Annotated in this window: 214 protein-coding genes, 10 tRNA genes, 1 rRNA gene, 2 pseudogenes, 2 riboswitches and 2 other annotated features; of the genes and pseudogenes, 152 read left to right on the top strand and 75 right to left on the bottom strand. The window is 38.1% G+C overall.

Annotated elements, in window-relative coordinates; genetic code table 11:
• Nucleotides 1-51: 51 nt before the first annotated feature.
• From BN1243_RS13365 to BN1243_RS13355, 4 genes are all read left to right on the top strand, one after another.
• Nucleotides 52-1,239, top strand: a complete 1,188-nt coding sequence (locus BN1243_RS13365) for a hypothetical protein (protein WP_062107577.1) — start codon at nt 52-54, stop codon at nt 1,237-1,239.
• A 157-nt stretch (nt 1,240-1,396) separates the two neighbouring features.
• Complete coding sequence (locus tag BN1243_RS23070) at nt 1,397-1,513, top strand: putative holin-like toxin (RefSeq protein WP_407638860.1); 117 nt, start codon at nt 1,397-1,399, stop codon at nt 1,511-1,513.
• A 348-nt stretch (nt 1,514-1,861) separates the two neighbouring features.
• On the top strand, nt 1,862-2,827 hold the full coding sequence (locus tag BN1243_RS13360) for a metallophosphoesterase family protein (protein ID WP_062107575.1): 966 nt from the start codon (nt 1,862-1,864) through the stop codon (nt 2,825-2,827).
• A 921-nt stretch (nt 2,828-3,748) separates the two neighbouring features.
• Nucleotides 3,749-5,368: an NPCBM/NEW2 domain-containing protein gene (locus tag BN1243_RS13355; protein WP_062107568.1), complete on the top strand. Its 1,620-nt coding sequence runs from the start codon at nt 3,749-3,751 to the stop codon at nt 5,366-5,368.
• A gap of 73 nt (nt 5,369-5,441) precedes the next feature.
• Here the strand turns inward: BN1243_RS13355 and tenA are convergent, their stop codons facing one another.
• The gene (tenA, locus tag BN1243_RS13350; protein ID WP_062107565.1) at nt 5,442-6,125 is read right to left on the bottom strand and encodes a thiaminase II; all 684 of its coding nucleotides are present in this window, start codon (nt 6,123-6,125) and stop codon (nt 5,442-5,444) included.
• A 92-nt stretch (nt 6,126-6,217) separates the two neighbouring features.
• A riboswitch (TPP riboswitch) is annotated at nt 6,218-6,323 on the bottom strand.
• Nucleotides 6,324-6,505: 182 nt separating this feature from the next.
• On the opposite strand from tenA, the gene BN1243_RS13345 reads away from it, so the two are divergent.
• A complete protein-coding gene (locus BN1243_RS13345) occupies nt 6,506-8,647 on the top strand; it encodes a sensor domain-containing protein (protein ID WP_062107563.1) in 2,142 nt (713 codons plus the stop codon).
• Between the two features lie 153 nt (nt 8,648-8,800).
• Here BN1243_RS13345 and BN1243_RS13340 read toward each other — a convergent pair whose 3' ends face one another.
• Complete coding sequence (locus BN1243_RS13340; protein WP_154669857.1) at nt 8,801-10,342, bottom strand: glycosyltransferase family 2 protein; 1,542 nt, start codon at nt 10,340-10,342, stop codon at nt 8,801-8,803.
• A gap of 286 nt (nt 10,343-10,628) precedes the next feature.
• On the opposite strand from BN1243_RS13340, the gene BN1243_RS13335 reads away from it, so the two are divergent.
• Nucleotides 10,629-12,572, top strand: a complete 1,944-nt coding sequence (locus BN1243_RS13335; protein WP_062107560.1) for a PTS fructose transporter subunit IIABC — start codon at nt 10,629-10,631, stop codon at nt 12,570-12,572.
• A 97-nt stretch (nt 12,573-12,669) separates the two neighbouring features.
• On the opposite strand, the gene BN1243_RS13330 is transcribed toward BN1243_RS13335, so the two are convergent.
• Nucleotides 12,670-13,209 carry a GNAT family N-acetyltransferase gene (locus tag BN1243_RS13330; RefSeq protein ID WP_062107557.1) on the bottom strand — a complete coding sequence of 180 codons (540 nt, stop codon included), beginning with the start codon at nt 13,207-13,209 and terminating at the stop codon, nt 12,670-12,672.
• Nucleotides 13,210-13,371: 162 nt separating this feature from the next.
• Between BN1243_RS13330 and BN1243_RS13325 the strand changes: the two genes are divergently transcribed.
• Nucleotides 13,372-14,424: a lactonase family protein gene (locus BN1243_RS13325; RefSeq protein ID WP_062107555.1), complete on the top strand. Its 1,053-nt coding sequence runs from the start codon at nt 13,372-13,374 to the stop codon at nt 14,422-14,424.
• Nucleotides 14,425-14,542: 118 nt separating this feature from the next.
• Here the strand turns inward: BN1243_RS13325 and BN1243_RS13320 are convergent, their stop codons facing one another.
• Nucleotides 14,543-15,130, bottom strand: coding sequence for a class D sortase (locus BN1243_RS13320; protein WP_062107554.1), 588 nt, complete (start codon nt 15,128-15,130; stop codon nt 14,543-14,545).
• 323 nt (nt 15,131-15,453) lie between these two features.
• Here BN1243_RS13320 and BN1243_RS13315 point away from each other — a divergent pair, with 323 nt between their 5' ends.
• Genes BN1243_RS13315 through BN1243_RS13300 form a run of 4 tightly spaced genes read left to right on the top strand, consistent with a single transcriptional unit; the run spans nt 15,454 to nt 19,403 of the window.
• Nucleotides 15,454-16,578, top strand: a complete 1,125-nt coding sequence (locus BN1243_RS13315; protein WP_062107552.1) for an amidohydrolase/deacetylase family metallohydrolase — start codon at nt 15,454-15,456, stop codon at nt 16,576-16,578.
• Entirely contained in the window at nt 16,532-17,635 is a 1,104-nt protein-coding gene (locus tag BN1243_RS13310; protein ID WP_062107550.1) for a DgaE family pyridoxal phosphate-dependent ammonia lyase, read from the top strand. Before BN1243_RS13315 ends, BN1243_RS13310 begins: the two co-directional genes overlap by 47 nt.
• 3 nt (nt 17,636-17,638) lie before the next feature.
• Nucleotides 17,639-18,394, top strand: a complete 756-nt coding sequence (dagF, locus tag BN1243_RS13305; RefSeq protein ID WP_062107548.1) for a 2-dehydro-3-deoxy-phosphogluconate aldolase — start codon at nt 17,639-17,641, stop codon at nt 18,392-18,394.
• Nucleotides 18,387-19,403, top strand: coding sequence for a sugar kinase (locus tag BN1243_RS13300; RefSeq protein ID WP_062107545.1), 1,017 nt, complete (start codon nt 18,387-18,389; stop codon nt 19,401-19,403). Before dagF ends, BN1243_RS13300 begins: the two co-directional genes overlap by 8 nt.
• Nucleotides 19,404-19,469: 66 nt before the next feature.
• Here BN1243_RS13300 and BN1243_RS13295 read toward each other — a convergent pair whose 3' ends face one another.
• From BN1243_RS13295 to BN1243_RS13265, 7 genes are all read right to left on the bottom strand, one after another.
• Nucleotides 19,470-20,096 carry an FMN-dependent NADH-azoreductase gene (locus BN1243_RS13295; protein ID WP_062107544.1) on the bottom strand — a complete coding sequence of 209 codons (627 nt, stop codon included), beginning with the start codon at nt 20,094-20,096 and terminating at the stop codon, nt 19,470-19,472.
• A gap of 66 nt (nt 20,097-20,162) precedes the next feature.
• On the bottom strand, nt 20,163-20,924 hold the full coding sequence (gene pflA, locus BN1243_RS13290) for a pyruvate formate-lyase-activating protein (protein WP_062107542.1): 762 nt from the start codon (nt 20,922-20,924) through the stop codon (nt 20,163-20,165).
• A gap of 247 nt (nt 20,925-21,171) precedes the next feature.
• On the bottom strand, nt 21,172-23,400 hold the full coding sequence (gene pflB, locus BN1243_RS13285; RefSeq protein ID WP_062107539.1) for a formate C-acetyltransferase: 2,229 nt from the start codon (nt 23,398-23,400) through the stop codon (nt 21,172-21,174).
• 326 nt (nt 23,401-23,726) lie between these two features.
• Entirely contained in the window at nt 23,727-24,668 is a 942-nt protein-coding gene (locus BN1243_RS13280; RefSeq protein WP_195892156.1) for a metal ABC transporter solute-binding protein, Zn/Mn family, read from the bottom strand.
• A 20-nt stretch (nt 24,669-24,688) separates the two neighbouring features.
• A complete protein-coding gene (locus BN1243_RS13275) occupies nt 24,689-25,546 on the bottom strand; it encodes a metal ABC transporter permease (RefSeq protein WP_062107534.1) in 858 nt (285 codons plus the stop codon).
• Nucleotides 25,543-26,289, bottom strand: coding sequence for a metal ABC transporter ATP-binding protein (locus BN1243_RS13270; RefSeq protein WP_062107532.1), 747 nt, complete (start codon nt 26,287-26,289; stop codon nt 25,543-25,545). Before BN1243_RS13270 ends, BN1243_RS13275 begins: the two co-directional genes overlap by 4 nt.
• Before the next feature lie 331 nt (nt 26,290-26,620).
• On the bottom strand, nt 26,621-27,316 hold the full coding sequence (locus BN1243_RS13265; RefSeq protein ID WP_062107530.1) for a DUF5301 domain-containing protein: 696 nt from the start codon (nt 27,314-27,316) through the stop codon (nt 26,621-26,623).
• 144 nt (nt 27,317-27,460) lie between these two features.
• Here BN1243_RS13265 and BN1243_RS13260 point away from each other — a divergent pair, with 144 nt between their 5' ends.
• From BN1243_RS13260 to BN1243_RS13250, 3 genes are all read left to right on the top strand, one after another.
• A complete protein-coding gene (locus BN1243_RS13260) occupies nt 27,461-27,901 on the top strand; it encodes a DUF2521 family protein (protein WP_062107528.1) in 441 nt (146 codons plus the stop codon).
• Between the two features lie 171 nt (nt 27,902-28,072).
• Nucleotides 28,073-28,792, top strand: coding sequence for an N-acetylmuramoyl-L-alanine amidase CwlD (cwlD, locus tag BN1243_RS13255; RefSeq protein ID WP_062107526.1), 720 nt, complete (start codon nt 28,073-28,075; stop codon nt 28,790-28,792).
• An 8,167-nt stretch (nt 28,793-36,959) separates the two neighbouring features.
• Nucleotides 36,960-37,982, top strand: a complete 1,023-nt coding sequence (locus BN1243_RS13250; protein ID WP_407638891.1) for a P-loop NTPase — start codon at nt 36,960-36,962, stop codon at nt 37,980-37,982.
• Nucleotides 37,983-38,126: 144 nt separating this feature from the next.
• On the opposite strand, the gene gerD is transcribed toward BN1243_RS13250, so the two are convergent.
• Nucleotides 38,127-38,723, bottom strand: a complete 597-nt coding sequence (gene gerD, locus BN1243_RS13245; RefSeq protein ID WP_062107523.1) for a spore germination lipoprotein GerD — start codon at nt 38,721-38,723, stop codon at nt 38,127-38,129.
• A gap of 173 nt (nt 38,724-38,896) precedes the next feature.
• On the opposite strand from gerD, the gene BN1243_RS13240 reads away from it, so the two are divergent.
• Nucleotides 38,897-39,580 carry a KinB-signaling pathway activation protein gene (locus tag BN1243_RS13240; protein ID WP_062107521.1) on the top strand — a complete coding sequence of 228 codons (684 nt, stop codon included), beginning with the start codon at nt 38,897-38,899 and terminating at the stop codon, nt 39,578-39,580.
• Nucleotides 39,581-39,599: 19 nt separating this feature from the next.
• On the opposite strand, the gene BN1243_RS13235 is transcribed toward BN1243_RS13240, so the two are convergent.
• Nucleotides 39,600-40,349: a polysaccharide deacetylase family protein gene (locus BN1243_RS13235; RefSeq protein ID WP_062107519.1), complete on the bottom strand. Its 750-nt coding sequence runs from the start codon at nt 40,347-40,349 to the stop codon at nt 39,600-39,602.
• Between the two features lie 199 nt (nt 40,350-40,548).
• On the opposite strand from BN1243_RS13235, the gene rrf reads away from it, so the two are divergent.
• From rrf to BN1243_RS13190, 9 genes are all read left to right on the top strand, one after another.
• Nucleotides 40,549-40,664: ribosomal RNA gene (gene rrf, locus BN1243_RS13230) — 5S ribosomal RNA — on the top strand.
• Between the two features lie 8 nt (nt 40,665-40,672).
• Nucleotides 40,673-40,747, top strand: a tRNA-Asn gene (locus tag BN1243_RS13225).
• Nucleotide 40,748: 1 nt separating this feature from the next.
• A tRNA-Thr gene (locus BN1243_RS13220) sits at nt 40,749-40,821 on the top strand.
• A gap of 173 nt (nt 40,822-40,994) precedes the next feature.
• A tRNA-Glu gene (locus BN1243_RS13215) sits at nt 40,995-41,066 on the top strand.
• A gap of 17 nt (nt 41,067-41,083) precedes the next feature.
• A tRNA-Val gene (locus tag BN1243_RS13210) sits at nt 41,084-41,156 on the top strand.
• 12 nt (nt 41,157-41,168) lie between these two features.
• Nucleotides 41,169-41,241: transfer RNA gene (locus BN1243_RS13205), tRNA-Thr, on the top strand.
• An 11-nt stretch (nt 41,242-41,252) separates the two neighbouring features.
• Nucleotides 41,253-41,337 (top strand) — tRNA-Tyr (locus BN1243_RS13200).
• A gap of 58 nt (nt 41,338-41,395) precedes the next feature.
• Nucleotides 41,396-41,470: transfer RNA gene (locus tag BN1243_RS13195), tRNA-Gln, on the top strand.
• 1 nt (nt 41,471) lies between these two features.
• Nucleotides 41,472-41,547 (top strand) — tRNA-Lys (locus BN1243_RS13190).
• Nucleotides 41,548-41,653: 106 nt separating this feature from the next.
• Here the strand turns inward: BN1243_RS13190 and BN1243_RS21815 are convergent.
• Entirely contained in the window at nt 41,654-41,818 is a 165-nt protein-coding gene (locus BN1243_RS21815; protein ID WP_084781921.1) for an aspartyl-phosphate phosphatase Spo0E family protein, read from the bottom strand.
• Between the two features lie 166 nt (nt 41,819-41,984).
• Here BN1243_RS21815 and sigW point away from each other — a divergent pair, with 166 nt between their 5' ends.
• From sigW to glmM, 5 genes are all read left to right on the top strand, one after another.
• Nucleotides 41,985-42,548: an RNA polymerase sigma factor SigW gene (gene sigW / locus BN1243_RS13185; protein WP_062110624.1), complete on the top strand. Its 564-nt coding sequence runs from the start codon at nt 41,985-41,987 to the stop codon at nt 42,546-42,548.
• Between the two features lie 5 nt (nt 42,549-42,553).
• Nucleotides 42,554-43,186, top strand: coding sequence for an anti-sigma factor family protein (locus BN1243_RS13180; protein ID WP_268258072.1), 633 nt, complete (start codon nt 42,554-42,556; stop codon nt 43,184-43,186).
• Between the two features lie 261 nt (nt 43,187-43,447).
• On the top strand, nt 43,448-44,278 hold the full coding sequence (cdaA, locus tag BN1243_RS13175) for a diadenylate cyclase CdaA (protein ID WP_062107516.1): 831 nt from the start codon (nt 43,448-43,450) through the stop codon (nt 44,276-44,278).
• Entirely contained in the window at nt 44,271-45,512 is a 1,242-nt protein-coding gene (locus BN1243_RS13170; protein WP_062107514.1) for a CdaR family protein, read from the top strand. Before cdaA ends, BN1243_RS13170 begins: the two co-directional genes overlap by 8 nt.
• A 32-nt stretch (nt 45,513-45,544) precedes the next feature.
• Entirely contained in the window at nt 45,545-46,897 is a 1,353-nt protein-coding gene (glmM, locus tag BN1243_RS13165) for a phosphoglucosamine mutase (protein ID WP_062107512.1), read from the top strand.
• A gap of 151 nt (nt 46,898-47,048) precedes the next feature.
• On the opposite strand, the gene BN1243_RS13160 is transcribed toward glmM, so the two are convergent.
• From BN1243_RS13160 to BN1243_RS13150, 3 genes are all read right to left on the bottom strand, one after another.
• Nucleotides 47,049-47,861, bottom strand: a complete 813-nt coding sequence (locus BN1243_RS13160; protein WP_062107510.1) for a flagellin N-terminal helical domain-containing protein — start codon at nt 47,859-47,861, stop codon at nt 47,049-47,051.
• 567 nt (nt 47,862-48,428) lie between these two features.
• Nucleotides 48,429-49,535, bottom strand: a complete 1,107-nt coding sequence (locus tag BN1243_RS13155) for a 5-methyltetrahydropteroyltriglutamate--homocysteine S-methyltransferase (protein ID WP_062107509.1) — start codon at nt 49,533-49,535, stop codon at nt 48,429-48,431.
• 106 nt (nt 49,536-49,641) lie between these two features.
• A complete protein-coding gene (locus BN1243_RS13150; protein ID WP_062107507.1) occupies nt 49,642-50,754 on the bottom strand; it encodes a methionine biosynthesis PLP-dependent protein in 1,113 nt (370 codons plus the stop codon).
• A gap of 121 nt (nt 50,755-50,875) precedes the next feature.
• Nucleotides 50,876-50,979, bottom strand: a riboswitch (SAM riboswitch).
• Nucleotides 50,980-51,128: 149 nt separating this feature from the next.
• On the opposite strand from BN1243_RS13150, the gene BN1243_RS13145 reads away from it, so the two are divergent.
• From BN1243_RS13145 to BN1243_RS13125, 5 genes are all read left to right on the top strand, one after another.
• Nucleotides 51,129-51,722 carry a class I SAM-dependent methyltransferase gene (locus BN1243_RS13145; protein ID WP_062107505.1) on the top strand — a complete coding sequence of 198 codons (594 nt, stop codon included), beginning with the start codon at nt 51,129-51,131 and terminating at the stop codon, nt 51,720-51,722.
• A 255-nt stretch (nt 51,723-51,977) separates the two neighbouring features.
• Nucleotides 51,978-53,102 (top strand): radical SAM/CxCxxxxC motif protein YfkAB, encoded by a 1,125-nt coding sequence (gene yfkAB, locus BN1243_RS13140; protein WP_062107502.1) that lies wholly within the window; start codon nt 51,978-51,980, stop codon nt 53,100-53,102.
• A gap of 123 nt (nt 53,103-53,225) precedes the next feature.
• A complete protein-coding gene (locus BN1243_RS13135) occupies nt 53,226-54,218 on the top strand; it encodes a zinc-dependent alcohol dehydrogenase family protein (RefSeq protein ID WP_062107500.1) in 993 nt (330 codons plus the stop codon).
• Nucleotides 54,219-54,371: 153 nt separating this feature from the next.
• A complete protein-coding gene (locus BN1243_RS13130; protein WP_062107498.1) occupies nt 54,372-54,959 on the top strand; it encodes a lysophospholipid acyltransferase family protein in 588 nt (195 codons plus the stop codon).
• 37 nt (nt 54,960-54,996) lie between these two features.
• The gene (locus tag BN1243_RS13125) at nt 54,997-56,001 is read left to right on the top strand and encodes a ketoacyl-ACP synthase III (RefSeq protein ID WP_407638859.1); all 1,005 of its coding nucleotides are present in this window, start codon (nt 54,997-54,999) and stop codon (nt 55,999-56,001) included.
• 136 nt (nt 56,002-56,137) lie between these two features.
• Here the strand turns inward: BN1243_RS13125 and BN1243_RS13120 are convergent, their stop codons facing one another.
• Entirely contained in the window at nt 56,138-56,545 is a 408-nt protein-coding gene (locus BN1243_RS13120) for a DUF2569 family protein (protein WP_062107497.1), read from the bottom strand.
• A gap of 163 nt (nt 56,546-56,708) precedes the next feature.
• Here BN1243_RS13120 and BN1243_RS13115 point away from each other — a divergent pair, with 163 nt between their 5' ends.
• From BN1243_RS13115 to BN1243_RS13100, 4 genes are all read left to right on the top strand, one after another.
• On the top strand, nt 56,709-57,962 hold the full coding sequence (locus tag BN1243_RS13115) for a serine hydrolase domain-containing protein (protein ID WP_062107494.1): 1,254 nt from the start codon (nt 56,709-56,711) through the stop codon (nt 57,960-57,962).
• A 119-nt stretch (nt 57,963-58,081) separates the two neighbouring features.
• The gene (locus BN1243_RS13110; RefSeq protein ID WP_062107493.1) at nt 58,082-58,867 is read left to right on the top strand and encodes an alpha/beta hydrolase; all 786 of its coding nucleotides are present in this window, start codon (nt 58,082-58,084) and stop codon (nt 58,865-58,867) included.
• Between the two features lie 32 nt (nt 58,868-58,899).
• Nucleotides 58,900-59,376 carry a GNAT family N-acetyltransferase gene (locus tag BN1243_RS13105; RefSeq protein ID WP_062107492.1) on the top strand — a complete coding sequence of 159 codons (477 nt, stop codon included), beginning with the start codon at nt 58,900-58,902 and terminating at the stop codon, nt 59,374-59,376.
• Nucleotides 59,377-59,527: 151 nt separating this feature from the next.
• On the top strand, nt 59,528-60,616 hold the full coding sequence (locus BN1243_RS13100; RefSeq protein ID WP_062107491.1) for a 5-methyltetrahydropteroyltriglutamate--homocysteine S-methyltransferase: 1,089 nt from the start codon (nt 59,528-59,530) through the stop codon (nt 60,614-60,616).
• A 108-nt stretch (nt 60,617-60,724) separates the two neighbouring features.
• On the opposite strand, the gene rsgA is transcribed toward BN1243_RS13100, so the two are convergent.
• Nucleotides 60,725-61,822 carry a ribosome small subunit-dependent GTPase A gene (gene rsgA, locus BN1243_RS13095; RefSeq protein WP_062107490.1) on the bottom strand — a complete coding sequence of 366 codons (1,098 nt, stop codon included), beginning with the start codon at nt 61,820-61,822 and terminating at the stop codon, nt 60,725-60,727.
• 374 nt (nt 61,823-62,196) lie between these two features.
• Between rsgA and BN1243_RS22355 the strand changes: the two genes are divergently transcribed.
• The gene (locus BN1243_RS22355; RefSeq protein ID WP_062107489.1) at nt 62,197-62,403 is read left to right on the top strand and encodes a hypothetical protein; all 207 of its coding nucleotides are present in this window, start codon (nt 62,197-62,199) and stop codon (nt 62,401-62,403) included.
• Here BN1243_RS22355 and BN1243_RS23065 read toward each other — a convergent pair.
• Nucleotides 62,367-62,510 (bottom strand): annotated as a pseudogene (locus BN1243_RS23065) (hypothetical protein); the annotation flags it as partial. The gene BN1243_RS22355 and the pseudogene BN1243_RS23065 overlap by 37 nt on opposite strands.
• A 265-nt stretch (nt 62,511-62,775) precedes the next feature.
• On the opposite strand from BN1243_RS23065, the gene BN1243_RS13085 reads away from it, so the two are divergent.
• From BN1243_RS13085 to BN1243_RS13035, 12 genes are all read left to right on the top strand, one after another.
• Nucleotides 62,776-63,261 (top strand): HAD family hydrolase, encoded by a 486-nt coding sequence (locus tag BN1243_RS13085; RefSeq protein WP_230200203.1) that lies wholly within the window; start codon nt 62,776-62,778, stop codon nt 63,259-63,261.
• 69 nt (nt 63,262-63,330) lie between these two features.
• On the top strand, nt 63,331-63,591 hold the full coding sequence (locus tag BN1243_RS23060) for an AbrB family transcriptional regulator (protein ID WP_407638890.1): 261 nt from the start codon (nt 63,331-63,333) through the stop codon (nt 63,589-63,591).
• A gap of 192 nt (nt 63,592-63,783) precedes the next feature.
• The gene (locus tag BN1243_RS13080) at nt 63,784-64,449 is read left to right on the top strand and encodes a hypothetical protein (protein ID WP_062107488.1); all 666 of its coding nucleotides are present in this window, start codon (nt 63,784-63,786) and stop codon (nt 64,447-64,449) included.
• A 692-nt stretch (nt 64,450-65,141) separates the two neighbouring features.
• Entirely contained in the window at nt 65,142-65,807 is a 666-nt protein-coding gene (locus tag BN1243_RS13075) for a uracil-DNA glycosylase (RefSeq protein ID WP_062107487.1), read from the top strand.
• 36 nt (nt 65,808-65,843) lie between these two features.
• Nucleotides 65,844-66,947, top strand: coding sequence for an AbrB family transcriptional regulator (locus BN1243_RS13070; protein WP_062107484.1), 1,104 nt, complete (start codon nt 65,844-65,846; stop codon nt 66,945-66,947).
• A gap of 348 nt (nt 66,948-67,295) precedes the next feature.
• Nucleotides 67,296-68,066 carry a class I SAM-dependent methyltransferase gene (locus tag BN1243_RS13065; RefSeq protein ID WP_062107482.1) on the top strand — a complete coding sequence of 257 codons (771 nt, stop codon included), beginning with the start codon at nt 67,296-67,298 and terminating at the stop codon, nt 68,064-68,066.
• A gap of 93 nt (nt 68,067-68,159) precedes the next feature.
• Nucleotides 68,160-68,774 (top strand): ribonuclease FAU-1 family protein, encoded by a 615-nt coding sequence (locus BN1243_RS13060; RefSeq protein WP_062107480.1) that lies wholly within the window; start codon nt 68,160-68,162, stop codon nt 68,772-68,774.
• A 54-nt stretch (nt 68,775-68,828) separates the two neighbouring features.
• Complete coding sequence (locus BN1243_RS13055; protein WP_062107479.1) at nt 68,829-69,782, top strand: DUF3895 domain-containing protein; 954 nt, start codon at nt 68,829-68,831, stop codon at nt 69,780-69,782.
• A 130-nt stretch (nt 69,783-69,912) separates the two neighbouring features.
• On the top strand, nt 69,913-71,451 hold the full coding sequence (locus BN1243_RS13050) for an ABC1 kinase family protein (protein ID WP_230200202.1): 1,539 nt from the start codon (nt 69,913-69,915) through the stop codon (nt 71,449-71,451).
• Nucleotides 71,452-71,453: 2 nt separating this feature from the next.
• Nucleotides 71,454-72,200, top strand: coding sequence for a DUF2161 domain-containing phosphodiesterase (locus BN1243_RS13045; protein WP_062107475.1), 747 nt, complete (start codon nt 71,454-71,456; stop codon nt 72,198-72,200).
• Nucleotides 72,201-72,446: 246 nt separating this feature from the next.
• The gene (locus tag BN1243_RS13040; protein ID WP_062107473.1) at nt 72,447-72,989 is read left to right on the top strand and encodes a histidine phosphatase family protein; all 543 of its coding nucleotides are present in this window, start codon (nt 72,447-72,449) and stop codon (nt 72,987-72,989) included.
• Between the two features lie 85 nt (nt 72,990-73,074).
• Nucleotides 73,075-73,257 (top strand): PspC domain-containing protein, encoded by a 183-nt coding sequence (locus BN1243_RS13035; RefSeq protein ID WP_062107471.1) that lies wholly within the window; start codon nt 73,075-73,077, stop codon nt 73,255-73,257.
• A gap of 75 nt (nt 73,258-73,332) precedes the next feature.
• On the opposite strand, the gene BN1243_RS13030 is transcribed toward BN1243_RS13035, so the two are convergent.
• Complete coding sequence (locus tag BN1243_RS13030; protein WP_062107469.1) at nt 73,333-73,926, bottom strand: Uma2 family endonuclease; 594 nt, start codon at nt 73,924-73,926, stop codon at nt 73,333-73,335.
• Between the two features lie 83 nt (nt 73,927-74,009).
• Entirely contained in the window at nt 74,010-74,378 is a 369-nt protein-coding gene (locus BN1243_RS13025) for a hypothetical protein (RefSeq protein WP_062107467.1), read from the bottom strand.
• A 274-nt stretch (nt 74,379-74,652) separates the two neighbouring features.
• Here BN1243_RS13025 and BN1243_RS23055 point away from each other — a divergent pair.
• The 3 genes and pseudogenes from BN1243_RS23055 to ileS all read left to right on the top strand — a co-directional run bounded on the left by BN1243_RS23055 (nt 74,653) and on the right by ileS (nt 79,009).
• A pseudogene (locus BN1243_RS23055) lies at nt 74,653-75,143 on the top strand (sigma-70 family RNA polymerase sigma factor).
• Nucleotides 75,128-75,346 carry a hypothetical protein gene (locus tag BN1243_RS13015; protein WP_062107465.1) on the top strand — a complete coding sequence of 73 codons (219 nt, stop codon included), beginning with the start codon at nt 75,128-75,130 and terminating at the stop codon, nt 75,344-75,346. Before BN1243_RS23055 ends, BN1243_RS13015 begins: the two are co-directional and overlap by 16 nt.
• Nucleotides 75,347-75,952: 606 nt before the next feature.
• A complete protein-coding gene (gene ileS / locus BN1243_RS13010) occupies nt 75,953-79,009 on the top strand; it encodes an isoleucine--tRNA ligase (protein ID WP_062110616.1) in 3,057 nt (1,018 codons plus the stop codon).
• A 66-nt stretch (nt 79,010-79,075) separates the two neighbouring features.
• On the opposite strand, the gene BN1243_RS22675 is transcribed toward ileS, so the two are convergent.
• The 3 genes from BN1243_RS22675 to metG form a co-directional block, all read right to left on the bottom strand.
• A complete protein-coding gene (locus BN1243_RS22675) occupies nt 79,076-79,318 on the bottom strand; it encodes a hypothetical protein (RefSeq protein WP_230200201.1) in 243 nt (80 codons plus the stop codon).
• Between the two features lie 9 nt (nt 79,319-79,327).
• Nucleotides 79,328-80,062 (bottom strand): glucose 1-dehydrogenase, encoded by a 735-nt coding sequence (locus BN1243_RS13005; RefSeq protein WP_062107463.1) that lies wholly within the window; start codon nt 80,060-80,062, stop codon nt 79,328-79,330.
• Nucleotides 80,063-80,421: 359 nt separating this feature from the next.
• Nucleotides 80,422-82,059: a methionine--tRNA ligase gene (gene metG / locus BN1243_RS13000; protein WP_062107461.1), complete on the bottom strand. Its 1,638-nt coding sequence runs from the start codon at nt 82,057-82,059 to the stop codon at nt 80,422-80,424.
• A 49-nt stretch (nt 82,060-82,108) separates the two neighbouring features.
• Nucleotides 82,109-82,359 (bottom strand) — a binding site (T-box leader).
• 141 nt (nt 82,360-82,500) lie between these two features.
• On the opposite strand from metG, the gene BN1243_RS12995 reads away from it, so the two are divergent.
• Genes BN1243_RS12995 through BN1243_RS12985 form a run of 3 tightly spaced genes read left to right on the top strand, consistent with a single transcriptional unit; the run spans nt 82,501 to nt 84,383 of the window.
• The gene (locus tag BN1243_RS12995) at nt 82,501-82,959 is read left to right on the top strand and encodes a DinB family protein (RefSeq protein ID WP_062107459.1); all 459 of its coding nucleotides are present in this window, start codon (nt 82,501-82,503) and stop codon (nt 82,957-82,959) included.
• Between the two features lie 28 nt (nt 82,960-82,987).
• Entirely contained in the window at nt 82,988-83,788 is an 801-nt protein-coding gene (locus BN1243_RS12990; RefSeq protein ID WP_062107457.1) for a GNAT family N-acetyltransferase, read from the top strand.
• A gap of 58 nt (nt 83,789-83,846) precedes the next feature.
• Nucleotides 83,847-84,383, top strand: coding sequence for a GNAT family N-acetyltransferase (locus BN1243_RS12985; protein ID WP_230200200.1), 537 nt, complete (start codon nt 83,847-83,849; stop codon nt 84,381-84,383).
• A 103-nt stretch (nt 84,384-84,486) separates the two neighbouring features.
• On the opposite strand, the gene BN1243_RS12980 is transcribed toward BN1243_RS12985, so the two are convergent.
• Complete coding sequence (locus tag BN1243_RS12980; RefSeq protein WP_062107453.1) at nt 84,487-85,131, bottom strand: HAD family hydrolase; 645 nt, start codon at nt 85,129-85,131, stop codon at nt 84,487-84,489.
• Nucleotides 85,132-85,630: 499 nt separating this feature from the next.
• Here BN1243_RS12980 and BN1243_RS12975 point away from each other — a divergent pair, with 499 nt between their 5' ends.
• From BN1243_RS12975 to BN1243_RS12955, 5 genes are read left to right on the top strand one after another with little or no spacing between them, the layout of a single operon-like run.
• Entirely contained in the window at nt 85,631-86,344 is a 714-nt protein-coding gene (locus tag BN1243_RS12975) for an ABC transporter ATP-binding protein (protein ID WP_084781908.1), read from the top strand.
• Complete coding sequence (locus tag BN1243_RS12970) at nt 86,341-87,168, top strand: ABC transporter permease (RefSeq protein ID WP_062107449.1); 828 nt, start codon at nt 86,341-86,343, stop codon at nt 87,166-87,168. Before BN1243_RS12975 ends, BN1243_RS12970 begins: the two co-directional genes overlap by 4 nt.
• A gap of 11 nt (nt 87,169-87,179) precedes the next feature.
• Nucleotides 87,180-87,944, top strand: a complete 765-nt coding sequence (locus tag BN1243_RS12965) for an ABC transporter permease (RefSeq protein ID WP_062107447.1) — start codon at nt 87,180-87,182, stop codon at nt 87,942-87,944.
• Nucleotides 87,945-87,951: 7 nt separating this feature from the next.
• Nucleotides 87,952-88,632, top strand: coding sequence for a response regulator transcription factor (locus BN1243_RS12960; RefSeq protein ID WP_062107445.1), 681 nt, complete (start codon nt 87,952-87,954; stop codon nt 88,630-88,632).
• Entirely contained in the window at nt 88,617-90,068 is a 1,452-nt protein-coding gene (locus BN1243_RS12955; RefSeq protein WP_062107443.1) for a sensor histidine kinase, read from the top strand. The genes BN1243_RS12960 and BN1243_RS12955 overlap by 16 nt, the downstream gene beginning before the upstream one ends.
• On the opposite strand, the gene BN1243_RS12950 is transcribed toward BN1243_RS12955, so the two are convergent.
• The 3 genes from BN1243_RS12950 to BN1243_RS12940 all read right to left on the bottom strand — a co-directional run bounded on the left by BN1243_RS12950 (nt 90,063) and on the right by BN1243_RS12940 (nt 92,972).
• A complete protein-coding gene (locus BN1243_RS12950; RefSeq protein ID WP_062107441.1) occupies nt 90,063-90,644 on the bottom strand; it encodes a DUF6434 domain-containing protein in 582 nt (193 codons plus the stop codon). The genes BN1243_RS12955 and BN1243_RS12950 overlap by 6 nt on opposite strands.
• Nucleotides 90,645-90,789: 145 nt before the next feature.
• Nucleotides 90,790-91,356 carry a hypothetical protein gene (locus BN1243_RS12945; RefSeq protein WP_062107439.1) on the bottom strand — a complete coding sequence of 189 codons (567 nt, stop codon included), beginning with the start codon at nt 91,354-91,356 and terminating at the stop codon, nt 90,790-90,792.
• 719 nt (nt 91,357-92,075) lie between these two features.
• On the bottom strand, nt 92,076-92,972 hold the full coding sequence (locus BN1243_RS12940; RefSeq protein WP_062107437.1) for a 3-hydroxyacyl-CoA dehydrogenase: 897 nt from the start codon (nt 92,970-92,972) through the stop codon (nt 92,076-92,078).
• 299 nt (nt 92,973-93,271) lie between these two features.
• Here BN1243_RS12940 and BN1243_RS12935 point away from each other — a divergent pair, with 299 nt between their 5' ends.
• The 10 genes from BN1243_RS12935 to BN1243_RS12890 all read left to right on the top strand — a co-directional run bounded on the left by BN1243_RS12935 (nt 93,272) and on the right by BN1243_RS12890 (nt 103,977).
• Nucleotides 93,272-93,529 carry a hypothetical protein gene (locus BN1243_RS12935; RefSeq protein WP_062107435.1) on the top strand — a complete coding sequence of 86 codons (258 nt, stop codon included), beginning with the start codon at nt 93,272-93,274 and terminating at the stop codon, nt 93,527-93,529.
• 517 nt (nt 93,530-94,046) lie between these two features.
• Nucleotides 94,047-94,739: a response regulator transcription factor gene (locus BN1243_RS12930; protein WP_062107433.1), complete on the top strand. Its 693-nt coding sequence runs from the start codon at nt 94,047-94,049 to the stop codon at nt 94,737-94,739.
• Complete coding sequence (locus tag BN1243_RS12925) at nt 94,717-96,819, top strand: sensor histidine kinase (protein ID WP_062107431.1); 2,103 nt, start codon at nt 94,717-94,719, stop codon at nt 96,817-96,819. Before BN1243_RS12930 ends, BN1243_RS12925 begins: the two co-directional genes overlap by 23 nt.
• A 39-nt stretch (nt 96,820-96,858) precedes the next feature.
• Nucleotides 96,859-97,257: a hypothetical protein gene (locus tag BN1243_RS12920; protein ID WP_326569835.1), complete on the top strand. Its 399-nt coding sequence runs from the start codon at nt 96,859-96,861 to the stop codon at nt 97,255-97,257.
• Between the two features lie 342 nt (nt 97,258-97,599).
• Nucleotides 97,600-98,778, top strand: coding sequence for a hypothetical protein (locus BN1243_RS12915; protein WP_062107426.1), 1,179 nt, complete (start codon nt 97,600-97,602; stop codon nt 98,776-98,778).
• Nucleotides 98,775-99,536, top strand: a complete 762-nt coding sequence (locus BN1243_RS12910; RefSeq protein WP_062107424.1) for a hypothetical protein — start codon at nt 98,775-98,777, stop codon at nt 99,534-99,536. The genes BN1243_RS12915 and BN1243_RS12910 overlap by 4 nt, the downstream gene beginning before the upstream one ends.
• Nucleotides 99,529-100,395: a hypothetical protein gene (locus tag BN1243_RS22125; RefSeq protein ID WP_062107422.1), complete on the top strand. Its 867-nt coding sequence runs from the start codon at nt 99,529-99,531 to the stop codon at nt 100,393-100,395. The genes BN1243_RS12910 and BN1243_RS22125 overlap by 8 nt, the downstream gene beginning before the upstream one ends.
• Nucleotide 100,396: 1 nt before the next feature.
• A complete protein-coding gene (locus tag BN1243_RS12900) occupies nt 100,397-101,038 on the top strand; it encodes an ABC transporter ATP-binding protein (RefSeq protein WP_062107420.1) in 642 nt (213 codons plus the stop codon).
• A gap of 331 nt (nt 101,039-101,369) precedes the next feature.
• The gene (locus BN1243_RS12895; protein ID WP_062107417.1) at nt 101,370-102,098 is read left to right on the top strand and encodes a class I SAM-dependent methyltransferase; all 729 of its coding nucleotides are present in this window, start codon (nt 101,370-101,372) and stop codon (nt 102,096-102,098) included.
• Nucleotides 102,099-102,282: 184 nt separating this feature from the next.
• Nucleotides 102,283-103,977, top strand: a complete 1,695-nt coding sequence (locus tag BN1243_RS12890; protein WP_062107416.1) for a methyl-accepting chemotaxis protein — start codon at nt 102,283-102,285, stop codon at nt 103,975-103,977.
• Nucleotides 103,978-104,040: 63 nt separating this feature from the next.
• On the opposite strand, the gene BN1243_RS12885 is transcribed toward BN1243_RS12890, so the two are convergent.
• The 5 genes from BN1243_RS12885 to BN1243_RS12865 form a co-directional block, all read right to left on the bottom strand.
• Complete coding sequence (locus BN1243_RS12885; protein ID WP_062107413.1) at nt 104,041-104,529, bottom strand: NUDIX domain-containing protein; 489 nt, start codon at nt 104,527-104,529, stop codon at nt 104,041-104,043.
• Nucleotides 104,530-104,591: 62 nt separating this feature from the next.
• Complete coding sequence (gene vanY, locus BN1243_RS12880; protein ID WP_062107411.1) at nt 104,592-105,437, bottom strand: VanY-A/VanY-F/VanY-M family D-Ala-D-Ala carboxypeptidase; 846 nt, start codon at nt 105,435-105,437, stop codon at nt 104,592-104,594.
• Nucleotides 105,438-105,521: 84 nt separating this feature from the next.
• The gene (locus BN1243_RS12875; protein WP_062107409.1) at nt 105,522-106,643 is read right to left on the bottom strand and encodes a sensor histidine kinase; all 1,122 of its coding nucleotides are present in this window, start codon (nt 106,641-106,643) and stop codon (nt 105,522-105,524) included.
• Entirely contained in the window at nt 106,636-107,331 is a 696-nt protein-coding gene (locus BN1243_RS12870; protein ID WP_154669854.1) for a response regulator transcription factor, read from the bottom strand. Before BN1243_RS12870 ends, BN1243_RS12875 begins: the two co-directional genes overlap by 8 nt.
• Before the next feature lie 129 nt (nt 107,332-107,460).
• The gene (locus BN1243_RS12865; protein WP_062107405.1) at nt 107,461-108,216 is read right to left on the bottom strand and encodes a hypothetical protein; all 756 of its coding nucleotides are present in this window, start codon (nt 108,214-108,216) and stop codon (nt 107,461-107,463) included.
• Between the two features lie 302 nt (nt 108,217-108,518).
• On the opposite strand from BN1243_RS12865, the gene BN1243_RS12860 reads away from it, so the two are divergent.
• Nucleotides 108,519-109,367 (top strand): SDR family oxidoreductase, encoded by an 849-nt coding sequence (locus BN1243_RS12860; RefSeq protein ID WP_062107404.1) that lies wholly within the window; start codon nt 108,519-108,521, stop codon nt 109,365-109,367.
• A 100-nt stretch (nt 109,368-109,467) separates the two neighbouring features.
• A complete protein-coding gene (locus BN1243_RS12855; RefSeq protein WP_230200199.1) occupies nt 109,468-110,748 on the top strand; it encodes an Rpn family recombination-promoting nuclease/putative transposase in 1,281 nt (426 codons plus the stop codon).
• A gap of 57 nt (nt 110,749-110,805) precedes the next feature.
• Here BN1243_RS12855 and BN1243_RS12850 read toward each other — a convergent pair whose 3' ends face one another.
• Together BN1243_RS12850 and BN1243_RS12845 are read right to left on the bottom strand one after the other, a co-directional pair.
• Nucleotides 110,806-111,549, bottom strand: a complete 744-nt coding sequence (locus BN1243_RS12850; protein WP_062107403.1) for a class I SAM-dependent methyltransferase — start codon at nt 111,547-111,549, stop codon at nt 110,806-110,808.
• Between the two features lie 73 nt (nt 111,550-111,622).
• A complete protein-coding gene (locus BN1243_RS12845) occupies nt 111,623-112,861 on the bottom strand; it encodes an Nramp family divalent metal transporter (RefSeq protein WP_062107402.1) in 1,239 nt (412 codons plus the stop codon).
• Between the two features lie 191 nt (nt 112,862-113,052).
• Here BN1243_RS12845 and BN1243_RS12840 point away from each other — a divergent pair, with 191 nt between their 5' ends.
• The 11 genes from BN1243_RS12840 to BN1243_RS12790 all read left to right on the top strand — a co-directional run bounded on the left by BN1243_RS12840 (nt 113,053) and on the right by BN1243_RS12790 (nt 121,447).
• Nucleotides 113,053-113,523 (top strand): DinB family protein, encoded by a 471-nt coding sequence (locus tag BN1243_RS12840; protein WP_062107401.1) that lies wholly within the window; start codon nt 113,053-113,055, stop codon nt 113,521-113,523.
• A 131-nt stretch (nt 113,524-113,654) separates the two neighbouring features.
• Nucleotides 113,655-114,383, top strand: coding sequence for an ABC transporter ATP-binding protein (locus BN1243_RS12835; protein WP_062107398.1), 729 nt, complete (start codon nt 113,655-113,657; stop codon nt 114,381-114,383).
• On the top strand, nt 114,383-115,405 hold the full coding sequence (locus BN1243_RS12830; RefSeq protein ID WP_062107397.1) for an ABC transporter permease: 1,023 nt from the start codon (nt 114,383-114,385) through the stop codon (nt 115,403-115,405). The genes BN1243_RS12835 and BN1243_RS12830 overlap by 1 nt, the downstream gene beginning before the upstream one ends.
• A gap of 44 nt (nt 115,406-115,449) precedes the next feature.
• Nucleotides 115,450-115,848: a TetR/AcrR family transcriptional regulator gene (locus BN1243_RS12825; protein ID WP_084781904.1), complete on the top strand. Its 399-nt coding sequence runs from the start codon at nt 115,450-115,452 to the stop codon at nt 115,846-115,848.
• A gap of 314 nt (nt 115,849-116,162) precedes the next feature.
• Nucleotides 116,163-116,633: a DinB family protein gene (locus BN1243_RS12820; RefSeq protein WP_062107401.1), complete on the top strand. Its 471-nt coding sequence runs from the start codon at nt 116,163-116,165 to the stop codon at nt 116,631-116,633.
• Nucleotides 116,634-116,764: 131 nt separating this feature from the next.
• A complete protein-coding gene (locus tag BN1243_RS12815; RefSeq protein WP_062107398.1) occupies nt 116,765-117,493 on the top strand; it encodes an ABC transporter ATP-binding protein in 729 nt (242 codons plus the stop codon).
• Nucleotides 117,493-118,515, top strand: a complete 1,023-nt coding sequence (locus BN1243_RS12810) for an ABC transporter permease (RefSeq protein WP_062107397.1) — start codon at nt 117,493-117,495, stop codon at nt 118,513-118,515. The genes BN1243_RS12815 and BN1243_RS12810 overlap by 1 nt, the downstream gene beginning before the upstream one ends.
• Before the next feature lie 44 nt (nt 118,516-118,559).
• The gene (locus tag BN1243_RS12805) at nt 118,560-119,207 is read left to right on the top strand and encodes a TetR/AcrR family transcriptional regulator (RefSeq protein ID WP_062107395.1); all 648 of its coding nucleotides are present in this window, start codon (nt 118,560-118,562) and stop codon (nt 119,205-119,207) included.
• 306 nt (nt 119,208-119,513) lie between these two features.
• Nucleotides 119,514-120,098, top strand: a complete 585-nt coding sequence (locus BN1243_RS12800) for a histidine phosphatase family protein (protein ID WP_062107393.1) — start codon at nt 119,514-119,516, stop codon at nt 120,096-120,098.
• 37 nt (nt 120,099-120,135) lie between these two features.
• A complete protein-coding gene (locus BN1243_RS12795) occupies nt 120,136-120,855 on the top strand; it encodes a class I SAM-dependent methyltransferase (protein ID WP_062110612.1) in 720 nt (239 codons plus the stop codon).
• A gap of 34 nt (nt 120,856-120,889) precedes the next feature.
• Nucleotides 120,890-121,447: a GNAT family N-acetyltransferase gene (locus BN1243_RS12790; RefSeq protein ID WP_062107392.1), complete on the top strand. Its 558-nt coding sequence runs from the start codon at nt 120,890-120,892 to the stop codon at nt 121,445-121,447.
• A 32-nt stretch (nt 121,448-121,479) separates the two neighbouring features.
• Here BN1243_RS12790 and BN1243_RS12785 read toward each other — a convergent pair whose 3' ends face one another.
• The 3 genes from BN1243_RS12785 to BN1243_RS12775 form a co-directional block, all read right to left on the bottom strand.
• Complete coding sequence (locus BN1243_RS12785) at nt 121,480-122,502, bottom strand: DUF4179 domain-containing protein (protein ID WP_062107389.1); 1,023 nt, start codon at nt 122,500-122,502, stop codon at nt 121,480-121,482.
• Nucleotides 122,499-123,071 (bottom strand): sigma-70 family RNA polymerase sigma factor, encoded by a 573-nt coding sequence (locus tag BN1243_RS12780; RefSeq protein ID WP_230200198.1) that lies wholly within the window; start codon nt 123,069-123,071, stop codon nt 122,499-122,501. Before BN1243_RS12780 ends, BN1243_RS12785 begins: the two co-directional genes overlap by 4 nt.
• Before the next feature lie 110 nt (nt 123,072-123,181).
• Entirely contained in the window at nt 123,182-123,655 is a 474-nt protein-coding gene (locus BN1243_RS12775; protein WP_230200197.1) for an SRPBCC domain-containing protein, read from the bottom strand.
• A 128-nt stretch (nt 123,656-123,783) separates the two neighbouring features.
• Nucleotides 123,784-124,032, top strand: a binding site (T-box leader).
• Between the two features lie 42 nt (nt 124,033-124,074).
• Between BN1243_RS12775 and BN1243_RS12770 the strand changes: the two genes are divergently transcribed.
• On the top strand, nt 124,075-125,070 hold the full coding sequence (locus BN1243_RS12770; RefSeq protein ID WP_062107386.1) for a tryptophan--tRNA ligase: 996 nt from the start codon (nt 124,075-124,077) through the stop codon (nt 125,068-125,070).
• 12 nt (nt 125,071-125,082) lie between these two features.
• Here BN1243_RS12770 and BN1243_RS12765 read toward each other — a convergent pair whose 3' ends face one another.
• Nucleotides 125,083-125,913, bottom strand: a complete 831-nt coding sequence (locus tag BN1243_RS12765) for a TetR/AcrR family transcriptional regulator (RefSeq protein WP_062107384.1) — start codon at nt 125,911-125,913, stop codon at nt 125,083-125,085.
• Between the two features lie 99 nt (nt 125,914-126,012).
• Here BN1243_RS12765 and BN1243_RS12760 point away from each other — a divergent pair, with 99 nt between their 5' ends.
• Nucleotides 126,013-129,096, top strand: coding sequence for an efflux RND transporter permease subunit (locus tag BN1243_RS12760; protein ID WP_062107381.1), 3,084 nt, complete (start codon nt 126,013-126,015; stop codon nt 129,094-129,096).
• A 99-nt stretch (nt 129,097-129,195) separates the two neighbouring features.
• The gene (locus tag BN1243_RS12755; RefSeq protein WP_062107380.1) at nt 129,196-129,888 is read left to right on the top strand and encodes an AIM24 family protein; all 693 of its coding nucleotides are present in this window, start codon (nt 129,196-129,198) and stop codon (nt 129,886-129,888) included.
• A gap of 8 nt (nt 129,889-129,896) precedes the next feature.
• On the opposite strand, the gene BN1243_RS22670 is transcribed toward BN1243_RS12755, so the two are convergent.
• From BN1243_RS22670 to BN1243_RS12740, 3 genes are all read right to left on the bottom strand, one after another.
• Nucleotides 129,897-130,463, bottom strand: a complete 567-nt coding sequence (locus tag BN1243_RS22670; protein ID WP_062107377.1) for a hypothetical protein — start codon at nt 130,461-130,463, stop codon at nt 129,897-129,899.
• Between the two features lie 762 nt (nt 130,464-131,225).
• Nucleotides 131,226-131,648 carry a nuclease-related domain-containing protein gene (locus tag BN1243_RS21795; RefSeq protein WP_062107376.1) on the bottom strand — a complete coding sequence of 141 codons (423 nt, stop codon included), beginning with the start codon at nt 131,646-131,648 and terminating at the stop codon, nt 131,226-131,228.
• A 126-nt stretch (nt 131,649-131,774) separates the two neighbouring features.
• The gene (locus BN1243_RS12740; protein ID WP_062107371.1) at nt 131,775-133,463 is read right to left on the bottom strand and encodes a methyl-accepting chemotaxis protein; all 1,689 of its coding nucleotides are present in this window, start codon (nt 133,461-133,463) and stop codon (nt 131,775-131,777) included.
• A gap of 194 nt (nt 133,464-133,657) precedes the next feature.
• Between BN1243_RS12740 and BN1243_RS12735 the strand changes: the two genes are divergently transcribed.
• The 4 genes from BN1243_RS12735 to BN1243_RS12720 are packed head-to-tail and all read left to right on the top strand — an operon-like array spanning nt 133,658 to nt 136,054.
• On the top strand, nt 133,658-134,068 hold the full coding sequence (locus BN1243_RS12735; RefSeq protein ID WP_062107368.1) for a DUF6220 domain-containing protein: 411 nt from the start codon (nt 133,658-133,660) through the stop codon (nt 134,066-134,068).
• Entirely contained in the window at nt 134,065-134,262 is a 198-nt protein-coding gene (locus BN1243_RS12730; RefSeq protein ID WP_062107366.1) for a DUF5957 family protein, read from the top strand. The genes BN1243_RS12735 and BN1243_RS12730 overlap by 4 nt, the downstream gene beginning before the upstream one ends.
• A gap of 11 nt (nt 134,263-134,273) precedes the next feature.
• A complete protein-coding gene (locus BN1243_RS12725; RefSeq protein ID WP_230200196.1) occupies nt 134,274-135,371 on the top strand; it encodes a sensor histidine kinase in 1,098 nt (365 codons plus the stop codon).
• Nucleotides 135,368-136,054 (top strand): response regulator transcription factor, encoded by a 687-nt coding sequence (locus BN1243_RS12720; RefSeq protein WP_062107363.1) that lies wholly within the window; start codon nt 135,368-135,370, stop codon nt 136,052-136,054. The genes BN1243_RS12725 and BN1243_RS12720 overlap by 4 nt, the downstream gene beginning before the upstream one ends.
• A 75-nt stretch (nt 136,055-136,129) precedes the next feature.
• Here the strand turns inward: BN1243_RS12720 and BN1243_RS12715 are convergent, their stop codons facing one another.
• From BN1243_RS12715 to BN1243_RS12700, 4 genes are read right to left on the bottom strand one after another with little or no spacing between them, the layout of a single operon-like run.
• Nucleotides 136,130-136,855: a LysM peptidoglycan-binding domain-containing protein gene (locus BN1243_RS12715; RefSeq protein ID WP_062107362.1), complete on the bottom strand. Its 726-nt coding sequence runs from the start codon at nt 136,853-136,855 to the stop codon at nt 136,130-136,132.
• A gap of 47 nt (nt 136,856-136,902) precedes the next feature.
• Nucleotides 136,903-137,838, bottom strand: coding sequence for an LCP family glycopolymer transferase (locus BN1243_RS12710; RefSeq protein ID WP_062107361.1), 936 nt, complete (start codon nt 137,836-137,838; stop codon nt 136,903-136,905).
• The gene (locus BN1243_RS12705) at nt 137,838-138,770 is read right to left on the bottom strand and encodes a hypothetical protein (RefSeq protein ID WP_062107360.1); all 933 of its coding nucleotides are present in this window, start codon (nt 138,768-138,770) and stop codon (nt 137,838-137,840) included. The genes BN1243_RS12710 and BN1243_RS12705 overlap by 1 nt, the downstream gene beginning before the upstream one ends.
• Entirely contained in the window at nt 138,760-139,335 is a 576-nt protein-coding gene (locus BN1243_RS12700) for a sigma-70 family RNA polymerase sigma factor (RefSeq protein WP_062107358.1), read from the bottom strand. The genes BN1243_RS12705 and BN1243_RS12700 overlap by 11 nt, the downstream gene beginning before the upstream one ends.
• 489 nt (nt 139,336-139,824) lie before the next feature.
• Here BN1243_RS12700 and BN1243_RS12695 point away from each other — a divergent pair, with 489 nt between their 5' ends.
• The 3 genes from BN1243_RS12695 (at nt 139,825) to BN1243_RS12685 (ending at nt 141,882) form a co-directional block, all read left to right on the top strand.
• A complete protein-coding gene (locus tag BN1243_RS12695) occupies nt 139,825-140,184 on the top strand; it encodes a VOC family protein (protein ID WP_062110608.1) in 360 nt (119 codons plus the stop codon).
• Nucleotides 140,185-140,433: 249 nt separating this feature from the next.
• Nucleotides 140,434-140,991 carry an AAA family ATPase gene (locus BN1243_RS12690; RefSeq protein ID WP_062107357.1) on the top strand — a complete coding sequence of 186 codons (558 nt, stop codon included), beginning with the start codon at nt 140,434-140,436 and terminating at the stop codon, nt 140,989-140,991.
• Between the two features lie 18 nt (nt 140,992-141,009).
• Nucleotides 141,010-141,882 (top strand): S66 peptidase family protein, encoded by an 873-nt coding sequence (locus tag BN1243_RS12685; RefSeq protein WP_062107355.1) that lies wholly within the window; start codon nt 141,010-141,012, stop codon nt 141,880-141,882.
• Nucleotides 141,883-141,923: 41 nt separating this feature from the next.
• On the opposite strand, the gene BN1243_RS12680 is transcribed toward BN1243_RS12685, so the two are convergent.
• Nucleotides 141,924-142,661: a DUF3784 domain-containing protein gene (locus BN1243_RS12680; RefSeq protein WP_062107353.1), complete on the bottom strand. Its 738-nt coding sequence runs from the start codon at nt 142,659-142,661 to the stop codon at nt 141,924-141,926.
• 206 nt (nt 142,662-142,867) lie between these two features.
• On the opposite strand from BN1243_RS12680, the gene BN1243_RS12675 reads away from it, so the two are divergent.
• The 4 genes from BN1243_RS12675 to BN1243_RS12660 all read left to right on the top strand — a co-directional run bounded on the left by BN1243_RS12675 (nt 142,868) and on the right by BN1243_RS12660 (nt 146,086).
• Nucleotides 142,868-143,200: a L,D-transpeptidase gene (locus BN1243_RS12675; protein ID WP_062107352.1), complete on the top strand. Its 333-nt coding sequence runs from the start codon at nt 142,868-142,870 to the stop codon at nt 143,198-143,200.
• Between the two features lie 116 nt (nt 143,201-143,316).
• On the top strand, nt 143,317-144,063 hold the full coding sequence (gene map, locus BN1243_RS12670) for a type I methionyl aminopeptidase (RefSeq protein WP_062107351.1): 747 nt from the start codon (nt 143,317-143,319) through the stop codon (nt 144,061-144,063).
• A 103-nt stretch (nt 144,064-144,166) separates the two neighbouring features.
• Nucleotides 144,167-145,459 (top strand): multidrug effflux MFS transporter, encoded by a 1,293-nt coding sequence (locus BN1243_RS12665; RefSeq protein ID WP_268258071.1) that lies wholly within the window; start codon nt 144,167-144,169, stop codon nt 145,457-145,459.
• 63 nt (nt 145,460-145,522) lie between these two features.
• Nucleotides 145,523-146,086 (top strand): hypothetical protein, encoded by a 564-nt coding sequence (locus BN1243_RS12660; RefSeq protein ID WP_062107349.1) that lies wholly within the window; start codon nt 145,523-145,525, stop codon nt 146,084-146,086.
• 861 nt (nt 146,087-146,947) lie between these two features.
• Here BN1243_RS12660 and BN1243_RS12655 read toward each other — a convergent pair.
• A complete protein-coding gene (locus BN1243_RS12655) occupies nt 146,948-147,223 on the bottom strand; it encodes a hypothetical protein (RefSeq protein ID WP_062107348.1) in 276 nt (91 codons plus the stop codon).
• 159 nt (nt 147,224-147,382) lie between these two features.
• On the opposite strand from BN1243_RS12655, the gene BN1243_RS12650 reads away from it, so the two are divergent.
• Nucleotides 147,383-148,027 carry an SDR family oxidoreductase gene (locus BN1243_RS12650; RefSeq protein WP_062107346.1) on the top strand — a complete coding sequence of 215 codons (645 nt, stop codon included), beginning with the start codon at nt 147,383-147,385 and terminating at the stop codon, nt 148,025-148,027.
• 57 nt (nt 148,028-148,084) lie between these two features.
• On the opposite strand, the gene BN1243_RS12645 is transcribed toward BN1243_RS12650, so the two are convergent.
• Nucleotides 148,085-148,492: a hypothetical protein gene (locus BN1243_RS12645; RefSeq protein WP_230200195.1), complete on the bottom strand. Its 408-nt coding sequence runs from the start codon at nt 148,490-148,492 to the stop codon at nt 148,085-148,087.
• 257 nt (nt 148,493-148,749) lie between these two features.
• On the opposite strand from BN1243_RS12645, the gene BN1243_RS12640 reads away from it, so the two are divergent.
• A complete protein-coding gene (locus BN1243_RS12640) occupies nt 148,750-150,120 on the top strand; it encodes an MATE family efflux transporter (RefSeq protein WP_407638858.1) in 1,371 nt (456 codons plus the stop codon).
• Nucleotides 150,121-150,219: 99 nt separating this feature from the next.
• Here BN1243_RS12640 and BN1243_RS12635 read toward each other — a convergent pair whose 3' ends face one another.
• A complete protein-coding gene (locus tag BN1243_RS12635) occupies nt 150,220-151,413 on the bottom strand; it encodes a chromate transporter (RefSeq protein ID WP_062107342.1) in 1,194 nt (397 codons plus the stop codon).
• Nucleotides 151,414-151,680: 267 nt separating this feature from the next.
• Between BN1243_RS12635 and BN1243_RS12630 the strand changes: the two genes are divergently transcribed.
• Complete coding sequence (locus tag BN1243_RS12630; RefSeq protein ID WP_062107340.1) at nt 151,681-151,893, top strand: hypothetical protein; 213 nt, start codon at nt 151,681-151,683, stop codon at nt 151,891-151,893.
• Here the strand turns inward: BN1243_RS12630 and BN1243_RS12625 are convergent.
• The gene (locus BN1243_RS12625; protein ID WP_062107337.1) at nt 151,890-153,248 is read right to left on the bottom strand and encodes an Nramp family divalent metal transporter; all 1,359 of its coding nucleotides are present in this window, start codon (nt 153,246-153,248) and stop codon (nt 151,890-151,892) included. The genes BN1243_RS12630 and BN1243_RS12625 overlap by 4 nt on opposite strands.
• 277 nt (nt 153,249-153,525) lie before the next feature.
• Here BN1243_RS12625 and BN1243_RS12620 point away from each other — a divergent pair, with 277 nt between their 5' ends.
• Both BN1243_RS12620 and BN1243_RS12615 read left to right on the top strand, forming a co-directional pair.
• Nucleotides 153,526-154,062, top strand: coding sequence for an HAD-IIIA family hydrolase (locus BN1243_RS12620; RefSeq protein WP_062107335.1), 537 nt, complete (start codon nt 153,526-153,528; stop codon nt 154,060-154,062).
• Nucleotides 154,063-154,082: 20 nt separating this feature from the next.
• Complete coding sequence (locus BN1243_RS12615) at nt 154,083-154,427, top strand: DUF6176 family protein (protein ID WP_062107333.1); 345 nt, start codon at nt 154,083-154,085, stop codon at nt 154,425-154,427.
• A 26-nt stretch (nt 154,428-154,453) separates the two neighbouring features.
• Here the strand turns inward: BN1243_RS12615 and BN1243_RS12610 are convergent, their stop codons facing one another.
• A complete protein-coding gene (locus tag BN1243_RS12610) occupies nt 154,454-155,221 on the bottom strand; it encodes a class I SAM-dependent methyltransferase (RefSeq protein WP_062107331.1) in 768 nt (255 codons plus the stop codon).
• Nucleotides 155,222-155,338: 117 nt separating this feature from the next.
• Between BN1243_RS12610 and BN1243_RS12605 the strand changes: the two genes are divergently transcribed.
• The 5 genes from BN1243_RS12605 (at nt 155,339) to BN1243_RS12585 (ending at nt 159,184) form a co-directional block, all read left to right on the top strand.
• Nucleotides 155,339-156,214: a LysR family transcriptional regulator gene (locus tag BN1243_RS12605; RefSeq protein WP_062107329.1), complete on the top strand. Its 876-nt coding sequence runs from the start codon at nt 155,339-155,341 to the stop codon at nt 156,212-156,214.
• 101 nt (nt 156,215-156,315) lie between these two features.
• A complete protein-coding gene (locus BN1243_RS12600; RefSeq protein WP_230200194.1) occupies nt 156,316-157,287 on the top strand; it encodes an RpnC/YadD family protein in 972 nt (323 codons plus the stop codon).
• 124 nt (nt 157,288-157,411) lie between these two features.
• Complete coding sequence (locus BN1243_RS12595; RefSeq protein ID WP_062107326.1) at nt 157,412-158,095, top strand: HAD family hydrolase; 684 nt, start codon at nt 157,412-157,414, stop codon at nt 158,093-158,095.
• Nucleotides 158,070-158,651 carry a nucleotidyltransferase family protein gene (locus BN1243_RS12590; RefSeq protein WP_062107324.1) on the top strand — a complete coding sequence of 194 codons (582 nt, stop codon included), beginning with the start codon at nt 158,070-158,072 and terminating at the stop codon, nt 158,649-158,651. The genes BN1243_RS12595 and BN1243_RS12590 overlap by 26 nt, the downstream gene beginning before the upstream one ends.
• A gap of 17 nt (nt 158,652-158,668) precedes the next feature.
• The gene (locus tag BN1243_RS12585) at nt 158,669-159,184 is read left to right on the top strand and encodes a GNAT family N-acetyltransferase (protein WP_062107322.1); all 516 of its coding nucleotides are present in this window, start codon (nt 158,669-158,671) and stop codon (nt 159,182-159,184) included.
• Between the two features lie 17 nt (nt 159,185-159,201).
• Here the strand turns inward: BN1243_RS12585 and BN1243_RS12580 are convergent, their stop codons facing one another.
• The gene (locus BN1243_RS12580; RefSeq protein ID WP_062107320.1) at nt 159,202-159,729 is read right to left on the bottom strand and encodes a DUF6241 domain-containing protein; all 528 of its coding nucleotides are present in this window, start codon (nt 159,727-159,729) and stop codon (nt 159,202-159,204) included.
• Nucleotides 159,730-159,932: 203 nt separating this feature from the next.
• Between BN1243_RS12580 and BN1243_RS12575 the strand changes: the two genes are divergently transcribed.
• The 6 genes from BN1243_RS12575 to BN1243_RS12550 all read left to right on the top strand — a co-directional run bounded on the left by BN1243_RS12575 (nt 159,933) and on the right by BN1243_RS12550 (nt 165,048).
• Nucleotides 159,933-160,652: a YebC/PmpR family DNA-binding transcriptional regulator gene (locus BN1243_RS12575; protein ID WP_062107318.1), complete on the top strand. Its 720-nt coding sequence runs from the start codon at nt 159,933-159,935 to the stop codon at nt 160,650-160,652.
• Between the two features lie 237 nt (nt 160,653-160,889).
• On the top strand, nt 160,890-162,149 hold the full coding sequence (locus BN1243_RS12570; RefSeq protein ID WP_062107316.1) for a GTPase: 1,260 nt from the start codon (nt 160,890-160,892) through the stop codon (nt 162,147-162,149).
• A 339-nt stretch (nt 162,150-162,488) separates the two neighbouring features.
• Nucleotides 162,489-163,022 (top strand): hypothetical protein, encoded by a 534-nt coding sequence (locus BN1243_RS12565; protein ID WP_062107314.1) that lies wholly within the window; start codon nt 162,489-162,491, stop codon nt 163,020-163,022.
• 73 nt (nt 163,023-163,095) lie between these two features.
• Nucleotides 163,096-163,776, top strand: a complete 681-nt coding sequence (locus BN1243_RS12560) for an RluA family pseudouridine synthase (protein ID WP_062107313.1) — start codon at nt 163,096-163,098, stop codon at nt 163,774-163,776.
• An 18-nt stretch (nt 163,777-163,794) separates the two neighbouring features.
• A complete protein-coding gene (locus tag BN1243_RS12555; protein ID WP_062107312.1) occupies nt 163,795-164,100 on the top strand; it encodes a late competence development ComFB family protein in 306 nt (101 codons plus the stop codon).
• A 234-nt stretch (nt 164,101-164,334) separates the two neighbouring features.
• On the top strand, nt 164,335-165,048 hold the full coding sequence (locus BN1243_RS12550; RefSeq protein WP_062107310.1) for a response regulator transcription factor: 714 nt from the start codon (nt 164,335-164,337) through the stop codon (nt 165,046-165,048).
• Here BN1243_RS12550 and BN1243_RS22120 read toward each other — a convergent pair.
• Complete coding sequence (locus tag BN1243_RS22120) at nt 165,018-165,191, bottom strand: anti-repressor SinI family protein (protein ID WP_230200193.1); 174 nt, start codon at nt 165,189-165,191, stop codon at nt 165,018-165,020. The genes BN1243_RS12550 and BN1243_RS22120 overlap by 31 nt on opposite strands.
• A gap of 211 nt (nt 165,192-165,402) precedes the next feature.
• Here BN1243_RS22120 and BN1243_RS12545 point away from each other — a divergent pair, with 211 nt between their 5' ends.
• Entirely contained in the window at nt 165,403-170,583 is a 5,181-nt protein-coding gene (locus BN1243_RS12545; protein WP_062107308.1) for an ATP-binding sensor histidine kinase, read from the top strand.
• A 64-nt stretch (nt 170,584-170,647) separates the two neighbouring features.
• Here the strand turns inward: BN1243_RS12545 and BN1243_RS12540 are convergent, their stop codons facing one another.
• Entirely contained in the window at nt 170,648-171,520 is an 873-nt protein-coding gene (locus tag BN1243_RS12540; RefSeq protein WP_062107306.1) for a M15 family metallopeptidase, read from the bottom strand.
• Nucleotides 171,521-171,761: 241 nt separating this feature from the next.
• On the opposite strand from BN1243_RS12540, the gene BN1243_RS12535 reads away from it, so the two are divergent.
• The 6 genes from BN1243_RS12535 to pgmB all read left to right on the top strand — a co-directional run bounded on the left by BN1243_RS12535 (nt 171,762) and on the right by pgmB (nt 179,049).
• Entirely contained in the window at nt 171,762-172,724 is a 963-nt protein-coding gene (locus tag BN1243_RS12535; RefSeq protein WP_062107305.1) for a LacI family DNA-binding transcriptional regulator, read from the top strand.
• A gap of 244 nt (nt 172,725-172,968) precedes the next feature.
• Complete coding sequence (locus BN1243_RS12530) at nt 172,969-174,219, top strand: sugar ABC transporter substrate-binding protein (protein WP_062107303.1); 1,251 nt, start codon at nt 172,969-172,971, stop codon at nt 174,217-174,219.
• Nucleotides 174,220-174,329: 110 nt separating this feature from the next.
• On the top strand, nt 174,330-175,205 hold the full coding sequence (locus BN1243_RS12525) for a carbohydrate ABC transporter permease (RefSeq protein WP_062107302.1): 876 nt from the start codon (nt 174,330-174,332) through the stop codon (nt 175,203-175,205).
• A complete protein-coding gene (locus BN1243_RS12520; RefSeq protein ID WP_062107300.1) occupies nt 175,205-176,041 on the top strand; it encodes a carbohydrate ABC transporter permease in 837 nt (278 codons plus the stop codon). The genes BN1243_RS12525 and BN1243_RS12520 overlap by 1 nt, the downstream gene beginning before the upstream one ends.
• An 85-nt stretch (nt 176,042-176,126) precedes the next feature.
• Nucleotides 176,127-178,400: a glycoside hydrolase family 65 protein gene (locus tag BN1243_RS12515; protein ID WP_062107298.1), complete on the top strand. Its 2,274-nt coding sequence runs from the start codon at nt 176,127-176,129 to the stop codon at nt 178,398-178,400.
• Between the two features lies 1 nt (nt 178,401).
• Entirely contained in the window at nt 178,402-179,049 is a 648-nt protein-coding gene (gene pgmB / locus BN1243_RS12510; protein ID WP_062107296.1) for a beta-phosphoglucomutase, read from the top strand.
• A 453-nt stretch (nt 179,050-179,502) separates the two neighbouring features.
• Here the strand turns inward: pgmB and BN1243_RS12505 are convergent, their stop codons facing one another.
• The 6 genes from BN1243_RS12505 to BN1243_RS12480 all read right to left on the bottom strand — a co-directional run bounded on the left by BN1243_RS12505 (nt 179,503) and on the right by BN1243_RS12480 (nt 186,001).
• Nucleotides 179,503-180,282 (bottom strand): arylamine N-acetyltransferase family protein, encoded by a 780-nt coding sequence (locus tag BN1243_RS12505; protein ID WP_062107295.1) that lies wholly within the window; start codon nt 180,280-180,282, stop codon nt 179,503-179,505.
• 65 nt (nt 180,283-180,347) lie between these two features.
• Nucleotides 180,348-181,703, bottom strand: coding sequence for an MFS transporter (locus BN1243_RS12500; RefSeq protein WP_062107293.1), 1,356 nt, complete (start codon nt 181,701-181,703; stop codon nt 180,348-180,350).
• A gap of 139 nt (nt 181,704-181,842) precedes the next feature.
• A complete protein-coding gene (locus BN1243_RS12495; RefSeq protein ID WP_062107292.1) occupies nt 181,843-182,046 on the bottom strand; it encodes a CLC_0170 family protein in 204 nt (67 codons plus the stop codon).
• 24 nt (nt 182,047-182,070) lie between these two features.
• On the bottom strand, nt 182,071-183,288 hold the full coding sequence (locus BN1243_RS12490; RefSeq protein WP_062107290.1) for a Ger(x)C family spore germination protein: 1,218 nt from the start codon (nt 183,286-183,288) through the stop codon (nt 182,071-182,073).
• Nucleotides 183,285-184,385, bottom strand: a complete 1,101-nt coding sequence (locus BN1243_RS12485) for a GerAB/ArcD/ProY family transporter (protein WP_062107289.1) — start codon at nt 184,383-184,385, stop codon at nt 183,285-183,287. Before BN1243_RS12485 ends, BN1243_RS12490 begins: the two co-directional genes overlap by 4 nt.
• Nucleotides 184,385-186,001: a spore germination protein gene (locus BN1243_RS12480; RefSeq protein WP_062107287.1), complete on the bottom strand. Its 1,617-nt coding sequence runs from the start codon at nt 185,999-186,001 to the stop codon at nt 184,385-184,387. Before BN1243_RS12480 ends, BN1243_RS12485 begins: the two co-directional genes overlap by 1 nt.
• Before the next feature lie 302 nt (nt 186,002-186,303).
• On the opposite strand from BN1243_RS12480, the gene BN1243_RS12475 reads away from it, so the two are divergent.
• The 4 genes from BN1243_RS12475 to mnmH all read left to right on the top strand — a co-directional run bounded on the left by BN1243_RS12475 (nt 186,304) and on the right by mnmH (nt 192,873).
• Nucleotides 186,304-188,226, top strand: a complete 1,923-nt coding sequence (locus BN1243_RS12475; protein WP_062107285.1) for a heavy metal translocating P-type ATPase — start codon at nt 186,304-186,306, stop codon at nt 188,224-188,226.
• A 204-nt stretch (nt 188,227-188,430) separates the two neighbouring features.
• Nucleotides 188,431-189,480: a selenide, water dikinase SelD gene (gene selD / locus BN1243_RS12470; protein WP_062107284.1), complete on the top strand. Its 1,050-nt coding sequence runs from the start codon at nt 188,431-188,433 to the stop codon at nt 189,478-189,480.
• Between the two features lie 142 nt (nt 189,481-189,622).
• Complete coding sequence (locus tag BN1243_RS12465) at nt 189,623-191,803, top strand: YhgE/Pip domain-containing protein (protein ID WP_062107283.1); 2,181 nt, start codon at nt 189,623-189,625, stop codon at nt 191,801-191,803.
• A 20-nt stretch (nt 191,804-191,823) separates the two neighbouring features.
• Nucleotides 191,824-192,873, top strand: coding sequence for a tRNA 2-selenouridine(34) synthase MnmH (mnmH, locus tag BN1243_RS12460; RefSeq protein ID WP_062107282.1), 1,050 nt, complete (start codon nt 191,824-191,826; stop codon nt 192,871-192,873).
• A gap of 162 nt (nt 192,874-193,035) precedes the next feature.
• Here the strand turns inward: mnmH and BN1243_RS12455 are convergent, their stop codons facing one another.
• The gene (locus tag BN1243_RS12455; RefSeq protein ID WP_062107281.1) at nt 193,036-193,797 is read right to left on the bottom strand and encodes a DeoR/GlpR family DNA-binding transcription regulator; all 762 of its coding nucleotides are present in this window, start codon (nt 193,795-193,797) and stop codon (nt 193,036-193,038) included.
• 201 nt (nt 193,798-193,998) lie between these two features.
• Between BN1243_RS12455 and BN1243_RS12450 the strand changes: the two genes are divergently transcribed.
• The 4 genes from BN1243_RS12450 to BN1243_RS12435 all read left to right on the top strand — a co-directional run bounded on the left by BN1243_RS12450 (nt 193,999) and on the right by BN1243_RS12435 (nt 199,465).
• Nucleotides 193,999-195,075 carry an alcohol dehydrogenase catalytic domain-containing protein gene (locus BN1243_RS12450; protein ID WP_069201784.1) on the top strand — a complete coding sequence of 359 codons (1,077 nt, stop codon included), beginning with the start codon at nt 193,999-194,001 and terminating at the stop codon, nt 195,073-195,075.
• Nucleotides 195,076-195,427: 352 nt separating this feature from the next.
• Nucleotides 195,428-199,150: an FIMAH domain-containing protein gene (locus tag BN1243_RS12445; protein WP_230200192.1), complete on the top strand. Its 3,723-nt coding sequence runs from the start codon at nt 195,428-195,430 to the stop codon at nt 199,148-199,150.
• A 140-nt stretch (nt 199,151-199,290) separates the two neighbouring features.
• Nucleotides 199,291-199,366: transfer RNA gene (locus tag BN1243_RS12440), tRNA-Thr, on the top strand.
• 9 nt (nt 199,367-199,375) lie between these two features.
• A tRNA-Ser gene (locus BN1243_RS12435) sits at nt 199,376-199,465 on the top strand.
• A 77-nt stretch (nt 199,466-199,542) separates the two neighbouring features.
• On the opposite strand, the gene BN1243_RS12430 is transcribed toward BN1243_RS12435, so the two are convergent.
• The 4 genes from BN1243_RS12430 to BN1243_RS12415 are packed head-to-tail and all read right to left on the bottom strand — an operon-like array spanning nt 199,543 to nt 201,912.
• On the bottom strand, nt 199,543-199,950 hold the full coding sequence (locus tag BN1243_RS12430; protein WP_062107279.1) for a DUF3021 domain-containing protein: 408 nt from the start codon (nt 199,948-199,950) through the stop codon (nt 199,543-199,545).
• Complete coding sequence (locus BN1243_RS12425; RefSeq protein WP_062107278.1) at nt 199,950-200,405, bottom strand: LytTR family DNA-binding domain-containing protein; 456 nt, start codon at nt 200,403-200,405, stop codon at nt 199,950-199,952. Before BN1243_RS12425 ends, BN1243_RS12430 begins: the two co-directional genes overlap by 1 nt.
• Before the next feature lie 26 nt (nt 200,406-200,431).
• Nucleotides 200,432-201,178 (bottom strand): ABC transporter permease, encoded by a 747-nt coding sequence (locus BN1243_RS12420; RefSeq protein ID WP_062107277.1) that lies wholly within the window; start codon nt 201,176-201,178, stop codon nt 200,432-200,434.
• An 11-nt stretch (nt 201,179-201,189) separates the two neighbouring features.
• A complete protein-coding gene (locus tag BN1243_RS12415) occupies nt 201,190-201,912 on the bottom strand; it encodes an ABC transporter ATP-binding protein (protein WP_062107275.1) in 723 nt (240 codons plus the stop codon).
• 232 nt (nt 201,913-202,144) lie between these two features.
• Here BN1243_RS12415 and BN1243_RS12410 point away from each other — a divergent pair, with 232 nt between their 5' ends.
• From BN1243_RS12410 to BN1243_RS12380, 7 genes are all read left to right on the top strand, one after another.
• Nucleotides 202,145-202,885, top strand: a complete 741-nt coding sequence (locus BN1243_RS12410; protein ID WP_062107273.1) for a MerR family transcriptional regulator — start codon at nt 202,145-202,147, stop codon at nt 202,883-202,885.
• A 216-nt stretch (nt 202,886-203,101) separates the two neighbouring features.
• Complete coding sequence (locus tag BN1243_RS12405; protein WP_062107271.1) at nt 203,102-204,229, top strand: MGDG synthase family glycosyltransferase; 1,128 nt, start codon at nt 203,102-203,104, stop codon at nt 204,227-204,229.
• 23 nt (nt 204,230-204,252) lie between these two features.
• Entirely contained in the window at nt 204,253-204,864 is a 612-nt protein-coding gene (locus BN1243_RS12400) for a DedA family protein (RefSeq protein ID WP_062107268.1), read from the top strand.
• The gene (locus BN1243_RS12395; protein WP_062107266.1) at nt 204,861-205,664 is read left to right on the top strand and encodes a patatin-like phospholipase family protein; all 804 of its coding nucleotides are present in this window, start codon (nt 204,861-204,863) and stop codon (nt 205,662-205,664) included. The genes BN1243_RS12400 and BN1243_RS12395 overlap by 4 nt, the downstream gene beginning before the upstream one ends.
• A 164-nt stretch (nt 205,665-205,828) precedes the next feature.
• Nucleotides 205,829-206,347: a GNAT family N-acetyltransferase gene (locus BN1243_RS12390; protein WP_062107265.1), complete on the top strand. Its 519-nt coding sequence runs from the start codon at nt 205,829-205,831 to the stop codon at nt 206,345-206,347.
• A 170-nt stretch (nt 206,348-206,517) separates the two neighbouring features.
• Nucleotides 206,518-208,503, top strand: coding sequence for a PrsW family glutamic-type intramembrane protease (locus tag BN1243_RS12385; protein WP_062107263.1), 1,986 nt, complete (start codon nt 206,518-206,520; stop codon nt 208,501-208,503).
• A 5-nt stretch (nt 208,504-208,508) separates the two neighbouring features.
• Nucleotides 208,509-208,868 (top strand): hypothetical protein, encoded by a 360-nt coding sequence (locus BN1243_RS12380; RefSeq protein WP_062110602.1) that lies wholly within the window; start codon nt 208,509-208,511, stop codon nt 208,866-208,868.
• Nucleotides 208,869-209,045: 177 nt separating this feature from the next.
• On the opposite strand, the gene BN1243_RS12375 is transcribed toward BN1243_RS12380, so the two are convergent.
• Nucleotides 209,046-210,161, bottom strand: coding sequence for a helix-turn-helix domain-containing protein (locus tag BN1243_RS12375; protein WP_062107261.1), 1,116 nt, complete (start codon nt 210,159-210,161; stop codon nt 209,046-209,048).
• 68 nt (nt 210,162-210,229) lie between these two features.
• Here BN1243_RS12375 and BN1243_RS12370 point away from each other — a divergent pair, with 68 nt between their 5' ends.
• Both BN1243_RS12370 and BN1243_RS12365 read left to right on the top strand, forming a co-directional pair.
• Entirely contained in the window at nt 210,230-210,478 is a 249-nt protein-coding gene (locus tag BN1243_RS12370; protein WP_084781901.1) for a GNAT family N-acetyltransferase, read from the top strand.
• Between the two features lie 20 nt (nt 210,479-210,498).
• Entirely contained in the window at nt 210,499-211,107 is a 609-nt protein-coding gene (locus BN1243_RS12365; protein ID WP_062110600.1) for an AAA family ATPase, read from the top strand.
• Between the two features lie 52 nt (nt 211,108-211,159).
• Here BN1243_RS12365 and BN1243_RS12360 read toward each other — a convergent pair whose 3' ends face one another.
• Nucleotides 211,160-211,744 carry a Uma2 family endonuclease gene (locus BN1243_RS12360; protein WP_062107257.1) on the bottom strand — a complete coding sequence of 195 codons (585 nt, stop codon included), beginning with the start codon at nt 211,742-211,744 and terminating at the stop codon, nt 211,160-211,162.
• A 121-nt stretch (nt 211,745-211,865) separates the two neighbouring features.
• On the opposite strand from BN1243_RS12360, the gene BN1243_RS12355 reads away from it, so the two are divergent.
• The 4 genes from BN1243_RS12355 to BN1243_RS12345 all read left to right on the top strand — a co-directional run bounded on the left by BN1243_RS12355 (nt 211,866) and on the right by BN1243_RS12345 (nt 215,826).
• Entirely contained in the window at nt 211,866-212,267 is a 402-nt protein-coding gene (locus BN1243_RS12355; protein WP_062107256.1) for a VOC family protein, read from the top strand.
• 809 nt (nt 212,268-213,076) lie between these two features.
• Nucleotides 213,077-214,291, top strand: a complete 1,215-nt coding sequence (locus tag BN1243_RS12350) for an MFS transporter (protein ID WP_062107254.1) — start codon at nt 213,077-213,079, stop codon at nt 214,289-214,291.
• Nucleotides 214,292-214,795: 504 nt separating this feature from the next.
• Nucleotides 214,796-214,987, top strand: a complete 192-nt coding sequence (locus BN1243_RS22115; RefSeq protein WP_230200191.1) for a hypothetical protein — start codon at nt 214,796-214,798, stop codon at nt 214,985-214,987.
• 116 nt (nt 214,988-215,103) lie between these two features.
• The gene (locus tag BN1243_RS12345; RefSeq protein ID WP_062107252.1) at nt 215,104-215,826 is read left to right on the top strand and encodes an EcsC family protein; all 723 of its coding nucleotides are present in this window, start codon (nt 215,104-215,106) and stop codon (nt 215,824-215,826) included.
• Nucleotides 215,827-215,840: 14 nt separating this feature from the next.
• Here the strand turns inward: BN1243_RS12345 and crcB (BN1243_RS12340) are convergent, their stop codons facing one another.
• The 3 genes from crcB (BN1243_RS12340) to BN1243_RS12330 form a co-directional block, all read right to left on the bottom strand.
• Complete coding sequence (gene crcB / locus BN1243_RS12340; RefSeq protein ID WP_062107251.1) at nt 215,841-216,200, bottom strand: fluoride efflux transporter CrcB; 360 nt, start codon at nt 216,198-216,200, stop codon at nt 215,841-215,843.
• A complete protein-coding gene (gene crcB, locus BN1243_RS12335) occupies nt 216,197-216,598 on the bottom strand; it encodes a fluoride efflux transporter CrcB (RefSeq protein WP_062107249.1) in 402 nt (133 codons plus the stop codon). Before crcB (BN1243_RS12335) ends, crcB (BN1243_RS12340) begins: the two co-directional genes overlap by 4 nt.
• Nucleotides 216,599-216,679: 81 nt before the next feature.
• A complete protein-coding gene (locus BN1243_RS12330; protein ID WP_062110598.1) occupies nt 216,680-218,248 on the bottom strand; it encodes a Vga family ABC-F type ribosomal protection protein in 1,569 nt (522 codons plus the stop codon).
• 431 nt (nt 218,249-218,679) lie between these two features.
• Between BN1243_RS12330 and nagZ the strand changes: the two genes are divergently transcribed.
• From nagZ to fni, 8 genes are all read left to right on the top strand, one after another.
• Nucleotides 218,680-219,894, top strand: coding sequence for a beta-N-acetylhexosaminidase (nagZ, locus tag BN1243_RS12325; protein ID WP_062107247.1), 1,215 nt, complete (start codon nt 218,680-218,682; stop codon nt 219,892-219,894).
• Nucleotides 219,895-220,055: 161 nt separating this feature from the next.
• The gene (locus BN1243_RS12320) at nt 220,056-221,006 is read left to right on the top strand and encodes a hypothetical protein (RefSeq protein ID WP_062107245.1); all 951 of its coding nucleotides are present in this window, start codon (nt 220,056-220,058) and stop codon (nt 221,004-221,006) included.
• Between the two features lie 188 nt (nt 221,007-221,194).
• Nucleotides 221,195-221,455 carry a hypothetical protein gene (locus BN1243_RS12315; protein ID WP_407638857.1) on the top strand — a complete coding sequence of 87 codons (261 nt, stop codon included), beginning with the start codon at nt 221,195-221,197 and terminating at the stop codon, nt 221,453-221,455.
• A 2-nt stretch (nt 221,456-221,457) separates the two neighbouring features.
• On the top strand, nt 221,458-222,813 hold the full coding sequence (locus BN1243_RS12310) for a tripartite tricarboxylate transporter permease (RefSeq protein WP_154669954.1): 1,356 nt from the start codon (nt 221,458-221,460) through the stop codon (nt 222,811-222,813).
• Nucleotides 222,814-222,863: 50 nt separating this feature from the next.
• Nucleotides 222,864-223,820: a mevalonate kinase gene (mvk, locus tag BN1243_RS12305; RefSeq protein ID WP_062107236.1), complete on the top strand. Its 957-nt coding sequence runs from the start codon at nt 222,864-222,866 to the stop codon at nt 223,818-223,820.
• 54 nt (nt 223,821-223,874) lie between these two features.
• A complete protein-coding gene (mvaD, locus tag BN1243_RS12300; protein WP_062107234.1) occupies nt 223,875-224,885 on the top strand; it encodes a diphosphomevalonate decarboxylase in 1,011 nt (336 codons plus the stop codon).
• Nucleotides 224,885-225,997, top strand: a complete 1,113-nt coding sequence (locus tag BN1243_RS12295) for a phosphomevalonate kinase (protein ID WP_062107233.1) — start codon at nt 224,885-224,887, stop codon at nt 225,995-225,997. The genes mvaD and BN1243_RS12295 overlap by 1 nt, the downstream gene beginning before the upstream one ends.
• A gap of 29 nt (nt 225,998-226,026) precedes the next feature.
• Nucleotides 226,027-227,052 (top strand): type 2 isopentenyl-diphosphate Delta-isomerase, encoded by a 1,026-nt coding sequence (fni, locus tag BN1243_RS12290; RefSeq protein WP_062107231.1) that lies wholly within the window; start codon nt 226,027-226,029, stop codon nt 227,050-227,052.
• A 36-nt stretch (nt 227,053-227,088) separates the two neighbouring features.
• Here fni and BN1243_RS12285 read toward each other — a convergent pair whose 3' ends face one another.
• From BN1243_RS12285 to BN1243_RS12275, 3 genes are all read right to left on the bottom strand, one after another.
• Nucleotides 227,089-228,030 (bottom strand): lysylphosphatidylglycerol synthase domain-containing protein, encoded by a 942-nt coding sequence (locus tag BN1243_RS12285; RefSeq protein ID WP_062107230.1) that lies wholly within the window; start codon nt 228,028-228,030, stop codon nt 227,089-227,091.
• A gap of 115 nt (nt 228,031-228,145) precedes the next feature.
• Nucleotides 228,146-228,373 (bottom strand): hypothetical protein, encoded by a 228-nt coding sequence (locus tag BN1243_RS12280; protein ID WP_062107228.1) that lies wholly within the window; start codon nt 228,371-228,373, stop codon nt 228,146-228,148.
• Nucleotides 228,374-228,379: 6 nt separating this feature from the next.
• Nucleotides 228,380-228,700, bottom strand: a complete 321-nt coding sequence (locus BN1243_RS12275) for a YbjQ family protein (protein WP_062107226.1) — start codon at nt 228,698-228,700, stop codon at nt 228,380-228,382.
• Nucleotides 228,701-229,032: 332 nt separating this feature from the next.
• Here BN1243_RS12275 and BN1243_RS12270 point away from each other — a divergent pair, with 332 nt between their 5' ends.
• Nucleotides 229,033-230,319, top strand: a complete 1,287-nt coding sequence (locus BN1243_RS12270) for a DUF5068 domain-containing protein (protein WP_195892108.1) — start codon at nt 229,033-229,035, stop codon at nt 230,317-230,319.
• Nucleotides 230,320-230,686: the final 367 nt, after the last annotated feature.

The raw sequence follows: 230,686 nt of genomic DNA, 5'->3' as shown, positions 1-230,686 counted from the left end.
GCTATTTGATTAGCACCCTATTTTCATATTTACCGATTGGTGGTGCGAGTTTTGGTTTTATCCTCACAATCTCAACTAATATTATGCCCTCTATCTATTCAAAAAGATAAAAAACATTATATTGTCGAAGACCCTTCTTCAGGTGACTTTTTTGAAATGCCAAAAATTTGTATTGATGCGATTGAGATGATCGATAAGGGTGAAATGCTTGGAGATATCGAGGTTATATTAAAGGCGAATTATCCAAATGAAGAAGTGAATATGATTGAATTTGCTGAGCAGCTGATCGACCTTGGTCTCGTTGAAGAGGTAGATGGTGAAAGAATAAGGAGACAGGAAAGGGGCCGATCGCTAGGAGGACTTCAATGGATTTCACCTAAGGTGGGGCAAATCATATTTAATAAGGTGACCAATAAGATTTTCATACTTTTCTTTTTGTTAAATGTTATTTTAGCAGTAATGAATCCAAACCTTATCCCAACCTATAAAGATATTTTTTTATTTGATTCTATGGTACTGAATATGGTTACTTATATGGCCGTTTCCTTCATATTAATAATCATTCATGAGTTTGGCCATGTTTTTGCGATACGTGCCCACAACTTGCCTGCTAAATTAGATATCGGGAATCGGCTGTTATTCGTTGTGTTTGAAACAGACTTAACCTCGGCATGGAAACTGCCCTCAAGGCAAAGAAATGTCTTATATTTTGCAGGGATGGCCTTGGAACAGTCGCTTATTTTTATCGCATTTACTATAAAAATTCTCTTTCCAGAAAGTGGAGCCATTTTTATTGGAATTTTAGGGATCGTAATCTTTGATCTATTTATTAAAACGATATATCAATGCTGTTTTTATATGAAAACAGATGTTTATTATTTCTTTGAAAATGTAACTGGTTGTTACAATCTGATGGAAAATGGGAAACAGTATTTAAGCAAATGGATACCTTTTATAAAGTACGATCCCACAACCGCAGCATTTCAGGGAGAGACGAAAACTATTCGCTTATATAGTGTGCTGTATATATGTGGCATATTGCTTACATTTAGTTTATTTGCTATTTACTTTTTACCTCAAGTCTTTTACGCGTACTCACTTATTTTTTCTAATCTAACTGATCCTGCAGGGAGTTCCTCTTTTTGGGATGCAGTTGTGTTCATAGGACAAACGATCCTAATGCTTGGTTTATTATTTTATTCGGTTGTAAAAAAGCGTGTTAAAGAATCAAGTCTCTAGACAAGAGGAGAAGGACGATACTTTGCTCAAGACTTATTTAATAAAGTTATCTTTCCTCATTTCCGTTCTATAGCTAATCACCATTGGTTTTATGGTATAGTTTTATTAATAGAATAGGTTTTTCAAGGGCGGTCAGCACCTGTTTTTCGTCCCTGTCATGGAAGTTTCAGACAGAGAGGAGGTGCTGCTAGTGAGTGTATTCCAGGCTTTGGTTTTAATGATTAGCTTTGCAAGTCTAATCGTAGCTGTTATCGCACTTTCACATAAGAAATAATCCGCCCTGAGCCTAGCAGCAAGGAGCGGACTATTTCTGCAATATTGCTGATCGCTTTTGAAGCGATTCTATTAATCGACCTTTTCGGTGCTGTCACACTGGAAAGGTCTTTTTTAATGTATGCTAAATTACTTTTATTATAACACAAAATAGAGTTTTTCAAACAAAATTTCCAACTTAGTTATCTATTAAGGCAAGAGAAAGTAAGACACAAGCCTAACAGTTTTTTGACGAAGGGGGATGAGTTTTTTCTATTTAATCGGATTAAAGAAATTTGCGTATAAAGGTAGGAAAATTCCGTACAAGTGGAGAATTATCATAGTGTCTATAAATGGGGGGAAATCGAAGATGAAAGATAACTTAAAGTTTCGTAACGATGGCACATTTGTAATTGTCCAATTTTCAGATATAGAGTTTATCGATAAGTTTGATTATGATCCTGATTCACCTAAATTGGACGAAGATACTCGCCGGTTAATGGAGATGGTTATTCGTGAGGAACAACCGGATTTGATTGTGTTTTGTGGAGATGTTATTGCCAGTGCAAGAACGAAAGATCCGATACAATCCTTTCGTAACGCAGTTTCCATTGCCGAAGAAAGTCGGACTCCGTGGGCTGCTGTGTTTGGCAACCATGATTCAGAAGGAAGTGTTTCGAGGAAAGCAATGCATAAGCTTCAGCTTGAACATGAATTTTGTGTCGCTAAAGAAGATCCTTCAGGAGTAAGTGGAGCTGGTAACTTCACATTGTCAATTTTAAGTAATCAAGAAGAAGTGGGGGCTGTGCTCTACTTTTTAGATAGTGGAGATTACTCGCCTTATGGAGGATATGACTGGATTCGGAGAGATCAGATTAACTGGTATGTTTCTGAGTCCCAGGAATTCACTGAGCAGAATGGCGGGGAACCATTACCAGCACTTTCCTTTTTTCATATACCACTACCAGAATATAATGATGCATGGGATTTCCATGTTAGTCACGGGCAGCGGTTAGATGGTGTGTGTAGTAGCCCGGCGTTAAATTCAGGGTTCTTCTCAGCCATGGTGGAAATGGGAGATGTAATGGGTACGTTTGTCGGCCATGATCATGCTAATGATTTTTGTAGTACTTTTCACGGTATTCGGCTCTGTTATGGTCGGTCTACAAAATATGTAAGCTATTTAGACGGTGTTCGTAATGATCATTTCCCAACAGGGGCACGGGTCATTAAATTGAAAGAGGGCGAGCGGGATTTTGAAACGTGGATTCGCCAAAATGATGGCACTGTAGTATATGAGCAACCAGAGCATCAGCCGGAGGGTCGCCGAGTGTGAATTGAATAAAGGGGAGGGAATAAGTAGCCTAGGTTATTTATTTCCTCAATCTAAATCATAGTAGCGCGATTATACGTGAACTTTCAAAAACTGACTTATAGATATTAGTGATTGTGCATTTTGCTTTGACTAACTTCCTCTCCTCCTCACTTGTTTCTTCCACAAGTCGCTCACACTAGTTTTCAATTCGTTTGGCTAATTATTCGGTATCAGGTCCATATCGACTAGACTATAATTAGGTTAAAGGGTATAGGATATTATCCCCCTTTTGGAAATTAATGGTAAAATCAGTTTACTTTTTAAATTACCCCATATAAGATTGTATTTATTACAAATATTTAGTTATCCCAGTTTGTACAATGTATTTTCTTTTTGTGCATGGAGTTAGGTTTAACTTTAATATGCAATTCCATTATATTCCTCAAGATATATCCCACAGTATTCACATTTCAAGATTCTCATCAAGAACGATTAGCGAACAGGCTAATGATTTTCACTACTGTAGTTTAACCAATTGTTTTTATATACCGTTCATAAATCGCCCATAACGTCCAGACGATCATTAAAGGTAGGAATTAACGAAAAATCCAATCAGTTAATACAAAGAATAAAGGTTATTTAAGGAGGTGAGTAATGGTATAACTTATAGTCTATTAAAATTAGGATTAACGGGGAGGTAAGCGCTAGCACAAGGCGTTTTTCTCAAGGCATCAAGTAGGAAAAGTATTTTTTGTGGATCTCTGGACCGTACAAAGGTTCAAATAATAAACTTGGAACTTTTTGAGTCAAATATCTTGAACTCACAAAAAGGGAAAATCCGTTTCGTAAGAAGGATAAAACCATTAAAAAGGATTTTCGTTTCTAAAGAAGTTGAGTCAATCATTATGGATATAAATTTTGTTTAAAGGAGCGTTTGTGGAAATGAGTAAAAGGAAATCCTTCGCTAGGAATGTAGGGTTATCATTAATGCTTTTGAGTATTCTTTTCACCATTTTTGTTCAGCCGAAATCTTTAAACGCAGAAGGTATTGATAATGTTTCTATATATTTATCCGAAATAGAATGGGAGAGTGCTATCAGTGGACAGGGTGAGCTTCCACAAAAAGATGCTTCAGCAGATGGGGGTACAATAACACTTACAGACAATAATAGAAAACCTGTTGAATTTGAAAAAGGTATTGGAATTCATGCAAACTCGGAGATCGTTTATGATGTATCTGGGTTGGATTATAAATATCTTACGACATGGGTCGGAGTTGATAGCAAAACGACTGATCCTAATGCATCAATTCAATTTAAAATTTATGTTGATGATGAACTTAAATACAAAAGTAAGGCGATGAAACATACAACCCCGATGGAATATGTTAGAGTACATATTCAAGCAGCTCAAAAACTTAAATTAGTAGTTGATAGTGAGAATGGAAATGCCTCTAGTTATGGCGATTGGGCCAATACGCAATTACACTTCACAGATCCAGTAATCAGTAATACGGAAGATATTAAGGAGTATGAAAATATGCGCCTCATATTTAATGATGAATTTGATTCGGCTGAAATTGATAATGAAAAGTGGGCGTTGCGTACTACTCCTGAAAATGGAACTCATCATTACGCTAATGTCGTTGGTGAAGGTGAAAATATTTGGGTAAAGGATGGAAATCTGCACATTCAAGCGAAGAAATATGAGGGCGATGGTAATTTCAGTTCTACATCTGGTGCTATTTCTACTGAAAATAAGTTTGATTTTAGATATGGGAGAGTTGATGTTAGAGCAAAGATCCCTAGTGAAACTGGTATGTGGCCAGCTATTTGGATGATGCCTGCAAATCCGGATTACGGATGGCCAATGGCAGGTGAGATCGATATTATGGAACTAATTTCCCAACAACCTAACAGAGTCTGGTCTACGGTTCATTCTGGAGTTTACAATACTAGTTATTATTTTAATGGCGGCAGCACATTGACGATAGATCGTGGAACTTATTATGATGACTATCACGTATATTCTTTGGAATGGGAACCAGATAGGCTCAGCTTTTATGTTGATGATCAGTTAGTTGCGGAAATTCGTGATTGGAAGAACTGGGTGATTGATTCAGAAAGCGGCGATATTAAAGAAAGGGAATATCCTGCACCATTTAACAGGAATTTCTATTTAATATTAAACGTTGCAACTGGAGGTGGATGGGCTGAAAATGTTAATGAGACAACCCGCTGGGGAGATCGAACAACTATGAAGGTAGATTATGTAAGAGTCTATCAAAAGGAGCATCCAATTTCGAGTGTAACTGATCTAAAAGAGTTGGTAGAGTATTACGATGCAGCTGGTGACTTTACGGCGACTAGTAAACGTGCTTTAGGTGTTCATCTAACGGCTTTAGAGCTATATGAACAAAAGGGTGAGGAAGAAAAAGTTGTAAAGCATTTAAAGGGATTAAACTATTTATTGGATCATCAAAAGAAAGAAGGGCAAATTTTTGATGAAGCTTATAAGGCCCTTACATCTGGTGCAGATAGGTTGATTGACCAATTAGAGTAACTAAGAACAAACCTCGATTCCTGATGAATAGAATAAAAAAGAGAAGTAAGTAGCTTAGCTACTTACTTTCACTCTAAATTAAAGCGGCCCGTTTATTAGAGAGCCACGTTTCTTTCGTATACGCCATTTCCCAAAAAGCCAATTCATACTCCTTAGCAATAATGAACTGTTCCTTAATCTTTTCTCTTTCCTTTTCACTTACTTCTTCCGCAATCTGATCCAATAGGTCGATCTGTTCTTGTGTAGAAGTTTGAAACCAGTCGCTTGCATAAGTAGCAAGCCAGTTCTGATAGATTGGTTCTTTTGGCTTCGCGTCTTGATAAGTCTTGCCAATATCGGCGTACAGCCAATAACAAGGAAGCATGGCCGCTATTGTTTGACCGAAACTGCCAGAAAGGGCCGCCCTGTATAAGTGAGAAGTATAAGCATAGGCTGTTGGAGCGGGTTGGAAGTTTTCCATTTCCCTATCCGAAATGTTAAGAATTTTTGCATGCTCGTTATGTACTGTCAGTTCCGCCTGAGCAGTTAGCTTAGCTTTTTCGGCAAGCATGGCTGTATGTGAAAAATCATCCGCTTGAGCAGCAGCCATTGCATGGATCTTTCCATAATGTTTCAAATAGTAGATGTCTTGGAGAATATAAAACTTAAAAGTCTCTAAAGGTAGATCTCCATTTTTAATCCCAAGGACAAAGGGATGGTTTAAACTTAGTTTCCAGCTTTCTCCTGTTGCCTTCTTTAAAGTATCTGTAAAACGCATAATAAAATCCTCCTTGTAATCATTGTTTCCAATGGAACAAGCAGGAAGGTATTGTCGCTTATAAATGAAACAATTAGTTGTCGATATGACGAAAATAAGCGATTCCACTTCCCTCCGCTGGTATTAACCAGTTCAGGTTCCAAGAGTCCTAAAGTTCACTTTAGTCTCAGCCTTTCAAAGGCACCCCTAGTAGAAACAAAATGATTTTATTTTCTTTAGCATATCATGACGGTAATATTTGTCAAACATTTGAAAAAATATTTTCGAGTGGAGTGAAAGTTCTCTTTTCTATCAAATCATATTATTTTAAACTCTATTCTCTCATGCTATTATCTAAATAGAGTAATTTGCCAAAAGGCATGATTATAGAGGTGAGGATAATGCATCATGAACAATTTAAAAACGCGGAGGATATGCTTCAGGATCAACCTACGAAAATCCAAGACTCACTGAAAGAATTGGCTGATATTAAATTTGCGCTAGATCAATCATCTATCGTTGCCATTACAGATCGACGCGGAATAATTTTATATGTAAATGATTTATTAACGAAGATTTCAAAGTATGAGCGTGATGAATTAATTGGTCAAGATCATCGAATTTTGAATTCCCAATATCATCCTCATGAATTTTTCAAAGAGATGTGGGCAACCATTGGCAGAGGCCATACTTGGCGCGGAGAAATTCGCAATCGGGCAAAAGATGGGACTTATTATTGGGTCGATACGACGATCGTTCCTTTTTTAAACGAACGAGGAAAGCCCTATCAATATATTGCAATTCGTAATGATATTACAAAGAAGAAACAAATGGAAGAGGAAATAAAGAATAGCGAAGAAAAATATCGCTTGATTACGGAAAATTCGTCTGATTTAATATCCGTTATTGATCAAGAAGGGAATTTTCAATATGTCTCTCCCTCACATAGAGGGCTGTTAGGTGTTTCGTTAGATAATTTGAAGTCCGGAAAAATCTATGATTGGATCGATGAAAAGGATCGAAAACGTGTAGAAAAAGAAATTGATATGTTAGCAGATAAAAAAAGGGTCTCTTCGCAATTAGAATTTCAAATTCGAAATAGCCGAGGTCGCCTTATCGATGTTGAAACGACGATTAATCTTATAATGGAGGAATCTTCTTCAAAAGGAAACATGGTCTTAGTCATGCGAGATATTACGGAACGAAAAAAATCTGAGCAAAGAATTTATCATCTTGCTTACCATGATTCTTTGACGGATTTGCCAAATAGGCGTTTATTCATGAATCAGCTTCGAAAAGAAATTACTTGGAATGATCAACCTACAAAAATTGCTGTTATGTTCATTGATGTTGATCGATTTAAATATGTGAATGATTCCTGGGGGCATGACGCTGGAGACTATATTTTAACGGAAGTAGCAACGAGAATTAAAAAGGCTCTCCGTTCTTATGATCTTATTGCCCGTTTAGGCGGGGATGAATTTACAGTGATGTTAACGAATATTCAAAGCGAAAAGGATGCTTTGGCAAGCGCGGAGAAGATTCAAAAAGCTTTACAAGAACCGATCGAAATTAATAATCAACCGTATACACTTACATGTAGCATGGGAATCGCACTTTATCCTGAAAATGGGAAAACAGCGGATGAACTGTTAACAAAGTCAGATACAGCCCTTTATTCTGTAAAGAAACGCGGACGGAATGGCTTTGCTTTATATCAACCAGAGATGGAAGAGAAGTCTTTGGAGAAGATTCTACTTGAAAATGAATTAGGGAAAGCTATTCAAAAAGAACAATTCTATATTGATTATCAACCAAAATTAAATTTTTCTGAGGGGAAATTGATTGGTGTAGAAGCCCTTGTAAGATGGATCCATCCAGAGCTAGGGAGAATTGCCCCTGATCGCTTTATCCCGATGGCTGAGGAGACGGGATTAATCGTACCGCTTGGGGAATGGATACTAAAGGAAGTATGTGAACAAAATAAACGTTGGCAAGATCAAGGACTTTCACCGCTTGTTGCATCTGTAAACATATCTGTTCGACAATTAGAAGCTCCAGATTTTGTTGATAAAGTTATCGATATTATCAAGGAAACGAATTTGGATCCAAAGTGGATAGAATTAGAAGTGACAGAGAGTGTGTTTGCTGATAACCACCATTCAGCCCGTGTTCTTCAAGAAATCAGAGATTTAGGCATTCAGATTTCCATTGATGACTTTGGTACAGGGTATAGTTCTTTTAGCTATATCAAATATTTACCTGTAGATACATTGAAAGTAGATCGTTCCTTTATTAGTGATATTGATCAAAATGAAGAAAGTAAAGCAATCGTCAAAGCGGTTTTGACATTAGCCCAAACCCTTGGATTAAATGTAGTTGCTGAGGGAATCGAAACTCAAAAACAAATGGCCGTACTCAATGAAGATGGATGTAATGTTGGGCAAGGATATTTTTTCAGTAAACCATTGTCTAGTGATGACTTTGAAGAATACTTAAAGAATGCAGGAACAATATCAGAGACGATACTTAAAGAGTACTAGACAATTTGTCAAAGTACTCTTATCGTTTCTATTCCTTAAAAGAATGATGCAGTATATACGATTAGCTTTGTACAACCCGCACGCATGCCGCAAAACTATCTAGTGTTCCTTTTCCCTATACTAATTGGCTGTAGAGCCTCGCTTATTGAAGTTTCACTTTATTTTAAGAGCAACATTGGAAAAAGCGGAATGATAAAAGGTAAATTCTCTATTTTCCAAACGATGTTTAATTTCATTCTTAATTAGTTGTCTAATGTTTATTTTCATATAATCATTATACCTCACGAAAATAGAGTAATGTGCGGATGGTAAGTTCCTTAACGAATCTAATTTTAACTTGATCACTCCTGTTCCGTTCTTTTTTATAGTGACAGGCAAGATGTACTCATTATGAGCATTTTTCCCATCGCGAATTAATACATCTGTTATGGAGTGCTTATCCTCGCCGTATACTTGAAAGTGCAGCATGTAATGGTCTCCTTGGCAAAAGTGCTTTGTAAAAGTGATGTATAAGGGCAAAGGAATATACTTATGTTTCCCTTCCATAAAGGGGATGACGAAATATGGCTTTTGATTTTTTATCACTACTTCTTTCACCTTCATCGATCTATCCCAATCCAACAATCTTGTAACCATTCCATACTTACCATCAAGGATCAAATCATATATGATCTTATTAATCGGTTGTAAGAAATTCTCCGAGAAATTATAGGTTAATTTCCTAGTTATTTTTAAAGTTTGCTTGAATTTATAGTAATACAGCAGTTTTAACCTAGTGTTTTGAAAATGTGGAGTTGTAAAAAACCGCCTCAATAAATCAAATTCAAATATTCGGTTTACAACCATTTTTTCAATTTCAATATCTAATTTTCGACTTAGAATATATTGAACGACTTGTAAATTGCAATTGGTTTTTTGAAGAATATTTGTTTGGTTAGTTAATCGCGTTTTTCTTGTGTCATCTAACCGATTTATATAATAAACAGGCTTGGTTGTCGTTGAGATCGTTTTACAATGAGTTAGTACATCTATAAAGAATTGCTTATCTTCAGCAAATTTCATCTCAGGGAATTGGATCTGCTGCTCTTTAATAAAGTTGGTCCGTATTATTCTTGCAGTTGGACCAAGATGGTGGAAAATATGCGGGATGGAAAAAGGGGAGACGCTTCTTCTTTCCCTACAGGATTGGTGTTCACCGACAACTTTTGTTCCCCCATTTTCCACTTGAATGGTTTTGCCTACAACATAAGGGTCGCCTGTTTCTTCAGCAATCTTATAAAGTGTTAGTAAACCATTAGGATCTAGCCAATCATCCGCATCTAGAAATGTGATATAGGGTGAACTGGCTAACTCAATCCCAATATTACGAGGAAGTCCAGGTGAACCAGAATTACAGTCTAACGATACTACGATAATGTTCTCATAGTTTTTTTCGAAATCTAATAATATTTCCTTTGAGCGGTCTGTGGAACAATCGTCGATTAAAATGAACTCAATATGTTTAAAATCCAATGTTTGGTTTATAACCGATTCCAATGTTTTTTGTAAAAAGCGTTCACCATTGTAAACGGGGGTGATGACAGAAATGAAATAGTTTTTCTTTCTTTTTATTGTCTGATTATAAATAGTATAGGTGGGTCGCTTTTTAGAAGGATATACTTTTTGTAAAAAAGCAGTGTTCAATAATGAGTTCATTTCTTTCACGTCATTTCTACGTTATCTTTGAGGTTGAGATCATCTATCTAATTTTTACTGGTTGTAAGATTCCTAATTCTTGTATTAGAAGGTAAGGAAAAACCTACTAATAGGAGAAATGTAGTTGCTACCATTATTTTCTATCCAAAAGGAGGAAATTTATTCAAAGGTTTTAGTTCTAGTCGTTTATACTCTATATTTGCGGAATGAATAGTTTATTTTGGATATTCAAGGGAATATTAAGTTCACTATGTAGTTATATTGATCAATTCGAGGAGGTTCATGCATGAAAATACTAGCTGTCACAGCCTGTCCAGTTGGGATCGCTCACACTTATATGGCGGCCGAGAGTTTGCAAAAGGCCGGAGAAAAGCTGGGAATCGATATTAAAGTAGAAACCCAAGGATCGACAGGTGTTGAGAATGGTCTAACGGAACAGGATATTGCCGAAGCAGATGGTATTATTATTGCTGCCGATAAGGCTATTGATAAAGAGCGCTTTGCAGGGAAAAGGGTAATCGTAACTGGGGTCCAGGATGGGATTAGAAAGCCTGAGGAGTTAATTAACCGTCTTCAATCAGGCAATGTTCCTGTATATAATTCGGCGGAACGTAGTGTTGAAAAGTTAGCGGATGATACAGGAAAGAAAGGTAGTAAACAAAATCCCATTTACCGTCATTTGATGAATGGTGTATCTTATATGATTCCCTTTATCGTAGTCGGTGGATTATTAATTGCAATTGCTCTTACGCTAGGTGGAGAACAAACGCCAGGTGGAATCGTCATTCCTGAAGATTCTTTTTGGAAAAGGATTGAAAGTATAGGTGCTGCATCCTTTACTTTTATGGTACCGATCCTAGCAGGCTTTATCGCGGTGAGCATAGCGGATCGTCCGGGACTTGCACCGGGTATTATTGGCGGTTATATTGCTGCAAATGGTAGTTTTTATGGAAGTGAAGCTGGTGCTGGATTTTTAGGCGGGATTATTGCTGGATTTTTGGCGGGGTATGTAGCTCTTGCTGTTAAAAAGCTCAAAGTTCCGAAGGCGATACAGCCGATTATGCCCATTATTATTATTCCTATTCTATCTTCGCTAGTAGTCGGGACAGTCTTTATTTATCTTATCGGAGCACCTGTTGCTCAAGTATTTGAATCTTTAACAGATTGGCTAGCGGGAATGCAAGGCACAAGTTCCATTCTGCTTGCACTTATTTTGGGGGCGATGATTTCCTTTGATATGGGAGGTCCAGTTAATAAGGTAGCATTTTTATTTGGATCAGCGATGATTGGAGAAGGAAACTATGAAATCATGGGGCCGATTGCAGTCGCGATTTGTATTCCTCCAATAGGAATGGGATTAGCTACTTTCTTAAATAGACGTAAATATCGTCCTGCAGAAAGAGAAGCGGGAAAGGCCTCTTTCACAATGGGGTTGTTTGGAATTACTGAAGGAGCGATTCCTTTTGCTGCTCAAGATCCACTCAGGGTTATTCCGAGTATTATGGCAGGCTCCATGACTGGGGCAGTTATTGCAATGATAGGGAATGTAGGAGATCGCGTTGCACACGGTGGACCGATTGTTGCAGTCCTCGGAGCGGTTGATAATGTTCTCATGTTCTTCATTGCTGTGTTAGTTGGTATTTTTGTTACAGCCCTTATGGTAAACCTTTTAAAGAGGAATGTTGAAATTGTACAAGAGGTTCCAGATGTCAAAGTACATTCTACTGTCGGGCCTGAACCTGTAGTATCCGCAGGAGAAGCTCAAGAAGAAATTCACAAACTGACAGATATTACAAATGAGGGCCTGATCGATGTTCATTTAAGTAGCCCAACTCGAGATACCGTCATTGATGAACTAATTGAAAAATTTGCAACTGAAGGTGTAGTGGAATCGAAGGAGAAGTATAAGCAAGCCATTTTAGATCGTGAAGCCCAAAGCACGACGGGGATAGGTACGAATGTAGCGATCCCGCATGGAAAATCTGCAGCTGTACGAAGACCTGCAGTCGCGTTTGGTTTACACAAAGAGGGAGTCGATTGGAATAGTTTGGATGGTACTCCCGCCAAGATTATTTTTATGATAGCTGTTCCAGAAGAAAGTGCCGGGGATGCCCATTTGAAGATCTTGCAAATGCTATCACGTAGGCTAATGGATGAAAACTTTAGAGAGCAATTATTAAATGTTCAATCAACAGAAGAAGCGTATAGGCTATTAGATGAAATTGAATAAACGAACAAAAGCAGGTATTGAAATCTTTCTTACCTGCTTTTGTTATTTTAAATGTAAGTGACAGTGAAGGAAAAAATCGGTTACTTTGCTCCAAGGGTTATAAGATAGACCATTCTAACCTTTCTTCAATCAATCTCCAACCGCGTTCCTCATTAGAATTCAAAATTTCAGGAATAAACCCCAGTTGAATATACATTCGAACAGCAGGCAGACTTGTTGTTTGTGTTTTTAAAAATGCTTGATCATGAAATTCATGAAGACAATTCAAGGCAGCCGTAACTAATGGTTTTGCTAATTTTTTCCCTTGGTGTTCTGGGATAATCTCTACCCAATGCAAGCGGCCAATTTCTTTACCTTTCCAGCTTCCATACCATGCTGTACAAGTGCCGATGACTTCACCGTTAACAGTTTCTAAAAAAATCATACGATGTTTAACATCTTCTAAAAAAGGTTGAAATTCTTGAGAAAATCGTTGAAGTGCCTTTTCTTCTGATGCAAATTCGTTCGTTTTAGTAACGATGTCCGCCCAATTTTTTTGGTCTCCTTCTTCAAAGAAACGAAGCTTATAGCCATCGGTTAGAGGAAAGAAATCTATGTTCTTTAAATTATGAGTCATATATAATGGGATTTTTTCCATTGTGCATTCCTCCAATAAGATACATATGTCTTTATATTGGCTCATCCTACATTCTATATACAATACTTAGAAGAATTCATGTACTGCTTATAGTATACTAGATTTAGCCGGATAACTGAGAAATGGGAATCTTATAACGATTTAATGAGAGGAATCGATATCATGACGACAAGCCAATTTAATGTTTTTGTAGGATGCTATGGAGAGAATGAGCAAGAATCGTTGCATTGGTTACGATTTGATTCTGAACAAGGTAAACTGGAAACAGTCTCATCCTTTTCTGGGATAGAAAATCCTTCGTTTATCGCCCTTAATTCGGTTGAAAATCGATTGTATGCAGTAAGTGAAGTGGAAGCAGGGGAGGTTGTTAGCTTTGAGATTGATTATCCAACAAAGAGTTTGAGAGAATTAAATAGAAGATCTGTACACGGCTGGGCACCTTGTTTTACAGAAGTAGATAAAGATGATCAATACCTTTTTACCGTAAATTACGGAGAGGGGAATATCACTGTTCATCCATTGGATACGAGTGGATTCATAGAATCGGCGTGTGATATTCATGACTTTAAAGAAAAGGCAGTTGACTTAGGGGTTGCTTCCCACCCGCATACGATTCGTAACATACCGAACACGAATAAATATCTAGTTACTGATTTAGGGTTAGATCGTCTCTTTCTTTATGAATTAGACCGTTCTCAATCCAAGCTTCTACTTATTAATGAAATAGAAATGACAAAAGGATCTGGACCAAGGCATATAGCTTTTCATCCGAAGTTACGAAAAGTTTACGTTGTTAATGAGTTAGACTCAACTGTTACCGTTTGTACATACAATGAAAAGGCAACAAGTCTTGAGATTTTACAAACTCTTTCTACTTTACCTGATGAATTTGAGGGGAAAAGTTATTGTGCGGACATCCATATAGATGCATCTGGAACCTATTTATACGCTTCGAACCGGGGACATCATTCCATCACTACTTTTAAAATAGGTAAAGATGGGTTACTAGAAGCAATGACACAAACATCATCTGCTGGAGAATGGCCACGCAATTTTGCCATCATACCAGGAGATCAATATATGCTAGTGGCGAATGAGCATACGAATAACATTGTTGTTATGAGAATGAGGGAAAATGGCAAGCTTCATGTAACGGGTGAAATTGCAACTGTAAATAAACCAGTTTGTCTAAAAGTTATAAAAATCGAAGATTAATGAGAAGAAAAGCGGAGGAAATCTCTGCTTTTTCTATTATATGGGAGCGAGTAAATCCACAATCTACAATCGGATATATCATGGGTTAAAAAACTTTTGTCCCAGTCTCTTTAGCTGTTTATGAATCTTTCGGAGTTGCATAAACAATATATCGATCTGGAGCATTTCCAATGTAATGAAAAGGATAGCATGTAGTGACCGTAAGCATTTCTTCGTCATAGGACGCTGGATCTATGACAGTACGATCATCGGCTTCAACAATTTTTGTTTCTTTAATGACATATTCATAATTTCCGTAGGGCATCTCAACAATAAAGCTGTCACCAATTTCAAGTTCACCAAATTGGCGAAAAACAGTGTCACGGTGTCCTGATAAAACGATTTGGCTTTTCTGCCCGGGATAGGAGGTATCTGGATAATGTCCAACTCCTTGTTTAAGCTCCTCTTCATCTACTCCGTATACAATCGGAAGTTCTCTTTCTAACCGAGGAATTTTTAAAATCCCAATTTTATCTCCCTGCTCAGCATGGAATTCAACTGTCCCATCTGCGGAGACTTCTTTATTGTGATTTGATTGTTCAATTCTTGATTTTGCTTCCTGAAAGGCTTTTTCCTGTAGCTGATTGCCTTGCCATATTTGCCATACACTAAAAAGTATAAGAAAACCGCCTCCAACAATTAGCAGGAGTGGGATGATTTTTTTCATCAGACAATCTTCCTTTTTTAGATTATTAGTGAGTTGTCATAAAAAGTGAATCACTCCCCATAATAGGGAAATGAATATTTCATTTTGCATTTTTGTAAAGGGAATGCCCATTATTTTATATATGAATGAATCGGTTGTCTATACATGATTATAAATGAGGGTATAATTTATTTCAATTAGTTTTACGTTAATTATGAATTGGTAGAAAACTGTTCTGCGATATGATAGTTTCAAAGATAAAATACTACACTATATAACAAAATTTTTAACAAAGTGGTAATATATAGATAAAATGATCAACTAGTAAAATGGAGGTGGTGCTATTGGAAGATTCCTATGTGTTAAAAAATACGGTTTTTATGGACGGGAAAATAAAAGATATAGTGATTGAAAATGGAAAGATTAAGGAAATCACAAGTGGAGGAAGCGGTACTGGGAAGATCATCATTGATTGTACAGGGCTCTTCGTTTCGAGTGGGTGGATTGATCTGCACGTGCACGCTTTCCCTGATTTTGCTCCATACGGTGATGAACTTGATGAAATTGGTATTAAACAAGGGGTTGCTACTGTTGTAGATGCAGGTAGTTGTGGAGCAGACGATTTTGAAAAGTTACTACAATACTCTGAGTCTAGTAAAACGAATTTATTAGCCTTTTTAAATGTATCGGAGATAGGATTACAACGGGTAGATGAATTAAGTAATTTGGAATGGATCAATCGTGAAAAACTTTTAGCAACTATTTCAGCTCATCCAAAATATATCGTCGGTTTAAAAGCTCGAATTAGTAAGAGTGTAGTAGGCGAAAATGGTGTCCAACCGCTTCAGATAGCACAGCAGCTTTCAAAAGAAACCTCTTTGCCAGTTATGGTTCACATTGGTTCGGGCCCTCCAAATATTGATGAGATTGTTTCATTATTAAAGGAAGACGACATTATCACACATTATTTAAATGGAAAAAGGAACAATCCTTTTCATGAAAATAGTAAGCCCTTACATGTATTGATCGAAGCTATAAATAGAGGTGTCCAATTAGACGTTGGGCATGGTAGTGCAAGTTTTTCGTTTGAGGTTGCGGAAGCTGCGAAGAAATACAATATACCATTAGGGACGATTAGTTCAGATATTTATCGCGGAAATCGTCTGCATGGCCCTGTGTTCAGTTTAGCTCATGTGTTATCAAAGTTTCTATATCTAGGTTACTCCTTGCAGGAAGTTATAAATGCAGTTACTTATAATGCAGCTAAATGGTTGAAAAGGCCTGAGTTAGGTAGAATCCAAGTTGGTGATGTGGCTAATTTAACGTTATTTACAATCGAAAGGAATCCAACTTCATTGGTTGATTCTGAGGGAGAACAGCGTATAGCTAAAGAAATGATTAAAGCAAAGGGAGTCGTTGCAAATGGCGAGTTCATTGAATGCAAAGTATGGTCTAAAGCGAGTCATTAATGCAAGTGGAAGAATGAGCATTTTAGGCGTATCGTCACCATCTGATACTGTGATGGAGGCGATGAAGCATGGTGGTCAAAATTATGTTGAAATCGCCGATCTTGTAAATAAATCGGGTACCCATATTGCTAGTCTACTTGGAGCGGAAGCGGCTGTCGTTGTTAATTCTGCTTCCAGTGGAATCGCCCTTTCTATTGCAGGGTTGATCACAAAGGGGAATAAACGTTTAAGTGAAAGGTTACATCAAGAAGTAATACCTAAAAATGAAGTAATTATGTTGAAAGGACATAATGTTCAATACGGCGCACCCGTGGAAACAATGGTATTCCTTGGAGGCGGTAAACTTGTTGAAGTGGGATATGCCAATGAGGGCAGGGCTGAGCACATAAAGGAAGCTATTACTTCTTCAACGGTTGCCATTCTTTATATAAAATCACATCATGCCGTTCAAAAGAATATGCTTTCCGTTGAGGAAGCATGGGAAGTGGCGCAAAGTCACTCAATTCCACTTATTATCGATGCGGCAGCAGAGGAAGACTTGCAAAAATATGTAAAAGTATCCGACTTAGTTATATATAGTGGATCAAAGGCGATTGAAGGACCGACAACGGGAATTGTTGCAGGGAAAAAGGAATATATTGAATGGATTAAAGTTAATCTCCACGGAATCGGAAGAAGTATGAAGGTTGGAAAAGAATCTGTTTTTGGGTTGCTTCAGGCACTTGATGAATATATGCATAAAGAAGATCATAGTGACGCTGAACGAGCAATATTAGAAAATTTGCTATCATTAAATGAAATTAAAGGAATTCATGTTTCGATTGTTCAAGATGAGGCTGGGAGAGCGATTTTTCGGGCACGTGTTCAAATTGATTCAACGAACATTGGTATTTCAGCAGTTGAAATGGCCGAGAAATTGCGTGATGGAGAGATAGCCATTTACATACGCGACTATGGAACAAAGCAAGGTTTTTTTGATATCGACCCAAGATCTTTAGCTGGGGATGATATACATATAATTGAAACAAGAATCAGGGAAATTGCCAAGGGGGCTTAAAAAATGTTAGAGATTGAGAAACATTTTTATAAGGGTCGTGTCTGTTTAAATGTGTTAGCAAGTAATATTGGAAATGCAAGGGAAGTGTATGAAGCCGCAGAAGGATATGTTCTTGTAGGGGTGTTATCAAAAGATTATCCAACAGTACCAGAAGCTGTTACGGCTATGGAAGAATATGGCAGTGAAATTGAGGATGCTGTCTCTATTGGATTAGGAGCGGGGGATAATCGCCAAGCAGCCGTTGTGGCTGAAATTTCCAAATATTACGCTGGTAAACATATTAACCAAGTTTTTCCTGCCGTTGGGGCAACGCGTGCTAATTTAGGTGAAAAGGAAAGCTGGATTAACAGTTTGGTTTCCCCAACAGGAAAAGTAGGAATGGTTAATATTTCTACAGGTCCTCACAGTGCAGCAAATTCGGAACATGCGATTGTGCCGATAAAGTCGGCGATCGCTCTAGTCCGGGATATGGGAGGCAATGCGCTGAAGTTTTTCCCGATGAAGGGATTAAACTGTGAAGAGGAGTATCGAGCGGTTGCGGAAGCCTGTGGAGAGGAAGGATTTGCACTAGAGCCGACAGGTGGTATTGATAAAGATAATTTTGAACAGATTTTGCGAATTGCCTTAGAGGCAAATGTTCCTAAAGTAATACCACATGTTTACTCTTCAATTATAGATTCAGAAACTGGAAAAACCAACACAGATGATGTTAAGGAACTATTAGAAATCGTTAAAAAGCTAGTGAATGCTTATGAGTAAAAAAATAGCGGCATTTGGAGAAGTAATGATGCGAATGCAAGTGCCAGGCTATGAATTACTGTCGCAAGCTAACACGTTGAATTATTCCTTTTCTGGCACAGGTGTGAATATTGCTGCAGCTCTTTCCCACTTTGGGCATTCGGGTTATCTTGTTTCGGCTTTACCAAGTAATGCCATTGGAGACGCAGCAGTTAGTTATTTACGTAAGCTTGGTGTCAAAACAGAATTCGTTCAACGTTCAGGAAATTATATAGGGATTTATTTTCTAGAAAACGGATTTGGAATCAGGACTAGCCGAGTTACATATACGAACCGACAGGAAAGTAGTTTTAATACAGCAGCCCAATCTGTTTATCCATTTGAGGAAATTGCCAAATCTGTAGATCTAATGCACTTTTGTGGAATTACACTTTCTATGAATGATCAGGTTCGTAATCAAATGAAAGTTCTTGCTAAGTTAGTAAAAGAGAATGGCGGGTTAGTTGTCTTTGATTGTAATTATCGTCCTTCCCTATGGGGAGAAAATGGTTATGAGAAAGCAAAACGTCATTATGAAGAAATGTTAGGTTTCGCTGATATCGTTATGATGAACGAAAAGGATGCCATGTTTGTGCTTGGAATGAAAACAGGAATGATTGATCGTAAAGAACAACTAATCGATTTAATTCCTAAAGTGGCGGACAGGTTTCAAGTTAGCCTTATTGCTGGAACCCATCGTACAATTCACGATCATCAATCTCATACTTTACAAGGTTTTATGTTTAAGAATGACGACTTTACCTTTTCTAAGATTGTCAGCTTTCCGGTACTTGATCGAATCGGGGCAGGGGATGCTTTTACAAGTGGTATTCTTCATGGAGAAATGGGGGATTTTCTACCGGAGCAAACGGTTGACTTCGCAGTCACAGCAGCTGTGCTTGCCCACACAATTGTGGGGGATACGCCTTTATCTTCAGAAGCTGAAGTAATTCGGGCGATGAATGAAAATATTGGAGACATCATAAGATGAAAATGTTAAAAAGGAGAGGAGTTCGTAGGGACGCTTTTGGTTCTCTACAAACTCCTCTCTTTTTGCTCAAAAGTTTGGTGCAAGGGCATTGAGTTTATTCTTTGCCTCAACAAGGATATCTTTTTCCCTATTTGGGTCTATATCTAATCCCTCAGCAATAACTGAATGTATGTTTTGAATTCCCATGAAATTGAGGATCGTATTAAAATATCGCTGCGAGAATTCCATATTAGCCGCCGGTCCATCCGAATAAACACCGCCCCTAGACTCAATTAATAAAACAGGTTTATCAGGAACTAATCCTTCTGGACCATTTTCAGTATAGTGGAATGTTTTACCGGCAATACAAATTGTATCAATATAAGCCTTAAACATAGGAGGATAAGATAAATTCCAGAAAGGTAATGAAAAGACGAGTTTGTCTGCTCTTAAGAATTGGCTAGTTAATTGATCCATTTGGAGGGCCTTTATCATTTCGTTTTCTGTTAATTTTTCGTGTGAAGCGAACTTCCCCCAAGCACTAAAAACGTCAACATCTAGAAAAGGAATATCAGCGTGATATAAATCGAGTATTTCAATGTTATCTTCAGGATGCTTTTGTTTATATTTCTCCAAAAAGTGATTGGCTAATCTAGAAGAACGGGATTGCTCATCGTCTTTTGGATTGACTTTAATATACAAAAGGTTTGCCATTTCATTCATCCTTCCTATACCTATTGGCGGTCTATTCCAGAATCATATTTTTTGTATTTCGCTATCTTATGATGTAGGTTGATCCTGCTCTCTATTTGTTAATATTGCATGCGCCCACTTAACTTTTTCATCTGTTGGGGAAGAAACACCTTTAAGTTTATAGTCAAGGCCGAGCGCTTCATATTTGTAAACCCCTAATTGGTGATAGGGGAGGATTTCAATTTTTTCGACATTGGATAATGTATGAATAAAAGCTGATAGTCTTCTTAGATCTTCTTCGCCATCAGTAAACCCTGGAACGAGGACATGCCGAACCCAGACAGGCTTTTGCTTTTCCTCAAGGTAATGGGCAAAATCTAAAATGTGTTTATTTGATACAGCTGTTAGCTTTCGATGTTTTTCCTCATCAATATGTTTTAAATCTAATAGAACTAGGTCCGTTACTTCCATAAGGCGATCTAACGAATGAATAAATCGTTCTTTACGCGTAAAACAACCGCCAGAACTATCGATGCATGTATGGATTCCGAGTTTTTTGCACTCTGTAAACAATTCATATAAAAAATCAACATGTAATAGTGGCTCTCCACCACTAACGGTTACACCGCCTCCAGAGGCTTGAAGGAATGGAAGATAATCTTTAATATCTTTCATCAAGGATTCAATCGAAACCTCTTTTCCTTCCTCATTACCAAATGTCCATGTATCTGGATTATGGCAATAGAGGCAACGCAAGAGACATCCTTGTGTAAAGATCACATACCTAAGCCCAGGCCCGTCAACAGTTCCACAAGATTCTACTGAGTGAATACGTGTTTGAATCTTCATATCCTTACATCCTCCTTTTCGACAATTTTCGGGGCGTGCCTGTCACCACCCGAATTCGACAAGATCCGGGTGGTGACAGGCACTTGGTTTACTGTCTAGCTCCAGTCGGCAGCGATTAGCAAACTTTCGGTTTCTTCCTACGATAAGTCAACATCAGTTCGTCCTGTCGGACTCACTGTGTTTCCTTTATCTCGTCAGAACCCTAAAAAGTTTGTACATCGCTAAACGCCGACTTCCGCTTTTCTACTCACATTGTTTCGTGGAATGTTCGGTTGATGACGTCAATTTGTTGTTCTCTTGTGAGTTTGATAAAGTTGACGGCGTAACCAGAGACACGAATTGTGAGTTGTGGGTATTTTTCTGGCTGTTCCATTGCATCAAGTAAAGTTTCTCTGTTGAATACATTTATGTTTAAATGGTGACCTTCTTTTATGATATACCCATCTAGAATAGCAGCTAGATTAGAAATTCTCGTTTCTTCTTCACGTCCGAGTGCCTTTGGAACAATGGAGAATGTGTTAGAAATTCCATCTAAAGCATACTCGTATGGTAATTTCGCAACAGAGCTTAATGAAGCGATGGCTCCTTTTTGATCACGGCCGTGAAGCGGGTTGGCTCCAGGTGCGAATGGTTCTCCTTTGCGTCTGCCATCAGGAGTATTACCAGTCTTTTTACCATAGACAACATTTGATGTAATCGTTAAGACTGATAAGGTTGGAGTTGCTTCACGGTAAGCATGGTGCTTTTGAAACTTATTCATAAATGTTTTGACAACATCAATAGCAATATCGTCAACGCGAGAGTCATTGTTTCCGTATTTAGGAAAATCTCCTTCAATCTCAAAGTCAATTGCTACACCATTTTCATTACGGATTGGTTTTACTTTTGCATATTTAATCGCACTTAGGGAGTCTGCTACAACAGATAGACCAGCAATTCCTCCTGCCATTGTACGTAAAATATGACGATCATGGAGGGCCATTTCAATTCGTTCATAGCTATATTTATCATGCATATAATGAATAACATTAAGAGTATTCATATACAATTCAGCAAGCCAATCCATTAGTTGATCAAATCTCTCGGCGACTTCGTTGTAATCTAAGTACTCAGATGTAATTGGCGCAAACTTCGGAGTTACTTGAACATTTTTCAGTTCGTCTACACCGCCGTTAATTGCATAAAGAAGTGCTTTCGCCAAGTTTGCACGGGCTCCGAAAAATTGCATTTGTTTTCCAATGCGCATAGCGGATACACAGCAAGCAATGCCATAGTCGTCTCCATAGTGTTCACGCATAATATCATCATTTTCGTATTGAACGGAACTTGTCTTAATCGACATATTAGCACAATATTTCTTGAAATTATCTGGTAGTTTCGTCGACCATAGGATCGTTAAGTTTGGTTCTGGTGCTGGACCTAAATTATCTAATGTATGAAGGAAGCGGAAGGAGTTTTTCGTCACAAGCGGTTTTCCCTCTATACTAATTCCTCCAATTGATTCCGTTACCCAAGTTGGATCACCACTAAACAATTCATTATAATCAGGAGTTCTAGCAAATTTAACGAGACGTAGCTTCATTACGAAATGGTCAACGAGTTCTTGAGCCTCTTTTTCAGTGATCGTGCCATTCTCGATGTCTCTCTCGATGTAAATATCGAGGAAAGTGGAGACACGACCTAAACTCATGGCAGCACCGTTTTGTTCTTTAATCGCTGCAAGATAGGCAAAATATAGCCATTGGAATGCTTCTTTAGCATTTGCAGCAGGTTTAGAAATATCATAACCATAGAGACTCGCAAGTTCTTGTAATTCGTGTAGAGCTCTAACTTGCTCTGCTATTTCCTCACGTTCACGAATGACATCTTCCGTCATTGTTCCGTTGCTTACTATTTCTAGGTCGTTCATTTTTTCCTTAACTAGGAATTCAATTCCGTATAAAGCAACTCTTCTGTAGTCACCAATAATTCTTCCACGTCCATAAGCATCTGGAAGACCGGTAATAATCCCAACTTTTCGAGCTAGACGCATTTCCGGTGTATAGACATCAAAGACACCTTGATTGTGGGTTTTGCGATATTTTGTAAAAATCTCATGAATTTCATCATCAATTTTAAATCCATATGATTCAGCAGCTGCTTCAGCCATCCGAATACCACCAAATGGTTGTAGAGATCTTTTAAAAGGTTTTTCAGTTTGAAATCCGACGATTTGTTCTAATTCTTTTTTTAAATATCCTGGACCATGGGATGTAATAGTGGATACGACTTTCGTATCCATATCGAGCACTCCACCATTTTCTCGTTCCAGTTTCGAAAGCTCCATAACTTGATCCCAAAGAGCAGTAGTGGCTTCTGTAGGTTCTTCTAGAAACTCTTCATTGCCTTCATATAATGTATAGTTTTGTACGATAAAATTCCTAACGTCTACTTCTGTTTGCCAACGACCTTCTTTAAAACCATTCCAAAATGTCATTGTAAAACCTCCTTAAGATAGAGATACAGTCTTTTGTGAAAAACTGAGCAAATCAATGTAAAATTACGGAATGATGATCAACATTACAATTTTATTATACCATCTTTTTCTTGATTGTGGAACCATTTGGACGAAAAAATCCTGTTGTCATTGATTTGGTAGGGGGAAAGCGTTCATTATGCTTCATGTTTATTTATTCAAATAACAAGGTTCTCGTTATCCAGAATGAACCGGCTGTAGGCTCTCTTCGAGGAGATCTTACAGCCGGAAAAAGCTAAGTCAGTTCGTTCAACAGTAGGGAAGGGAACTCCTGCTGATTATAAAAGTTATTCAGATAATCCTTCAAGAATTGTTTTAATATTCCATTCCATCATGGAAATATACGTATCTCCCTCTTCACCAGGGTGTGCTAAGGAATCAGTGAAGATTTTCCCCTTAATAGGGACATTTGTTTCTGCAGATACGGCTTCCATACTTCGGGGATCGATGCTCGTTTCTAAAAATAATGCTTGAATATTTTTATCTTTTATAATATCAACAATTCTTGTAATCTGGTCTGGTGTTCCTTGATTTTCTTGATTAATTTCCCAAATATATTCTGCGTCAAACTCATAAGCTTCAGAAAAATATTTAAATGCACCTTCGCTTGTAACGAGAATGCGTTTGTCTCTAGGAATTTTATTATATTCATCGATAGCCTTTTGATGAAGTTCCTCTAATTTCTCAATATATTCATCAGCGTTTTTTTTGTAGATCTCCTCATTTTCTGGGTCAACTTTAATTAACCCATCCCTGGCATTTTCTGCATAGATAATTCCATTTTTAACATTTAACCAAGCGTGAGGATCTTCTTCGCCTTCATTTCCTTTCGTAGTCAGATATTTTGCGTCCACACCCTTACTCATAAGAAAAACTGGTGCATTTTCTCCGTCTTTTCCTGCAGTCTCCATTAATTTGTTAAACCACGCATTTCCGGCCTCAAGATTTAATCCGTTATAGAAAACAGCATCAGCATCTGTCGTTTTTTGTACATCTGCAGGCAATGGGTCATATTCATGGGGGTTTGATCCAATCGGTGCTAAACTATGGATTTCGACCAAATCTCCGCCTATATTTTTAACGATATCATAAATTATAGAGTAGGTAGTGACGACCTGGACCTTTTGATCACCGTTTTTTTCATTCACATTACTTTGGTCATTAGTACAAGCTATCAACATTGAAAGTGCAAAAGCTGTTGTGAATAGTAACGTAATTGTTTTTTTCATCATCTTATATCCCCCTAATATTAAGCCAATGAGGCTCTTTTCCTTTTAGCCTTTATTGATTTCCATATGAGTCCGTGTTTAGGTGACAGCAGGAACACGATTGTGAAAATAGCTGTGGCCGCGAGAACAATTGTTGCCCCTGATGCGAGATTATAGGTGAAACTAAAGTAAAGTCCGATCACTGATGATAACGCACCAATTCCGGATGCAAGGAAAATCATTACCCATAAACGTTCGGTTAGTAGGTACGCTGTTGCAGCAGGAGTTATTAACATTGCAACAACGAGCACAATGCCGACTGTTTGTAGTGATGCGACAGTAACCATCGTCAAAAGTGTCATCAAAAAATAATGGATGAATCGAACTGGCAAACCGTAAGCCGCAGCCATTGTCGAATCAAAGGATGAAACTAATAGTTCTTTGTAGAATAAGTAAACAGCACTTAGCACAATTAAACCGATAAATAATGTAATCCACATATCGGATGATCTAACAGCTAATACATTGCCAAATAAGATGTGATATAAATCTGTACTGCTTTTCAGCATCGTAATAATGATAATTCCTAAAGCAAATGCGGCAGTAAACATAATTCCTATGGAAGTATCATGTTTGATACGGCTGTTTTGGGTGACGAACCCAATGGCAATTGCTGTTAATACTCCAGTAAAGACTGCGCCTATAAAGAAGTTAACACCGAACATATAGGAGATAGCGACACCAGGCAATACTGCATGAGAGATTGCATCTCCCATAAGAGCCATACCTCTAAGTATGATGAAACAGCCGATAACCCCACAGATGATTCCGACCATTATAGACGTCAACAAAGCTTTTTGTAAAAATCCGTATTGCATGACAGCATCGATAAAAATCATGATATGGACACTCCTATCTCTTTCATAAAAGCAAACTGTCCTTTATAGGCTTTTTCGATGATCCCAGGCTGGAATACTTCATTAACAGGTCCATAAGAAATTAATTCCTTATTTAATAAAATCAGTTCATTGAAATAATCGTTTGCTTTACTTAAATCATGGTGAACGACAACGACAGTCTTTCCATTACTACATAATTCCTTTAATATATGGACGATTGTCTCTTCGCTTGATGCGTCGACACCAACAAAAGGTTCATCTAGGAAGAATAAATCTGCTTTCTGAGCAAGAGCCCTTGCAAGAAAGACTCGCTGTTGTTGACCACCTGATAGCTCACCAATTTGCTTATTGGAGAATTCCTCCATACCCACCTTTGCAAGACATTGAAGAGCCCACTCCTTTTCCTCTCTTTTGGGACGGCGAAATATTCCCATATTTGGATATGTGCCAATAAGTACAGTATCAAAAACTGTAATTGGAAAATCCCAATCAATATCATTCCGCTGTGGAACGTATGCAATTTTTCTTCTTACGTCCTTAATGATGTGCCCAAATATTTTCACTTCCCCTTTATCTTTTGGAATAAGATTAAGAATAGCCTTTATAAACGTAGACTTACCAGCTCCGTTTGGACCGATAATTCCTACTAAATTACCAGCCTCAAGGGAAAGGCTAACCCCCTTTACTGCCTCACTTCCGAAATAGGAAACGTGAAGGTCTTTAATTGAAATTGCAGAAGACATGCTTTTCCACTCCTTTTTACGAAAAATTGGTCTGTTTCTATAAGTATATTAGCTTACTACACAAATGTTAGCCGAGGGCAACATTTGGTGAAAAAAATATAATGGTTTATCTTCTAGACTCTTTTCACCTTACACATAACATTTTACTTATTAAAAAATAGTTTGACAAGGGAAAGTTTTTAAATTAACAAAATAAACCTATTTGGATATTCTTACATAAAAAAACTGCACCTTCTATTTGGGTGCAGTTCAAATTTAAAGTTGTCTGAAGAAAAGTATGATCCTTTTCAAAATCTAGAAAGTTATTAGTGCCTCTTTAAAACAGCTATTTTTACACCTTTTCTTCATTTGCTGGAGTCAAGAATTCGTTTATTCGATCAGACAGAATTTCATATTCCTTGTTTAGCCAAAAGTATTTTCCTCCATCGAAATATATCGAATGTTTACTGGCCATTGGAGATGATGAATATAAAATAATAGCATAGGATTTTGATTTTGGGTCGTCATCCCGATATTCGAGTGATGTGTCAGATTGACTTGTTTGAAATAATTCAATAAATGATTGAATTTTCTCTTTCTGATCAATCATCGTGTTAAATATGTATTCGTTATTCTCCAATTCCTCAAATATTTCTATTTTTTTTATAGGCTCCTCTGGAAGGAAGGTCGGAATATCTAGTATGTTTTGATCGCCTTCTCTTACATATAATTTATAACCATTTATCTTCTCAGGATCAGAAATAGCAATGAGATCTGGATGATTTATGACAGCATATAATTTTGTCCCCGTTTTTAAATATGCAGCATCCCCATCTTTGGAACGATAATTGGATTTTTTGACGTTATCCTTTAGTGTGTATTTAATCTCTCCAATATTTTCACCAATAAACTTGAGGTCTGATAATTCGACCCCAGCATCAGAAAAGTATTTTTCCCCATGGAACTGAAGAAAATCTTCCCAATCAATAATGACATGAGAGCAACCTACAAGCAATATCAAGCAAGCGCTAACTATCCATTTTCTCACAAACGGTCACCACCTATATATATAGACGATTATGATGGTATAAACGTTTCAAAAAGAACGGAAATTTTTGGTGCCTTTTTTCGATATCCTCGTGTATGACTTTTATCGGTTCGTTGAAACTATAATTAGGAGGATGAAACAAACATGACGATTGTGACAACGTTTGAAAAAAGAAAAAGGGAAAAACAGTTAACTAGTGAACGAAAACTGTTGCGCGATCTTTCCATTGAAAAGTTAAAAAAGAGTGTTTTGCAGCACTTTAATCATGTTGGAATATGGGCAAGCTTTATCCCGGATGGAGTGGAGGAAGCATGCTTTGATATAGCGATTGAAGCGTTCTTATGCGGTGGTGAGTATAGTCGATTTGTCCTTTATGGTGAGACTTTTGAAATGATTAGGAATCGGTCGGAAGAGGATCGGGAAAAATTAGGCGATACAATGTATAATTTTTGGCTCTATATGGATTATGGTCATAAGTCCATCGATGAGGAGAAGGCTTTTGCGGCATGTGCGCATTTTGTAGATGAATGGTGGATGCAAGGATATGAAAAAGGAGAACGTCGATATAAGTTGCGTTTGCATTAAAGTTAGGGAGTAGGTGAAATAAACCTACTTCTTTCTGTTTTAGCTTTATTGCACAGTATTTAAATCAATAACTGCTCGCTAAAATATAGCATACCGTTTCTTTTATCTTGTTCTAAAAGCCCTTCTTGTCCCATAAGCTGTGGAAGAATGAATTGTGAAGGGGAAAATAGGATGAGAAGGAAAAACAAGATAGTATTATTTTCAATTGGTGCTGTTATTTTGTTTCTTCTTTTGCAGTATCAATTTATTCCAAAGGATTCTTTTGATAGTTGGAATTTGCCATTGTCCGGGAAAATTATTTACTTAGACCCTGGTCATGGGGGGCCTGATGGGGGGGCTGGTGATCAGGAAGCTTTAGAGAAGGATATTGCATTGGATGTATCCAAAAAACTGCGTGATTATCTTCAAGAGCAGGGGGCCCTTGTTCTTATGACAAGAGAAGATGACCGTGATTTAGCTGAACCTGATATTAATGGTCTTAGTCGTAGAAAGACTGATGATCTCCATAAAAGGTTGAAAATGATTAATGATTCAGAAGCGGACTTATTTCTTAGTATTCATTTAAACTCAATCCCTTCACCACGATGGCGAGGTGCCCAGACATTTTATTCTCCACACGATGTCAATAATAAGCGTGCAGCAACTTTTATACAAGACGAACTAGTGCATACATTGGAAAATACTAATCGTCAAGCGAAGATCATTAACAATATCTTTATTTTGGATCATTCTGAAAAGCCTGGTGCTTTAGTAGAAATTGGCTTTTTATCCAATCCAGAAGAACGACAAAACTTAATGTCAACTGAATATCAAGATAAAGTGTCCTTTTCAATCTATAAAGGCATCATGCGTTATTTTTCACAAGAAAAAAGTCTTGAAATTCCCAAGTGACAGGCACTTTCGACACGTGCCTGTCACGCCCCGAAGTATGTCGAATTGTATCTTCGCTTTTTTACACAGCTCAGGCAGCAGCGCTTAGCAAACTTTCGGTTTCTTCCTACGATAAGTTAACATCAGTTCGTCCTATCGGACTCACTGTGTTTCCTATATCTCGGGCCAACAGGACGTTGGTCAGAGTGGCGTTGCGCCAGGACGGCGCGTTTTTAGCCGTTCATCCATAAAAAAAAGTTTGTACGGCGCCAACCGCTGCCTTCCGCTTTTCATTGTCTAGCTCCAGCGCATATCGCCTAGCAAACTTCTCCGCTTCTTCCTACGATAAGTCAACATCAGCTCGTTCCTTGCTGTGTTTCCTATATCTCGGGCCAACAGGATGTTGGTCAGAACGGCGTTGCGCCAGGACGGCGCGTTTTTAGCCGTTCATCCATATTAAGAAGTTTGTACGTCGATAAGCAATGCGCTTACGCTTTTCATTGTCTAGCTTCAGGCAGCAGCGCCTAGCAAACTTTCGGTTTCTTCCTACGATAAGTTAACATCAGTTCGTCCTATCGGACTCGCTGTGTTTCCTATATCTCGTCAGAAAGCCTAAAAAGTTTGTACGGCGCTAACCGCTGCCTTCCGCTTTTCATTGTCTAGCTCCAGCGCATATCGCCTAGCAAACTTCTCCGCTTCTTCCTACGATAAGTCAACATCAGCTCGTTCCTCGCTGTGTTTCCTATATCTCGGGCCAACAGGACGTTGGTCAGAACGGCGTTGCGCCAGGGACGGCGCGTTTTTAGCCGTTCATCCATATTAAGAAGTTTGTACGTCGATAAGCAATGCGCTTACGCTTTTCATTGTCTAGCTTCAGGCAGCAGCGCCTAGCAAACTTTCGGTTTCTTCCTACGATAAGTTAACATCAGTTCGTCCTATCGGACTCGCTGTGTTTCCTATATCTCGTCAGAAAGCCTAAAAAGTTTGTACGGCGCTAACCGCTGCCTTCCGCTTTTCATTGTCTAGCTCCAGCGCATATCGCCTAGCAAACTTCTCCGCTTCTTCCTACGATAAGTCAACATCAGCTCGTTCCTCGCTGTGTTTCCTATATCTCGGGCCAACAGGACGTTGGTCAGAACGGCGTTGCGCCAGGGACGGCGCGTTTTTAGCCGTTCATCCATATTAAGAAGTTTGTACGTCGATAAGCAATGCGCTTACGCTTTTCATTGTCTAGCTTCAGGCAGCAGCGCCTAGCAAACTTTCGGTTTCTTCCTACGATAAGTTAACATCAGTTCGTCCTATCGGACTCGCTGTGTTTCCTATATCTCGTCAGAAAGCCTAAAAAGTTTGTACGGCGCTAACCGCTGCCTTCCGCTTTTCATTGTCTAGCTCCAGCGCATATCGCCTAGCAAACTTCTCCGCTTCTTCCTACGATAAGTCAACATCAGCTCGTTCCTCGCTGTGTTTCCTATATCTCGGGCCAACAGGACGTTGGTCAGAACGGCGTTGCGCCAGGGACGGCGCGTTTTTAGCCGTTCATCCATATTAAGAAGTTTGTACGTCGATAAGCAATGCGCTTACGCTTTTCATTGTCTAGCTTCAGGCAGCAGCGCCTAGCAAACTTTCGGTTTCTTCCTACGATAAGTTAACATCAGTTCGTCCTATCGGACTCGCTGTGTTTCCTATATCTCGTCAGAAAGCCTAAAAAGTTTGTACGGCGCTAACCGCTGCCTTCCGCTTTTCATTGTCTAGCTCCAGCGCATATCGCCTAGCAAACTTCTCCGCTTCTTCCTACGATAAGTCAACATCAGCTCGTTCCTCGCTGTGTTTCCTATATCTCGGGCCAACAGGACGTTGGTCAGAACGGCGTTGCGCCAGGGACGGCGCGTTTTTAGCCGTTCATCCATATTAAGAAGTTTGTACGTCGATAAGCAATGCGCTTACGCTTTTCATTGTCTAGCTTCAGGCAGCAGCGCCTAGCAAACTTTCGGTTTCTTCCTACGATAAGTTAACATCAGTTCGTCCTATCGGACTCGCTGTGTTTCCTATATCTCGTCAGAAAGCCTAAAAAGTTTGTACGGCGCTAACCGCTGCCTTCCGCTTTTCATTGTCTAGCTCCAGCGCATATCGCCTAGCAAACTTCTCCGCTTCTTCCTACGATAAGTCAACATCAGCTCGTTCCTCGCTGTGTTTCCTATATCTCGGGCCAACAGGACGTTGGTCAGAACGGCGTTGCGCCAGGGACGGCGCGTTTTTAGCCGTTCATCCATATTAAGAAGTTTGTACGTCGATAAGCAATGCGCTTACGCTTTTCATTGTCTAGCTTCAGGCAGCAGCGCCTAGCAAACTTTCGGTTTCTTCCTACGATAAGTTAACATCAGTTCGTCCTATCGGACTCGCTGTGTTTCCTATATCTCGTCAGAAAGCCTAAAAAGTTTGTACGGCGCTAACCGCTGCCTTCCGCTTTTCATTGTCTAGCTCCAGCGCATATCGCCTAGCAAACTTCTCCGCTTCTTCCTACGATAAGTCAACATCAGCTCGTTCCTCGCTGTGTTTCCTATATCTCGGGCCAACAGGACGTTGGTCAGAACGGCGTTGCGCCAGGGACGGCGCGTTTTTAGCCGTTCATCCATATTAAGAAGTTTGTACGTCGATAAGCAATGCGCTTACGCTTTTCATTGTCTAGCTTCAGGCAGCAGCGCCTAGCAAACTTTCGGTTTCTTCCTACGATAAGTTAACATCAGTTCGTCCTATCGGACTCGCTGTGTTTCCTATATCTCGTCAGAAAGCCTAAAAAGTTTGTACGGCGCTAACCGCTGCCTTCCGCTTTTCATTGTCTAGCTCCAGCGCATATCGCCTAGCAAACTTCTCCGCTTCTTCCTACGATAAGTCAACATCAGCTCGTTCCTCGCTGTGTTTCCTATATCTCGGGCCAACAGGACGTTGGTCAGAACGGCGTTGCGCCAGGGACGGCGCGTTTTTAGCCGTTCATCCATATTAAGAAGTTTGTACGTCGATAAGCAATGCGCTTACGCTTTTCATTGTCTAGCTTCAGGCAGCAGCGCCTAGCAAACTTTCGGTTTCTTCCTACGATAAGTTAACATCAGTTCGTCCTATCGGACTCGCTGTGTTTCCTATATCTCGTCAGAAAGCCTAAAAAGTTTGTACGGCGCTAACCGCTGCCTTCCGCTTTTCATTGTCTAGCTCCAGCGCATATCGCCTAGCAAACTTCTCCGCTTCTTCCTACGATAAGTCAACATCAGCTCGTTCCTCGCTGTGTTTCCTATATCTCGGGCCAACAGGACGTTGGTCAGAACGGCGTTGCGCCAGGGACGGCGCGTTTTTAGCCGTTCATCCATATTAAGAAGTTTGTACGTCGATAAGCAATGCGCTTACGCTTTTCATTGTCTAGCTTCAGGCAGCAGCGCCTAGCAAACTTTCGGTTTCTTCCTACGATAAGTTAACATCAGTTCGTCCTATCGGACTCGCTGTGTTTCCTATATCTCGTCAGAAAGCCTAAAAAGTTTGTACGGCGCTAACCGCTGCCTTCCGCTTTTCATTGTCTAGCTCCAGCGCATATCGCCTAGCAAACTTCTCCGCTTCTTCCTACGATAAGTCAACATCAGCTCGTTCCTCGCTGTGTTTCCTATATCTCGGGCCAACAGGACGTTGGTCAGAACGGCGTTGCGCCAGGGACGGCGCGTTTTTAGCCGTTCATCCATATTAAGAAGTTTGTACGTCGATAAGCAATGCGCTTACGCTTTTCATTGTCTAGCTTCAGGCAGCAGCGCCTAGCAAACTTTCGGTTTCTTCCTACGATAAGTTAACATCAGTTCGTCCTATCGGACTCGCTGTGTTTCCTATATCTCGTCAGAAAGCCTAAAAAGTTTGTACGGCGCTAACCGCTGCCTTCCGCTTTTCATTGTCTAGCTCCAGCGCATATCGCCTAGCAAACTTCTCCGCTTCTTCCTACGATAAGTCAACATCAGCTCGTTCCTCGCTGTGTTTCCTATATCTCGGGCCAACAGGACGTTGGTCAGAACGGCGTTGCGCCAGGGACGGCGCGTTTTTAGCCGTTCATCCATATTAAGAAGTTTGTACGTCGATAAGCAATGCGCTTACGCTTTTCATTGTCTAGCTTCAGGCAGCAGCGCCTAGCAAACTTTCGGTTTCTTCCTACGATAAGTTAACATCAGTTCGTCCTATCGGACTCGCTGTGTTTCCTATATCTCGTCAGAAAGCCTAAAAAGTTTGTACGGCGCTAACCGCTGCCTTCCGCTTTTCATTGTCTAGCTCCAGCGCATATCGCCTAGCAAACTTCTCCGCTTCTTCCTACGATAAGTCAACATCAGCTCGTTCCTCGCTGTGTTTCCTATATCTCGGGCCAACAGGACGTTGGTCAGAACGGCGTTGCGCCAGGGACGGCGCGTTTTTAGCCGTTCATCCATATTAAGAAGTTTGTACGTCGATAAGCAATGCGCTTACGCTTTTCATTGTCTAGCTTCAGGCAGCAGCGCCTAGCAAACTTTCGGTTTCTTCCTACGATAAGTTAACATCAGTTCGTCCTATCGGACTCGCTGTGTTTCCTATATCTCGTCAGAAAGCCTAAAAAGTTTGTACGGCGCTAACCGCTGCCTTCCGCTTTTCATTGTCTAGCTCCAGCGCATATCGCCTAGCAAACTTCTCCGCTTCTTCCTACGATAAGTCAACATCAGCTCGTTCCTCGCTGTGTTTCCTATATCTCGGGCCAACAGGACGTTGGTCAGAACGGCGTTGCGCCAGGGACGGCGCGTTTTTAGCCGTTCATCCATATTAAGAAGTTTGTACGTCGATAAGCAATGCGCTTACGCTTTTCATTGTCTAGCTTCAGGCAGCAGCGCCTAGCAAACTTTCGGTTTCTTCCTACGATAAGTTAACATCAGTTCGTCCTATCGGACTCGCTGTGTTTCCTATATCTCGTCAGAAAGCCTAAAAAGTTTGTACGGCGCTAACCGCTGCCTTCCGCTTTTCATTGTCTAGCTCCAGCGCATATCGCCTAGCAAACTTCTCCGCTTCTTCCTACGATAAGTCAACATCAGCTCGTTCCTCGCTGTGTTTCCTATATCTCGGGCCAACAGGACGTTGGTCAGAACGGCGTTGCGCCAGGGACGGCGCGTTTTTAGCCGTTCATCCATATTAAGAAGTTTGTACGTCGATAAGCAATGCGCTTACGCTTTTCATTGTCTAGCTTCAGGCAGCAGCGCCTAGCAAACTTTCGGTTTCTTCCTACGATAAGTTAACATCAGTTCGTCCTATCGGACTCGCTGTGTTTCCTATATCTCGTCAGAAAGCCTAAAAAGTTTGTACGGCGCTAACCGCTGCCTTCCGCTTTTCATTGTCTAGCTCCAGCGCATATCGCCTAGCAAACTTCTCCGCTTCTTCCTACGATAAGTCAACATCAGCTCGTTCCTCGCTGTGTTTCCTATATCTCGGGCCAACAGGACGTTGGTCAGAACGGCGTTGCGCCAGGGACGGCGCGTTTTTAGCCGTTCATCCATATTAAGAAGTTTGTACGTCGATAAGCAATGCGCTTACGCTTTTCATTGTCTAGCTTCAGGCAGCAGCGCCTAGCAAACTTTCGGTTTCTTCCTACGATAAGTTAACATCAGTTCGTCCTATCGGACTCGCTGTGTTTCCTATATCTCGTCAGAAAGCCTAAAAAGTTTGTACGGCGCTAACCGCTGCCTTCCGCTTTTCATTGTCTAGCTCCAGCGCATATCGCCTAGCAAACTTCTCCGCTTCTTCCTACGATAAGTCAACATCAGCTCGTTCCTCGCTGTGTTTCCTATATCTCGGGCCAACAGGACGTTGGTCAGAACGGCGTTGCGCCAGGGACGGCGCGTTTTTAGCCGTTCATCCATATTAAGAAGTTTGTACGTCGATAAGCAATGCGCTTACGCTTTTCATTGTCTAGCTTCAGGCAGCAGCGCCTAGCAAACTTTCGGTTTCTTCCTACGATAAGTTAACATCAGTTCGTCCTATCGGACTCGCTGTGTTTCCTATATCTCGTCAGAAAGCCTAAAAAGTTTGTACGGCGCTAACCGCTGCCTTCCGCTTTTCATTGTCTAGCTCCAGCGCATATCGCCTAGCAAACTTCTCCGCTTCTTCCTACGATAAGTCAACATCAGCTCGTTCCTCGCTGTGTTTCCTATATCTCGGGCCAACAGGACGTTGGTCAGAACGGCGTTGCGCCAGGGACGGCGCGTTTTTAGCCGTTCATCCATATTAAGAAGTTTGTACGTCGATAAGCAATGCGCTTACGCTTTTCATTGTCTAGCTTCAGGCAGCAGCGCCTAGCAAACTTTCGGTTTCTTCCTACGATAAGTTAACATCAGTTCGTCCTATCGGACTCGCTGTGTTTCCTATATCTCGTCAGAAAGCCTAAAAAGTTTGTACGGCGCTAACCGCTGCCTTCCGCTTTTCATTGTCTAGCTCCAGCGCATATCGCCTAGCAAACTTCTCCGCTTCTTCCTACGATAAGTCAACATCAGCTCGTTCCTCGCTGTGTTTCCTATATCTCGGGCCAACAGGACGTTGGTCAGAACGGCGTTGCGCCAGGGACGGCGCGTTTTTAGCCGTTCATCCATATTAAGAAGTTTGTACGTCGATAAGCAATGCGCTTACGCTTTTCATTGTCTAGCTTCAGGCAGCAGCGCCTAGCAAACTTTCGGTTTCTTCCTACGATAAGTTAACATCAGTTCGTCCTATCGGACTCGCTGTGTTTCCTATATCTCGTCAGAAAGCCTAAAAAGTTTGTACGGCGCTAACCGCTGCCTTCCGCTTTTCATTGTCTAGCTCCAGCGCATATCGCCTAGCAAACTTCTCCGCTTCTTCCTACGATAAGTCAACATCAGCTCGTTCCTCGCTGTGTTTCCTATATCTCGGGCCAACAGGACGTTGGTCAGAACGGCGTTGCGCCAGGGACGGCGCGTTTTTAGCCGTTCATCCATATTAAGAAGTTTGTACGTCGATAAGCAATGCGCTTACGCTTTTCATTGTCTAGCTTCAGGCAGCAGCGCCTAGCAAACTTTCGGTTTCTTCCTACGATAAGTTAACATCAGTTCGTCCTATCGGACTCGCTGTGTTTCCTATATCTCGTCAGAAAGCCTAAAAAGTTTGTACGGCGCTAACCGCTGCCTTCCGCTTTTCATTGTCTAGCTCCAGCGCATATCGCCTAGCAAACTTCTCCGCTTCTTCCTACGATAAGTCAACATCAGCTCGTTCCTCGCTGTGTTTCCTATATCTCGGGCCAACAGGACGTTGGTCAGAACGGCGTTGCGCCAGGGACGGCGCGTTTTTAGCCGTTCATCCATATTAAGAAGTTTGTACGTCGATAAGCAATGCGCTTACGCTTTTCATTGTCTAGCTTCAGGCAGCAGCGCCTAGCAAACTTTCGGTTTCTTCCTACGATAAGTTAACATCAGTTCGTCCTATCGGACTCGCTGTGTTTCCTATATCTCGTCAGAAAGCCTAAAAAGTTTGTACGGCGCTAACCGCTGCCTTCCGCTTTTCATTGTCTAGCTCCAGCGCATATCGCCTAGCAAACTTCTCCGCTTCTTCCTACGATAAGTCAACATCAGCTCGTTCCTCGCTGTGTTTCCTATATCTCGGGCCAACAGGACGTTGGTCAGAACGGCGTTGCGCCAGGGACGGCGCGTTTTTAGCCGTTCATCCATATTAAGAAGTTTGTACGTCGATAAGCAATGCGCTTACGCTTTTCATTGTCTAGCTTCAGGCAGCAGCGCCTAGCAAACTTTCGGTTTCTTCCTACGATAAGTTAACATCAGTTCGTCCTATCGGACTCGCTGTGTTTCCTATATCTCGTCAGAAAGCCTAAAAAGTTTGTACGGCGCTAACCGCTGCCTTCCGCTTTTCATTGTCTAGCTCCAGCGCATATCGCCTAGCAAACTTCTCCGCTTCTTCCTACGATAAGTCAACATCAGCTCGTTCCTCGCTGTGTTTCCTATATCTCGTCAGAAGCTAAGAAGTTTGTACGTCGATAAGCAATGCGCTTACGCTTTTCTTCCTTGCAAGCGTATAACATTCTGAAAGAAGTACATTATGTTATACTGGAAGAGAAAGCAAATCCATAATAAGGAAGGTGCGTATTTTGGTTACCCAAGAACAAGCGCTAGAAATATTAAATAAAATGGAAGATCCATTACTACATAAAACGCTACAAGAGACAAATGGTATTCTTGAGGTGAAGGTTAAGGAAGAGAAGTCACATATTAGCGTCAAATTAGCGATTGCCAAGACTGGTACTCCAGAGCAACTTCAGTTTCAAACGAAGGTCGTGGAAGCGTTAAAGAATGCAGGAGCTGAAACGGTTGGAATTCGCTTTGCGCAACTACCGGCGGAAGAATTGGACAAGCATCGTGCTGCAGGAGCTATTCCTGGAGAGGGACCTGGTGGATTGCTTTCGCCAAATAGCAAAACGACCTTTATTGCGATTGCGAGTGGAAAAGGTGGAGTAGGTAAATCAACTGTATCTGTTAATTTAGCTATTGCTCTTGCGCGATTAGGAAAAAAGGTTGGATTGGTTGATGCGGATATATATGGATTTAGTGTTCCGGATATGATGGGAATTACAAGTAGACCGAAGTTAAGGGGAGATCGAATTATTCCTGTTGAACGGTTTGGTGTTCAAGTGATTTCAATGGGATTTTTTGTGGAGGATAATGCTCCTGTTATTTGGCGTGGACCAATGTTAGGGAAAATGCTTAATAACTTTTTTTCCGAGGTAGAGTGGGGCGAACTTGACTATCTTCTACTTGATTTGCCACCAGGAACAGGGGATATGGCGTTAGATGTGCATACAATGCTGCCAAGCTGTAAAGAAATCGTTGTTACAACACCACATCCAACGGCTGCTTTTGTAGCTGCAAGAGCAGGTGCAATGGCACTTCGCACGAACCATGAACTATTAGGTGTTATTGAGAATATGGCCTATTTCGAAAGCAATGTAACTGGCGAAAAGGAATATGTTTTCGGAAAAGGCGGCGGAGATAAGCTTGCGGAGGAACTGCAAACAGAACTTCTTGGAAGACTTCCATTGCAACAGCCAGATTGGAATGAAGAGGATTTTGCGCCATCTGTTTACGACGAAACACATAAGATTGGAAAGATATATGGAGAAATGGCTGAAAAAGTCATAAGTATATTGGGTTAAAATGAAAAGAGGTTGTCCCTTTTGAGCAATGGAAGCGCTCTTTGGGGACAACTTTTTTAAAGTCTCTTTATTAGAGCAAGGTGTCTGTCGTTACAACGAGATAGGATGTCTTAATAGCGTCACTAATATTGGTCGTCGCACTTTCTAACTACCCCCGCCACTAGCATCTTCATCCTTTTTTTCATCCTTGCCAGACTTTTCTTCAGTTTCCTTTGCTGCCTTTAGCAAAAGCTCTTGAATTTTTGCTTTATAGGTTGGACTTTCAATGGTGTCGGATACTACTTTTTGCAAATGTTTTCTGAATTCCTTACTTTTAACAAGATCCCCGTATTCCTTTTGCATTTCAGGATCTTTTAAAATACTCATCATAAGCTCCTGATATTCGGGGTCTTTCATTAAATCCTTTAAAAGGGCTTCGTGTTCAGTCTTCATACTTTTGGCTACAGATTCCGCGAATTTTGGATCTTGAAAGGAGTTCTTCCAAAAGTCAGCTCCCTTTTCAGAGACAAGCGTTTGTTCAATGGTTTCTCTGACGATGCCCTGATCCATGACTAACTTTTGTTTTGTACTCTCTTCACTAATAATATCTTGGATCGCCTTTTTACCTTCATCAGTTTTTAATATATCCACAATCATTTTTTTCGTTTGGTCATAGTCAAGTTCTTTTCCTACATCATTTCCAGAACAAGAAGCAAGAATGAGAACGATGGCCATGAGGAGCAAAGAAACTCCCTTCTTCATGAGGAACGCTCCTTTCTATAAGGAAGGTCTGAATCATTTAAGGAATAAGGAATCCGCTACTATTTAATATGAAACATTGTGAAGAATTTATGCACAAATTAGCTATACGTAGATTTTTCAAATAAAGACTGATAAAATCGGTGTGATAAGTATAGATACGGGGGATAAGGGCAGTGACCATTCGTAATTTAATTAAATTTTTATTTAACTCACTTTTATTGGGTGGATTATTAACAGGTGTTCTAGGTTTTCTCATTCGTTGGGGAGAATTTCAACCTTATTTTACAGATTTTAATATTGGAGCTATTTTATCAACGTTTATTTGGTTAGTTGGAGTAGGCTTTATTTTCGCTGTAGTTAGTCAGGTTGGGTATTTTGCCTATTTATTTATTCATCAGTTTGGACTTGGGATATTCCGATCAATTGGCCTTTGGAATGCGGTGCAGCTAGTCATAGTTACATTCGTTCTTTTCGATCTAATTTATTTTCGCTTTCAGGCCTTTGCAGGAAAAGAAGAAAGCATTCTGCCTTATATAGGTTTGGCGGTATTTATATTAATTGCAGGCTTAATCGTCGCTTATTTTAAGGCGAAAATGACGAATAGAGCTACTTTTGTTTCTGCCCTCTTCTTTATGGTCGTAATTACAATTTTAGAGTGGTTACCAGTTTTACGTCCTAATGATGCGGACTGGATTTATTTAATGATTTTCCCATTGATCGCCTGTAACGCCTATCAAATTTTAATGTTACCGAAATTTAACCGATTGTCCATGGAAGAAAGGGAAAAACGTAAAGCTTTGAAAACAAATGTAGCTGTGAATGGCTTAAAGAATAAAAAGGAAAAAGCGACTCGTTAGGAGATCGCTTTTTTCACCCTTATGGAACAAGTTTTGTTTGTACTTTACCGTTTGCCATTAAGATAGAAACTTTGACAAGCTGATCCTTTCCTTCGAGAACCTTGAGAATCTCAGGTAATGCTTGTGCTGTTTGAGTTGCCGAATCGGAGGCGTGCATTAAGATAATATCTCCTTTTTTCGCCTTCTTTACATTTTCGATAATTTCCTCCACGCCAGGGTTTTTCCAATCTTGAGAGTTGATACTCCAATGGACCATCGTTAGTCCAAGTTTATCAGCAATTCCAAGAGTACGCTTATCAAAGTGTCCAGTTGGTGAACGCAGAAGCTTAATCTCTTTGACATCCAGCTTTTTAAGAACATCAATAGATTTTAAAATATCGCGTCTTACTTTCTCATCTTCCAGTTCTGTATAATCCTCATAAGCATAGCCGAGACTTCCAACCTCATATCCGAGGTCTAATATCCGCTTCACCGTCTCAGGATTTTTTTCTGCCCACGAACCGGAAAGAAAGAAGGTGGCAGAACGAACTTTCCCTTTTTCTAGAATATCTAGAATTGGGTCCGCCTGTATATCACCCCATCCAATATTAAAAGTTAAACTAATTCCTTCTTCCCCTTTATAAATTGCCTTTGGTCCATCTTTAGTTCCAAATACCGGCGTATATAAGCTTGATTGAGAGAAAAATAAAAGTGCTGTAAAAAAGGAAATTAAGATTAAAAACATTCCTTGTTTCACTTTGCGTCCGTTAACGGCTACAAAAAAATTCATAGTTACTCCCCCTTTAATGCCCGTCCAATATAATCTATGCCTCTTGAAGCGTAATATATGAATAGAAAAGCTAAAATAGGTTTCCCATTTGTAGGAGCAGCGATTTCCTTGTGTTTTTAAAAAGTTTTTAAAAACAATTTGTTTAGGGGTTGAAATAAATAAAATTTTGGTTATAATAAAATTTGTCTTAGAAGTTTTGTCTGGTGACGATGGCGAAGAGGTCACACCCGTTCCCATCCCGAACACGGAAGTTAAGCTCTTCAGCGCCGATGGTAGTAAGGGGCTTCCCCTTGTGAGAGCAGGACGTTGCCAGGCTTGGATATTCCGCAGTAGCTCAGTGGTAGAGCTATCGGCTGTTAACCGATCGGTCGTAGGTTCGAATCCTACCTGCGGAGCCATGCTTCCATAGCTCAGTAGGTAGAGTGCATCCATGGTAAGGATGAGGTCGCCGGTTCAAGCCCGGCTGGAAGCTCTGATAAGCTCAAACCTACAGACTACGTCAGACAGGAGTCTTTTTTATTTTGGAAAGCTTAAATTTAGCTTTCTAAAAAAGTAGAGAAATTTTTAATTTGTTATTGACATTTAGGTTGTCTATCATTTATACTCTTTTTTGGGTCTTAAAAAGACAAGCCCATTTTATAGTATGGCCCCTTGGTCAAGCGGTTAAGACACCGCCCTTTCACGGCGGTAACACGGGTTCGAATCCCGTAGGGGTCACTTGTTTTTAAAATCATGGAGGATTAGCTCAGCTGGGAGAGCATCTGCCTTACAAGCAGAGGGTCGGCGGTTCGATCCCGTCATCCTCCATTTTGATTTCAAGCCGGCCTAGCTCAATTGGTAGAGCAACTGACTTGTAATCAGTAGGTTGGGGGTTCAAGTCCTCTGGCCGGCACTGGTCATATTGGTGGGGTAGCGAAGTGGCTAAACGCGGCGGACTGTAAATCCGCTCCCTCCGGGTTCGGCGGTTCGAATCCGTCCCCCACCACCATTCTTTTATGAATATATTTTCGGCGAATGGTCATTATACATAATATCATTGCACACGATGGGCTATAGCCAAGCGGTAAGGCAACGGACTTTGACTCCGTCATTCGTTGGTTCGAATCCAGCTAGCCCAGCCATGAGCCATTAGCTCAGTTGGTAGAGCATCTGACTTTTAATCAGAGGGTCGCAGGTTCGAATCCTGCATGGCTCACCATTATATTTCTAAATAACAATTTTTCGCACATGTCCTAAAGATATGTGCGTTTTTGGTCTTTTGAGATTTTCCGAAGAGTAAAAGAGTAGCGATCCTGTAAAGATCGCTACTCTTTTGAATGGAAGACAGTTGCTTGGTATTTATATAACAGTTGATCTAATTGATCACTTATTTGTACTACTTGTTCATCTGAGAAAGAAGAGGCCATGCCGAGTTTGACCATTTGAGACCGATATTCTTCAATACTTTGCAATAACTCATTTGTATTCATAGATATCTACCTCCTATATTTATTATTTTCCCTTTTTTGAATTTATTAAACAGAAGGAGTGAAAATTTGATAAGATAGTATGTGATATGTCTAAATAATAAATGAAACCTTTTTTTATTTAATACGTATAAATGGATGACCGCATAGAGCGGGGGGTAATATGGGAATGGATGTCATTGTTAACCAAAGAATTAAACAAGTATTAAGAGGAGATCAAGAAGCTTTTGGAGAAATAGTGGAATTGTTCAGAGAAAAGGTTTTTCAGCTTTGTTACAGAATGCTAGGCAATCGCCATGAGGCAGAAGATATTGCTCAAGAAGCTTTTGTAAGAGCTTATGTGAACATCCATAGTTTTAACCAGAACAAAAAATTCTCCACATGGCTATACCGAATTGCAACAAATCTTTGTATTGATCGAATAAGAAAGAAGAAACCGGATTATTTCCTTGATGCCGAAGTGGCTGGGACGGACGGTTTAAATATGTATTCCCAGATTGCGGCAGAGGGGAATGCCCCAGATTCTGAAGTAGAAACAATGGAACTTCAAGAAATTGTTCAACGGGAAATCTCGCGGCTACCAGATAAGTACAGGATTGTCGTTATTTTGCGATATATTGACGAACTTTCACTTAATGAAATCAGTGAAGTATTGGAGATGCCGTTAGGTACAGTGAAGACGCGTATTCATCGTGCAAGAGAAGCGCTTCGTAAACAGCTGAACAATTTGTAGGAAAGGTGAGAAGTAAATTGAAGGCGTGTCCTGAAGAAATCGTTCTTTATATGCATGAATACCTTGATAATGAATTATCATATGAGAAAGAGCAAATATTGAAAGAGCACCTCCAACAATGCTCATCTTGCCAAAAGCACTTTCAAGAATTAAAAAGAACGGTTGCCTATATAAAAAGCACTTCACATATAAAACCTTCAAATGATTTTACATTAAATGTAATGGCTAACCTACCAAAGGAAAAAAGATCTGCAAGTGTAAAACGATGGTTTAGACACCATCCTTTACTAGCAGCAGCCTCTTTATTTATTCTTTTGATGGGTGGAGGGATTTTTAATTCGTGGAATGATGATCAAAAATTTACATTCACTAAACAACCTAATCTTGTCGTTGAAAACGATACAGTAATTGTTCCAGAGGGAGAAGTAGTGGATGGGAATTTAACCGTGAAAAATGGAAATCTGCGAATTGAAGGCGAAGTTAAGGGAAATGTTACGATTATTAACGGGGAAAAATATATGGCTTCTGCAGGAAATGTTACTGGGGAGATTGAAGAAATAAATCAAATATTTGAATGGTTATGGTATAAAATTAAAGAGGGCGGAAGGGAAATTATTGATTTATTTGAGGATGAGTAATGGGGCTGCTTACACATTAGCGGTCCCATCTTTTTTCCTGCACTTGGAAATTGTGCGGGTACATATTAACTAGCAAATCTCTACGCTTTATCCTACGATAAGTCAGAAGCTAGGAAATTTGTATGGTGTTGTGCTAGCGTGTTTGTTCCTTTCATGGAAATAGTGACTTGCTCGTTATATGTGGTATAATAAAAAGGCTTTAATCATTAAGAATGGATCGTGAATAAACACCACTTTGACTAAATAGATGGAGGAAAGATAATGCCGTTTACTGACCTTCCCATCCTGACTTATCTATCTCGGATTGTTGATATTTTCCTCGTGTGGTTTGTTATATATAAATTGATCATGGTCATTCGTGGCACAAAAGCCGTTCAGTTACTTAAAGGAATTTTCGTCATTATTATCGTAAAATTATTAAGTGACTTCCTCCATCTCAATACATTGAGTTGGATGATGGAAACGGTGTTGACCTGGGGGTTCCTTGCGATTATCATTATTTTCCAGCCAGAATTGAGGCGTGCCCTTGAACAGCTAGGACGTGGAAAATTCTTTGCAAGGAGTGGTGTCCACGAAGAAGAGGAACAGAAGCATAGAGTTGAGGCGATTATGAATGCTGTCAATTATATGGCTAAAAGGCGAATTGGCGCCCTAATTTCAATCGAAAAGGAAACAGGCATGGGCGATTATATTGAAACAGGGATCCCCATGAATTCCAACTTGTCACATGAATTATTAATAAATATTTTTATACCGAATACACCACTTCATGACGGAGCAGTGATTATTCAAAAAACAAAAATTGCAGCAGCTGCATGTTATCTTCCTTTATCAGAAAGCCCGTTTATCTCAAAAGAGCTAGGTACAAGACATAGGGCTGCATTAGGAATTAGTGAAGTAACAGACAGTTTAACTATAGTTGTTTCTGAGGAAACTGGAGATGTCTCCGTAACAAAGAATGGTGAGTTACTTCGAGATTTATCAACTGAAAAATTAAAGGAAATTTTAGGAAATGAACTAATGGATGACACGAAATCCAAAACGTCTTCCTCGTCACTTTGGAAAAGAAGGGAGAAGACAAATAATGGATAATTTTATGGAGAATCCGTGGTTTGTCAGAATTATTGCCTTGTTTTTAGCTGTCTTTCTATTCTTGTCAGCGAATGATATTGGTGGGAAAGATGGTAACAGTAATCCGAATGATATGGAAAATAATGATACAGACACGATTACTAATGTACCTGTAGAAATCTATTACGATTCGGAAAATCTTGTAGTAACAGGAGTTCCTAAAACTGTTGACGTGAAAATACAAGGTCAAAGGCGCTTTGTAGAAGCAACAAAAAGGCAACGTGATTTTACGGTATATGTGGACCTTTCTAATACAGAAATTGGGAAACATCGTGTCGATATTTTATATAAAGATATTTCTGAAAAGCTGAAGGTGACAATTGAACCTTCCTATGCAGATATTTCTCTGCAGGAAAAGATAACAGAAGACCACAGAGTAGAAGCTGAATTTAATCGAAGTATATTGGCGGAAGGATTTGAAGCAGAACAGCCAGAAGTTAGTCCTAAAACTGTTAAAATAACAGGTGCCAAGGACGTCATTGAAAAGATTTCCTATGTTAAGGCAACTATAGATGCAAGCGGACTAATTAACGATACAATTAAGAGGGAAGCACGTGTTACTGTGCTTGACCGAGAATTGAACAAGCTTGATGTGATTGTAGAGCCAGCCACTGTTTCGGTCACGATCCCAGTAACGAATCCTAGGAAGAATGTTTCTGTTAAAATAAATCAAACAGGAACTCCGCCAGAGGATATCGATATTAAAACAGTTAGTACAGCTACACCTGAAGTGATGATTTTTGGCACAACAGAAATATTAAAAGATATCGATGAATTAGAAGTTTCTGTTGATGTTAGTGGAATTCATGAAGATACAGAAGTAGAAGTGCCTCTGAAGGTTCCAGTGGGTGTTAACAAAGTAACTCCTGAGAAAATTAAAGTTAAAATAATAGCTGAACAGAAAAAGCAAGAACAAGATATGGAAGATATCGTTATTGAAAAACAGGGAATTAAGCAGGGCCTTGAGTTTGAGTTATTATCACCTACGAGCGGAATGGTTTCATTAAAACTACATGGAACGAAAGCTGACTTGGAAAAGGTGAATAAAGATGATTTCCATGTGATTTTAGACTTAGCAGGTCTTAATGCAGGTGATCATGAGGTGAACTTGAAAGTGAAGGGCCCAGAAAATATCGAATGGGAATTATCTGATAGTAAAGCAAAAATTCGATTAAAAGAAAAAGAAAATGTCTAATCGACATATTCCGAAGAAGGAGCGAAAGTAGAATGGGTAAATATTTTGGAACGGATGGAGTAAGAGGGGTTGCGAATTCGGAGTTGACTCCAGAATTAGCTTTTAAGCTAGGACGGTTTGGTGGTTACGTTTTAGCTGAAAATACAGAACGCCCCAAAATTCTTATCGGCCGTGATACCCGCATTTCAGGTCATATGCTTGAGGGCGCTCTTGTAGCAGGATTATTATCAATAGGAGCGGAAGTTATGCGCTTAGGTGTGATTTCGACTCCAGGTGTTGCTTATTTAACAAAGGTACTTGGTGCTCAAGCAGGTGTCATGATTTCTGCTTCGCATAATCCTGTTTCGGATAATGGAATAAAATTTTTTGGACCAGATGGGTTTAAATTATCTGATGAGCAAGAGGAAGAAATTGAAAGATTATTGGAGCAAGAGGAAGATCATTTGCCTCGCCCAGTCGGTGCGGAACTAGGTGTAGTGAATGACTATTTTGAAGGTGGACAAAAATATTTGCAATATCTGAAGCAATCAGTTGATGAGGATTTTTCAGGTATTCATGTTGCGCTTGATTGTGCAAATGGTGCGACATCAGCATTAGCGACTCATCTGTTTGCTGACCTTGATGCTGATATATCTACGATGGGATCTTCTCCTAATGGACTTAATATTAATGAAGGTGTGGGTTCTACGCACCCTGAAGCATTAGCGGAATTCCTCAAGGAAAAAGAGGCTGACATCGGACTAGCCTTTGATGGTGATGGGGACCGACTGATAGCTATTGATGAGAATGGAAAGATCATTGATGGTGACTATATTTTATATATATGTGCGAAGTTTTTGCATAAGGAAGCTCGTTTAAAGAATTCTACTGTTGTCTCAACTGTGATGAGTAACCTTGGTTTTTACAAAGCTCTTGAAGACGAAGGAATCCAAAGTGTTAAAACAGCAGTAGGGGACCGTTATGTAGTCGAAGAAATGCGGAAAAACAACTATAATCTTGGTGGCGAACAATCTGGCCATATTGTCTTTTTAGACTACAATACAACAGGCGATGGGCTTTTGACTGGTCTTCAACTCGTTAACATTATGAAGTTAACTGGAAAGCCATTATCTGAGCTTGCTAAAGGTATGGATAAATACCCTCAAAGATTGGTCAACATTCGAGTAGTTGATAAATATCATGTTACAGATAACGAGAAGGTTAAAGAAGTGATTGAACAGGTAGAAAGCGAAATGAACGGTAACGGACGTGTTCTTGTTCGTCCTTCGGGGACAGAGCCACTCGTTCGCATCATGGTAGAAGCAGCTTCAGAAGGGGAATGTTTAGAGTACGTGAACCGAATTGCAGCTGTTGTAGAAGCCGAGATGGGGTTAAGCGAGGAATAATAGAATCTTTAGGCAGTTTTATATCGATTCAAATGAATGAGCGATTTGAAACTGCCTTTTTGATCATGCGCTAATATCCGTAGCAGTTGCAATCCTCACTAATAGGAAAAAGAGTATTTACGAATGAATAATACGATCGTAAATACTCTTTTTACTTTAGTAATTGCAGAACGGAGTACGCCTGTTGCATATGCAATTTCATGACATATTGGTTCGCCTGTAGCAATACCATCGATTTTGTGTAATTCATCATTTCCTTCGCTAAATCAGCATCACGAATTCTTGATTCAGCGGCGATGAGATTTTCCTCCATAGTTAAAACATTATTATAGGCATGGTCAAGCCTGTTCATATAAGCGCCCATTTTTGAGCGCTCGGATGAGACCTTTTGAATGGCACCGTCCAGTGCCTCCATAGCTTCTTCTGCCGAATCGCGATCATCAATAGATAGATCACTTATACCTAGGGCATCTGCATTCATATTCCCAAACGACAATTCAATCGATTGCCCAGCGTTGGCACCTGCCTGAATATGAATAGAATCTTTGGAGCCATCCAAAAGTCGCATCGTATTGAACTGAGTATCCTTTGAAATTTGCTCCACTGCTTCCTTCAATTGTTCAAACTCTAAAGCAAGTGCTTTTCTGTCTTCATCCGTCAACGTATCATTAGCGGCCTGAACACTTAATTCCCTCATTCGCTGCAAAATGGAATGTGTCTCATTCAAAGCTCCTTCAGCTGTTTGGAGGAGGGAGATCCCATCTTGAATATTCCGCCCAGCCATATTTAATCCTCTAATTTGGGCACGCATTTTTTCAGAAATAGCAAGTCCAGCAGGATCATCACTAGCGCGGTTAATCCGCATCCCTGTTGATATTCTTTCTAATGAACGTTGAGAAATGGAAAGGTGCCGGTTCATTTGGTTGATCATTGTTAGTCCGGAACTATACCATTTTCCTAACATGCCTCTCACCTCATAATTCCTATTAAAGGTTATATCGGCACCTTCCTGTAAAAATTAACCAGGAGCCTAGAGAATGTCAGAATTCTCTGGGTCTAAATTTAAAGGAACATCCATCCGTTCTGTCTAGCTGCGACGGTTAGGACGTCGCGTTTAATATATGATCAGAGACAAATCAAGCTCAGGAATCAGCAAGTATGTCTCTGATAGTTGTTGTCAGAGACAAAAATCTGCGTTTAATATAAAAAATGTCTCTGAGGGACATGATCAGAGACAAATCAAGCTCAAGAATCAGTAAATATGTCTCTGATAGTTGTTGTCAGAGACAAGATTCACTTTTTAGCCTGTAACTTTCTTAATTGTCTAGCTCCAGCCGGCAGTGACTAGCAAACTTTCAGCTTCTTTCTACGATAAGTCAACATCGGTTCATCCTATCGGATTCACCGTGTTTCCTTTATCTCGGGCCAACAGGACGTTGGTCAGAACGGCGTCGCGCCAGGACGGCGCGTCTTTAGCCGTTCATCCCCTTTTAAAAGTTTGTACGTCGCTAAACGGGCACTTCCGCTTTTCTTAACTCCAAACTTCTTTGGCGATGTCGACAATATATTTTAGTTTTGCCCACTGCTCATCTTCTGTTAATAAATTACCATGGTGAGTAGAGGCAAAGCCACATTGTGGACTTAGGCACAATTGTTCAAGTGGCACATATTGCGAGGCCTCTTTGATACGAGCGAGAATGGCGTCCTTATCTTCTAGTTCGCCTCTTTTCGATGTAATGAGGCCAAGGACGACTCTTGCACCACCATTTGGAATATATTCTAGTGGCTTAAAGTCACCAGAACGATCATCATCATATTCCAGGAAGAATCCATTTACTTTTTCTTTCGCAAATAATGTTGGAGCAATTAGTGCATAACTTCCTTCAAATGCCCAATTGGAGCGGTAATTTCCACGGCATAGATGAGTAGTGACTGTTAAATCTTCGGGCTTCCCTTCTAGTACGCCGTTCACAACACGAAGGGCTAAGTCGATTAAGTACTCCCTTGAATAGGCTCCATCATTAAATGGTATATCAGGAGAGGAGAGGCCAGCAATGTAAACATCATCTAATTGTAAATAGCGGCAGCCTGCATCATAGAAAGCCTGAATAGCATCACGATAAGCTTGAATAACATCATTAGCATATTCTTCGATATCTGGATAGATGCTCTCATCACGAATTCCAATATTAAACAATTGGTTTGGACTTGGAATTGTTTGTTTGGCAACGGCACGACCAGCAACAATTTCATTAAACTCAATAAAATCTTTCACATGGGGATGGTCGGAATTAAAGGAAACTTTACCCGTATTGCGAACGTTATATCGCTCTGTTTCCTCATCACCATTGAAAATATATCCTACTTCTGGAACATATCCTTCAATCCCATTTAGATGTTCTAGAAAATCCGTATGCCAGAATCTCCTTCTGAACTCACCGTCGGAAACAAGCTCTAAGCCAACTTCAATTTGCTTGTCAACGATTCGTTTAATTTCTTGAGTCTCAACCTCACGTAATTGTGCGGCACTGATAACACCCTCTTTAAATTCCTTTCTTGCTTTATGCAAATTGGCTGGGCGTAATAGACTGCCGACATGATCAGCTCTGAATGGAGCTTTTGTTAATGTTTTTGTCATCGTATGAATCTCCTTTTCTCAAAAATTTTATATAGAAGGGTTTGGAAGAAACCTTGCTATTGTAGGTGGGGGATTCTATAAGGAATCCCCGTGAATTGCAGTTTCTTTATTTTAATGCAGCAAAAGTATTCTTAAGATCTGCTAATAAATCATCTATATCTTCAACTCCAACTGAAAAACGAAGCAAACGATCACAGACTCCTCTTTCAATACGCTCTTCACGTGGAATATCAGCATGTGTTTGCGTGGCAGGATAAGTTATAAAACTTTCAACTCCACCTAGACTCTCAGCAAATGTAATCAACTGTAAACTCTTTAAAAAGGTATCTACCCACTCACTTTCTTTAAGACGGAAAGAGAGCATACCTCCTTGTCCTGGATATAGAACATCAATAACTAAAGGTTCGTTTTGTAGGAATTCTACTATTTTACGTGCGTTTTCTGTATGTTGCTTCATTCGTAAATGCAGTGTTTTTAACCCTCTAATTAATAGCCATGAATCTGTCGGCGAAAGGACAGCTCCTGAAGCATTGTGATTAGTTGCCAATTGTTCGCAAAGTTCAGCTCCCTGTGCCACAACCAACCCAGCTAGCACATCGTTATGCCCACCAATATATTTAGTTGCACTATGAATGACGATATCTGCCCCTAATTCTAGTGGTCTCTGATAATACGGGGTATAAAAGGTATTGTCGACGATCAGTAATAGATTGTGTTTTTTCGCAAGTTCCGCAAATTGTTGTATGTCGACTTCCTGCATAAGCGGATTTGTTGGTGACTCAATTAATAATGCTCTAGTTTTATCAGTGATCAAAGTCTCTGTTTCACGACAACTCGTAAATTCTGAATATGTTGTGCCAATGCCGTATTGGTCAGAGTAATATTTTAGTAGTCGATATGTACCGCCATAAATATCCGCAGAGGCAATAAGCTCATCCCCAGCCTTAAAAAGGGAAAGGACCAATTGGATTGCTGCCATCCCAGAACTACAAGCAAACCCTACATCCCCTGACTCTAAACTAGCAACACCTTCTTCAAGAAGAGCTCTTGTAGGGTTTTTAGTCCGTGAATAATCATATCCGGTAGATAGTCCAAGGCCTTGATGCTGATAAGCTGTTGATAGATAAAGAGGTGGATTCACTGCTCCGGTTTTTTCATCACTTTTATTACCAAGCTGTACTAATTTTGTTTCAATACTGTTGTCTCTCACGTTGCTCATCCTTTTCATTGTAGTAGCATGATGGAGTTATAATCTTGTCACAAACGAGCAAGTCTCCATTCCTTTTATAAAAAATAAAGAACCCTCTAGAAAATAGAAGGTTCTCAATGATAAAAGAAGCTTCTTATCTTCTAGGTATAAACCCATTGGAATTAGCACCTTTGCCATACCTGGCCGGTTGCTGAGACTTCATCGGGCCAATCCCTCCGTCTCTCTTGATAAGAAAAATCGTATTAAGTTATTTGATTGGTTTAATTGTTTTTACTATATTACATATTCTAAAAATACGCAAGAGGTAAATTACGTTTTCAAAATAAACTTTAGAAAGTAGTATATGATAAACTTAAATAAAAGCGAGGGCGGAGGTCAGCTTAATGAATAAATGGCATAACAGATTTTCAGTGGAAGAGTACGTTTTTGGGAAGGAGCCAAATGCGTTTGTAGTAGAGGCAGAGCATTTGATTTCGAGAGGCAAGGTTTTGTGTATTGCAGAAGGAGAGGGAAGAAATTCAGTTTACCTTGCAACTAAAGGTCACGATGTAACGGCATGGGACTATGCACCTTCCGGAATAGAAAAAATAAAGAACCTCGCAGCCGAACGTGGAGTCGGAGTAAAAACGGAATTAAGTGATCTAACAGAAGTAGAGTGGGAAGAAGAAAAGTGGGATGCGATCGTTCATATTTTTGGGCATTTTCCGAAGCCGCTTTTTGACAGAACGATGGCTGGAATTCAAAGGTCTCTTAAACCAGGTGGGTTATATGTTAGTGAATTGTATACAAAGGAACAGTTAAAGTATGGAACAGGGGGACCTGGTGATTTAGAGCTACTTTGTGATCCAAAAGCTTTATTAGAGAAGTTTGATCGCTACTTTGTTAAGCACTTTTTTATTGGCGAAGAGGAGCGCATTGAGGGACACGGCCATACTGGTCTTGCCCATGTTGTCCAAAGTGTCTTTCAAAAAAGATAAATTTCCTCTATGAGGCACCGCCAAAACTGGATAGCGGATTAAAGAGTAATATCGCGGATAAAAGTAAAGTACAGTGGATAACATCTGCCAAATAGCGGATATTCCTATAAGTTGAGTCACAATCTCGACCAGCAATTCCTCAGTCTCGATTTATTATGCTTGATTCCCTTATAAATGGCATCCATAGTGATAGTCCATCATTTTCATACATAGCTTTAAATAGAATATATTTTAAAGGAAAAGGACGTTTGTTAAATGAGTCTCAAAGAAACATTAACACCTATATCACCCTCTTATGATCCATGGGAAGCGTATATGGATGTTGAAGAGCATGGTAGTATGGTTTTATCAAATATTGAATTTACAACAACGACATTATGTAATATGCGTTGTGCCCATTGTGCTGTCGGGTATCAGTTGCAGAGCAGAGACCCGGAGGCACTGCCTATTGATTTGCTCCTTAAGCGATTGGAGGAAATTCCACATCTGCGCACATTGAGTATAACGGGCGGAGAGCCGATGATGTCGAAGAGGTCTGTCAGAGAATATGTGAAACCTTTGCTGGAATACGCACATAAACGCGGTGTTCGAACGCAAGTTAACTCTAATTTGACTCTACCTTACGAACGATATGAATCGATTATTCCTTATTTGGATGTTATGCATATTTCTCATAACTGGGGGACTGTTGACGAGTTTACTGAAACAGGATTTGCGAATATGGAGAGGAAGCCTTCTAAGGAAACTCGAGCAAAGCTATTAGCGCAAATGTTCGAAAATGCCAAAGCTTTATCAAAGACTGGAGTATTAGTTGCCGCTGAAACGATGTTAAATAAACGGACGTTTCCTCATTTAGAAAAAATTCACCAAGAAGTTGTTGAAATGGGATGTGCTCGCCATGAAATTCACCCTATGTATCCTGTAGATTTTGCTAGCACTCTAGAAACATTGTCATTGAATGAGATTAGGCAAGGTATTAATAGATTACTTGATTATCATAATAAAAATATTTGGATGATGTTTGGGACATTACCCTTTTATCCATGCAGTGCATCGGAAGAAGACTTGGAACTGCTTAAGCGTCTTTATAAAGCGCCAAATGTGACAACTCGAAATGATCCTGATGGACGCTCACGCCTCAATGTGAATATTTTTACAGGGGAAGTAATTGTGACGGACTTCGGAGATGAACCTTCGCTTGGGAATATTGAAACAACTACATTACCAGATGCCTTTTCGAAATGGATGGAGAGCAAGACGGCAAACTCGCTTAACTGCCATTGTCCAGCTGTCAAATGTCTAGGTCCGAACTTGCTCGTAAAAAATACTTATTATCAAGACATAGACTTTCAAACAAAGAAGTCAAGAATATCCTTTTAAGGAGATGAGAAAAGCTTGTTTTATTAAAAACAGGCTTTTTTCTGCATGGAAGAAATACATAAACATCCTGACAAGGGATGCTATTATATAGTTAACGAAATTCTATTAAAGGAGATTCCTATTTTGTATGCTAAATGTATAAGACACTCTGAATTCGGTCCTCCTCAAGACGTCTTAAAAGTTGAATATAAAGAGATCCTGCCGGCAAAAGATAATGAAGTCCTTGTTCGAATGTTAGCTCGTCCTATCAACCCTTCTGACTTAATACCGATTAGAGGGTCTTATTCTCATCGGATTTCGTTACCTTATATTCCTGGTTATGAAGGAGTTGGCATTGTAGAGGAAGTAGGTTCTTCTGTTTCACGTGACTTGATTGGTCAACGTGTTTTACCTTTGCGCGGAGAAGGTACTTGGCAAGAAATAGTGAAAACAAAAGTAGAATTTGCCATCCCTATCCCTGATTCTATAGATGACTTTACGGCAGCTCAGATTTACATTAATCCAATAACTGCATGGGTTATTTGTACGGAAGTGCTGCGATTAAAACAAGATGAAATCCTGTTAGTAAATGCGTGTGGTTCTTCAATCGGGCATCTTTTCGCTCAATTATCTAAGATACTTGGTTTTCTCTTAATTGCAATAACAAGAAATAATAAACATACAGAAGAGCTGCTCAATCTAGGCGCTTCGTATGTAATCAATACATCCGAAAACCCGCTACAAGAATCAGTAATGGAATTAACGAATGGACATGGCGCAGATGCGGCTATCGATACTATAGGGGGATCAGCTGGAACAGATCTTGCTTATTGTGTGCAACCTGGGGGAGTTTTTTTATCAGTGGGTCTTTTATCAGGAGTGCAAGTAAACTGGGCAGAAATTGCAGAAGAGGCAAAAGTGAAGGCTAATATTTTCCATTTACGGAATTGGAACAATCAAGTATCAGTAGATAAATGGCAAGAGACATTCCGCAGAGTAACCACATTAATAGATAAAAAAAAATTAAAACTGATGGAGACAAGTTCAAAGTATGATTTGTGTAACGTAAGAGAAGCTATTCATGCTGTTGAAACGTCTAAGAAAAGTAAGGGGAAAGTTTTTTTTACCAGTTACTAGATAGGGTGAAATAGGAGCATAATACCAGCGCTCTGTAAAATAGGCTGAATCCAAGACGGGTTCAGCCTATTTTAAATAATATCGTTGATTAATACTTTCGGTTTCTTTATAATTAGTACCAGGTAATAAAACCTGATTATAAGGGGTGGTATCATGTACACGTTTATTGTTAATCTAGCTAAAATGTTATTGCGTGGCATAGGTGAAATTGAGATAAAAAATAAAAATATCATTCCTTCTGAAGGAAGTTATATTGTCACTTGTACTCATAAAGGTTGGTTAGATGTAGTTATTTTAGGGATATGCTTACCACATCCGATTCATTTCATGGCGAAGCAAGAATTGTTTAAAAACAAGATAGTTGCTTCTTTTCTTTCTAAAATCAATGCCTTTCCTGTAAATCGTGAAAATCCTTCACCAAGTAGCATTAAAGTTCCGATAAAGTTATTAAAATCTGGGGAAGTTGTTGGAATATTTCCAAGCGGAACAAGAACAGTTGAGGATGTTTCATTAAAGAGGGGAGCTGTCACAATCGCCAATTTAGCACAGGTTCCCATCATCCCTGCTGCATATGAGGGCCCTAGTGATTTAAAGGGGTTTTTAAAATTACGAAAAGCAACCATTATTTTTGGTGAACCATTTTATGTGAAAACGAGCAGTAAAGAAGAATTAGTGACTTTTACCGAGCTCTTATCGAACAAAACGAATCACTTGCATAGTCAAATCAGGGAGCACAAGTGAATGTATTTTCAATTAATGGATAAGGAGTGGGATTTATATGATCGATATTCTGTCTAAAGCTAGAATAACCGCAATTGGTACCTATGTCCCCGAAAAGAAACTAACTAATAATGATTTGGAGAAAATAGTAGATACAAGTGATGACTGGATTGTACAACGAACCGGTATGAAGGAAAGAAGGATTGCTGCTGAGAATGAGTTTGCATCAACTTTAGCTTTTAAAGCAATTGAAAACTTGGTCAAACAATATGAAAAGGATGTGTCAGATGTTGATTTAATTCTCGTTGCGACAACGACCCCTGATTATGCTTTTCCAACTGTAGCTTGCCAAATACAAGAAAAATTTAAAATAAAACAGACGGGGGCAATGGATATTAATGCAGCTTGTGCCGGCTTTACTTATGGGTTGCATATTGCCAATGGATTAATTACATCAGGACTTCATCGCAAAGTTTTATTTGTAGCGACGGAAACTTTGTCAAAGGTTACCGATTATACAGATCGAACAACTTGTATTTTATTTGGGGACGGGGCCGCAGCGGTTTTGATAGAAAAAGATGAGGAGAATCCGAGTTTTATTGTTAGTCATATGGGATCGAATGGGGACGGAGGAAAACATTTATATCGTACTAATTTATCCACCACCATGGATGGGCAAATGCTTAGTGCCTCAGAAAAGATGGTTCAAAATGGGAGAGAGGTTTATAAATGGGCAACCCGTACACTTCCATCAAATATGAAAGAATTACTGCTACAAGCTGAACTGCAGCCTGAAGATATAAACTGGTTTGTGCCCCATAGTGCTAATTTGCGAATGATTGAATCTATATGTGAAAAGTCAGGATTCCCATTTGAAAAAACATTAACTAGTGTTGAATTCATGGGTAATACATCTACAGTATCCATTCCATTAGCACTGCAAATTGGTATAAACGAGGGTAAATTAAGGAATGGAGATACGTTGCTCATGTATGGATTTGGTGGCGGACTTACACATGCGGGGCTTATTATAAAGTGGAGTGTTGATGACGTTGGACGTTAGAGCGTGTAGTGTTCTCTAATCCAATATATTTGCTGTAATCTTTTAAGAAAAATATTGGCTGAATTTCCCTAAAGGTAAAAAATCCCTCTATATAAAATAATCCTGGATAGGTTTTCCTTATCCAGGATACGGTTTTTCAATGGATAAACGTCGCCTTCGCACGTTTGGACGTAATAAAATACGCGATCCAAATAGCGCTTATTAATAAATAAATCCAGTTTATTTTCGCACCAACGAAAATAACAGCTAATTGCAGTAAAACTTCGATAGTAAAATTTGCTATCATTAGCTTTGGCAATATCTGTTTCCGTTTAACCCATGTATATATGATAAATAGATAAAACAAAGTTAAAACTAAGTCCGTTATGTATATAAACAAATCGTAACCGCCTAAATCGGCCGGATTGAAGGTAAAGACAACATACAATACCATAAATAGATTAAAAAGGATCATAAGTGCCGGGAGGATAAGCCATCCAGCTACAATAGCATAACGAAAATCTGTTTCAATCTTAGGATGATTATTGTTTGTTTTTCCGTTCATAGTTACACATTCCCTTCCAGAAAATACCACCCAAATATAGCAAATACAGGGTACCCCTTCAACGGTCCAAAGGCATACGCCTTTGTCAGACCTGTAATTTTTACTAGCTTGAAAGAGTAATGACTAAGAAGACTTGGTGATACAAAAGGAGTGAAATCACGTAATGTCATTAAAATTAGAAGCTTATATTAACCAATATCTACAATTGTGGGACTTTTATGGCGTTATCCAAGTTACCAAGAAAGACGAAGTGCTCTATGAAAAAGCCCAGGGCTATGCGAGCATTGAATTTGGAATTAAAAATGATATCAGCTCCTGCTTCTCAATCGCCTCCATGACGAAACAGTTCACCGCTTTTGCGATAATGCTCCTTTACGATAATAAATTGCTAGACATCGATAGACCTGCACAAAGATATCTTCCTGACGATGTGAGGATTGACGAATCGATCACTGTACACCACTTATTGTCCCATACATCAGGCCTTTATAATTTTCATAGCTTTGAAAGTGACTTTTTTGCTGGCTATAACAGAATGAATTATTCTCGTAATGAGTTCTTTCAGCGGTATATTAATAAACAGCCTGCAACGCCAGCGGGAAAAGAGTATGATTATAATAACTCAAACTATAATTTGCTAGCATGGATTATTGAATATGTTTCAGGAGAGAAATACGAAGATTATATTCGAAATAACATATTTCTGCCCTTAAACATGTTGAATAGTGCTGTTGACGACGGCTGTAAACCTATTTATAAAAGGTCATGTAATTATTCACGGGATTTTGATGCAACTATTAAAAGCCCGTATTACAATGAAAAATTCAGTATAGGTGCTGGTGCGATCGTTTCGAACTGTGATGATTTATTCAAATGGTATACTTGTTTGCGAGATCGTAAAATCCTTTCACAGAAAACATACGCTAGATTTTTCAATGTAAATAAAAACCACTATTGCTATGGTCTTGAGCATCACCATATTTACGGCACAGACAGATATTCCCATGGAGGAGATCATCTGGGGATAAGCACTTATATGCAAAATTATTTCGATGAGGATATTTGTATCATCATTCTTTCCAATAATGAAGCTATCGACCAGTACAGACTGGGGAATGCAATCTCGGATATTCTCCACTACGTTGAAGTAGATGCTCCCAAAAAACATGTAGAATTCTTTATGAATCATACAAAACTTCAGGAGTATTGCGGAACTTACTTGAAAGATAAGATTCAAGTAGAACTAATAAATGGAAAATTATATTTTACGAGATTCTCGGGTAATCTTCATATTGAGATCTATCCGGTTGGCGAAGGAAGATTTGTTCGTAGATATTCAGACCAAGTGCATCCGTATAGTATTAATAAAGACGAAAATGGCAAAATGATGTTTTTTGGATATGCGAAGGATAACTAAGCGAAAAGAGAACCTATCCAAACTTTCTAATTGTTACTTGTAGTTGTTAGTACTATTACAAAACATATAAAAAGTATCCCATTTTATATAGTACGAATTTGTTTTAGGAGCTGGTTAAAATGCGAGTGTTTCAATTTGATTATCCAGTGAAGGAAGTAACGTATAAAGTAATTGGTGAAAGGCAGTTAAAATTATATCTATTTGAGCCAGAAACTTCCTTGAAAAATAGGTCGATCATTTTATTTTTCATTGGAGGCAGTTTTAAAAAGAACCCACTCAAAACCCCAGCTGATTTTCAGAACCAAGCGAAGTATTTTTCTTCTAAGGGCATTGTAGCTGTTTGTGTTGATTATCGGACGGGATATGATGAAGGGTTTTCTCCGATTCAAGCTATTTGTGATGTTAAATCATCGATCCGTTGGGTAAGGGAAAATTCCACTGAACTAGGGATAGATCCTAATAAGGTTGTCGTATGTGGCTCGTCTGCAGGTGCTTATATTGCTGTATCCTCTATTATGTTTGACCATTTTACTGATGAAAGTGATAATCAAAATATAAACCATATTCCTAACGTCCTTGTCGTTTTTGCAGGCGGAATGGATGGTGTTGATATTATGAGAAGGCGATATCCTGAATTACTAGAAACGGCAACTGAATTATCGCCCATTCATCATATGAAAAAATGCTTGCCGCCAACTTTATGGTTGTGTGGGACAGCGGATGAAGATTACGAGCAAAACAAAAACTTTGTTAACAGTATGATCAGCGAAGGAAACGATATAACTTTTGTAGAATATGAAAATATGGAACATGGATTTTTCCATTTTGGCAGACATGCGAATAAATACTTCTACAAAACTATTCAAGAAATTGAGGGCTTTTTAGGGAGCTCAGTTAACGAGTAATTTTTGAGAATGCGAAGAGGGGGAACGGAAATATGAATTTTATCGTTAGAAATATGGATGAAAATTCAGCGAAACTTATACTAAGCTGGAGATATGAAGAACCCTACGACTTTTATAATAATGAAGCGAATTCAGAAGCGCTAAAAGAACTTCTCGATGGTTCTTATCGAGTTATAACTGATGATCATGGTGACATCTTTGGTTTTATGTGCACTGGGGAGTCAGCACAAGTACCAGCGGGAAACAAATACGGTGTTTATAATATAAAATGCGTAGATATGGGACTTGGTATGGCTCCTAATCATGTAGGTCAAGGTTTTGGTTATCCATTTTGTTCCTTTATTATAAACTACATACGAGAAAATCACGGGGATATCCCGATAAGACTTTCAGTCGCAACGTTTAATAAGAGAGCTGTTCATTTATATGAAAAACTAGGTTTCAGAAAAGTAGACCAATTTCGTACTGATCATGCAGAGTTCATCACAATGATTAAAGAACATAAGTAACTATTGTAGTTCTAATTTAGGATAGCATGTTGTCTATCCTTACACGTTGATATAGTTTTAAGCTATAACAAGGGATAGATTTTATGTGTTACTCTATATCAATCTTGCTATGCTAAACTAATTTTAATCAAATATCGAAAAGAGGATCATTATGACAAAGACTCTAGTTAAGGCGCCATTCAGAGCGGATCAGGTAGGGAGTTTATTGCGTCCAGAAAATCTTAAAAAGGCAAGAAATGAATATAAAGTTGGAAACATTACTGCTGAACAGCTTCGCGAGGTTGAACTTCAAGAGATTAAGCGAGCGGTTGATAAGCAAATTGAAGCTGGCTTACAAGTAGTAACAGAAGGCGAGTTTGGCCGTGATTGGTGGCACTCTACTTTTATGGAACACCTATCAGGAGCTGAAGGGTATATCCCAGAGCAAGGATATTCTTTTTCTAAACAGGAAACAGAGCCCTATGGAGTAAGATTAGTAGATAAAGTAGCGTACAATCCTAATCACCCTTTCTTCCAGCAGGCGAAAGATCTATTAGACATTGTTGGGGACCGGGCTGTAGTGAAATTTACAATTCCAAGTCCTAACCAACTTTTCCATCCTGATATCATTAATGGTCAATACAAGGACTTTGACGAATTTGCACCAGATATTATTGCAGCTTACAAAGAAACGTTGAAAGAGTTCTATCGTATTGGCGTTCGTTATATTCAGTTAGATGATGTATACCTAGCTGTCATTGCAACAGCTCCTTTTACTACGGAAGAAAAGAAATACAGAGCGGAGTTAGCCGTTAATGTTGTTAATAGTATTCTAGAAGGCAAACCAGAAGACTTAACTGTGACAACTCATGTGTGCAGAGGAAACTATCGTTCTGACTACTCTTTTGCAGGCGGGTATGATGATATTGCTCCGATTATTTTTGCAAATGAGAAAGTAGATGGCTTTTTCTTAGAATATGATGATGAACGTTCAGGTTCCTTTGAGCCACTAAAACATATTCCGGTAGGCGGTCCGAAGGTTGTTCTAGGTGTAGTTACATCCAAAACGGGTAAATTGGAAGACAAAGAAGCAATTAAAGCTAGAGTTCAAGAAGCGTCCAAATATGTTCCTCTTGAACAATTATGCATTAGCCCGCAATGTGGTTTTGCCTCTACTCACCACGGGAATATCCTAACAGAAGATGAACAATGGGCCAAATTGAAATTTGTTGCGGATGTGGCTAAAGAAATTTGGGGATAAATTTATAACATAAAGCAGATGGAGTAGAACAGTTTTTGTTTTACTCTATCTGCTTTTGTTTTTAACTTATTTTGAAAATGTGAAATTACTCTGTTGCCCTCAATGTTTTTAGCGATTTCTTCTTCTTGATTTACCCACATTCTTTGCTGTCTTAAGAATTTGGGAGTACTTTTTCCCTTTTACTCGTTCTACCGTGTTTAAGTTACCGAGGATTTTTAATGACAATTCTGCTGCTTCATTGTGCATTTTCTCATAGTTGTGTAGCCTTTCAGGATCTAATATCCCTTCATTAATGGCAGCTTGGACTGCACAACCAGGTTCATGCCGATGCAAACAATCCCTAAAATGGCACCTTTCGGAAAGTTGTGTAATATCGTCGTACATTTGCTCCAATCCATCATCTGCTTCCCATACTTGCAGCTCCCGCATACCTGGCGTATCGATAATCATCCCGCCACCTGGCAGTAAAATGAGTTCGCGATGTGTTGTCGTATGTTTTCCACGATCATCGCCTTCTCTTACTTCATTGACTCGCTGAATCTCTTTCCCGATGAGACAATTAATTAGAGTGGACTTCCCAACACCTGACGAGCCCAGAAGAGCAATTGTCTGACCTGGTTTTATATATGGATGCAGGTTATTAATTCCGTCATTCCGTATAGAGCTAATGACATGAATAGGCACACCGATTGCGATCGATTCCACTTCTGCCACTTTCTTCTGAATATCTGAGCAAAGATCTGCTTTTGTTAATACAATAACGGGTGTAGCTTGACTTTCCCAAGAAAGAGCTAAATATCTCTCTAATCTTCTTACATTAAATTCACTGTTAAGGGAAGTGAGTATAAAGACAATATCGGTATTAGCAGCGACAATTTGCTCATACGTTCCCTTGCCTGCTACTTTACGGGAAAATTTGCTCTTTCGCGGTAATAGCCCATGGATGATGGCCTTCTTTTCAGCAGGATATTCTCTAAGATATACCCAATCTCCGACAGCAGGAAATTCATCCCTTCGCCCTAATCGTCCTTCAGCTTTACCACGAATTCTTCCAGAGACCTCAGCTTGCAACACACCGTGTGTTGTTATGACTTTATAAAGATGGGTATGTTCCTCTGTCACACGACCCACAGAATAGTTCTTCTCCTTGTAAGGCTGAAACTCTTTTTCCCATTCAGCATTCCAACCATATTTGACTAAATCCAATAAACAAACCTCCTATAGGTTATTAATAGCTAATTTACACACAAAAAAGCCTAGGGCATCGTTACGCCCTAGGCTCCATTCAATAGTAGGTAACACAAAATAATCACTAAAGTCCACTGACCTTAGTTAGACCGATTTGATTGAAGGCATTTTAAAATAGAGTGAGGGCAACAGAATATTGGTATTTATGCGTTTAGTATTCATAGTCCTCACTCCTTCCGTACGATAATGTAACCATATTATATGGGGAAAAGAATGGTAAGTCAATAATATTTATCAAATTTTTCCAAATTGTGTTATTATTTAGTGGAACACTTGGGATACTACATATGTCTCTATTCATTAGAATCATAGTTTAATAGGAGTTGATTTCATTGAGTGTTGTCAAGTTTGTCGTGATACATCCAGTCTTTAATCAAAGTTATCTGACAAGTGAACACCCTGAAGGGGAAGTGGAATATTTAGGAGATGCCATTGGTAGGGATTTTATGGTAGCAAAATTTGTTAATGGCTTTATGAAAATGTATCTTAATGATGGGAAGAAAAATGAAGATTGGTTTTGTTCATCACGTAATTCATAACCCTTCTCGGGTAAAATATCGTAAAAGACATCCCCAACGTATTCTCCTAAACGATCAAAAAAGTTTTCCTGTTTTGATACACTAAATGGAACTGATCCCGTTTTCATCACGACAAACTCCTCTATATTACATTACATAGCATAAATACAATTTTAAAAGAATATTGATCCATTTTCATCCTTTGAATATTCAAAGATATAACAGTTAGAAAAGCAAAAACTCCTAGCTGTTTATGATACATGAAAAAAACAAAATGCATACGTAAAACCTAAATGATCTTTCATTTCGAAATGATAGGTTAGTTAGGGTGAAGGAACTTCATAAGGATTGTAGAATAGTATAAGATAATTGATTTGAGAGGGAGAAGTAACTGTGACTCAAATAAAAGCAATCATTTTTGATTGGGGAGACACATTAATGCGTGATTTCCCCCAATTTAAAGGTGCGATGGCCCATTGGGAAAGAGTAGAGGAGATTCCTAAAGTTAAAGAAACGCTAGAAATATTAAGTGGGAAATATGTGTGCTGTGTCGCTTCTAATGCGGGTGATTCAGATACAGAATTAATGGCACTAGCTTTAAATCGGGTAGGCATAAAAAAGTACTTTCATCATCTTTTTACATCGCGAGAACTTAAGGCAGCAAAGCCAAATCCTGACTTTTTCAAAAAGGTAGTTGAGAATTTAAATTTTAAACCTGAAGAATGCATGATGGTAGGCAATGATTATGAAAAGGATATTGTTCCCGCAAAAGCTGTTGGGATACACACGGTATTATTTGCAGAAGAAGGTCGTGATGCAGTTTTTGCTAACGCTGATTATGTCATTCATTCGATAGATCAATTGCATAACGTTATTTAGAACTTTGGAGGATTTAATTGAAAGGTATTTTAACTAAATGCAAAGGTTGTTCTATAACATGAAAGAAAAATCTTCAACAATGAAATCATAATCACGCTTGTCTTCGCCATAGTGGGCGGCATGCATTTTAAATTTCTTCACATACCAGTCCCATGGTTGCTTGGGCCAATGTTAGCGGCGCTCGTTTGCACAGTCGTCTTAAAATTCAATTTAGAGTGGCCAAAGGAAATTAGAAATACTGGGATGATCATCGTTGGGTATACAATTGGTCTCTCGATGACGCCCTCTGCTTACATGAAATGGGATTGCAATTGTCCTTTATGCTTTTGATGACAGTATTGCTAATTATACTTAATGCTGGCATCGCTTATTTTGTATCCAAGTTGTCCAATCACGATTATCGAACATTATTTATCGGCAAGTATCCCTGGTGGTCTGTCGCAAATTATTATGTTAGCTGAGGAGACAAAGGGACTTAATTTAGCGGTTGTGACGATTACTCAGGTCATAAGGAGGTTTTTTGTGAAGAAATTTTCATTAGTATTACTGATCAGTTTTTCTCTTTTATTTGCAGGATGTAATTATCACGGTGCTAATAATATTGATAAAGATGATCAGAAAAAAGTTGAAAGAAATACAGAAATGGAAGATAACCAAATAGAAATTGGAAGGATTGATGCGGAAATTGAGGTTTTTGAGTTTAAAGAGGCTGTTGCCAAATCTGATTTAATAGCTCAAATAGAAGTTATAGAAATTTTTAAAGAGATTAATGAGCCTTTCCCAAAAACTATTTTTAGAGCGAATTTAATAGAAAGTTTAAAAGGATCATTCAAAGAAAAAGAGATATTTGTAATGCAACAGGGAAATAGTGACTATGTTTTTAATGATAACCCCCTATTTAAAAAGGGTGAAAGCTATCTTTTATTTTTAATGAAAACAAAGGATTTTGACATAGAAAATAGTTATTGGATTCTTGGTGAAGAGGCAGGCATGTATAAGTTATTAGATCAATCTGTTGCTGTAAAGTTGTCTGTAAAGGAAGATGAACTGAAAAATATAGAGATATCTGATGAAGAAATCGTGCCTTTCATTCAGAAGAATACTGAATTAAATATGAATGAACGAGAGATGCAAGTTCTTAAACAAGATGAATTGATAAATCTAATTAAAACTGTATCTGAGGAGTAATAATGAATATCTTAGAACTTTATGTCTAATACTTCTGTAAAAATCGGAGGGATTAGACTTTTTTACCTTCTTAGAGGAAGATGAAGAAACGAAAAGGCATTTTACCGCTAGCTTTAAACAGTAAACACAGTGTATATTATCATTTTTTGGAGCTTGTTTAATTCTCTCAAACTTAATTCTAATGAGAATAGCCAAGAATGTAAGGGGTGTAAAATGTCATACAATCTCACTAAATTTGCCAATGAGGCCCCGCCCATTTCGGTCGCCCGTGGGTTGTTCTAGGTAAATTAGAAGACAAAGAAGCAATTAAAGCTAGAGTTCATGAAGCATCCGAATATGTTTCTCTTAAACAATTATGCATCAGCCTGCAATGCGTTTGCCCCTACTCTCCACTACCGAAGATGAACAATGGGCCAAATTGAAATTTGTTGCAGATGTTGCTAAAGAATTTGGGGATAAATTTACAACATAAAGCAGGTGGAGTAGAACGGTTTTGTTTTACTTCATCTTCTTTTATCTTTAACCCTTTTTAAAAAATGGCGTACCTGAACCCTTTCAACCGCAACAATTCCCGAACGAAGTGGAATATCCGTGAACAGGTCATGCTCGGTTCGCATGCCATTATTTTCAGCTCTGCAATAGCATGATATGATAACTTATATTACTCTACTAGATGATCGGGAGCTGAGGTAATGGCTATATTGAGAAATGATTGGGCACAATTCATGGAAAAAGAATTTCAAAAAGATTATTACTTGGAGCTACGTGCCTTTTTAAAGCAGGAATATGCTACATATACGGTTTATCCAGAAATGCATGATATTTTCAATGCACTCCATTTAACAGACTATCATAATACCAAAGTTGTCATTCTTGGTCAGGATCCATACCATGGATTCAATCAAGCACATGGATTAAGTTTTTCGGTCAAACCGGAAGTCAAAATACCACCATCACTACAAAATATTTATAAAGAGCTTCATCAAGATCTTGGTATTTCCATCCCTAATCATGGCTGTCTGGTTAATTGGGCGAAGCAAGGAGTCCTTCTGCTAAATACTGTTTTGACTGTAAGAGAGGGGCAGCCGAATTCTCATAAAGGACAAGGTTGGGAGTTTTTCACAAATGAAGTGATTAAGCAGGTAAATGCCAAGGAAGATCCAGTCGTTTTCATTCTTTGGGGGCGACATGCCCAGGAAAAAGAAACGTTGATTACGGCGGCACATCACCTTGTTATAAAGTCACCACATCCAAGCCCATTTTCAGCGCATAAAGGTTTTTTTGGAAGCCGTCCTTTTTCACAAACTAATAAATTTTTAGAAGAAGTAGGCCGTACCCCCATTGACTGGCAGGTTTAAAATGCGGAAGTATACATATAAAGGTTGTTTTATAACATGAGATTTCAATCATCAACAATGAAAATCATAATTACGCTTGTTATCGCCATAGTGGGCGGTACGCTTTTTAGTTTTCTCCACATACCAGTCCCATGGTTGCTTGGCCCAATGTTAGCAGCGCTCTTTAGTACTGTCGTCTTAAAATTCAATTTAGAGTGGCCAAAGGAAATTAGAAATACTGGGATGATCATTGTTGGGTATACAATTGGTCTCTCGATGACACCTTCCGCCTTACATGAAATGGGATTGCAATTGCCCTTTATGCTGTTGATGACAGTATTGCTAATTATACTTAGTGCTGGCATTGCTTATTTTGTATCCAAGTTGTCCAATCACGACTATCGAACATTATTATTGGCAAGTATCCCTGGTGGTCTGTCGCAAATTATTATGTTAGCTGAGGAGACAAAGGGAATTAATTTAGCGGTTGTGACGATTACTCAAGTCATTCGGTTAATAATCATAATACTAGTGATACCATTGCTTGTGCTTATTCCGTTCTTGGGTGAGTCAGATAATTCCTCTATGGAGGAAATCCAAACTTCAGCTTTCGGAGGCTGGAGTGACTTGTTTCCAAATATCTTTATTTTCGCGGTTATTTGTATTGTCTTTGCGATTGTTGCAGCAAAAATCAAATTTCCAACAGCATATTTAATTGGCCCAGCGATTGGGACTGCAATTTTTCAAGCATATGGCTTAGATGGCCCAATGTTACCGTCTACTGTTATTAATATGGCCCAACTGATGCTCGGCATACATGTTGGCTTAATTTTAAAACCGAATCAGATTCCGAGAGAATTCAGGACATTTGCGCTTGCGATAGGTAGTGGATGTTTTCTCGTGCTAGGTGCGACGGTTTTAAGCTTATTTTTTACTCATATTCAGCCCGTCTCCAATGCAACAGCACTTCTAAGTTTGGCTCCAGGAGGAATGGATCAAATGGGAATCATTGCTCATGCCATCCATGCAGATTTGTCAGTTGTATCAGGATATCAATTATTTCGAACACTCTTTATTTTTTTCGCTGTTCCACCTTTTATTAGAGTGCTGTTCAATGTTGCAGATAAAAGAAGGATGGGACAGTACAAAAATATAAATTAGGGAAGATCTAGTAGACTAGATCGATGTTACGGCAACAAGTCTATCACAATTTGAACTAGCGATGGTGCTTGTGCCTTTTTTATTCATATATGGCAATGCATAAAAGTTAAGGATTTTATGGTGTAAGGAAGGAATATGGATGGTCAAACCGAATTGGAAAGAATACAAGTAAATATAATAAAGCTGGGTCCTACAAATCTATGTAGAAACGATTAAACAATGCTGAAATAAAAAAAGGCAAACAATGGCAGCATACCAATTATATGAAACCGAAACTAGCAATTAGCACGTCAACATGTTATATCGCTCACATGCTTCAGATAACTTTGAATAGGGGAGTGGAGAAATATGCAAAAAGAACAAAGTATCCAGAATAAGTTGGCCTGGGAATATAGGGCATATGAACATTGGAGTACCAATTATGGAGCACCTGAAAAAATGGGAAGAGAAATAAGGGAAAATACTGATCGATGGCTCAACTACTATATTAAAGACCTTGGAGATGTATCTGGAAAAAGGATTGTAAACTTATTAGGTTCAGGGGGAATAAGGGCGGTTTCACTTGCTGTTCTTGGTGCTGATGTTACCGTAGTGGATATTTCGGCTGAGAATGCTAGATATGCACAGGAATTGTCTAAGGGAGCAGGGGTGAAAATAAATTACATAGTGTCCGATTTATTTGATATTCCAATTAATAAGATGAAAAATAGCTTTGATATTGTATTTATGGAATTTGGGATACTTCACTATTTCACAGACCTTCAACAATTAGCGAAAATTATTTATGATCTTTTAAATGAAAACGGAAAACTCTTATTAAGGGACTTTCACCCATTTAATAAAGTGATAGAGGTAAATGAAAAAGATGGAACTTTGAAGCTTAAAGGTAGCTATTTTGATCAAGCCTTGCGTTTGAATCCTGTTGCATATGAAGGGCTATTTCCTGAAGAAGAGCAAGAGTCATTTCCAAAAACTTATTTGCGGAAATGGACATTTTCTGAAATTATTACTTCATTCGCTGAACAAGGTTTTATTATAAGAAAGATGTACGAAGAACCAGATAAAGCTAATCATTTTATCCCTGCGAACTATATGATCGTTGCAGAGGTACTTCGGTAAAGCTTGGAAGGTGATATTGGTGTATAAGTCGAATGTTTAAAAGGATGAATCAATAGGCTAATGAAATATACCTAATAAACAGGAGGCGCTTTTATGAAAGAACTTTATTTTACACCTGGTGATCAGGTTGTGCTTCGCCGGGTATGGCATGATAAAATATGTAGAGTTACTGCTGCTACAGTAGTACAAGATACGTCTGAATTGATCGTGCTATATTGGGGACCAGGATATCCTCTAAAAGTCATGCAGAATCCCTTAAAAGGGAATGCAGATAAATCGTCAGACGACCTTCGTGATGTGACGTGGGGAGAAGTAGATGTGGTCATGCTTGCTACACCAGGGGCAGGACACGCAGTTTACGCAATGCGGAATGAGGAAGAGTCCAATATAGGGTGTTGGTACATAAATCTACAAGAGCCACTACTTCGAACGCCTATTGGTTTCGATACGATGGATTACTTGCTCGATATTAATGTAAGTCCTGACCGTTCTGAATGGTATTGGAAGGATGAGACGGATTTTGCTGACGCAGTTCAATCAGGAAAAATATCACCTGCTAAAGCACAAGCCATTAGAGCGGAGGGAGAAAGGGCGATTAAGTTGCTGCAAGAAGGGCCATCAACATTTTACGATGGTTGGGCTAACTGGTTTCCTCCGAAAGATTGGGAGATTCCTAAATTGCCATTAGACTGGGAAAAAATATTTTAAACGATTATATTGCCTCATCTTAACATACTGAATTTCGGAAAGGGGGAAAGGAAGATGAATGTCGTTTTGAATACGAACGAACGTGAATCCTTGCTTTCATTATTAACAGAACAACAAAAAAGCTTTCTGCAAGATCATGTTAAAAGGGGAAAGAAAACAGTTTTTGCCAATCAAATGGCCAAAGATAAGGGGCTTGTATTGCCAGAAGGCGCTACTAGTGAAGAAATTGAAATGTTGTTAGATGAATGGATTTTAGTTGATTACATAGATAATGGCTTTATAAATCCTGAGACGCCTTGTGAATGTGGAAAGCCATTAAGGTATCAATATATTGTCCGGCATAAAACGATGAATGAGGTAAGACGTTTTGGGTCTACTCACTTTGAGGAACATACAGGTTTACCTGCCCAAATTGTCAATCAGATCAAAAAAGGCTTTACTCAAATTGATTATGAAATGGACGAGCTTCTTCAAAAGTTTGCGGATGGATGGGTATTCAGTGATAACATTCTCCCTAAAAATTTCACAGTTCCTGATGATATAAAGGAACATTTAGATCTTGAATTGCCTTTATTAGACCGCCAAATAACCCGTTTAAAAAAGCTTATCAATGAATTTCTTTCAGAGCAGGAAGTACAACGCCCCATCATAGAGAAATCTACGAGAGAAACTACATTTGATTCCTATGAAGATCCATTTGCTTTGGAAATGTATGATCTTTTTCAAGATTCTATAGGAGAGACCCCCGCTGAAAAACCTCTTACTTCACATTTAACTCCTATAATAAAAGATGAAATCCTGCGTTACTTGGATACAGTTTCTAGTGCTAGAATCATATGTGAATTGCTTATTAAAAACCATAGTGTTTTGACAGAACGTTACGTAACTGGAAAACCAAAGATTTATCCGAAGGTTTGTATGTACCTAGATCTTTTAGTTTCAAAAGAAGTGGTCAGATTAGAGGACAAACGAGGTCATCAAGATCGTCTGTATAAGAAAGTAAAATGAGAAACTTCTCGCTACTTCCTTTCAAAGAGAAATGAGCTGGTGCTGGATGAAAAACAAAAATAAATTGGTTCGGATGTTCAAGGTATTCACACTGTTCTTTATTATTTTCATTAAGATTTATTCGTACAAAATGGGTAAGAAGCCGGCAGCGGAATGGGAGACACTTTGGGAGGATATTGGCAAAAGGTTTCGAAGGACGCTGTTTGAATTAGAAGGTTTACTTATCAAAGTAGGTCAAATTATTAGTACGCGTGCGGACCTGCTGCCACAGGCATTTATAAGGGAACTCGAAGATCTGACTGATAAGGTTCCTCCTTCTGATTGGAGCGACATCCAAGGAATTTTTGAAACTGAATGGGGGAGTCATTATAAAGAAAAATTACTTTCTATTGAAACAGAGGCTATTGCTTCAGCATCGATAGGAGAGGTCTATAAAGGAGTTCTTCATGATGGAACAGCAGTAGCCATTAAAGTGCAACGTCCCCATATACAATCGATTATTCAAACTGACTTTAGGACTTTAAGTATTGTGATCTGGTTTGCCAATCATTTTGTGCCTCTTCCAAAAGGTTTTATTAATCTAAAAGTCTTGTTTTCTGAACTGAAGCAAGTGATTGAACGAGAACTAGATTATTCAAAGGAGAAGAACACACTTCTTTATTTCAAAAGTAGATTTAAGAACAGTGATATTGTCAAAATTCCCTCCGTTTATCTGGAACTGTGTACTCCTAGGATATTGGTAATGGAGTGGGTGGATGGAATCAAGATGACGGATTATGAGGCTATCGATCAGTTAGAGGTTACTCGTAAGGAATTGGCGCAGCGCCTTATTAAAATATTCCTTCCTCAATGGCTTGAACCTGGAACGTTTCATGCTGATCCGCATCCCGGAAATATTCTTGTATCTAGAGATGGAAAGATCATTCTGCTTGACTTTGGAATGGCTGGAGAGATTTCTAAAAACGATGCATCTGCCTTTCAACATTTAATCGAAAGCTTTTTGGCCAAAAATTACCCTAAAGCAGTTGAGTGTTTATCTCGTCTAGGTTTTTTGCTTCCTGAGGCTGACCCAAGGACGATTGAACGATTATTAGCTGAATGGATGGCCTTCCAGCCAACGCAATTAACCGAAGTGGATCTGATTGCCTTAAAAGTCGAGCTCAACGATATGATTCAAGCACTCCCTATTCAGGTTCCTACCAGATTTGTTTTTCTGGGCCGTTCTTTTGTTGCAATTGAAGGTTTAGTGACGAATTTGGTTCCAGAAGGAGAGATAATGGATCTAAGTAAGCCCCTTTTCATGGAATGGTTATTGTCTCAGGGGAATAAATGGTCCTTTGTGTGGCAGTGGGTTCAGTCACAGCCGTTATTTAGTATTTTGCATTCCGCAAAAGGATTTTTAAACATGCCGGGAAAAATGGAACAGATCAAGGAAACGGAACAAAGAAGACAATTTCAATTTACGATTTATGAAAATCAAAAAAAGCAGTTGTTTCTTTTAACACTGTTTGGATTAACAGCTAGTATCGCGGGAATATATATGGCGAATGCGCTAATTTGGAAATTTTCACTTGTCTTGTCAGCTTTTTCGATTGTCGGTTATGCGATTATTAGTTACAAGCTAAAGAAATGGATGAAATACATGCATGAAAAAAGGAAAAGATTTTGATAATGAAAAAGAATCCGGATAAACGATATGAGGTTGATTTATTTCAGCCTCTTCAACAGTATTTTCAGCAACGTGATTATGAGGTTTATGGGGAAGTCAATCATTGTGATTTGGTTGCTGTAAAAGAGGAAGAACTGATTATTGTCGAATTAAAATTAAATCTGAGTGTAGAACTTCTTATACAAGCTACGAAAAGACAGCGCTTATCAGAGCATGTTTACATAGCTATTCCAAAGCCTAAGTACAGTCTTTATTCCAAGAAGTGGCAAAATATATGTTATTTAATTAGAAGGCTTGAGCTAGGGTTGATCATCGTTGCATTTCAAAAAAGGAATGAACAGGTAGAAATTAAAATTCACCCATCCTCCTTTGATCGAAAAAAGAGTATGGACAGGAGCAAGAAAAAAAGAAACAAGCTTATTGAGGAAATTAAGGGAAGAAACGCAGATCATAATATAGGCGGGAGTCACCACACAAAGATTATGACTGCCTATAAAGAAAATTGCATCCAGATTGCTTGTTATCTTGAGCATTTTGGTCCGTTATCGCCTAAAGCTCTTCGCCAATTGGGAACTGGGGAGAAGACCTTATCCATTCTCAATAAAAATTATTATGGATGGTTTACTTGGATTAAAAGAGGAACTTATACCATAAGCGAAATAGGCAAACAGGAGATACAGGAGTACCCTCAACTTGTTGATCATTATATGGGGTTAATTGAAAATTCATCTGACTCACTAAAAAAATAAAAGTTGTTTATGAAAGGGCATCTAATGAACGGAACCATAGTATTAGGAGATAAGGAAAAGCTTGCTTTCTGTGATGTATACAATTTTACTGGAGTAAACTAGGATAAAGGTTGTAAGGGGTTTTAGTGCTAGTAGGGTCGATACTTATTGCTCTGGAAACATAATAATATTAGAGATGTCATCACTTTTTTCCCCCGATTTGTAGGTTGGGATCGGATCTTCATCTAAAAAGCTTGCTCGAGATGTATAGCTTATTTTGTCCGACATGCCCATTCTGCCTACACACCGGATGAATTAGGGAGGCCCTTATCTGAAAAGGGCTTTAAGGACGCAGAAAAGATTACTGAGATACTTCGAAAAGAGAATATTGATGTTGTCCTTTCCAGCCCTTATAAGAGAGCGATTCAAACAGTTGAAGGAGTAGCCAATTTAATGGGTGAAAAAGTTTTGATTGAAGAAGGATTTAGAGAACGAAGATTATCTGAGAAATCTGTAGAGGACTTTAATTATGCAATTTCGAAAGTATGGGAGGATGTCCATTTTTCCTGGGCTGGCGGAGAGTCTAATATCGTTGCCCAACAAAGAGGCGTTAAGGTAACTCTACAAGTAATAGAACGATATAAAGGAAAAAATATTGTCATCGGAACTCATGGAAATATTATGGTTTTAATAATGAATTATTTTAATGAACGCTATGATTTTGACTTTTGGAAGACGTTAGAAATGCCAGATATATATAAATTAACTTTCGATCATAACCGACTTAAAGAGGTTCAGAGATTACGGTAAGGACAAAAGAAGACAGATGAACAAATTTGCTGGGTACTATAAAAGCCATTCGAAAGTTACTTCCAAATAGGGAGGAGGAAATCGATTGAATAAAGGTTTGAAAAAGTCATCAAAGGATAAGTCTTTGTATGGAGTTTGTGGAGGAATTGCAGAGTATTTTGGAATATCATCATTTCTAGTACGACTCTTCTTTATTTTCCTGCCCGCAAATCTGCTAATATATATCATCCTTGCCAACACTCTTTCAGATAGCCCACCATCACTTTAATGTCTAATTTACGGATTTTGAATCAACAAGCGAAATCCCAAGTGAAATAAATTTCGCTTGGGATTTGTCTTAAACCTATTCTTGTTTAATCGAAAATCCTTTAAATAAATCAGAAACAGTTAAGGGAAAGTCTTTAAATTGTTGCAAGGAAATAGTATCTTCGACACCGTATACTTCCCTACGAACGTATCTACCTTGATCATTAAGTATAAAAACCTCGATGGTTTGCTCATAAGGGGATATGAGCCAGTACTCAGGAATTAGAAATTTCTCATACAGATTAAACTTTTTCAAACGATCCAATTTTGCAGTGGAGGGCGAGATGATTTCTGCAATCCAATCTGGAGCACCTTTTACACCACGATCGTGAATTTTTAATGGGTCACAGACAATAAATAAATCCGGTTGCACGGCATTTCTATGCTGATCATAATCTTCATCACTATTTTCAGATAAAAAGACATCAAACGGAGCATTGAATACTTCGCAATCTTTTTCTTGCAAATAATTCTCCAATCCTGTTAGCAATCGACGGCTTATTGTTTGATGAAGTCGTGATGGAGAAGATAAAAGATGAGGAATCCCCTCGATCAATTCCCACCGGCCTTCCCAATCCGCGATATCCTTTACAACATAGCTTTTACGATGATCAATATGGAGTTGGGACAACGATATCACCCCTTTTATAAATTCTCGTTTTAGTATTTATTATATAACGAATCACTCGATTTGGAAGGTTACTAAAACGCTATTCAAAACTTACCTCTCATGAATTTAAAAGCTTTTCTGCCAATTATGGCCAAATAAATGATTGCAGCATAAAAGATGATTCCTAATATATAATTGGGTTGCTTTATAGCTGAATGGATTGCGTGAATTTCATTATAAAAGTCAGTTTGAACTCGTGACCACCATGTTGCTAATACCGTGATCAATAATAAAACAAATCCTAAGATAGCCTTTTTATGGAAGGTAATTTCAAAAAAACTGTTTTTTAGTGCATCGGCAAATGAGAGGTAAGGGAGCGCTTTTGTTTGTGCTTTCTTTTGGAACGGTGTCAAGAAATAAATGAATAATATTCCCCAGACTAAAGCCATAATAGCCAATCCTGAATAATTCATGCGGATTCTCCTTTTGTAAGAGCTCTTTACTTGCAGTAACTTGGGTGAAGGGATTTTTTCTGATCCCATTTAACAAAGTTTCATTTTCCACGTTATCCACCCTCTTATGTATAGTATAAAGATAAAAGGTAAAATAACAACTTAATTTGGCATCAAAATAGAACCTAATGACGCTATGAATCGTCAGTTTAGTAAAGGCATTTCCTAAGGGGGGAGTTCGATCATCGTGGAATCATTAGCAAATTTAAGCCAAGAAGATAAGTTGAAATGGTTGATGCAAGCATACGGCAACGATGTTATTCGAGTTGCTTTCACGTATTTAAAACAAAAGTCGTTAGCAGAAGATGTGGCCCAAGACGTATTTATTAAATGTTATGAAAAAATGGATACGTTCCGAAATGAATCGTCTTATAAAACTTGGGTGATGAAAATCACTGTCAACCGATGTAAAGATGTCTTGAAAAGTTGGCCCTTTAAGAATTTACTGTTTACTAACCGTTTTAACCATAAACACTTAGATTCATCAATGGAACAATTAATATTGCTGATGAAGAAAGTAAAGATTTATCTTTTAATGTAATGGAGCTGCCCGTAAAATTAAGAGAAGTGATTATTTTATACTATTACCAGGAGTTTTCAATTGAGGAAATATCAGATTTGCTGAAGATTAACGGGAACACAATTAAGACTAGATTGTATAGAGCCCGCAATAAATTAAAGGAAACTCTTGAAATAGGAGGATTCGAGCAATGGAAGAAAAATTAAAGGACTTAAAAAAGAAAATGGATGAAACCGTGTTCAGGGATATCTATTTTTCTGAAGAATTGGAACAAGGAGTATTCCATTCTATTAAAAATTCAAAGGCTCGAGAGACGCGATTCCCAATTAAAGGTAGAATTCATTCCCTTTTGAGTTTTGCAGTAATAGCGATATTCCTTTTAGGAATTTCTTATTTTATAGGAATGTAGCTTCATTTATTTGATATTTCTCTCGGGCAATCAGATAAAGTTCGAAGCAAAGTCCTTTTGGATAATGTCATTTCAAAGGATGGTCGCCTCTCCTTACATCAACAGAACTCGGAATACTCCTTAATACTCACAGTAGGGGCCCCACAGGAGCTTCCGAAGTCACTTAAATAAAAAGACTTCGATAAGGGGGTATTAGATAAGAGCCCCCTTGAAAATTTCATTAGTAATATTCAAAAATAATTTGACTTTTGCCACTCCATTCGCTAACATTAAGAACAATTTCATAAGTAATTCAATGACGAGAAAGAGTAGTTATGCACTTCTTATCCACAGAGAGTTGACGTATTGCTGAAAGTCAACGTTAAGACCATAATGAAAATCCTCTCCGAGAAGCAAAGTTGAAAGAACATTAAACTTTGACGGCATTCTACCGATACCTAGGACGCGTATGATAGTACGTAGTGTGAGATTAACTTATAAAAACCGCTACTATGGTTTTTTTATTTTGTTAAATTATATTTTATATATTCTCGATCCTGCGTATGTGGGGTCGAGTTTTTTATTTTAAAAAATGAGGTGATCAAGTTGAAAGAGTCCAATGTTGAAATGGAACGAAGAATTCGAGACAAGTGGGAAAAGGAGAGTACATTTCAAAGATCTATTGCAAATCGAGAAGGACGAGAAACATTTGTTTTCTATGAAGGACCGCCAACTGCAAATGGGCTGCCCCATGCAGGTCATGCACTTGGGAGAACAATCAAAGATTTTGTAGCAAGGTATAAGACGATGTCGGGTTACCAGGTTTTAAGAAAGGCTGGTTGGGACACACATGGTTTACCTGTCGAATTAGAGGTTGAGAAGCAGCTTAATATTCGTGGAAAAGACGAGATCCAACAATATGGGGTAGAAAGGTTTATTCAAAAATGTAAGGAAAGTGTTTTTGAATATGAAAATGAGTGGCGACAATTTACAGAAGCTCTTGGTTATTGGGTCGATATGGATGATCCTTATATTACTTTGAATAATGATTATATCGAGTCCGTTTGGAATATTTTAGCTACAATCCACGAAAAAGGCTATTTATATAAAGGGCATCGAGTCGTTCCCTATTGTCCTCAGTGCGAGACTTCCTTGAGTTCACATGAAGTTGCCCAAGGGTACAAAGATGTTTCTGATTTATCGGTTACAGCGAAATTTCGTTTGAAAGGAACTGAAAATGAGTATTTATTAGGGTGGACAACGACGCCTTGGACATTGCCAGGAAATGTTGCCATTGCTGTGAATCCTGACATGAACTATGTGAAGGTGAAACAAGGAACAGAAGTATTTGTCCTAGCAGAAACTTTGGCTCCGTCCGTTATGAAGGGTGATTTTGAAACGTTGGAAGTAATAAGAGGGACAGATTTAATCGGTCTCGCCTACGAACCCCCTTTTCAATATGTTTCAGTTTCCAATGGACATAAAGTCTTGGGAGCTGACTTTGTGACAGATAAAAGCGGTACAGGTCTTGTTCATATCGCGCCAGCTCATGGAGAAGATGACTATAAAGCCATTCAAGATAACCAATTTGATTACGTCAATGTCGTTGACTCTAAAGGCCGTTATAAGAAATACGTTACTCCGCTTACAGGGCGATTTGTTAAAGAATGTGACATAGACATAATCAAAATGTTAGCAGAAAAGAATCTCCTATTTGATAAGCAAAAATATGAACATAGCTATCCACATTGTTGGCGCTGTGACAGTCCACTTCTCTATTACGCGATGGAAGGCTGGTTTATTAAGACAACAGCTGTCAAAGAAAAAATGCAAGAAAATAACCAAGGGGTTCAATGGTTTCCTTCTCATATGAGAGATGGCCGGTTTGGCAACTTTTTAGAAAACATGGTGGACTGGAATATCGGTAGAAACCGCTATTGGGGAACACCACTCAATGTTTGGACTTGTCAGCAATGTGGCGAAGAAAAGGCACCTCATTCTCTTGAACAATTAAAAGAATGGTCTAAGGAAGACTTACCTGATCAGTTAGAATTGCATAAGCCATATGTCGATCAAGTTCATTTCACTTGTTCATGCGGTGGCACAATGAAAAGAACGAGCGAGGTTATTGATGTTTGGTTTGATAGTGGTTCGATGCCATTTGCACAATATCATTATCCATTTGAAAATGAGGAATTATTTAAGAAGCAATTCCCTGCAGATGTCGTGATTGAAGGGGTTGACCAAACGAGGGGCTGGTTTTATAGCCTGTTGGCGGTATCCACTTTATTTACAGGGAAATCACCCTATAAACGTGTCCTTTCATTAGGTCATATTTTAGATGAAAATGGACAAAAGATGTCCAAAAGTAAAGGGAATGCTTTAAACCCTGTTGAGTTGATTCATGAATTTGGTGCTGATTCGTTAAGATGGGCGCTTTTAGCAGATAGCTCACCTTGGAATAACAAGCGGTTTTCCAAACAAACAGTTATGCAGGCAAAATCAAAGATCATTGACACGCTGTTGAACGTTTATTCTTTTTATTCGATGTATGCAGAGATTGACCAATTTCATCCGGAACGGGATCTCGGTGGAACTCGTACGAAGATGGATAAGTGGATCTTATCTCGCTTCAATACTGTTATCAAAGAAGTCACTCAAGGTTTAGATGATTATGACCTGACTAAAGGGGCTAGATTTATTTCCACATTTTTAGAAGAGTTAAGTAATTGGTATGTTAGACGTTCGCGGCAACGTTTTTGGAGTAGCGGTATGTCAGATGATAAAAGGGCCGCTTTTACGACGTTATATGAAGTATTAGTAAAATTATCTCAGCTTATCGCTCCGTATACACCTTTTGTGGCAGAGCATGTTTACTCCAGCTTAGTAAAAGAAAGTGTCCATCTTTCCGATTATCCGAAGGCAGATGTAGCTTCGATTGATCTGGAATTAGAACAAGATATGGCAGACGTTTTACAAATCATTGAACTAACAAGGTCGATCCGGAATAATGTGGGGATCAAAACGAAGCAACCAATATCAAAACTCATAGTCGTTCCGAAAGATGAGCAGGCTTTATCACAGTTACGTTCATTTTCATCCATCATTCAAGAGGAAATGAATGTAAAAGAAGTTGAGCTACAGACGGATGCCAATGATTTTGTGCAATACGAACTAAGATTAAATTTCCCTGTAGCAGGACCGAAATTAGGGAAAGCAGTGGGGGAAGTGAAAAAGCAGGTTAGTGAATTAGAGGAAAGTCAGAAGGCTCGTTTCCTTAAAAATAAGGAAATCAAATTAATACTAACTTCAGGTGAAAATGTGACACTTACCGCAGATGATGTACTGATTAACAAGACGGGAAGAAATGGCTATGAACTATCAGAAGGAAGCAGCTTCTTAGTTCTATTAGATACAAAGTTAACGAAGGAATTGAAAGAAGAAGGATTAGTAAGAGAATTTATTCGTGCGGTTCAAACGTATCGTAAAGAACTGGATCTTCCAGTTGATTTAAGGATAGAACTCTTCGTTAATACTGATTCTTCGCTTCGACAAGTGTTAATCAAGTATGATAACTTGATACAGAATAACTTAATTATAAATGACATTTATTTTGAAAATAAACAAGGGATGAAAACTTTTAGTGTAGAAGGAAATGAGGTTAAACTCTTTATTCAGGAGTAGAAGTGGTAAGCTGCGGCTCGTTTCGTGCCCGGGTGGCGAAGGAATTTATCAAGTCGGGGTAAACGATTAGCTCCGGATCGTTCCCGTATTGGGAAGAAAGAAGACGGAAGGGTAACGAATGCGTTCGAATCGTTCCCGTGGTGAGAAGAAAGAAGACGGAACGGTAACGAATGTGCCCGAATCGTTCCCGTAGTGAGAAGAAAGAAGAAGGAACGGTAACGAATGTGCCCGAATCGTTCCCGTTGTGTGAAGAATGAAGAAGAAAAGGTAACGATTCAACTCGGAATCGTTACCTTTATTATAGTTCATAGATCCACATTATTGCGCTGTTATTCCACCATCTACAACAAATTCAGCACCTACACAATAGCTTGATTCATCAGATGCTAGGAATAAAACGACATTTGTTACTTCCTCAGGTTTGGCAATTCTTCTATTTGGAATAAACTTGGCAAACTCTTGAATTGCATCTTTTGAATCACCTTGTGAAATCATTGGTGTTTCAATGACTCCAGGGTGAACGGAATTCACTCTGATTCCAGTAGGGGCCAATTGAAGAGCGGCTGCTTTTGACATTCCACGCACGGCAAATTTTGTATCAGTGTACCCAATTGCACCACCAACAAGTCCATTAATGGAGGAGATGTTCACTATTGAGCCACCCTCAGCTTTTTGCATCGAAGGTACAACAGTTTTCATACCAAGGAATACGGAAACTTGGTTAATATCAACAATTCTTCTGTAGTCTTCTTCAGTAATGTCTAAAAGACCCTTATTCATACTAATACCGGCATTATTGACTAGAATGTTCACAGGTCCGAATGCTTTCTCAGCTTCAGCGACAACAGTCTCCCAATCAGCTGCTTTCGTAACATCATGTTTAATGAATGTTGCATTATCGCCGAATTCATTTGCTAAGGCTTGTCCCTCTTCAACAAGGATGTCAGTAATGACGACTTTAGCGCCTTCCTCAACGAATCTACGCACATGAGCTGCGCCCATTCCGCGTGCTCCACCTGTAATAATTGCAACTTTGCCACCTAATTTTCCCATAGTATGATCTCCTTACGATAATAATATTGAGCTTTAACGTATAAGTATACTACTGGCCGAAGTTTTAATCAAAATTATAGAAGTAGGAGGTTTCTGCCAAAAATCGCGATTGTATTATATAGCATTTCTGAGAATGATAAAGCTGTTTTCATTGAAGCTTGCTACCATTCAAATACGGGCTGGGCGCTTAAAGTGTTTTATGGAGAACAAGATCCTTTATAGCGCTGAACCTAAATATCTCCTTCACCTTAGACTTTCCGCATCTTACTAAATTCCTTCATTTCTAGATCAATACTACATAAATATAACTAGATAAGTAGGATTTTAAGAAGATGGAGGGAATGTTCAACCTCTCCATCTCAATGAATTTGTCCTCTAACAAGTCGCTCATATTCTTCATCTATTAACGAAGTATCGATTCGTTCAAATAAAGGTTTGATCTTCGTAATTTGAACGGGTAGATCCTCCGTTACCTCCCAAGAAATAAGCGGTACTTGCAGCATCTGCCGAATTTGATGAGAAGTAAAGGGCAAAAAGGGCTCCAATAGCTGGGCTGAATTCAAAATAATATAGCTACAGGTCCGTAATGTATCTCTAGCGGAAGGGGTGTGCTCCTTTATTTGTAGCCAAGGCTTTTGTTCGTCAAAGTATTTATTGGAGAAGCGGATAAACTCAAAAATACCTTCTAGCGCTTGCTTCATATTCCCTGATTCAATGAGAGCACCTGTTGTATGATAAAGTGAGGCCGTTCTCTCCTTTATTTTTCCATCAATTTGGCCAAGAGGTACTTGTGAATCAAATGACTTTTCGATGAACTTCAGTGTGCGGTTGACAAAGTTCCCGTAGGCACCGAGGAGCTCGCTATTATGGCTAAAGATAAATTCACGCCAAGAAAAATCTGCATCGCGACTTTCGGGAGCATTAGTCGTAAGAAAATATCGAATAGAATCGGGATCATATCTTTTTAAAAAGTCAGGAGCCCAGACAGCCCAATTCTGGCTTGTTGAAAGTTTCCGTTTTTCCAATGTTAAGTACTCATTTGAGATAATCTGTGTAGGTAACCCCTTATTATGGAGGCCCATCAAAATAGAAGGCCAGATAATCGTATGGAAGGGAATGTTATCTTTCCCATGAACATAGTAAAAACGAGTGTCTTCATTCCACCAATCTTCTAGTCTTTCGCCGTGTTGTTTTGCCCACTCCATCGTAGCCGTTAAATAACCAGCTACAGCTTCAATCCATACATAAATCTTTTTGTCTTGAAAACCTTCAACAGGTACGGGGACGCCATGTGGTAAATCCCGTGTAACGGCTCGGTCTGGTACACCTTCTGTTAAATAGCGCTTCGTTAATTGGGTGGCATTTGCGCGCCAGCGGTGTTCCTGTTCCGCTTGCGATACAAATTTCTCCAAATCCGATTGCAGCTTACTAAATGCAAAATAAAAATGCTCTGTTTTTCGTATAACAGGCTCATGGCCACAGAGTTTACAGCGTTTATCTAATAAATCGAGCGGATCTAAAATGGTTGAACAATGATCACATTGATCACCTCTAGCATTAGCACCACAATTTGGACAAGTTCCCTCGACAAAACGGTCAGGCAAAAACTGCTGGTCAGTTTCACAATAGGCTTGCTCTATTTCCTTTTTGTAAAGGAAACCGTTATGAAGTAATGATAAAAATATTTCTTGCACAGCATCATGATGATGTTTTGCATCTGTTCGTGTATAAAAATCATATGAAAAACCTAGCTTTTGAAAGCTATCAACAAACTCATTATGGTACTTCGTAGCAATGGCCTCAGTTGTTGTATTTTCCTGATTAGCTCGAATGGATATCGGTGTTCCATTGCAATCACTACCGGAAACATACAACACGTTTTCTCCCTTAAGTCGATAATAGCGAGCGAGAATATCTCCAGGTAACAAAGCTGCAATATGCCCCAAATGTAATGAACCATTTGCATACGGCCAAGCCCCGCCAATTAATACGGTCATCTTAATCCCTCCTAAAAATGTGTATAAAAAAACGCCCTAATCTATAAAAGATTAGGACGAAATACTCGTGTTACCACCTAAATTCACATATAACTCACATTATATGCCTCAGTCAGTACGTCTTCAAAAAGAGATACCGCTACTGTTATAACGAGTGTCTTCTCGTCATAGCCTAACAAGTAAATTGCTCGGTACGAAAAGCTCCAAGGCCATTTTCAGTAAGGTTCAAATGCTTCATTTCCACCAACAGAAGCTCTCTATAAAAATCCACTTACTTACTTTCCTTTTCATTGCTTGAATGAATGTATTAAAAACATTATAAGGAAGTGTGCTCTCGAAAGCAATCACTAATTTCACCGTTTGATAAGTCTAAAAGCCTTGCAGGAAGAGAACTTATTTTATCGAATATGTTGTTAATCGAAAATAAAAGGAGAATATCGGATGAACCAGCGTCATGAAGTATTATTTAAACAATTGGAGACTTATCGAGGCTATATTTTAGGCGTACTAGAGGATGTTACTTCCGAGGGCGCAGAGATTATACCTAAAGGATTTCATAACAACATTCGCTGGAACCTCGGGCATATTTACCTTGATCAATATCTATGGATCGAGGCTGTAACGAAAGAAAAGAGCGGGGTTTCGGAACAACTCCAATCTTGGTTCGGGTTTGGCACTTCTCCTGCTAACTTTGATTCAGAGACACCTTCCTTTGAGGAGTTAAAAAGTCTACTAGAGACGCAGACTGCAAAAATTAGAGAGATGTACGGTAATAGATTGGAAGAAGAGTTCCCTCCTACTGAAATGGGAATGCATACGATTGAGCAAGTGTTAATCCGAACTATTTTTCATGAAGGAATGCACTTGCAGGCTATTTTAGATATAAAAAAATGTATGTAAATCCTTCTTCTAAAATGGGGGTGAAATTTTGAGTATTGTTCAGCTAACAAGTTCAAATCACAAAGAGGTTATTAGACTATTTGGCGCAGAAATAGACAACTATCAATTTATTATCAATGATTTAGTTACGCAAAATTATCAAGGTGAACATCTGAAAGTATTTGGAGAATATGATGAAAACGGAAATTTAGTTTCAATCCTGCTCAATAATTTTAATAATGTTACCTATTATTCAAATACAGATCGTGATGTCGATGGATATAAAGAAATTTTAAAAACATTAACGTTCAGCAAATTATCAGGGCCTAGCAAGTTAATGAGTAAGTTCATACCTTACATTAACGTGAAAAGTGACACTTTATCTCATATGGGGGTCGTGAAAAATATCGCGGTTACTAGAAAATACCCAGATATAGCAATAAAAACAGTGCAGACTGGAAAAGAAATTGGCATGCAATATGATTTATTTTTATTAACAGATGAATTTATCGGAAGTCTTCCGAAAAGTAAAAGTGATTATATTAAGCAGGAGAGTGATAGATTAAAAAATACGAAAGATCGCACAGTATATATAAGCATGAACAATGAAATGGTTTCTTCGGCCGCAACAATTAGAGAAGGGGAAAAGAGCGCCATCATTATTGGTGTCTTTACGAATCCGAAATTTCGTGGAAAGGGCTATGGAACAGAAGTTTTAATTGGCTTATTTGACATGCTTCTTAATGAAGGTAAATATCCGTACTTATTTCATAGTAATCCGGTGGCGCGGAATGTATATAAAAATCTGGGGATGACGGAAGTGTGTGAATGGCGGGTATTGATTGTCTAACAGAGCAATGTATCATGGCAAGTCTGGATCCTGGAAACGACCATAAGGGGGTATCGGAATGGAAATCACTTTATCACTAATTCCATATGAAGACAAAACGATTCTTCAGAATCTAATGCAATTATATCGTTATGATAGCAGTGAATTCGATGGTCATGTTTTAACTAAGCATGGTTTATATTTGTATAAATATTTGGATCATCAATGGACCGATGATTATCGACGCCCATACTTGGTGAAAGCCGATGGAGAGTTGGCGGGATTTGCATTGGTAAGTCTTGATGTCCCAAAGGAATTTACGAAATTAAGCAACGCGGAGAAAACGAATGTAATAAGTGACTTTTTTATAATGAGAAAGTTCCGGAGGAAAGGTGTGGGAAAAAGGTCGCCTATTCACTTCTTCAAAAATATAAAGGAATGTGGGAGATTAGACAGACAGCGGGTAACTTGCCGGCGCAAATGTTTTGGAAGAGAATTATCCATGAATATACAAATAGCTGTATACATAAAGAAGAAATTATTCAAAGCGATAGCTGGCATGGTCCGGTTTATGTATTTGAGTCATAAATCATCGCTTTGTGGGATGGAGACATGAAATCCGTCCCACTCTTTAAATTCATACACTTTTTTACTTTGAGTGATTTGATCTCCTAGATTTGCTACTCCTGCAAGTGCTTCAATAGATTTGTAATCAGAACTTACAACAGCTTTTGTTCTATCAGTAATTCCCTCAGATTGAACTTGTCCCTATCTGAATGAAGACCTTTTATTCCAACTCGTTCGGCTCCCGTAATATTTTCAATTCTATCATCAATAAATATACTTTCTTCTCTTTTTGCTTGAAGTTGTTGGAGAGCCCTATTATAGATTGCCTTGCCGGGTTTTTCCTCATTAACAAAAGCAGAAAGAATAATAGAATCAAAGTATTTACGAATTCCTAATCGATCAAATATCCAGTCCATGCTTGGCATGGCATTTGAAATAACCGCTAATTGATACTTTTTACTTAATTCCTCGAGCACTACTTTTACTTCCGGAAACAACTTAGAGTGACCAGCAAAATGGGCGAAGAATAATAATTCATTTGTTAATTCCAGATCCCCGAGTTCCTCTGCAATTGCCGTATACTTACGCTTGTAGTATTGTTCTTCCTCATTCCAATTGGTAATAAGGTTTCCTTCAGTTTTATCTGCTTTCTTAATAGCCGCATCAATCTGCGTTTTTTGGTAACCTCTCTCCGTCAATAGATATCTAATCCTGCCATCATCATTAAAAAAGGTATCAAAAAGTACACCACCAGCATCCAAGAAAATTACTTTTACTTCGCTTTGGAATAAACTCATAGATCTTCTCCTTTAACTGTTTGTGTTTTGAAAAAGCCGTACTAATTTAGCTATAGCGAAAATGTTGTTAATGATCCATTAACCCTTTTAACAGCATACCATTCCTTGTTTACAGTAGACTACGCTCAGCGTTGCCCTTTAAAACTGCCAATGACACAGGCGTAGTGGTATAGCCCATTTAACCCTTATATATAGCCAAACATTATAACTAATACTTGGCAATACCTACCAATGAGATTGAGGGTCGGACCATATTTCCTGATATGTGCGGGTAGGTGAATGAGGGGGAAATCTTAATCAAACGTTTGATTAGTTCGAACTCAAATATAAGTTAGCGTTCATAATTTACAATTCATAGTGAAAAGGGAAAAATGATCCGTTTATATAGAGATCATTTTTAAGCTCAATATTGCCAAAGAAATCCGTTTTTATAAAAAATTCGTAAACTTTATAAACTCTTTATATTTGTTTTATACACTCTCCCTATGGAGGGATGAAATTGAAAAAGAATGTTTTAGAATGTAGCAATGTTACCAAAAGAATCCGAGGTAAGTATTTAATTAAAGATGTTTCATTTCAAGTCGAAAAAGGTGTCATTTGTGGTTTGCTTGGTCCCAATGGAGCGGGGAAAACGACATTTATTCGCATGTTAACGGGGCTTATTCGCCCAACGAAAGGCGATTTACTCATTCAAAATCAAAGTGTGGTTACAGCACGTGAACCTGCGTTAAAAAATGTCGGAGCGATTGTGGAATCACCGATCTTTTTTCCTTATATGACTGGACGCGATAACTTAAGAAATTTAGCTCGGCTCCATGGCCTGTCAAAGACAGAGATAAGCAAAAAGGTGAAAGAAGTATTGGAGATTGTTGGACTTGAGACGAGAGCGGATGAAAAGGTACGGACCTATTCATTAGGGATGAAACAGAGACTTGGGATTGCGCAATCCTTGCTCGGCGATCCTGAATTGCTTATTTTGGATGAACCGGCAAATGGGCTTGATCCAATGGGAATGCGGGAATTGCGAGAATTGATTCTTACTTTAAAAAATCAATATGGCAAAACGATCCTTATTTCCAGTCACCTTCTCGATGAATTACAGAAAATATGTGATCAAATTTTGATTATTCGTGAGGGAGAATTAGTTTGGAAAGGAAAGCTAGACCATGAGCAAGATTTAGAAGAACTGTTTATTAAGCTGGTGTCCAAATGAAGACAGTAGTAGTTACAGAATGGCAAAGGTTGTGGAACCGAAAAATACCATGGCTGTTACTGATGGCGATTCCCATCATGGTTTATGCGGCCGCAAGATTTTGCCAGCAACAAAATGAAACCTATACACCAGATCTTCCGCAATATACGGTAGCAGGGAACTTTCCAATACTTGGACTTTCAGAAATGTTAATGACTGTTTTTAATCTTGTTGCGATTATCATTGCGGCACTGATCGTAACAGAAGAATATCGATCCGGATCTTTACGAATGGTGTTGACACGGACGAAATCGTTTCAGCAAATTGTTTTTGCTAAGTATGTCGTGTTAGTCAGTTACCTTTTTCTCTATTTACTTGTCTATTGCCTTGTTTGTTACGGTATTGGGTTCCTAATGTTTTCTAACCCAGACACATATCCGCAGTTTTATCATCAAGATCCTGTCACATGGTTAGAAGGGGTACTGTATAATTTAAAATTTTACGGTATAGCCTTTCTAACATTAATTTCAATAAGCGGTGTGATCCTCTTTTTTGCTGTCATTTCGCAAACGATGACAACAGCACTCGGTGTAAGTGTGGGATATTTGCTGATTTGTTTCGCTTACCCTAACTTTATTCAGCTGTTCCAATCTATTGTAGGAATCGAAAAAACTATAAAAATATTTTTCACGTCCATCCCAATGATTCAATGGGAAGGAATCACGATGATGCTGGCGGAGACATCTAATCTTCTTGAGTGGATGTTCTTGATCTTAGTAGGCTATCTAATTTTATTTCAGCTGCTAATCTATTTCGTAACAAGAAAAAAAGATATTTATATATAAAGGATGATTTTATGAAAAACCTTCTAATAAGTGAATATGAGCGGACATTTAAAAGAAAAAAGACGATGATTGGTTTACTTATTTTCATCTTCGTTTTAGCATTTGAATGCTTCTTTTTATACGCGATGGGTGGGATGAGCTTTTACAATCCGGAACATGCAGTCCAGCTAAATTCAATCAATACAGCACCATTCTTCCTTAGAGAACTCGGAATTTTTATGTATTTTGTCTTAATTCCGATGTTTGTTGTCGACAGCTTTAATGGTGAGTATTCTTCTGGGGCTTTAAGGTTAATACTAATCCGGCCGCAAAATAGAATAAAAGTATTGTTAGCAAAATGGTTTGTTCAAATCAGTATATTTTTAGGGATGATGATCTTTACGTGGGTAGTTGCTACGGTATTCGGTATTTTGTGTATGCCTCATGTTGAAGAAACAACCTTTTATCAAACAGGTGTAATGAATCCATTTACAGGGGCGCTATACACATTAGGGTTCTATGGAATTGCCTTCGTCATCATCATTGCGGTTATTGGCCTATGCAGTTTAATTAGTATGATCATGCCTAATCCAATTTTGGCTTATGCTGGAACAGTCGTTACGCTTGTCGGAAGTCTATATATTCATGATGTCTTTGATTACTTTTTAACAACGGATTCTATATTCAAAGTGCTTGGTGAATCTCAATCTCCGTTTTATGTAAGCTTACTTTTCATTATTTTGATTAGTAGTATGATGAATATAGGAATTTGGAAAAAGAAACAATGGATGGGATGAGCATACGATGACAAAGGTGTTAATTGTGGATGATGAACAGGATATTGTTGCGTTCATGAAAGATTCCCTTCAAGATCAAGGTTATGACGTATTGACAGCTTACAATAGTGAAGAAGCATTAAAATTTCTAACAGATGAAATTGATCTCATTATTTTGGATGTCATGATGCCAGGGATGGATGGTTTCGAGTTATGTGAGCGAATCCGGAGTAATATCGACTGTCCAATCATTTTTTTAAGTGCAAAAACTAGTATAGAAGATCGAATTAACGGCTTATTAGTTGGTGGCGATGACTATTTAGTGAAACCTTTTAGTATGAGAGAATTACATGCGCGGATTATCGCTCATTTACGGCATGATCAAAGAAAAGCCAGAAAAGCAGCGAAACATTTGTATTTTGGGAATCTCACAATTGATTTGGATGGATATTCTATCTTTTATCAACAAGAAAAAATTACTTTTACTACAAAAGAGTTTGAGTTGATCAAATTACTAGCACTTCATGCTGGGCAAGTCTTTTCCCGTGAACAAATATATGAAAAGATCTGGGGCTATGATGCAGAAGGTGATTCATCAACGGTGACGGAGCATATCAAAAAAATTCGTGCAAAATTAGCAAGTGTTAGCAAAGATCAATCTTATATTGCAACAGTCTGGGGAGTAGGGTATAAATGGGAAAAGCAGTAAGACCTATTCGCAGGCAGGTTGTAACAACATTTTATAAAATATTATTTCTTAGTATGGGCGCGACCATTTTGACATGGGGAATTATCTTTTCGATCTTTTTGTTTTACAATAATAAGTTGCAACCTGCCAATTATTATGAAAGTCAGATTCCAAGTATCCTCGAGTATGTGGAACAATTGCAGGAAAAATTATTATTAGAAGATACGAAACAAGAGTTAGAAGAGCGGATTCCATTAGAGGGAATGGATTATCAAGTCTTGGATAAACACGGGGAACTGTTATATGGTTCTTCAGCGAAAGCTTATATTCATAATGAGAAAGAATTAATGGAAAGTTTTAACCGAAATTTATATATGAGAAATAATATAATTCAATTTTACCCTGTGTTTAGTCAAGATGGTGATTTCATCGGGGCGATCGGTTTTCGGTATAAACTGACGCTTGCAGCTTCTAATCCGCAATTAGGAATTCTCATTGTCTTAGTTGGATTCGTCTCTTTTATTTGCCCATTTGTGTATTTTTCATTATTTTCCTTTTTAATAGGAAGGAAGTTTAGTAAGCAAATGGAACGGCCGTTTCAATCTTTAATGGATGGTGTAAAGAAAGTTCAAAATCACGATTTAGACTTCCAATTATTAGAGTTTGAAACGGTACAAGAATTACAGCAGTTAGTGGCGGCATTTGAGGAAATGAGGGTTGCTTTAAAGGACTCACTATTGCGTCAGTGGCAAATAGAAGAAGAGCGTAAGGAAATGATCGCAGCGATTGCTCATGATCTTCGGACTCCACTAACGATCATCCATGGCCATGTGGAAGGATTGCTTAATGGTGGTGTAAACGATAAAGAAAGATTAGAGCGTTATTTACAAGTCATTTTTACAAGCACGGAAAGAGCGGTTCAATTAATGAATCAGTTGAACACCGTATCCATTATTGATCAACCTCAATTTTCAATTGAATTTCAATCGGTCAATATAGAGGAGTTTATTAAGAATAAATCCAATGAATACGATATTCTTTGCGAGGATAAAAATATTTCCTTTACAACTGCAATAAACATTGAATCGTCGCATCTTAATGTTAATATCGATCCACAGCGAATATCGCAAGTATTGGATAATATTGTAATCAATAGTATTCGCTATGTTCCAAAAAATGGAGAGATTTTGTGGAAAACAACGGTCGTTGAAGATCTTATTGCTTTTGAAATAACAGATAATGGACCGGGCTTTCAAAACGAAAGACCAGAACGAGTGTTTACCAAGTTTTATCGAGAAGATCCATCGAGAACAGGAACCCATTTTGGTTTGGGCCTTTATATTGCATTTATGATCGTAAAAAAACATAACGGCTCAATTTCCGCCCAAAATCGTCCAGAAGGTGGAGCTTATATAAAGGTAATCATTCCAAATTCTAGATTAAGTAAAGATTCATGAATCTTGGATGGATTTACGAGAATATTTATTGCTTCCAGGAAGTTTCTTGATTTTATTCCAAGCTTCAATCGCGTTTTCCCGACCTTTCCCTTGATTTTCCGGATCCGCAAAAAAGTCATGGAAAAATTGATTATATTCAAATTGAGGTGCAATGCTTTTCTTGTATGAAGGATCCTTTTTCCGTTCTTCTTCCTCATGCCAAGCATCTACAACATCGCGATACGTTTTTCCAACGCTATTTTTAAAGTAATTTTGGATAAACGTAGAAAAGTGAAATTTTGGGATGACAGTCTGGAAAAAGGCTCTTACATTTTGACTGCAACGATGGTTTTCCTTAATGACTGTATCAAGGCTCAGATTTGTTGGGAGATCTTCCTTTTTGCTAATTCTTGATTTTCTGATTGGTTTTGTTATCTCGCCTGTTTGAAGAAATGTTTCAATCCGATCGGAAATTTCTATCTTTGAGCCTGATGTACTTAATCCATTCTCCCTGCAAAAAGATTGTAATTCTTCTTTTAACCAATAGAAAGTTTTAAAATTTTCCACACTAATATCTTTTGTTAAATTAGGTCTCATTCCGAACGCCTCCATACTAACATCATAGAACATAAGTTCCTGATAATCAACATGAAAAACGGAGTTATGCTAAGATCCTTAATAGTGATCCTAGCATTACTCCGCCTTTTTTAGGTTATAAACATGTAGGAAAAGTGCAAGTAAATCAAATTGAAATGACATAGGGCTTCGATTCCAATGCATCCATATTTTCCCGAAAATGACCTAACTTACCTTCATAAACCAATTCCAGGTTTTCCATTTTTATTAAATCATAGGGAGTTATTAATGAAATTGGCTTATTAAAATGAGTGACTTCTCCTTCTTTTAATACACTTGCTACGAACTGTGAACAAAAGAAGGCATACTCCCTTTTTATCGGCATGTCGAACATAACTGCGAATAATCCTAGTAAATTATAATTATAGCGCTGTTTCTCTAATTCTATTTTTTGAATATACGTCTTCATCTTTCGAATTTTTGTTTCCGAAACTGTACAACAATAGATACGGCAATTAGCTTGTCTAAACATGTTATTTTGAATATTTTCTCTAACAAATCCGCCGATGAAAGGATTTTCCTCTCTAATTCTACCAAAACTATATACCTCCGATAATTTTTGATCAAAAGAAATGGAGGCATGGTTGTAAGTCTTTCTAGTATACAGCCTAATCATTCTAGTAAGTAATGTACCAGTATCCGTCAGAAGTATATAAATCTTTTTATTTGTCATTATAAATTCCTCTTGTAATCTATGATTTATGGATTGGATTAATTCTTACTCTTCAAAAAAATGTACTTCTCTATATTATATCATTTAGCTGGCATTATTTTTAGATAGTTTATCATTTTCCGACAGAAGGCTCCATCTGATTGATGTTACGGGCGAAGCCCAATCATTCAGGTGGAGATGAATGTCGGTTGGCGGTAGCCAAAACGTTTGTTCTGTGGTAAGATATCCCTATACATTGTTCCTTGAAAACTGGATATATCGGGTTGTGACAAGAAAAAGCTTTGTCACGTAAAATATCCAAGCACCAGTATGGGAAACACGTAAAACCGTTGCCTCGCGCATGGTATAGTGGGTGCGTCAACCATCCGTGTGTACTCGACACTTTCGTGTCGGGGCTTGTACGGCTCCTATTGGGGTGGTGCAAGTGGTACATCAGTACCGACCAAAAACAGTGGTTTGAGAACTACCACTCAGAGCGTCACTCGTTGTTTCAACGAAAAGACCTGAACTGGTAGCCTCAAGCCCCTACTGAAACGTTTTATCTCAGTAGGGGTTCGTTGACAGTGTAATTATTCTATACTATATTTTTAGGGCTTGGAATAGTAAAAAGCAAGGAATTTTTTAATAATCTCCTTAGAGTTAAGAGAAGGTATGAGTAATTGGTAGGAAAAAAGGGGGGCGAGCCTCTTAATATAGGTTCGCCTTTAATGAAGGTTGCATTACGTTAAAAAGTCAGCGCTAGCGAAGCTTGGATTCGGATACTTATAGAATCCTTCTCCTGTTTCTCTGCCAAGTTTTCCTTTATCAATATACTCAGTTTTCAATAACTGAGCCAATTTTTCATAATCTTGATTACCTGTAGCTTTTGCCTTTGCTTCGGTGATATTATAAGCTGTTTTTATGCCAACTACATCTAAAATGGCAAAAGGACCAAGGGGTGCCCCAGTTCCAACCATCCACGTTTTGTCGATTGTTTCAGCATCAGCAATTTCTTTTAGTAAAAGTAATTGAGCAGCATCTAATAAAGGGACGAGCAAGGAGTTTAAAATATAACCTGGCTGCTCTTTATGTAAAGGTAAAGCCACCATGCCGATTGCTTTCGCAAACTCGATCACTTTATCAAATACTTCTGGATCTGTCCCTGGATGTTTCATAATTTCTGCCGTATTGTTTTTCCAAATTTCATTCGCAAAATGTAAAGCAAGGAATTTTTTAGGTCGACCTGTCGCATCCGCAAATTGACTAGGAAGCAATGTGGAAGAATTCGTTGCGAATACCGTCTTTTCAGGTGCTACCGATGCTAACTTCTTATAAAAGTCCGTTTTAATTTCAACCACTTCAGGAACCGCTTCAATCACAAGGTCAGCATCTGCAGTTGCTTTTGCCAAATCAGAGTAAAGTGAAATGCGATTATAAGCGTTATTAACCTCTTCTTCTGTAGCACTTACATCTTCCTGATACCGCTTTTTTAAATTAATAAATCTCCCTTTTGCCTGTTCTAGTGCTTCATCATTAATGTCATAGACCGATACATTAAATCCTTTGTAAGCTGTTTGAAACGCAATCTGGCTTCCTAAAACGCCACTTCCAGCAACTGTGATATGTTTAAAGTTCATAGTAATTCTCCTTTATATAGTAACGTTCAGGGAATATTATTCCATTTGGAATCGTTTATTATCCAAGGGAAATTTCGGTGGGGTGATTAAAAGAGGGATTAATAAAGAGTTATCACGGTGGCATATCGCATCTGCTGTTTAAGTTATAAAAGAGGGAGTGGGATTAACCATTACCGATTAATACATTACTGTATAAGTTGAACAGCAATGGAAGTGAGAGAAATAGTTTCCCACCGACGCTTCTAAAATAGACAAGCTACGTGATATTATATTTGTAAGATAGTTTGGAGGTGACTCAAATGAAATGGGAGGATGTGTGTCAAGCTTTCCCAAAGCAATGGGTATTAATTGAAGCAGTACACGCATATACAAATGGTGAAAGCGAACGTATTCTAGAAGAAATTGTGCCCTTGAAGAAATTTTCTAACTCTCCAGAAGCAATGAAGGCCTATCAAGTACTCCATCGTGAAAACCCTGCCCGTGAATTGTATGTTCTTCATACTAGTCGTAAGAATCCCAATATCATTGAGAAGAGATGCGTAGGTTTGAGGCGGTAATGAAAAGGCTAAGGATTGATGAAGGGCTATTACTTACGGATATGGAATTAACGTTTAAAGTGAAAGATGATATTACCATGGGTATTTCAGATTCTTCGAATAAGTTATCAATTTAAAATCAATTTTGGGATAAAGATGCTACTATTGACATCTTCTTTTTTATGTGTTTTAGAGACTCGCGAAATTATCATGTGAAGTCAAAAAATTATAGAGAAAATCGAAAAAGTGTTCTACGAACTTACGAAGTTCCCTCAAAAAAGTCCAAATCAAGAACTGCGAAATTCCTCAGGAAAGCTCGATACGTTCGAAACTTTTAAAAACCCCCTCCAATCTTAAGAAACTCTTAAGAAAATTCCTCCATAAATATTAAGATTTATCGTATACAATTGCTCTTAATTTATTGACATCGCCATTTTTATTTAAATCTGATTATTAAAAAGATGAGCGGTATAATAGCGATAGGAACATTTAACGGTCCCTATTTATCTGACAGTTTAACAAAGTAGGTGAAGATAAAATCAATACATATCATGTTCTTGTTGTAGATGATGATCAGGAAATTCGCGAGGCGATTGAAATTTACTTGAAAAATGAAGGCGTTACTGTGCTGAAGGCAAAGGATGGCGTGGAAGCTTTAGAAATTTTAGCGGAGAAAACTGTTCATCTAATTATTTTAGATGTTATGATGCCGCGGCTTGATGGGATTTCGGCCACATTTAAAATTCGTGAAAAGCAGAATATCCCGATTATCATTTTGAGCGCGAAAAGTGAGGATACGGATAAAATACTTGGGCTTCAAGTGGGGGCAGATGACTATGTGACGAAGCCATTTAACCCAATGGAACTCGTCGCCCGTGTAAAATCACAACTTCGGAGATATGTGACATTAGGCACCTTTAAAGGAGTTTCGAAAACAATCCATTTAAATGGCCTAGAACTAGATTCATTGGCGAAGGAGGTCTCTCTTCATGGAGAACAAGTGAAGCTGACCCCGATTGAATATAAAATTGTCGAACTGCTCATGCAAAATGCTGGACGAGTTTACTCTATTAATGAAATCTATGAACGGGTTTGGAATGAGCCTTCCTATAACGCAGAAAACACAGTGGCTGTCCATATTAGAAAGATTCGCGAAAAAGTTGAAATTGATCCGAAAAATCCAAGGTACTTAAAGGTGGTGTGGGGGATTGGCTACAAAATGGAAAAGTAGCTTCATAATGTTGATATGGTCCATTTCCCTAACCATTGGTTTAACGGGGATCTATATCCTTTTTTCTTTTGGAAAGGAGTACATTTATTGGGATTATTTTAAGACTCCTAGTTTCCAAGAGGAGGTTGATCAATTTGCTTATTTTCTTTACATATCTAATATGAACAATCTCGATAGGGAAGTAGTGCTAACGGTTACGGATGAAGACATTAAAGAGTACCGCGCCCGCTATGGAGATATTGATGAGGAAGTTAAAAACATTAAAAAAGAATACAACGCAAGACTAAATCAACTCCAACATACAAAACAAAATATTATTATTGCAGAGCGAGACAAGAAAATCGAGGATATGGAGAAGATTTTTACTAGTGATGATTTTGTGAGCGAAAAAATCGTTGGAGAAAGAGAAGAAATGATCGAGGATCTCCAACGAAAGCTAGAAAATGCCAGTCAAGAATTTCACTATTTTTTTACCAATCCGCAAACTAAGGAAGTCTACTCAAATTTACCGCATGAATCGCAAGAAACCGAGATGACTAGCGAAAAAATGCAATATATCACAGATTATACGATTTATGGAATAGAGCAATTCCATCATCAAGTTTCCGATCAAGAACGAATTTTTCAGATAAATAATCAAGAGGGGTGGTACGAGGGGAAAATTGCAGTTCCCAAATCCTTATCGGCTTCAAGTCCTATAATGAAGGCATATAGTGACTATCGCCAATCACAACTTATTATCTGGATTTTTGTTGTATTGAGTATCATTTCTTTAATTTTCTGTTTTAGGTACACAAAGGAATTGGCAGGGCTTACAAATGGGAAAGCAGTGTTCTTTTATAATAAACTTCCAATCGATGTACGTGGTGGATTTTTCCTCTTTACAGCCGTGTGTGGAGGACTGTTTATAGTGAAATGTGCGAACGAATTGCCCACGCAAGGGATGGGGGCATGGATAGCACTGACAATGGCTGTTATACCGGTTGGATTAACAGCTGCTCAAGGGATACTTTTATTCCGTGAAAGATCTGGGTGGAAAAAGGCAGCTCAGAATTCGATGTTGAAACGAGCAGTTTATATACTTCAAGAGGCTTTCCTAAACCGAAAAACGGGGACCCAATTGTTCCTCATACTTGGACTAGTGTTTGTTTTAGGAGCGGGAATAATCACCATATTTATTCACCCTGTTGCTTGGGGCATATATTTTGTGGCCGCTGTAGTCATCGGTTTTCCACTAGTAGTAATGTTAGTGAAAAAGGCAGGGTACTTCAATCGAATTTTGGAAGAAAGTGCGACACTGAATGGCGATATTCCGGTTATTGGCCAATCAGTTTTGGCGGCACTAGCCAATAATTTGAATGGCTTAATAGAAAGTGTAAAAAAGTCAGAGAGTGAACAGATTAAAAGTGAGCGTCTTAAGACAGAGCTTATAACAAACGTCAGTCATGATCTTCGTACTCCGCTAACATCGATTATTACGTATACCGATCTTCTTAAACAAGGAGAACTATCGGAGGATGAGCGGAATGCTTATCTAGACATACTTGATCGTAAATCAAAAAGGTTAAAAGTACTCATTGATGATTTGTTCGAGGTTTCTAAAATGGCTAGTGGTAATGTGGAACTTCACCTGACAAAGGTAGACCTTGTTCAATTACTTCAACAAGCACTTGGGGAGTATGATGACAAAATAGAGGAATCTAATCTCCAATTCCGTATCACACAGCCAGAGACACCAATTTATGCAATGGTCGATGGGCAAAAAATATGGCGCGTTTTTGAAAATTTAATCGGTAATATCCTAAAATATTCACTTGAACATTCACGTGTATATATTTCCGTATCTAAGTCGGATAGTAAAGGTGTCATTATATTTAAAAATGTCTCCAAATATGAACTAAATGACAATGAGGCAGAGTTATTTGAGCGTTTCAAGCGGGGGGACAAATCACGCCATACAGATGGAGCGGGCCTTGGTTTAGCTATAGCTAAATCGATTGTTGAACTTCACCATGGCGTATTAGAAATCGAGACAGATGGAGACTTGTTCAAAGTGATCGTCAAATTAAAGCTAGAGTAGGATTCTTTTCAACGACTTGCGAATAGACTTAAATGGGGGGTGCTCGAGCTGAAAAAAATAACGATGCATGTATGCAGAGTGTTTTTAGGTATTGTTTTCTTGGTTGCGGGTGTTAATGGTTATTTTGTTATCTTTGGTCTGGAACCATTCATAGCCACTAGCCCTGAAGCAATGGCACTGTTCGAATTTAAATATTTATTAGTCGTTGAAAAGTCGTTAGAGATTATCTGTGGAACTTTACTCTTAACTAACCAGTTTGTCCCATTGACGATTGCGATCTTAGCACCAATCATAGCCAATATTTTAATGCTTCATTTGTTCCTAGATCATTCTTTACTGATCTTAGCACTACTATTGGCTATTGCCTATGTTTATTTGCTATTTTTCTATTGGGGAAATTTTATACGTATATTAGAAAGAAGACCGAAACCTTCATGAGGATACTATCACTAGTATCCTATTTTTTTTTGAAATAAAACAGGAAGTCGTGAAATTATGGCGGGAAGTCAAAAAAATGTTTTATAAACTTAAGAAATTCCTCCGCGAACTTAAAAAAATCCCATATAAAGTCGAAAGATTTCTCCACAAAATTACGAAGTCCCCCCCGAAAAGTCAAAAAATCCCCATCAAAAACTAAGAAATTTCCCGGGAAATCCCGATATCGATCGAAACTTGAAAAATCTACTCAATCTTAAGAAAGTCTTAAGAAATTTCCTCCATACATATTAAGATTTATCGCCTACAATCAGTTCTAAACAGGTTTTGAGATGGAGGATGAAAATGAAAAAAATAATGATCTTATTCTTTTCGCTTATTTTACTAACGGCATGTCAAAATGCTGAGGGAAGTACTACTCCAAAAAATATTCCAACAGATATTGTGGCCTTTCTAGAAACAATCAAGCTTCCAAAACATTTTTCTATTGATTTTGATCTTACGGAAGTCCAGTTACTTGATTCTGCTAAAATCTATAAAGCTTCTATCTTGGAGATTGATGAGAATCTAGCAGTTGAAAAGTTACTCAAAGGGGAGATTGTTGATAAAAAAAATTATGCTGAGGGACCTTGGTATGAAGCTGATAAAGGTAAAGAGAAAGAATATTTGACTGTTTATGACGGCGGTAAAAGTTTAGGAATGGATTCTGGTGTACATGGAGGTATCAATTATTCACTTGTTAAGGAGGATGCTTTTTTTCAAAATAAGTTGTCGACTGTTGTGGAAAATAGTCCAGGGCCACCAGGCAATATTGCTCAGCAGTATGGGTTTAACTTAAAAAGTGATTATGGGTCTATGGATAATCTGTCTTTTAAGGATTACAATGATGCCCTTGCAGAAATTGAAGAACTTTTAGCCACTATTGGTTTTCCTAAAATCACAGTAGCAGAAACGTATTCTTTGGACCTGAAAACGATGCTGGAACATGATGTTCTTTATGAAAAGTCTAAAAGTTATTTTGGCATTGAGGAGGAATACATTTGGTCGAAAGATGATGAGGCTTACTTATTTTTCTTCCAGCAGGTTATTGATGGTATCCCTTTATCGAATAAGGGGTTGTATGAGATAAGCGGTAAGGAGATTAATTCAACCCCCATAGACATTTGGTATTCTAAAGACGGAATTAGTAATATAACAGCTTCCAATCTATTGAAGGTAACGAATAGCGGGGAGGAAAAACAATTAATTAGTGGTGCAGAAGCACTGAAACCTATCATCGACTCATACTCAGAGATCTTGCTTGAAAACGAAACAAGGATCTTTTCCATGGAATTAAACTATGTTGCGATCCTGCAAAAAGATGACAGCTACGAGCTTATTCCCGCATGGATATTTGGGATTGCAGAAACATCAGATTGGCCAGATGGGTCAACAGGTGAGAGCGTTACACTGGATTCCTACAGTTACTATGTCATGAATGCGATAACCGGTGAAAAGATAGAAAGGGCAAGTGATCTGAAATGAAGCTCTTTTACTGCCTTTTTACGGTTAACCTTCGACAATCAATTCTATCTGTTCGATTTCTATTATGTGCCTTAAGCGTTACCATCCTTATTATATTTGGTGTTTGGAGTTGGATTGCTAATTCATCTGATGTTATTTACCTTTTGGGCTTAGGGGGAGGTGTTTTTGTTATTATAACAGGCATTTTACCACTTTTCCCGTTTGCGACGACTTTTGCTTCAGATTGGAGTAATCGAGCAAGCAACTTTTGGATTGTGCGTGCGGGAATAGGTAATTATGCAATAAGCAAAGTGTTGGCAAGTGCACTTTCAGGTTTTTTCGTAACAGCTCTTGGCATGCTGATATTTATTTTGATTATGAGGATAAAATTGCCGCTTTTTACGGACATTCCTGGTGGCGGTGCTTATATTCCTCTATTAGAAGCTGAAAAACCGATTCTTTATCTAGTTTTCTATATTACTCATATTTCCCTTACATCAGCGCTTTTTGCAGTTGTTGCACTTTGGGTCTCAGCGTATTTACCAAATAAGTTTGTTGCGGTCGCAGCACCAATAGTTTTATATTTTATTTCCCATCGTTTTACGACTGGATGGGAAATTCCGCCATATTTACGAGCCATTGCTATTGTGGAACAAACATATGACGCGGGTTCACCGCTTCGCTCATTATTACTTAAGCTGGGTATTGTTGCGGGTTTGTGTTTATTATTGGGCTTAACGACTGTACTGCAGATTAAAAGGAGGGTCGAGCATGACTAACTTAAAGACGATCCTGCTTTGTGTTCAAGTTAATTTTCGTAAATGGTTAGTAAATCCACGGATCTACGTACTAGCTGTGATCACAGTTGCCTTTTTAGCTTATCATTCATCAGGACTTTCGCAATTTGCAACGGAAAAGGAGGTAGGCATTGCGCCTTGGATTTTCCCGCATCTCAGTCTTCCGCCGACAATGCAAGTTTTCGCCTGTTTTATTGTGCTGCTATTTTGCGATGCCCCGTTTGCAGATCGGCATATGCCTTTCCTCGCCATTCGGACAAGTCGGCGAAATTGGGTGATCGGGCAACTAGTGTATATTATTTTAGCTTCATTTATTTACACAGCTTTTATTTGTGTTATGGCAGCTCTTGTCCTCATCCCCAATCTAGAATTTTCAAAGGACTGGGGAATTTTGATGAAAACTTTGGCAATGAGACCTGAAATGGCTCCGGTAAACGTTACAGTCTTTTTCAATCCAGATGTCCTTAAGATGTTTTCTCCTTTTCAGGCGATGATCATTAGCTTTGGTCTCTTTTGGCTTGTGTCTGTTTTTATTGGCGTTTTGATTTTTTGCTTTAATGTGGTCATTGAAAAAATGAGTGGTTTAGTTGCGTCGGGTGTATTTATTTTTATGTCCCTTTTTTCAATTGTTGAAGGGCGTTTTATCTTTGGTGATTGGATTGGCTATCTGTCACCAATTAGCTGGATGAATATATCCTATTTAGATTGGAAAGGGACAGGGCTTACCCCTACCCCAACATTTGCTGTGTTTTGCCTTGTGATCACCAGCGTGTTCATGGGCATTCTTTCGACAATCATATTTTGTAGAAAAGATATGAAGATCCAAGATTGGGGGTATTAAAGTGGCGGATTTTATTGTAGAAGTTGAGGATGCTGTAAAGAAATTTAAGGAGACAACCGCCTTGAAGCAAGTTTCTGTCCAGTTTGAAAGAGGGGGAATCCACGGGATTATTGGGAGAAACGGCTCAGGTAAGACGGTACTATTTAAATGTATTTGCGGTTTTATGACACTGGATTCAGGCAGTATTTGGTTGGATGGAAAACCGGTAAAACCTGCGGTTGCCCAAGATATAGGAATTATTATTGAAGAACCTGGATTCATTGGCGCACTTAGTGGATTTAAAAACTTAAAGTTGCTCGCCTCTATTCAGAGAAAAATAACTGATGATGAGATTCGAAAAACTTTAAGTTTAGTAGGTCTTGACCCGATGAGTAAAAAACACGTAAGTAAATATTCATTAGGGATGCGACACCGACTCGGCATTGCTCAAGCAATCATGGAAAAACCACAACTATTAATATTAGATGAACCGATGAATGGTCTAGATAAGCAAGGGGTACTAGAAATGCGCCAGATCTTTAAGGCATTGAATCGAGAGGGGATCACAATTATTTTATCTTCCCATTATGCAGAAGATATTGAAGCCCTTTGTGAGACAGTTTGTGAGATGGATAATGGGGTGTTGACAAGGTTAAGCCCCTGAATGGTACTCTCTAACTAGACTTGAAAAATTAATCGGCAAACTCGAAAGAATATGGAGGAAATTCAAAAGAATATAATTAAAACTCGGAAGAATAATAGCCTAACCGAAACTCAAAAGAATAACAGTGGAACCCGAAAAAAAATAATTGATTCCGTATAAAACCAAACCCAAAAGATTAGCAGCGACAAAAATAAGCTTCGAACTCGCAAAAAGCATAAATGAGAACTCCGAGATTCGCGGCTTCTCTTATGACTAACAATTGATATATCTTAAACTTAAGGTATAATGACTGAAATGTAAAAATATTAGAACAGATGGAAGGATGGTCATATTGAGACAAAATGGTATTCATTCTTACAATAACCCAGTAAGAGCTCACGAGTATAATGAAAAACAAGGTTTTGATCCAAAAAGAAAAACTGAAATGCTGAATGTTACTCTTGACCTGTTAATTAATTTAACTCCAAAAGGCTCTTCTATCTTGGAATTAGGCGCAGGTTCAGGTCTGTTTTCTCAAAAGATTATTGATACCGAACGTTTTAGCAAAATATTTGTTACCGATGGAGCAGAAGCAATGTTAGAAATTGCAAAAAATCAGTTGTCCGTCCAATCTACTATTATTAATTTTGACAAGTTAGATTTCACACAACCTTCTTGGCACGAAAGATATTCAAAAAGGCAAATCAGCGCTGTGACAAGTTCTATGGCGATTCATCATGCGGAAGATAAGAAGGCGGTGTTTAAAGAAATATATAATGTATTGCTTCCAGGAGGGGCTTTTGTCTTTGCTGACCATATGGCTGGTATATCACCTTTAATAGACGACCTGATTGGGATGAAAAGGGCCAGAATTAAATTAGACTCATTAGGAGAAGACATACATGATGAACATAAGATTGATCGTTTTATTACAAACGATAAAGTAAAACAGGATGCAGAGGGCAACAAATGCGAATCCGTTAGTCAATACATCCAATATTTAATAGATGCTGGCTTTGAAAATGTGGATTGTCTATGGAGAGATTACTGGCTAGCAGTGTTTGTTGCTAAAAAGGCATGATCAGTCCTATTTGTCAGTAGGTATTTTCGCCTGTTATTCTATAAAACCCCCATTCCTTCCCAGATTTAATTTGTTTCCTAATGTCAACAGACCCATATTGTTATATGATTATAAAGGGGATAATCGACCTTGAAGGCTTATTATCACGATCATTATTTAAATGGGAAGGTAAGGGATTTTGGCAATGAGAAAAATCTTTCAGTTTAATAGCATCAAGAAAAAGTTAATATTTGGATTTTCAATTATACTTTTCCTAGTCGTATTGCTAGGCTTCTATAATTATCTTGCTATAAAAGCATTAAATAAGAATACGAACGAAATCGTTAAGGAGCAATTGCCTCTTTTGATTGCTAATGAGGAAATGGCACTTAATATGTCTGAGAGAAACTTGGCAGTTCGCGGTTACTTATTATATGGTGACCCACAGTTAAAGGAGGAATATCAGCTTTTAAAAGAGGAGGGTAGGACCATTGAAAAAAAGGTTCTTCAGCTGACAGATACCACAAAGGCTAAAGAATTGATAGAGAAAAGTTCGAAGTGGGAGGAATTCTCTGATAGAGTATTTAGCGAGTATGATGCTGGAAATAAAGACAAGGCCGTGCAGATTATGGATACTGAAGTTCGGCCACTAGGGAATGAGATCTTAACAGGTTTTAAAGACTTGGCTAAAACTAGAGGGAAAAACATATTTGAGGATGGCAAGTATGTTGAAAATTATAGTAAAGTCTCATTGATCCTCGATATAATTATTTCCCTTGTTATTGTTGGATTAGGATTGTTGGTTTCGTTAGTTATGGCTAGAATAATATCAAAACCAATCGTATCTATTGTAAATCGAATGAAAATGATTGCCTCTGGGGATTTGAGTGGAGTTTCATTGGAAGTGAAGTCAAAGGACGAAATAGGGCAATTAGTTTTGGCTACTAATGAAATGACGGATCGTACTAAGGCTTTATTGAAGGAAATCAATTTGGTTACCGATACTGTCTCAAGTCAGAGTGAAGAATTAACCCAAGCGGCTAATGAAGTGAAAACGGGAATGGAGCAAATTGCTGTTACAATGGAGGAATTGGCTACAGGGTCTGAAACCCAAGCAAATAGTGCCAGTGATTTAGCCTCTATTATGGGAACCTTTTCTGATAGGGTGGAAGAAGCTAATGAAAATGGGGGCCATATTCAAGAAAACTCAAAAAAAGTGTTGGCAATGACGACGTTAGGAAGCGAACTGATGAATTCTTCCACAGAGCAAATGATAAAGATTGATCATATTGTCAAGGAAGCGGTAGAAAAAGTTCGAAATCTTGATGGCCAATCACAGGAAATATCAAAATTAATTTCTGTCATTAAAGATGTAGCTGACCAGACCAATCTTTTAGCTCTTAATGCGGCAATTGAAGCAGCAAGGGCTGGAGAGCATGGAAAGGGCTTTGCCGTTGTGGCAGAAGAGGTAAAAAATTTGGCCGAACAAGTGGCTATATCTGTTAAGGATATTACTCATATTGTTACTAATATACAAAATGAAACAAGTGTCGTAGCGAATTCCTTGCAAAATGGATATAGCGAAGTAGAACAAGGCACGAATCAAATTAAAAGAACTGATCAGACCTTTAATGAGATTAGTTCAGCCGTGTCTGATATGGCTCGTAGTATTAACTATATAACAAGTAATCTAGCAGAAGTGACTAATAGTGCTCGAGAAATGAATCACTCCATAGAGGAAGTAGCGTCTGTTTCCGAGGAAGCCGCTGCAGGTGTGGAACAAACAGCAGCATCCGCGCAGCAAGCGAGTAGCTCTATGGAAGAAGTGTCAGCAAATTCTGACCACCTTGTCAAAAGAATTGAGGAACTTAATAAACTCGTAAGTCAGTTTAAATTGTAAAAGTTGCTGCCTGTCCCACTTTGGGATAGGCAGTTCATGCCTATAACTGGATAAGGATGAGATCTATTTTAAAATCACTTGTCCATTTCTTCTATAACTTTTTAGATCCTCAATCGTTTCGAGATACAACGGTGGAATATCAGGCAATTCATCTAACGAAAAAAACTTGGCCTCGGCTGTTTCATCTGTTTCTTCAAGAAGTTGGCCCGACCATTGTTCAACTAAAAAGACGACGGCAAACATTTTATTTTCATCACCATAACCATTCGTATATTCATAGTCTATTCCAGTATACAGGGCAATTAGTTTCGCTGAGATCACATCAAGTCCGGTTTCTTCTTTCACCTCACGTTTAAGACAATCAAAAATGGATTCATGTAATTCAAGCCCACCTGCGGGCATGACCCAAGCTCCATTATCTTTTCTTTTTACAAATAAAATCTTTCCATCCATATCTTGGATGATGGCCCTCGCAGCAGGAGCAATTAACATTTGACTTCCAGCCACTTTCCGCAGTTGGCCTAAATATGACTCTTCCCAGCTAATGGACAATTTTATCACCTCATTGATGTTTTGTATAAATATATCATATATTCAAACAAATCAGTCCGTTTTTATTGATACACTGTAACAATAACACCATCGATATTATTCCCAGAAACATCATATTCTTGTTTTGCAGGAACTTGAATGGTCGTCTGTTCAGTAATCGGATAATAAGAGATTTGGTACTTTTTACCATTAAAATCAACTAATAGGTTTTTTTCTGTTTTTAAGTAATCCAAATACTCTTCTAGAGCGAAGTTTTTCTCGTGTATAATGGCGCTGTGAGGCAGTCCAACATAACGAATATGCCAAGGTTCGTACTGAATCCCTGTGACCTGGGTTTTATCTTTTGGATACCGTAAAATAAATCCATGTTTCCAAGCATTCTTTTCAATCCATTTGCCTTCAGGAGCTTTCTCCATTTTTGCTACGGACGAGCCGACGTCAAGTGATAGTCCTAAATTATGTTCGCTGAAACCAGCAGGGAGAGCATAATCAGCCCCCATTTCTTTATAAAGAGTTTCTTGCTCATCGAAATTCCGATAACCGCTACTAATTATAAAGTTTTTTACACCATTATTTTCAGCAGCAAGAACCATTTTAGAGAACTTTTGAGTGATGTCCTCTGATAACTGAATGGAGTTATTCAGTAGGCTGAACCCATTCATTAAATGATCATTTTGAAATATATGGACTATATCTGATCGGATATATTCTTTTCGGGCAGGGTATTCATTGTTTACTAGTACAAGATTTCCTTGGAAAACTATCTCGGCTGAAATCCTTAAATCCACCATTTTCGTAGACTTGTCAAGCTGTTTCAATGTTTTAATATCCACCTCTTTTTGAAAAAAGGACAAGCTCACGAACCCGATGCCTAAAATTAGGAATAACAAACATCCCCACTTCTTCATTTTAACTTCCTCCTGTAATGTCTAATGACTAATAGGATAAGAAAAATAGTTTAAATAAAAAGTGGGGTAAATCTTAAATTTTTCTTAAATAAGGTCTTCTTGGTCATTCAAATTATCCTGCAGTGGCAAACGTACTTCAAATTGTGTTTGGATGACTGAACTTTCGACGGAAATGGTTCCGCCGTGTTGCTCGATAATATTCTTGGCGATAAATAATCCGAGACCCGTGCCGCCGTCTTGATATGTACGTGCTTGATCTCCACTATAAAACATTTCAAAGAGATGGGGAATTTCTTCAGAAGGAATTTGATTTCCATAATTAATGACTTGAATGACAACATGATCTGAATCAGTAAAACCACGAATATCAACGTATTGACCATCTACTCCATAACGGATGGCATTGATTAGTATATTTTCAAATACGCGCGCTAATAGATCACCATCACCGAGAATGGGGAGATGCGTCTCATTATTCATTCTAGCTACTAAATGATTTTTTTCAAAGAGTGGATACAATTCCTCTTTTAATTGACTTAGAAGTTCATTCATATCTAGTGGTGCTTTTTCAAGTGTTAACATCCCATAGTTCATTCTTGTGATTTCAAAAAGCTCGTCAATGAGCTTTTCCAAACGTTGTGATTTCGTAAAGGCAATCGTTGTATAATGTCGAACCTGTTCTTTCGTTAAGCTCTCATCCTGTACAATTAAATCTAAATAACCTAATACTGATGTAAGGGGAGTACGGAGATCATGGGCTAAATTAACAACTAATTGGTCTTTGCTGCTTTCCGCAAAATCACCCCTTTTCACTGCTTCTTGTAATTTCACGCTTGCCTGATTAATATCATTTGCAATTTCTTTAAATTCGTCATTGGAGGATACTTTAACTTGATAAGAAAAATCACCATTTGCAAGTTGATGAATCCCCTTTGAAATTTCCTTGAAATAAGTGGAGTAAGGCTTTGTGAGTAAATAAAAAAATAAAATCGAAAGTGGAATGAAGATACATAAAAAAGCATTTACGTCTCCGATTGCAGCAAGCAATTCTCGAACCCGAGCTAAGGGGTCTTCAATCCGAACTCTTGTATGATAATAGTATTGCAATGCCTTATATATAGCGAAAGTGATCGCACTAGCAAGCAACATACTTAAGCCAAATAACAGCAGCATTTTGGAACGAAAACTACGGACTATTTTAGCCATTAAATGAATAACCAACTCCCCAAACCGTTTTAATGAAGAGGTTTTTTCTTTTATCTTCCCCAAGTTTTTTCCGCAAGGTACGAATATGAACCATTACAGTGTTCCTGCTCTCATAATAGTCTTCTCCCCAAACTTGTTGGAATATTTGTTCCGCACTATAAACCTTTTTTGGGTGACGGGCTAGCAAGTATAAAATATCAAATTCCTTAGGTGTAAGTTCAATCATCTCATCATAAATTACCACAGAGCGCTGATCTGGATTTATTTTTAAGCCACCTATTTCGATCAAAGAAGGCTCCTTCGCCTTAGATTGATTAAACTTAATATACCTGCGTAATTGGGCATTCACACGAGCCACTAATTCCATTGGATTAAAAGGTTTTGTTAAATAATCGTCTCCACCAATCATCAATCCTTGAATTTTATCGAAATCCGAGGATTTAGCACTTACGAATATAATCGGCATTTGAAACTCTGAACGAATTTGCAGAGCTGTTTCAAATCCATCTAACTTTGGCATCATAATGTCTAAAATTACGAGATCAATTGATTGAGACCGAATGATGTTAAGGGCCTCTTCTCCGTCGGCTGCTATAACGACCTGATGACCTTCCTTTTCTAAATGAATTTTAATCAGATCAGCAATTTCCCGTTCATCCTCCGCAATTAATATGGAAGGCTTCATAATTATCGTACTCCTTGCGTAGTAATAAGAGCTCTTTCTAGTTAAAATCTATTATAGTTTGTTTTCTATAATCGCTCAAATTCATGAAAAGGAAACGAAGGCAAGATTCCGCGGAAGGAATGAATTTCTAATCTACCCAGCCGCCTCTCTATATTTTGCCTGTATCGCTTCAAGTCGCCTTTTCTTGGCTAGTTGCTCCTCACTGAATTCATAAATAGTATCATCATCTTTTCCGAACCAGTCAGGAAGAATCTCCTGGCGAGTGGGCTTCCGGGAGACATGTGTTTGGTTAGTAACCAAAACTTTATAGGCATATTTCCATGCGAAAATGGACCTTGCGGCGGTTTCCTCAATTGCCACCAAGATTTGTTGAAGGGGGTAGGTAACTATCGCTTCTTGGAGCTCTTTCTTTTGGTCCGCTTTTAATGGGAAAAAGCATAGCTCTTTTAACCGTCTTTTTACTTTTTGGTATTTGTTCTCTAGCTCAGGTGACATAGGTTGCGCTCTCTTACTTGTAGAATTTTTTGTTTGCTCCAGTTCAACTTTCTGTTTCTTGGAACTGGAACGGATCTCTTTCTTTGTGTGTTCACAAATACAATACCAATTGGTACGATCATAGCGATGTTTACCATGCTGCTCGATTTTTATAAGCCCCATTTTTTCAAGCGAGGTAAAGATGCGTTTAATCGTAGAGGTAGACCAAAACGGGAAAATCTCTTGCCACTCGTTATAAGTGATGGCGACCCAATGCACTCCGTCCATTAATATTCCGTATGTATCGATTAAGATAGTTAATTGTTTTAGTATAATACTTTCATTCAATCCAATTTTTACAGCTAACTCTGGTGAAATCTCCAAAAATTCAACATGACTTATTTGATTTGTCATTTTACATCCCTCCACCCCTTATATATAGGCGAGTGACTCAAAAGGACACCCTAAAATTAATTTTATTATGATTTTATAAAGCTTTTTTAAAACCAAGTACATAAAGAGGAGGGCAGAATGATTGGCTCGAATAATCCGCAAAGACTAAGTCTATTGGACAACTATAATTTCGTGGAATCCATCTTAATGCTAATACGATTGATCGTAGAAATAGCAATGTCCATGATGATATATTGATAAGGAGATAGAGGGCAAATGCTAGCGTACTATAATAAAAAAGAACAAAGGGAGTGGAAGGACAGATGAGTGCTAAAAAAATTGCATTGGTTACTGGTACCTCGAGCGGATTTGGTTTATACACTTCCATTGAACTAGCAAAAAAACATTATTTTGTGATTGCAACGATGCGTGACTTACATAAACAGAATCAATTAGTAGCAGTGGCTGAAGAAAACAAAGTTCGTGATCAGATAGAAATTTTAGAATTAGACGTCACGAATAAGCAACAAATCCCTAAAGTCGTGAATGACATCTATGAACGGTTTGGGAGACTTGATGTATTAGTCAATAATGCTGGAATTTCCTTTGGTGGTTATGTGGAAGAAACCTCTGTTGAAGACTGGGAATTGATGATGAATACGAATTTTCTCGGAGTTGTTTTACTAACAACGGCAGTCCTTCCATTAATGAGGGAACAGAGAAATGGGAAGATTATCAATATTAGTAGTGTGAGCGGCAGCGTGGGATTTCCGGGATATGGGGCGTATTCCGCTTCAAAATTTGCTCTTGAAGGATTCAGTGAGTCGCTCCGTTTAGAAATGCTCCCGTATGGTGTTGAAGTTATATTAATTGAACCTGGGGCCTACCAAACAGCGATTTGGGATAAAAGTATTGATTATATTGAATACAGGAAAAAGGAAAATTCCCCTTATCAGAAGCCCTTTTCTGCGATTCTTGCATTCAGTAAAAATATCACTAAAAAGGCAACCGATCCCCAACAACTAGCAAAGAAGATTGCTAATATAGTTGAGAGCAATCGTACAAAATTCCGTTATCCCTTAGGGAAAGGGGCGCTTGTAGCAATCTGGGGCAAGGCTCTCCTACCATGGAAATGGTTTGAGCGGATCATTTTGCAACAACTGAAAAAATGACAAACAGGAACATTTGTTTGTATTTGCTCGTATCTTTGGTATACTGTTAGTAGAACTCCATCTTTAGTTAAGTCTCCATAACACATGAAGGGGTGTTTGTATGGCGCTGGCTAAACTACAGTATGAAAATACCACTAAGGTAATTCCACATGGTTATATTAGGGAAGACTTCAAAAACTACAACATGAAACAACAAGAGGAACAACTTAGTACTAAGTTGTTAAAAAGAATCCCATTAGAGCGACTCATGGATTTGAAAATTGATTATGCGTTCAAACAGCTTTTTGGCAGTGAAAGAAATAAGGAAATTACCGTTGTCTTTTTAAATGCTATTCTACAAAAAACCGGTAGAAATCCGATCAAGGACATCACCTTTTTGAACACGGAATCTGGCAGGGAATATATGGATGATAAGTTATCAAGATTAGATTTGTTGGTAACGACAGATGCTGATGAAAGGATTAATGTAGAAATCCAATTCACAGATAAATACAATATGATCAAACGTTCTCTGTTCTACTGGGCAGGTGCTTATAGAAGTCCATTGGGAAAAAATATGAGTTACAGTGAACTGCGGCCTGTCATATCGATTAATATCCTTAATTTCGACATTATTAAGCAGACGGATCGCTTCCATACTACCTATCATTTGTTCGAGGATGAGGAACAATTTAGGTTAACTGATATGTTGGAATTCCATTTCATTGAGATGTCCAAGTTAATTAAGGATTGGAAAGATGATAAACTGGATCCATGGAACGACGTTTTGGCAAGATGGCTCTTGATGCTCGGTATGGTTGATCGTAGAAATAGCAAAGTCTATGATGACATTTATAAGGAGTTGGAGGCGATTGCAATGAAAGATGAAACGCTTCGTAGAGCATTTCAAAGCTGGGAGGAGTTAAGTATGACGCAAGAACAATATCTGGCATACGAATCTCGGCTCAAGCACATCTTGGATGAAGAAGCTTATCAACGCGAAAAGGAATTGTTTGAAGAAGAGAAAAAAGCATTGGCTGAAGAGAAAAAAGCATTATTTGAAGAGGAAAAATCTTTAGGTCAAGAGAAAGAAGCTATAGGTCAAGAGAAAGAAGCTATAGGTGAAGAGAAAAAGGTATTAGGTGAAGAGAAAAGGGCATTAAAAGAAAAAGAAGAGCAATTGCTTCAAATGGAAGAAAGTATAAAGCGCAGGGCAATGAAAATTGCGGAAGAAACAAAAGACGTTAAAGAAAGGCTGAAAGAAGAAACAAAAAGGGCAGAAAAGGAGGCCATTGCTCTTCGTCTTTTAGAAAAGGGACTGGATATTAAATTTACTGCTGAATCCACGGGGCTTACTGAGGATAGGGTCATTGAAATTCAACGGGGAACGATTGAAAAGTAATAATTTAGGTGCCTCCTCTTACAACGAATTACTATAAAAGAGGCAGGCACCACTATCTTAATTGTTCGCTATAATCATAAATCTTTTTGAATTCGTCTGGATCCCTTTATCAGTCTGATTGTTTTTAATAAATTGATCAAGAATGGTGTAGTCCTGTTCATTATGACCAAAGTTACTGATAACAGGTGTATGTGTAAGTAAAAATAACAGATCCTCAGGTCGTTGATAATATTCGACGGCATTATACTCATACGAGTGAACTTTAGAAAAACCTGCATACTGTAGTTCCTGTATATATTTATTCTTTAATGTACCATCAATTTCTTCAAACGATTGTCCACGGCCAAATGCCTCTTTTAAATTTACTTTGTCATCTTCACTTACTTGTTGTGTCAAAAAGGTACCACCTTTTTTCAATACTCTAGCAACTTCAGCAGCATTAAATGGTGCATGGCGACAGGAGATGATGTCAAAAAAGCTATCAGGAAATTGCAACTGTTGAGAAGACATTTGCAAGAATCGGACATTCCTTTTGTTAGATTTGTTAAGATTTGCTCGAGCCGTTTTGATCATTTCACCTGAAAGATCGATGCCAATTAAGAAAGATAAAGAGGCAGCTATTTTTAGAACATTTTCTCCACCGCCTGTACCAATATCCAATAAAATGTCGGTATTTTTGCACCTTTTCTGTACCTCTTCATAAAAATCCCATTGAACACCTTCAGAGTGGCATTTGACTTGGCTAAAATCCCAACCATTGATTTTGGCAATTTTATCGTAAAAACTATCGTATTCAATCATTTGTAAGACCGCCTTTTTTAAAAAAATAGTGCCAATCCCTTAATTAGGAGGGAATAGGCACTTGTCACTCTACCTATGAAAAGAATATATTTCTAACGTTGTTAATTGCAAGATAAATTAGAACAATAAGCCCAAGAAACCCAACAATATTTTTCCACAATGAATTCTTGAGTTGCCCCATAATCTTTGCATCATTCGCAACAACTAAAATGCAAATGGCGATAAAGGGAACAACGATAATTGTGATCGCTTGTGCGAAAATAATGAGGTTTACAGGTGCTTGCCCAAAGACAAGTCCAACAATCGAGCCGAAAAGCATGACCAAGATTATAGAAATTTTTACAGGCCAATTGGACAGCTTGTAGCCAAAACCAATACCGTCGGCCAGCATGGATCCCCCGATTGTGGCATTCCCAATCATCGAGGAAAAGGAGGCCCCGAACAGACCAAGCATAAAAACAATAGTCGACCATGAACCAAATAATGGCTCGAGCGCTGCCCCCATTTCAGAGGCATCATTGACGACCAATCCTTGTGGTTTCAAAATGGTAGCTGCAGAAATCATAATTAAAAATGAAATGAAACCTAGAATGAAAATCCCAAGATAGGACTCTTTCATTCCTGATGAAGCATCTTGGATCGTCCACCCTTTTTCTCTAACTAAGTAGGATTGGTAAATGGCTCCAACAATTGAAAAACTAGTAGCAAATAGCGCGATCACTAGGCCCATACTTCCATCAGGAAATGAGGGGATAAAGCCACTAAAGATTGCTCCAATAGAAGGCTTAACTAGAATGACGGTAATAATAAATGCAAGCAACATGAGTAAAATAAGGCCAAGCATTAATTTTTCCAAAATAGCATAAAATTGTTTCATAAATAATAAAAGAATCCCCAAAGCCGTCATGACAACAATCCATAAATTTGCCTGTGTGCCAAAGACCATAGATGTGGCAATTCCTGTTCCAATCGCATTGCCTGCTTGAAAAGACGCAGTAACTAAGAACGCACCGACTCCGATTAAAACACCAGCAAATTTTCCCCAACGTTGCTTCATAACATCAATGAAACTTGCCTGGGTGGCGAGACCAATACGAGTGCTCATTTCGGTATAGACCATCATGAATAGAACAGCAATGACAAGTGTCCAGATGAGTTGTGTGTCATAAATGGCGCCAATTTTCAATGAAAGCGTAATGCTCCCTGGTCCTAAAACTAGGGCGGAAGTGATAAATGCAGGTCCCATCTTGCTCCAAAGGCTTTTTTTAACAATGATTGAGTTGGTTGTAACCGCATTTAACTCCTGTTTCATTTCATCCCTCCATTAATAAATTTGAATCTATACTTTTAATATAGCGAGTTTTGGAACTTTTAGGATGTCCTTAATAGGTCTTAAAATATTTTGTGAAAATGATTATTTTGAGCTCTGAAATTGCTATCCCCTATCCATGTTCGTTATGATAAAAAGGACAACTTTAATTCATGAAAGTGAGGGTGATGAATATGTATCGTAAAGTTGAAGATTTTTTAGAGGATTGGTCAGTTTCTGCAGATGGAACGTTGCGAGTAATTCAAGCTATTACAAATGAGAAGCTTGATCAATCTATTGTTGAAGGCCATAACTCGCTTGGATGGTTAGCATGGCATTTAGTAGGTGCAGCTGGGGCATTTGGTCATTTCGCTGGTTTACAAATTCCTGGTCCAACGCAAGATCAACCCGTGCCAACCGATGTTGCGGAAATCGTACAAGCCTATGAAAAGGTGATTGCTGCTTTTAAGAGCGAGGCACCAAAGTTAACGGATGACTCTTTATTAGAAGAAGTAACTGGCTTTGTCGGTCCAGCTCCACGTGGCAAACTTTTACGCGGCTTGATTGATCATCAAACTCATCATCGTGGACAAATGACGGTCTTACTACGCCAAGCAGGGCTTCCTGTACCAGGGATTATGGGCCCAACAAAAGAAATGCAATAATCTGCTATCAACACATCCTTGAGGGGTGTGTTTTTTAATAGTATTTAAAAGTGAGTAATCACTTCACAAATAAACACAATCGATATATAATAAAGTGAGTAATCACTCATTAAAAAACAGGATGTGAACTCATGAATAACCGTCAAGCTTGTATTTCCATACGCAACGTCTCGAAAAGTTTTGGGAAACATCAAGTACTATATGATATTACTTTGGATATTAAAGAAGGGGAAATTTTTGGTTTGCTCGGTCCGTCTGGTGCGGGAAAAACAACCTTAGTAAAGCAACTATCTGGGTTGGACATCCCAACTTCTGGGGAAAATTATGTTCTTCAAGGGAAAATGCCTGATTTAAAGTTAATAACTAGAATTGGCTATATGGCACAATCTGATGCCCTTTATGATGATTTAACGGCCAAGGAAAATTTGCAGTTTTTTGCCTCTCTTTATGGAATAAAAAGGGCAAAGCAATCCAAACGGATAAAAGAAGTCATGGAACTTGTCCAATTGTCCAATGACTTGTCAAAGTTGGTGTCAAACTATTCTGGCGGAATGAAAAGAAGATTGTCTTTAGCAATTGCGCTTTTACATGAACCAGAAATTTTGATTCTAGATGAACCGACTGTTGGGATTGACCCAGTTTTAAGAAAGAATATTTGGCAAGCTTTTTACGAGCTAAAACAACAAGGAAAAACATTGATCGTGACAACACATGTTATGGATGAGGCAGAAAAATGTGATCGATTAGGATTAATTCGTGACGGGAAATTAATTGCAGTCGGTACTCCAGAAGAATTAAAAAGAGAAACGAATTCTATATCCATTGAGGATGCGTTTCTAGTTTATGGGGGTGCTCATTAATGAGAGTTTTTGCTTTAGTTACAAGAATTCTGCGCCAAATTGTACGGGACAAAAGAACTTTAGGCTTGTTAATCTTTGCTCCTATTCTTGTTCTCTCAATGGTTTATTTAGTTTTCAGCGGAAATGATTATATTTCTAAAGTTGGTCTTGTTAATGTTCCAGATGTCATCTTGGAACAGATGAATGTTGAAGATGCAAAAGTAACGGAATATCATAATCAAGAAATGGCAAAGGCAGATTTAGCTAACCAAAAGATCGATGGATACGTAGTATTTACAAATCAATCTCCTGCTATATTTATTGAAGGTAGTGATCCAAGCAAGTCTGGTGCTGTTATGAAATGGATTCAAGCTAACTTGACCAAAGCGAATGGTACGGCTGCTGAATTAAAAGTCGATTACTTACATGGATCGGATGAGATGGAGCAGTTTGATTATTTTGGACCTTACCTAGTGGGATTCTTTATCTTCTTCTTCGTATTTCTCATTGCGGGTATTTCCTTTTTACGTGAGCGAACAACAGGAACGCTCGAAAGGCTCTTATCTAGCCCACTAAGAAAATGGGAGATTGTCGTCGGCTATATACTCGGCTTCGGAGTGTTTTCTTTAATTCAAGCGACTATTATCACTGTTTATGCCATTTATGTGCTTGGAATGTTTATGGATGGAGCACTTATTTATGTGTTAATGATTACCTTTATGCTATCTTTAACCGCACTTACACTGGGCACCCTGTTATCTGCTTTTGCAAACAATGAATTTCAGATGATGCAATTTATTCCGATTGTTATCATACCGCAAATATTCTTTTCGGGACTTTTTAACTTGGAAACGATCTCCGGGTGGCTTAGTTGGATAGGGCCTTTTACGCCATTGTATTATGCAGCTGATGCCTTAAAAAATGTCATGATTAGGGGGAGTGGTTGGGGTGATATTTATTTGGATATTCTTGCCTTGATCGGATTCTCACTTATTTTCGTGACCTTAAATATTTTTGCCCTTAGAAAATATCGTCGCATTTAAGCTATAATGACATTAATACAGAGCGATTGTAAAGGAGCTTTTCGATGTCAGAAGAACATAATACGATTAATGATGTTCTCCTTAATCAAGAGGGATTAACGGAAAAACAGAGAAAGATTTTGGCTGCGGCAACAGAGGCTTTTGCTGAAAAGGGCTTTGCGGCAACGTCAACGAGCGAAATAGCCAAAAAAGCGGGTGTCGCGGAAGGCACCATTTTTAGACATTATAAAACAAAAAAAGATCTGTTGATGACAATTGTTTCTCCAATGATGGTGAAATTGATTGGACCGATTGTCATTAAAGAATTAAATAAAGTATTGGATCAAAAATATGATCACTTTGAAGACTTTTTGAAAGCAATGGTTGAAAATCGTCGGAAGTTCCTCGAGAATAACATGGCGGTTATAAGAATNTGTGTCATAAATGGCGCCAATTTTCAATGAAAGCGTAATGCTCCCTGGTCCTAAAACTAGGGCGGAAGTGATAAATGCAGGTCCCATCTTGCTCCAAAGGCTTTTTTTAACAATGATTGAGTTGGTTGTAACCGCATTTAACTCCTGTTTCATTTCATCCCTCCATTAATAAATTTGAATCTATACTTTTAATATAGCGAGTTTTGGAACTTTTAGGATGTCCTTAATAGGTCTTAAAATATTTTGTGAAAATGATTATTTTGAGCTCTGAAATTGCTATCCCCTATCCATGTTCGTTATGATAAAAAGGACAACTTTAATTCATGAAAGTGAGGGTGATGAATATGTATCGTAAAGTTGAAGATTTTTTAGAGGATTGGTCAGTTTCTGCAGATGGAACGTTGCGAGTAATTCAAGCTATTACAAATGAGAAGCTTGATCAATCTATTGTTGAAGGCCATAACTCGCTTGGATGGTTAGCATGGCATTTAGTAGGTGCAGCTGGGGCATTTGGTCATTTCGCTGGTTTACAAATTCCTGGTCCAACGCAAGATCAACCCGTGCCAACCGATGTTGCGGAAATCGTACAAGCCTATGAAAAGGTGATTGCTGCTTTTAAGAGCGAGGCACCAAAGTTAACGGATGACTCTTTATTAGAAGAAGTAACTGGCTTTGTCGGTCCAGCTCCACGTGGCAAACTTTTACGCGGCTTGATTGATCATCAAACTCATCATCGTGGACAAATGACGGTCTTACTACGCCAAGCAGGGCTTCCTGTACCAGGGATTATGGGCCCAACAAAAGAAATGCAATAATCTGCTATCAACACATCCTTGAGGGGTGTGTTTTTTAATAGTATTTAAAAGTGAGTAATCACTTCACAAATAAACACAATCGATATATAATAAAGTGAGTAATCACTCATTAAAAAACAGGATGTGAACTCATGAATAACCGTCAAGCTTGTATTTCCATACGCAACGTCTCGAAAAGTTTTGGGAAACATCAAGTACTATATGATATTACTTTGGATATTAAAGAAGGGGAAATTTTTGGTTTGCTCGGTCCGTCTGGTGCGGGAAAAACAACCTTAGTAAAGCAACTATCTGGGTTGGACATCCCAACTTCTGGGGAAAATTATGTTCTTCAAGGGAAAATGCCTGATTTAAAGTTAATAACTAGAATTGGCTATATGGCACAATCTGATGCCCTTTATGATGATTTAACGGCCAAGGAAAATTTGCAGTTTTTTGCCTCTCTTTATGGAATAAAAAGGGCAAAGCAATCCAAACGGATAAAAGAAGTCATGGAACTTGTCCAATTGTCCAATGACTTGTCAAAGTTGGTGTCAAACTATTCTGGCGGAATGAAAAGAAGATTGTCTTTAGCAATTGCGCTTTTACATGAACCAGAAATTTTGATTCTAGATGAACCGACTGTTGGGATTGACCCAGTTTTAAGAAAGAATATTTGGCAAGCTTTTTACGAGCTAAAACAACAAGGAAAAACATTGATCGTGACAACACATGTTATGGATGAGGCAGAAAAATGTGATCGATTAGGATTAATTCGTGACGGGAAATTAATTGCAGTCGGTACTCCAGAAGAATTAAAAAGAGAAACGAATTCTATATCCATTGAGGATGCGTTTCTAGTTTATGGGGGTGCTCATTAATGAGAGTTTTTGCTTTAGTTACAAGAATTCTGCGCCAAATTGTACGGGACAAAAGAACTTTAGGCTTGTTAATCTTTGCTCCTATTCTTGTTCTCTCAATGGTTTATTTAGTTTTCAGCGGAAATGATTATATTTCTAAAGTTGGTCTTGTTAATGTTCCAGATGTCATCTTGGAACAGATGAATGTTGAAGATGCAAAAGTAACGGAATATCATAATCAAGAAATGGCAAAGGCAGATTTAGCTAACCAAAAGATCGATGGATACGTAGTATTTACAAATCAATCTCCTGCTATATTTATTGAAGGTAGTGATCCAAGCAAGTCTGGTGCTGTTATGAAATGGATTCAAGCTAACTTGACCAAAGCGAATGGTACGGCTGCTGAATTAAAAGTCGATTACTTACATGGATCGGATGAGATGGAGCAGTTTGATTATTTTGGACCTTACCTAGTGGGATTCTTTATCTTCTTCTTCGTATTTCTCATTGCGGGTATTTCCTTTTTACGTGAGCGAACAACAGGAACGCTCGAAAGGCTCTTATCTAGCCCACTAAGAAAATGGGAGATTGTCGTCGGCTATATACTCGGCTTCGGAGTGTTTTCTTTAATTCAAGCGACTATTATCACTGTTTATGCCATTTATGTGCTTGGAATGTTTATGGATGGAGCACTTATTTATGTGTTAATGATTACCTTTATGCTATCTTTAACCGCACTTACACTGGGCACCCTGTTATCTGCTTTTGCAAACAATGAATTTCAGATGATGCAATTTATTCCGATTGTTATCATACCGCAAATATTCTTTTCGGGACTTTTTAACTTGGAAACGATCTCCGGGTGGCTTAGTTGGATAGGGCCTTTTACGCCATTGTATTATGCAGCTGATGCCTTAAAAAATGTCATGATTAGGGGGAGTGGTTGGGGTGATATTTATTTGGATATTCTTGCCTTGATCGGATTCTCACTTATTTTCGTGACCTTAAATATTTTTGCCCTTAGAAAATATCGTCGCATTTAAGCTATAATGACATTAATACAGAGCGATTGTAAAGGAGCTTTTCGATGTCAGAAGAACATAATACGATTAATGATGTTCTCCTTAATCAAGAGGGATTAACGGAAAAACAGAGAAAGATTTTGGCTGCGGCAACAGAGGCTTTTGCTGAAAAGGGCTTTGCGGCAACGTCAACGAGCGAAATAGCCAAAAAAGCGGGTGTCGCGGAAGGCACCATTTTTAGACATTATAAAACAAAAAAAGATCTGTTGATGACAATTGTTTCTCCAATGATGGTGAAATTGATTGGACCGATTGTCATTAAAGAATTAAATAAAGTATTGGATCAAAAATATGATCACTTTGAAGACTTTTTGAAAGCAATGGTTGAAAATCGTCGGAAGTTCCTCGAGAATAACATGGCGGTTATAAGAATATTGCTACAGGAAATCCCCTTCCATGCAGAGTTAAGAGAACAATTCATCGAACAAATTGGAAAAAAGGTCTATTCGAGATTTAGCCAGATTGTGGCCCACTATCAATCTAAAGGGCAAATTATCGACATGGATCCTGATACGGTTATTCGACTCGTCGCATCTGCTTTACTTGGCTTTTTCGTCACAAAATATGTCATCTCACCTGAAAATTGGAATGATGAGGTGGAGATTAATCGGACGTTAGAATTCTTGAAAAATGGGTTGGCTCCGAAGGAATAATATTATTTGTGAAAGGATTCGATCTATTCGAGTCCTTTTACTGTATAAAAAAGGACGAAGCTACATTAATCAAAAGTTTACTTAAATCCCAGTCCCTTCGAAAACAATGCTCTCAGGACGCCCGCAGAGTCAGGGAATATAAGAAAGTGATCGCTTTTATCCTGCCTTAACTTGCTGTAAGACCCCCACTTGTTGAAGTTTCAATTTATTTTGGAAGTATTATAATAAAATTAAGAATAATTTGCTATAATCTTCGGAAAGGTTTGTGCTTGCCAATAATATATAAAAGGAAAAGGGGTTTTCAAAATAACGACGATTTGTATTATTAGACATGGGGAAACGGATTGGAATGCTTTAGGGAAAGTACAAGGGAAAACAGATATACCTTTAAATGCAACAGGATTGCAACAAGCAAGGGAATGTAGAGATATTTTACAAGGCTCTAACTGGGATTTAATTATAACTAGTCCTTTAAAAAGGGCAAAACGCACAGCAGAAGTTATAAACGAAGGATTGCATCTTCCATTGATGGTAATGGAAGATTTTATTGAAAGGTCATATGGAGATGCTGAAGGGATGACAGCAGAAGAGAGAAACACGGCTTTTCCTAATAAACAAATTCCAAATCAAGAGGATAGAGAGTCACTGAATCAGCGTGTGATGGCTGGTCTTGAAAAGATTCACCAACAAGTTCCAAACGGAAATGTCATACTTGTAGCCCATGGTGCTGTAATTAATTCTATTTTGGCGATTTTATCAGAAAAAGAAATTGGTTCGGGGAAGACTAGACTGATCAATGGTGGTATAAGTACTGTTCAATTTCTTGAAGGTAAATGGGGGATAAAGGACTTTAATCAAGTTGGCCATCTCTCAAAATATAAAAATATGTAATTTGGGGGTGACCAGCATGGAAAAGGCTCTGATAGCATTGAATCGAGTTGAACATATTCGAAAAGAAGAGAAGAATTATCATGACCATTGCTATGATCAATATGAGTTGTTTAAAGAAGGATCTTGGTTACATAAACCTGTAAAAGCTGTGCTGGATTTAATTCCCTTCATCCAAAAGATAGATCAACCAAAAGTACTTGATTTAGGTTCTGGTGTCGGCAGAAATAGCATTCCGATCGCTCAAGCTATTAAAGACAATGGCGGACAAGTTGTTTGTGTAGATTTATTGGATTCGGCACTGGAAAAATTAATCGACTACAGCGAAACATATCAGGTTCGAGATGTTATTGAATCTGTAAAAGCTGATATAGGGGATTACCAAATAAAACCTAATGAATTTGATTTCATTATCGCTGTTTCGAGTTTGGAACATGTTGTTACAGAAGAAAAGTTTGAGAGAGTTATCCAACAAATGGCGGCAGGTACAAAGGTTAATGGAATCAATGGTTTGGTCGTCAATTCTGAAGTTGAAGAAATCGATCTGGATACTAATGAGAGTTTAAACGCCTTGATGGAAGTTAATCTTTCTACTGAAAAATTGTTAAACAAACTAAGAGCCATCTATAGGAACTGGGACATTTTACAAACAGAAGTGAAACGATTGGAATATACCATTAATCGTGGTGAAAAGCCTGTGTTGTTAAAAACAAAGGCAGTTACTTTTGTTGTGAAAAAAAGTGGGAGATCGGATAATTAAATACAAACTCATAGACAGCGAGGGAGTTACATAAATGAACTGGTTTGAAAAGTTAAATACTTATTTTCCGATTGGTGAAATGAAATTGCAATCACAATTTGAATCTCTGTTATCTGAAAAAGAAGATCTCTACTTTAAAGATGAGGGAGAATATCACATTGTTATGTATGCAGAGTTTGACTCATTCCTTTTTATTGATTTTTTATGGGTATCAGAAAAATCACGTGGGAAGGGGATTGGTCATCAATTAATGGAGAGGCTGAAGGCTAAAAATAAGCCGATTATTTTGGAAGTGGAAGAGATCAATCCAGAGGATTCTGACACGGAAAGACGGCTTCACTTTTATAACCGAGAAGGTTTTCGACATGCAACCTCCATCGTTTATCAATTTCAAGCCCTTGCGGCAAAAAGTGAAATGAGAATGGATATATTGTATTGGTCAAAGGAGGAAATAGAAGAAACTGAAATCTATAAAGCAATGAGAAAAGTATACGAGCAGATTCATTCGTATAAGGCCGAAAGATTTTATGGTTACATACCGAAGACTGTGGGTGAGGTAGTACGCATTCAAACGAAGAAAACCGTCCAATAAACATTAGACGGTTTTCTCGTATTTCTTCGCCGCTACTTCAACTCAATCTCAATTGGATCCATAAGCACTTTTTCGTGGCCCTTTCCTTGAAGAAGGCTAAGAATGGCTGTTGGCTGAATGATAAGTTTTCTTGCATTTTTGTGAAGAGGCTCAAAAGTGGTAGTCCCGTAAAGGATTTTCCCGTTATCGTAGGACACTCCGCCCCCACCTTCACCATGCGCATATACATTCCCTAAGTCATCTCTAATTTCAAAGACGGGTGAAACTTCTGGCCAATTTTCAGCGATGGATTCATTGATCGTTTGTTCATATTGTATGATTGTTGACACATTTGTTTGTTCGATAGAGCGTATGACAAGTGTTATCCCTTCCGTAGTCGTAGCCTCGTTCATTAATAGTTTCTCACCATTAACTCTTGTGAGCGCAAAGTCAAATGACCAATCTCCTTCAAAAAGCGTATTCCCATCGTAATCTGTAAACGCTGTTGGCTTCCAAGTAATTTGTACGGTTTCCGGTTCAGCTTCATTTTTCTTAAACATGGGGGTAAAGCTGCTAACTCCTACATAACGCGTGTCACCTATTTTTTCTATTTTTGAAGTGCTTCCCATTCCATATGCCCCTACGACATCAAATTCGAAGGGAGGTCGGAACTTAATATCTTCCTCGAATTCTTTTGCTGTTTCAAGCGCATAAGAGACAGTAATGGTCGTTCCATCATAGACTGCCTGATCAATCATAATAGTCGTTCCGTTACTTGTTTCTGATAGGCCAATTTCTGTTGAAAATTCATCGAAATGCTTGTATCCTTCGAAATAACTAATAACGTTTTGCATAAATGGAATTTGCGAAGCAACAGATGGAAAAGTGTATCCGAGTGTAATCGTACTGCCAACAACTATGACTACTGCAGCAGCAATGTTCCGCCAGACCATAGTTTTTTTACGTTTACTCTTTTGGAGTACATGTTGTTTGACCTTTGCCTTTTCAAATGGGGAAACATCAACAGGCTCAATTGTGTCTATATCTAAATTAGCCAAATCTTTATACTTCGTCATACAAATCGCTCCTTCAATTGAATGTTGGCTGCCAACTTTTTCTTGCCACGGTATAAACGGTTATCAACAGCTGCTTTTGTTATTCCGAGTGCATCTGCCACTTCACTATTTGAAAGCTCCAAGTAATATTTCATCATAAAGATTTCACGGTCCAATTTATCTAATTTACTGATTGCGAATAACAGCTCATTTTTCTCTTCTGTCTTTAATATTTGTGCTTGGATGTCTTCATTCTGTGCCACTGTTTCTAAAGCAACTGGATTTTTTTCTCTTTCATGCTGTTTATCTAATTGGCGATACAAATCAATAGCCTTGTATTTTGTGATCATTCCGATCCACTTTTTGAAATCCGCCTCGTCACCTTTAAATTGATGTGCATTTTGCCAGACGGATAAAAATACATCGTTCACACATTCATCGACTGCACACATGTTATGCTGAGATAAAATCTTTATCGCGATAGCTTTCACAAAAGGCATGTATGTATCGATAATAAATTCTAAAGCATCTTCTTTTTGTTTCTTAAGTCGAACAATAAAATTAGTGGTGGACTTTTCCAAATATGCCACTCCTTTCTCATCTAATGAAAAGCCTCTTCATTTAATACAACGAAGCAAACGAGATATTATTCTCAAGATCATTTAAAAAAGCAGCAACTGCATCCTCAGTTGCTGCTTACTTAATAATCCTCTACCTCATTTTCAACATATTCGATTAATCGTTTATATTGCTCTTCGTAAAATATCTTGCCAGCCCAGGCGAACATTTTTGTGGATAGTTTATAAAATAGATTACTTGGTATAATACTAGATTCAACGATGAGCCGTGTTTGCGTATGCTCCCTTGATAAAAGATATTTAGTAATACTAACCCCTTCTTTTGTAGTTGAATGAATAATGATTTTATGGGGAGCTTCATATTCAACGAGCACAGAATCAACCGTAATCGTTTTTTTCTCAATCATTTGAACGGTTTTAAACTTTGTCCCAGGCTTGCATTGAATCCGATCTTCTTCGTTTTCATAAACATTCTCGATTAATAGCGTATTCCAAAGTTTTATCTTTTCATCATCATCAACATAATCAAAAACAACATCAATGGGGGCATTGATCAACTCATCAAATCGAAAAACTAACATTTCCTTTTTCATCATAAAACCTCTGTCTTCCTCAGTATGATGATCAAATTATATCAGGTTTTCACTATGAAAACTCCTTATTTTTGTTATCTTTCAGACATCTTGACCTTTGGATAACTATCCTTTAAAATGAATCCAATATATTTTAAGCGATGAGGAAGAAGAGTAAGTTTTATGAACGCTGCAGAGAGCTGATGGTTGGTGAAAATCAGTGCGGAATTATGACTGAATGGGCTTCTGAGCTTCTGAACTGAAATGGGTAGTAAGTTTGGCGGATAGTCTTACCGTTAAAAAGAGACGAAGTATCGAAACGAGCTTTTGTTTCTGTACGGATTAAGCGCGTTTACAAAGTAAACGAATAAAGGTGGCACCACGGGTTACTCGTCCTTTCTTGGATGAGTAGCCCTTTTTTGCATTTCAAGGGAGGTTGCAAAATGGAAAAGACGATTTTAACAGGAATTAAACCAACCGGACAAATTCATGTTGGGAATTATGTGGGGGCGATCAAGCCTGCTTTGGAACTAGCTAAAGTTCCAGAATATGAAGCTGCCTATTTTATCGCAGACTATCACGGATTAACAAAAATTCATGATGCTAAAGAGTTTCGCCAGTTATCCTATGGAATTGCTGCGACTTGGTTAGCACTCGGCCTTGATCCGGAGAAAGTTATCTTTTATCGCCAATCCGATGTTCCTGAAATATTTGAATTGAACTGGATTTTGGGTTGCTTTTCGTCCAAAGGGTTAATGAATCGAGCACATGCTTATAAAGCGATAGTAGATCAGAACAAAAGTCAGGAAAGAGACGTAGATTATGGTGTGAATATGGGATTATTTAATTATCCGATTTTAATGACTGCTGATATTCTAATGTTTAAGACTGACGTCGTTCCTGTTGGTAAGGATCAAATTCAACATGTGGAAATCGCCAGGGATATTGCTGAAAGTTTTAATAAAAATTATGGTGAAACTTTCGTCTTACCCGAGTACAAAATTCAAGAAGATACCGCTGTTCTACCAGGATTAGACGGTCGGAAGATGAGTAAGAGCTATAATAATACGATCCCATTATTTGTGGAAGAGAAGAAATTACAAAAATTGATAAATAAAATTAAAACAGATTCCTTGCCGCCAGAAGCGTCGAAGGATCCCGATGCTTCCGTGCTATTTATGATTTATAAAGAATTTGCTACCCCGTTAGAAGTAGAAAAGATGAAGGAGCAGTTTGTAAGTGGGATTGGTTGGGGTGATGTAAAAAGGGAGCTATTCCATGTCATGAATCGATACCTCGAACAACCGCGGGAGAAATATAATGAGCTTATGGCAGCCCCTGAAAAATTGGATGAGATATTAAAAGTTGGGGCAGAAACAGCAAGATCAATAAGCAGTCAGTTTTTAAAAGAGATTAAACAAAAAATTGGAATACAATGAATCCAAATGGATTCATTGTATTCCATAATAATTTCGAAGTAAATATGCAATCCATTTACAATGTGGATGGATACGAATATTTTCTATTAAACCATTTACAATAGCTGGACTATACGTAGGATTTTGTAAGTGCTCTTCAAGTAGAATCAATGAATCTTTCTCAATCGATTCATCCATTTCCGCCATCCGTTGTTGAAGGATCTCTAGTAATTCCTTCTGTGTTACTTCATTTTTTGTGCACTCTAACATGTTGTGGTTCTCTCGTGATACGAATGGAATTGTCACATGCTTAGCAAGTAAATTCGTTTTTTCAACAAGAGATTGAGTAAGAAGATCGAAGTCAACATTAACGCTATTGAATAATAGTATCTCCGCATACATTTTCATAAATCCTTTTATACTATAAACCAAGTCATACTTTGTTTCCTCAACACTATCTCCATATAAACGTTCGATTAATGTTAAAATGAGTTTCCCATGGTGTAGGTCGTATTCATGCATTTTTTTAAACAGATCTTGATTAAATGATTGCGTTTGTTCCTTCATAAAGATTCTGGCGAAATCTGAATGCTGATGAAAAAAATGATAAGTTGCCTTATAAAATTCATACAAAAGTTGTTTTTTGTTCGTATTTCTGACTATATAGTCAATATCTGTAGTGATTTGCATCATAAAGTGATCAATTAAGGCTAGGATTAGCTCATCCTTTGATTTAAATGAGAGGTAAAAAGCACCTTTAGAAATTCCGCAATGTTCGGTTATCTGCTGAACGGATGTTGATTCAAACCCTTGTTTTGCAAAAAGTTCCAATGCTTTGTCCATAATTAATTGTTTTTTAACCATATTATTTATTCTCTCCTATGGTCTATTGTTGACAATTGACTGATTGGTCATTATTATAAGAGAATAAACTTTAAAAGTCAATTAAGGGTAGGTGTAATAGTGAAAGGCTTAGTTAATTTTGTGTTGAAAAATAAATTAGCCGTTTGGTTATTAACGATTATTGTAGTAGTGTTCGGTATTTATTCTGGTTCAAAGATGAAGACGGAGACGATTCCGGATATTTCAATTCCTTATTTAATGGTTATGGATGTTTATCCTGGAGCAACTCCTGAAAAGGTCATGGAAGAAGTATCTATGCCTTTAGAGAAGAAAATTGAAAACTTGAAAAATGTTAAGGCCGTATACTCTAATTCTAGTGCTAATGTTGCTATGATTCAAGTTGAATATGATTACGGAATTGATATGGATGAGGCAAATCGGGAATTAAGATCTGCCTTAGATACTGTGACATTACCGGATGATGCTCAGGATCCGCAAATTACAGAGATTAATATGAATATGATGCCTGTTGTCGCACTAAGTGTCAGCAGTACAACAGAGGATATCGTCGAACTAACGTCAACAGTTGAAGATATTTTACTTCCTAAAATTGAGAAAATCGACGGCGTTGCATCTGCTACGATTACTGGTCAGCATATTGAAGAAGTAGATCTAATCTATGATGAAGAAAAGATGGCAGCCCTTGGTTTAACAGAAGATACAGTTAAACAAATGATTCAAGCAAGTAATATGGCAGTTTCATTAGGCCTTTATGAGTTTGAAGAAGGTGAACAAGCTGTTGCAGTTGACGGAAAGTTCATGACTGCTGATGAGTTAAAGAACATGCTTATCCCAGTTACACCTTCGGAAACTAACCCATCTCCATTTGTTAAGCTTAGCGATATTGCAAAAATAGATGTAGTTGGTAAAGTAGAATCCGTTTCTCGAACAAATGGGAAAGATGCCATTGCGATTCAAATAGTAAAAGGCCAAGAAGCAAATACAGTTGACGTTGTTAATAAGGTGAAGGATTTAATTAAAGAAGAACAGAAGAAGATTGATGGAATCGTCATCGATGTTTCCCTTGACCAAGGTGAACCAATTGAGCAATCCGTTGCTACGATGATTGAAAAAGCCCTTTTTGGCGGATTAATTGCTGTATTAATCATTCTATTGTTCTTACGTGACTTTAAATCTACTATTATTTCAATAGTTTCTATTCCAGTTTCGATTTTTATGGCCATGTTGCTTTTACACTGGATGGATATTACATTGAACTTAATGACGCTTGGAGCAATTACAGTTGCGATCGGGCGGGTTATTGATGACTCCATAGTCGTCGTAGAGAATATTTATCGACGCTTGCATTTAAAAGATGAGAAATTAACAGGTCGTGCCCTGATTAGAGAGGCAACGATTGAGATGTTCAAGCCTATAATGTCATCTACATTAGTAACAGTTGCCGTTTTTGCACCGCTTGTTTTTGTAGGTGGTATGGTCGGTGAATTATTTGTACCGTTTGCTTTAACGATGACATTTGCACTTGGCGCATCTTTAGTTGTCGCCATTACAATTGTACCAGCTTTATCTCACTTCCTTTTCAAGAAAAAATTATATGGAAAGAAATCAGAAAGCCGTCATAAAGAAGGCGGGAAATTAGCAAATTGGTATAAAGGCATTCTGAACTGGACGCTTAACCATAAAGCTATTACATCGATCATTTCGATCGTTTTGTTACTTGGTAGTTTGTTGTTGACTCCACTGATCGGATTTAGTTTCTTAGGTAGTGAAGAAGAAAAAGTCATGTACTTAACGTACACACCTGCTACGGGAGAACTACAAGAAGATACACAGGCCAATATTGAAGTTGTCGAACAAGAACTATTAAAACGTGATGATATTGATACTCTTCAATTATCGATAACTAATAGCGGCGACCCGATGGCGGCAATGATGGGTGGCGGATCAAATGGGGCTTTAATGTACCTTATCTTTGATCCAGATATGAAAGACTTCCCAGAAGTTCGTAAGGAAATAGAAGACTATGTGTTTAATATCGGTCAATCTGGTGAATGGAAGAGTCAAAACTTCTCCTCTATGGGATTCTCTTCAAACGAAGTTAGTTACTCTTTCTACAGTGAAGATTTAGATAAACTAAACGAATCAATTAAGATGGCAGAAGATGCATTGAAAGAAAATAGTCATTTAGAAGACGTTTCTTCTACTGCGGAAGATGCCTATGTTGAATATACATTCAATGTAAAACAAGATGAGTTACTGCAATATGGCTTAACAACGGGGCAAATCGTTATGATGTTAAGCCCGCAAACGACAAAAGAAGTATTAACAACTGTTGAAAAAGATGGAGATACACTAGATGTGATTGTTCAGCAAGAGCAAGCAGAACAACCGAAATCCATCGATGACATTTTAGCAACTGAAGTTCAGACTGCAGCTGGACCGATGCCTCTATCAGAGCTCGTTACAGTTAAAGAAGGAACGACATTAAACACTCTTGCGCGCAGTAAAGGTGAATACTACGCAACCGTAACAGCAACGATTAAAAGTAAAGATATTTCAAAAGCAACGTCTGAAGCAGACAAAGCAATGGATAAATTAGATCTACCAAAAGGTGTAACACATGACGTTGGCGGTGTTGCGGCAGATATGACTGAAACCTTTACTCAGCTTGGCGTCGCCATGATTGCAGCGGTTGCAATCGTCTACTTTATCCTTGTCGTCACGTTTGGTGAAGGGGTAGCACCATTCTCTATTCTCTTCTCGCTACCGTTTGCTGTAATTGGTGCGTTTGTTGGATTGTTTATAGCAGGGGAAACTATTTCGGTTTCCGTCATGATGGGTCTGTTAATGTTAATCGGGATTATTGTCACGAATGCCATTGTATTAGTAGACCGAATTGTACGAATGGAACATAGCGGAATGGGCATGCGCGAAGCTATTTTAGAAGCTGGAGCAACCCGCTTACGTCCAATCTTGATGACAGCTATTGCAACGATTGGTGCATTAATTCCGCTAGCTATTGGAGCTGAAGGCGGCGGTGGATTAATTTCTAAAGGGCTAGCTATTTCCGTAATTGGCGGATTAGCAAGTTCTACCCTATTAACATTAATCATTGTACCGATTGTGTATGAAATTTTATCTAAGCTATTTAAGAAAAATCGTAAAGATGTAGAAGAAAACTAGTAGGAAATCCCCGCGAGCGAAATTGCGGGGATTTCTTTTTTAAAAGGATAATGAAAGTTCTTCGCGTATATAAATAGGATAGAAAGGAAGTGTGTGAAATTGACGAAATACTCAATTGAAGAGTTTTTAAAACAGACGGAGCAAGAAGATAAGGGACAAGGTTTATTTGAATTAGAGACTCCAAGAATGCTGGAGGTCAATCTTGAAGAACAAGTTTGGGCAAAAGCAGGATCAATGGTTGCTTATGAAGGGAAAATTAAATTTGAACGTGAAGGCCTATTGGAGCACGGGCTTGGAAAGACATTTAAAAAAGCATTGACTGGTGAAGGTGCATCGCTAATGAAGGCCACCGGTAGAGGGAAACTATATTTAGCAGATGCCGGCAAAAAGGTGATCATTCTTCATTTACAAAATGATGTTATATTTGTTAACGGCAATGACCTTCTTGCTTTTGAACCAAGCATAAAATGGGATATAAAACTAATGAAGCGTGTTGCGGGAATGATGGCTGGCGGCTTATTTAATGTAAGATGCGAAGGGGCTGGTATGATCGCAATAACGACTCATTACGAACCGCTCACTCTGAGGGTCACTCCGGGAAAACCGATTATAACAGACCCAAACGCGACAGTAGCATGGTCTGGAACGTTGGAGCCGAAAATTCAAACAGACATTTCATTTAAAACATTTTTAGGACGAGGAAGCGGTGAGTCCATCCAGATGAAATTCGAAGGAGAAGGCTTTGTTGTTGTTCAACCATATGAAGAGGTTCGGATGAACCCGGGGCAGTAAAGGGGGAGTTAAATAGTATAATAGAATGCTTCTATTCGACCGGAGAAAGGAAACCCTCGTACAACGGTCGAATAGGGCGCTTCTATTCTCCCGAAGAAGGGAAACCCTCGTACAGCGGTCGAATAGGAAGCTTCTATTCTCCCGAAGGAAGGAAAACCCCATGCAACGGTCGAATAGGAAGCTTCTATTCTCCCGAAGGAAGGAAAACCCCATGCAACGGTCGAATAGGAAGCTTCTATTCTCCCGAAGGAAGGAAAACCCCATGCAACGGTCGAATAGGATACTTCTATTCTCCCGAAGAAGGGAAACCCTTGTGTAACGGTCGAATAGGAAGCTTCTATTCTCCCGAAGAAGGGAAACCCTCGTACAACGGTCGAATAGGGCGCTTCTATTCTCCCGAAGAAGGGAAACCCTCGTACAACGGTCGAATAGGGCGCTTCTATTCTCCCGAAGAAGGGAAACCCTCGTACAGCGGTCGAATAGGAAGCTTCTATTCTCCCGAAGAAGGGAAACCCTTGTGCAACGGTCGAATAGGAAGCTTCTATTCTCCCGAAGGAAGGGAAACCCTCGTACAACGGTCGAATAGGAAGCTTCTATTCTCCCGAAGGAAGAGGAAACTCCAACAACGGTCGAATAGAACACCTCGATTCTACTCAAAAAGGAGAAACCCGAATAACCGCTGAAAAAGCGATTTTCCTCCCATCAAAAGAGCTTCTCCCATTTGACTTCTCTGGAAACTATTAACGGTAAATCGGCTGCAAGTTCTTTAATTCCTACTAAAACTGCACCCCATTTACATTTCTCTGTCTAAGTTAATGTCAAAAATATGCTCCACCCCCTTAATTAATTGATTGAATCGACATAATATGTGTGTCTGAACTTTCCTTTTACAATGAAGTTTGTGCGTAAAATTCTGCTTATTATTTTTTGAGACACAATTTCACCACACCACTTATGTATCTCGCTAGTTGTCATTCTTTTTTTCGGAAAAAGTAACTGATATTCCTTAATACTTCTTAAGACTGATGTATCAACTTTCTCCATATGGTCGCATTGCTTACAAATAATGCCTCTGCCAGATAAGGTAGTTATCAAAGAGCGACACAATCCACACACAATCCCCTTTCTCAATTGATCAAAGGTATAGTCGGGTACTCGGCTGTAAGGGGAGTCGGGTATATGATCCGTAGCGAGTTTTTCAGCAAGTTTCTGGTGTCGATTATTCGTAGTTGATGAAATGGCACTCAACCTTTTCATAAAACGATTAAGTTGTGTTGGAAGAATAATAGGCAAGTCTAAGGGAGCTTGGAATAAGGTAAATTCGGGATGTACAAAGACTACGGAACCTTTAACGGGAGAGTAAATCCATATTTTTGGAGTAGTCTTTCAAGTAGGAGTACGGAGCGATTTAGCTGATGGACTGGATTTTTTATCTCTTTTCCGGCTCTTGTATACCAATTATCCGATTCTATATAATATTCACCTTCATTATTTTTCGGATCGAACAGGTAGATTGTATGCTGGGAAATCAATAAAGCATCAATTTGAAAAATCGAGTTATCCGATTCAAGAAGCAAATCGTAAAGAATAATCCAATCATTCGTTAAACTATCTAGCATAGTTGCAAATCTTTGTTCCCCTTCATGACCTTTCTCCAAATTAAAGTATTGTTGCTGATCCTCAGAAGAAAATTCCATTCGGGGGTTCAAACATCGCAGAATTTGTAGAACGGCTGATTCATGATAAGGTTTAAACGCCATTTTAAACCACCTTTCGCTATTTTTTTGCCCTTCCTATCAATATTATGAAAAGTCATGCATTTAATCAAGCGTATTAAAAAAATCAGGCGTCCCAATCGTATACGCCTGATTTATAGATTTCTATTCTCAAACTTTAAATCTGCCAATCACTTGCTGCAATTCCTCTGCCATTTGCGAAAGTGATTGGGCAGAAGCTGTGATTTCCTCCATGGATGCTAATTGTTCCTCAGTAGACGAAGAAACTTCTTGGGTGCTTGAGGAGGCTTCTTCTGCAATTTCTTTTACGAACTGCATTGATTGAACGATTTGCTCGGAGCCAGCAGCTAACTGTTGAACGGCGGCGGAAATTTCCTGAATTTGTGTGGTTACACTGTTAATAGAACTTTCAATTTGGGAAAATGATTTTCCTGCATCATGAACTACTTCAATTCCTGATACAACTTCTTTCGTAGCTCCCTCCATTGCGACAACTGATTTTTCGGTTTCCTCTTGAATCGCACTGATTAAGGAAGTAATTTGTTCGGCGGATTGTGCTGATAACGCAGCGAGCTTTCCCACTTCCTCCGCGACAACGGCAAATCCGCGCCCGTGTTCACCGGCTCTTGCCGCCTCAATGGCAGCATTTAAAGCGAGAAGATTAGTTTGTGCAGCAATCTCAGTAATCACTCCAGTAATTTGCCCAATTTCGTTTGAACGTTCACCAAGATTTTTTATGCTTTTACCTAATCCATTAACAGTTTGGCTTATGGATGTCATTTGCTCGATAGCTGTGCGAATAACGTGTCCACCTTCTTCTGCTTTTTCAAAAGTATCTATGGAAGATGATGAAACGGTTTGTGCACTGCTTGCGATTTGTTGAATACCTATTGAAATTTCGTTAATTGTTTGCGACGTTTCCACAATACTTTGGACTTCCTTGTCTACTCCTTTTGCAAGTTCTTGCATAGTCACAGTGATTTGTTCAGATGCTTGGCTTGATTGCTCAGCACTCGCTGTTAATTCTGCCGCTGACATAGTAACATGTTCAGCATTAAAACGGATCTGTTCTAAAAGGTGACGTACATTTTGAGACATTTTATTGAAGGAATAAGCTAATTTGCCGATTTCATCATTACTTTTTACGGTTAGTTCCTTTTCAGTAAGATCGCCTTCCGCCATTTTTTCCGCCGATTTTGCCATGACTACTAACGGTTTTGAAATAAGTCTCCCCATAAAGAGTGCTACAGCTATTCCTATAAAAATAGCTGAAATCCCTAAGATTAGCATGATTTGTTTAATTTGTTCTACTTTATGAGTTGTCTCTAAATCGCCATCATCCAATAATTTCTGTTGAAAAAGAGTAAGTTCATCTATCTTTTGATCGAAATCTTGGACGAGCTCGCTGCCTTGTATAACGAGTGTTGTCAAATCAGTCATATTATTTTGCTGAACGACTTCGATTTCTTTATTTCCTAACGCAAAGAAATCATCTTCAATCTTATCAATCGTATGAAGAAGTTCCAACGCTTCTTGATGGACGAAAATTTCATTTAAATCCGAACTTATTTGTTGATAGTTGTCATGAGCGTTTAAGAATTTTTGAATGTCAATATCATTTTTTGTTGATAGGTAACCGCGAATGGAATTTTGCTCCGTGATAATAGCAAGATTTAATTCTTTTATTTTTATTAACTTAGCAGCCTTATCATCGATTAAATCAGTATATGTACGATCAACTTTAGAAATCTGAATAAAACTTATAATAATAATCGCGGTTAAAATGACTAATATGGATAGAAAACTTAAAAGCAATTTCTTACTAATTGATACTTTCATGTGATGTCTCTCCTAAAGATGTGTATTTTCTCTCCCTATTATAAATCTGAAATGGCAAGCAACAATGTGATATTAATCACACATTTAAATGAAACGATCATTTAAGAATTTTTTAATATTTTCATAAGAGTGTATTTAGAATCGGTTTGTATGATGAAGAAAGAGTTCAATGAGAGGAAGGGGAAATATTAAAAATGAGATTTACAAGAATACAAATCGGAAGATGGATTTATTTTTGTTTAGCTTGTGTTTTTATAGCATGTATCTCTGCGCAAGTCTTATTAGCAGGACTGGCGACATTTGTTGGTGCAGAAAATTGGTTGAAGCACATGATGTTCGCGCATTTATTTGGGTTTAACATTCCGCTTATTATGCTTATTTTTGCGTTTGTTGGAAGGTTTCCACAATGGGGGTACTGGCAGCTTCTTGGGGTGTTCGTAACAATCTTTTTAATGTATTTTACCGCCAATATCACGGCACTTGTATCTTGGTTAGGAGCGATGCATCCCGTTATCGCCATCATTCTATTTGGCTTATCTTGGTCGATTGTCGTTAAATCATGGAAATTGCTTCACAAAAAGCGGGAAGTAGGTGAAAACTTATGAGAATATTTGTTGCTGTGTTAGTAGGATTAATTGGAGGATTTGTTCTCGGAATTGCCTTGTCTAGTGTAATCGGAATTGTGGGGATGTTATTATTAGATCAACCGCTTGGTATTAAGTATCTTTCCTTATTTACTGCTGCAATTGGTGCGGTTGTCGTTCCGATCATGGATCAAAAAAGTAGAAGAACTGCTTAGATTAGCTAGAGGTGGTCAGCTTGTCAATCAAAAAACGGTTACTGTTATCTAATATTGGAATGATTGTCATTCCATTTTTCAGCTTTTTTCTAGTAGAAATCATTCTCGGTTATTTCTTATTCGTTGTGTTTAACGGAAATCCTCAAGGAACCGACCTTAAAATATTTATAAGCCTTCGCTTCCTTGGGATTGCTTGTATTTTAGTTTTAACAAATGGGCTTCTTACTTATTTTGTTTCTAAAAGCATTATTACTCCGATCAAAAAATTATCTGAGGCAGCGCAAAAAATTAGTGCAGGGCAACTAGATTTTAAGATAGAGTCAACTGGAAAAGATGAATTAGGTCAACTCGCGAATACTTTTGAAAAGATGCGTTTAAATTTAAAAGAAGCCCAGAATGTACAGGAAAGATATGAACAAAATCGGAAGGCATTAGTAGCTAGTATTTCCCACGATTTAAAAACACCATTAACATCGATTAAAGGATATGTAAAAGGAATTCAGGAAGGGGTAGCAAGAACCCCTGCGCAATTAGAGCGATATCTCGATACGATTGATAAGAAGGCAACCGACATGGACGCCTTAATAGATGAGCTTTTTTTATATTCAAAATTAGATTTGGAAAGTGTGCCATTTCAAATCGAGGACATTGATCTATATTCCTTTTTTCAAGATTATATGGAAGAATTAACTTTTATTCTTGAAAAAGATCATGGAAAGGCCACCTTAAGTGCCCAAAAACAAGAAGTATATCATGTGAAAGCGGATCGGGAACAATTGAAGCGGGCGATTAGCAATATCATTCAAAATAGCTTGAAATACATGGATAAGACTCACAAAGAGATTAATGTTTCTTTAATTTCGTCTGAAGAAGAGGTTCGTGTTGAAATCTCCGATAATGGATCAGGTATAGAAAAGGAAAATCTACCTTTCATATTCGATGATTTTTACCGTACCGATACTTCAAGGAATTCTGAAACTGGAGGAAGCGGGCTTGGTCTTGCGATTGTAAAGAAGATCATTCATGCATCTGGTGGAAGGATTTGGGCGGAAAGTACGTTAGGAAAAGGAACGACTATAAACTTGACACTGAAGAAGGTGAAACAGTGAAAACAATCTTGATCATTGAGGACGAAGTTAGTATAGCAGAGTTAGAAAGAGATTACTTAGAAGTGAATGGTCTGGCTAGTGATATTGCCTTAACTAGTCAAGAAGGACTTCAAAAGGCTAAGACGAAGCGATATGATCTAATCTTGTTAGATTTAATGCTTCCCGGGATAGACGGTTTTGAATTATGTAAACAATTGAGGGAGACGCTTGACATTCCAATTTTAATGGTAACGGCTCGCAAAGAAGATATTGATAAAATTCGCGGGTTTGACCGTGGAGCAGATGATTATATTGTAAAACCATTTAATCCTAGTGAGCTTGTGGCAAGGGTGAAGGCTCATTTAGCAAGATATGAGCGGTTAGTCAGTCGCTACAAAGATCCTGATGAAATTCGGATTAAAGAACTAATGATTGAACGAGATTCACGACGTGTTCTCGTGAACGGCGAAGAGAAAATATTGACGGCTAAGGAGTTTGATCTGTTGTTTTTTCTAGCAACTAATCCGAATAGAGTTTTTAGCAAAGATGATTTATTTGAACGAATTTGGGGTTTAGATTCGATGGGGGATTTGACTACCGTAACAGTGCATATCCGAAAAATTAGAGAGAAAATCGAAAAGAACCCCTCTGGTCCAAAATATATCGAAACGATCTGGGGGGTAGGGTATCGATTTATAGACTAGTAATTTTTTATTATCCGAATCAGAAGTCAAACGTTTGTTTAACAAGAAGTTAATCAAACGTTTGATTAATGGCAATTATTGCAGTGTGTAAACACCATCCAAATAAACCTTATAAATACCTACAGTTCCTGACCCATCACTTTTTACTAAGGTGAGATCAGTTAATTGCACCGAATAATAAGATCCAGTTTCATCGGTCGTTAATTCTCCGCCCATATCACTAAAATCTATTTCTTCATTATCTTCCATCTTTAACTGAGATCTTAAGTGGTTAACGGCATCGGCACCACTAAAAATTACTTGTTTTCCTTTAGATTCAGATTCTGAATTTGCTTTAACTTCGTCCGCATTCTGGTTGTTTTCATTTTTAGCAGCAGGGTCAGGAGCGTTTTCTGGTTCGCTAGTAGCCTGAAAATTCTCAGGCTCTTTTATATATAATGTTTGGCCGACTTGAATTTTATTAGGATCACTAAGATGATTCCAAGCTTCAAGGTTTGCTTGCGTGATTCCAAATTTCTTCGCAATACTATATAACGTATCGGTTGGCTTTATCACATATGTGTTATTATTTTCTATCTTCTCTTTGCTTGGAGCTGGAGAATCATCCTTATCTGAAGAGTCATCTTCGGACTGCTCTTCTGGTGCATCCTCATTTACCTCATCTAGTTGCTCGTTGTCTTCTTGCTGGGGAGAATCATTCGTTATTTTGCTAGATTCCTCAGCAGGACTTTTACAAGCAGACAAGGATAATAATAAAAATGCAATTAAACAAATTCTAATTATCATGTTGTACTTCTTCAATTTCTACTCTCCTTTAAAGCTTTGCTTTCACCATAGCACGAAAAAACTCATTTTGAAACATGCTTATCTAATTGCAAATGCTCTTTGAACATCGCTTGATATTTTTCTACTTCTTCTTCATCCGGAAAGAAGTACCAATATTCGCCAATATAACCACCGTTAAATTTTTCAAATTGAAATTGCTCAATATTCTTTTCGATTCCACTGTATTGTTGTTGGAGGCTGATCATTTCCTTCAATGAAATATTCGTTTTTACACTATCTCCTAAATTAGCGAGGACAGTATCATATTTCAAGAAAGAGGAAAGCTTTGTTCCTTCATTCAGAATCGCTTGGATAATTTGTTTTTGCCTTATTTGCCTTCCGAAATCTCCACGTGGATCTTCTTTACGAATTCGAGAGAAAATAAGGGCTTCCTTCCCGTTTAATGTAATATTACCCTCAGGAAAGTGATACTTCTTGTAAGTTAAATCCATATCATTTTCTACAGTGACTCCACCAAAGGCATCGATAATTCCTTGGAAACCTTCCAAGTTTACTTGAACGTAGTAGTCAATAGGGATATCTAAGAAATGTTCTATTGTTGCAATCGACATCTGGGTTCCACCACGTACATAGGCATGGTTAATTTTTTCAATCGTCCCATTGCCCACGATTTCTGTTCGTGTATCCCGAGGGATACTTAACATCTTAATCGTATTTTGTTCGGGATTGACAGTTGCTACAATGATTGTATCTGTTCTTCCAACGTCATGTTCTCTCTCATCTATTCCTAAAAGTACAACAGAAAAGGGGTCTCTTTTTTGAATAGATATCTCATTTTCTCGTTTCTCAGATTTTTCAATTGGTTGTTGCATTGTGTTAAGAGCGTTGTGAACTGAAAGATATAGCTTTATACCGTAAGCCCCGATACCTATTAGTAGGACTAGTAAAATACTGGCACTAATCCAAAGGGCTTTTTTCCTTTTTTTATTCGTCCTCATTATAATTTCTCCTCTGTTTCCAATATAGAAAGTAATACTTTTTCCAATTCATCTTGAGGAAGGATATCGTCAATTATGACAATTTGCCGAGCAGGTTTTCTTTCTGTTGCCGCGATCAACATTTTCATTCCTTTGACATTACTATCGCTGTATTCCCCGAAATAAATCGTATTTCCTTGTAGTTGATAAGTTTCAACAGCATCAAATCTTATTTCAAAAGGATCTCTGCTTCCAGTTATTTGTTCCGATTGATAGATCGTAAACCCAAACTCTCCATTTCTATAATTTATTCCTACAATTGGCTTTGGATGGGTTAAGGTAATTTCCGGTTCCACTTCTTCTTGTTCAAAATAGAAGCCATCCGGTATATAAGTTGGGTAGCGAATAGGATACCCCATGATTTCTTCAGCCTCTTCTTTTGTATAATTAAAAGGTGCTAAAAACTTTGTCTCATATTTGGATACCCTTTTTTCAAGCTTTTGGTATTTAGCATAATCCTCCTGATTCAAACGTTCTAAATCAAAGGGGATAGGATTGTTTCTTTTCGTTGCTTTTTTACCGATTTCAATTAGTTGCCTCTTGGAATCTACGTAGTCCTCTAACTCTTCCTTCGTCAAATATTTCTCCGCAACTGCCATTTCTTGAATACGCTGTTTGTATCCTTCCGAGGAGATATTCCAATTTAGACTTGCTTCTTCGGGTGTCCCAATCGTCTTTTCAACTAGAGAGGGGATAACTGTATTTTGAGCGAAAGCCCCAATTGGGATTAAGATAAAGGCTGCTAAAGCTGCAATGATCGTCTTTTTTATTTTGGAAGATCGCGATTTACTATTTTTTATGGAGCTGGTGATTTTTTGTCTAAGATGGTCGGGTGGATTCATAGATTCGGCATTTCCTTTTAATTCATTTCGCAGCCATTTTTCAAAATCCATGGTTTCCACCTACCTCTAATATTTGTTCTCCTTCTATTTCCCTCTTCAACTTTTTTAGGGCAGTATGTAGTCGAGACTTAACGGTTCCCACGGGTATATGTAAAAGGTTGGAGATTTCTTCTAAAGAATAGTCATGAAAAAATCTCATAACAACTACTTCCCGATGTTTTACGGATAGGGAATTTAATAGTTGAAATAATTCATTCGCCGATTCCTTTCGTAAAATCTCGTCCTGGTCATAATAGGAATCTTCCTGTGGAAATGCTTTTCTTCGTTCGATAATTCGAAGTCGCCTCCACGATTTTCGACGCCAATCCTGTGTTTTTCGTAAAATTAGACCATGTAACCAAAAACGAAAAGTCCGTTCTTGATCAAATTGATCAATCGATTTCCACAGAGCCATATAGACCTCGCTTACGACATCTTCTACATCTTGTTGATTAATGAGGAGGTAACGGACAGTGCGATAAACATCTGCGCTTGTTGCATCATATAAACGTTGGAATGAATCCTCGTTCCCTGCACAGATTTCTGAAATCCACTGTTTAAGTTGCTCTTCCACTATGATGGGCCTCCTTTCCCCTCTAATAGATATTCGCTTTATGTATGGAAAAGGTTCATTTTTCCTTTAGATTTTAGTATAAACATAGAAAGGTAGTTTTTGTTGAAGGAATTCAAAATAGTTGAATAGAATCATTAAAGGATGGTAGGAGGAAGTGTTGAGCTGCGTTTTGCTCATTAAATGCGGACTTGGAAAAATGAATTTTATCGGAAATATCAAACTCCTTAGCATAAACTCTTTCCCTTGTAAACAAGCAGATATTGAATGTTTGCCGTGTCAAAAAAAGGGGAATATTTACTCGAATATTAGTTTGCATGCATGATATCACACTTATTTGTACTTGAAGATAGCAATGGCACATTTGTTTAGCTACAGTCAGAATCCATAACATACTTCTCTGTACTTTATCCCAATCATTATAACAGCTTTCACCGTAGAAGGGGAGTAGGTTAAATTTTCGTGCATTATGCCAGCGAAAGGATTGATACTTTTATGGAGAACCCTATTTTAAAACAAATTGGAACAGTGTTTATCCCAGTAAGCGACATAGAGAAAGCGAGAGATTGGTACTGCGATATTTTAGGCTTGAAGGCAGAGGGTAAAATCCAGTTTGGGCATCTTTATGTTATTCCTATGGAAGGTACAGGAATTGTGTTAGATAGCAAGATTTATTCAAAGGATAAAATCTTTAGAACCCCAGCGTTCCACTTAAATACAAAAAATATTGAAGAGGCATTTGATTTTATGAGTAATAAAGGTGTTAAAGTGATTACAGAAATTGAGAACAACCATTTTTTTAATTTCAAAGATCCAGATGGAAATATTTTAATGATTTGTGAATGTGATTTTTAAGATAAAATGCGCCTTGTTTATAATAGGATGTGCAAAGGAAATTACGAAGAATTGGTTTTACTGAAAAACATCTATGTACGTAAGCTTTGGGGGCATAAGCACATCCCTTAGAAATTCGCATCCATTGAAGATAGCAAACGACATACTCACCTCCCGTAGTCTTATAGTCATCTGCGCATCTAAATAGGGGAGATTCACTTTCATTAATCTTTGGGGCATTGAGAGCGACGAAAGGAATGAAACTTTTTTATGAAATTCATACTCATTTTTGGTCCACAGGCCGTTGGGAAAATGACTATTGGACAAGAATTAGCAAAAATAACGGAGCTAAAGTTGTTTCATAATCACATGTCGATTGAACTAGTGAGTCCGATCTTCGGTTTTGGAGCAGTGGGTAGGAAATTATCGAATGTTATTCGAGAGGAAGTTTTTAAAGCTGCAGCTCAGAGTGATTTGTATGGCTTAATTTTCACTTATGTATGGGCTTTTGATCAAAAAGCGGATTGGGAATATGTCGATAAAGTCTGTACCTTATTTGAGTCAAATGGTGGGACCGTTTATTTTGTGGAACTTGAGGCAGATGTTGATGAGAGGCTTCAACGAAACAAAGGTGCGAATCGGCTCGAGCATAAACCGACGAAGAGAAACATTGATTGGTCGGAGCAGGATTTGTTAACTACTATGAACAATCATAGGTTGAATTCGTTGGAAGGCGAAATTACAAAGGAGGACTACCTTAGAATAAATAATACGAATTTGACCGCTGGGGAAGTTGCTCGAATGATTAAAAAAGAGTTTCGACTGTAAGGAAAGGGGGACACAACTTTGGTTTTTCAACTTTGCTCAAGAGATACGGTAGGACTGATTTCCTGTTCCGATGGTCGAAAAATGGATAATCAGATCGTTCCAAGTATTAAAGACGTTTTGGAGAAATTGGATTTAAAAGTAAAGCTGGCTGAAACCATTTTTCAGAGAGAGAATACACCGTTTAGCGGGGAGCCAAAAGAACGAGCAGCTGAGCTGATGAAAATGTTTGTGGATGAAGAAGTTAAGATGATTTTTGACATTTCAGGTGGAGACTCCGCTAATCAAGTTTTACCGTATTTAGATTATGATGCAATAAGTAAAAATCCTAAATCTTTTGTTGGGATTAGTGATCTATCTGTCATTTTAAACGCCATTTATGCTCGGTCTCATGTCGCGACACTACATTATCAAATTGCTAATCTTACTGGCAGATATTTTTCTGAACAACGTAAGTTATTTCATGAACTGTTTATGAACGATCAGCAAGCTGACAGAAACTTTTTAACTTTTAACTATTCGTGGTTACGCGGTCATGGTATGAAGGGGACTATTGTTGGAGGAAATATACGATGTTTTTTGAAGCTTGCCGGAACTTCATACATGCCTGATCCAACAAACAAAATTTTATTTTTAGAAAGTTTAGGTGGTGGAGCAAGCAGAATGGCTTCTTTGCTTTCACAGTTACAACAAATTGGCTATTTGCAACAATGCAACGGTATTTTATTAGGGACATTTTCAGAAATGACCGCTCAAAGTTATCGTCCAACCATTGAAGAACTTGTATTAAAAATTACAGATGAATTTAGGATCCCTGTTGCTATAACGAATAAACTTGGACACGGTGCTGATGCTCATTGTTTGCCGATTGGGTTAGATTTGTCTTTTACATAGCATAAGGAAACTGACCTTGTGCTAGAAGGTCAGTCTTCTAATTACTTTAAGTTTTTAAGGATAGATTCATACAGCCTTTGAACATCTTGAGTATCATCACGATTTAATATAAGAAAATCCGAATCAGTTGCCACATATAGGAAAGGTCCAGTTTGTCCTTTCACAAATAGCAAGCCGCTTCCATATGGGTCCTCCAATCGAAAGCGCCCTTTTAGTTGATTTCCTGCTGCAAATCCATTCGATTTTGTGATGACCTTTGGTAATGCATCTAATAATTCAACAGATTGTATCTCTTCAATGGGCCATTCAATCCCGTACATTCCGGATATTTCTAATTCTTTTTGGTTCACTGTGATCTCATTGTCTGTAAAACCAGCGATTGTAAGTCCACCAACAATCCCGATGGTCACGATCGCAATCACACTAGAAATCCAATACATTTTCTTCCTTTTCTTCGGAACCTCAAATTTCTGTACCCAGATAATGCCACCCATCAAAACGATTAAAAAGATGGCGATTCCGATTTCAAAACCATACGGAATTGGAAGTAGTGCAAGAAGGAATGTAGCTGCAAATAAGTAAAAGGTGATTTTAAAAACCTTTCCTAGTGCCTCGATATACCCATTTTCTTTTAAAAATTCTTGTTCATCTTTGGGTCGGTTTAAAAACCCAGATATGAGGCTGTATTCTTTTTTCTTTACAATTAAGTAGGTTATTCCACCATAAATAACTAATGCCCATCCCATGACGATGATTAAGATAATCGTGTTTGTTTCCATATATACACCTGCTCTCGGTAAGTGATCCTGCTTTTATATACGTGAATCGCTGAAAATAGTTTCGTTTTAGCGGCGGAGTTCAACACCATTGCCCACTACCTTTCATAAAATTATTAGCTTGTTTAAATTCAATGATTTGTAGAAAACCGAAACTCATTACCATTGATTTCATACAATAATCCCAGATACTAAGGGAGATGATGGAAATGGCTTTGTGGATTGATGTGTCTATTAAAAAGCATCAGCTGAAACTTTTTGATGGTTCAAAGTTAATTAAGACGTATCCTGTCGCTCTTGGAAAAATGGTCACTCCAACGCCACACGGTTCCTACACCATTATTAATAAACAACGAAACCCAGGTGGGCCTTTTGGAGTTATGTGGATGGGTTTATCTAAGCCACATTATGGCATACACGGAACGAATAATCCCGCATCCATTGGCAAGAGCGTCTCACATGGTTGTATAAGAATGTATAATCATGATGTACTAGATCTTGCTAATCGGGTACCGATCGGGACTGGAGTTGTCATCCGATGAAAATAATACCATTGATTGGATAAGGAGCATCACTCGCATCATTTTGCCAAAAGGAATATAATAATCTTTATGAGAGTGTACGAATGGGTACAGGTAAAAAAGGAAGGTGTAAAACCATGGTAACTGTAAAATCAGAGAGAGAGATTAAACTTATGCACGAAGCAGGGAAGATACTCGCTTCCTGTCATAAAGAAATTGCCAAAATGATTAAACCCGGTATTACTACTTCAGAAATAGATCAATTTGTGGAAAAATTTCTAGCGGATAACGGAGCGACACCAGAGCAAAAGGGTTATCAAGGCTATAAGTATGCCACATGTGCTTCCATTAATGATGAAATCTGTCATGGTTTTCCACGGAATACTCCGCTGCAAAATGGCGATATTGTCACAATTGATATGGTCGTTAATCTGAATGGAGCCTTAGCAGATTCAGCTTGGACATATGCAGTAGGAGAAATATCCGAAAAAGCACAGGATTTACTTGAAGTAACGGAAAAATCCTTATACAAAGGGATCGAGGCGGCGATTATAGGGAATCGGGTCGGAGATATCGGACATGCGATACAATCGTATGTAGAACCGCTTGGATATTCAGTTGTGCGCGATTTCACTGGTCACGGTATTGGACCAACTTTGCATGAAGCACCACAAATTCTTCATTACGGATTGCCAGGTAAAGGATTACGGCTTAAAGAGGGAATGGTCATTACGATCGAGCCGATGATTAATGTGGGTACATGGGAAAGTAAGATGGACTCAAACGGTTGGACAGCCCGAACCGTTGATGGAAAGTTGTCTGCACAATATGAACATACAATTGCGATCACGAAAGATGGACCGTTCATTTTAACGCAACAATAAGATAGTGGCGATAAAAAAGGAGAATCAAGATGATCATCAATCCCATCTTGATTCTCCTTTTTGCGTATTGTCTTCTTGACCGATAAATTTAAGCTAGCAATCAATGATCATATCATATATGCTTTATTCTAATCAGATCAATCGAAAGGAATCAGTTATGAATCAACAAGTTATGAAAAAGCCAATAGGCAAAGTTTGGGTAGTAATAATTCTAGGATCATTAACTGCTTTTGGTCCTTTATGCTTGGATATGTATTTACCAGCGCTTCCGACGATCGCAGAGGATTTACGAACAACAGCATCCCTTTCGCAATTAAGTTTGACTGCCTGCTTATTGGGCCTTGCGCTCGGGCAACTCATATTTGGACCTTTGAGCGATATTCAAGGGCGCCGGAAACCACTTATATCGACACTTATTATTTACTCGATTGCTTCCTTGCTTTGCGTCATAAGTTCGAATATTTGGGTATTCATCGGTTTGCGTTTTATCCAAGGACTAACAGGTGCGGCCGGAATTGTGATAGCACGGGCATCTGCCAGAGATATGTATGCGGGTAAAGAATTAACAAAATTTATTGCCTTGCTAGCTCTAGTAAATGGAGCAGCTCCTATTCTCGCACCTATATCAGGTGGAGCTATATTGAAATTCGCCACGTGGAACACTGTGTTTGGGGTATTAACACTAATTGGCCTCATCATGTTTATTGCCGTTTTCTTTTTTCTGCCCGAAACATTGCCTGTTGAAAGAAGATCAGAAGGAAGTGCGTTAGCTGTTGTGAAAACATTTGGCGGACTTTTAAAAGATCGCCAATTTATGGGTGTAGCCCTTACCCAGACGTTTGTTTCGACAGCGATGTTTGCTTATATCGCAGGTTCACCTTTCGTTTTACAAAATATATATCAGGTTACACCCCAACAATTTTCCATGCTATTTGCGTTAAATGGAATTGGGATCATCTTGTCGGCTCAAGTGACAGGTCGGTTATCGAGTAAAATAAGTGAAGTAAAACTACTTCAAAGTGGAATTCTTCTAGCCTTCTCGGGGAGTATTTTACTGTTAGCCGTCATTTTCTTGAAATTATCCCTGTTACCAATAGCTGTAGCCCTTTTTATGATTGTCTCGAGTGTAGGAATTGTCTCTACGACCTCTTTTTCCTTAGCGATGCAAAGCCAAGGTGAATCTGCAGGCAGTGCTTCTGCTTTCCTCGGATTGCTTCCTTTTATTGGTGGCGCTATCGCATCGCCATTAGTTGGTATTGCAGGTGATCAAACAGCTGTCCCCATGGGGTTGACCATTATCATTTGTAGTACGATGGCTGTTGTGACTTACCTTCTATTTGTTCGAAAAACTAAGCAAAAGGTGATTGTGCAATCTGAGATAACGAGTAGTCGTTAAAAGACCTGACTAAATAGCGAACATGATACGTATAATGCTAGAAAACCAGTTTGAGGTGATCATTTGAAAAAGGTCGTTTCCATTTGTACTTTCATTTTGATTGGAGCTTTTGCAATGATTGCATTTCCTACTTCTGCAAGTGCCTGCTCATGTGCAGAAGTACCAGATGTTCAAAGCGAATTAAACCGATCACAATCAGTATTCAATGGAAAAGTGCTGGATATTAAAGAGAAACGTGGTCAAAAAGGATATATGCATAAATCCGTCCTATTTGAAGTCACGGAAGTTTGGAAAGGCCCTCAGCAAACACAAATAATGATTTCAACTGGTTTTGGCGGTGGGGATTGTGGGATTGATTTTCAAAAAGGGCAAGAGTATCTTGTTTATGCTTATGAAACGGATTTTTACGGTCCAGTTGCACTAGAAACAACCATTTGCGATCGGACTAATACATTGCAATCCGCACAAGATGATTTAACGATCCTTGGTAAAGGGCAGCCTCCAAATGAAGAAGTAGATTTATTGAGCGAGGAGAAAGGAAGTCAGCTTTTTATTTGGGTAGTAGGTGTGCTCATTGTTGGAATGGCTTTCGCACTGTTCCTTATTAGAAATAATAGAAGTAAGTGAAATGGGAAATTCTATGCGATCCTCGGTTTTCCCATTTTAACACTATCTTTACAGGCGTATTTAATTTTTATTCAGATGGAATGCTTCTATTCGACCAAAGGAAGTGGAACCCCGTGCAACGGTCGAATAGGGCGCTTCTATTCGACCAAAGGAAGTGGAACTTCGTGTAACGGTCGAATAGGATGCTTCTATTCGACCAAAGGAAGTGGAACTTCGTGTAACGGTCGAGTAGGGCGCTTCTATTCGACCAAAGGAAGTGGAACTTCGTGTAACGATCGAATAGGGTGCTTCCTATTCTCCCGAAGCAGGGAAAACCATGTGTAACGGTCGAGTAGGGCGCTTCTATTCGACCAAAGGAAGTGGAACTTCGTGTAACGGTCGAGTAGGGCGCTTCTATTCTCCCAAAGGAAGTGGAACCCCGTGCAACGGTCGAGTAGGGCGCTTCTATTCGACCGAAGAAAGGAAAACCATGTGCAACGGTCGAATAGGGTGCTTCTATTCGACCGAAGGAAGTGGAACCCCGTGCAACGGTCGAATAGGGCGCTTCTATTCTCCCGAAGCAGGGAAAACCATGTGTAACGGTCGAATAGGGTGCTTCTATTCGACCGAAGGAAGTGGAACCCCGTGCAACGGTCGAATAGGGTGCTTCTATTCGACCGAAGGAAGTGGAACCCCGTGCAACGGTCGAGTAGGGCGCTTCTATTCGACCGAAGAAAGGAAAACCATGTGTAACGGTCGAATAGGGTGCTTCTATTCTCCCGAAGGAAGTGGAACCATGTGCAACGGTCGAGTAGGGCGCATCTATTCTCCCGAAGCAGGGAAAACCATGTGTAACGGTTCATAAGAAGTATTGGAAAGATATCAATCATCTAATTTAGTTATCTGCTTTTTAATAAACTGAATTTCTTCTCTCGCATCAAGTGCGATTGATCTTAATGAAATACCAAGAGCCAATATAAATAGAGTAGTGATTAAGCTTACTGTAAAGATTATTGTCATCAGATCAATATCCCCATAGTGAAAAAATGCCCAATAAACATCACCATTGAAAAAGATAACGACAGTCACGATTAGAAAGATGGCTGACAAAGCAAAAAAAATATTGGATAACCTTTTCGTTCTTTCAAAGTATGGCATTATTGCACCTTCTTTAAGTAAAATTATTTAAAGGTAAAGTATATCACGTTTATATATTTCTGAATATTTGTTTTATGGGAATCATTTGATATTATTCGAGGCGAATGGAACAATAAAAAATGAAGCAAGCAATTAGTCAGGAAAAGGGAGTTTGATTTTATGAAAGTTTTGGTTGTAGGAGCAAACGGTCAAATTGGGAGTCAGCTTGTACAGTTCTTACATGCGAGCGAGAAGTATACAGTAAGAGCGATGGTGAGGAGAGAAGAACAAGTAAAACTTCTAGAATCTCAGGGAATAGAAGCGGTGAAGGCAGATTTAGAAGGCAGTGTAGATGAAATAGCAGAAGTTGCCAAAGGATGCGATGTTATTGTCTTTACTGCAGGATCCGGTGGACATACAGGCGCTGACAAAACACTCTTGATCGATTTGGATGGGGCTGTTAAAACGGTGGAGGCAGCCGAAAAGGCAGGGATTGATAGGTTTATCATGGTTAGCGCGCTCCAAGCACATCATCGAGAAAATTGGAATGAGAAGATTAGACCTTATTATGTAGCGAAACATTATGCGGATAGAGTATTAGCACAAAGTAATTTGACCTATACGATTCTCCGACCAGGAGGACTGTTGAATGAACTGGGAACGGGCAAAGTATCCATTGCGGAAAACTTGGAAAGAAGCTTTATCCCTCGTGAAGATGTGGCGCGAACAATTTTGGCGGTTATTGATGAGGAACGAACTTTCAACCGCTCTTTTGATCTAGTTTCAGGTGATACGGCGATTAAAGATGCGTTACAATCATTGTAAAAGGAAAAACAAATATGCACATAAAAATTCCCGCCAAACAATCGGCGGGTTTTTTCTTTATGGCATTAAAGTAATAAGACCGACCAAGGAAACGATAGGAATACTAAGCGCTATAGACATTCCCATAAAGGCAAAGGTCGTTACAATTCCTCGATTTTTCTCTGTTACATCCACTTTAGTTTGTAAAAAAATAAAGAATGGTGCAAAAACAAATGTTAAAAGGATAATTAATCCAGGAACATACAAATCACTCGTTGCTGTAACTGTTTTACTTGCTGCAAATGCAAGTACGACTAGAATAATAGGAATGATTTCGGCAATCGCCACTCCGATAAAAAACTTCGTTTGAAGTGTATCCCTATTTTCAGGGCTCTGTTTTAGCTTATCCAAATTAATTTTAAAAACAATAAGAATAGAGATAACTGCAATCACAGCAGCTAATACAAACAAGGTTGTAGAAGACAAGGAAAGCCCTCCAATCATTTTGGTAGTTACATATTATTACACATCAACTGTATTTCTTTGTAAACCCATTAAAGGAAAAGGGGAATTAAGTCCATACAACAACTAAGGAATTAGTTGGAGAAAACCATTTTCTATATGAAAGCGGATTAAGATTAAAATTTCTTTTTTATCCATTAAATTCATCTAGTCAATCGCTCTTTTTGGTGGTAAGATACCCTTTGTTTGAATTTAATTATAGAAGGAGGGCGGATGATAGCGTGAAGAAAATCAAGGGGTCAGAATTGAATTTATTTCATTTGACATGGCCAATTTTTTTAGAAGTATCTCTTTTCATGTTCATGGGAATTGCAGATACATTGATGCTAAGTGCGCTGTCAGATGACGCAGTCTCCGGTGTAGGGGCAGCGAACCAATATCTTACAATTGCAATTTTAGTATTAGAGGTAATTGGAAATGGGGCGGCAATAGTCGTTTCTCAATATCTTGGATCGAAGCGGTACAAGGAAGCCTCGAAAATATCCGCATTGGCGGTAACGTTAAATTTAATGGTTGGTCTTGTTATTAGTGCTGGTTTTCTAGTCTTTTCAAACTATATGATGACAGCTATGAATTTGCAAGGTGATGTTCTTTACTATGCTACCCATTACTTAGGAATTGTTGGAGGAGCGATCTTTCTTCAAGCACTCATTAATTCATTAGCAGCCATCGTTCGTGTTCATGGGTGGACAAAACAGGCGATGTTCGTTTCTTTAGGAATGAATATTGTTCATATTATCGGAAACTATTTATTGATTTTTGGTAAATTTGGTTTTCCAGAATTAGGCGTTCAAGGTGCTGCTATATCTTCTGTACTTAGCCGCTTTCTCGCACTAATCGTCTTTTTCATATTAATGTATAAAGCTCTTAATGTTCATGTGAAGTTTAAATATTATATTACTTTATCAAAAGAATATATCGGGAAAATTTTAAAGATCGGTATTCCGTCAGCTTTTGAACAAGTGATGTACCAATCTTGCCAAATTGTCTTCTTATACTTTGTCACATATCTTGGAGATGAATCACTAGCCGCAAGACAGTATGCCAATAATATTTCAATGTTTACGTATTTATTTGCGATTGCGACAGGTATGGGAACAGCGATTATCGTGGGGCGTCTCGTTGGAGCGAACGAAAAGGACGCTGCTTACAAGAGGGTTTGGGGTAGTGTGAAATGGTCAATTGGTATAACGGTAGGATTGGTTATTCTCGTTGTGATCTTCCGTACACAGTTGATGGGCATTTTTACAGATAATACGCAAATTATAAAAATTGGAGCTTCGGTTCTTTTATTAAGTATTGTTTTAGAAACAGGACGCACGATTAATATCGTTATCATTAACTCCTTACGTGCTGCAGGAGATGCAAAATACCCAGTTTTAATCGGTGCATTTTCGATGGTGATGATGAGCTTGCCATTAGGCTATTTCTTCGTATTCCATCTTGATATGGGTCTTCCGGGCGTATGGTTAGCGATTGCGGCCGATGAGTGGACTCGAGCGGTTATTATGTTTTTCCGTTGGAGAAGCAGAGCGTGGGAAAACTATGCTCTTGTTCAACCAGAAGCACAAGAAAAGCCCGCTACAATTTAAGTTAGAAATAAACCCATAAGCAAGTGGAGAATAGATTACTAGAAACAATTAGTAATCTATTCTCCATTTCTATTTGGACTTTTGATAAAGTACAGTTCTCTATAGCAATGTAAAAAGCGAACCACCTATCATCCCTGCCACCACAACAATCCACGGGGGAAGCTTCCAAAAGGCAAGTAAACTAAACAAAACAGCGGCTAAAGCAAAATCAATAGGGTCTAAGATAGAGCTAGTAAAGATAGGGTGATAAAAGGCCGAGATTAAGATTCCGACAACTGCTGCATTGACCCCCATAATAGCTCCTTTCATTTTAGGATTGTTGCGCAATGTATCCCAAAACGGTAACGTACCAAAAATAAGGAGAAATGCAGGTGAAAAGATGGCAGCCGTTGCTATCAATCCCCCTTGCCATCCGTTCATAACAGTTCCTAAGTATGCGGCAAACGTAAAGAGCGGACCTGGTACGGCTTGTGTTACCCCATATCCAGCTAGAAATGCTTCCCCACTTAACCAACCAGTCGGAACAAATTCTTTTTCAAGTAATGGCAGAACGACATGACCGCCACCAAAAACGAAAGACCCGGATCGATAAAATCCATCAAACAAGGCAATCCAAGTTGATTCTGTTAACTCTCTCATAATTGGTAATAAAAGTAGTAAGCCGAAAAATAAAATAAGACAACCTACCGCAAATCTCTTAGAAATCGGAAATAGCATTCTAGCAGCACTATCTTCCACATGATTCTTATACAGAATAAATCCAAGCAACGCAGCGATAATAATTACAGTTACTTGTGCAAAGGACGACTGCCACATGAGTGTCCCAACTAGTGCCAATAAAGCGATTGCCTTTCGCGTTAAGTCTGGTGTCAGGTTTTGAGCCATCCCAATAATGGCGTGAGCAACGACAGCCACAGCGACAATTTTTAAACCACGAATCCATCCAGCTTGTGCGACATCAAATTGATCGAGAAATATAGCAAATAGGATAAGGGCGATGACGGATGGGAGCGTAAATCCAATAAAGGAAGTGATTCCTCCTAATACACCAGCCCGCATAACGCCAATCCCAATTCCAACTTGGCTGCTGGCAGGTCCAGGTAAAAATTGCGCCAATGCAACTAAATCAGCATAACTTTTTTCGTCCATCCATTTTCTTCTGCGGATATATTCCTCGTGAAAATAACCTAAATGAGCTGTGGGCCCTCCAAAAGATGTTAGCCCAAGCCTTGTTGAAACAATAAGAACTTCTAAAAGTAGCTTTAATCTTTTCTTTATTGAAGTTTGAGCCATTATTAACTCCTTTATATGAATTAGAGTAATATCGTTCATTATAGGACAATTCGATGGGCTATGATATGGAAGAATTGTAAAGATCTTGTAAAGATTTGAGGCCGTTTTTAAGACTGAATGGAAGGAATGAATTGGTAATTGGGGTTGAGCCAATAGGGTTTAATCTTTTCTATCCTAATATTAATTAGCTGTATGTCCACCTTAGTTCATGTCATAATGAATGAACCCTTTTCTATCGTGCGTTCGTAATGGAGCAAGACAAATTAAATGAAACATAGAAAGAGGCTTGGGCAGTTTAATAACTTACCCAAGCGTTTTGTATGTTCAACAAGTGTTGAAATGTTTGTTAAAGATGCTGTGAAATTATTAAGTGATTTACTCTCTACGGAAAGAGAACTACTTAAGCTAAAAGGGAATCCTCTTTATTCGAAGGGACTATCCGTTATACAGTGCTACCCTAAAATGTTCATCTCTAATTAACCTAAATCATGGCCTGTAACAATAATATAACCAACCAAAAAGATATTCAGAACAATCATCGCGCCTGTGCAAATCCACGCAAGCCATTTCACCCAAGTATTATTCGCAAACTCACCCATTTTCTCTTTACTACTCGTAAATAACACTAATGGGACGACAGCGAAAGGCAGCTGGAGACTAAGTATAACTTGACTCCATAGTAGAAGATCTGCTGTCCCTCGAGAACCAGCTATCCATGTGACAACAAAGGCTGGTACGACTGCAATCAAACGAGTGATGATCCGCCGAAGCCAAGGAGAAATTCGTAAATGAATAAACCCTTCCATTACTATTTGTCCGGATAGTGTTCCTGTTATCGTTGAATTCTGTCCTGACGCTAATAAGGCAACAGCAAATAGTGTGCCGGCAATTCCAACCCCTACTGAAGGGCTTAACAGTTTATAAGCCTCCTCAATTTCCGATACTTGAATTCCTTTACCATGGAAGGCTGCGGCACCAAGAATTAAAATCGCTGAATTAATTAAAAAGGCTACAGTCAAAGAGAATGTGGAATCCATGACAGAAAATTTGATCGCTTCCTTTTTTCCCGCCACTGTACGTTTATATTGGCGTGTTTGTACAATGGATGAATGAAGGTAAAGATTATGGGGCATAACTGTTGCCCCGAGAATTCCTAGTGAAATAAAAAGCATTTCCGGGTTGGTCACAATTTCAGGCTTTGGTAAATAACCATTCAGTAGCTCGGAAATTTCAGGTTTAGAAGCAATGACTTCAAACACGAACACACCAAATATCGTGACCATTAAGACAATCACAATTGATTCAATGATCCGGAAGCCCTTTTTCTGTAATAATAATAAAAGTAAGACATCCGCAGTTGTAATCAAAATTCCACCTAATAATGGAATACCGAAAAGCAAATTCAACGCAATCGCAGATCCTATTACTTCTGCGAGGTCGGTCGCAATGATTGCTAATTCTGTTAAAATCCAAAGAACGAATGAAAGTTTTTTTCCAGTTGCATCTCTTGTCGCTTGAGCTAAGTCCCTCCCGGTCACAATTCCCAATTTTGCCGATAAAGTTTGCAGTAATATAGCCATTAAGTTTGCGATCAAAATGATCGATAACAATGTATAACCAAATCGAGCTCCCCCAGCAATCGAAGTCGCCCAGTTGCCTGGATCGACATAGCCAACTGCTACTAAAGAACCGGGTCCGGCAAAGGCAAAGAATTTCCTCCAAAAACCCGCATTTTCAGGAATACGAACGGAATTATTTACTTCTTCTAGACTAATATTTGAACTGCGTTTTAACCAGCCGTGATGGGAGTTTGATGATTGATCCTGTTTGTCCATTTTCCTCACTCCATGAAATATTGCTTATATAAATTATTTTTCCTGTGGGCAAATTTTTAATTAAAAAAAGGTCATGATTGAATATTTTTATGATAAATCTACATCTATTTATAATGCAAGCGGGAATTACTGTAAATTTAGCTCTCATTAATAAAAGATTTACACTATCATTACAGTAAGAACTCCTGTACCCTTAAATAAAGGGCAAATTTCTCAGGTAATTAAGACAAAATGATAAGTAGTGAGTTAATATTGGATGAGGAGAGTGTACAAATATATGAATAGGATTGAGGCTGTATTTATAGACCGTGATGGAACTGTCGGAGGAACGGGTCATTTCATTCATCCAAGAGAATTCATACCATATTCGTATAGTCGCGATGCCCTTTCGATTTTAAAGCAAGAAGGAATTAAACGATATGCATTGACGAATCAGCATCGTATTAGCCGAGGAGAAGCGACACTCGAAGATTTTTATGAAGAATTTAAGCAATTTGACTTTGACGATGCCTTTATCTGTCCTCACAGTTCTAAGTCCGGTTGTCAATGTCATAAGCCGGAGCCTGGAATGCTCTTAGAAGCTGCGGAAAAGCATAATCTTGATCTTACGAAAACATGTGTAATAGGGGATGTTGGTTCTACGGATATGTTGGCAGCACATGCGGTGGGTGCTCTAAAAATTTTAGTTTTGACAGGATGGGGGAGAGACTCCCTGCATGAATACCGTCATACATGGGAGTATGTGGAGCCGGATTACATTGCTGAAAATCTGCTGGATGCAGTGCATTGGCTACTTCAGTACCAATCGTTGTGAAATAGAAAGGTAGAGAATAAATGAATGTAGAGTTAACAAGATTCAAAGTTAAAGAAGGTAAATCGAAACGAGTCGATGAATGGCTCGCTTTTTTAAAAGAAAATATGAACGATGTCTTAGTTACCTTAGACGGTGAAAAGATGTTTGTAGAGACGATCTTTCGTGAACATCTTAATGGAGATGAGTATTTATACTGGTATTCAATTCAGGGTGAAGGTGGACAAAATGTAGAGACGTCTGAGCACTGGATTGATAAGAAGCATTTAGAATTTTGGAATGAATGTATCGATGAAACGGTTAGACCAGTTGATCTAAAAACAGAAGTCGTCATGATTTCAGAAAAAGTAAGAATAAGTATGAACTAAGAACAGAAGGCTGTGCTCCTTCTGTTCTATTCTTTTATTCCGATAACCCGTAATCTACAATAATCTGCTATCCATTCCCCAGTCTGAAACATGGTAGCCTTTAATTGATCTTCCATCCCTGTAATAATTTGCTCTTTTTGTTCTGCAGATACTTCTGTAAAAAATGCTTCACCAAACATTTCCATCCAATTGCGTAATCCGTTAATGCCCTCCAATGGAGTGGGCCTCTCAAAATGGTGAGCGAAGGTGACTTTAAATCCAACTTCCTCCATTAATGACGTATATTCGCCAACGCTTGGGAAATACCAAGGGAATTTCTCCTTCGAAAAATTGATATCTAATTGGTCCATTTGTTGAAGAACTACCTTCGTAATTTGTTCAACATTTCCCTTGCCGCCAAACTCTGCGACAAATCTCCCGCCATGTTTCAATGAATTATAAATGCATGATAAAACTTGTTTTGCTTCTTTAATCCAATGCAAAGTAGCATTAGAAAAAACGGCATCGAATTCTTGATAGAATTGAATGGCTGTTGCGTCTTCAACGATGAATGGAATGTGAGGATATTTTTCTTTTGCTTCCCGAATCATACTTTCTGATTGGTCAATCCCGACTATATGAGCACCTTGTTCGATAAGTTGATAGGCCAAATCTCCAGTTCCACACCCAAGGTCCAAAATTCTTTCTCCCGCCATGGGGGCTAATAATTCTACAACATCCTGCCCAAATCTCGAGACAAAGGAATGGCTTTGATCATATAACTTTGAGTTCCACTGCGTATTTATTTGATCCATCTATTGTTCCCCCCGAATAATAAGATTTTAATGAAAGTATACTTGGTTAGCCATATAATGGGAATTAACAAAATATGAATTTATTGATAACGTACTGTTATTGAAAGGTGAATGACTATGGAGATGAAATGGATTGAAACCTTTTTAAGCGCTGCCCAATATGAGAATTTCCGCAAGGCATCCGAGGAACTTTATTTAACACAACCAGCTGTGTCGAAGCATATTAAGAGATTAGAAGAAAGCCTAAATATACAGTTGTTTAAGAGAGAAGGAAAGATGGTAACTTTAACAGCAGCTGGCCATCGCTTTCAGCCGATTGCGAAAGAAATAATCGAAAAATATGAGCAAGGGATCACCGAATTCGAAGCGTGGAAACAAGGCTATCAACAGAAACTTACGATTGCTGTTGCTCCGCAAATAGCAGCCTCCTTTTTACCATCTTTATTAAGAGCTTTTATCGAGGAGTTTCCTAAGATCGAGGTGGTCATCAATGTACTGAAGTCATACGAGGTTGGGGGAGAGGTAAGCTTAGGAAGATCTGACTTAGGTTTAACGAGAATCCAACCAATCCAGACGAATATCCAATGCGAAAATATCCATGAAGAGCAAGTTATTTTAGTCGGGAGTTCATCCATGCGAAGTGACAACACTATAGACGAGCGCTCTATATTACAAAGCTATCGATTGATAACAGATAATCATCCGGATTACTGGGATGAATTATTGCCGCAAATAAAATACATTTGTCCATCTGTGAAAACAATGGCTGTAAACCAAGTGGAAGTAACGAAGCGATTTATCGAAGCTGGACTGGGTGTTTCATATTTGCCCTATTCAATGGCAAAGGAGGAGTTGGAGAAGGGGAAATTCATAGAAATAGCGTCAGTAAACATTAAACCACCTGCTTCCAAAACGTATTTGGTTTCAAAAGTGGAGACAGAGGAAGTAAAGTTATTTTCTCAGTTTCTAAGAAGGAAGGTAACCATTATCTGAATTGCGACTTCAATTATCACCTTTATCTGAATATTTATTGGAACTTATGTTCTGATTGTGTATAATGAACATATCAATAGGATTAAGGATGTGATAGACTAGTGGTGACTAGTATGGTTTTGGACGGGCCTTCTGAATATGCTGTTGTAGATTATGATGGACTCTGGAAAAAATTGATATATGAACTTTTTGAAGAATTTATTTTATTTTTTGCTGTTGATCTTTATGAGGCAATTGACTTTTCAAAGGAACCAGAGTTTTTGCAGCAGGAGCTCTTTCAAGAGATTATTCAGGAGAAAAAGGGAAGACAGATTGCAGATCAAATAGTTAAGGTTTTTCTAAATAACGGGATAGAAAAATGGCTACTTATTCATATAGAAGTACAAGGAGACAGAGATCTTGATTTTTCAAAAAGGATGTTCCGTTACTATTATCGTATTTTTGATAAATATGATCGGGATATTATTGCTATTGCCTTGTTAGCAGATGCCTCAAATTCTTTCCGTCCAAATATGTATCAACGTGCTACTTTTGGCACAACACTAACATACGAATATAATACTTACAAGTTTTCTGATCAGAAAGAAGACCAACTCTTGAGGTCTGATAATCCATTTGCCTTTGCTGTATTAGCAGGTAAATATGCGAATGAGGCCAAGGATGACACCAATAGGCGTTACCAGTTTAAGGTAAAATTAATGCGATTCATTTTGCAGAACAAAGATTTTCCCTACGAAGAACGTCACCTGTATATTTCTGCACTTATCTACTTCATTGATTATCTACTACAAATTCCACAAGAACTAACAGAAAAGTTAAGAAAGGAAGTTATTTTGACGGAGGAGGACAAAACTATGCTCTATCTGGATCGAAACAACCTGCCGCCCACTTGGAATGAAGTGGAGAAAATGATAAGGGAAGAAGGAATAGAAAAAGGAATATCACAGGGGATTGAACAAGGATTGGAAAGGAAGCAACGGGAGATCGCGAAAAAGATGTTGCAGGAAGGCTACTCGATTAGGGAAATTGAAAAGATGACCGATCTTTCAGAAGGGGAAATTCGGAAGTTATAGAGAGCACCTTCTTTTTGGGAAATAGCAGAACATGATAAAAAAAAGATCAATCGCTGCAGTACTAATAAATTTATATGAAAAATGAAAGATAACACAAAAATTTTAGCTAAGAAAGGAGAATCTTATCATTAAAGCCATAATCTTTGACTTAGATGGTACATTATTAGATCGTCACGCATCCTTACAAAAGTTCATTGTTCATCAGTATGAGCGATTAAATGAGTATCTTGGCCAAGTTCCAAAAGATCAGTATATTTCCAGATTCATTGAGTTAGATCACCGAGGATATGTTTGGAAGGATAAAGTATACGAACAACTCGTCTCTGAGTTTTCTATTAGTGGAATATCATGGCAAGAACTCTTAGATGATTATGTCCGTGAATTTCATAAATGTTGCATCGCTTTTCCAAATCTTCACGAAATGTTAGGGGAATTGCACGGTAAAGTCCAACTTGGGATCATTACCAATGGAAGAGGCCAATTCCAAATGGATAATATAAAAGCTTTAGGAATCGAACAATATTTTAGTTCCATACTTGTTTCGGAATGGGAAGGTATGAGCAAGCCCCAACCTGAAATTTTTGAAAAGTCAGTCTCAGATCTCGGCGTTTTGCCTAGTGAGAGCTTATATGTCGGCGATCATCCTAAGAATGATATAAAGGGTGCTCAAGCTGTAGGGATGAAGGCAGCTTGGAAGCGGGATCCTTTTTGGGATAAAGCCGATGCAGACTTCGTGATCGATGACTTAATGGAAATTCCGTTGTTAATATGGGGGAACAAATATGTTAGAAACTACGGAAGATATTAATCAATTAATAATGGAAGATGACTGGATGATGAACATTCTCAAAACCGCACAGAAACTAAACCTGCCAGATTGGTGGATTTGTGCCGGGTTTATTCGTTCGAAAATATGGGATCAATTACACGGATTTCAAGTTCGAACTCCGTTGGCAGATATTGATGTGATCTATTTTGATCCGAATAATCCCGAAAAGCACAAGGAAAGAGAATTTGAAAAGAAGCTTATTGATATGGCGCCGAGTATTCCTTGGTCTGTCAAAAATCAGGCGAGGATGCATCTTTTAAGTGGCTTTTCTCCCTACTCCTCTAGTGTAGAGGGGATAGCTAAGTTTCCTGAAACAGTTACGGCTTTAGGAGCCAAATTGGATGAAGAGGGGAATGTTGTTTTCGTGGCGCCCTGGGGCATAGAAGATGTCCTTCAAATGGAAGTAAGGCCGACATCTTATTATGCTACGGAAAAGAAGGGGGTTTACGAAAAGCGGATTGCTTCGAAAAATTGGCAAGCAAAATGGCCAAAACTAAAGATATTTAATGCAGACGGAATATTGCTGAATGTGTAAAGGATGAGGAGATATGGATGAACATTAGAATATTAAAACCGCAAGATGCCGAGGCTTATTACCAGTTAAGATTGGAAGCGCTACTAGAGAGTCCGCATGCTTTTGCAGCTAGTTATCAAGAAGAAAAAGATCAAACTGCTAAAAGATATGAGAGTAGATTCCAATCTAAAGATTCATTTACATTTGGTGCGTTTGAAGACGATCAATTGGTTGGAGTTGTTACGTTGGTAAAAGAACAACGGTATAAGTTAAGACATCGATCGAATATAGTTGCTATGTATGTAACTCCAGAAAAGCGGGGCTCTGGAATAGGAAAGTCTTTGATTTTACACGCTATTGAGAAAGCATCGGATTTGGAAGAAATCGAACAGTTATATTTATCAGTTGTCACAACCAATGAGGCAGCAAGTAAACTCTATTCTTCGGTCGGTTTTGAAACATTTGGGATAGAGAAAAGAGCATTAAAAATTGAAAATACATATTTTGATGAACAACATATGGTATTATTTCTGAAAAACGAAAAGGAGCAATAGATTCAGAGAATTGCTCCTTACCCCTCTTTTGTCTTTTCGATATAGGCCTTTTCCTCTTCTGGGCTTAGTATCCCTGTTGCTTTTCCAATTGTACCTTTTTGCAGTTTCCAAATAGCATTATGATCTCGATCGACCCTCGAAAAGTCTCCTGCTGTCCATCTTTCTAGAATCTCTTTGTAAACTTTTTTGTGTTTTAAATCGGATTGATCTAAACCAGCTAGTAACCAGTCGATACGTTCTTGCGTAATTAGGTAAAGTCCCCATTTTTCATCTGCCTTGATTTTTTGATGGGACATTTTATGTATGTAATTTTGATAATCTCCATCCGTTAAATCTGCTATAAAAAGTTTTTTTCCAAACGGATTTAGCTCCCCTTGTTCGCCAATAGAAGGTTTTTCCTCTACAGAAGCTTGAATTCCTGGTTGCACAGTTTTACCAGCTGGCCCTGTGGAAGTTTGTGCAGTATCTGTGAAAATAAGAACTATTAAAGTTCCGACCACAATCACGATAAAAGCTACTAATAGCCAAACGCTTTTTTTGTACACTAATTTCCATCCTTTATAATATAATAGAATTTTCTTGCAATAATATCATATACTAATACATTTGTCTAAAGATATAAAGGAATAAGCTTCTGATTAGATAATTGGAAGATTTCATTTTCCTGCAAGATTTTGCTACTCGAAAAATGACGTGTCAAGAGTTATAATTTGTAAGTCAGATATCCAAATGAAAGTGAGTGATACAAATGGGTCGGAAATGGAATAATATTAAAGAGAAAAAGGCGTTAAAAGATAAAAATACGAGCCGTATATATGCGAAGTTTGGGCGCGAAATTTACGTAGCTGCTAAACAAGGGGAGCCAGATCCAGAAGCAAATCAAGCGCTAAAGGTTGTACTTGAACGCGCCAAAACATATAACGTTCCTAGAGCCATTATCGACCGGGCGATAGAAAAGGCGAAAGGCGGAGCAGAGGAAAACTACGATGAACTTCGCTATGAAGGTTTTGGCCCAAGTGGTTCGATGATTATTGTCGATGCATTAACGAATAATGTGAACCGTACAGCTTCTGAAGTGCGGGCTGCATTTGGGAAAAATGGCGGAAATATGGGTGTCAGCGGCTCTGTTGCCTATATGTTTGATGCTACTGCTGTTTTTGGAATAGAAGGAAAGACTGAAGAAGAAGTATTTGAGATATTGATGGAAGCTGACATCGATGTACGTGATGTCATGGAAGAGGAAGATTCTGTAATCGTCTATGCTGAGCCAGATCAGTTCCACGCTGTACAAGAAGCTTTCGCTCAAGCAGGTATTACAGAATTTACGGTTGCTGAATTAACAATGCTTGCTCAAAATGGGATTGCTCTATCAGAGGAAGATCTAGCACAGTTCGAAAAATTGGTTGATGTACTCGAAGATCTCGAAGATGTTCAGCAAGTATATCATAATGTTGAATTAGAAGATTAAAATTTCACTTAGCCAATCCCTCCTTAGGAGCAGGATTGGTTTATTTTTTATATTCCAAAAAAATCCGTGATTACACTAGTTTATCGTTTTTTGTTGTAAGTTATGGGTATAGATTCTCATATCGCCTTATCCCAAATGTTTAAACACCTAGACTCTTTACTATAGATCCCAATTATCTATATAATTAGACAAAGTCTAACAATCATTTTCATTAAAGATAATGGAGGTGCGTCATGAATGAGTCAAAATCAAGATTCCGAAAATAAAAAGCAAATTCATGATCTTATTCAATCTATATATGAGGCTTTAAAAAATGCAAAGCTACCAGAAAAGGTTAAAAAGAAAGCTAGGGTAGAGCTTGATCAGTTAAAAGCTTTTACATTGGACGCAAGACCAGCACGATTTGCAATCGTCGGGAGAAGGGGAGCTGGTAAATCGAGCTTGATTAATGCGGTCTTTGGTGAAAAGAGAGCAGAAATTGGTGATGTAAAAGCCCGTACTGGTGCAGGGAAATGGCATCTCTATAAATCTGATTCAGGTGCTTTAGAAATTTTGGATACAAGGGGTTTAGGTGAAGCCGATAACCCTGAAGAAGCTTTTACAAAAGGAACAGCCTTAGAGGAAGTTCAAGCATCGATTCGGGAAAAATGCCCTGATGCAGTATTGTTTTTGAGTAAGGCCAAGGAAGTTAGCTCGAGAATTGATGAGGACTTGGAACAGCTTCTTATTTTAAAAAAGACCATTCAGGAAGTTCATGAATATGATGTTCCAATTATCGGAGTCGTTACACAGGTTGATGAATTAAGCCCAAAATCAGCGGACAAGCCTCCATTTGATCACCCAGTCAAACAGGAAAATATTAAAGAAGCGATTAATGTACTGGAAGTAAAAATGCGGGAAGCTGTTTCCAACCCTGTCAAAGTTATTCCTGTATCAGCATATATGGAATTTGATAATGAGGAAGTTGTATACGATATAAGATGGAATATTGATATGTTATTAGATTATTTAATAGAGAAGCTTCCCAATGAGGCGCAAATGGTCTTAGCGAAGTTATCAAAAATCAAATCGGTTCAAAAAAAGGTCGCTCGAAGACTGGGAAAGAGTATCGCAGGGATAACGGGGGCGATTGGGGCTAGTCCTATTCCAGGACCAGATATGCCAATTATTACGGGGTTACAAACCGCAATGATCGCCTCTATCGCAATGATTTCTGGTCAAAAGATCGGGAAAAAGTCAGTCATGGAATTTATGGGTGCTCTCGGCTTAAATGTGGCAACTGGTTTAGTTTTACGGACCATTGCAAGGCAATTGGTGAAAATTATTCCAGTCGCTGGCAGTGTGATTTCGGGCTTTATTGCCACTGCCGGAACCTACGCGTTATGTGAAGCGGCCATCGCTTACTTTATTGATGGTAAATCTATGGAAGTTGTTAAGGAAACGTATGAACATGAGTTAGAAGAGCAGCAAAAGGAACAGAAAGAAGAAAATCAATAAAAAGTTGCTACTATGAAGGACAAGCGAACGTTGAATTCACCCCTTTTTGTCCTTCATCGAGTAAATGAAGGACGAGCTTAGGCTGATCTCAATTCTCATTGTCTTTCATTAAAGGAATGGGGCATATTCACACTCTCTAAATGTTGGATTCTCACTATAAAAAAAGGCATGCGATACTCTCACATCGGGTTCGCATGCTTTTTTATTTAAAATTTAGGTTTCCTGAACCGTCTCTCGGAGATAAATAGATATCCTTTTAATTTTTTCAACCAAATAATGGAGAGAGAGGCTATAATGAAAAGAGGATTGGAAGAAAAATTTATCGTGTGAGGTGTTTGTATGACCCATTATGCTTATATTGCATCACATGCTCCACTTTCGACTGAATCTGTAGGATATCGGTCCATTCGAGAAAATATTTATGAATCTGAATTGGATTTTACAGGATTATGGTTTGAGGAAAACATTGATGAACAAACTAAAAAGAGATTTAACTTTTCAAAACATGTACGTCTTCGTTACCAAACACGATGCAGTTCTAATTTTCTACCAATGAATGGGAATTATAAAGCGTACAATCCTTTTTATAAGAAAATCTCTGTTTTACTATATGAATATATAATGAAGGCATTGGAGGAAAGTCCTGTCGTTATGTACTATATTTCTTTGGACAGTTATGAGGATCAGGAATTTCAAAAAAGCAGGACTGTTCACATCTCAGAAATCCAGTCACATGAAGATTTACATATAGATGATCGGGAATGTCTTCGCATTGTTAGAGATGATCCAGTTATGGACTTTTTGGATGATGAATCAGGCTTCATTTATGTGAACCATCCTGAATATGTACAAAGAGAGCTGAAGAAAGGCTAGGGTAGTGATCCAATTTTTAGTCATCATTTGTTCGTTTAACACTACTTATTTTTAAAAGGAGTCATAAATCATTTTGCAGATACCTATTTTATTCGAAGATAATCATATACTTGTTGTTGAAAAGCCCATAAATGTTCCTGTACAGGAAGACCAAACCGGTGATCCGGATTTACTAACGCTTTTAAAAGAGGACTTGAAAATTCGTTATGCCAAGCCAGGAAATGTTTATTTAGGGCTTGTTCATCGTCTTGATCGACCTGTTGGCGGCGTAATGGTATTCGCGAAAACATCGAAGGCAGCGTCCCGTTTATCGGATGCGATTCGAAGACAAGCATTTGACAAAAAATACCTAGCTGTTGTCAGGGGAATACCACCAAAAGATCAAGATAGATTAGAGCATTATTTACTAAAAGATCATCGAAAAAATCAAGTTTATTCAGTTTCCGCCGATCAAAAGCAAGCCAAAAAGGCTGTGTTGGAATACGAGGTCGTCGGTAAGGCAGAAGGTTTAAGTCTATTATCGATTCAGCTTCATACAGGAAGACCACATCAAATTAGGGTGCAGCTTTCCACCATTGGTCATCCACTTTATGGTGATCAAAAATATGGATACAAGATTAATCGACCTGGGCAACAAATTGCTCTCTGGGCACAATCACTCCAATTTGAACACCCGACAAAAAAAGAATTAGTTAAAATTGAATCCAAACCCCCAAATGCTTTTCCTTGGAATCAATGGAAGGATTTTTACTAGCTATAGGAGGATTTTTAAATGCCTGTTGAAAATGTCATGGAAAAAGTAGTACGTGATGTTCTGTTAAAACATAAGGATGAATTACATTTACCTTGTACCTGTGCACATTGTTTAGATGATATAATGGCACTTGCACTAAATCAATTACCTCCTCGATATATCGTAAATAATGAATTAAGTCCCTATGTACGAGCTTCTCATGTAGCTGATCATCAAGGTGCAACTAATATACTATTGACAGTTACAAAAGCAGCAGGAATTGTTTCTGCCAATCCGAGATGTGAATGGAATAAAACGAATGACCTAAATAAAAACAAATTTTGATTAGAAGTAAGGAGCAAGGGGGAGGACCTGTTTGCTCCTTTTTTACTTGGTAGTAAGAGTTGATTGAATGCAAATGGCAAAAGTCTTATAATTATAAATGTAAGGATAATTCTTACCACTCCGTTAGAATATACATAGTTTAGTAATATAGTCCGAAAAGAGAGAGAAAGTAAAACTTCCTTTAGCGGGAGTTTTATAGCTAGTTAATAGGGATAAAGTTTGGGGGTGACAGGTTTGATAAAGGAGAAAATCCTCATCGCTGATGATGATCCTGATATTCGTAAAGTGCTTCAGATCTATTTAACTAAAGACGGCTATCATGTTGTTGAAGCTGAAAATGGTGATACAGCCATGGCAATTTTGGAGAGAGAAAAGCCTGATCTGCTTATATTAGATGTTATGATGCCTGGGATGGATGGTTTTGAAGTATGTCGAATTGCGAGGCAAAAAAGTGATATTCCCATCATTTTTTTGAGTGCGAAAGAAGATGACATTGATAAAATTGTGGGCCTTAGTATTGGCGGGGATGATTTCGTTACAAAACCATTTAGTCCGTCTGTACTAGTGGCCAAAGTTAAGGCCCATTTACGTCGAAATCATCTCTTAGGGAAGTCTCAAATTGATCGCCAAAAAAAGCAAATGATTTCTTACCCAGGTTTGTTGATTGATCAAGAACGATATTCAGTAAAGGTAGATAATGAAGATATTCATTTATCAGTAAAGGAATATAAAATACTAAATCTCTTGGCTGCAAACCCTAATCGAGTATATACGCCAGAAGAAATCTTCCAACAGGTTTGGGATGAAGATAGTTTTGGTGACTATAGAACTGTAATGGTTCACATTAGCAATTTACGAAAAAAGATTGAAGCTGATCCAGCTAACCCAGTTTATATTATGACAGTAAGAGGGATCGGCTACCGATTTATAAGTTCAGAATCCTTATGACGTGCTTTAGATAAATAAGCACGAATCTGGTTTGTTGTTATTCCATATTTTTTAGCTGTCAAGATTAATTCTTTCCATTCTTCATCTAGATCTTTACCATAAGATTGTGTTTTGGCCAAACCTTTGTTCATAACCTGCCTCATTGTATCACTCCCAGATTTTATAAAATGGAGGAAAAAGGAACGGAGCAGCATACATTACTTGATCACAATATCTCTTTATTGGAGGATATAACATTCCGTTTTCCATAATCTTTTTCTCTACAATAACCTTACTATCTTTTGTATAAAAGGCGTTTAAAATTGTTTAAAGATTTGCTAAAGTTTTTCAATTCATTAAAAGTGAAGTGAAGTTATGAAAAGAACAACTCACATTTATTTGCCTGGGTATGATGTAGTGGAAGAAGTTGAGATGAATCGGTCGTGGCACTTTTTTAAGGCGATTCAGCATGCTTCCACGAACACATTTCTTATTAAAAAGTATGCAAAAGAACAAATAACCCCTCAAGATATAAGTGCTGCGACCTATGAATATCACATTATGGATAATCTTGATGTTAAGGGGATATTAAAGCCAGCGTCATTCAAGGTTCACGGAAATCAACCTTATCTGATTTCCAACTTTTTTAAAGCGAATTCATTAGATGCTTTATTAAAAAATACTACGATGAACATTCATAGTATGTTAAAGATTTTTATTAAGCTCACCACCATCATCAATGATCTGCACAACCGCCAGATCATCCATAAAAATTTGAATCCCAGCAATATATTGATAGACGAAAAAATAAGAGAAATTAAGATTACTGGGTTTCATCATGCTGCGTTTTTAAAGCGCGAAAACTATCAGGCACATGTAAACCCCTACTTAATGGGGAATCAAATCGGCTATATTTCGCCTGAGCAAACAGGGAGATTAGATCGTTATCTTGATTATCGGTCTGATTTATATTCATTAGGGGTCATTTTTTATGAAATGCTGACTGGTAAGATGCCATTTGATTTAACAGACCCATTAGAGCTTGTATACGCTCATATTGCGAAAACGCCAGTACCCCCGAATAAGATAAATCCACTTATCCCTAAGTTGCTGTCTGATATTGTCATGAAATTATTAGAAAAGATGCCAGAATCACGGTATCAGAGTGCGCTAGGCTTGAAAGAAGATTTGATGGAATTTGATAAAAATTATTCAACTGAAGCAGATGTGTCCTTTCCATTAGCGAAAAAAGATGCACCGCGATATTTTGAGTCAGGCGGGAAATTGTTTGGCAGGGATTCAGCGAAGGAAGAACTTATTAATGCCTTCCGAAGTAAGGTAAAAGGCTTTATTCTCATTCAAGGTATTTCAGGAGTTGGAAAGACTGCGCTAGTAAATGAAATTCAGGAGCCACTCGTACAAAACAGAGGTTATTTTATTTCTGGAAAATTTGATTTGCTTAAGCGACAAGTTCCTTATGCTCCTCTCATAGCTGCATTTAAAGATTTATTAAAACAAGTGCTGTCAGAGGGTAAGGAAAAACTAGAGGAATGGAGGGAGCGGTTACTAACTGAAGTTCCTTTACATCTACCAGTTATTTCATCCTTTTTACCTGAGATTGAATGGATTGTTGGGAAACAACCTAATATAGAAACATTATCACCAGTAGATTCACATAATCGAGTTCTTTTTGCTTTTCATAATCTAATCAATGTATTTGCTACAGAGAGGCATCCACTTGTTTTGTTTATTGATGATTTGCAGTGGGCTGATCAAGCTACTTTAGACTTGCTTCAGTATGCTTTAAAACAGAAAAAGCAATACTTTTTAGTTATTGGTGCCTATCGCCATAATGAAGTCGATTCCATTCATCCATTCCAGATTATGATCAATGAATTAAGAAAAAATGAGGTGTCATTAGTCACAATCCCGCTGTATCCACTGGAATTAGCTGATTTACATGAATGGGCACTCTATCTATTAGAATGCGAGGAAGAAGATGCGAAATATATAGCTAGATTTATGCAAAGAATCACAAACGGGAACCCCTTTTTAATCCAGCAGTTATTTCAGGCATTATATGATCATCAATTGATTGTTTTTAATGAGAAGCATATGAAGTGGACAATGGATATTAGCCAACTCCATCAACTGCCTTATCAAGAAGATATTGTTCATTATGTGACAGAACGATTTTATCGTCTTCCAGCTACGACTCGAAAACTTTTAGAAATGGCATCTTGTATTGGAAACCAGTTTGAAATTCGCATACTTAGTGCAATAAAAAATCAGAACGAACTAGAAACAGCGCAACAACTAATGAGTGCGCTTGAGGAAGGATTAATCCTTCCTCTTGATCCTCGGTATAAATGGATATACCGAGAAAAAGATATGGATAGTAAGGCTCCTCCCCTTGTCTACAAATTTTTGCACGATAGAGTCCAACAAGCAATCTATTCATCTATGTCTCTCATTGACCGAGAAAGAAGTCATTTGATTATAGGGAGGCTACTTGTTGCGTATTACAAGAAAAAAGATATCCTTGAAGATCATATATTTCATATCGTTAACCATTTAAATCAATGTAATCACCATTTGAATGGTGATGAAAAGGTCCAATTGGCAGAATGGAATACGTTGGCTGGTGAGAAGGCGAAAAAAGGGACAGCCTTTAAAGCAGCGCTTACTTTTTTTGAAATGGCATATGAACTTATTGGAGATCGGAAACAGGATCCTACATTCATCAAAATCATTCTCGGAATTGGTGAAATGGCCTACACAAATAATCAATTTGATAAAGCTGAAGAACGATTTAATCAAGCTTTGGACTTAGTTCAATCTCGAGAGGAAAAGCTGAAAATCTATAATTTAAAAATAACGCTATTCATACATCAACATCGAGTAGAGGAAGCAGTGCGTTCTGGTTTGCGAGCTTTGCATTTATTTGGTATGGAGTTAAATGAAAAGCCAAGCAAACTAGCGGTTGCAAAGGAATTCCTGCACTCTAAGTTTTTGCTGAAAAACCGTAAAGCGGACGATTTGAAAAATTTGCCGAAAATGACGGATAGTGAACAAAGATTGATTGTTCAAACCTTTATTAATATGAATGCACCTGCTTATCACGTGAATCAAAACTTGGCCACTTTATTGATGTTAAAAGCCTTTAATTTTACATTAAAACATGGAACAACTGATTCAGTGGCGCTAGTTTATAATAACTATGCCTTAATATTAAGCGCTGGTTTTCATAACTTTCATGATAGCTATGAATATGGCAAGTTAGCTCTTTATTATGCTAAAGAGAGCGGGAATGCCCAGTTATTAGGCAGGGTTAATTTTGTATATGGCAGTTTTATTAATCATTGGAAGCATCATTTAGCAGTGAGTGAAAAGGCTTTGATCCAGTCCCAACAAAACTGTTTAAAATCGGGAAATTTCCATTTAGCTGGTGCAAACAGTTCTTTTATTTGTATGACTAGCTTTCTAAAAGGTCATCGGATTCAGGAAACGAGTGAAACAATTGATCAGCAATTACAATTTACTCAGCAAATCCAATTTGATCTTTCTAAAAGATACTTGAATGAATTAAAAGGCTGGATTTCCTACTTGGATAGAAATCCGGAAATCCCAGATTGGTATAGTGATCAATTTACCGATGATGACTCGGCTGAAATTGTTCATTATTCACTCCGTTTGCAAATGTCTTATTTACTCAATGAACAAATGGTAGCAGAAGATTTAATAAAAAAGCTAAATCATTCGGTGGACCGGTCGCTAGTTCTTGTCATAGTTCCAGAATTCTATTTTTATGAAGCATTATGGCTATGTAGGATGTATGATCAAGCTGATCCAAACAAACGAAAGAATATTTTTAAGCGAATTAAATTTATTCTTAGGCTTTTTAAAAACTGGGAGAAATATGCCCCGGAAAACTATCGCCATAAATATTTCCTTATTAAAGCGGAGGAAGCTAGGATCAAAAATCAAGAAGATGAAGCTATTCGCTATTATGAAAGAGCTGTTACAGAAGCAGGGAAAAATGGGTTTAACCAAGATGAAGCTATTGCTTGTGACTGTGCTAGTCGTTTTTACTTGGAAAAAGGCTTTCCTCGCCTTGCAAAAATATCTTTATCTAGTGCGATTAAGGCATATGAAAAATGGGGGGCTTCAAGAATAGCTTTGCAACTTAGAACACGATACAGTCAACAGTTTGGTGAGTACCATGAAGAATATCCTAGAGCAAACAATATCGATACATCATCTATTGATATAAGTACAATTCTTAAGGCATCCCGAACACTTTCGGGAGAAGTTATGATGGATAAGTTAATAAAAAAGCTCTTAGATATTGTGATAAAAAATAGCGGTGCCCAACAAGGCATGTTATTTTTGAAAACGGATGATCAGCTAAAGCTGGTAGCTAAAGGAAAAGTAGATGAAGTCGTACTATTATCCGAAGAAGATCAATTTGAATATCCTCAAGACATTGTAAACTTTGTCGAGAAAAGTCTCGAACCCGTTGTCTTTCATAGTATGGAAAAAGCCGGATTGTTTGCAAATGATCGCTATATAAAAATGAACCAACCTAAATCTGTATTGTGTTTTCCGATTTTACATCAAGGGAAAATGATTGGTATTTTATTTCTTGAAAATGATAGTTTGGAAGGTGCCTTTTCGCAAGAAAGGACGGAGATATTAAATTTACTAGCATCCCAGGCAGCTGTCTCAATTGAAAATGCAAGATTATATAGTAGTTTAGAGGAAAAGGTCAATAAGCGGACAGCTCTTCTAGAATCAGCTTATGAGCAACTGGAAGAAGCAAATAGAGAATTAACTAAATCAGGGGAAATACGTCGGCAGTTTTTATCAGACATCTCCCACGATCTCCGTACACCCATTACTTCTGTGCGCGGATTTATTGAAGGGATACTGGATGGCACGATTGATCAGAAAGAAGAACAGATGTATTCTTTGGAAAGAAGTTACCAACAACTATTAACTCTAAATCAGATGATCCAGGATTTATTTGAACTAGCAAAATGGGAATCTGGAGAATTATCTTTCGAACTTGAATACATTCCGGTTAACCAATTGTATGATCATTTAAGCCAGTTAATTGGCTATGAAGTAAAAAAGGCAGGTCTTCAGTATGTTTCCCTATACTCCCTTCAAAAAAGGGAAGGGGATCCGCTGATCGAAGTAAATGTAAGGAAATTAGAACAAGTGATGCAAAATCTTGTCTCTAACGCGATTAGGTTTACAGATCAGGGGACAATTTCATTTGAGTTAGTTGCTGATGAAAACGAGCAGTATATCTCCTTTTTACTTAAAGATACGGGAACAGGAATTCCAGAGGATGAGCTACCATTTATATTTGACCGATATTATACAAAGTCAGCAGATGGAAATGGTTTAGGGCTTGCTATTTGTAAGGAAATTATTCGTTATCACAAGGGGACAATGACGGTGACAAGTAAAGAAAATGAAGGAACATGCTTCATTTTCCATCTTCCCGTTTATGTTATCCAGGATCACGAACTACTAGACTTAGTCTGAGATTTTTAGAAAAATAAAGGAACCTATGGAAAATAAAACTTCATAGGTTCGGTTCTTTCTATATCTATTCTTCTTCCCCATCTACGGGAACAGCTACTCCGAAATATTCCTCTAATGTAATATTCTTTTCAGAGAGTTCTTTTGCAATCTCTGTTCCGACATAGCGAATATGCCATGGTTCGTATTGATAGCCTGTTATATTTTCTTTTCCTTTTGGATAACGAATAATAAACCCATAGTCATGTGCATGCTCGGCTAGCCATTTTGCTTCAGGAGTGTCTGCAAAACAGTCTTGAACAGCACATTCTCCTGAGGATGTAGAAACATCCATTGTTAAACCAGTCTGATGCTCACTATGTCCGGGCCTTGCACTGTAGCGATCGGCAGCCTCTTTGCCATCTTTATCGACATAATTATTATAAAGAATGATTTGAGTAGCTTGAGAACGGTACCCAGAGGCGCCTGCTAAATAGATGCCGTCTTTCTCAGCAGCAGCAAACATCTTTTCTAGTTCCTTTGCAGCCACTTCACGCATTTGGCGCTTTTCCACCTTTTCGCTAAAGATGAATCTCACGTCAGGATAGACTAAATCATCGGGAGCATAATCATCCGGAAGTTTAAATTGCTTATTGACTAGTACGCGAATATCAGTTGGATCAGTAACAACTTCAATTGCCTTAGGCTTGGAATTATCTTTAGATGCGTTAGAATTTTTATCATCTGCTGGGGGCTTTTCCTGATTCGTGTTTTCCTCGTCCTTATTATTTTTTTCTATAGTATTGTTTTGCTGGTTTTCCGTATCTTTATTTTGATCTTCTATTTGTTCATCAGCCTTATTACCATCGTTATTCTGATTAAGAAAATTACATCCTGATTGAATAGCAATCAATAAAGTAAGGAAAAGGATAGTCGTTATCCATCTTAGTGATCGTTTCACTGTTTTGCCTCCTAAAAATTTATATAAGTATGTCTCGAAATTTGAGTTCCATCGTTCTAAGACTTTTGATTTTTTAAAAGTATATCCATTCCGAGTATAAGCGTAAGTTTTCGGTGATGCAATCCCCTGTAAGAAAACAAGCAATTGCAATTTGTATATTTTTTAATTTTGAAGTAAAATCATTTTATAAAACTGAAGTAAATTTTACAATAGATTTTACAAGGGATAATGGGGTGAAAATTTGGTAGGTCTAAAAGATATAGCTAAGGCCGCGGGTGTTTCTGTGTCAACTGTCTCAAATGTACTTAACGGCCGAAAGAATGTAGGGAAGGAAACGAAAGAACGTATTTTACAGTTATGTGAGGAAATGGGTTATCGGCCAAATATAATAGGGCAAAGCTTAAAAACGGGTCGTACTAATACGATAGTATTCAACTTTAGTAATTTTGAAAGAAGCTTTTATTTAAAAATAATTAAAGGAATTAATGATTATTTATCTGAAAATGGATTTGATTTAATAGTCTGTACGACGAATTCTAGTAAAAATTTTATGCGTAGCAATTTTACAAGAGGGGCGATTGTCCTTGATAAAGAGATGAATAACGAATTTCTCGTATCGACAGCTAAACCAGATTATCCAATTATTGTAATGGATCGGCTTATTGAAAATGATTATATAAAAAGCGTTATAACTGAAAATTATACGGTTATGGGTGAGTTTGTGCAGGCTCTGATTGATAAAGGGTATCGCAATTTCGGTTATATTGGGGGCTACGAAAGTTCTCTGGATCATCAAGAGAGATTCCAGGCTTTTCTTGATACTTTAACAGCAAATCAAATTTCTTTTCAAAGGTCTAATTATTATCATGGGGATTTTTCAGAGAAGAGCGGGTATCGTGCGGCGAACATTTTGATTTTAAGTAACAGCCTTCCAGAAATTTTAGTATGTGCCAATGATAATATGGCTATTGGCGCTTTAAAAGCTTTGAAGGAAAACGACTATAAAGTTCCCGATGATATTTCCGTAACAGGCTTTGATGATAGTAGTACGGCAGAGGCATTCGGATTAACAACAATAACAATCCCGCGCTATGAAAGTGGATATTTAGCTGCAAAAGAATTGTTAGAGATGATTCATGGTATAGGGTCTAATGAAAACTTTAAAATCACTGCCAAAATAAATTGGAGAAAAACAGTAAAATAATGTAAAAAGGGGCTGATAACTTGTTATCATGCCTTTTTTATTGGTAAGTCGAAAAAATTTCTAAAAGGATAAATATTTATTAATGTCCGTAGTATGCTAATTATTAAGGAAATTACTTGAATTATCCTATTTGTAGAGGTTTATCAAATAATGTTAAGTGGAAAATACTTCTTGACAACGCTACCAAAACTGGTTAATTTGTTAGTATAACGTTTTACTGAAAAAATCAAGAGGAGATGATAAAATGCGTAAGTTTAATAAAATGTTTACTTTAATATTTGTAATTTCCCTTGTCGCTGGATTAGCTTTGGCAGGATGTGGAACGAATAAGGATAATAAAGATGGGAATGGAAAAGAATCATCAGCTCCAACAATTACCATCTTTAATAGTAAAGTTGAGATTGTAGACCAATTAGAAGCCTTGGCTAAAGAATATACGAAAGAAACAGGAAATAAAGTGGAAATATGGGGTGCTGCCGGTGACCAATATATGCAGCAATTGCAAACAAAACTGTCGAGTAATCAAGGTCCATCTATTTTTAGCGTAACTCCAGAACACACTGAGAAGCTTAAATCCTACCTTTATGATTTAAGTAATGAAGAGTATGTTAAAAATATTGCGCCTAATATGGAATTGAAAATAGATGACAAAATTATCGGCATTCCATATGGGGTAGAAGGATATGGGATTGTTTATAACAAAGACATGGTAGACCCTAAAGATGTAACGGATTACAACTCATTTGTAAAGGTATTGGAGAAATATAATGATCAAGGCATCAATGGTTTTGGGTTGTCCCAAGAAGCTTATTTCTTAATTGGACACATCTTAAATACACCATTTGCACTCCAAGATGATCCGCTTGCCTTTTTGGAAAAGTTAAACAAAGGTGAGGTGAAAATGGCGGATACTAAGGAATTCCAAGATTTCGCTAAATTTATGGATGCTATCAAGGCTAATGCAAAAAATCCCGTAGAAATAACTTATGATGGTAATATCGGTGACTTCGCAACTGGAAAAACAGCGATGATTCACCAAGGTAACTGGGCGTACGGGATGTTTGAAGACTATGAGTTAGGTTTTGACATTGGGATGATGGCTTTCCCGCTTGAAGGAAATGATAAACTAGCAGTTGGTGTTGGAAATAACTGGGCAATTAATAGTCAGAAGGACGAAGCTGAGATTAAGGCAGCGAGCGAGTTCTTAAACTGGATGTTCACAAGTGAAACAGGAAAGCGCTATATTGTTGAGGAATTTGGATTTATTCCAGCGATGACAAATATCGAGGCAAAGGGTTTGGATCCATTATCACAGGCGGTACTAGATGCTTCGAATAGTGGTGAAACTATTCCGTGGGCAAGTAGTTATTATCCTTCAAATATTGTTGTTAACGATCTTACACCAGCAACACAAGAATTTTTCTTATCAAAAGATATGACAGGTCAGCAATTCCTCGAAAAATTAGATGCTGCTTGGGCGAACGGTGTGAAGTAGTCGATTACGATATAATATTTCGTCCCTCAACGGAGCCCATCACAAATGTAATATTTACATAAAGTGATGGGCTTTTGTTTTTATAATGAACTTGGAAAGAAGGGATTGTCTTGAATAAAGGAAAAGATAAGCTTTGGTACGCATTATTTACAGTGCCACTTTTGTTTATTTTTACAACAGTCGTCATTATCCCATTTATTATTGGGATTTATTACGCATTTTTTGATTGGGATGGTATTCCTTCTAATCCTAAGGTTTTTGTAGGTCTTGATAACTTTGTTCAAATATTTAGTGATCAACGTTTTCTTTCTTCTGCATGGAAAACTATTGAATTCACTGTATTAGCACTAGTTTCTGTGAATGTATTAGGTCTTACTTTTGCCTTACTTGTTACAACTAAATTGCGCACAACTAAAGCAGCTAGGACGATGCTTTTTATGCCTAACTTAATCGGTGGGTTAATTTTAGGTTATATATGGCAATTTATCTTTACTGATGCTTTTAAAACACTTGGAGAGTCCACAGGTCTCGGTAAAGTATTTTTCAATTGGTTATTGGATCCGAAATATGCACTTATTGCACTTGTAGTAGTTTTTACATGGCAAATGGCCGGCTATACGATGATTATCTATCTTGCTGGAATACAAGGTATCCCTAATGAATTGCTAGAAGCTGCAAGAGTAGATGGTGCCAATATGTGGCAAAGGATTACAAAAGTTATTTTTCCTTTACTTATGCCCTCCTTCACGATCTGTTTATTTTTAACACTTGGAAATGCATTTAAGATTTACGATGTAAATCTTTCTCTAACGAACGGCGGACCTGTTAACTCGACTGAGTTATTTGCGATGAATATATTTAACGAAATTTTCGGTTATAGTCATTATGGATATGGTCAAGCGAAAGCCATTTTATTCTTCATTGTTGTGGCTGCAATTACCCTGACACAGGTTTACATTACGAAGAAACGTGAGGTGGAAATGTAATGAATAGAGCGAGAAAATTCTTAGCAGAAATACTACTTTTCCTCCTCGCGCTCGTTTTTCTATCGCCCGTTTACATTATGCTAGTGAATTCTTTTAAAAATCGTGAGGAACTCTATAGTAATGCACTAGCACTTCCATCGAAGTTCAGTTTTCAATACTATAGTACGGCGATGGAAAAAATGAATTTTCTGCTTGCCTTTAAGAACTCTCTTTTTGTGACAGTTGTATCCATCATCTTTATTGTTATTCTGTCTTCTATGACTGCTTGGATGTTAGTAAGAAATGATCATGCTTTAAGTAAAATTATCTTTATGACACTTGTTGCGACGATGCTTATTCCATTTCAGACGTTAATGATGCCATTAATGCAATTTATGAATGGAATTGGCGATACACTAGGAATTCCGATGCTTAATACGCATGGCGGTTTAATTTATATGAACATTGGTTTTCATGCTGGAATGTCTGTTTTTCTTTACCACGGTTTTATTAAATCGATTCCAGTAACGTTGGAAGAAGCAGCGATGATTGACGGGGCTTCTAAGTTCGGGATCTTTTGGAGAATAATTTTTCCAATGCTTAAACCGATTACCGTTACAGTCATGATTTTGGCTGTTATCGCCATTTGGAATGACTATTTATTGCCATCGTTAACTCTTTCTGATAAAGATTTGCGAACAATTCCACTCTCTACTTTCTATTTCTTTGGAGAATTTACGATCCAATGGAATCTTGCTATGGCAGGCTTAACGATGACGATTATTCCGATCGTAATTTTCTATGCCATCTCACAAAAGTACATTATTAAAGGGATTGGAGAAGGGGCGATTAAGTAATGATCTCCAGATGAGAGAGTTATTTGCTTAGAAGCAACCAACTTGATTTAGCACTGTCAAATAATTTTCGAAAGGTATGTCGTAAATGAATAATAACTTAGTCTATGAAGTGGATGATTTCAGTCTTGATCGTGAAGAGCTAATGGTTAAAGAGACTTTATTTCATAATGCGAACGGATACTTAGGTGTCCGTTCTAACTTTGAAGAGGGCTACCCTGATGGATATGGATCCATTCGAGGAACATACATCAACGGATTTTATGATATAGCGGAGATGAAACAAGCCGAAAAGCTATATGGTTTTGTAGAAGAAAAACAAACGATTGTGAATGTTGTTGATACACAGGGGATAAAGCTTTTCATTGATGATGAAGAATTTAGTATGTTTTCTGGAAAAGTTTTAAAAAGTGTCCGTTCTTTAGATATGGAGAAAGGTGTAACAAAGAGAACGATTCTTTGGCGCTCTCCTAAAAACCATGAAGTGGAAATTGTCATAACAAGAATGACCTCTTTTAAAATATTGCCATTGTTTACGATTGAATATGAAGTGACAGCGAAGAATTTTTCTGGAGAGGTAAAGTTTATCTCCACTCATCTTGGTAATGTGCAAAATTATTTTAATCCGGATGATCCCCGTGTTGCGGCAGAAAGCTTTCAGCATATTCTAGTGGAAACAGCAGAGGAACAAGAGGGAATTTCCCTTATAGCTTCGCGGACTTCAAAGTCTCATTTACATGTTTGTTCCGCCGTGAAAAATCAATTATCGAAAGAATGCGAGTGGAAAAATGAGATCGGTGCTGATTCGGCAGAATGTGAACTGACTACAACGATTGCTGAAAATGAATCGATTAGCTTAACGAAATATACGATCGTTTGTGATTCAATTCGTTACGATGATTGCCGCGGACAAGCCTTGCAGTTAATGAAAGAGGTCGCTTCAAGACCGTTAGCTGATTTATATGAAGAACAGGAACAGTTTTTGACCGAGTATTGGGAGAACGCAAGTGTTGACGTATATGGGGATGAGGATTTACGGATTGCCACTTATTATAATCTTTATCAATTATTACAATCGGTTGGTAAAGATCGCTTTAGTAATATCGCAGCAAAAGGTCTTAGTGGAGAAGGATATGAAGGGCATTATTTTTGGGACACTGAAATGTATATCCAGCCATTCTTTTTGCTGACGCAACCTGAAATAGCTAAAAGTCTTATTCAATATAGGTATAACATCTTGGATGCGGCACGGGAACATGCTCGGATTATGGGCCATGAAAAAGGAGCGCTCTATCCATGGCGGACGATCTCTGGCCAAGAGTGTTCTGGTTATTATCCATCAGGTTCTGCCCAGTATCATATTAACGGGGACATTGCTTATTCGATTATTAATTATTATTTAGTTACAAAAGACTTAGAGTTCATTGCCGAATATGGTGCTGAAATTATATTTGAAACAGCGAGACTTTGGCTAGATGCCGGTCATTTTTACGATGGAAAGTTCATGATTCACGATGTGACAGGTCCTGATGAATATACGTGCATCGTCAATAACAATTACTACACGAACGTATTGGCTCAACATAATTTTAATTGGGCAGTGAAGTTTTATGAGCTTTTACAAGGGAGTAACGTGATCGATAAAATTAAATTGGCTGATAGGGAGATTGAAGAGTTTAAAAAGGCAGCCGAAAAGATGTATTTGCCTTATGATGCGGAATTGGATATTAATCCGCAAGATGATTCTTTCTTAAGTAAAAAAGTATGGGATTTGGAAAGTACACCAGGAGATAAATTCCCATTGCTTTTACACTATCATCCGCTTCATTTATACCGTCATCAAGTTTGTAAACAAGCAGATACGGTGTTAGCTCACTTCATATTAGAAGATGCGCAAGACATAAGTACAATTGAACATTCCTTTGATTATTATGAAAAAATTACGACGCACGATTCTTCCTTATCTACAGCGATCTTTAGCATCGTCGCATCGAAATTGAAAAGGTATGATAAAGCTTACGCTTATTTCGGAGAATCGGCCAAACTCGATTTATTCAATACGCATAAAAATACGAAGGATGGCATTCATACCGCTAATATGGGTGGAAACTATATGGCGATTGTCTATGGTTTCGGAGGCTTGCGAATTAAGGAAGACGGATTGTATTTCGCCCCTTCTTTACCAGAGAAATGGACAGGGTATCATTTTAAAGTTCACTTCGAAGATAGCGTCATTGATGTAAATGTGAGCGACCGCGCTACAACTTTCTCACTAGTCCGTGGAAGCAGCAAAACGATCCACGTATATGGTAAACCAGTTAAGCTTGAGAATCGTGTTGAAATTCCACTGGAGGGTAAATGATATGAAGTATAAATGTGCCATTTTCGATTTGGACGGCGTGCTGGTCGATACGGCAAAATATCATTATCTCGCTTGGAAAGAACTCGCGGGGAAATTGGGCTTTGAATTTACTATAGAGGACAACGAGAGACTCAAGGGAGTTTCGCGAATGACTTCTTTGGATATTTTGTTAGAAGTCGGTCATATGCAAGATCAGTTTTCTCTGGAAGAGAAGGAGAAGATGGCAACCGAAAAAAACGATCGTTACGTTGAATATATTTCGCGACTTGATGAATCGGAAATTTTAGAAGGTGTTTTGGAATTATTGCAGGAGTTGAAAGGGCGAGGAGTAAAAATCGCCCTTGGTTCCGCAAGCAAAAATGCCCCAATCATTCTAAAAAATGTCGGTCTTGAGTCGTATTTTGATGTTGTGATCGACGGAAATTCTGTTTCCAAGGCAAAACCCGATCCAGAAGTTTTTACGTTAGGAGCTGATCGATTGGGAGTTTCCTATGAAGAGTGTGCTGTTTTTGAAGATTCGCAAGCAGGACTGGAAGCCGCAAAAGTTGCCGGGATGCTGGCGATCGGTGTTGGTCGAGAAGAAGATTTAACAGATGCGGATATTGTTTATCGATCTTTGAAGGATTTTGATGTGGAGCGGTATTATTGAAGTACATACCCAAACTCATATCCCGTTCCCGTGCTTTTTTCATCGTTATGGGACATGAGAGGCCGTCCCACGTCCCAAGCACATCCTTTTTTCAATGATACGGGACATGAGAGGTGGTCTCATGTCCCATTCACATCCTTTTTTCAATGATACGGGACATGAGAGGCAGTCTCGTGTCCCAAGCACATCCTTTTTTCAATGATACGGGACATGAGAGGTGGTCTCATGTCCCATGCGCATCCTTTTTTCAATGATACGGGACATGAGAGGTGGTCTCACGTCCCAAGCACATCCATTTTTCAATGGTACGGGACATGAGAGGCAGTCTCACGTCCCAAGCACATCTTTTTATCAATGGTATGGGACATGAGAGGCGGTCTCTTTTTAGCTTATTATAGGGTAATTTCAGTCACCAAGACGTTTCTCCCATATAGCCTTTACCAGAACTACTATCTATAAAACAATTCCAAAGTGATTTTTCAAAGCTTCCTGAAACTCTTCCTCTGACTCCGGTTTAAAGGCACGAACACTGTCCTTCGTAAAAATCCGAAACTCATCGCCATTAACAGAATTCCTTCCCTCCGCAGTACGAATCGCAACCATCGGACTCTTCCTAAAAATTGACTCTGGTGCATGTTCACACCAGAAAGAAGCCATAATATAATCTTTTGGCAGTTGCGGCTCTTCTGTAAAGGAAAAGATTTCACTCCATTCGCCACGTTTCTTTTCATATAACATCCAGCCGAAATAAGGATCACGCTCTAACTTATAGATTTCATCGCCTTGCTCTTGAACAAGGCCTTCTACCATTTGAATCGGTCTTCTTGGAACGATGCCTCCAACACCGACATCGCACAAATACGATTTTCCTTTTGCTTCCACTTTTAATACATGATGACGGCGCTTAGGTGGAGTATTGGGCTCATCCCGCCAAAATCGCGCAAAGTAATCCGTTACCTTAAACCTTAGTTCTCGTAGTAACCAACTAAAAAGAGCATTTAGTTCAAAACAATATCCACCGCGGTGACGTTTCACAATTTTATCGAAGAGATCGGGCACCTCTAAAGATAAAGGTACTCCATTTAAAATATCAAAGTTTTCATAAGGTATTGTATGGAGGTGACGTTCCTGAAGCTGGGCAAGTGTCTCGGCACTTCCATCAATCGGCCCTGTATATCCTATTCGATCCAGATAAGCTTGAACATCGAGTTTTGCAGCAACTTTATTTTCCATTTCCCTCTCCCCCTTCTCTTAAATTGTAGGCAACCTTGGAGAGAAAGGAAAGTGAATTTTTAAAATTATTCGGAATGCTGTCTGCTTTTTTCCCGCGGTAACCGAAGTGCCAATATTACTACTAACAAGCAAAAAATCAAACAAATAAGCGCCACATTATGAAGATGCTGGGTATCTAGATGACGATTAAATGCGATCCCGAGTAAGCTGGACGAAAGAATGGATCCGAGATAACGACTCGTTTGGAACAGACCTGAAGATGAGCCTGTATCTTCTGGACGGACATGCTCATATAAAGCAGTCTGCATTGAAATATTATTAAAACCGTTACTCATTCCTAGCACTGCCATAATGACTAAAAGCCACAGAAGGGATGAGTCTTCATGTAACGTTAATAACATGGCCGTTCCAATGAAAAGAATCAATGCTCCTGTAATAAGCGGAGGTTTCGATCCGTGTCGATCAATCATACGTCCAGCAATAGGGGCGACAATTACGCCAAACCCAGCAAGAGCAAGCATAATAAGCCCTGTATGTTTTTCACTATAATGATGAACTTGTTGTAAGAATGTGGGGAAGCCAAAAAAATAACAATAATACACAAGATTAATGCATATAAACTGCAAATAGATGAGCGAAACAACGGGATTTCGCTTTAACGAATTAATGTCGATAAACGGCTCATGATGTTTTCGCTCATAAACATATAAGGCAATAGCTGCAGCTAGAAAAATGAACAATGCCCACCAGTGAATTTGATCCTCAATAGACAACAGAAATAAAATCAATCCGATGATGGAGGTAATAAAAAGTCCGATTCCGAGAAAATCAATGCGTTTTAATTCAATTTTCCCCTGTCCTTCATTTGGTAAAATAAATATAGCTAGAATAAATCCGGTAATAATGAAAGGGAAATTCACAACAAAAATTGAAGGCCAGTCCCATGATTCAATTAAAAATCCGCCAATGGAAGGGCCAAAGGCAGCTGAAGTAGAGGCAAATATCGATAAAGTTGCCAATGCTTTTGCTTGACCTTCAGAAATGCTTGTCCGCACCATGCTCATCCCGCTCGGGAATAAAGTCGAACTTCCGACAGCTTGAAGAGCACGACAGCCTAATAAGAAAGTGAAGTTTGGTGAGAAGGGTGCTAAGGCGGAAGCTGTTGCAACAATAATTAGTCCTGCAAGAAATAATCGCTTGGGGCCAAACATATCGCTTAATTTTCCCATAACAGGCTGGGCGGCTGCACTTGCGAGATAAAATACGGATATGAGCCAGGAAGCATCCGCAAATGTCAGCCCGAAGTCGTGTTGCATTCGTGTTAATGCGACAGAAATCATCGAAGAATTTAATGGGTTTAATAATGTGCCAAGGCCAATTGTTAAAACAAGTAGCCATGGTTTTTGACTTTTTGTTTGCATCTTTGATCACAACCTACCTAAACATAGAAAGAGTCTTTAAATATTCAAAATCAGCGTAAAGACTGTTCTGTTTCTCAATTTTTTCATTAATAGCGAGTAATGGCTTGCGACAGGATGATCACTCTTCTACAAATCTAGATCACCAAAACCATGTATCATACACCCAATTGGCAACAACGATTGCTACACCTAAGCCAATATTCATCCATCCAAGAAAAAGTGAAAATTTTTTCTCCTTTTTCTTTCCTTCCTTTTTATAAGCTTTAGCATCCATTGTTATAATTAGTAAACCGGTTATGATAAGAATAACAAACAAATAAGACAAATAGTCGAGGCTAAACATTTGTTATCATTCCCCTTTGTTCCATTATTGATCTTTCATCCCAACTCTGCGAATATGAGTATCCATTTCAACGTGAACATTTATATCTTTAAATATAGAATTCCATGTCTCTTTTGTCTTGACTGTTTCGTTCCAAAATCGCGGTTGCTTCGCCCGGACATATTCCCCAAATCCAAAAATATCTGTGCCCTCTTCTTGCATTTTTTTAATCAACCTATTTAGAGAATTCTTCGTCTCCTCTGATGCTACTTGTTCTATTTTACGAATAATTTTCGAATCATTTATTGGAGTTTTTTCATTTGTCTTTTCGCCTATTTCACTTTCATAACGAACTTTAATATGAATTTCCGGTTTTCCGTCTTTGATGGTTGTTTTGATTCGCGATTTTCTTTTAACTGCTTCTACTAATACCATTTCTTCAGCATCGGGTATTTTGATGAAGCTGCCATACCCGCCCTCACTCTCTCCGATGACAGCCATGAATAAGCCAATTTCGATCGGATCAATAGTTCCTAGCATTTTATTTTCCTTAAAATAGGCCAAGCCTTTAATTTGAACATTTTCCTTATCCTTAATTTGTAAATAGGGGAGATATCCGTCTTGCCCCTTGCTGGAAAGGGCTCTCCAAAAGATTCCGATATCGTCGTATGGAAACTTTCCTAAATCAACTCCCTTTTGAACCATACTTTTTAAGTATAATGCTGGAACTCGCTCTAATTTTGGTGCAATCTCCATATAGTCCGCAGCTCTTTCCTTGGAAACAACGAGCCAAGTTGTCCTTCTTACTTCTGGTTGCCTGCGTAAATAATCATTGAATCGTTCAATTCCTTCTTTTGCGACTTCTTCGCTAATGACGATGATGCGTAAGTGTCCGAGAAAAAGTTCATCAGCTAATTCTTGTTGTAAATTGAATAGGGCATCTTCCAGCGTATGACCAATTGCATCTAACACCCACACTGGTTCTTGGTCTTCACCGCCACCAGTTGATTCAGGACCAAGCGGAATGCGGCCGGGGACAGAGACTTGAGCTGTTATGCGAATCATCTCGTCTGCTGATCCGATTTGAGATTTCGGAAAGTGTGTAATGTAGTCCTCATTCTCATCTGTTTCCACTTTATCAATCGCTATTGCCAGAACAGTTCCCCGTTTCTCTATATCTATACTATCCCAACATCCAGACAAGAAAGGAATAAATAGAAAGATAATAAAGTAGGCGTTCATTGTTTTACCTATTCTTTTCATAATTCTTTCTCCTTTTTTGGCAGTTTGCGAAGTTTGGATAGGACGATTAATACAATGGGAACCACAATAGTTATGCCAATTCCCAATCGACCAACAATACTAATCACTCTATATAATTGAAACGTCTCTTGAGGAAGCATGGCAATAAAAAATACGATAGGCAATAGAAAAAATGCCATCATTTTATGATCTTTTAATTGAAAAAAACGTTTCAATGCGTGGGCTGTAAATACATAATTAGAATAGATTGTAGTGAAAACAGCTGTTACCCAAACAGCCAGAAAGACGATGTCAAGACGTTGCAAGAGATTTCCGGGTATTTGAGTTGCTCTCGCTAACTCTAATGTAGGCCACATTGATTTCTTTAGTTCTTCTGGTCCAAATAGAGCAAGGGCGGCTGCTACCATCATGACGAAGAAACCTCCCGATATCGCGACGCCCCATATGGCTGCCCGCATCGCCTTTTTAGGCTTTTCCATTACAGGGATAATAATGGTGATAATAAATGCGCCTTGAAATAGTGCAGTGATGGTAAGTGTTCCTGTTAGTGATTGAGTAGATATATTACCCCAGACAGGTTCCAAGTAAAGAAAATTTGCGTTTGATAATGAAGTAATCACGATGATGAAGCCCGGTATTAATATAGCGGGCACATAAAAGTTATGGATATAAGCAAAAGTATTAAAATTATCACGAGTATAAATCGCCGCCATGACTAGCATTACAAGAACAGTCACTTCGAGCGGGGTTTCCCGTAATACAGCTGATACAACGACTGCACCAAATTCCCTTGTAGCAAGTCCCGTTAGTATAGTAAAGAATAGGATCATAAAAAAGCTGTATAATTTCCCTAACCACTTTCCGATAATAACCTCACTATATTCAATGATCGATTGTTTAGGAAAGAGGAGACCAAGTTTTATAATAATCCATAATCCGAAAAGTGAGAATAGGACAGCGAGGGCAGTAAGGAGAGGGGCGCCAGTGTCGGCTGACTGAACTGCAATTAATGGAAGCCGCAATACGCCTACTCCTATTATCGTACTAATAAGTATCGTTGTTGTCTGGACAAGTGTAATGTTCCGATTCTGTTCCATCAATCATCCCTCTTATCCTTATTCGGTTGAGAACTCAATGGTTGTCTTTGTGTTGTACGTGAACTTTTACTTGTGTTCTCTCTAATTTTATTAGTGGAATGAAACATCACTGGTCTAAAAGACATTTTCCAAAATGGAAAGCGGATGACACTGTCTTTCATTCCTTGAGCATTCCAAGGTGAAGTTGGACTTAGATAAGGGACACCAAACGATTTTAATGAGAGCATATGGTTTAAGATTACTATCAGTCCTACCATGACCCCATATAAGCCGAATATTCCCGCAAGAATCGCTAATGGAAAGCGTAATGCCCTTAAAGCAAAGGATGCATTGTAGACGGGAGTGGCAAATGAACCAATTGTTGTAATAGCAATGACGACAACAGTAATGGGGCTAGAAAGTCCTGCCTGAACAGCAGCCTGTCCAATAATTAAAACTCCGACTATGGATAAAGCGTTCCCGATCTGTTTAGGTAACCTAACAGTTGCTTCCCGTAATATTTCCATGGATCCTTCCAGTATTAACACCTCAATAACAGCAGAGTAGGGGACTCCTGCTCTTCCTCCAGCAACAGCGACAGCAAATTCAGTTGGCAATAATTCCGGATTAAACGAAATGAACGATACATATAAAGCTGGGAATACCAGTGAGAATACAAGGGCAAACATACGAATGAATCGAGTAAAGCTTCCCATAATGAAGCGCGTGGAATAATCCTCTGTTGCTTGATAGAACTGGTTAAAAACAGCGGGTACTAACATTGTGAATGGAGAGCCATCAACAAGAATAGCGACCCTGCCTTCGATTAAATTGCCAACTGTACTATCAGGGCGTTCGGTTAACAAAGTTTGTGTAAAGGGCGTATAATGATTGTCTTCAATATATTGTTCTAAATAGCCGACATCTAGCACCGCATCGATATCAATTTTCTTTAACCGACTTTCAACTTCATCAACGAGTGCTTGATCGGCGATTCCATCCAAATAACAAATGGCAACCTTTGATTTTGTTAACCGTCCAACTTTTAATGTTTTTACACGGAAATCCGCTGTTGGCAACCGATAACGCAGCAAGCCAAGGTTGGTCCCTAACCGTTCAATAAATCCTTCTCGAGGGCCGATGATAACTTGCTCAGTTTCTGGTGGGGCAATCGCCCTTTTCTCAACATAATAGGTATCGAGATGGAATGCGTTTGTCACACCATCAATGACAAGGATCGTTTCGCCAGCTAAGACGGCATCAATAAGTTTCCCTAGATTACTTTCCTCCTTTATTTCGCCGTGATAAAGAACTTCCTCAGCCAACACCTTCAGAATCCTATCATTTTTAAGTTTATCTTTATCGATGTATTCGGGCATTTTCATTAATGGTTTTAAAACTTCGTAATTTATTGTCTGTTGCTCAACCAAATTGGAAAAATAACAAATGGCAGCGGAATGGGCCCCATATATAGAAAACCTTCTAATAACAAAGTCGTCATTACTACCCAATATCTCTTTTATAAAGTAAATGGTATCTTCCAGTTTCCCGTTTAGTTCACGATGTTGATTATTTTTCATTTTAATATGCGGGATGTTTTGTCGTTTCTCTTTCCTTCTTTTATTCCAAATGGACATACAGATCCCCTTTTTCGATTTATTCCTATAGTCAGTATGTGTACTACAGAAAAAAATATGTGAAAGTGGAATGTTTCAGCCAATCATAAATACGCATATTATAATTACAATAATATTGTATTGATTATAAATAGATTAGGTAATTAACATTGATTTTTGTAATTGAATACAATTATCATTCTCAATTAGATTAGGTTATTTTCAATTAGACTTGACCGAATCCAATTTTTCTATTACTATAGTTACATAATAATAATTTTAAATAAGACTTTTCCTTATACAAAGAATAGGAAGGTGCGAGAATGGAAAATCATGCCCACGTAATAGAAGATCAGTTGACTATGACGGAAAAGAATGTTTGGGGGAAAATAAAATTAAATGGTGAGATGATTGCTGCTGTTGTTTGTGGAATTTTAATTTTATCTGGATGGTTAATGGATAAAAGCGATTTTCCCATGGCATCGGTTGTTCTATTTTTACTTGCGTTTATGGTTGGTGGGTTTGCTAAAGCAAAGGAAGGTATTGAAAATACCTTACAAAATAAAGAATTAAATGTGGAATTGTTAATGATTTTAGCTGCTATTGGTTCAGCCATTATCGGCTATTGGACCGAGGGTGCCATTCTTATTTTTATTTTCGCGGTTAGTGGGGCATTAGAAACATATACGATGAATAAGAGTCATAAAGAAATATCCACGCTTATGAAACTGCAGCCTGAGGAAGCATTAAAAATAACGGAAGATCGAGAAGAACGGGTCCATGTCTCCGAACTTATCGTTGGTGATTTTATTATAGTAAAGCCTGGAGAAAGAGTTCCTTCGGATGGAGAGATCGTTAGAGGAACGACTACTTTAGATGAGGCAGCCATTACTGGAGAGTCCGTTCCAGTTTCTAAAGGCATCCATGAAGAAGTTTTTGCCGGAACTGTCAATTTGAATGGTTCAATTACAGTGCAAATTACAAAGCCAAATCATGAAACGCTTTTTCAAAAGATTATTGAACTTGTCCAGTCTGCCCAAAGCGAAAAATCTCCTTCCCAACTATTCATTGAACGTTTTGAAGGGAAATATGTAAAGATTGTATTGGCCGTTGTCGCCATTATGCTGTTTCTTCCACATTTTGCTTTAGGTTGGAGCTGGAATGAAACATTTTATCGGGCGATGATTTTATTAGTGGTTGCTTCACCATGTGCACTTGTAGCTTCTATTATGCCTGCGACATTATCCGCCATCTCCAATGGAGCGAGGAGAGGTATCCTTTTTAAAGGTGGAGTTCATCTTGAACAACTTAGCGAAGTTCGTGCAATCGCATTTGATAAAACAGGTACTTTGACAAAAGGGAAGCCAGAAGTTTCAGATGTGATCGTTCATGACGATTATACAGTTAACGAATTATTACATGTCGTAGGGTCGATCGAACGGCATTCGAACCATCCGTTGGCGAACGCGATCGTGAAATATGCTGAAAAAATAATAGATAGTAAATGGATAGAACTAGAGAGTGTAGAGGATGTTGCTGGCTGGGGAGTAAAAGCGGTTATTAATGATGTTGTCTGGAAAGTGGGCAAGAGTGATTTTGTCGGTGATGAAAAAGCCGAACGATTTAAGCAAGGGCTGGCGAAGGAGCTTGCTAGTAAAGGGAAGACCGTTGTTTTCGCTCAAAAAGGAGAAGAATTAATCGGATTAATTGCACTAAAAGATATCGTCCGTGAAGAATCAAGAGCAGCTATTGATCGTCTAAAAGCTGACGGACTTTATACAATCATGTTAACCGGAGATAACGTAAATACAGCGACTGCGATTGCAGAGGAAAGCCATGTTCAAGATTTTGTAGCTAATTGTTTACCGGAAAATAAGGTTAAACATATTAAAAAGTTGAAGGAAGATTACGGAACAGTTGCAATGGTGGGAGATGGAATTAACGATGCACCCGCACTTGCTACAGCAAACGTTGGAATTTCTGTCGGAGATGGCACGGATGTGGCGCTTGAAACAGCTGATATGGTATTGATGAAGAATGATCTCTCTCGTATTTCCGAAGCAGTTCAACTATCTAAAAGGATGAATCGGATTATAAAGCAAAATATTACTTTTTCAATTGGTGTTATTATACTGCTGATTATATCCAATTTCCTTCAGTTCTTAGATTTGCCGTTTGGAGTTATTGGTCATGAGGGAAGCACGATTTTAGTTATATTAAATAGTTTAAGATTACTTAAAAATTAGTATATAAAAGTGCGAAATTAGGCCTGTTGTTTGTGACAGGATAAAGTTTCGCATTTTTTATTTTTGCCATTAACTTGTCTGAGGAGATTCCAAAAATCTATCTATTTAAACCTAGTAAAGGTTTTAAAATAGTCAAATGCTATATATTATATTGAGATATCATTTATAATGGTAAAATAAAATATCCTGAAAGGTTGATGGAATATGAAACAATCCAGTTCTATAAGGCTTACTTCTTTATCATCCAAAGGTGGTTGTGGATGTAAAATTGGACCAGCTGATTTGGAAGAGGTTATTCGTAAACTTCCTGTCGCTTCCACGGATCCAAATTTGCTAGTTGGACTAGATACAAGTGATGATGCAGGTGTCTATCGCCTAACAGACGATCTGGCCATTGTTCAGACTCTCGACTTTTTTACACCTATTGTTGATGACCCTTATTCTTTTGGTCAGGTTGCTGCCGCTAATGCGATTAGTGACATTTATGCGATGGGTGGTAAGCCGATTACTGCGTTAAATATTGTTGCTTTCCCTATTTCCACATTGGACAAGGAAATTCTTACAGACATTTTACGTGGTGCTGCAGATAAGCTTAAGGAAGCGGGCGCTACTTTAGTTGGCGGTCATTCCATTGATGATAAAGAGCCGAAATTTGGTCTAGCTGTAACTGGTGTTGTCCATCCTAGTAAGGTTAGGACTAATGCTGGGGCAAAAGCTGGGGACAAGCTAATCTTAACAAAGCCGATTGGCGTCGGAATTTTGACATCATCATTGAAAAAAGGGCTTTTGAGTGAAGAGGAAATTTCCAATGTCACAAAAGTGATGACAACATTGAATAAAACGGCTGCGGAAACAATGTCGAGTTATGAAGTACATGCGTGTACAGATGTAACAGGATTTGGTTTACTTGGGCATGCTTCAGAAATGGCAAAAGGCAGTAATGTTGGATTGCGTATTCAAAAGGAGAATGTACCAATTCTTAACCGAGTTCGAGAACTAGCCGAGCAAGGGGTTATTCCAGGCGGGACAAAAAATAACTTTGCCCATCTAGAGGGGGATGTTACTTTTCCGAATGGTATGGATCAAATTGATCAATGGATACTATGTGATGCCGTGACTTCTGGAGGGCTTTTGATTAGTATAGCTAGTGAGGAAGCCGAAAATCTTTTGAAAGATCTAAAAATGAATGGTGTAGATGCTCATTTGATCGGTGAAGTAACAGCTGAAGAATCGGGCCATGTAGTAGTTGAATAAAGTTTTTGGATAATGCTAAATTCAAAATAATGAGGTGAATTGTCCTACATATCGCAATGGTTCACGATTATCATAGGGCGATTATGGGAATTCTAAGCTTAAGTGCTCAATAGTTAATATCCCACATTAAAGGACCAAAAGTATGAGAAAAATTATCGATATTTATACAACGGACATCAAGAAAATTGTGACCAACTGGGCAGCGATGGTTATTATCGGTGGATTAGCCGTACTTCCTTCCCTTTATGCTTGGTTTAATATTTATGCCATGTGGGATCCGTATTCTCGTACAGGTGACTTACCTGTAGGAATTGTCAATGAAGATCAAGGAGCCGTTATTAGGGATAAAGAAATTGATGTTGGAAAAGAGTTAGTTGAATCTCTGAAGGATAATAAAAGTATGGACTGGCATTTTACCGATCGGACTGATGCAATGGATAAAGTCGAGTTTGGTGATTATTATGCGGTCGTCATTATTCCTGAAGATTTTTCCGAGCAACTGGCCACCGTTGTTTCAGATCATCCGACGAAGGCTCAAATCGAATATTATGTAAATGAAAAGCTGAATTCTGTCTCCCCAAAAATTACTGAAAAAGGTGCAACAACGATTGTTGACCAAATTAGCAGTAAATTTATTTCAACTGTGAATGGGGTTATTTTTGATCTTTTTAATGAACTTGGTATTGAGCTGGAGCAAAATTTACCAGATATTGAGAAGTTTGAAAACTATGTGTTTATGCTTGAAAAGGATTTGCCTGAAATCAATAGAATGCTAAATGAAACGATGAATGATGCAGATTCAGCTGAAAACGTCCTTAATAAAGCGAATGGAATGCTGCCTAAAGCGAAGCAATACACGAATGATGGGCTCTCCACGATCAATAAAACAACTGATTATTTGGATACAGCAGAGAGTAGACTGAAGGAAATGGCCCCACAAATTGAAAAAGATTTGCAAAGGGCACAAACTGTTACGAAAAATATAAGTGATTTTTTAAATGAGGTTCAAAATACAAATATTGATTTAAGTCAGGATAATACTGTTCAGAAAGATCTTGAAGGACAAATTAATTCTGCTATCCAAAATTTGGATACAATTGAAAAGTCATTAAAGCAATTGCAGGAGATTAATGCTGAACGACCTGATCAAGAAAACCAAGGTGTTACTAATGATCAAATAGATCTTGCTATCCAACAAACAGCAGAGCTAAAAGCAGCTTTGCAACAAATGCAAGGAGATGCGGATCAATTAAATAAATTTTTACAAAATCATAATAAAGACTTCGACAAAATCCTAGATCGTCTTCATAATACAGCTGAGGACACATCGGTTAAGTTGGATGACTTTGTAAAGGAATATAAGGATAATATTGAACCTACTGTTTTGAATGAAGTAGCAAAGGCGAAAAAGACTTTGTCAGGAGCGAAAGGAATACTAGTTGAGATCCAATCTACTTTGCCTGAGGTGGAAAGACTCATAAGTAATACCCAGAAAAACCTTCAGGAAGGTAAAGGTAAACTGGATTATGCTTCTGGTCAATTTCCGTATGTAAATACGAAAGTAAGAGAACTTGCCGATAAAATCCGTAAGGTTCAAGGTGAAGCTGATTTAAATGAAATCATTCAATTGTTACAAAACGATCCTTCAGCTGAACGCAGTTTTTTTGAAGAGCCTGTACAATTAAATGAAAATAAACTATTCCCAATAAAAAACTATGGTACAGGTATGACTCCCTTTTACACTGTACTAGCAATTTGGGTTGGTGCACTTTTATTAATTTCCCTGTTGGCTGTTGATGTTCACAATGATGGTCTTTATACAGGACGGCAAATTTATTTTGGACGGTTTATGACATTTTTGACGATCGGATTTGTTCAGACGCTGATTGTGACATCAGGGGATCTCTTTTTATTAAATGTAGAAGCGGAACATCCGATTTGGTTGATCATCTTTGCGCTTCTGATTAGCTTCGTTTTCATTCTGATTGTTTATTCCCTTGTTTCAGTATTTGGGAATGTCGGAAAAGCTCTGGCGATTATTATGTTAGTTTTACAAATTTCCGGATCAGGTGGAACTTATCCCGTTGTCTTGTTACCTAAGTTCTTCCAAATTATTAGTCCGTTTCTCCCTTTTACCTATGGTGTAGATTTGATGCGGGAAGCAGTTGGTGGCATTGTTTTAGAAAGAACTTTACGAGATGTTGCTATCCTATGCTTGTTTGGAATAATTGCATTAATATTTGGTGCATTTTTAAAAGAACCAATCAACAAAATGACAAAGAAATTTTTAGAGAAGTCGAAAGAATCGGGGCTTGTTCATTAATATTGTAGAGGTGGAATAACATGTTTAGCGATATTACGATAGATAAATTACTCGATTTGAAAAGTAAAAATGCGATGACGCTAATTGATGTAAGATCGCCATCCGAATATCGAAATTCCACCATTCCTGGAAGTATGAATATTCCTTTGTTTAATGACGAGGAAAGGGCAGAAATTGGAACAATTTATAAACAGATTAGCCCAGAAGCTGCAGAAGATCGGGGACTTGAAATAGTTTCAGCAAAATTGCCAGGGTTTGTTCGGGAGTTTAAAAAAGTGGAAGGGGAAAAAACGGTTTTCTGCTGGCGAGGGGGAATGCGCAGCAAAACATCTGCCACTCTTTTAGATTTAGCTAGAATTCATGTTCACCGTCTGGAGGGTGGGATAAGATCCTATCGCAAATGGGTAGTGGATACGTTAGAGCATCTTGACTTTCATCCTGAAACCTTCATATTGAGTGGATATACAGGAACAGGTAAAACGATTGTTCTAAGGGAATTGCAGGAACAAGGCTATCCTGTTTTGGATTTAGAAAAGATGGCGAATCATCGCGGCTCCATTTTTGGACAAATCGGGCTCGCGCCGAACAATCAAAAGACGTTCGAAGCGCTACTTGTTGAGCGCATTGGACAGATCACAGATTCTAAACTTGTTTTATTTGAGGCGGAAAGCAAAAGAATTGGTAAAGTCGTTCTGCCGCCATTTTTTGACGAGTGGAAGGCTAAAGGGACTCATATCATCATTGATATGCCTATTGAAGAGAGGGTCCGTAACATTTTAGCGGATTATGACCCGTGGGCTCATAAAGAGGAATCTTTGGAAGCCTTTCGTCGAATTAAAGCTAGGATCCATACGCCAGTTGCCAAGGAAATTGAACAGGCACTGGTCGAGGAGAATTTCCCGCTAGCTGTCCGACTTTTACTCGAATACTATTACGATTCTCGTTATCAACACGCCGCCGACCAATACGCGGAAAATAAGAAAGTTCAATTAACAGTGGCAAATGCGGAAGAAGCCGTCTATGCCATTAAAGAAATCGTCAGCAAAAAGCGGATTGCCTACCAAGGGTAATCCGCTTTTATATGTAGATTTGAGTGGAAATGCTGTATTAATTGCATATAGCGCGGTTTAAACCCGTACGGAGAGAATTAAACCCGGTCGTGAAGAATTAATCCCGTTCACGGTGAATTTTATGCCCTCCCGATTATTTCCTTTTAAGCATGCTTTAGGAACTCAAGCAAAGTGGACACGAACTCCCGCATCTTGCCACAATTGCACATCTAATTCTCGTGCTTCTTCTCCAGTAACTAAATCATGAATTTGTTTTGTTCCCGCAACTGTATGTAACGAGACACTGCCTATTTTTGTATGGTCCGCAACAACGATGACTTGTTTGGCAGAACGGATCATTCCGCGCTTGGCCGGAACAAGTGATTCATCGAAATGTGTTAATCCTTTCTGATGATGCAATGCTGGTGTTCCAATGAAAGCTTTATGAACATGAAGTGTATTAAGAACCTCATCAGTGATCATTCCATTTAGCATATAGCTGTCAGGAAACAAGATTCCACCTGTCACGATGACTTTGATTGAATGGGCAGAACGCAGTAAGGCAGCAATATTAATATCATTCGTAATCACAGTTAAATTTTGTTTATTTAAGATCGACTGTGCAATATGTAACGTCGTTGTCCCCGAATCTAAAATGATATTTTCCCCATCTTTAATGAGATTGGCTGCTAATTCCCCAATGCGTTTCTTTTCCTCTAGCTGCACTGTTTCACGTTCATTAAAAGATGGCTCGGAATGAACTTCATCTTGCATTACGACTCCGCCGTGCGTACGTCTTAACTGACCTTCCTTAACAAGGATAATTAAATCTCGTCGAATCGTTGCTTCATGTACTTGGAAAAAATCAGCAAGTGCCGCAACAGTAGCTACATTTTTATCTTTAACATATTGAAGGATCTTTTGTTGTCTTTCTAATGGCAGCATCTTATCACTCCGTTTTTAAAAATCTCTTATATATCTATCATATTAAATTATCTATAAACATAAAAGAGGTAAAGTAAGCATAACTTAACTATTCGGTGCTCAATTATGCTCATTTTTGCTTAAGTGTATTGACTGAATTTTATAAATGTACTTATAATAGACAAAAGTAAACAAAAATAAATGGATATTGGAGAATAGTAAATGGAAAAGAACACAAACACGATGATTCAATCGAAGGCATTTAGGTTAGTAAAACCAGGGGAATTTGTGGAATCGGTGATTCAACATGAATTGAAAAGTGGAGAAGTTGTCGTAATGACCACTTTAGCTAGCATTTGTCATGCAGATCTTCGCTATTATACAGGTCAGCGGAGAAAAGAAGCATTAAAGGAAAAATTACCAATGGCCTTGTTTCATGAGGGAATAGGTAAAATAACAAGATCAAATGATAAATCCATTTCTGTAGGTCAAAATGTAGTGATTGTTCCTACTATTCCTGGTAGATTACGATTTTTGCAATCTACTACGAATAGAGTTGTAGATGATAATTATTCAAAGGATGGGGCATTTCTAGGCAGCGGATACGATGGAATAGCACAAAGCCAGCTTATAATGCCTGCAGAAAATGTTATCCCAATTCCGGAAGATGTTCCCGATAGAATTGCATTACTAGCTGAACTGAACTCTGTTTCTTTACATGCATTGGAATATGTAAGCGGTTCCCTTGATCAAGGGAAAGTCGCTGTTTTTGGGGATGGTCCAGTTGGATTTTTGACAGCAGCGATATTATCGCACATGTACAAAATTCCAAAGAATCAACTTTTAGTGTTTGGAGCTATTCCGGATAAATTAACCCAGTTTGATTTTGCCACTACCTATTTAGTTCATGATTTTAATTTTAAAGATTACGAAGGTGTTGTCACAGTTGTGGAGTGTACGGGAGGGCGTTTTAGCGAAAGTGCGATCAATCAGGCGATTGAATTAATTGAACCGCAGGGGAAAATTGTTTTAATGGGTGTGAGCGAGGATAGAGTGCCGATCAATACACGAGATATTCTAGAAAAGGGGATTACATTATTTGGGAGCTCCCGCAGCACGGCAAAGGACTTCGCAATGCTTATGGACGCTTTTCGTAATAAAGATTATCAATTGTCCTTGAAAAAGTTGCTTCCAGAACATGATGATGTCGTTCGAAATGTAGAAGATTTAAAAAATGTGATGGATAAAACGGCGGAACATAAAGGCTGGAAAAAAACGGTTATCGCGTTTGAATGGTAGGTATTGAATTGTGGCTTACTGTGACATAGAAGTAAGGATAAAAACGTATACCTCTTGGCTGGAGAAAAGTGCATGCATGAAAGTATAGACCCGCGGGAATTAAGAGAAAATATTGGGAAGAACTTTTATCCCACATAAACAGATAGTAATATCTCCACCTTAAGATGTTAGGAAAATAGTGGGGCTAAATTGCACCAGTAATTATACATTCTGTCTACCTGATAAAAGCCTCGCTAAGTAAGGTTTTATTTTTTAAGACGATGGGAGAGTGGGAAGGTTGAAGAATAAAAAGAAGCTCAAGGTCTTAACGTTTAGCTTAGTCTTGATTATGTTTTTTTCAAACTTGATCGTTATGAGGCCACCGCAATTAGTAAGTGCTGAAGGTAATCGGCTTGTCAATGACCAGCTTCCACAACTGTATATAACTGAAATTGTTGCAAAGACAGAATCGGAGGGAGATGACTTCTTTGAATATATTGAAGTCTACAACAATACTAATAAATCTATTCATTTGAAGGATTATCAAATTTACTACCGCTATCCTACTGGTCCTGAAGATGATTTAGTCTGGAGTCCTAGCAAGGGAAATGAAGCTCAGATATTGCCGGGAAAGACGATGGTTTTATGGTTGCAAAATTCCTATAATGGTGATAAAACAATCGCTGAATTTAATGCTTATTATGGGACGAGCCTTGTTGAAAATAAAGATATTGTTCGGATGGAAGGTTCTTTAATTAGCAGTAGAATGCGCGATATCGTCATAGCGACCAATACGGGCCATGAAATCGCTGTTGCTTCTTATAATAATGGCACACATGATGTGCAAAAGGACAAAGGGATATTATATCAATACCCACAGGCTGGTTCTAATCAATTAAGTAAAATTAGTGCAGGGGAAAAACAAGCTACTCCCGGTTCAGTTGATTCTAATCAAATTCCAGATAAACCTATTGCTATTGATGATTCAGCCAAGCTGGTTATTAATAATTTAACAAAGCCTGAATCTCCATCCTTAGGGGAGATCGAATTTATAGTTGACGCCAAGAGTAACAACTTAGTAAAAACAGTTACATTGTACTATAAAGCAAATAAAAAAAGTGAATATACAAAAGTTAACTTGAAAATGCATGACAGTGATTCCCTCTACCATCATAAAATTCACAATATCCTTGACCTAATTGGGAGTGAGTTTATTGAATATTATTTTACAGCTTCCGATGGTTATCAAGAAAAAACTAGTGAAAAATATCAAATTCTTCTTGGAGCTGAGGGGGTTTATTTAAATGTAAAAGATAATGATATATTATCCGGCGAGGCTACTATTATCGCTACTTCTGGCGATGGTGATCCGAGAAAGCTTCAGTTGTCTATTGATGATAAAGTTATTGAAAATACTGAACGTGCTTTCGCATATCCTGCCTATTTTATTTTTGAAGGGCACGGTATGAATAAAGGGGCATTAGATGCCGTAACGTATAACAATGAAATATTGCAAGTCATTGATTATGGTGTTAATAATTTCGAAACGATAACAGTATCTGTTAGCCCGGAGTTAATTCGGCCTGGTGAGAATAAATTCGGTATTCATGCTGGCTCTGATGAAGAGACATATTTTGAAGATAAACCAACAAAAAAAGGGACGGATGATTTTGATGTAAGGAATGTCCGTCTAGTGCTCTCTGACGGTACTGTTATCATGGATGAAAATTTTAGCGATCCAATAGAGGTCTTGCCGATCGGAGACAGTGATGCAAACAAACCGCGTTATCGTTATTTTACATTTAAGATTCCTGAGGAAAAGTCAACATCCAAGGCCTATAAATGGAATACATCTGGAGTGGATGATGGAGAGCATTTTGTTAAAGCCTTTTCCTCTGATGGGAGAGAGGCTACAGCTAAAGTTTTAGTGGATAATAGCGGTCCTAGTATTGAAACGACATTAGAGGCAGGTAGACAGTATAAGGGCGAATTTATCATTGACGCTAAAATAGATGATCCCGTCGCTGGATTGAAGTCTTCCACCATCCATCTTGATGGCAAAGCGATCAAAGTTCCGTATAAAACTTCATCCATTGACCTTTCAGCAGGAGAGCATGATCTTTTAGTTAGCGCAGTTGATAAAGCAGGTAACAAGAGTGAAGAATACATTAATTTTTCGGTTGTTGAAGAGCGGCCTTATAAGCCGAAAGTAAAGACTCCAGTGGATGGAGCAGTAGGTATTCAGACAAATCCGACATTGAGCGTTCATGTGTCTGACCCAACGAATGATGATCTAAAAGTATCATTCTACCAGGGGCAAAAATATCATTTGGATAGCCGGGCCAATATCCAAGCCTATAAACATGCAACGAATTTGGAACCCCCTCATGAAATGATCCCAGAAGGAGAGCAGGAGTTAACTGAGGAAGAATATGCTAAATTGTCATCTTCTGAAGAGCAGTATGTTACTGTGGACTCGACAACTCAATTTCCTTATATTCGTTTCGAAGTTCAAATTGATGGTGAAGTATCCGATAAAGATATAGTTGAATTTACTTGGGGAGGTAAGTCTTTGGCCAATCGCAGGGTGACGATGTATGCATGGAACCATACGGAGAGAAAATGGTTGCCATTAGATGCCTTTGTAACGAAAACAGAAGATGATTTCCTTTTAAAGGGTAATGTTGTAGCTGAAGACTTCGTGAGGGACCATATAGTTAATGTAATGGTACAAGATCAAATTTCACCACCAGAAGATTATGATTATACGTTTATTTGGATGACAGATACTCAATATTATTCACAAACTTTTTCTCATATATATGAGTCACAAGTAGATTGGGTTATTGAAAATGAAGATGCTATGAATATTCAATATGTTTTCCACACTGGTGACATTGTCGAGCATTATCATCAAGAGTATGAGTGGAATATTGCCGATAGATTAATGGGGAAACTGGATAAAGCTAACATTCCGTACGGGGTTCTGGCTGGGAATCACGATGTAGGGCCAGGAAATGATTACACAGAATTCTCGAAGTATTTTGGGGAAAATCGATTTAGTGATCGAGCTTACTATGGAGAGTCTTATAAGGATAATCGTGGTCATTATGATCTTATCTCAGCCAATGGTAATGATTATATTATGGTATACATGGGCTGGGGAATTGAAGACGAAGAAATTGCGTGGATGAATGAAATATTGGCTGCCTATCCGGATCGACAGGCTATTTTAAGTTTCCATAGATATCTCCAGCCGAGCGGGGAACGTGCTCCTGAAGGAGATCGATTATTTGAAGAAGTTGTTGTTCCCAATTCTAATGTTGTGATGGTCCTAAGTGGGCATTACCATGGAAGTGCGTTATTAGTAGATGAGATAGATGACGATGGTGATGGGACAATAAATCGTAAAGTATATCAAATGCTCTCCGATTATCAGTCCGGTCCTGAGGGAGGGGAAGGATATTTCAGGATTCTTCATGTAGACACAAGCAGCAACACTATATTCGTGAACACATATTCACCTTATAAAGATGATTATCATTTCTTTGATCCAGAAGAATATCCTGGTATGGATGAATTTACGATTTCATTGAATTTAGAACCGCAAGTTAAACGAGTAGCAACGAAATATTTTGAGGCGAACGTTTTTTCGAATAAAAAAATTGGTACAGTTGAGAAGGTAGTAAGTGGTAAGGATGCCGAGTTCGAATGGAAGGGTCTTAAAAATGATCAAATTTATTACTGGTATGCAGTGGCAGAAGACAATTATGGCGGTCGCTCTGTTTCAGATATATGGAGCTTTACAACTGGGGAAGAAGTCCCTGTCCAATTAGCTGATATTCGTGGGATGGTTTTAGACTATATCGATTCTGAAGACATACAGGGACCACTTGTTCATCCATTACAAAATAAATTGAAGCAAGCTATGCACCATTATGAGAAAGGATCTGTTCCTCAGGCGGAAAAGTTCATGAAGGACTTTTTAAAACAGATAAATCAGAAACAAAGTGAGAACTATATTACACCTGAGGCAAAGCAAGCATTAGAACAAAAGGTGAATGAATTATTAGAACAGTGGTCGACCTTAGACTAGTTTTGATAATGGGACCCGTAAAGAGTGCCTTTACGGGTCCCATTGCATATACATGTACATCAGGAATAAGCTGGCAATTGTATTTTTTTATTGAAATTATGCCAAAAAAGTATTATTATTTTTTATGTGCTAAAAAACCTGCTGGTGTAGCACAGTTGGTAGTGCACTTCACTCGTAATGAAGGGGTCGGAGGTTCAAGTCCTCTCACCAGCACCATCAATGTTTGGAGAAGTACCCAAGTCCGGTTGAAGGGGACGCACTCGAAATGCGTTAGGACGGGCAACTGTCGCGTGGGTTCGAATCCCACCTTCTCCGTAAGGTGCCTGGCACCACCCGAATTTTGTCGAACGTCCTTAATGGGCGTTTTTCTTATGGCCTCTTAAAGAATGAAATCAAATCCGCAACAGGTCATCGTTCAATTTCTTCGCTTCATTCTTAAAATAAAAATAGAAACCAGTCCAGACCGCAGCATATATTACAATAAATAATCCGATGAAAAATAGGATGCTTCCGATTTTAAAAGGAATCCAGCCAATTCCAATCGATAGGATGATATATATAATAGCTACTGTCGTGAAATGAAGCGCCGTCTGAATGGGGAGGCGAATGGATTTGAGTTCAAAAAAGAGTGGGGTGACAGAAAAGAACCACCCACATAGCATAAAGGCGAGTGAGTTTTTTAAAAAAATACTGCCATCCAGCATGATAGTTCCTTTTATATAAATCATATTCGTTATAATAACTGCAAGAAAGGCACCGAAGAAAATTCCAATGATACTTTGGAATAGAAACTTCTTCATTAATCTTTCCTCCTATTCATTTTTAGTGCTTCTCTTATTTTTCCGACATAATGTCGTGTTACATAATCCTTAGCACCTGATTTAAAATAAACACATAGTGTTCCATTGAAAGATGGTTCAAAATGGCTTAACTCATATAAATTGGCAATAACAGACTTTGAAAGCCGGACAAATCGATTAGAAGGAAGGATTTTTTCAAGTTCATACAATTTTTCTTTTAATTTATATGAACCGTTTGCAGTAATCGCAATGACGCTATCTTCTTCAGTACGAAAGTAGTGGATATCTTCCGGCTTTAAAATATGTTGCATTTCTCCGTCTTTTCCTACGATGAATTCCTTTTCCCTGTTTTTAACAAAATCAAGAATCTCTTGAACGGAATCATCTAGCTCTTGGCATTGGATGATGATTTTTGTTTGTTCGTACTCTTGATCAATCTCAAGTGACACTTTCATTTCATATTCGTCCTCCTTATCCCCTCCTATTTTACACTTTTTCTTTTGGAGAACTGAAGGACTAATAAGGAAATAATGAAAATGAATAGAATATAGGAAATAGAAATCCAAGTATTCTTGCTAAACACAAATTGCTGATTCCAAATATCAATAAACAAATGGTTCATATGATAAAGCGGGTTCAATTGGGCTACGGCTTGAATAAACTTAGGCATCATACTAACGGGCAGGGAGAAATCTCCGGTAAACATCACAACTTGAAAAATGATAATCGAGAATACTAAGGCGCTTTTCATTTCCTGAAATAAAGAGTAAATGGCAGAAGAAATCACTAACAAAACGGTATTAAGAATGATGAAAAATCCATATGAAGTTAAAAATGTTAGTAAGTGAAAGGATAATCCGTAGACAACGATCCCTATCACTTGGATAAAAAGAAATCCAAGACTTGTAATTATAATCGATTTTAAAATACTTGATATTAGTAAAATGCGCTTAGGCACAGGTGAAATGCTAATCCGTTTTTCTACACCATTCGTGCGATTGACAACTTGATCAAAACCAAAGGCGAAAAAGACGACGGAAAAGGTAATTAAGAGAATGAAAGATGGTGTATACATCTCAGCATAATTTAAGCTTCCTGCATACGTATTGTCTCCGAATAATTGCCCCATAAAAATGTAAGTGACAGGCGGTATAATAATGGAAAAGACCATATAGAACAATTCCCTTGAAAACATTACAAGATCATATTTTAATTGAGTAGCTAACATGTGAATTCCTCCTATATTGATACGTTTTTTAAATAAAACTCATTAATTGATTGAAACCCAGTAGATGACAAAATCTGATCAGGTGTGTCGAAAACTTCATTTCTTCCTTCGTTAAGCAGCATAACTTTATCACAATACATTTCGATTTCATCCATGTAATGAGTTGTTAAGATAACCGTTCCACCTGTTTTTTGATTGTATTCTGTAATATAGGCCCATAACATGTTTCTCATATGCGGATCAAGCCCAGTCGTTGGTTCATCTAATACAATAAGTTTTGGTTTAGAGATAAAGGCAATCGCGAGGCTAACCTTTTGCTTCCAGCCACCGGATAATTTCTCGAAATATGTTTTTCTATGTGGCTCTAGTTTAAAATCAGCCATGACTTTTTTTATATCCATATCGGATTGGTAATAGGCTTTAAATAATTTTAGTAGTTCTTCTACTTTCAAATTTTTATAGAATTGTGTCGGTTGCAGGACGGCAGAGATATCCGATCTTATTTCTTCTAATTGACGGTCAGAAATATTTTGTAAGTCTTGATTGAAAAGGGAAACCTTCCCATGATCAAATCCCTTAATGGTCATAATAATTTCGAGAAGTGTGGATTTTCCAGCACCGTTTTTTCCGATGATCCCAATAATTTCTCCCGGCTTAGCTTGAAAATGGATCCCTTTTAAAACAGGGTGTTTTCCATATGATTTATGTAAATCTTTAATATCGATGATGTTCATTGCTTACCCTCCATTCAGTTTGCTGCTGTGACTACATCGTATAATCTCTTTGACAAACTGTCCTTGCAATTTAGGTGAGACGTCACAATTGCCCGATCACATGCAAAAAAGCACCAGTAAAATACACGGTGCCTGGCACCACCCGAATTTTGTCGAAAAAAACTTATTTCAACTATTGACTCTGACGTAACGTAATACTTTATGATTCTTATAGAAGGGAGGCAGAGCAAAGATGAAAGTGAAAGAAGTCGCCGATTTAGTTGGGATTAGCGTTCGCACCTTGCATCATTATGATGAAATTGGACTACTGATCCCAGAAGAGACGACAGAGGTAGGATACCGGATCTATTCCGATGAAAATCTTGCGACGCTTCAGCAAATTTTGTTTTTCAGAGAGCTCGGTTTTCCTCTGAAGAAAATTAAAGAAATTATTCACAGTCCTTCATTTGATCAAAAGGAAGCACTTGAACTGCATCGGAAAATGTTGCTTGAGAAACGAAATCGCTTAGATCAGATGATTGAAACGGTGGAAAAAACAATCCAACATACGAAGGGAGAAATTTTAATGTCCAATAAAGAGAAATTCGCAGGCTTTGATTTTAGCCAAAATCCATATGAGCAGGAAGCACGTGACAGATGGGGGGATGAAGCTGTTGATCAATCTAATGCAAGGATCGATGCTATGTCAAAAGAGGAAAAACGAAATTTTGAGGATAACTTCAATGCTATCTATAGAAAACTTGCTGAAATCCGCCACTTACCGCCTGATTCAGAGGAAGCTCAAGCTGGAATTAAGGTATGGTTTGACTTTTTAAACAAAATGGGTGATTACTCACTAGAAGCCTTCAAGGGACTAGGTCAGTTATATGTCGATGATGAACGTTTCACTAAAAATATCGACCAATTCGGAGAAGGTTTAGCCCAGTTCATGTGTTCAGCAATGGCCACTTTTGCGGATAAAAATGAAAAATAATAATGAATTAAAATCCAGTCTTTTATAAGAACTGGATTTTTTTATTCTTTTATGGAAATTACTGTAGCGGTAATGCATTATTTAGCGTCTATATAAGTAGATTACAGGAAAAGACGAATTTAACGTGAGTGAAGACAAGTAGAGTAAGGCTTACAATCCATGTATTCATAATCTATAGCTTCTCCTCCAGATCAAAAAAGGAAGTGATCAAAAGCTATGAAGAAGATATTATTTTTCCCCTTATTAAGAATGCCATCAGGCCATCATCAAGTGGCAGATTCGCTAGCAAGTTATTTACAAACAAGGAATCCAGAGATCATTTGTAAAAAAATTGATGTACTTAGTTCATGGAACCCGGTTGTCGAAAGTGTAGTGACAAAAACATATCTCGAGTGGATCTATCATTTTCCAAAGTCGTATGCATGGGTATACAAACAAATGGCACACACTTCAAGGGGGTATCGTAACTATAGATATTATGAAATTTTATTTTTAAAAAAGATGAAGGAAATCATTGAGGAGGAGAAGCCTTCGCTTATTATTTGTACACATGGTTTCCCTTCCTATTTGCTTAGCCGATTGAAATTACTTAATCAATGCCAAATCCCTGTTATCAATGTTTATACTGACTTTTTTGTAAATGATGTTTGGGGGAAGGAGGGAATTGATTTCCACTTTGCACCATGTCATTCAGTCAAAGAGGAGTTGTTAAATAACGGTGTTTCTGAAAAAAACATTTTTATAACAGGGATCCCGACATCAGAAAAATTTAACGAATTGTTACCGCCGATTGAGAAGGGTGCGAAATTCACAGTATTAGTATCTGGAGGAAGTGTCGGACTTGGAAATATTCTGAAACCTTTTCGCGATCAAAGAAGTAAGAGTAAGGTAGAGTATTTTATTCTGTGTGGAAAAAATAAAAAATTGTATCAACAAATTGCAAAGCTGCATTGCGAAAATATTCATCCACTTCCCTATATTTCTTCTAAGGAACAAATGAACGAACTGTATAACAAAGCTGATGCGATTATTACAAAGCCTGGCGGTGTGACGATTAGTGAGGCATTAAAAAAGCGATTACCGATTTTCATCCATTCCGCGCTCCCAGGCCAAGAAGAAATCAATTTGCAACTGTTAAAAGAGCTGAAACTCGTCTTAGAATTAGATCTTAAGCAGCCATTGGAAGAGCAAATTGAAAATTTCTTTAATAATCAAATGTTATATCAGAATTTCAAAAATTCGTTACAGACTTACTTAAATGAGACTAAAGCTGGAAAGCCTGATGACATATCCGATTTAATTCATTGTTTAATGGAGGATACGGTACAGGTCTTGGATGAATAGGTTAGAAAGAAGGAATGGATGGAATGGTTCAGCAATTTTTGCAATGGCTTAGTGCGATGGGGCTTCCTGGTTTATTTTTGACTATGTTTTTAGAGGGATCCTCTTTACCGTTTCCTGGAGTAGTTTTTGTATTTTCATATGGATATTTATTGTCCCCAGGTTATGTGAATACAAGCTTTATAGCGGCAGGAATGGGTGTCTCTTATACACTTGCAAGTCTAATACCTTATTTTTTAGGAAGGAAGGTTGAAAGGCTTATCCCGAAAAAAATGGAAAAAGGGCTACAGAAAGGCATTTCATTATTTAAAACTTATGGGATATGGAGTATTGCTTTTTCTCGCCCATTTGGTGTTGGTAATTATATTTCTTACGTAGCGGGCATGAGCAAGGTGAACTTATTTAAATATAGTATTTTAACCTTTATAGGGATATATCCATGGTCATATGTGATGATTCTTTTAGGTGATTATTTTAAAGGAAATTACGAAGCATTTAAAGAATACTTTCAAGCATACAGTATCTACGGTTATGGTCTTTTATCGATAGGTTTGGTCATTTTTATTCTTATTTATTATCGGAAGTTCAAAAAAAGAAACTTACTCTCAGAAATAGAAGAAGGAGGTAAAGGGAAGTGAATAGAACGGGAGTGTCACTTGGTGGTGGCTCTCTTAGGGGAGTTGCTCATATAGGGGTATTAAAGGAACTAATGGATAATGGAATTGAAATAACTCATTTAGCGGGAACAAGTGCAGGAGCTGTCGTTGGAGGGCTCTTTGCATGTGGAATGGACCCGGAAATTATGCATCGTGTTGTTCAGGATTTGCCAGTACGACGGCATATTGATATCGGTTTTAATCGAAAAGGTTTGATCAAAGGCGATCGTATTTACCAATCGCTGCTAAAATGGACAGATGGAAAATATTTTTCAGATTTGTCGATTCCTTTTGCAGTCATATGTGTTGATCTTATTTCAGGGGAAATGGTTGTTATTGATTCTGGGGAAGTAGCTTTGGCCATTAGGGCAAGTATTGCGATTCCTGGTGTATTCTCTCCAGTAGAAATGGGCAAAAGACTGTTGGTAGATGGATATATATTGAATAATAATCCTGCTGATATAGTAAGGGAAATGGGAGCGGAACATGTAACATCTGTCCGGGTGAAGGGATCGATCATCCATCAACCTTCCAATCTATTTTCTGTTTTGAATAGATATATAGATATAGCAAGTCAAAAAAATACGGATCGCTGCTTGCGGGAGAATGCGGATATATTAATTGATATTGATTTGGAAGATATAGGCCGGTTTGAAACGAAATCTTTATTAAAGGTTATTGAATTGGGGCAACTAGAGGCAAAAAAAGTATTGACACAGCATGTTCATGAGGAGCAGAATAAGGTTGTTTATTTAGACCAGTGGCTCCAAAAAGTTCGATGACGAGGGAAAAACTAGGCCAGTTCTTAGATAAATAAAAAAGAACTGGATTTTTTTCCATTTGAGCTAGGAAAATACCTTTTTGGACATAAAGGAATACGGTGTATAAATATAGAACATAGCATTTTAGTTTGTCTAATAAAAAAATGAATAAGGGGATCGAAAATATGAATGATCAAATCACAATTCGCACATTGAATAAGGATGATTTTAATAGTATTGCACAGGCGTTTACAGACCAGGGATGGAATAAACCTGCATCACAATATGAACGATATTATCAGGAACAGCAAGCTGGGGAGAGATTAGTTCTAGTTGCCGAATGTCAACAAAAGTTTGCCGGCTATTTGACAATAATGTGGAAATCACATTATTCGCCATTCCAAGAAGGTAATATCCCCGAAATTGTCGATTTAAATGTACTAGAAAAATTCCAGAAAAAAGGTATTGCCACAATGCTAATGGATGAAGCGGAAAAAATTGTAGGTGAAAAAGGCGCGATCATTGGTATCGGCTTTGGACTTACAAAAGATTATGGAGCTGCTCAGCGCCTATACATAAATAGAGGTTATGTTCCGGACGGCTTAGGAATCTCACAAAGGGGTCAGTTTTTAACATATGGGGATCAATTAACAGTAGATGATGATTTAGCCCTTTATTTAACAAAATCCCTTCATGAAAATTAATTGATGGAGTAGAATATGTCTATTTTCTTAGGTTGAAAGTCATCTTTAACCATACCCTATTCCTTTTTTGCAACATTCTTCCTATTTCTAATTATTCCTCGCTAATATAGCATAGAGACAAACTAGGTATATATTGTTAATTTCGGGGTTCGCAATAAGGATGTGAAGGAATGAATGAAAAGGTAGGCAAGTTTCGCCATTATACGAGGACAGCGCTCGATCGTGTTGAATTGGCATGGCAAAATTTTATTCGAAAATATCCAGCACTCGTCTCTCTTTATATGATTCTATCTTGGATATGCGTCATTGTTTTTCTTATTAGTCTATTCTTCTTTAAAGATTCTCGAAAAATGTCCGTTCAATTTTTATGGTCGTTTTATGTGATTTTACAATTGTGGTTTCTTTGCCGCAGTAAAACATTGACATGGAAACAGTACACACGTTTTTTTATGGCTGGTGCTTGGATTACTGTTCCATTAACAGCAATTGTCGTTCTTTTCCTAACTAAACTATTTGGTGGATCGACCTCTGATTTTTGGAGTATGTCGGTCTTAACACCGATTGTAGAAGAAGTAATAAAGCTTGTACCACTCGGTCTGTATTTATTTTTATCAAGGAGAGCTTCGAGCTTAAGTCTTGCTGACTTTGCGTTAATTGGGGTGGCATCTGGTGCAGGGTTTCAGTTAATGGAGGAGTTCGCAAGAAGAATTGCATCAGGAAATTCATATGGATTTACATTATTAGGCGGCAATGTTATTCAATGGGACTTATTTACACTTTTTCCAGGCTATATGGAAGAAAGCTTCTTACCAACACAGATGTCAGCGGGTCATGCTTTGTTAACAGCGATGATTACGTTATCGATCGGGATTGCGATCAGATTAAAGAGCAGGCTAAAAAGCTGGAGTTTTATTTTGCCTGGTTTCAGCCTTTTCATTGCCATATTAGATCATGCTATTTGGAATGGCAGCTATCAATTCCCTGATTGGATTAGAGCAGTTCACAAGCTGCTAGGTAGTGGCTACGAAACAAAAACTTGGTTTCTCATAATGTTGGGACTCTCTCTATTCGCAGATTATGGTTTGATCAATCGAGTAAAGGAAAAGTTACCAAGATTGCAACATGAAAAGGTCATTCAGCCATTTTCGGAAATGTGGCATTTATTCATTGCTTTAGGTACAGATAGAAAACGTTACGGTTATTTATTACATTTTTATCGAGAGAGAAGAGAACTAGCATTTACCTATATTTATGGCAATACCGAGGCGAAGGAACATCGGCTTCCAAAGCTAACCGCAAATATGGAAAAGTATTATCAAGTATTAGCCTTGCTTGCTGCTTCGGTTTTAATTGTTCTTGTTTATTTTGGCTGGGGAAATGTTGGATATGGGAATGAGGCTTGCTTTGCTTGTCTTTTTGATAGCCTGCAAAATTGGTGGGACCGCTTATCAGGATGGGAGAAAGGGGTAATCGTCGCAAGTGCATTTGCTTTAACTGTACCATTCTTAGGTGTTTGGTCAGCGTTTGGCGCCGTTTCAACTGGAGTAGGTTTTGCTGCAAGTGGGAAAGAGTTTGCGGATGTGTTACGTAATCCGAAAAAGTTAATGAGACCTGAATATGCGACTGCATCTCTAATCGATCTTTTACTAAGACGAATTCCTTTCGGTAAGGCATTTTCTAAAAAGGTAGGAAGTAAGTCTGGTGGTGGTTCGTCAGGAGGAGGAGGGCCTAATAAGCCTGGAAAGAACAATCATGACGGTAAAGAATTTTCGAAAATGACACCAGAAGAACAAGTAAAGATTGCTAAGCAATATTCTAAAAGAGCACCTATTGAAATTCCAGAATCCGCAAAAATTAAAGCACAATCAAAAACAGGATATGAACAGATTTCGTACAAATGGAATGATGGAACATACAAATACGAAGTTAGATGGCATACAAGAACACCAGGAGCACCTGAAAACCAAGGAAATACGTGGGTTGTTCAAAGAACGATTCCGGGAAGCGGTGGAAATAAACCACAAACGTTCTTCAAAATTGGAGAAGATGAATGGATTGAAGGATATAAATGGTACGATGCGATTGCGGCCAGGAAAGCAGGAACTCCGACACCAGAACAAATTAGCATTTTAGATAGAGGTCATTGGAAGGATTGATACGATTGATCAATAGGACTTACTATGAAGGATTTGAAGGAGAACCAGAACTTGTAATAGCCTTTGGAAATCAAAAACTAATTATGTGGATCGGGTACTTTGAAGCTATATTAGATGCACTATTAGAAAGTGACCTTCCAAAAGAAGGGATTATTAAAGAGTATTTTTATCATGAAGGTTGGTATGATGACTCACCATGGAAATTAGAGGATATTCCATTAGCTATCGAACAAATAAGTAGTTTTGATATAGATAAAGTGGATAAATTCGAGAATATAAAAAATATATTACCGGAATTAGTTCATGAGATTATTCGTTTTCTTGAAAATGCTAAAAATGAAGATGTTGTAATTGAGTATGATTGAAACATCCAAACCTGTTGAACCAGTTACGTTGGCAATTATGTTAACTGAACCCAGCACTCCTCTTAGCAATGCGACCAAAGTGGGGCATTTTTTATCAAGGAAATTATCTAAATTAACTTTGGATAAGGAAATACTAGGCTGCCGACAGATAATCGGCAGCCACTGTATATTTTTATACTATTGCCATATCCCGCTTTCACGCTTATCCTTAGCAGCAGACTCGAGTTCATTTATGAATTTGACATATCTTGCATCCGCTTGAAATTCCGAGAAATCGGATTTAATGCGTTCTAACGCCCCGCGACAAGCATTCTCGGAGGAATTATTTGTAACCCAGCGCTCACAATCATCCATAAACTTTACAGATGCCAGAGTGTACGAAGGATTTTGGTCAAACCGAACGGCATGGTAAACACTCTTTTCAATACTGCGCCACATACCATCCAGATCCCCTGCCTCCCTTTGAAATTTGGCGAGGTCATGATAACTCATAGAGCATAATGAATCAAAGTAATTCGGCGTATTGTGTGTGAAGTTTGCTAGAAAAGAGGCATGTAATAATTGCAGATCGACTACATATTGCAATTTCCCCTTTTCTCGGAAGCATTTTCCCAAGCTTTCGGTAACCATAGCGAAACCAAACGCCATACTGAATAAATAATGTTGCAACTTTTCCATGGCCTCATTTATTTTGCCAGCTTCAATCAGGTTGAAAGCAATATCTGGATCAAACACACCATTTACATTCATTTCTTCAAGTATAGAAATCGCCTGATCATATTCCTTTATAGAACTGTACGCAAATGCAATGATTTGTTGTATCGATTCTTTTTTCGTTGGTGAGTCTGCGGGTTTCACTGCCAGGGACCTTTGAAAATAGTCTATTGCCTTTTCCACTGTACTTTTTTTGTCGGCACAATCTTCGGAAGTACCTTCACTCAATTTTAAGGTTCCAATAGACATAAGAAGGTGAAAATCATTCGGATATTGCTTTAAGACTTTCTCTGCGATCGGCAGTCCACTTTGATAATCAGACACTTGGACGAACTTTTGTAGTGTATCTCTATATTCTTGTAAGTTGTTAGGTTGGACTTGGTAATCCATTAAAGTATCGATTGACACTTCAAAATAAGAGGCGATTGCTGGTAGTAACGCAATATCCGGATAGGTGGCTGCGCACTCCCACTTGGAAACCGCAGCAATCGATACTCCAATTGCTTCAGCAAGTCGTTCTTGGGTGATATTTCTTGCTTTACGTAGCTCCAGTATTTTAGCTCCAATATTTAATGTCATTCGTTTAACCCCTTTACAATTATTATCAGCTGATGAATTCAGCATAGCACTAATAATTGTTAGTGATAATGGAGCAAAACTATAATGTGGTTAAATGTTTTTTTAACTTATGGTTAAGTATTTATGTAAAACCTGAATCTCGGAGACTAGGAATTGCTCGAAAAATGATGAATGAAGGGGAAAAGGGGCTGAAAGAAATGGGTTGTAGTCAAGTAGGCTCAGATATACAGATCGACAATCAAACAAGCTATGATTTTCATACTGAAATTGGTTTTAAAGAGGCCGGGAGACTTATTGCTTTCATAAAAGATCTATAAGGTGGAAACAAGGTGATTTGATGATTATATGGATTAACGGTACATTTGGATCGGGAAAAACAACTGCAGCATATGAATTGCAAAGAAGAATAAAGGACTCATTTGTCTATGATCCTGAAAGGTTCGGATATGTGTTAATGGCTAATATTCCGAAAGAAATAGCAAAAGGTGACTTCCAAGATTATCCTTTGTGGCGTGAAGCGAACTTCCAATTATTAAAACAATTAGCTTTGGAATATAAAGGAGCGATCATTGTCCCGATGACGTTAACAAATGAACGCTATTTTGAGGAAATCGTTGGAAAATTAAGAGATGTTGGGATTATCGTTCATCATTTCACATTGACCGCATCGAAACCGACCATTGAAAAGCGCCTGAAAAAACGATTTGAAGGGAAAAAGTCTTGGGCTTATCAGCAAATGGAAGGCCGACTTAAAAGCCTGGAAGATGAAAAGTTTAAAGAGCATTTGCAGACAGATAGTATGTCGGTTGAAGAAGTAGTTGAAGCGATCGCAAGGGGATCAGGTCTTGATTTATTGCCAGATCATCGAAGCGGATTGAAGAAAAAAATAGATAGATTGACAGTTAAATTAAAGGAGATTGGGCTAGTGAAGCAAGTGAAGGGATGAGCAAAAAATGAACCATCATTTGATATTCATTTTCAAATGATGGTTTTTCCAATTAACCTGGTAAATCTGCTGCAGCATCAAAAATTTGTGCCATGGTGAAAGAGATGCATGGGAGTTGTTTAGATTGAACTGTGTCCTCTCTATCGTAGACATTAAGTAGCCTATAACCGCTTTCGTCTAATACGTATTGCTCAAGCACTTCATTTGCGGGATCAATGATCCAATATTCAGGAATTTGGTATTGTGCATATGTGTTTAATTTATTAAATCGATCCCTCTTAGCAGAATGCGGAGAAAGTATTTCACCAACTAAACTAGGGATCCCCTCAATTCCTCGATTAGAGATAATGTCCACATTACTGCGCGGTACTATTACAAGATCAGGCTGGCGTACTTCTGTATTTGATAAAATTAAATCAATAGGGGAAGCAAAGATGATGTAATCTATCTGGCAACTATTCATAAGTGTTGTCAGAATTTGGCTGCTGATTACCTGATGTTTGGGGGATGGTGCAGGAGTTATTAGCTCTAATACGCCATCTGCTATTTCATAACGCGCGCCATCACAAGGAAGTTGGGCATAATCATCGTAGGTGACCGGGCTTTCTTTGATAATCTTTTGATCACGAGCTTTCATGGATACGCCTCCTTGAATGAGAATGATGTGTCCATTATACCAAATCTAACTTTGCAATTAACGTATAATGTTGGAGGCAAAAATCCAATCTATGTTAAAGTCCATTTTGGGAGGAATTATGATGAAAAGAATTATTCCCCATTTAAGAATTGAGAATTGTAAGGAAGCTATTCAATATTATCAAGCTGTTTTTGGTGGTGAAATTAAGAATACACAATTAAGCGATGGGATCGAAATGTTTAAGGGACATGAAGGTAAATATATTCATGCAGAGTTACATATTAATGAAAACTGTATTCTTTATTTTGCAGACACATTTAACACGGAAATGTCGAAGGGAAATCAACTTTTGCTTGGTCCTGATCTTGATAGCGAAGAGGAGATCAAACGAACTTATACAGAATTGTCCCAAGAAGGGCAAGTGCAAATGGAACTTCAAGATACTTTTTGGAATGCTAAGTATGCAGTCGTCCAAGATAAATATGGAATAACATGGGAGTTAAATTTTACTAAACAAAAATGAATGGGTTCTTTATATTCACAATCAAGGAATTTTAAATGTGGATATGTCCATAGATAGATTACAAGTTGTTGTTAATAAAAATAGATATATCCCCAAATAAGAGGGGGTTATCCCAATAAAAATGTGGATATCTCTAATACTTCGGAAAATTCCTGCAATATGGGGAGAGATATTCACAGATGATAAGTTGATTTTTAAGATATCCACAGCGAAAGTTGAAAACGGTGTGGAAAAGAAAAGTAAATATTGTTCAATTATAACGGAAATTTAAATGGAGAATTTTAAAATTACAATTGCCAAAAGATTTGATTCTATGGTATAGTTAAAAAACTTTAAAGGAACGGAGGGTTACAAGTGGAGACCTTAGTGAATAAACAGATATATTTACAGTTGAATACTGCTAAAGCTCTGTAGAATAGCAGGGTGATTAGATTTGGTCTCTCCATTAACCTTTGTAACCTGTATTTAAATATGTAACAGTAGAGGGCCTATGGTGCCTTCTTTTTTTATGTCTTCAACCAATATAATATCTTTAAATAATCTAACACAGGTGCCCTCTGTGTTTTTTTCTTTTTAAAAAGAGAGCCTGATCTACGGATAAAGCATTAGTGAATAAGGAAAATTTGATATGTCCATTTATCCCGCATTAACTGGCTGTAAGACCCCCACTTTAAGAATTCGAGGAGAATCCAAGAATTGTAAGTGGGGGATCAACAGCCAGTAAAAGCCCGATTGGTTCAACTAACAATCAGTGGGGGATGAAAAAGTCCCCCACTGATTGAAGTTTCACTTTATAAGGAGGCTGTTTTATGTCAGCAGATCAAAGGAAAAAATTATTAGTTTTAATGATTAATATGTTTATCGCCATTGGAAGTTTTGGAATTGTAATTCCTATCCTACCTAAATATTTAGAGTCGATTAATGAAGGTGGAACAGCTGCTGGTTTGATGATAGCTATATTTGCTGGGGCCCAATTAATCGTTTCTCCAGTTGCGGGAAAGTGGACAGATCAGTATGGTCGAAGGATCATGATTATTTATGGTTTAGCTGGACTCACTTTATCAAGCGTTGTTTTCTATGCGTCTGACTTTATTTGGGTTCTTTATTTATCCCGCGTCATTGGCGGAATAGGGTCTGCTCTGCTCGTTCCAGCTATTTTTGCCTATGTGGCGGATATTACAACACTGGAACAACGTGCAAAGGGAAATAGCTTTATTAGTGCGTCTATGTCTTTAGGGATTGTGATTGGACCGGGGATTGGCGGGTTTTTAGCAGACTTTGGTTTAAAAACGCCTTTTCTTATTTCTGCGATCATTTCCTTCGTTGCCGTGTTATTTTCAATCGTCGTATTAAAGGAAAGTAAACCGGAAACTAAAGTGGTTGCAGATGGTGTACCTGCAGCACCTGTACAAAAGGAATCCATGCTGCAGCAAATCATCCGCTCTGTTCGAATGCCTTATTTTATTCCACTCATCATTACATTAGTCATGAGCTTTGGCTTGATGGCATATGAATCAGTTCTCGGTTTATTTGTGGATAATCAATTTGGCGCAACACCACAGGAAATCGCAGTCATGATCACATCAACAGGCATTATTAGTGTTGTGGCTCAATTGTTTATAGTGGATCGCATAGTAACAAAATTTGGGGAAGTAAAGGTACTTAATATTTTTCTTGGAATTGTTACGATCGGATTTCTATTATCCCTTATTGCGAAAAGTTATATAATGTTCTTTGGCATTACTCTATTAATCTTTCTAGCCACATCTGTTTTACGCCCTGTTTTAAATACGCTAATCTCGAAGATGGCAGGGGATGAACAAGGTTTTGCAATGGGAATGAATAATGCTTATATGAGTATCGGAAATATATTAGGTCCGGTGTTAGCAGGGGTACTTTATGATATTCAAATTACCTTTCCATTCATGCTCGGTCTTGGAATACTCTTGGTCGCGATGTTCGTGACATTTGCTTGGCAGAAACGATCGATAAAAACAAGTCAATCTGTTGTTTTAGGGAAGTAATAGAAGGGGCTGTCCAAAAAGTGGAAGATTACTTCCCTTTTTGGCTGCCCCTTTTTTAGTTGTTTTAAACGAGGGTGTTGATTTCCGCAGAAGGCACTCGCTTTCCGCGGGCATGGCTTGAGCCTCCTCAGTCGCTGTGCAACTTGCGGGGTCTCAAGGCACATGTTATTCCCGCAGGAGTCTCGCGCCTTCTGCTCCAATCAACGTGCTTAAAATGAAACGATTATTTTTAACATATATCTACAAAAAAAGTGCACAAAAAAAACCGTCCTATCTAGTAAAATGAAGTTACCACACAACATTCATAGGGAGGACGATTTTGATTCAGGTAATAAGCAAAAAGATACAAAAACAGGAGGAGAAAACAGTGTCATTTTTCTCCTCCTGTTTTATTCGAGGGACTTATAGGACAGCCCCTTTAGTTATTATATATTGTCATGACTAGTTCAATAATATATAATAACTTTATGTTCATTATTAAGAACGGCCTTAACTTATTTAGCAATGAAGAGGAGTGGATTGGTAAATATGAAAACTTTGAAAGATTACCAACAATCATCTATTGGGCAATATCCTTTAGCTTTAAAAGACACGAATGTAATTCGTTATAAAGAAGATCAACTGACGGATTTACTCCAAACCTTGCAGAGAATAGAAACAAAGATAGATGTATTATTAATGCAAAGAGGTAAGTAAAGCTTTTTAAAAAGGTCCATATATGAATCTTTTCCTATCCGAAATCGTATACAAATATACATTGAGGAAATAATGCATTTAGCGCTATACAGTAATAAAATTAGGGGATGATTCTTATGACTGGTTATCAAAGTAAAGTAAGTGAAGAGCTGGCGGGCTGGAAAAGAAAAGTTAGCAAACGGTCAAGTCTTCTCAATCGCTTATCGAAACAAGCACAATTAAAAGTAAATGGACTTATTCCAGAGAAGGCTCATCGAATTATGACAGAAAGCATTAAAGGAATGGTAAAAACTACTCTCGTCGGTTCCAATATGACGACCCGAAAAGGGAATTTTACGGAATTAAGTCTAGAAGAACGGGATGATCTTCTACGCGAAAAACTTTCTGCGTATCGGAAAACAGCTGTCATTGAAGGGGCTGGAACAGGGGCTGGTGGAATCTTGCTTGGCCTTGCTGATTTTCCGTTACTTTTATCGATCAAAATGAAATTTTTATTCGAAGCTGCAGCTATTTATGGGTTTGATACAAATGAATATGAAGAACGTCTCTTCCTTTTACATGTATTCCAATTGGCTTTTTCCAGCGATGAGAAACGCAGAGAAACATTCGCTACAATTGAAAACTGGGAAGAAAGAAAGCAGGAGCTCCGCGATGTGGATTGGAGAGTTTTCCAGCAGGAATATCGGGATTATATTGATTTAGTTAAAATGCTGCAATTAATTCCGGGATTCGGTGCCGTTGTCGGTGCGTATGCAAACTATAATCTCTTAGATCATTTAGGGGAGACGGCTATGAACAGTTATAGACTACGTTTGTTGGCGGATGGGGTTGAAAGATGATTACCCTATTGGAGTTAACCAAACATCATCCCCATCCTCATTCCTATTAATGCAAGCAGGATTCCAAAAGTATAACTAGCACTTAAATAAAGGGTCATGCTTTTGCCTTGTGTATTGTTCCACAACTGAATACTATCTAACTTAAATGTTGAGAATGTCGTAAAAGCTCCCATAAAGCCAGTTCCCAAAAGTAGCTCCCAAGTATGACCGAGTTTTGCGCCAATTAAGAGACCTAGTAGAAATGAGCCAACGAGATTGACCATTAGTGTGGCAATCGGAAAATGTGCATGGAAGCGACTCTTTATCCAATTGTTCACCCCGAAACGAGAAATCGCTCCAAAAAAACCGCCGATTGCAACAAATAGAATATTCACTTCTGTCTCACCTCATTCGTGATCTGCCTTTTTCTACTCCCCAATTTATAACCTAACAAGGAAAAAGTGAGACCACCCCAAAAGCTCGCTAAAACATAAAGAGCGGCTATTTCCCATTTTGATGCTTGAATTAACTCCACCGTTTCAACACTAAAGGTAGAAAAGGTTGTAAAGGATCCAATCAAGCCGGTTCCTAAAGCCGTTATAAGATAGGGGGGAAGAGACTTAAAACGGGGGAAAGATGTAGTGAGCCAGCCTAATAAAAAACATCCGACTATATTGGTTAAAAATGTTGCGAGTGGAAAGTCATGGAACCACCATTCGTTAAAGTAAATACCCACTAAATATCGTAAAGAAGCTCCGATTATTCCAGCTAATCCGACTAATATATATTTCAAAGGATTCCACCTCTATAGAAAGTATTACAGAAAAGCTGGGCTTCTACCACAATTTCGTAGTAGAAGCCGATAATTTTACAATTACTTACTAATTTTTTTCTTTTCCTTTAATAAACGTTGGAATTCTGCTTCAAGCTCTTCCGAAGGTTCTAAACTTAGTCTACTAAGTACATCGGAGATTTTCGTTTCAATTACAAGCAGCTCATCTTCCTTGAGATCGCGTTTACCCTGGAAATTACCGATTTGATATTCCTCAAATGTTCCTTCAAATAGGTGGATTTGCTCATTCTCGATTGATAAAATTTGATTGGCAATCGAATGAATAAAGCGCCGGTCATGGGAAACGAAAAGAACGGTTCCTTCATATTCTTGTAAGAGCGATTCTAGTGCTTCCACAGCTTGAATGTCAAGGAAATTTGTCGGCTCATCCAGGATGATCGTGTTGACATCACCAACAAATAATTTAGCAAAGGCAACTTTAACACGCTCTCCACCACTTAACACCTCTACCTTTTTGTACACATCATCTCTATAAAAATGGAGTCTAGCCAACACGGTTCGAATAAAGCTCTCTTCTTGCCCGGATGTAGAGCGGACATTTTCTAGAATCGATTGACTTGGATCGAGAACGTCTAAATTTTGACTAAAATATCCTAATTTTACGGAAGGAGAGAGGGTGATTCCTTCTTCCTGATGAATAACTTTTTTGATTAACGTTGTCTTTCCGCTACCATTTGCACCAATAATCGCGACCTTATCGCCACCTTTTACATGGAAGCTTGCTTCACTCCAAAGAATTCGTTGGCCTATATTACATGAAACATTTTCTACCCGTAGAATAATTCGCCCTTTAAAAGCTTCTTCGTTTGGCAAATTCATCTTAATCGCAGGCTGATCTTTTACTTTTTCGACCTTTTCCAACTTCTCCAAGCGGGTCTCAATCGCTTTCGCTGCTTTCCGAAGCTTTTTTTGCTTATTCGCAAAATATGGTTTTGCCCCAGTGATTCTCGCCTCTGAAGCACTCGTTTTCTTCGGCAACTTTGTAGCGCGTTCCGCTTTTTGTTCTTTTAAGACGAGTGCCTCTTCTAATTGCTTTTTCTTTTTTTCATATTGCTCATAAGCATTTTCCTGCTGCTGTCGTTCTATATCTTTTTGCTCGACATAATCGGAATAATTTCCTTTATATATAGTCACTTTTCCATTTTCCAACTCCCAAATGGTTGTACAAAGGGAATCGAGAAATTCGCGATCATGGGAAACAAGAACTAATGCACCTTGCCATCTATGCAGTTGCTTTTCAAGTTTTTCAATATGCTCTGTATCTAAATTAGTTGTTGGTTCATCCGCCATTAAGATCTCGGGTTTTTTGGCAAGGGCACGGTTAATGTAGTCCTGTGTAACTTCCCCGCCACTTTTAGTTGTATTTGTATTTTTAAGTTGTGGAAGAAGCTCTGTATTCGCATATGAAATAATACTCCCTGAATCCGGCTGTCTCATTTGTGTTAAAAGTTCCATTAAAGTTGTTTTCCCGCTACCATTTTTACCAACTAATCCAATCCGATCTTGTTGTTGAATTTGTAAATGTTCAATATCAAATAACAAACGATCTCGAACATAAAATTTAACATTTTTTGCTTCTAGTACAAGCATGTGATCATCTCCGTTCTTCTTGTCTAGCTTTGGCGTCCAAAAAACTAGTGCCGACAAGGCGATTTTAAATGGAGACACAAAAAGCCTCCTAATTCATTCAGAATAGGAGGCATGGGTGCACGACAAATAGAGAGAGACCCCTCCTTTGTCCCCAAATGATAACCAATCCTATTCTGAAAAAGCTCGTATGAAAGCATGGGTAAGAAAACAGACTTGTGATCTGTTCATAGCCATTGCTCCATTCGATTGCTTTCAAAAATAGGATTAGTACTTCATGTAATTGGGTCACCCTTTCGAATATTAGTTATTGTCAATATAACGATATGTTGGAAAAAAGTCAATTTAAATTTTTCAAAAAACGGAGGGGAATCTGTATGAGTGAAAAAGAATAATATATATGAAAACAAAGTCATGACCCGTGTGGAGGCATAATGTATAAAAAAATGGGTTGGATATTTCTTGTCGTCATGCTTATTGCTGGAATCGTTCTTTACTTTATGTTGTCAAGGAATAATAAAGCGATTCCGGAGCAACAACAATCAAATCAAAATAAAAACATTCTTATTGAAGAATTGAGCTTAGAGGAAAAGATTGGGCAAATGCTGATGGTTGGTTTGGATGATACGACTTTAACAGAAACATCTAGGATGTTTATCAAAGAAAAAAAGGTTGGAGGAATAATTCTTTATGCGGAGAACCTGCTTGGTTCATACCAATCTTTAGAGCTGCTTAATCAAATAAAGGCAGAAAATAAAGAGAATCGAATTCCTCTTCTTTTAGGTGTAGACCAAGAAGGTGGCCAAGTTTCCAGATTGCCAAATAGTGTGCTTAAACTACCAACAAATGAAGAGATTGGGCGTATCGATAATTCGTTATTTTCCTTCGAAATTGGGAAGCTTTTAGGCGATCAGTTGAGTGCGTTCGGTTTTAATCTTGATTTTGCTCCAGTCCTAGATGTGAACAATAATCCTAACAATCCGATCATCAATAATCGTTCTTTTGGTGACCAGGCCGATTTAGTAAGTGAATTAGGAATTGCTACTATGAAGGGAATTCAATCACAAAAAGTAATGTCAGTTATTAAACATTTTCCTGGTCATGGCGATACATCGGTTGATTCACACCTCGAATTACCTGTCGTGCAAAAATCATTAGAAGAGTTAAATCAGCTAGAATTAATTCCTTTTAAAGAGGCAATTGATCAAGGGGCCGATATTGTGATGGTTGCTCATATTCTAATACCAGAGTTAGACCCAGTATCCCCATCTTCCATGTCGAATGAAATTATTAGCCAACTATTGAGAAGCCAGCTCGGCTTTACTGGTGTAGTGATTACGGATGATCTTACGATGAAGGCTATTACAAATCATTATGATATTGGAGATGCGGCCGTCCAGTCTGTAAATGCTGGTAGCGATATTATTTTAGTATCGCGTGAAGAGGAAAATATAATGGCAGTACTTGACGCTTTAATGACTGCGGTTGAAAGCGGGGAAATTAGTGAAGAAAGAATTGATGAGAGTGTTAAAAGGATTTTATGGCTAAAAAAGAAATATAATATAGAAGATCGACCAATTGACAGTGTTGATGTCGATGCATTAAATCAATCAATTAGAGCAGTTTTAAATAAATATTTTGATCAATAAACAGGAGCAATTTAACGCCGTTCAAGCGCTGCTAATTCATAGAGTTGAATTTGCTTGAAATCCATTCAATATGAGTGGGATTTTAAAATATGAGTAAAATATTCATACGAGAATGAAACCTCCGCACTATTAGAGCGTATTTATGATAGGAGGTGTTGGCAGTGGAATCCAACATACAAGAGCGACAGTTAGAATTAACAATGAGAAGGAATGAAAGAAATAGAGTTAAAAGGAGATTGGAAGGAGCGGAGCAGAAGCTGAATGAAGCGATAGCTCAACGGGACCGACTCCATAAACAGTTAACGAAAGAACAGCAAGATGTTGCGAAGTTAGGGAAGTTTTCGTTTGCTAATAAAATTAATCAATGGACTGGAAAATGGGATGAACTGATGGATAAAGAGATGACTGAGGCTATGGAAGCAGAGTTGAAGTATAATGAAGCTGATAAAATGGTCACTGATCTAAAAAGCGAAACAGAAAATTTACGTCGCGAAATGGAAAATCCCGACTTTGCATATGTTGAAGAAGAATGGGAAGATTTTTTGAAGGAAAAGGAAGCGTGGATCCGGCATAGTGAATCTAAAGCTAGTCAGACGTTGCAAACAATTGCCGATGAGCGTGTGAAGCTTCGATCTATACTAAGGGAAATTGAAGAAGCCCGCGATGCTGGCAGTAAAGCGACCCGTGCTCTGGATGCAGCATTGGATAAACTTGATTCTGCAGAAGGTATGTCAATGTGGGACACTTTTTTGGGAGGCGGACTCATTGTTTCGGCTTTGAAATATTCGGAAATGAATAGTTCAGATGACCTCGTCCACAGGGCAAAAAGAGCATTAAGACATTACGAAACAGAGTTAATGGATGTCCAAAATTTTGCAACGGATTCATTCAAAATTAACCAAAAAGACCTCTTCGCTTTTACCGATGTTTTTTTCGATAATATTTTTTCCGACTGGATGGTTCACTCGAGAATAACAGATGCCCAAAATAAGTTGAATGTTGTTCTTCAAGAAGTGAGAAGGGTGCAAGATCAGCTTGCTAGAAAACGCGATCAAATAAATCAAGATTTGCAACGACTAGATGAAGAAGAACAACACATTATTATTTCTTAATTTAAACATCTTGTAGATTATTTTCTGCAAGATGTTTTTTTTATAGTCCATACTAAGAGTAACGTCGATATATGCTGAAAAGTCGCCCTTTATTTGATAGCTTTTCTCAATTACCTTATAATCAATATTGATTTCTTTTTTTCACATATGAAGGAAAGCAGATGGGTAGCCGTTCAGGAGGGATTGTCTTGATTAAAAAGAAAAGCGAGATCCAAGATCCAGAAGAAAAAAATAATGTCGAAGTCTGGGAAGATCTTGTCAGTATAAAGGAGTTAGTATTAGCTCTAGTAATTTGTAGTGTTACGACACTAGGTGGTTATTTCATCGCACCTAATGATCCACCTAAACCACTTTTCTTTGGTTTAGCCGGGGCATTAGTAGGTATTATTGTATGTAGCATTATTATTAAGCCGAAAAGAACTTTTCGTACAGTTGAGGATGAAGAATAATGATAGATCCAAGCTTACTTATACAAATGGTAGTAGCGGCCATTGCAGCAGCAGTTATTTACACGATTATTGGAATTGCACCTGGAACAGATGAAACGGCAACAATTGCTCCTGTGACACTTGCTTTAGTTTTAACAGGGCTAGAGCCAATCGTTGTTCTTACCTTTTTTATGTCTGCAATTATTGCTAATAAATTAACGGATTCGGTTCCAGTCGCTGTTGCAGGTGTGCCTGGTGGTGTTATGGCAGCTCCGATGGTCGAGCATGCCGTCACATTGAAAAAGCATGGGAAGCCCGATTTAAGTATTCGTAAAATGGCTTCAGGTTCTGTCATTGGTACATTAGTAGCCATTCCAGTGAGCTTACTCTTAGCGAATGCTCTTATACCATTATCAGATGTTATAAAGGATTATGCGAATCCGCTTTTTTTTATTGGGGCGATCATTCTTGCTTTGATGAGTAAACATAGATGGATTTCATTAGCGTCTATTATTCCCTTCGCTATTTTGATTCAGGCATTACGCCATTTATATTGGGGAATAGGTATTGTTCCAAAAGAGACGACAGTTTTTACATCCTTTTTTCTTGGGATTACGATTGGACCTGTTATTATTACTCTGTTTGAGTTATTAAACAAAGGGAAGAGAGATAGTTTAGAGAGATTTGGGAAGAAACCGATTCTCTTACACAAAAATAAGAGAACGAAAGAATTTCCTAATCCGTTTAAAATTTTGACGAAAAAAGAACTTGGAACTAGCGCCTTTGCTTCTTTACTCGGATCACTAACTTTTATTATGAGTCCCGTTGGGATGACCGCATTACTAGGTGAACTATTTTCAAGCAGGGTAAAAGATCCAGTAGAAAAGGCATCTAGAGCCATTTCTTCTATGGATGCTTTAACAAATGCTACATATATCGCTGGTACATTGATTCCGCTTATCGCTCTAGGGATCCCTTTATCTCCGGTAGCCATTGGACCTGCGAATGCCTTGTTTAATGCGCCTCCTGTATTTTCCTTAGATCATAATTTGCACCATATCTTATCTAACTCTGATTTTATATGGGCCACCATTATTGGTGCAGTCGTTGCATTAGGTTTAACTTATTTTGTTGTTGTAAAGTTTTCTCAACAGATTTGTACATTTGTTTTTAAATGGATCCCTCATGAAGCTATTTTAGGTCTATTTTTCGGGCTTGTTTTACTTCTAGCTTTTATGGATGGTGGTTGGTTGAATATCGGTGGTGTATTTTTAATAGGATTAGTGTCAGGAATTCTTCATCGTCTAGGTGTTAATTATGGCGTACTATTTATGATTCTATATGCAGCACCATGGCTTATTGGTAAATTTGCAGGTTAATCCCTATACTATTATAGCAGGGACGTTTATGCATAAAGAGAGGGTTGCATATGATTACATTTCCCAACAAAATAGCAGTTGGCAGTGCTCATAGTAAATTGATCTTAATTGGTGAGCATTCTGTTGTGTATGGCAAACCAGCGATCGCACTTCCTTTTCCTACACTGCATGTTGAATCGATCGTTGAAGGAATATCGAAATCGATGATCATGTTTGATTGTCGTTATTATGTTGGTTTGCTTGATCAAGTGCCGAACAATTTAGCTGGAATTGCAGCTTGTATAAAAGAAACATTGAAATATTTGGAGCAACCTGCAAAAGGTTTAAAAATTCGAATCCATTCTTCCATCCCTATTGGAAGAGGGCTCGGATCAAGTGCTGCGAGTGCAATTGCTATCGTGAAAAGTTTATATAAATATTTCGAACAAAACTTAACAAAGGACACATTAATGGAACTAGTAGAGGTTGCTGAGACATATGCTCATGGGAACCCTAGTGGGATCGATATGGCCGCAGCATCTAGTGACCATTCTATCTGGTTTGAAAAAGATCAAGAAGTTAAGCATTTGCACATTGATACCCCTTTTCATCTTGTAGTTGTTGATACTGGACGAATTGGTAATACACGAGAGGCTGTAGGGGCCATAAGGGAAACGTTCAAAATTGCTCCAAAGATGATTAGTCAATCGATTGATCTATTAGGGCAGCTTGCTCATCAAGCTAAAGCGGCTTTAGTAGAAGGAGAAACGAAACAACTTGGCAATATTATGAATGCAGCCCAAACAGAATTAGTAAAACTCGGTGTTAGTGACAAAGGTATTGATCAGTTAGTGGATATTGCCAGAAAGGCCGGTGCTCTTGGTGCCAAATTAACTGGTGGTGGAAGGGGCGGTTGCATTATTGCCCTTGCAAAAGATTTAAATCATGTGAAACAGCTAGAAGAAGCATTTCTTGCTGGTGAAGCTAGTCAAACATGGCACTTTACAGCAGGGGAAAGCCCTAGTTAGAAAGTTCAATTTATAAGATTTTAGTTATATCGTGTTTTTAAAGGAGTGTCATCATTGGAGGCAATCGCAAGAGCGAACACAAATATCGCGTTAATAAAATATTGGGGAAAGCGTGATGAAAAACTATTTTTACCTATGAACAGTAGTGTTTCCATCACATTGGATCAGTTCTATACGACAACATCTGTACAGTTTTCTCCTAATCTAGCTGCTGATATATTTCTGTTGAATGGGCAACAGGAAAATGAAGAAGAAACACGTAAAATTAGTCGCTTTCTTGACAAAATACGGGTTTTGGCTGGAAAAGATGTTCATGCAATTGTGGACTCAATGAATAGTGTTCCAACAGCAGCGGGCTTTGCCTCATCAGCCTCCGGGTTTGCCGCTCTCGCTGCGGCTGCCTCAAAAGCGATTGGTCTCAATTTAGATGAACGTGAATTGTCCATAATAGCGCGCCAAGGTTCTGGATCTGCCTGTCGTTCTATTTATGGAGGATTTGTCGAATGGCAAAAGGGCGAAAGAGAAGATGGTCTAGATTCATTTGCTCAACCGCTTTTAGATGAAAAAGAGTGGGATTTAACGATTTTTTCTGTTCTTGTTGAATCGAAGAGAAAGAAAGTGTTAAGTAGAGAAGGAATGAGACGGACGGTCGAAACATCTCCGTTTTATTCGGGCTGGTTGAAGGCAGTGGAAGAGGAGTTGGTCATAGCGAAATCCGCCATTGCTAACAAAGATTTTGAAGTGATAGGAAATGTTCTTGAGAAAAATGCGCTTAAGATGCATGCGACAACATTAGGAGCGGACCCACCATTTCTATATTGGCAAGGGGCAACATTTGATGTGATGGAGCAGGTATGGGAGCTGCGGGCAAACGGAATTGGAGCATATTTTACTATCGATGCTGGGCCAAATGTAAAGATAATTTGTGAAAGGAAAGATGAGAAGAGGGTTCAAGCCGCCCTTTCAGAATTGCCAACTGTCCAAAAAATCTTTGTTTGTCACCCAGGACAAGGTGTTACTTATTTATCTACTTCCGATTTTAAAAACAGGAAGGAAGAGGAATAGTGTCTCAGCCTACATATCATTTGAAAGTTCCAGGCAAGCTTTTTATAGCTGGTGAGTATGCTGTGACTGAGCCAGGGCAACCATCCGTTGTCATTGCAGTTGACCGTTTTCTTAATGCTAAAATCACTTCAAGTGAGCAAAACCATCTCTATCTTGCGCAATTAGGTTTAGATGATGTTATTTGGCAAGCTGTTGAAAATGATTTAGAGTTTAGTGAAAGTAGTGCGAAATTATCGTTTATTCGAAGTGCGATAACTATTTTTAATAAGCTGTTGAAAGAATATTCCATAGAACAACGACCTTTCTCACTATCTATTAAGAGTGATTTAGATGATCCTTCTGGGAAAAAATATGGACTCGGTTCTAGTGCTGCTGTCGTTGTTGCAGTCATTACGGCACTTATTCATTTCTACGATGAGGAAAAAATCCCACCTGAAAAGGAACTGATCTTTAAGTTAGCTGCCATATCCCACTTTATGACTCAAGGAAATGGTTCATGCGCTGATATTGCGGCAGCAACCTATGGAGGGTGGATTCACTATACAACCTTTGATGCAGAATGGTTATTGAATCAGCTTGAAACGGGCAAGCCAATTTCTCAGTTTTTAGAAGAGGCTTGGCCGAAGCTTAAGATTCAGCCTTTAATTCCACCGACCAATCTTAAACTTTGTGTGGGATGGACAGGGAAATCAGCAGCCACTGGCCCAATGGTCCACCAAGTTCATCAATTAAAAACGGAGAATCTAGAGTTTTATCAACAGTTTCTTGATAAAAGCGCCGAGGCAGTGAATGATTTATTGCGCAGTTTTGCGGAAAATAATAGTGAAGAGGCCATTTTTGCTCTTAAGAAAAATCGCGAGGCCCTGTTGGAGTTGGATCAATACTCGAAAGCGGGCATAGAGACCATAACTTTAAAGACTTTAATCCAAATTGCTGAAATATATGGGAGTGGAAAATCTTCAGGCGCTGGTGGTGGTGACTGTGGGATTGCTTTTGTTAACGATGAAGTTCAAGTAGAAAAATTAAAAAAAGAATGGGCTGCTGCTTCAATCGATCCTTTATATTTAAATGTAACAGAGACAGGAGCTTCGATTTCGATCGAGTATGAATAGTTTACTTAAAATGGAAAGTGGGTGTCATTTTGTCTGACTTCATTAATCAAAGAAAATCCGAACATATTAAGATCACTTTAAATGAGAAAGTGACTGGAGACAATATTTCAACTGGATTTGAAAAGATCTCCTTTATCCATAATGCTCTACCCGAAGTTGATTTTGCGGAAATTAGTTTAAAGACAAGTTTTCTTGAGTCCACTTGCAAAACACCTTTCTTGATCAGCTCTATGACGGGCGGTGCAGCTCTTGCAGAAACAATTAATCGCAATCTAGCAGAGGCTGCTGAGGAAAGGGGATGGATTTTGGCTCTCGGTTCTACTCGAGCACTTATTGAAAGTGAGCAACATCGTTCCTCCTTCCAAGTAAGAAAATACGCGCCTAACATTCCGATTATCACAAACCTTGGGGCCGTCCAATTGAATTATGGATTTGGTGCTGATGAGTGTAAAAGGATTATTGATATGACAGAAGCTAATATGCTTGTCCTTCATTTAAATTCGATTCAAGAAGTAATTCAGGAAGAGGGAAATACGAACTTTAAAGATTTATTATCGAAAATTGAAAAGTTATGTCAAGAATTGGATGTTCCTGTTGGTGTTAAAGAAGTTGGCTGGGGAATTGATGGCGACACTGCAAAGAAATTAACTGATATCGGAATTTCCTTTATTGATGTAGCTGGAGCAGGCGGAACGTCTTGGAGTCAAGTGGAAAAGTTCCGTGCGAAGGATTTAGTTAAAAGAGAGGCAGCAGAAGCTTTTAGTGAATGGGGAATTCCAACAGCAAACAGTATAATTTCTGTGCGAGAAAAGGTTCATGAACAACCAGTCGTAGCTAGTGGAGGTATGAAAACGGGATTAGATGCGGCAAAAGCTCTCGCAATTGGAGCGGATATGGTTGGATTCGGCAGATCTATTCTTAAAGAAGCGATCGAATCAACTGATAAAGTATTACAAGTGATGGAAACGAGAGAATTAGAACTGAAGATGGCGATGTTTGGTATTGGTTGCTCAACCTTACAACAATTAAAAAAGACGGATCGAGTCCAGATCTAAATAGATGAAGTGGGTCAGGGATAGACTTTTTATAAGCTATCTCTGACCCACTAGATCTTTCCATAATATTCTCCACCTTTTTGTGTAGTCCTTGATGAATAATAATGAAGACAACAAGAATGGAATTAGGTAGTATCCAATTCGATAAAAAATTAGCAATACAAGTCCCTGTTCATTTTGGACGCCAACACTTTCCAATCCCCAAAGAAAAATTACATCAAAAGAGCCCATTCCACCTGGAATCATACTAAGAATTCCAGCACATGAGGCAACGATAAAAATGGGAAATAATAGATGGAATTGGATAGGCAATTGTAGAGAAATGCTAATGAACCAAATAAAAAGAAAAATGGCAAGCCATTCCAGTAATGAAGTGAGAACAAGCTTTGCCCCGATATTTAAAGTCATTAGTGATTTTTTTCCACGTTTATGTTGTAAGGAATGAAAACCAATTATGAAAGGCAAATATAAGGCCATAATAATAACTGCAATTAGATAAATCGTTGTGTCATAGATAAGATCACGATGGCTAAGTAATATAATCCATGCAAGCACAGACATTCCTGTTAAGGTAAAGAGTGTGACAGTCGTTATATCCTTGATTAATGTTTGTTTTTCCTTTTTATAGGAAGAATAAAAATAACTTCGCAGTAATAATCCAGCAATTCCACCAAAGCCAATAAAATTAGAAACTGTATTGACTATAAAGGCTTGTTTTAAATTTTTCTTAAAAGGCCGCTTGATGGACAACGCTTTTAAAAGAATAAGATCATAAAAAACCATCGGTAAAACTGCACAAAGGGCAACGAGGAAAATGATGAGAATTCTTCCTGTCTTTAGTTCATTCCATTCTAAGTAAAGTAAATGGAAATTCATATCTTTAATCATTTTTATTAATTCAATTCCAGCACATATCAGTAAAAGCAGCGGTAAGCCGATTTTAAATCCTTTTAACAGATTATCAATTGGTTTTTGCAAAACGATTCACTCCATGTCGAAATCCCGGTAAAAAAGTCGGATAGACCTATTATAACATGATGGAGTTTTTGTTTTCGTTTTTATATAAAAAAGCTCTGAAACCGATCAGAGCTTATTAGATATCTTCTTTATAAAACCGTTTCCCAGTGTCTGGATGAAAATATACGACCATTTTTTTCTCAGTAGTAGGATCGATGAAAACTTCATTTGTACGAATATATCCTTCGGGAACTTTTTGTTGATCTGTTTTTTTATAGCGGCGATCCCAAATAAACCAGGAACCGATTGCTAAAATGATGACAGCAAGTATTGATAATCCATAAAAGCCAATGATCCATTCCATAATAAACTATTCCTCTTCCACTATAACAGCTGTACCGTAAGCAACAATTTCACTCATATTTTGACCGATTTCGCCTGAGTCAAAGCGCATCATAATAATCGCATTCGCACCCATTGCTTTTGCATTTTCTACCATTCGGTCCACAGCTTGTTTACGAGCATCCTCTAACATTTCGGTATACTCACTAATTTCCCCGCCGATTAGACCTTTAAATGAAGCGAAGATATCTTTTCCGATTCCACGTGCACGAACAGTTAAACCAAATACAGGTCCTTTCACTTCCTTAATTTTATGATTGACTATATTTTCTGTAGTTACAATAAGCATAGAAAATTCCTCCTCTTTAATTTGAATTATGTGAATGGTAATGCGAGTACTTTTCTGCTACCTATTTCTACGAAGGGATTTATAATTGGTTTCGTTTATTTAGCAAATAAAGAAAAAGGTCAGTTTGCGATTTCATGAAGAACTATGTCTCGTTCAAATGAATCAGTACCTTTTACTTGTTTTTTCAATGAACTCCTTGGGTAAAATCATACTTTTCTCTCTATTGTCTAGGAAATTAGTTTCGAAATCCGAAATAAGCCTATTTGTACAGTGAAGAGAATGGTAAGATGAAAAACGCATTTGAATTTAGGTTTGTTAGAGGAGTGAATGTGTTGTCGATTAAGAAGGTACTACTATATTTAACTATTATCTCACTTTTAGTATTAAGCGCGTGTGGAACGAAAGAGAAAGATAAAGAAGGGGCTAAAATTCCAAATAAAGAGACTGAACAAGTAGCCAATCAAAACGTAGATGATGAAAACGAAAATGATGATACTACGAATGATGAGGAAGATACGGGTGAAGATAATACTGTATCTGATGAAAAAGAAAAAGATAAAATTAGTACCGGTGAAGTGTTGAATCCTTACATTGAAGAACTAACAGGGGGAGACATTGAGGTCGTATTCACTAATAATGAACCAGATTTTACTCATACATATAGTGATCAAGTTAAAATGGCGATCGATCAATATCAAATCGTCCATGTAACAAACATGAATGAATCAGCAAAATCTTATTTTGATGGTGAAGAAGAAGGGTATGTATTAACTTTGCAAATGACCCTCGATAATCAATCAGAAGATGAAGTGAGCTATGCTGGCGGCATCTCACTATTAACAGATGATGCTACAGAGAATATTAGGAGAAGTACGACCTTCGTTGATCGAGAACAATGGTTGAAGGATGATTCAACTGAAGGAGCATCATTGTATTCTAAAGGAACATTTACAGGCTTCGATGCCTTCATGATTACGAAAGATCAATTTGAGAAATCTCAATTACCGATATTAAAAATTGATGCTTTGTGGCGCGGTGAAGATGTCAGCGATCGTATCGGGGAGCAAGGGGTTTTACCTCTGCCATTTTCAGATGCTGGTATTGAAAAGGCAAAAGCGACCGCTGATCTATACCCAGATAAAATGTTGACAGATTCGATTGCAGAAAAGGAAGTATTCTTCGCTAAGGAAGATATTAACGAAACGCAAACGATTGATAAAGTGAAAGTGACTTTAAATGGAGTTCAATATGCGAACATTACTCCAACTGATGGACATAAAGAACGATTCAAAAATTTTGGTGATGGCCCACTAGTAGCCTTAACTGCCAAATTCACAATCGAAAACAATAGTGATGTTCCGTTTGAACAATTCCTGATTGATAGAAGATTGCATATTGATGATCGTGGGTCAATGACATCCCAAGGAATGCTCGAACCAACAGTGCGAGGTAGTGTAGAGCCAGGAGATACATTCCAAGGCTTGGCAGTATTTTTATTCCGCGAAGACGAATTTGGCATTTACAAAGAATTAAAGCTCCAAATTGGCCCATTGGCCGACGAAAATGCAAAAAGACTCTTTAAAGAAAAATCCGTAACATTTGAATTGCCGATGAAATAAGAAAAGCGTAAGGCGACGTTTAGCGACGTACAAACTTTTTAAGCTTCTGACGAGATAAAGGAAACACGGCGAGGCACGAGCCGATGTTGACTTATCGTAGGAAGAAGCTGAAAGTTTGCTAGTCGCTGGAGCCTGAAGCTAGCCAAATAAAAGCGTAAGCGCATTGCTCATCGACGTACAAACTTTTGTGTTAAGGATGAACGGCCAAAGGCGCGCCGTCCTGGCGCAACGCCGTTCTGACCAACATCCTGTTGGCCCGAGATAAAGGAAACACGGCGAAGCATGAGCCGATGTTGACTTATCGTAGGAAGAAGCGTAGAAGTTTGCTAGTCGATATGCGCTGAAGCTAGCCAAATAAAAGCGTAAG

The sequence above is a fragment of the Bacillus niameyensis genome, from assembly GCF_001375535.1.
GTDB lineage: Bacteria > Bacillota > Bacilli > Bacillales > Bacillaceae_C > Lederbergia > Lederbergia niameyensis.
The sequence above is the reverse complement of the archived record's forward strand: the minus strand, read 5'-3'. Positions and strand labels throughout refer to the sequence as shown.

What these genes read in the sequence shown, in the direction of transcription:
- BN1243_RS12370 (WP_084781901.1), top strand. Translation starts at nt 210,230, where the DNA reads ATGGAGCAAAACTATAATGTGGTTAAATGTTTTTTTAACTTATGGTTA.
- BN1243_RS12960 (WP_062107445.1), top strand. Translation starts at nt 87,952, where the DNA reads ATGACAAAGGTGTTAATTGTGGATGATGAACAGGATATTGTTGCGTTC.
- BN1243_RS13130 (WP_062107498.1), top strand. Translation starts at nt 54,372, where the DNA reads ATGTACACGTTTATTGTTAATCTAGCTAAAATGTTATTGCGTGGCATA.
- BN1243_RS13325 (WP_062107555.1), top strand. Translation starts at nt 13,372, where the DNA reads ATGACGACAAGCCAATTTAATGTTTTTGTAGGATGCTATGGAGAGAAT.
- BN1243_RS13100 (WP_062107491.1), top strand. Translation starts at nt 59,528, where the DNA reads ATGACAAAGACTCTAGTTAAGGCGCCATTCAGAGCGGATCAGGTAGGG.
- BN1243_RS12375 (WP_062107261.1), bottom strand. Translation starts at nt 210,161, where the DNA reads ATGACATTAAATATTGGAGCTAAAATACTGGAGCTACGTAAAGCAAGA.
- nagZ (WP_062107247.1), top strand. Translation starts at nt 218,680, where the DNA reads ATGTATAAAAAAATGGGTTGGATATTTCTTGTCGTCATGCTTATTGCT.
- BN1243_RS13300 (WP_062107545.1), top strand. Translation starts at nt 18,387, where the DNA reads ATGAGTAAAAAAATAGCGGCATTTGGAGAAGTAATGATGCGAATGCAA.
- BN1243_RS13070 (WP_062107484.1), top strand. Translation starts at nt 65,844, where the DNA reads ATGAGATTTCAATCATCAACAATGAAAATCATAATTACGCTTGTTATC.
- mnmH (WP_062107282.1), top strand. Translation starts at nt 191,824, where the DNA reads ATGTTTAGCGATATTACGATAGATAAATTACTCGATTTGAAAAGTAAA.
- BN1243_RS13250 (WP_407638891.1), top strand. Translation starts at nt 36,960, where the DNA reads ATGGAAGATCCATTACTACATAAAACGCTACAAGAGACAAATGGTATT.
- BN1243_RS12675 (WP_062107352.1), top strand. Translation starts at nt 142,868, where the DNA reads ATGGCTTTGTGGATTGATGTGTCTATTAAAAAGCATCAGCTGAAACTT.
- BN1243_RS12420 (WP_062107277.1), bottom strand. Translation starts at nt 201,178, where the DNA reads ATGTTAGCTACTCAATTAAAATATGATCTTGTAATGTTTTCAAGGGAA.
- BN1243_RS12365 (WP_062110600.1), top strand. Translation starts at nt 210,499, where the DNA reads ATGATTATATGGATTAACGGTACATTTGGATCGGGAAAAACAACTGCA.
- mvk (WP_062107236.1), top strand. Translation starts at nt 222,864, where the DNA reads ATGATTACATTTCCCAACAAAATAGCAGTTGGCAGTGCTCATAGTAAA.
- BN1243_RS12650 (WP_062107346.1), top strand. Translation starts at nt 147,383, where the DNA reads ATGAAAGTTTTGGTTGTAGGAGCAAACGGTCAAATTGGGAGTCAGCTT.
- BN1243_RS12765 (WP_062107384.1), bottom strand. Translation starts at nt 125,913, where the DNA reads ATGGTTAAAAAACAATTAATTATGGACAAAGCATTGGAACTTTTTGCA.
- BN1243_RS12475 (WP_062107285.1), top strand. Translation starts at nt 186,304, where the DNA reads ATGGAAAATCATGCCCACGTAATAGAAGATCAGTTGACTATGACGGAA.
- BN1243_RS12995 (WP_062107459.1), top strand. Translation starts at nt 82,501, where the DNA reads ATGAACCAGCGTCATGAAGTATTATTTAAACAATTGGAGACTTATCGA.
- BN1243_RS13360 (WP_062107575.1), top strand. Translation starts at nt 1,862, where the DNA reads ATGAAAGATAACTTAAAGTTTCGTAACGATGGCACATTTGTAATTGTC.
- BN1243_RS12275 (WP_062107226.1), bottom strand. Translation starts at nt 228,700, where the DNA reads ATGCTTATTGTAACTACAGAAAATATAGTCAATCATAAAATTAAGGAA.
- BN1243_RS12965 (WP_062107447.1), top strand. Translation starts at nt 87,180, where the DNA reads ATGAAAAACCTTCTAATAAGTGAATATGAGCGGACATTTAAAAGAAAA.
- BN1243_RS22125 (WP_062107422.1), top strand. Translation starts at nt 99,529, where the DNA reads ATGACTAACTTAAAGACGATCCTGCTTTGTGTTCAAGTTAATTTTCGT.
- BN1243_RS12515 (WP_062107298.1), top strand. Translation starts at nt 176,127, where the DNA reads ATGAATAATAACTTAGTCTATGAAGTGGATGATTTCAGTCTTGATCGT.
- BN1243_RS13335 (WP_062107560.1), top strand. Translation starts at nt 10,629, where the DNA reads ATGAAAATACTAGCTGTCACAGCCTGTCCAGTTGGGATCGCTCACACT.
- BN1243_RS13065 (WP_062107482.1), top strand. Translation starts at nt 67,296, where the DNA reads ATGCAAAAAGAACAAAGTATCCAGAATAAGTTGGCCTGGGAATATAGG.
- BN1243_RS12875 (WP_062107409.1), bottom strand. Translation starts at nt 106,643, where the DNA reads ATGGCTAAAATAGTCCGTAGTTTTCGTTCCAAAATGCTGCTGTTATTT.
- metG (WP_062107461.1), bottom strand. Translation starts at nt 82,059, where the DNA reads ATGACCGTATTAATTGGCGGGGCTTGGCCGTATGCAAATGGTTCATTA.
- BN1243_RS12450 (WP_069201784.1), top strand. Translation starts at nt 193,999, where the DNA reads ATGGAAAAGAACACAAACACGATGATTCAATCGAAGGCATTTAGGTTA.
- BN1243_RS22675 (WP_230200201.1), bottom strand. Translation starts at nt 79,318, where the DNA reads ATGAACTATAATAAAGGTAACGATTCCGAGTTGAATCGTTACCTTTTC.
- BN1243_RS12810 (WP_062107397.1), top strand. Translation starts at nt 117,493, where the DNA reads ATGAGAGTTTTTGCTTTAGTTACAAGAATTCTGCGCCAAATTGTACGG.
- pflA (WP_062107542.1), bottom strand. Translation starts at nt 20,924, where the DNA reads ATGAAGATTCAAACACGTATTCACTCAGTAGAATCTTGTGGAACTGTT.
- tenA (WP_062107565.1), bottom strand. Translation starts at nt 6,125, where the DNA reads ATGCGTTTTACAGATACTTTAAAGAAGGCAACAGGAGAAAGCTGGAAA.
- BN1243_RS12910 (WP_062107424.1), top strand. Translation starts at nt 98,775, where the DNA reads ATGAAGCTCTTTTACTGCCTTTTTACGGTTAACCTTCGACAATCAATT.
- BN1243_RS12705 (WP_062107360.1), bottom strand. Translation starts at nt 138,770, where the DNA reads ATGGATTTTGAAAAATGGCTGCGAAATGAATTAAAAGGAAATGCCGAA.
- BN1243_RS13115 (WP_062107494.1), top strand. Translation starts at nt 56,709, where the DNA reads ATGTCATTAAAATTAGAAGCTTATATTAACCAATATCTACAATTGTGG.
- BN1243_RS12345 (WP_062107252.1), top strand. Translation starts at nt 215,104, where the DNA reads ATGACTGGTTATCAAAGTAAAGTAAGTGAAGAGCTGGCGGGCTGGAAA.
- BN1243_RS12425 (WP_062107278.1), bottom strand. Translation starts at nt 200,405, where the DNA reads ATGAAAGTGTCACTTGAGATTGATCAAGAGTACGAACAAACAAAAATC.
- BN1243_RS12430 (WP_062107279.1), bottom strand. Translation starts at nt 199,950, where the DNA reads ATGAAGAAGTTTCTATTCCAAAGTATCATTGGAATTTTCTTCGGTGCC.
- BN1243_RS12915 (WP_062107426.1), top strand. Translation starts at nt 97,600, where the DNA reads ATGAAAAAAATAATGATCTTATTCTTTTCGCTTATTTTACTAACGGCA.
- BN1243_RS12350 (WP_062107254.1), top strand. Translation starts at nt 213,077, where the DNA reads ATGTCAGCAGATCAAAGGAAAAAATTATTAGTTTTAATGATTAATATG.
- BN1243_RS13330 (WP_062107557.1), bottom strand. Translation starts at nt 13,209, where the DNA reads ATGGAAAAAATCCCATTATATATGACTCATAATTTAAAGAACATAGAT.
- glmM (WP_062107512.1), top strand. Translation starts at nt 45,545, where the DNA reads ATGGGTAAATATTTTGGAACGGATGGAGTAAGAGGGGTTGCGAATTCG.
- BN1243_RS13275 (WP_062107534.1), bottom strand. Translation starts at nt 25,546, where the DNA reads ATGATTTTTATCGATGCTGTCATGCAATACGGATTTTTACAAAAAGCT.
- BN1243_RS12815 (WP_062107398.1), top strand. Translation starts at nt 116,765, where the DNA reads ATGAATAACCGTCAAGCTTGTATTTCCATACGCAACGTCTCGAAAAGT.
- BN1243_RS12575 (WP_062107318.1), top strand. Translation starts at nt 159,933, where the DNA reads ATGGGTCGGAAATGGAATAATATTAAAGAGAAAAAGGCGTTAAAAGAT.
- BN1243_RS22120 (WP_230200193.1), bottom strand. Translation starts at nt 165,191, where the DNA reads ATGAGGCAGGTTATGAACAAAGGTTTGGCCAAAACACAATCTTATGGT.
- BN1243_RS12710 (WP_062107361.1), bottom strand. Translation starts at nt 137,838, where the DNA reads ATGAGGACGAATAAAAAAAGGAAAAAAGCCCTTTGGATTAGTGCCAGT.
- BN1243_RS12455 (WP_062107281.1), bottom strand. Translation starts at nt 193,797, where the DNA reads ATGCTGCCATTAGAAAGACAACAAAAGATCCTTCAATATGTTAAAGAT.
- pflB (WP_062107539.1), bottom strand. Translation starts at nt 23,400, where the DNA reads ATGACATTTTGGAATGGTTTTAAAGAAGGTCGTTGGCAAACAGAAGTA.
- BN1243_RS12690 (WP_062107357.1), top strand. Translation starts at nt 140,434, where the DNA reads ATGAAATTCATACTCATTTTTGGTCCACAGGCCGTTGGGAAAATGACT.
- BN1243_RS13075 (WP_062107487.1), top strand. Translation starts at nt 65,142, where the DNA reads ATGGCTATATTGAGAAATGATTGGGCACAATTCATGGAAAAAGAATTT.
- BN1243_RS12415 (WP_062107275.1), bottom strand. Translation starts at nt 201,912, where the DNA reads ATGAACATCATCGATATTAAAGATTTACATAAATCATATGGAAAACAC.
- BN1243_RS12855 (WP_230200199.1), top strand. Translation starts at nt 109,468, where the DNA reads ATGGCGCTGGCTAAACTACAGTATGAAAATACCACTAAGGTAATTCCA.
- BN1243_RS13015 (WP_062107465.1), top strand. Translation starts at nt 75,128, where the DNA reads ATGGAAGAAAAATTAAAGGACTTAAAAAAGAAAATGGATGAAACCGTG.
- BN1243_RS13145 (WP_062107505.1), top strand. Translation starts at nt 51,129, where the DNA reads ATGAATAAATGGCATAACAGATTTTCAGTGGAAGAGTACGTTTTTGGG.
- BN1243_RS12505 (WP_062107295.1), bottom strand. Translation starts at nt 180,282, where the DNA reads ATGGAAAATAAAGTTGCTGCAAAACTCGATGTTCAAGCTTATCTGGAT.
- BN1243_RS13155 (WP_062107509.1), bottom strand. Translation starts at nt 49,535, where the DNA reads ATGACAAAAACATTAACAAAAGCTCCATTCAGAGCTGATCATGTCGGC.
- BN1243_RS12585 (WP_062107322.1), top strand. Translation starts at nt 158,669, where the DNA reads ATGAACATTAGAATATTAAAACCGCAAGATGCCGAGGCTTATTACCAG.
- BN1243_RS12830 (WP_062107397.1), top strand. Translation starts at nt 114,383, where the DNA reads ATGAGAGTTTTTGCTTTAGTTACAAGAATTCTGCGCCAAATTGTACGG.
- BN1243_RS12410 (WP_062107273.1), top strand. Translation starts at nt 202,145, where the DNA reads ATGAAAGTGAAAGAAGTCGCCGATTTAGTTGGGATTAGCGTTCGCACC.
- BN1243_RS13235 (WP_062107519.1), bottom strand. Translation starts at nt 40,349, where the DNA reads ATGAATTTTTTTGTAGCCGTTAACGGACGCAAAGTGAAACAAGGAATG.
- BN1243_RS12835 (WP_062107398.1), top strand. Translation starts at nt 113,655, where the DNA reads ATGAATAACCGTCAAGCTTGTATTTCCATACGCAACGTCTCGAAAAGT.
- BN1243_RS12935 (WP_062107435.1), top strand. Translation starts at nt 93,272, where the DNA reads ATGAAATGGGAGGATGTGTGTCAAGCTTTCCCAAAGCAATGGGTATTA.
- BN1243_RS12555 (WP_062107312.1), top strand. Translation starts at nt 163,795, where the DNA reads ATGCCTGTTGAAAATGTCATGGAAAAAGTAGTACGTGATGTTCTGTTA.
- BN1243_RS12665 (WP_268258071.1), top strand. Translation starts at nt 144,167, where the DNA reads ATGATCATATCATATATGCTTTATTCTAATCAGATCAATCGAAAGGAA.
- BN1243_RS12785 (WP_062107389.1), bottom strand. Translation starts at nt 122,502, where the DNA reads ATGACGAAGTATAAAGATTTGGCTAATTTAGATATAGACACAATTGAG.
- BN1243_RS12500 (WP_062107293.1), bottom strand. Translation starts at nt 181,703, where the DNA reads ATGCAAACAAAAAGTCAAAAACCATGGCTACTTGTTTTAACAATTGGC.
- BN1243_RS12950 (WP_062107441.1), bottom strand. Translation starts at nt 90,644, where the DNA reads ATGAGACCTAATTTAACAAAAGATATTAGTGTGGAAAATTTTAAAACT.
- BN1243_RS12360 (WP_062107257.1), bottom strand. Translation starts at nt 211,744, where the DNA reads ATGAAAGCTCGTGATCAAAAGATTATCAAAGAAAGCCCGGTCACCTAC.
- BN1243_RS13320 (WP_062107554.1), bottom strand. Translation starts at nt 15,130, where the DNA reads ATGAAAAAAATCATCCCACTCCTGCTAATTGTTGGAGGCGGTTTTCTT.
- BN1243_RS12495 (WP_062107292.1), bottom strand. Translation starts at nt 182,046, where the DNA reads ATGTTTAGCCTCGACTATTTGTCTTATTTGTTTGTTATTCTTATCATA.
- yfkAB (WP_062107502.1), top strand. Translation starts at nt 51,978, where the DNA reads ATGAGTCTCAAAGAAACATTAACACCTATATCACCCTCTTATGATCCA.
- pgmB (WP_062107296.1), top strand. Translation starts at nt 178,402, where the DNA reads ATGAAGTATAAATGTGCCATTTTCGATTTGGACGGCGTGCTGGTCGAT.
- BN1243_RS13125 (WP_407638859.1), top strand. Translation starts at nt 54,997, where the DNA reads ATGATCGATATTCTGTCTAAAGCTAGAATAACCGCAATTGGTACCTAT.
- BN1243_RS21795 (WP_062107376.1), bottom strand. Translation starts at nt 131,648, where the DNA reads ATGGCGTTTAAACCTTATCATGAATCAGCCGTTCTACAAATTCTGCGA.
- BN1243_RS12385 (WP_062107263.1), top strand. Translation starts at nt 206,518, where the DNA reads ATGAATGAAAAGGTAGGCAAGTTTCGCCATTATACGAGGACAGCGCTC.
- BN1243_RS12845 (WP_062107402.1), bottom strand. Translation starts at nt 112,861, where the DNA reads ATGAAACAGGAGTTAAATGCGGTTACAACCAACTCAATCATTGTTAAA.
- BN1243_RS12545 (WP_062107308.1), top strand. Translation starts at nt 165,403, where the DNA reads ATGAAAAGAACAACTCACATTTATTTGCCTGGGTATGATGTAGTGGAA.
- BN1243_RS13280 (WP_195892156.1), bottom strand. Translation starts at nt 24,668, where the DNA reads ATGAAAAAAACAATTACGTTACTATTCACAACAGCTTTTGCACTTTCA.
- BN1243_RS12610 (WP_062107331.1), bottom strand. Translation starts at nt 155,221, where the DNA reads ATGGATCAAATAAATACGCAGTGGAACTCAAAGTTATATGATCAAAGC.
- BN1243_RS12620 (WP_062107335.1), top strand. Translation starts at nt 153,526, where the DNA reads ATGAATAGGATTGAGGCTGTATTTATAGACCGTGATGGAACTGTCGGA.
- BN1243_RS12480 (WP_062107287.1), bottom strand. Translation starts at nt 186,001, where the DNA reads ATGTCCATTTGGAATAAAAGAAGGAAAGAGAAACGACAAAACATCCCG.
- BN1243_RS13270 (WP_062107532.1), bottom strand. Translation starts at nt 26,289, where the DNA reads ATGTCTTCTGCAATTTCAATTAAAGACCTTCACGTTTCCTATTTCGGA.
- BN1243_RS23070 (WP_407638860.1), top strand. Translation starts at nt 1,397, where the DNA reads ATGGAAGTTTCAGACAGAGAGGAGGTGCTGCTAGTGAGTGTATTCCAG.
- BN1243_RS12655 (WP_062107348.1), bottom strand. Translation starts at nt 147,223, where the DNA reads ATGCCATACTTTGAAAGAACGAAAAGGTTATCCAATATTTTTTTTGCT.
- BN1243_RS12400 (WP_062107268.1), top strand. Translation starts at nt 204,253, where the DNA reads ATGGTTCAGCAATTTTTGCAATGGCTTAGTGCGATGGGGCTTCCTGGT.
- BN1243_RS12355 (WP_062107256.1), top strand. Translation starts at nt 211,866, where the DNA reads ATGAAAAGAATTATTCCCCATTTAAGAATTGAGAATTGTAAGGAAGCT.
- BN1243_RS13025 (WP_062107467.1), bottom strand. Translation starts at nt 74,378, where the DNA reads ATGAATTATTCAGGATTGGCTATTATGGCTTTAGTCTGGGGAATATTA.
- BN1243_RS12840 (WP_062107401.1), top strand. Translation starts at nt 113,053, where the DNA reads ATGTATCGTAAAGTTGAAGATTTTTTAGAGGATTGGTCAGTTTCTGCA.
- BN1243_RS13345 (WP_062107563.1), top strand. Translation starts at nt 6,506, where the DNA reads ATGCATCATGAACAATTTAAAAACGCGGAGGATATGCTTCAGGATCAA.
- BN1243_RS12820 (WP_062107401.1), top strand. Translation starts at nt 116,163, where the DNA reads ATGTATCGTAAAGTTGAAGATTTTTTAGAGGATTGGTCAGTTTCTGCA.
- BN1243_RS12695 (WP_062110608.1), top strand. Translation starts at nt 139,825, where the DNA reads ATGGAGAACCCTATTTTAAAACAAATTGGAACAGTGTTTATCCCAGTA.
- BN1243_RS12865 (WP_062107405.1), bottom strand. Translation starts at nt 108,216, where the DNA reads ATGACAAATCAAATAAGTCATGTTGAATTTTTGGAGATTTCACCAGAG.
- BN1243_RS12590 (WP_062107324.1), top strand. Translation starts at nt 158,070, where the DNA reads ATGTTAGAAACTACGGAAGATATTAATCAATTAATAATGGAAGATGAC.
- BN1243_RS13050 (WP_230200202.1), top strand. Translation starts at nt 69,913, where the DNA reads ATGGGTAAGAAGCCGGCAGCGGAATGGGAGACACTTTGGGAGGATATT.
- BN1243_RS12730 (WP_062107366.1), top strand. Translation starts at nt 134,065, where the DNA reads ATGAGAATATTTGTTGCTGTGTTAGTAGGATTAATTGGAGGATTTGTT.
- BN1243_RS12680 (WP_062107353.1), bottom strand. Translation starts at nt 142,661, where the DNA reads ATGGAAACAAACACGATTATCTTAATCATCGTCATGGGATGGGCATTA.
- dagF (WP_062107548.1), top strand. Translation starts at nt 17,639, where the DNA reads ATGTTAGAGATTGAGAAACATTTTTATAAGGGTCGTGTCTGTTTAAAT.
- BN1243_RS12530 (WP_062107303.1), top strand. Translation starts at nt 172,969, where the DNA reads ATGCGTAAGTTTAATAAAATGTTTACTTTAATATTTGTAATTTCCCTT.
- BN1243_RS12570 (WP_062107316.1), top strand. Translation starts at nt 160,890, where the DNA reads ATGAGTCAAAATCAAGATTCCGAAAATAAAAAGCAAATTCATGATCTT.
- BN1243_RS12850 (WP_062107403.1), bottom strand. Translation starts at nt 111,549, where the DNA reads ATGATTGAATACGATAGTTTTTACGATAAAATTGCCAAAATCAATGGT.
- BN1243_RS13150 (WP_062107507.1), bottom strand. Translation starts at nt 50,754, where the DNA reads ATGAGCAACGTGAGAGACAACAGTATTGAAACAAAATTAGTACAGCTT.
- sigW (WP_062110624.1), top strand. Translation starts at nt 41,985, where the DNA reads ATGGATGTCATTGTTAACCAAAGAATTAAACAAGTATTAAGAGGAGAT.
- cdaA (WP_062107516.1), top strand. Translation starts at nt 43,448, where the DNA reads ATGCCGTTTACTGACCTTCCCATCCTGACTTATCTATCTCGGATTGTT.
- BN1243_RS12445 (WP_230200192.1), top strand. Translation starts at nt 195,428, where the DNA reads ATGAGGCCACCGCAATTAGTAAGTGCTGAAGGTAATCGGCTTGTCAAT.
- BN1243_RS12565 (WP_062107314.1), top strand. Translation starts at nt 162,489, where the DNA reads ATGACCCATTATGCTTATATTGCATCACATGCTCCACTTTCGACTGAA.
- map (WP_062107351.1), top strand. Translation starts at nt 143,317, where the DNA reads ATGGTAACTGTAAAATCAGAGAGAGAGATTAAACTTATGCACGAAGCA.
- BN1243_RS12635 (WP_062107342.1), bottom strand. Translation starts at nt 151,413, where the DNA reads ATGGCTCAAACTTCAATAAAGAAAAGATTAAAGCTACTTTTAGAAGTT.
- BN1243_RS12985 (WP_230200200.1), top strand. Translation starts at nt 83,847, where the DNA reads ATGGAAATCACTTTATCACTAATTCCATATGAAGACAAAACGATTCTT.
- BN1243_RS12970 (WP_062107449.1), top strand. Translation starts at nt 86,341, where the DNA reads ATGAAGACAGTAGTAGTTACAGAATGGCAAAGGTTGTGGAACCGAAAA.
- BN1243_RS12330 (WP_062110598.1), bottom strand. Translation starts at nt 218,248, where the DNA reads ATGCTTGTACTAGAAGCAAAAAATGTTAAATTTTATGTTCGAGATCGT.
- BN1243_RS13260 (WP_062107528.1), top strand. Translation starts at nt 27,461, where the DNA reads ATGACGATTGTGACAACGTTTGAAAAAAGAAAAAGGGAAAAACAGTTA.
- ileS (WP_062110616.1), top strand. Translation starts at nt 75,953, where the DNA reads ATGGAACGAAGAATTCGAGACAAGTGGGAAAAGGAGAGTACATTTCAA.
- BN1243_RS12520 (WP_062107300.1), top strand. Translation starts at nt 175,205, where the DNA reads ATGAATAGAGCGAGAAAATTCTTAGCAGAAATACTACTTTTCCTCCTC.
- BN1243_RS13310 (WP_062107550.1), top strand. Translation starts at nt 16,532, where the DNA reads ATGGCGAGTTCATTGAATGCAAAGTATGGTCTAAAGCGAGTCATTAAT.
- BN1243_RS12945 (WP_062107439.1), bottom strand. Translation starts at nt 91,356, where the DNA reads ATGACAAATAAAAAGATTTATATACTTCTGACGGATACTGGTACATTA.
- BN1243_RS12405 (WP_062107271.1), top strand. Translation starts at nt 203,102, where the DNA reads ATGAAGAAGATATTATTTTTCCCCTTATTAAGAATGCCATCAGGCCAT.
- gerD (WP_062107523.1), bottom strand. Translation starts at nt 38,723, where the DNA reads ATGAAGAAGGGAGTTTCTTTGCTCCTCATGGCCATCGTTCTCATTCTT.
- BN1243_RS13295 (WP_062107544.1), bottom strand. Translation starts at nt 20,096, where the DNA reads ATGGCAAACCTTTTGTATATTAAAGTCAATCCAAAAGACGATGAGCAA.
- BN1243_RS13055 (WP_062107479.1), top strand. Translation starts at nt 68,829, where the DNA reads ATGAATGTCGTTTTGAATACGAACGAACGTGAATCCTTGCTTTCATTA.
- BN1243_RS12955 (WP_062107443.1), top strand. Translation starts at nt 88,617, where the DNA reads ATGGGAAAAGCAGTAAGACCTATTCGCAGGCAGGTTGTAACAACATTT.
- BN1243_RS12775 (WP_230200197.1), bottom strand. Translation starts at nt 123,655, where the DNA reads ATGATGAAAAAGGAAATGTTAGTTTTTCGATTTGATGAGTTGATCAAT.
- cwlD (WP_062107526.1), top strand. Translation starts at nt 28,073, where the DNA reads ATGAGAAGGAAAAACAAGATAGTATTATTTTCAATTGGTGCTGTTATT.
- BN1243_RS12465 (WP_062107283.1), top strand. Translation starts at nt 189,623, where the DNA reads ATGAGAAAAATTATCGATATTTATACAACGGACATCAAGAAAATTGTG.
- BN1243_RS13120 (WP_062107497.1), bottom strand. Translation starts at nt 56,545, where the DNA reads ATGAACGGAAAAACAAACAATAATCATCCTAAGATTGAAACAGATTTT.
- BN1243_RS12770 (WP_062107386.1), top strand. Translation starts at nt 124,075, where the DNA reads ATGGAAAAGACGATTTTAACAGGAATTAAACCAACCGGACAAATTCAT.
- BN1243_RS12630 (WP_062107340.1), top strand. Translation starts at nt 151,681, where the DNA reads ATGAAACATAGAAAGAGGCTTGGGCAGTTTAATAACTTACCCAAGCGT.
- BN1243_RS13340 (WP_154669857.1), bottom strand. Translation starts at nt 10,342, where the DNA reads ATGAACTCATTATTGAACACTGCTTTTTTACAAAAAGTATATCCTTCT.
- BN1243_RS12625 (WP_062107337.1), bottom strand. Translation starts at nt 153,248, where the DNA reads ATGGACAAACAGGATCAATCATCAAACTCCCATCACGGCTGGTTAAAA.
- BN1243_RS12735 (WP_062107368.1), top strand. Translation starts at nt 133,658, where the DNA reads ATGAGATTTACAAGAATACAAATCGGAAGATGGATTTATTTTTGTTTA.
- BN1243_RS12280 (WP_062107228.1), bottom strand. Translation starts at nt 228,373, where the DNA reads ATGGAATGGATCATTGGCTTTTATGGATTATCAATACTTGCTGTCATC.
- vanY (WP_062107411.1), bottom strand. Translation starts at nt 105,437, where the DNA reads ATGAAGAAGTGGGGATGTTTGTTATTCCTAATTTTAGGCATCGGGTTC.
- BN1243_RS13105 (WP_062107492.1), top strand. Translation starts at nt 58,900, where the DNA reads ATGAATTTTATCGTTAGAAATATGGATGAAAATTCAGCGAAACTTATA.
- BN1243_RS12390 (WP_062107265.1), top strand. Translation starts at nt 205,829, where the DNA reads ATGAATGATCAAATCACAATTCGCACATTGAATAAGGATGATTTTAAT.
- BN1243_RS12490 (WP_062107290.1), bottom strand. Translation starts at nt 183,288, where the DNA reads ATGAAAAGAATAGGTAAAACAATGAACGCCTACTTTATTATCTTTCTA.
- BN1243_RS12605 (WP_062107329.1), top strand. Translation starts at nt 155,339, where the DNA reads ATGGAGATGAAATGGATTGAAACCTTTTTAAGCGCTGCCCAATATGAG.
- BN1243_RS22115 (WP_230200191.1), top strand. Translation starts at nt 214,796, where the DNA reads ATGAAGAGGAGTGGATTGGTAAATATGAAAACTTTGAAAGATTACCAA.
- BN1243_RS12940 (WP_062107437.1), bottom strand. Translation starts at nt 92,972, where the DNA reads ATGAACTTTAAACATATCACAGTTGCTGGAAGTGGCGTTTTAGGAAGC.
- BN1243_RS13170 (WP_062107514.1), top strand. Translation starts at nt 44,271, where the DNA reads ATGGATAATTTTATGGAGAATCCGTGGTTTGTCAGAATTATTGCCTTG.
- BN1243_RS12860 (WP_062107404.1), top strand. Translation starts at nt 108,519, where the DNA reads ATGAGTGCTAAAAAAATTGCATTGGTTACTGGTACCTCGAGCGGATTT.
- BN1243_RS12805 (WP_062107395.1), top strand. Translation starts at nt 118,560, where the DNA reads ATGTCAGAAGAACATAATACGATTAATGATGTTCTCCTTAATCAAGAG.
- BN1243_RS12740 (WP_062107371.1), bottom strand. Translation starts at nt 133,463, where the DNA reads ATGAAAGTATCAATTAGTAAGAAATTGCTTTTAAGTTTTCTATCCATA.
- BN1243_RS13005 (WP_062107463.1), bottom strand. Translation starts at nt 80,062, where the DNA reads ATGGGAAAATTAGGTGGCAAAGTTGCAATTATTACAGGTGGAGCACGC.
- BN1243_RS13110 (WP_062107493.1), top strand. Translation starts at nt 58,082, where the DNA reads ATGCGAGTGTTTCAATTTGATTATCCAGTGAAGGAAGTAACGTATAAA.
- BN1243_RS12980 (WP_062107453.1), bottom strand. Translation starts at nt 85,131, where the DNA reads ATGAGTTTATTCCAAAGCGAAGTAAAAGTAATTTTCTTGGATGCTGGT.
- BN1243_RS13160 (WP_062107510.1), bottom strand. Translation starts at nt 47,861, where the DNA reads ATGTTAGGAAAATGGTATAGTTCCGGACTAACAATGATCAACCAAATG.
- BN1243_RS12615 (WP_062107333.1), top strand. Translation starts at nt 154,083, where the DNA reads ATGAATGTAGAGTTAACAAGATTCAAAGTTAAAGAAGGTAAATCGAAA.
- BN1243_RS21815 (WP_084781921.1), bottom strand. Translation starts at nt 41,818, where the DNA reads ATGAATACAAATGAGTTATTGCAAAGTATTGAAGAATATCGGTCTCAA.
- BN1243_RS13355 (WP_062107568.1), top strand. Translation starts at nt 3,749, where the DNA reads ATGAGTAAAAGGAAATCCTTCGCTAGGAATGTAGGGTTATCATTAATG.
- BN1243_RS12485 (WP_062107289.1), bottom strand. Translation starts at nt 184,385, where the DNA reads ATGGAACAGAATCGGAACATTACACTTGTCCAGACAACAACGATACTT.
- BN1243_RS12890 (WP_062107416.1), top strand. Translation starts at nt 102,283, where the DNA reads ATGAGAAAAATCTTTCAGTTTAATAGCATCAAGAAAAAGTTAATATTT.
- BN1243_RS13060 (WP_062107480.1), top strand. Translation starts at nt 68,160, where the DNA reads ATGAAAGAACTTTATTTTACACCTGGTGATCAGGTTGTGCTTCGCCGG.
- selD (WP_062107284.1), top strand. Translation starts at nt 188,431, where the DNA reads ATGAAACAATCCAGTTCTATAAGGCTTACTTCTTTATCATCCAAAGGT.
- BN1243_RS12790 (WP_062107392.1), top strand. Translation starts at nt 120,890, where the DNA reads ATGAACTGGTTTGAAAAGTTAAATACTTATTTTCCGATTGGTGAAATG.
- BN1243_RS13045 (WP_062107475.1), top strand. Translation starts at nt 71,454, where the DNA reads ATGAAAAAGAATCCGGATAAACGATATGAGGTTGATTTATTTCAGCCT.